General features: G+C 73.3%; 220 protein-coding genes and 2 tRNA genes (2 of these 222 running past the window's edge). 123 read left to right on the top strand and 99 right to left on the bottom strand.

The features are described from left to right. Both FHX75_RS13350 and FHX75_RS13345 read right to left on the bottom strand, forming a co-directional pair. Positions 1 to 788, bottom strand: partial view of an enoyl-CoA hydratase/isomerase family protein gene (locus tag FHX75_RS13350; protein WP_154939874.1) — the 5' portion only. Its footprint begins 4 nt before the window's first position; only the first 788 of its 792 coding nucleotides appear in the window; the start codon lies at positions 786 to 788; the stop codon falls past the left edge of the window. 4 nt (positions 789 to 792) lie between these two features. Beyond that, a complete protein-coding gene (locus FHX75_RS13345) occupies positions 793 to 1,611 on the bottom strand; it encodes a PaaX family transcriptional regulator (protein ID WP_154939872.1) in 819 nt (272 codons plus the stop codon). 190 nt (positions 1,612 to 1,801) lie between these two features. On the opposite strand from FHX75_RS13345, the gene FHX75_RS13340 reads away from it, so the two are divergent. Together FHX75_RS13340 and FHX75_RS13335 are read left to right on the top strand one after the other, a co-directional pair. Next, complete coding sequence (locus FHX75_RS13340) at positions 1,802 to 1,969, top strand: DUF3117 domain-containing protein (protein ID WP_007455245.1); 168 nt, start codon at positions 1,802 to 1,804, stop codon at positions 1,967 to 1,969. Between the two features lie 144 nt (positions 1,970 to 2,113). Further along, the gene (locus FHX75_RS13335; protein ID WP_154939870.1) at positions 2,114 to 3,589 is read left to right on the top strand and encodes a leucyl aminopeptidase family protein; all 1,476 of its coding nucleotides are present in this window, start codon (positions 2,114 to 2,116) and stop codon (positions 3,587 to 3,589) included. A 55-nt stretch (positions 3,590 to 3,644) separates the two neighbouring features. Here FHX75_RS13335 and FHX75_RS13330 read toward each other — a convergent pair whose 3' ends face one another. Then, positions 3,645 to 4,217, bottom strand: a complete 573-nt coding sequence (locus FHX75_RS13330; protein ID WP_088964892.1) for an O-methyltransferase — start codon at positions 4,215 to 4,217, stop codon at positions 3,645 to 3,647. Between the two features lie 291 nt (positions 4,218 to 4,508). Here FHX75_RS13330 and FHX75_RS13325 point away from each other — a divergent pair, with 291 nt between their 5' ends. Next, the gene (locus tag FHX75_RS13325) at positions 4,509 to 5,846 is read left to right on the top strand and encodes a S1C family serine protease (protein ID WP_211364513.1); all 1,338 of its coding nucleotides are present in this window, start codon (positions 4,509 to 4,511) and stop codon (positions 5,844 to 5,846) included. Positions 5,847 to 5,921: 75 nt separating this feature from the next. After that, positions 5,922 to 6,344 carry a twin-arginine translocase TatA/TatE family subunit gene (locus FHX75_RS13320; RefSeq protein ID WP_154939866.1) on the top strand — a complete coding sequence of 141 codons (423 nt, stop codon included), beginning with the start codon at positions 5,922 to 5,924 and terminating at the stop codon, positions 6,342 to 6,344. A gap of 186 nt (positions 6,345 to 6,530) precedes the next feature. Here FHX75_RS13320 and FHX75_RS13315 read toward each other — a convergent pair whose 3' ends face one another. The 3 genes from FHX75_RS13315 to FHX75_RS13305 all read right to left on the bottom strand — a co-directional run bounded on the left by FHX75_RS13315 (position 6,531) and on the right by FHX75_RS13305 (position 9,654). Then, positions 6,531 to 7,679, bottom strand: coding sequence for an Mrp/NBP35 family ATP-binding protein (locus tag FHX75_RS13315; RefSeq protein ID WP_154939864.1), 1,149 nt, complete (start codon positions 7,677 to 7,679; stop codon positions 6,531 to 6,533). Positions 7,680 to 7,775: 96 nt separating this feature from the next. Beyond that, positions 7,776 to 8,378 carry a DUF1003 domain-containing protein gene (locus FHX75_RS13310; protein WP_154939861.1) on the bottom strand — a complete coding sequence of 201 codons (603 nt, stop codon included), beginning with the start codon at positions 8,376 to 8,378 and terminating at the stop codon, positions 7,776 to 7,778. Further along, positions 8,371 to 9,654 (bottom strand): magnesium transporter MgtE N-terminal domain-containing protein, encoded by a 1,284-nt coding sequence (locus FHX75_RS13305; protein WP_154939859.1) that lies wholly within the window; start codon positions 9,652 to 9,654, stop codon positions 8,371 to 8,373. Before FHX75_RS13305 ends, FHX75_RS13310 begins: the two co-directional genes overlap by 8 nt. 33 nt (positions 9,655 to 9,687) lie before the next feature. Between FHX75_RS13305 and FHX75_RS13300 the strand changes: the two genes are divergently transcribed. Beyond that, positions 9,688 to 10,557: a PhzF family phenazine biosynthesis protein gene (locus FHX75_RS13300; RefSeq protein WP_154939857.1), complete on the top strand. Its 870-nt coding sequence runs from the start codon at positions 9,688 to 9,690 to the stop codon at positions 10,555 to 10,557. Between the two features lie 89 nt (positions 10,558 to 10,646). Next, complete coding sequence (locus FHX75_RS13295) at positions 10,647 to 11,111, top strand: hypothetical protein (protein WP_211364512.1); 465 nt, start codon at positions 10,647 to 10,649, stop codon at positions 11,109 to 11,111. A gap of 16 nt (positions 11,112 to 11,127) precedes the next feature. Here FHX75_RS13295 and FHX75_RS13290 read toward each other — a convergent pair whose 3' ends face one another. Then, entirely contained in the window at positions 11,128 to 11,826 is a 699-nt protein-coding gene (locus FHX75_RS13290; RefSeq protein ID WP_154939853.1) for an HAD family hydrolase, read from the bottom strand. A gap of 96 nt (positions 11,827 to 11,922) precedes the next feature. Here FHX75_RS13290 and FHX75_RS13285 point away from each other — a divergent pair, with 96 nt between their 5' ends. Together FHX75_RS13285 and FHX75_RS13280 are read left to right on the top strand one after the other, a co-directional pair. Continuing rightward, positions 11,923 to 12,888, top strand: a complete 966-nt coding sequence (locus tag FHX75_RS13285) for a DMT family transporter (protein ID WP_425463490.1) — start codon at positions 11,923 to 11,925, stop codon at positions 12,886 to 12,888. Positions 12,889 to 12,972: 84 nt separating this feature from the next. After that, complete coding sequence (locus FHX75_RS13280; protein ID WP_154939849.1) at positions 12,973 to 15,123, top strand: APC family permease; 2,151 nt, start codon at positions 12,973 to 12,975, stop codon at positions 15,121 to 15,123. Positions 15,124 to 15,138: 15 nt separating this feature from the next. Here the strand turns inward: FHX75_RS13280 and FHX75_RS13275 are convergent, their stop codons facing one another. Both FHX75_RS13275 and FHX75_RS13270 read right to left on the bottom strand, forming a co-directional pair. Continuing rightward, positions 15,139 to 15,432 carry a hypothetical protein gene (locus tag FHX75_RS13275; protein WP_154939847.1) on the bottom strand — a complete coding sequence of 98 codons (294 nt, stop codon included), beginning with the start codon at positions 15,430 to 15,432 and terminating at the stop codon, positions 15,139 to 15,141. Beyond that, positions 15,429 to 16,253: an SDR family NAD(P)-dependent oxidoreductase gene (locus FHX75_RS13270; RefSeq protein WP_154939845.1), complete on the bottom strand. Its 825-nt coding sequence runs from the start codon at positions 16,251 to 16,253 to the stop codon at positions 15,429 to 15,431. The genes FHX75_RS13275 and FHX75_RS13270 overlap by 4 nt, the downstream gene beginning before the upstream one ends. 130 nt (positions 16,254 to 16,383) lie before the next feature. Between FHX75_RS13270 and FHX75_RS13265 the strand changes: the two genes are divergently transcribed. Continuing rightward, entirely contained in the window at positions 16,384 to 17,340 is a 957-nt protein-coding gene (locus tag FHX75_RS13265; RefSeq protein WP_154939843.1) for an HpcH/HpaI aldolase/citrate lyase family protein, read from the top strand. Positions 17,341 to 17,380: 40 nt separating this feature from the next. Here FHX75_RS13265 and FHX75_RS13260 read toward each other — a convergent pair whose 3' ends face one another. Then, positions 17,381 to 17,857, bottom strand: a complete 477-nt coding sequence (locus FHX75_RS13260) for a DUF4190 domain-containing protein (protein ID WP_154939841.1) — start codon at positions 17,855 to 17,857, stop codon at positions 17,381 to 17,383. Positions 17,858 to 17,969: 112 nt separating this feature from the next. Here FHX75_RS13260 and FHX75_RS13255 point away from each other — a divergent pair, with 112 nt between their 5' ends. Continuing rightward, complete coding sequence (locus FHX75_RS13255; protein WP_154939839.1) at positions 17,970 to 18,875, top strand: SDR family NAD(P)-dependent oxidoreductase; 906 nt, start codon at positions 17,970 to 17,972, stop codon at positions 18,873 to 18,875. A 12-nt stretch (positions 18,876 to 18,887) separates the two neighbouring features. Here the strand turns inward: FHX75_RS13255 and FHX75_RS13250 are convergent, their stop codons facing one another. Next, the gene (locus FHX75_RS13250) at positions 18,888 to 19,415 is read right to left on the bottom strand and encodes a DUF4190 domain-containing protein (protein WP_154939837.1); all 528 of its coding nucleotides are present in this window, start codon (positions 19,413 to 19,415) and stop codon (positions 18,888 to 18,890) included. 180 nt (positions 19,416 to 19,595) lie between these two features. Here FHX75_RS13250 and FHX75_RS13245 point away from each other — a divergent pair, with 180 nt between their 5' ends. Beyond that, complete coding sequence (locus FHX75_RS13245) at positions 19,596 to 20,792, top strand: acyl-CoA dehydrogenase family protein (protein WP_088964115.1); 1,197 nt, start codon at positions 19,596 to 19,598, stop codon at positions 20,790 to 20,792. A 12-nt stretch (positions 20,793 to 20,804) separates the two neighbouring features. Here FHX75_RS13245 and FHX75_RS31980 read toward each other — a convergent pair whose 3' ends face one another. The 3 genes from FHX75_RS31980 to FHX75_RS13230 all read right to left on the bottom strand — a co-directional run bounded on the left by FHX75_RS31980 (position 20,805) and on the right by FHX75_RS13230 (position 24,245). Beyond that, positions 20,805 to 21,563 carry a hypothetical protein gene (locus FHX75_RS31980; protein ID WP_154939835.1) on the bottom strand — a complete coding sequence of 253 codons (759 nt, stop codon included), beginning with the start codon at positions 21,561 to 21,563 and terminating at the stop codon, positions 20,805 to 20,807. 169 nt (positions 21,564 to 21,732) lie between these two features. Continuing rightward, positions 21,733 to 22,140, bottom strand: a complete 408-nt coding sequence (locus FHX75_RS13235; RefSeq protein WP_088964111.1) for a CoA-binding protein — start codon at positions 22,138 to 22,140, stop codon at positions 21,733 to 21,735. Positions 22,141 to 22,178: 38 nt separating this feature from the next. Next, complete coding sequence (locus FHX75_RS13230; protein WP_154941956.1) at positions 22,179 to 24,245, bottom strand: intein-containing Rv2578c family radical SAM protein; 2,067 nt, start codon at positions 24,243 to 24,245, stop codon at positions 22,179 to 22,181. Positions 24,246 to 24,336: 91 nt separating this feature from the next. Between FHX75_RS13230 and FHX75_RS13225 the strand changes: the two genes are divergently transcribed. Beyond that, the gene (locus FHX75_RS13225; protein WP_154939833.1) at positions 24,337 to 24,756 is read left to right on the top strand and encodes a thiol-disulfide oxidoreductase DCC family protein; all 420 of its coding nucleotides are present in this window, start codon (positions 24,337 to 24,339) and stop codon (positions 24,754 to 24,756) included. A 21-nt stretch (positions 24,757 to 24,777) separates the two neighbouring features. Here FHX75_RS13225 and FHX75_RS13220 read toward each other — a convergent pair whose 3' ends face one another. From FHX75_RS13220 to trxA, 3 genes are all read right to left on the bottom strand, one after another. Beyond that, positions 24,778 to 25,740: an MFS transporter permease gene (locus tag FHX75_RS13220; RefSeq protein ID WP_246158010.1), complete on the bottom strand. Its 963-nt coding sequence runs from the start codon at positions 25,738 to 25,740 to the stop codon at positions 24,778 to 24,780. Beyond that, positions 25,737 to 26,177 (bottom strand): hypothetical protein, encoded by a 441-nt coding sequence (locus tag FHX75_RS13215; protein ID WP_154939831.1) that lies wholly within the window; start codon positions 26,175 to 26,177, stop codon positions 25,737 to 25,739. Before FHX75_RS13215 ends, FHX75_RS13220 begins: the two co-directional genes overlap by 4 nt. Positions 26,178 to 26,307: 130 nt before the next feature. Continuing rightward, on the bottom strand, positions 26,308 to 26,670 hold the full coding sequence (gene trxA, locus FHX75_RS13210) for a thioredoxin (RefSeq protein ID WP_154939829.1): 363 nt from the start codon (positions 26,668 to 26,670) through the stop codon (positions 26,308 to 26,310). 557 nt (positions 26,671 to 27,227) lie between these two features. Here trxA and FHX75_RS13205 point away from each other — a divergent pair. The 11 genes from FHX75_RS13205 (at position 27,228) to FHX75_RS13160 (ending at position 35,626) form a co-directional block, all read left to right on the top strand. Next, a complete protein-coding gene (locus FHX75_RS13205; RefSeq protein ID WP_154939827.1) occupies positions 27,228 to 27,743 on the top strand; it encodes a MaoC family dehydratase in 516 nt (171 codons plus the stop codon). Between the two features lie 92 nt (positions 27,744 to 27,835). After that, a complete protein-coding gene (locus FHX75_RS13200) occupies positions 27,836 to 28,324 on the top strand; it encodes a hypothetical protein (RefSeq protein ID WP_154939825.1) in 489 nt (162 codons plus the stop codon). A gap of 49 nt (positions 28,325 to 28,373) precedes the next feature. Beyond that, positions 28,374 to 28,997: a TrmH family RNA methyltransferase gene (locus tag FHX75_RS13195; protein ID WP_154939823.1), complete on the top strand. Its 624-nt coding sequence runs from the start codon at positions 28,374 to 28,376 to the stop codon at positions 28,995 to 28,997. Positions 28,998 to 29,085: 88 nt separating this feature from the next. Continuing rightward, positions 29,086 to 29,775: a DUF6758 family protein gene (locus tag FHX75_RS13190; protein WP_342798659.1), complete on the top strand. Its 690-nt coding sequence runs from the start codon at positions 29,086 to 29,088 to the stop codon at positions 29,773 to 29,775. Between the two features lie 117 nt (positions 29,776 to 29,892). Next, positions 29,893 to 30,051, top strand: coding sequence for a hypothetical protein (locus tag FHX75_RS30740; RefSeq protein ID WP_170285364.1), 159 nt, complete (start codon positions 29,893 to 29,895; stop codon positions 30,049 to 30,051). A gap of 6 nt (positions 30,052 to 30,057) precedes the next feature. Beyond that, complete coding sequence (locus FHX75_RS13185) at positions 30,058 to 30,939, top strand: PH domain-containing protein (RefSeq protein WP_154939821.1); 882 nt, start codon at positions 30,058 to 30,060, stop codon at positions 30,937 to 30,939. 103 nt (positions 30,940 to 31,042) lie between these two features. Beyond that, complete coding sequence (locus FHX75_RS31590; protein ID WP_246158008.1) at positions 31,043 to 31,816, top strand: SigE family RNA polymerase sigma factor; 774 nt, start codon at positions 31,043 to 31,045, stop codon at positions 31,814 to 31,816. 50 nt (positions 31,817 to 31,866) lie between these two features. Beyond that, on the top strand, positions 31,867 to 33,069 hold the full coding sequence (locus FHX75_RS13175; RefSeq protein ID WP_154939819.1) for a hypothetical protein: 1,203 nt from the start codon (positions 31,867 to 31,869) through the stop codon (positions 33,067 to 33,069). A gap of 26 nt (positions 33,070 to 33,095) precedes the next feature. Continuing rightward, positions 33,096 to 33,959 (top strand): PHP domain-containing protein, encoded by an 864-nt coding sequence (locus FHX75_RS13170; RefSeq protein ID WP_154941954.1) that lies wholly within the window; start codon positions 33,096 to 33,098, stop codon positions 33,957 to 33,959. Between the two features lie 40 nt (positions 33,960 to 33,999). Continuing rightward, positions 34,000 to 34,614 (top strand): MarC family protein, encoded by a 615-nt coding sequence (locus tag FHX75_RS13165; protein ID WP_154939817.1) that lies wholly within the window; start codon positions 34,000 to 34,002, stop codon positions 34,612 to 34,614. 148 nt (positions 34,615 to 34,762) lie between these two features. Beyond that, complete coding sequence (locus FHX75_RS13160) at positions 34,763 to 35,626, top strand: RecB family exonuclease (RefSeq protein ID WP_425463511.1); 864 nt, start codon at positions 34,763 to 34,765, stop codon at positions 35,624 to 35,626. Positions 35,627 to 35,973: 347 nt separating this feature from the next. Here FHX75_RS13160 and FHX75_RS13155 read toward each other — a convergent pair whose 3' ends face one another. Both FHX75_RS13155 and FHX75_RS13150 read right to left on the bottom strand, forming a co-directional pair. After that, positions 35,974 to 36,831: an oxygenase MpaB family protein gene (locus FHX75_RS13155; RefSeq protein WP_154939813.1), complete on the bottom strand. Its 858-nt coding sequence runs from the start codon at positions 36,829 to 36,831 to the stop codon at positions 35,974 to 35,976. 100 nt (positions 36,832 to 36,931) lie between these two features. After that, positions 36,932 to 37,360 carry a Fur family transcriptional regulator gene (locus tag FHX75_RS13150; RefSeq protein WP_154939811.1) on the bottom strand — a complete coding sequence of 143 codons (429 nt, stop codon included), beginning with the start codon at positions 37,358 to 37,360 and terminating at the stop codon, positions 36,932 to 36,934. Positions 37,361 to 37,555: 195 nt separating this feature from the next. Between FHX75_RS13150 and FHX75_RS13145 the strand changes: the two genes are divergently transcribed. Next, on the top strand, positions 37,556 to 38,038 hold the full coding sequence (locus tag FHX75_RS13145; protein ID WP_154939809.1) for a DUF2231 domain-containing protein: 483 nt from the start codon (positions 37,556 to 37,558) through the stop codon (positions 38,036 to 38,038). A gap of 13 nt (positions 38,039 to 38,051) precedes the next feature. Here FHX75_RS13145 and FHX75_RS32090 read toward each other — a convergent pair whose 3' ends face one another. Beyond that, positions 38,052 to 38,606, bottom strand: a complete 555-nt coding sequence (locus tag FHX75_RS32090; RefSeq protein WP_342798655.1) for a hypothetical protein — start codon at positions 38,604 to 38,606, stop codon at positions 38,052 to 38,054. 238 nt (positions 38,607 to 38,844) lie between these two features. Between FHX75_RS32090 and FHX75_RS30735 the strand changes: the two genes are divergently transcribed. Further along, positions 38,845 to 39,015, top strand: a complete 171-nt coding sequence (locus tag FHX75_RS30735) for a hypothetical protein (protein WP_170285363.1) — start codon at positions 38,845 to 38,847, stop codon at positions 39,013 to 39,015. 221 nt (positions 39,016 to 39,236) lie between these two features. On the opposite strand, the gene FHX75_RS13135 is transcribed toward FHX75_RS30735, so the two are convergent. The 3 genes from FHX75_RS13135 to FHX75_RS13125 all read right to left on the bottom strand — a co-directional run bounded on the left by FHX75_RS13135 (position 39,237) and on the right by FHX75_RS13125 (position 41,522). Next, positions 39,237 to 39,500, bottom strand: coding sequence for a hypothetical protein (locus FHX75_RS13135; protein ID WP_246158006.1), 264 nt, complete (start codon positions 39,498 to 39,500; stop codon positions 39,237 to 39,239). A 938-nt stretch (positions 39,501 to 40,438) separates the two neighbouring features. Then, a complete protein-coding gene (locus FHX75_RS13130) occupies positions 40,439 to 40,858 on the bottom strand; it encodes an FmdB family zinc ribbon protein (protein ID WP_246157995.1) in 420 nt (139 codons plus the stop codon). Between the two features lie 7 nt (positions 40,859 to 40,865). Beyond that, positions 40,866 to 41,522 carry a 5-formyltetrahydrofolate cyclo-ligase gene (locus FHX75_RS13125; RefSeq protein WP_154939805.1) on the bottom strand — a complete coding sequence of 219 codons (657 nt, stop codon included), beginning with the start codon at positions 41,520 to 41,522 and terminating at the stop codon, positions 40,866 to 40,868. A gap of 84 nt (positions 41,523 to 41,606) precedes the next feature. On the opposite strand from FHX75_RS13125, the gene FHX75_RS13120 reads away from it, so the two are divergent. The 7 genes from FHX75_RS13120 to FHX75_RS13090 all read left to right on the top strand — a co-directional run bounded on the left by FHX75_RS13120 (position 41,607) and on the right by FHX75_RS13090 (position 48,547). Beyond that, the gene (locus FHX75_RS13120) at positions 41,607 to 43,796 is read left to right on the top strand and encodes a GGDEF domain-containing protein (RefSeq protein WP_211364457.1); all 2,190 of its coding nucleotides are present in this window, start codon (positions 41,607 to 41,609) and stop codon (positions 43,794 to 43,796) included. A gap of 9 nt (positions 43,797 to 43,805) precedes the next feature. Beyond that, positions 43,806 to 44,759, top strand: a complete 954-nt coding sequence (locus FHX75_RS13115; RefSeq protein WP_154939803.1) for a UTP--glucose-1-phosphate uridylyltransferase — start codon at positions 43,806 to 43,808, stop codon at positions 44,757 to 44,759. Next, on the top strand, positions 44,756 to 46,051 hold the full coding sequence (locus FHX75_RS13110) for a molybdopterin molybdotransferase MoeA (RefSeq protein WP_154939801.1): 1,296 nt from the start codon (positions 44,756 to 44,758) through the stop codon (positions 46,049 to 46,051). The genes FHX75_RS13115 and FHX75_RS13110 overlap by 4 nt, the downstream gene beginning before the upstream one ends. Further along, entirely contained in the window at positions 46,048 to 46,698 is a 651-nt protein-coding gene (locus FHX75_RS13105) for a GNAT family N-acetyltransferase (protein ID WP_154939799.1), read from the top strand. The genes FHX75_RS13110 and FHX75_RS13105 overlap by 4 nt, the downstream gene beginning before the upstream one ends. Positions 46,699 to 46,875: 177 nt before the next feature. Then, the gene (gene sepX / locus FHX75_RS13100; protein ID WP_211364511.1) at positions 46,876 to 47,676 is read left to right on the top strand and encodes a divisome protein SepX/GlpR; all 801 of its coding nucleotides are present in this window, start codon (positions 46,876 to 46,878) and stop codon (positions 47,674 to 47,676) included. Positions 47,677 to 47,892: 216 nt separating this feature from the next. Then, positions 47,893 to 47,969 (top strand) — tRNA-Ala (locus FHX75_RS13095). Positions 47,970 to 48,070: 101 nt separating this feature from the next. Further along, positions 48,071 to 48,547, top strand: coding sequence for a DUF4279 domain-containing protein (locus tag FHX75_RS13090; RefSeq protein WP_154939795.1), 477 nt, complete (start codon positions 48,071 to 48,073; stop codon positions 48,545 to 48,547). Between the two features lie 107 nt (positions 48,548 to 48,654). Here FHX75_RS13090 and FHX75_RS13085 read toward each other — a convergent pair whose 3' ends face one another. Continuing rightward, a complete protein-coding gene (locus FHX75_RS13085; RefSeq protein ID WP_154939793.1) occupies positions 48,655 to 49,425 on the bottom strand; it encodes a hypothetical protein in 771 nt (256 codons plus the stop codon). Further along, complete coding sequence (locus FHX75_RS13080; protein ID WP_154939791.1) at positions 49,410 to 49,976, bottom strand: RNA polymerase sigma factor; 567 nt, start codon at positions 49,974 to 49,976, stop codon at positions 49,410 to 49,412. The genes FHX75_RS13085 and FHX75_RS13080 overlap by 16 nt, the downstream gene beginning before the upstream one ends. A gap of 184 nt (positions 49,977 to 50,160) precedes the next feature. Here FHX75_RS13080 and FHX75_RS13075 point away from each other — a divergent pair, with 184 nt between their 5' ends. After that, entirely contained in the window at positions 50,161 to 50,952 is a 792-nt protein-coding gene (locus tag FHX75_RS13075; protein ID WP_154939788.1) for a hypothetical protein, read from the top strand. Between the two features lie 4 nt (positions 50,953 to 50,956). Here FHX75_RS13075 and FHX75_RS13070 read toward each other — a convergent pair whose 3' ends face one another. Further along, on the bottom strand, positions 50,957 to 51,565 hold the full coding sequence (locus FHX75_RS13070; protein WP_154939786.1) for a hypothetical protein: 609 nt from the start codon (positions 51,563 to 51,565) through the stop codon (positions 50,957 to 50,959). 173 nt (positions 51,566 to 51,738) lie between these two features. On the opposite strand from FHX75_RS13070, the gene FHX75_RS13065 reads away from it, so the two are divergent. Further along, positions 51,739 to 51,957 (top strand): hypothetical protein, encoded by a 219-nt coding sequence (locus tag FHX75_RS13065; protein ID WP_154939784.1) that lies wholly within the window; start codon positions 51,739 to 51,741, stop codon positions 51,955 to 51,957. Between the two features lie 220 nt (positions 51,958 to 52,177). Further along, positions 52,178 to 52,342, top strand: coding sequence for a hypothetical protein (locus FHX75_RS30730; protein WP_170285361.1), 165 nt, complete (start codon positions 52,178 to 52,180; stop codon positions 52,340 to 52,342). A gap of 122 nt (positions 52,343 to 52,464) precedes the next feature. Here the strand turns inward: FHX75_RS30730 and FHX75_RS31975 are convergent, their stop codons facing one another. Further along, positions 52,465 to 53,607: an ice-binding family protein gene (locus tag FHX75_RS31975; RefSeq protein ID WP_281290809.1), complete on the bottom strand. Its 1,143-nt coding sequence runs from the start codon at positions 53,605 to 53,607 to the stop codon at positions 52,465 to 52,467. Positions 53,608 to 54,180: 573 nt separating this feature from the next. On the opposite strand from FHX75_RS31975, the gene FHX75_RS13045 reads away from it, so the two are divergent. Continuing rightward, on the top strand, positions 54,181 to 54,801 hold the full coding sequence (locus tag FHX75_RS13045) for a VOC family protein (protein ID WP_154939782.1): 621 nt from the start codon (positions 54,181 to 54,183) through the stop codon (positions 54,799 to 54,801). Between the two features lie 18 nt (positions 54,802 to 54,819). On the opposite strand, the gene FHX75_RS13040 is transcribed toward FHX75_RS13045, so the two are convergent. From FHX75_RS13040 to FHX75_RS13020, 5 genes are all read right to left on the bottom strand, one after another. Next, the gene (locus tag FHX75_RS13040) at positions 54,820 to 55,701 is read right to left on the bottom strand and encodes a redoxin domain-containing protein (protein WP_154939780.1); all 882 of its coding nucleotides are present in this window, start codon (positions 55,699 to 55,701) and stop codon (positions 54,820 to 54,822) included. Between the two features lie 25 nt (positions 55,702 to 55,726). After that, on the bottom strand, positions 55,727 to 55,921 hold the full coding sequence (locus tag FHX75_RS13035; protein WP_154939778.1) for a general stress protein CsbD: 195 nt from the start codon (positions 55,919 to 55,921) through the stop codon (positions 55,727 to 55,729). 183 nt (positions 55,922 to 56,104) lie between these two features. Further along, positions 56,105 to 57,130, bottom strand: a complete 1,026-nt coding sequence (locus tag FHX75_RS13030) for a DUF4352 domain-containing protein (RefSeq protein ID WP_154939776.1) — start codon at positions 57,128 to 57,130, stop codon at positions 56,105 to 56,107. Between the two features lie 115 nt (positions 57,131 to 57,245). Next, complete coding sequence (locus FHX75_RS13025; RefSeq protein WP_154939774.1) at positions 57,246 to 57,899, bottom strand: 4'-phosphopantetheinyl transferase family protein; 654 nt, start codon at positions 57,897 to 57,899, stop codon at positions 57,246 to 57,248. Further along, on the bottom strand, positions 57,892 to 59,004 hold the full coding sequence (locus FHX75_RS13020) for a DNA glycosylase AlkZ-like family protein (protein ID WP_154939772.1): 1,113 nt from the start codon (positions 59,002 to 59,004) through the stop codon (positions 57,892 to 57,894). Before FHX75_RS13020 ends, FHX75_RS13025 begins: the two co-directional genes overlap by 8 nt. Positions 59,005 to 59,142: 138 nt before the next feature. On the opposite strand from FHX75_RS13020, the gene FHX75_RS13015 reads away from it, so the two are divergent. Further along, entirely contained in the window at positions 59,143 to 59,412 is a 270-nt protein-coding gene (locus FHX75_RS13015) for a hypothetical protein (protein ID WP_154939770.1), read from the top strand. A 41-nt stretch (positions 59,413 to 59,453) separates the two neighbouring features. Here FHX75_RS13015 and FHX75_RS13010 read toward each other — a convergent pair whose 3' ends face one another. The 3 genes from FHX75_RS13010 to FHX75_RS13000 all read right to left on the bottom strand — a co-directional run bounded on the left by FHX75_RS13010 (position 59,454) and on the right by FHX75_RS13000 (position 63,655). Next, entirely contained in the window at positions 59,454 to 60,224 is a 771-nt protein-coding gene (locus FHX75_RS13010) for a peptidase (RefSeq protein WP_154939768.1), read from the bottom strand. A gap of 1 nt (position 60,225) precedes the next feature. After that, a complete protein-coding gene (locus tag FHX75_RS13005; protein WP_154939766.1) occupies positions 60,226 to 61,497 on the bottom strand; it encodes a VWA domain-containing protein in 1,272 nt (423 codons plus the stop codon). A 487-nt stretch (positions 61,498 to 61,984) separates the two neighbouring features. Then, positions 61,985 to 63,655, bottom strand: a complete 1,671-nt coding sequence (locus FHX75_RS13000) for a dolichyl-phosphate-mannose--protein mannosyltransferase (RefSeq protein WP_154939764.1) — start codon at positions 63,653 to 63,655, stop codon at positions 61,985 to 61,987. A 92-nt stretch (positions 63,656 to 63,747) separates the two neighbouring features. Here FHX75_RS13000 and rsmI point away from each other — a divergent pair, with 92 nt between their 5' ends. Further along, positions 63,748 to 64,587, top strand: coding sequence for a 16S rRNA (cytidine(1402)-2'-O)-methyltransferase (gene rsmI, locus FHX75_RS12995; RefSeq protein ID WP_377605105.1), 840 nt, complete (start codon positions 63,748 to 63,750; stop codon positions 64,585 to 64,587). Positions 64,588 to 64,600: 13 nt separating this feature from the next. On the opposite strand, the gene FHX75_RS12990 is transcribed toward rsmI, so the two are convergent. Beyond that, positions 64,601 to 65,482 carry a hypothetical protein gene (locus FHX75_RS12990; protein WP_246157994.1) on the bottom strand — a complete coding sequence of 294 codons (882 nt, stop codon included), beginning with the start codon at positions 65,480 to 65,482 and terminating at the stop codon, positions 64,601 to 64,603. A 161-nt stretch (positions 65,483 to 65,643) separates the two neighbouring features. On the opposite strand from FHX75_RS12990, the gene metG reads away from it, so the two are divergent. Further along, positions 65,644 to 67,446 carry a methionine--tRNA ligase gene (gene metG / locus FHX75_RS12985; protein WP_154939760.1) on the top strand — a complete coding sequence of 601 codons (1,803 nt, stop codon included), beginning with the start codon at positions 65,644 to 65,646 and terminating at the stop codon, positions 67,444 to 67,446. A 70-nt stretch (positions 67,447 to 67,516) separates the two neighbouring features. Here metG and FHX75_RS12980 read toward each other — a convergent pair whose 3' ends face one another. Together FHX75_RS12980 and FHX75_RS12975 are read right to left on the bottom strand one after the other, a co-directional pair. Beyond that, a complete protein-coding gene (locus tag FHX75_RS12980; protein WP_154939757.1) occupies positions 67,517 to 68,368 on the bottom strand; it encodes an alpha/beta fold hydrolase in 852 nt (283 codons plus the stop codon). A gap of 72 nt (positions 68,369 to 68,440) precedes the next feature. After that, positions 68,441 to 69,667: a hypothetical protein gene (locus FHX75_RS12975; RefSeq protein WP_154939755.1), complete on the bottom strand. Its 1,227-nt coding sequence runs from the start codon at positions 69,665 to 69,667 to the stop codon at positions 68,441 to 68,443. 82 nt (positions 69,668 to 69,749) lie between these two features. Between FHX75_RS12975 and FHX75_RS12970 the strand changes: the two genes are divergently transcribed. The 7 genes from FHX75_RS12970 to FHX75_RS12940 all read left to right on the top strand — a co-directional run bounded on the left by FHX75_RS12970 (position 69,750) and on the right by FHX75_RS12940 (position 75,948). Further along, positions 69,750 to 70,649, top strand: a complete 900-nt coding sequence (locus tag FHX75_RS12970; protein ID WP_154939753.1) for a TatD family hydrolase — start codon at positions 69,750 to 69,752, stop codon at positions 70,647 to 70,649. 32 nt (positions 70,650 to 70,681) lie between these two features. Beyond that, complete coding sequence (rsmA, locus tag FHX75_RS12965; protein WP_154939751.1) at positions 70,682 to 71,551, top strand: 16S rRNA (adenine(1518)-N(6)/adenine(1519)-N(6))-dimethyltransferase RsmA; 870 nt, start codon at positions 70,682 to 70,684, stop codon at positions 71,549 to 71,551. Positions 71,552 to 71,560: 9 nt separating this feature from the next. Beyond that, positions 71,561 to 71,701, top strand: a complete 141-nt coding sequence (locus FHX75_RS12960) for a hypothetical protein (RefSeq protein WP_210775075.1) — start codon at positions 71,561 to 71,563, stop codon at positions 71,699 to 71,701. After that, positions 71,698 to 72,651 carry a 4-(cytidine 5'-diphospho)-2-C-methyl-D-erythritol kinase gene (locus tag FHX75_RS12955; protein WP_154939749.1) on the top strand — a complete coding sequence of 318 codons (954 nt, stop codon included), beginning with the start codon at positions 71,698 to 71,700 and terminating at the stop codon, positions 72,649 to 72,651. Before FHX75_RS12960 ends, FHX75_RS12955 begins: the two co-directional genes overlap by 4 nt. Positions 72,652 to 72,945: 294 nt before the next feature. Then, positions 72,946 to 74,748, top strand: a complete 1,803-nt coding sequence (locus tag FHX75_RS12950) for an ABC-F family ATP-binding cassette domain-containing protein (RefSeq protein ID WP_154939746.1) — start codon at positions 72,946 to 72,948, stop codon at positions 74,746 to 74,748. A gap of 115 nt (positions 74,749 to 74,863) precedes the next feature. Then, positions 74,864 to 75,319 carry a DUF4383 domain-containing protein gene (locus FHX75_RS12945; RefSeq protein WP_154939744.1) on the top strand — a complete coding sequence of 152 codons (456 nt, stop codon included), beginning with the start codon at positions 74,864 to 74,866 and terminating at the stop codon, positions 75,317 to 75,319. A 152-nt stretch (positions 75,320 to 75,471) separates the two neighbouring features. Next, complete coding sequence (locus FHX75_RS12940; RefSeq protein ID WP_154939742.1) at positions 75,472 to 75,948, top strand: DUF4383 domain-containing protein; 477 nt, start codon at positions 75,472 to 75,474, stop codon at positions 75,946 to 75,948. Positions 75,949 to 75,960: 12 nt separating this feature from the next. Here the strand turns inward: FHX75_RS12940 and FHX75_RS12935 are convergent, their stop codons facing one another. Next, entirely contained in the window at positions 75,961 to 76,641 is a 681-nt protein-coding gene (locus tag FHX75_RS12935) for a TetR/AcrR family transcriptional regulator (RefSeq protein ID WP_154941951.1), read from the bottom strand. A 117-nt stretch (positions 76,642 to 76,758) separates the two neighbouring features. Next, positions 76,759 to 77,715, bottom strand: coding sequence for an acyl-CoA desaturase (locus tag FHX75_RS12930; RefSeq protein ID WP_154939740.1), 957 nt, complete (start codon positions 77,713 to 77,715; stop codon positions 76,759 to 76,761). A gap of 81 nt (positions 77,716 to 77,796) precedes the next feature. Here FHX75_RS12930 and FHX75_RS12925 point away from each other — a divergent pair, with 81 nt between their 5' ends. From FHX75_RS12925 to cysN, 9 genes are all read left to right on the top strand, one after another. Further along, positions 77,797 to 78,666, top strand: coding sequence for a helix-turn-helix domain-containing protein (locus tag FHX75_RS12925; protein ID WP_246157990.1), 870 nt, complete (start codon positions 77,797 to 77,799; stop codon positions 78,664 to 78,666). 46 nt (positions 78,667 to 78,712) lie between these two features. After that, positions 78,713 to 78,784 (top strand) — tRNA-Gln (locus tag FHX75_RS12920). A 101-nt stretch (positions 78,785 to 78,885) separates the two neighbouring features. Next, complete coding sequence (gene glmU, locus FHX75_RS12915) at positions 78,886 to 80,415, top strand: bifunctional UDP-N-acetylglucosamine diphosphorylase/glucosamine-1-phosphate N-acetyltransferase GlmU (RefSeq protein WP_154939738.1); 1,530 nt, start codon at positions 78,886 to 78,888, stop codon at positions 80,413 to 80,415. A 51-nt stretch (positions 80,416 to 80,466) separates the two neighbouring features. Continuing rightward, on the top strand, positions 80,467 to 81,447 hold the full coding sequence (locus FHX75_RS12910) for a ribose-phosphate diphosphokinase (RefSeq protein WP_154939736.1): 981 nt from the start codon (positions 80,467 to 80,469) through the stop codon (positions 81,445 to 81,447). 286 nt (positions 81,448 to 81,733) lie between these two features. Further along, a complete protein-coding gene (locus FHX75_RS12905; RefSeq protein ID WP_154939734.1) occupies positions 81,734 to 82,441 on the top strand; it encodes a 50S ribosomal protein L25/general stress protein Ctc in 708 nt (235 codons plus the stop codon). Between the two features lie 142 nt (positions 82,442 to 82,583). Further along, the gene (gene pth / locus FHX75_RS12900; RefSeq protein ID WP_088964062.1) at positions 82,584 to 83,174 is read left to right on the top strand and encodes an aminoacyl-tRNA hydrolase; all 591 of its coding nucleotides are present in this window, start codon (positions 82,584 to 82,586) and stop codon (positions 83,172 to 83,174) included. A 117-nt stretch (positions 83,175 to 83,291) separates the two neighbouring features. Next, positions 83,292 to 84,110 carry an inositol monophosphatase family protein gene (locus tag FHX75_RS12895; protein WP_154941949.1) on the top strand — a complete coding sequence of 273 codons (819 nt, stop codon included), beginning with the start codon at positions 83,292 to 83,294 and terminating at the stop codon, positions 84,108 to 84,110. 79 nt (positions 84,111 to 84,189) lie between these two features. After that, positions 84,190 to 85,104 carry a sulfate adenylyltransferase subunit CysD gene (gene cysD, locus FHX75_RS12890; protein WP_154939732.1) on the top strand — a complete coding sequence of 305 codons (915 nt, stop codon included), beginning with the start codon at positions 84,190 to 84,192 and terminating at the stop codon, positions 85,102 to 85,104. After that, positions 85,104 to 86,432 (top strand): sulfate adenylyltransferase subunit CysN, encoded by a 1,329-nt coding sequence (gene cysN / locus FHX75_RS12885; protein ID WP_154939730.1) that lies wholly within the window; start codon positions 85,104 to 85,106, stop codon positions 86,430 to 86,432. Before cysD ends, cysN begins: the two co-directional genes overlap by 1 nt. A gap of 128 nt (positions 86,433 to 86,560) precedes the next feature. On the opposite strand, the gene galK is transcribed toward cysN, so the two are convergent. Next, positions 86,561 to 87,757 (bottom strand): galactokinase, encoded by a 1,197-nt coding sequence (galK, locus tag FHX75_RS12880; protein WP_154939728.1) that lies wholly within the window; start codon positions 87,755 to 87,757, stop codon positions 86,561 to 86,563. Then, a complete protein-coding gene (galE, locus tag FHX75_RS12875) occupies positions 87,754 to 88,683 on the bottom strand; it encodes a UDP-glucose 4-epimerase GalE (RefSeq protein ID WP_246158277.1) in 930 nt (309 codons plus the stop codon). The genes galK and galE overlap by 4 nt, the downstream gene beginning before the upstream one ends. 229 nt (positions 88,684 to 88,912) lie before the next feature. Between galE and FHX75_RS12870 the strand changes: the two genes are divergently transcribed. From FHX75_RS12870 to FHX75_RS12845, 6 genes are all read left to right on the top strand, one after another. Continuing rightward, entirely contained in the window at positions 88,913 to 89,926 is a 1,014-nt protein-coding gene (locus FHX75_RS12870; protein WP_154939724.1) for a hemolysin family protein, read from the top strand. Between the two features lie 33 nt (positions 89,927 to 89,959). Next, complete coding sequence (gene trpS / locus FHX75_RS12865; protein ID WP_154939722.1) at positions 89,960 to 90,985, top strand: tryptophan--tRNA ligase; 1,026 nt, start codon at positions 89,960 to 89,962, stop codon at positions 90,983 to 90,985. Between the two features lie 43 nt (positions 90,986 to 91,028). Beyond that, positions 91,029 to 91,574: a 2'-5' RNA ligase family protein gene (locus tag FHX75_RS12860; protein ID WP_246157988.1), complete on the top strand. Its 546-nt coding sequence runs from the start codon at positions 91,029 to 91,031 to the stop codon at positions 91,572 to 91,574. Positions 91,575 to 91,629: 55 nt separating this feature from the next. Beyond that, entirely contained in the window at positions 91,630 to 92,565 is a 936-nt protein-coding gene (locus FHX75_RS12855; RefSeq protein WP_154939718.1) for a YihY/virulence factor BrkB family protein, read from the top strand. A gap of 1 nt (position 92,566) precedes the next feature. Beyond that, positions 92,567 to 92,935: a GntR family transcriptional regulator gene (locus tag FHX75_RS12850; RefSeq protein WP_154939716.1), complete on the top strand. Its 369-nt coding sequence runs from the start codon at positions 92,567 to 92,569 to the stop codon at positions 92,933 to 92,935. Positions 92,936 to 93,033: 98 nt separating this feature from the next. Then, the gene (locus FHX75_RS12845; protein ID WP_154939714.1) at positions 93,034 to 93,480 is read left to right on the top strand and encodes a hypothetical protein; all 447 of its coding nucleotides are present in this window, start codon (positions 93,034 to 93,036) and stop codon (positions 93,478 to 93,480) included. 4 nt (positions 93,481 to 93,484) lie between these two features. Here the strand turns inward: FHX75_RS12845 and FHX75_RS12840 are convergent, their stop codons facing one another. The 3 genes from FHX75_RS12840 to FHX75_RS12830 form a co-directional block, all read right to left on the bottom strand. Continuing rightward, the gene (locus FHX75_RS12840; protein WP_154939712.1) at positions 93,485 to 93,856 is read right to left on the bottom strand and encodes a VOC family protein; all 372 of its coding nucleotides are present in this window, start codon (positions 93,854 to 93,856) and stop codon (positions 93,485 to 93,487) included. 208 nt (positions 93,857 to 94,064) lie between these two features. Further along, complete coding sequence (locus FHX75_RS12835) at positions 94,065 to 95,702, bottom strand: glycoside hydrolase family 13 protein (protein WP_154939710.1); 1,638 nt, start codon at positions 95,700 to 95,702, stop codon at positions 94,065 to 94,067. 227 nt (positions 95,703 to 95,929) lie between these two features. Continuing rightward, complete coding sequence (locus FHX75_RS12830) at positions 95,930 to 97,015, bottom strand: LacI family DNA-binding transcriptional regulator (RefSeq protein WP_154939707.1); 1,086 nt, start codon at positions 97,013 to 97,015, stop codon at positions 95,930 to 95,932. A 197-nt stretch (positions 97,016 to 97,212) separates the two neighbouring features. On the opposite strand from FHX75_RS12830, the gene FHX75_RS12825 reads away from it, so the two are divergent. From FHX75_RS12825 to FHX75_RS12810, 4 genes are all read left to right on the top strand, one after another. Next, entirely contained in the window at positions 97,213 to 98,463 is a 1,251-nt protein-coding gene (locus FHX75_RS12825) for a sugar ABC transporter substrate-binding protein (protein WP_154939705.1), read from the top strand. Then, complete coding sequence (locus tag FHX75_RS12820; RefSeq protein ID WP_154939703.1) at positions 98,463 to 100,103, top strand: ABC transporter permease subunit; 1,641 nt, start codon at positions 98,463 to 98,465, stop codon at positions 100,101 to 100,103. The genes FHX75_RS12825 and FHX75_RS12820 overlap by 1 nt, the downstream gene beginning before the upstream one ends. Further along, positions 100,100 to 100,999, top strand: coding sequence for a sugar ABC transporter permease (locus FHX75_RS12815; protein ID WP_211364455.1), 900 nt, complete (start codon positions 100,100 to 100,102; stop codon positions 100,997 to 100,999). The genes FHX75_RS12820 and FHX75_RS12815 overlap by 4 nt, the downstream gene beginning before the upstream one ends. Positions 101,000 to 101,216: 217 nt before the next feature. Then, positions 101,217 to 103,028, top strand: a complete 1,812-nt coding sequence (locus tag FHX75_RS12810; protein ID WP_154939701.1) for a glycoside hydrolase family 13 protein — start codon at positions 101,217 to 101,219, stop codon at positions 103,026 to 103,028. 21 nt (positions 103,029 to 103,049) lie between these two features. On the opposite strand, the gene FHX75_RS12805 is transcribed toward FHX75_RS12810, so the two are convergent. Then, on the bottom strand, positions 103,050 to 103,649 hold the full coding sequence (locus FHX75_RS12805; protein ID WP_170285360.1) for a TetR/AcrR family transcriptional regulator: 600 nt from the start codon (positions 103,647 to 103,649) through the stop codon (positions 103,050 to 103,052). A gap of 99 nt (positions 103,650 to 103,748) precedes the next feature. Here FHX75_RS12805 and FHX75_RS12800 point away from each other — a divergent pair, with 99 nt between their 5' ends. The 9 genes from FHX75_RS12800 to FHX75_RS12760 all read left to right on the top strand — a co-directional run bounded on the left by FHX75_RS12800 (position 103,749) and on the right by FHX75_RS12760 (position 113,862). After that, complete coding sequence (locus tag FHX75_RS12800) at positions 103,749 to 104,723, top strand: hypothetical protein (RefSeq protein WP_154939697.1); 975 nt, start codon at positions 103,749 to 103,751, stop codon at positions 104,721 to 104,723. Positions 104,724 to 104,780: 57 nt separating this feature from the next. Further along, positions 104,781 to 105,122 (top strand): hypothetical protein, encoded by a 342-nt coding sequence (locus FHX75_RS12795; protein WP_154939695.1) that lies wholly within the window; start codon positions 104,781 to 104,783, stop codon positions 105,120 to 105,122. A 277-nt stretch (positions 105,123 to 105,399) separates the two neighbouring features. Continuing rightward, a complete protein-coding gene (locus FHX75_RS12790; RefSeq protein ID WP_154941947.1) occupies positions 105,400 to 106,467 on the top strand; it encodes a BMP family lipoprotein in 1,068 nt (355 codons plus the stop codon). Positions 106,468 to 106,663: 196 nt separating this feature from the next. After that, a complete protein-coding gene (locus FHX75_RS12785) occupies positions 106,664 to 108,238 on the top strand; it encodes an ABC transporter ATP-binding protein (protein ID WP_154939693.1) in 1,575 nt (524 codons plus the stop codon). After that, positions 108,235 to 109,566, top strand: a complete 1,332-nt coding sequence (locus tag FHX75_RS12780; protein ID WP_154939691.1) for an ABC transporter permease — start codon at positions 108,235 to 108,237, stop codon at positions 109,564 to 109,566. Before FHX75_RS12785 ends, FHX75_RS12780 begins: the two co-directional genes overlap by 4 nt. Positions 109,567 to 109,569: 3 nt before the next feature. Further along, positions 109,570 to 110,850, top strand: coding sequence for an ABC transporter permease (locus tag FHX75_RS12775; protein WP_154939689.1), 1,281 nt, complete (start codon positions 109,570 to 109,572; stop codon positions 110,848 to 110,850). A 150-nt stretch (positions 110,851 to 111,000) separates the two neighbouring features. Next, positions 111,001 to 111,711, top strand: coding sequence for a cytidine deaminase (locus tag FHX75_RS12770; protein WP_088964039.1), 711 nt, complete (start codon positions 111,001 to 111,003; stop codon positions 111,709 to 111,711). A gap of 55 nt (positions 111,712 to 111,766) precedes the next feature. Then, the gene (locus FHX75_RS12765) at positions 111,767 to 113,047 is read left to right on the top strand and encodes a thymidine phosphorylase (RefSeq protein ID WP_154939687.1); all 1,281 of its coding nucleotides are present in this window, start codon (positions 111,767 to 111,769) and stop codon (positions 113,045 to 113,047) included. A 134-nt stretch (positions 113,048 to 113,181) separates the two neighbouring features. Further along, positions 113,182 to 113,862, top strand: a complete 681-nt coding sequence (locus FHX75_RS12760; RefSeq protein ID WP_154939685.1) for a DUF4272 domain-containing protein — start codon at positions 113,182 to 113,184, stop codon at positions 113,860 to 113,862. A gap of 7 nt (positions 113,863 to 113,869) precedes the next feature. On the opposite strand, the gene FHX75_RS12755 is transcribed toward FHX75_RS12760, so the two are convergent. Both FHX75_RS12755 and FHX75_RS12750 read right to left on the bottom strand, forming a co-directional pair. Beyond that, positions 113,870 to 114,754 carry a putative RNA methyltransferase gene (locus tag FHX75_RS12755; RefSeq protein WP_154941946.1) on the bottom strand — a complete coding sequence of 295 codons (885 nt, stop codon included), beginning with the start codon at positions 114,752 to 114,754 and terminating at the stop codon, positions 113,870 to 113,872. A gap of 48 nt (positions 114,755 to 114,802) precedes the next feature. Beyond that, positions 114,803 to 115,306 carry a MarR family winged helix-turn-helix transcriptional regulator gene (locus FHX75_RS12750; protein WP_154939683.1) on the bottom strand — a complete coding sequence of 168 codons (504 nt, stop codon included), beginning with the start codon at positions 115,304 to 115,306 and terminating at the stop codon, positions 114,803 to 114,805. A 104-nt stretch (positions 115,307 to 115,410) separates the two neighbouring features. Between FHX75_RS12750 and FHX75_RS12745 the strand changes: the two genes are divergently transcribed. Then, the gene (locus FHX75_RS12745; protein WP_154939681.1) at positions 115,411 to 115,824 is read left to right on the top strand and encodes a PPOX class F420-dependent oxidoreductase; all 414 of its coding nucleotides are present in this window, start codon (positions 115,411 to 115,413) and stop codon (positions 115,822 to 115,824) included. A 56-nt stretch (positions 115,825 to 115,880) separates the two neighbouring features. Here the strand turns inward: FHX75_RS12745 and FHX75_RS12740 are convergent, their stop codons facing one another. Then, a complete protein-coding gene (locus FHX75_RS12740) occupies positions 115,881 to 116,531 on the bottom strand; it encodes a hypothetical protein (RefSeq protein WP_154939679.1) in 651 nt (216 codons plus the stop codon). Beyond that, on the bottom strand, positions 116,464 to 117,096 hold the full coding sequence (locus FHX75_RS12735; protein WP_154939677.1) for an RNA polymerase sigma factor: 633 nt from the start codon (positions 117,094 to 117,096) through the stop codon (positions 116,464 to 116,466). Before FHX75_RS12735 ends, FHX75_RS12740 begins: the two co-directional genes overlap by 68 nt. A 112-nt stretch (positions 117,097 to 117,208) precedes the next feature. Here FHX75_RS12735 and FHX75_RS12730 point away from each other — a divergent pair, with 112 nt between their 5' ends. Continuing rightward, on the top strand, positions 117,209 to 118,285 hold the full coding sequence (locus FHX75_RS12730; RefSeq protein WP_154939675.1) for an adenosine deaminase: 1,077 nt from the start codon (positions 117,209 to 117,211) through the stop codon (positions 118,283 to 118,285). Here FHX75_RS12730 and FHX75_RS12725 read toward each other — a convergent pair whose 3' ends face one another. After that, positions 118,286 to 118,888 (bottom strand): ATP-binding protein, encoded by a 603-nt coding sequence (locus tag FHX75_RS12725; protein ID WP_154939673.1) that lies wholly within the window; start codon positions 118,886 to 118,888, stop codon positions 118,286 to 118,288. A 193-nt stretch (positions 118,889 to 119,081) separates the two neighbouring features. Between FHX75_RS12725 and FHX75_RS12720 the strand changes: the two genes are divergently transcribed. The 4 genes from FHX75_RS12720 (at position 119,082) to FHX75_RS12705 (ending at position 124,196) form a co-directional block, all read left to right on the top strand. Beyond that, a complete protein-coding gene (locus tag FHX75_RS12720; RefSeq protein WP_154939670.1) occupies positions 119,082 to 122,720 on the top strand; it encodes a nitrate- and nitrite sensing domain-containing protein in 3,639 nt (1,212 codons plus the stop codon). Beyond that, on the top strand, positions 122,717 to 123,121 hold the full coding sequence (locus FHX75_RS12715) for a roadblock/LC7 domain-containing protein (protein ID WP_132186590.1): 405 nt from the start codon (positions 122,717 to 122,719) through the stop codon (positions 123,119 to 123,121). Before FHX75_RS12720 ends, FHX75_RS12715 begins: the two co-directional genes overlap by 4 nt. Before the next feature lie 102 nt (positions 123,122 to 123,223). Continuing rightward, complete coding sequence (locus FHX75_RS12710; RefSeq protein ID WP_088964879.1) at positions 123,224 to 123,601, top strand: DUF742 domain-containing protein; 378 nt, start codon at positions 123,224 to 123,226, stop codon at positions 123,599 to 123,601. A gap of 1 nt (position 123,602) precedes the next feature. After that, entirely contained in the window at positions 123,603 to 124,196 is a 594-nt protein-coding gene (locus tag FHX75_RS12705; RefSeq protein WP_088964027.1) for a GTP-binding protein, read from the top strand. Positions 124,197 to 124,424: 228 nt separating this feature from the next. Here FHX75_RS12705 and FHX75_RS12700 read toward each other — a convergent pair whose 3' ends face one another. From FHX75_RS12700 to FHX75_RS12690, 3 genes are all read right to left on the bottom strand, one after another. After that, positions 124,425 to 125,651, bottom strand: a complete 1,227-nt coding sequence (locus FHX75_RS12700; RefSeq protein ID WP_154939668.1) for an ABC transporter substrate-binding protein — start codon at positions 125,649 to 125,651, stop codon at positions 124,425 to 124,427. A 132-nt stretch (positions 125,652 to 125,783) separates the two neighbouring features. Further along, positions 125,784 to 128,393 carry a transposase gene (locus tag FHX75_RS12695; RefSeq protein WP_154939666.1) on the bottom strand — a complete coding sequence of 870 codons (2,610 nt, stop codon included), beginning with the start codon at positions 128,391 to 128,393 and terminating at the stop codon, positions 125,784 to 125,786. Positions 128,394 to 128,434: 41 nt separating this feature from the next. Continuing rightward, positions 128,435 to 129,385 carry a DNA primase gene (locus FHX75_RS12690; RefSeq protein ID WP_154939664.1) on the bottom strand — a complete coding sequence of 317 codons (951 nt, stop codon included), beginning with the start codon at positions 129,383 to 129,385 and terminating at the stop codon, positions 128,435 to 128,437. A 118-nt stretch (positions 129,386 to 129,503) separates the two neighbouring features. Here FHX75_RS12690 and FHX75_RS12685 point away from each other — a divergent pair, with 118 nt between their 5' ends. Continuing rightward, a complete protein-coding gene (locus FHX75_RS12685; RefSeq protein ID WP_154939662.1) occupies positions 129,504 to 129,845 on the top strand; it encodes a PadR family transcriptional regulator in 342 nt (113 codons plus the stop codon). Positions 129,846 to 129,868: 23 nt separating this feature from the next. On the opposite strand, the gene FHX75_RS12680 is transcribed toward FHX75_RS12685, so the two are convergent. The 10 genes from FHX75_RS12680 to deoC form a co-directional block, all read right to left on the bottom strand. Further along, positions 129,869 to 130,540: a permease prefix domain 1-containing protein gene (locus tag FHX75_RS12680; RefSeq protein WP_154939660.1), complete on the bottom strand. Its 672-nt coding sequence runs from the start codon at positions 130,538 to 130,540 to the stop codon at positions 129,869 to 129,871. A gap of 58 nt (positions 130,541 to 130,598) precedes the next feature. Further along, on the bottom strand, positions 130,599 to 132,431 hold the full coding sequence (gene cydC / locus FHX75_RS12675) for a thiol reductant ABC exporter subunit CydC (protein WP_154939658.1): 1,833 nt from the start codon (positions 132,429 to 132,431) through the stop codon (positions 130,599 to 130,601). Next, complete coding sequence (gene cydD, locus FHX75_RS12670; protein ID WP_154939656.1) at positions 132,428 to 134,107, bottom strand: thiol reductant ABC exporter subunit CydD; 1,680 nt, start codon at positions 134,105 to 134,107, stop codon at positions 132,428 to 132,430. Before cydD ends, cydC begins: the two co-directional genes overlap by 4 nt. Further along, positions 134,104 to 135,111 (bottom strand): cytochrome d ubiquinol oxidase subunit II, encoded by a 1,008-nt coding sequence (locus tag FHX75_RS12665; RefSeq protein ID WP_154939654.1) that lies wholly within the window; start codon positions 135,109 to 135,111, stop codon positions 134,104 to 134,106. Before FHX75_RS12665 ends, cydD begins: the two co-directional genes overlap by 4 nt. A gap of 10 nt (positions 135,112 to 135,121) precedes the next feature. After that, positions 135,122 to 136,369, bottom strand: coding sequence for a cytochrome ubiquinol oxidase subunit I (locus FHX75_RS12660; RefSeq protein WP_154939652.1), 1,248 nt, complete (start codon positions 136,367 to 136,369; stop codon positions 135,122 to 135,124). 185 nt (positions 136,370 to 136,554) lie between these two features. Beyond that, a complete protein-coding gene (locus tag FHX75_RS12655; protein ID WP_154939650.1) occupies positions 136,555 to 137,460 on the bottom strand; it encodes a M56 family metallopeptidase in 906 nt (301 codons plus the stop codon). A gap of 11 nt (positions 137,461 to 137,471) precedes the next feature. Further along, the gene (locus tag FHX75_RS12650) at positions 137,472 to 137,903 is read right to left on the bottom strand and encodes a BlaI/MecI/CopY family transcriptional regulator (RefSeq protein ID WP_154939648.1); all 432 of its coding nucleotides are present in this window, start codon (positions 137,901 to 137,903) and stop codon (positions 137,472 to 137,474) included. A gap of 170 nt (positions 137,904 to 138,073) precedes the next feature. Beyond that, complete coding sequence (locus tag FHX75_RS12645; RefSeq protein ID WP_154939646.1) at positions 138,074 to 138,898, bottom strand: aldehyde dehydrogenase family protein; 825 nt, start codon at positions 138,896 to 138,898, stop codon at positions 138,074 to 138,076. Continuing rightward, entirely contained in the window at positions 138,891 to 140,321 is a 1,431-nt protein-coding gene (locus FHX75_RS12640) for an aldehyde dehydrogenase family protein (RefSeq protein WP_154939644.1), read from the bottom strand. The genes FHX75_RS12645 and FHX75_RS12640 overlap by 8 nt, the downstream gene beginning before the upstream one ends. 5 nt (positions 140,322 to 140,326) lie before the next feature. Then, positions 140,327 to 141,286 (bottom strand): deoxyribose-phosphate aldolase, encoded by a 960-nt coding sequence (deoC, locus tag FHX75_RS12635; RefSeq protein ID WP_154939642.1) that lies wholly within the window; start codon positions 141,284 to 141,286, stop codon positions 140,327 to 140,329. Between the two features lie 136 nt (positions 141,287 to 141,422). Here deoC and upp point away from each other — a divergent pair, with 136 nt between their 5' ends. Together upp and FHX75_RS12625 are read left to right on the top strand one after the other, a co-directional pair. Next, positions 141,423 to 142,055 carry a uracil phosphoribosyltransferase gene (gene upp, locus FHX75_RS12630; protein ID WP_154939640.1) on the top strand — a complete coding sequence of 211 codons (633 nt, stop codon included), beginning with the start codon at positions 141,423 to 141,425 and terminating at the stop codon, positions 142,053 to 142,055. Positions 142,056 to 142,129: 74 nt separating this feature from the next. Next, a complete protein-coding gene (locus FHX75_RS12625; RefSeq protein WP_154939639.1) occupies positions 142,130 to 142,807 on the top strand; it encodes a GOLPH3/VPS74 family protein in 678 nt (225 codons plus the stop codon). A gap of 91 nt (positions 142,808 to 142,898) precedes the next feature. On the opposite strand, the gene FHX75_RS12620 is transcribed toward FHX75_RS12625, so the two are convergent. Together FHX75_RS12620 and FHX75_RS12615 are read right to left on the bottom strand one after the other, a co-directional pair. Beyond that, the gene (locus FHX75_RS12620) at positions 142,899 to 144,566 is read right to left on the bottom strand and encodes a phospho-sugar mutase (protein ID WP_154939637.1); all 1,668 of its coding nucleotides are present in this window, start codon (positions 144,564 to 144,566) and stop codon (positions 142,899 to 142,901) included. Positions 144,567 to 144,615: 49 nt separating this feature from the next. Beyond that, on the bottom strand, positions 144,616 to 146,688 hold the full coding sequence (locus tag FHX75_RS12615) for a serine/threonine-protein kinase (RefSeq protein ID WP_154939635.1): 2,073 nt from the start codon (positions 146,686 to 146,688) through the stop codon (positions 144,616 to 144,618). Between the two features lie 195 nt (positions 146,689 to 146,883). Here FHX75_RS12615 and FHX75_RS12610 point away from each other — a divergent pair, with 195 nt between their 5' ends. Together FHX75_RS12610 and FHX75_RS12605 are read left to right on the top strand one after the other, a co-directional pair. Next, entirely contained in the window at positions 146,884 to 148,467 is a 1,584-nt protein-coding gene (locus FHX75_RS12610) for an acyl-CoA mutase large subunit family protein (protein ID WP_154939633.1), read from the top strand. A 617-nt stretch (positions 148,468 to 149,084) separates the two neighbouring features. Further along, on the top strand, positions 149,085 to 150,344 hold the full coding sequence (locus FHX75_RS12605; RefSeq protein WP_154939631.1) for an amidohydrolase: 1,260 nt from the start codon (positions 149,085 to 149,087) through the stop codon (positions 150,342 to 150,344). Here FHX75_RS12605 and FHX75_RS12600 read toward each other — a convergent pair. Beyond that, the gene (locus tag FHX75_RS12600) at positions 150,301 to 151,263 is read right to left on the bottom strand and encodes a DUF4349 domain-containing protein (RefSeq protein WP_154939628.1); all 963 of its coding nucleotides are present in this window, start codon (positions 151,261 to 151,263) and stop codon (positions 150,301 to 150,303) included. The two genes, FHX75_RS12605 and FHX75_RS12600, sit on opposite strands and share 44 nt — an antisense overlap. 120 nt (positions 151,264 to 151,383) lie before the next feature. On the opposite strand from FHX75_RS12600, the gene FHX75_RS12595 reads away from it, so the two are divergent. From FHX75_RS12595 to FHX75_RS12580, 4 genes are all read left to right on the top strand, one after another. Then, positions 151,384 to 152,013 (top strand): MBL fold metallo-hydrolase, encoded by a 630-nt coding sequence (locus tag FHX75_RS12595; protein ID WP_154939626.1) that lies wholly within the window; start codon positions 151,384 to 151,386, stop codon positions 152,011 to 152,013. Positions 152,014 to 152,017: 4 nt separating this feature from the next. Then, complete coding sequence (locus FHX75_RS12590) at positions 152,018 to 152,959, top strand: hypothetical protein (RefSeq protein ID WP_154939624.1); 942 nt, start codon at positions 152,018 to 152,020, stop codon at positions 152,957 to 152,959. 31 nt (positions 152,960 to 152,990) lie between these two features. After that, positions 152,991 to 153,740, top strand: a complete 750-nt coding sequence (locus FHX75_RS12585) for an SCO6745 family protein (protein WP_154939622.1) — start codon at positions 152,991 to 152,993, stop codon at positions 153,738 to 153,740. Positions 153,741 to 153,835: 95 nt separating this feature from the next. Further along, positions 153,836 to 154,798 carry a GNAT family N-acetyltransferase gene (locus FHX75_RS12580; RefSeq protein WP_154939620.1) on the top strand — a complete coding sequence of 321 codons (963 nt, stop codon included), beginning with the start codon at positions 153,836 to 153,838 and terminating at the stop codon, positions 154,796 to 154,798. A 72-nt stretch (positions 154,799 to 154,870) separates the two neighbouring features. Here the strand turns inward: FHX75_RS12580 and FHX75_RS12575 are convergent, their stop codons facing one another. Further along, a complete protein-coding gene (locus FHX75_RS12575; RefSeq protein ID WP_154939618.1) occupies positions 154,871 to 155,326 on the bottom strand; it encodes a gamma-glutamylcyclotransferase in 456 nt (151 codons plus the stop codon). 106 nt (positions 155,327 to 155,432) lie between these two features. Between FHX75_RS12575 and FHX75_RS12570 the strand changes: the two genes are divergently transcribed. Beyond that, entirely contained in the window at positions 155,433 to 156,836 is a 1,404-nt protein-coding gene (locus tag FHX75_RS12570) for an NAD(P)H-quinone dehydrogenase (protein WP_154939616.1), read from the top strand. On the opposite strand, the gene FHX75_RS12565 is transcribed toward FHX75_RS12570, so the two are convergent. After that, entirely contained in the window at positions 156,814 to 157,476 is a 663-nt protein-coding gene (locus FHX75_RS12565; protein ID WP_154939614.1) for a DUF998 domain-containing protein, read from the bottom strand. The two genes, FHX75_RS12570 and FHX75_RS12565, sit on opposite strands and share 23 nt — an antisense overlap. A gap of 371 nt (positions 157,477 to 157,847) precedes the next feature. Further along, positions 157,848 to 158,453, bottom strand: coding sequence for a DedA family protein (locus FHX75_RS12560; RefSeq protein WP_154939612.1), 606 nt, complete (start codon positions 158,451 to 158,453; stop codon positions 157,848 to 157,850). 526 nt (positions 158,454 to 158,979) lie between these two features. On the opposite strand from FHX75_RS12560, the gene thrS reads away from it, so the two are divergent. Continuing rightward, the gene (gene thrS, locus FHX75_RS12555) at positions 158,980 to 160,221 is read left to right on the top strand and encodes a threonine--tRNA ligase (protein WP_154939610.1); all 1,242 of its coding nucleotides are present in this window, start codon (positions 158,980 to 158,982) and stop codon (positions 160,219 to 160,221) included. Between the two features lie 5 nt (positions 160,222 to 160,226). Here thrS and FHX75_RS12550 read toward each other — a convergent pair whose 3' ends face one another. The 3 genes from FHX75_RS12550 to FHX75_RS12540 all read right to left on the bottom strand — a co-directional run bounded on the left by FHX75_RS12550 (position 160,227) and on the right by FHX75_RS12540 (position 164,544). Then, positions 160,227 to 162,170: an ABC transporter ATP-binding protein gene (locus FHX75_RS12550; RefSeq protein ID WP_425463510.1), complete on the bottom strand. Its 1,944-nt coding sequence runs from the start codon at positions 162,168 to 162,170 to the stop codon at positions 160,227 to 160,229. Positions 162,171 to 162,295: 125 nt separating this feature from the next. Then, on the bottom strand, positions 162,296 to 164,029 hold the full coding sequence (locus FHX75_RS12545; protein ID WP_154939606.1) for an ABC transporter ATP-binding protein: 1,734 nt from the start codon (positions 164,027 to 164,029) through the stop codon (positions 162,296 to 162,298). Continuing rightward, complete coding sequence (locus FHX75_RS12540; RefSeq protein WP_154941945.1) at positions 164,023 to 164,544, bottom strand: MarR family winged helix-turn-helix transcriptional regulator; 522 nt, start codon at positions 164,542 to 164,544, stop codon at positions 164,023 to 164,025. The genes FHX75_RS12545 and FHX75_RS12540 overlap by 7 nt, the downstream gene beginning before the upstream one ends. Positions 164,545 to 164,635: 91 nt before the next feature. Between FHX75_RS12540 and FHX75_RS12535 the strand changes: the two genes are divergently transcribed. Then, entirely contained in the window at positions 164,636 to 165,181 is a 546-nt protein-coding gene (locus FHX75_RS12535; protein ID WP_154939604.1) for a TetR/AcrR family transcriptional regulator, read from the top strand. A 114-nt stretch (positions 165,182 to 165,295) separates the two neighbouring features. Here FHX75_RS12535 and FHX75_RS12530 read toward each other — a convergent pair whose 3' ends face one another. Beyond that, complete coding sequence (locus FHX75_RS12530; protein WP_154939603.1) at positions 165,296 to 166,735, bottom strand: GuaB1 family IMP dehydrogenase-related protein; 1,440 nt, start codon at positions 166,733 to 166,735, stop codon at positions 165,296 to 165,298. A gap of 158 nt (positions 166,736 to 166,893) precedes the next feature. Then, on the bottom strand, positions 166,894 to 168,645 hold the full coding sequence (locus tag FHX75_RS12525; protein ID WP_154939601.1) for an acetyl/propionyl/methylcrotonyl-CoA carboxylase subunit alpha: 1,752 nt from the start codon (positions 168,643 to 168,645) through the stop codon (positions 166,894 to 166,896). Positions 168,646 to 168,793: 148 nt separating this feature from the next. On the opposite strand from FHX75_RS12525, the gene FHX75_RS12520 reads away from it, so the two are divergent. From FHX75_RS12520 to FHX75_RS12505, 4 genes are all read left to right on the top strand, one after another. After that, positions 168,794 to 169,405 (top strand): PadR family transcriptional regulator, encoded by a 612-nt coding sequence (locus FHX75_RS12520; RefSeq protein WP_154941944.1) that lies wholly within the window; start codon positions 168,794 to 168,796, stop codon positions 169,403 to 169,405. 122 nt (positions 169,406 to 169,527) lie between these two features. Then, positions 169,528 to 170,487: an ATP-binding cassette domain-containing protein gene (locus FHX75_RS12515; protein WP_154939600.1), complete on the top strand. Its 960-nt coding sequence runs from the start codon at positions 169,528 to 169,530 to the stop codon at positions 170,485 to 170,487. Positions 170,488 to 170,512: 25 nt separating this feature from the next. Continuing rightward, complete coding sequence (locus tag FHX75_RS12510; protein ID WP_154939599.1) at positions 170,513 to 171,268, top strand: ABC transporter permease; 756 nt, start codon at positions 170,513 to 170,515, stop codon at positions 171,266 to 171,268. Between the two features lie 58 nt (positions 171,269 to 171,326). After that, positions 171,327 to 172,625 carry an MFS transporter gene (locus tag FHX75_RS12505; RefSeq protein WP_154939597.1) on the top strand — a complete coding sequence of 433 codons (1,299 nt, stop codon included), beginning with the start codon at positions 171,327 to 171,329 and terminating at the stop codon, positions 172,623 to 172,625. A 131-nt stretch (positions 172,626 to 172,756) separates the two neighbouring features. On the opposite strand, the gene FHX75_RS12500 is transcribed toward FHX75_RS12505, so the two are convergent. The 7 genes from FHX75_RS12500 to FHX75_RS12470 form a co-directional block, all read right to left on the bottom strand. Then, positions 172,757 to 173,410, bottom strand: coding sequence for an O-methyltransferase (locus FHX75_RS12500; protein ID WP_154939596.1), 654 nt, complete (start codon positions 173,408 to 173,410; stop codon positions 172,757 to 172,759). Between the two features lie 9 nt (positions 173,411 to 173,419). Continuing rightward, positions 173,420 to 174,076, bottom strand: coding sequence for a Maf family protein (locus FHX75_RS12495; RefSeq protein ID WP_154939594.1), 657 nt, complete (start codon positions 174,074 to 174,076; stop codon positions 173,420 to 173,422). Positions 174,077 to 174,129: 53 nt separating this feature from the next. Continuing rightward, positions 174,130 to 174,381 (bottom strand): hypothetical protein, encoded by a 252-nt coding sequence (locus tag FHX75_RS12490; protein WP_246157984.1) that lies wholly within the window; start codon positions 174,379 to 174,381, stop codon positions 174,130 to 174,132. Between the two features lie 23 nt (positions 174,382 to 174,404). Then, complete coding sequence (locus FHX75_RS12485) at positions 174,405 to 175,523, bottom strand: S8 family serine peptidase (protein ID WP_154941943.1); 1,119 nt, start codon at positions 175,521 to 175,523, stop codon at positions 174,405 to 174,407. A gap of 59 nt (positions 175,524 to 175,582) precedes the next feature. Continuing rightward, complete coding sequence (locus FHX75_RS12480; RefSeq protein ID WP_154939590.1) at positions 175,583 to 176,974, bottom strand: hypothetical protein; 1,392 nt, start codon at positions 176,972 to 176,974, stop codon at positions 175,583 to 175,585. After that, on the bottom strand, positions 176,971 to 177,423 hold the full coding sequence (locus tag FHX75_RS12475) for a hypothetical protein (protein WP_154939588.1): 453 nt from the start codon (positions 177,421 to 177,423) through the stop codon (positions 176,971 to 176,973). Before FHX75_RS12475 ends, FHX75_RS12480 begins: the two co-directional genes overlap by 4 nt. A gap of 127 nt (positions 177,424 to 177,550) precedes the next feature. Next, positions 177,551 to 177,763, bottom strand: coding sequence for an acyl-CoA carboxylase subunit epsilon (locus FHX75_RS12470; RefSeq protein ID WP_154939586.1), 213 nt, complete (start codon positions 177,761 to 177,763; stop codon positions 177,551 to 177,553). 91 nt (positions 177,764 to 177,854) lie between these two features. On the opposite strand from FHX75_RS12470, the gene FHX75_RS12465 reads away from it, so the two are divergent. Together FHX75_RS12465 and FHX75_RS12460 are read left to right on the top strand one after the other, a co-directional pair. Then, positions 177,855 to 179,774 carry a serine/threonine-protein kinase gene (locus tag FHX75_RS12465; RefSeq protein WP_154939584.1) on the top strand — a complete coding sequence of 640 codons (1,920 nt, stop codon included), beginning with the start codon at positions 177,855 to 177,857 and terminating at the stop codon, positions 179,772 to 179,774. Between the two features lie 89 nt (positions 179,775 to 179,863). After that, positions 179,864 to 180,094, top strand: coding sequence for a hypothetical protein (locus FHX75_RS12460; RefSeq protein ID WP_154939582.1), 231 nt, complete (start codon positions 179,864 to 179,866; stop codon positions 180,092 to 180,094). A 77-nt stretch (positions 180,095 to 180,171) separates the two neighbouring features. On the opposite strand, the gene FHX75_RS12455 is transcribed toward FHX75_RS12460, so the two are convergent. Next, complete coding sequence (locus FHX75_RS12455) at positions 180,172 to 180,924, bottom strand: GH25 family lysozyme (protein WP_154939580.1); 753 nt, start codon at positions 180,922 to 180,924, stop codon at positions 180,172 to 180,174. 156 nt (positions 180,925 to 181,080) lie between these two features. Between FHX75_RS12455 and FHX75_RS12450 the strand changes: the two genes are divergently transcribed. From FHX75_RS12450 to FHX75_RS12435, 4 genes are all read left to right on the top strand, one after another. Further along, a complete protein-coding gene (locus tag FHX75_RS12450) occupies positions 181,081 to 181,824 on the top strand; it encodes a M50 family metallopeptidase (protein ID WP_154939578.1) in 744 nt (247 codons plus the stop codon). A gap of 25 nt (positions 181,825 to 181,849) precedes the next feature. Further along, positions 181,850 to 182,833: a ketopantoate reductase family protein gene (locus FHX75_RS12445; RefSeq protein WP_154939576.1), complete on the top strand. Its 984-nt coding sequence runs from the start codon at positions 181,850 to 181,852 to the stop codon at positions 182,831 to 182,833. A 61-nt stretch (positions 182,834 to 182,894) separates the two neighbouring features. Next, entirely contained in the window at positions 182,895 to 183,386 is a 492-nt protein-coding gene (locus tag FHX75_RS12440; protein WP_154939573.1) for a SigE family RNA polymerase sigma factor, read from the top strand. Then, a complete protein-coding gene (locus FHX75_RS12435; protein WP_154939571.1) occupies positions 183,386 to 184,273 on the top strand; it encodes a hypothetical protein in 888 nt (295 codons plus the stop codon). Before FHX75_RS12440 ends, FHX75_RS12435 begins: the two co-directional genes overlap by 1 nt. 52 nt (positions 184,274 to 184,325) lie before the next feature. On the opposite strand, the gene FHX75_RS12430 is transcribed toward FHX75_RS12435, so the two are convergent. Then, entirely contained in the window at positions 184,326 to 185,909 is a 1,584-nt protein-coding gene (locus FHX75_RS12430; RefSeq protein ID WP_154939569.1) for an acyl-CoA carboxylase subunit beta, read from the bottom strand. An 85-nt stretch (positions 185,910 to 185,994) separates the two neighbouring features. On the opposite strand from FHX75_RS12430, the gene FHX75_RS12425 reads away from it, so the two are divergent. Together FHX75_RS12425 and FHX75_RS12420 are read left to right on the top strand one after the other, a co-directional pair. Beyond that, positions 185,995 to 186,870, top strand: a complete 876-nt coding sequence (locus FHX75_RS12425; RefSeq protein ID WP_154939567.1) for a biotin--[acetyl-CoA-carboxylase] ligase — start codon at positions 185,995 to 185,997, stop codon at positions 186,868 to 186,870. A gap of 118 nt (positions 186,871 to 186,988) precedes the next feature. After that, a complete protein-coding gene (locus FHX75_RS12420; protein ID WP_154939565.1) occupies positions 186,989 to 187,561 on the top strand; it encodes a PH domain-containing protein in 573 nt (190 codons plus the stop codon). A gap of 117 nt (positions 187,562 to 187,678) precedes the next feature. On the opposite strand, the gene FHX75_RS12415 is transcribed toward FHX75_RS12420, so the two are convergent. Next, positions 187,679 to 188,398 carry a GtrA family protein gene (locus FHX75_RS12415; RefSeq protein WP_154939563.1) on the bottom strand — a complete coding sequence of 240 codons (720 nt, stop codon included), beginning with the start codon at positions 188,396 to 188,398 and terminating at the stop codon, positions 187,679 to 187,681. Between the two features lie 63 nt (positions 188,399 to 188,461). Next, complete coding sequence (locus FHX75_RS12410; RefSeq protein WP_154941942.1) at positions 188,462 to 188,998, bottom strand: GtrA family protein; 537 nt, start codon at positions 188,996 to 188,998, stop codon at positions 188,462 to 188,464. Between the two features lie 461 nt (positions 188,999 to 189,459). Between FHX75_RS12410 and FHX75_RS12405 the strand changes: the two genes are divergently transcribed. The 4 genes from FHX75_RS12405 (at position 189,460) to FHX75_RS12390 (ending at position 194,492) form a co-directional block, all read left to right on the top strand. Beyond that, positions 189,460 to 191,304: a phosphoenolpyruvate carboxykinase (GTP) gene (locus FHX75_RS12405; RefSeq protein WP_154939561.1), complete on the top strand. Its 1,845-nt coding sequence runs from the start codon at positions 189,460 to 189,462 to the stop codon at positions 191,302 to 191,304. Positions 191,305 to 191,341: 37 nt separating this feature from the next. Further along, on the top strand, positions 191,342 to 192,205 hold the full coding sequence (locus FHX75_RS12400) for a hypothetical protein (RefSeq protein WP_154939559.1): 864 nt from the start codon (positions 191,342 to 191,344) through the stop codon (positions 192,203 to 192,205). Between the two features lie 342 nt (positions 192,206 to 192,547). Beyond that, a complete protein-coding gene (locus tag FHX75_RS12395; protein WP_246157982.1) occupies positions 192,548 to 193,675 on the top strand; it encodes a geranylgeranyl reductase family protein in 1,128 nt (375 codons plus the stop codon). 46 nt (positions 193,676 to 193,721) lie between these two features. Continuing rightward, complete coding sequence (locus tag FHX75_RS12390) at positions 193,722 to 194,492, top strand: isoprenyl transferase (RefSeq protein ID WP_154939557.1); 771 nt, start codon at positions 193,722 to 193,724, stop codon at positions 194,490 to 194,492. A 34-nt stretch (positions 194,493 to 194,526) separates the two neighbouring features. On the opposite strand, the gene otsB is transcribed toward FHX75_RS12390, so the two are convergent. From otsB to FHX75_RS12375, 3 genes are all read right to left on the bottom strand, one after another. Further along, entirely contained in the window at positions 194,527 to 195,351 is an 825-nt protein-coding gene (gene otsB / locus FHX75_RS12385) for a trehalose-phosphatase (RefSeq protein WP_154939555.1), read from the bottom strand. A 92-nt stretch (positions 195,352 to 195,443) separates the two neighbouring features. Further along, positions 195,444 to 195,797, bottom strand: a complete 354-nt coding sequence (locus FHX75_RS12380) for a hypothetical protein (RefSeq protein WP_154939553.1) — start codon at positions 195,795 to 195,797, stop codon at positions 195,444 to 195,446. Between the two features lie 162 nt (positions 195,798 to 195,959). Further along, complete coding sequence (locus FHX75_RS12375; RefSeq protein WP_154939551.1) at positions 195,960 to 196,400, bottom strand: XRE family transcriptional regulator; 441 nt, start codon at positions 196,398 to 196,400, stop codon at positions 195,960 to 195,962. Between the two features lie 264 nt (positions 196,401 to 196,664). Here FHX75_RS12375 and FHX75_RS12370 point away from each other — a divergent pair, with 264 nt between their 5' ends. From FHX75_RS12370 to FHX75_RS12345, 6 genes are all read left to right on the top strand, one after another. Further along, entirely contained in the window at positions 196,665 to 197,009 is a 345-nt protein-coding gene (locus FHX75_RS12370; RefSeq protein ID WP_154939549.1) for a hypothetical protein, read from the top strand. Positions 197,010 to 197,040: 31 nt separating this feature from the next. Further along, entirely contained in the window at positions 197,041 to 197,394 is a 354-nt protein-coding gene (locus FHX75_RS12365; RefSeq protein ID WP_154939547.1) for a hypothetical protein, read from the top strand. 348 nt (positions 197,395 to 197,742) lie between these two features. Next, complete coding sequence (phoH2, locus tag FHX75_RS12360) at positions 197,743 to 199,158, top strand: RNA 5'-3' helicase PhoH2 (RefSeq protein WP_154939545.1); 1,416 nt, start codon at positions 197,743 to 197,745, stop codon at positions 199,156 to 199,158. A gap of 286 nt (positions 199,159 to 199,444) precedes the next feature. After that, complete coding sequence (locus FHX75_RS12355; protein WP_154939543.1) at positions 199,445 to 200,134, top strand: aggregation-promoting factor C-terminal-like domain-containing protein; 690 nt, start codon at positions 199,445 to 199,447, stop codon at positions 200,132 to 200,134. A gap of 115 nt (positions 200,135 to 200,249) precedes the next feature. Further along, on the top strand, positions 200,250 to 200,903 hold the full coding sequence (locus tag FHX75_RS12350; protein WP_154939541.1) for a rhomboid family intramembrane serine protease: 654 nt from the start codon (positions 200,250 to 200,252) through the stop codon (positions 200,901 to 200,903). 117 nt (positions 200,904 to 201,020) lie between these two features. After that, positions 201,021 to 201,989: an NAD(P)/FAD-dependent oxidoreductase gene (locus FHX75_RS12345; RefSeq protein ID WP_154939539.1), complete on the top strand. Its 969-nt coding sequence runs from the start codon at positions 201,021 to 201,023 to the stop codon at positions 201,987 to 201,989. A gap of 8 nt (positions 201,990 to 201,997) precedes the next feature. Here the strand turns inward: FHX75_RS12345 and FHX75_RS12340 are convergent, their stop codons facing one another. Then, positions 201,998 to 202,687: a TetR/AcrR family transcriptional regulator gene (locus FHX75_RS12340; protein WP_154939537.1), complete on the bottom strand. Its 690-nt coding sequence runs from the start codon at positions 202,685 to 202,687 to the stop codon at positions 201,998 to 202,000. Positions 202,688 to 202,828: 141 nt separating this feature from the next. Here FHX75_RS12340 and FHX75_RS12335 point away from each other — a divergent pair, with 141 nt between their 5' ends. Continuing rightward, positions 202,829 to 203,746 carry an NAD-dependent epimerase/dehydratase family protein gene (locus FHX75_RS12335; RefSeq protein WP_154939535.1) on the top strand — a complete coding sequence of 306 codons (918 nt, stop codon included), beginning with the start codon at positions 202,829 to 202,831 and terminating at the stop codon, positions 203,744 to 203,746. Positions 203,747 to 203,779: 33 nt separating this feature from the next. On the opposite strand, the gene FHX75_RS12330 is transcribed toward FHX75_RS12335, so the two are convergent. Continuing rightward, entirely contained in the window at positions 203,780 to 204,751 is a 972-nt protein-coding gene (locus tag FHX75_RS12330) for a DMT family transporter (RefSeq protein ID WP_154939533.1), read from the bottom strand. Continuing rightward, a complete protein-coding gene (gene glpX / locus FHX75_RS12325; RefSeq protein WP_088963962.1) occupies positions 204,748 to 205,782 on the bottom strand; it encodes a class II fructose-bisphosphatase in 1,035 nt (344 codons plus the stop codon). The genes FHX75_RS12330 and glpX overlap by 4 nt, the downstream gene beginning before the upstream one ends. A gap of 158 nt (positions 205,783 to 205,940) precedes the next feature. On the opposite strand from glpX, the gene FHX75_RS12320 reads away from it, so the two are divergent. From FHX75_RS12320 to FHX75_RS12310, 3 genes are all read left to right on the top strand, one after another. Continuing rightward, positions 205,941 to 206,753: a DUF4245 domain-containing protein gene (locus FHX75_RS12320; protein ID WP_154939531.1), complete on the top strand. Its 813-nt coding sequence runs from the start codon at positions 205,941 to 205,943 to the stop codon at positions 206,751 to 206,753. Between the two features lie 97 nt (positions 206,754 to 206,850). Then, positions 206,851 to 207,666 carry a hypothetical protein gene (locus tag FHX75_RS12315; protein ID WP_154939529.1) on the top strand — a complete coding sequence of 272 codons (816 nt, stop codon included), beginning with the start codon at positions 206,851 to 206,853 and terminating at the stop codon, positions 207,664 to 207,666. Positions 207,667 to 207,895: 229 nt separating this feature from the next. Beyond that, positions 207,896 to 208,741 (top strand): hypothetical protein, encoded by an 846-nt coding sequence (locus tag FHX75_RS12310; protein ID WP_154939527.1) that lies wholly within the window; start codon positions 207,896 to 207,898, stop codon positions 208,739 to 208,741. A gap of 103 nt (positions 208,742 to 208,844) precedes the next feature. Here the strand turns inward: FHX75_RS12310 and FHX75_RS12305 are convergent, their stop codons facing one another. Together FHX75_RS12305 and xseA are read right to left on the bottom strand one after the other, a co-directional pair. Continuing rightward, complete coding sequence (locus FHX75_RS12305) at positions 208,845 to 209,057, bottom strand: exodeoxyribonuclease VII small subunit (RefSeq protein WP_154939525.1); 213 nt, start codon at positions 209,055 to 209,057, stop codon at positions 208,845 to 208,847. Positions 209,058 to 209,079: 22 nt separating this feature from the next. Continuing rightward, positions 209,080 to 210,294 (bottom strand): exodeoxyribonuclease VII large subunit, encoded by a 1,215-nt coding sequence (gene xseA, locus FHX75_RS12300; protein ID WP_154939522.1) that lies wholly within the window; start codon positions 210,292 to 210,294, stop codon positions 209,080 to 209,082. A gap of 140 nt (positions 210,295 to 210,434) precedes the next feature. On the opposite strand from xseA, the gene FHX75_RS12295 reads away from it, so the two are divergent. Beyond that, entirely contained in the window at positions 210,435 to 211,421 is a 987-nt protein-coding gene (locus tag FHX75_RS12295; RefSeq protein WP_154939520.1) for a 4-hydroxy-3-methylbut-2-enyl diphosphate reductase, read from the top strand. A gap of 38 nt (positions 211,422 to 211,459) precedes the next feature. Beyond that, on the top strand, positions 211,460 to 211,912 hold the full coding sequence (locus FHX75_RS12290) for a hypothetical protein (RefSeq protein WP_154939518.1): 453 nt from the start codon (positions 211,460 to 211,462) through the stop codon (positions 211,910 to 211,912). A gap of 201 nt (positions 211,913 to 212,113) precedes the next feature. On the opposite strand, the gene FHX75_RS12285 is transcribed toward FHX75_RS12290, so the two are convergent. After that, a complete protein-coding gene (locus FHX75_RS12285) occupies positions 212,114 to 215,431 on the bottom strand; it encodes a S8 family serine peptidase (RefSeq protein WP_154939516.1) in 3,318 nt (1,105 codons plus the stop codon). A gap of 148 nt (positions 215,432 to 215,579) precedes the next feature. Then, complete coding sequence (locus FHX75_RS12280) at positions 215,580 to 216,743, bottom strand: DNA recombination protein RmuC (RefSeq protein WP_154939514.1); 1,164 nt, start codon at positions 216,741 to 216,743, stop codon at positions 215,580 to 215,582. A gap of 54 nt (positions 216,744 to 216,797) precedes the next feature. On the opposite strand from FHX75_RS12280, the gene FHX75_RS12275 reads away from it, so the two are divergent. Beyond that, entirely contained in the window at positions 216,798 to 217,634 is an 837-nt protein-coding gene (locus FHX75_RS12275) for a hypothetical protein (protein WP_154939512.1), read from the top strand. Positions 217,635 to 217,699: 65 nt separating this feature from the next. Here the strand turns inward: FHX75_RS12275 and ppc are convergent, their stop codons facing one another. Continuing rightward, positions 217,700 to 220,486 carry a phosphoenolpyruvate carboxylase gene (gene ppc, locus FHX75_RS12270; protein WP_154939510.1) on the bottom strand — a complete coding sequence of 929 codons (2,787 nt, stop codon included), beginning with the start codon at positions 220,484 to 220,486 and terminating at the stop codon, positions 217,700 to 217,702. A 121-nt stretch (positions 220,487 to 220,607) separates the two neighbouring features. After that, positions 220,608 to 221,645, bottom strand: a complete 1,038-nt coding sequence (locus FHX75_RS12265) for a hypothetical protein (protein ID WP_154939508.1) — start codon at positions 221,643 to 221,645, stop codon at positions 220,608 to 220,610. 132 nt (positions 221,646 to 221,777) lie between these two features. Between FHX75_RS12265 and FHX75_RS12260 the strand changes: the two genes are divergently transcribed. Continuing rightward, positions 221,778 to 222,818, top strand: a complete 1,041-nt coding sequence (locus FHX75_RS12260) for a S66 family peptidase (RefSeq protein ID WP_154939506.1) — start codon at positions 221,778 to 221,780, stop codon at positions 222,816 to 222,818. Between the two features lie 64 nt (positions 222,819 to 222,882). Here FHX75_RS12260 and FHX75_RS12255 read toward each other — a convergent pair whose 3' ends face one another. Beyond that, positions 222,883 to 223,794 (bottom strand): cyclase family protein, encoded by a 912-nt coding sequence (locus FHX75_RS12255; protein ID WP_154939504.1) that lies wholly within the window; start codon positions 223,792 to 223,794, stop codon positions 222,883 to 222,885. A gap of 473 nt (positions 223,795 to 224,267) precedes the next feature. Here FHX75_RS12255 and mfd point away from each other — a divergent pair, with 473 nt between their 5' ends. Further along, positions 224,268 to 225,225, top strand: partial view of a transcription-repair coupling factor gene (mfd, locus tag FHX75_RS12250; protein WP_154939502.1) — the 5' end (the start) only. 2,687 nt of this gene lie beyond the right edge of the window; only the first 958 of its 3,645 coding nucleotides appear in the window; its start codon is at positions 224,268 to 224,270; its stop codon lies beyond the right edge, outside the window.

Below are 225,225 nucleotides of genomic sequence, written 5' to 3'. Positions count from 1 at the left end.
TGGCCCTCGAAGACCGGCTTGCGCTTCTCCACGAACGCCATCGTGGCGGCCTTGTGGTCGGCGGTGGCGCCGCAGATCGCCTGGGCCTGCGCCTCGGCGGCGAGGGCGTCGGCGAGGGTGCCCGCGTCGGCGATGGAAAGCTGACGCTTGATCGCCGCGTACGCGACGGTCGGGCCGGCGGCGAGCCGGGCGGCCAGCTCCTGCGCGGCCGGCAGCACCAGCTCGTCGTCCTCGACCAGCTTGTTCAGCAGGCCCAGCCGGCAGGCCTCCTCGGCGCCGACCGGCTCGGCGAGCATCAGCAGCTCGACGGCCTTGGCGTGGCCGACCAGGCGGGGCAGCGTCCAGGAGGCACCGGTGTCGGCGGCCAGCCCCACCCCGGCGAACGCCATCAGGAACTTCGTCTTCGGGCCGCCGACCCGGAAGTCGGCGAGGAAGGCCAGCGAGGCGCCCGCCCCGGCCGCCATCCCGCGCACCGCGGCCACCACCGGCTTGGGCAGGTTGGCCAGCCGGGCGGCGATCGGGTTGTAGTGCGCCCGCACGGTGTCCAGCGGGTTCGTGGTGGTCGACTGGAGGGTCTGCACGTGCTCGCGCAGGTCCTGGCCGGCGCTGAACTGCCCGCCCGCGCCGGCCAGCACCACGGCCCGGCAGGAACGGTCGGCCTCCAGCTCGGCCAGGCTGTCCCGGAGCGCCTCCTTGAGCGCCACGTCGAGCGAGTTCATCGCCGTGGGGCGGTTCAGCGTCAGGGTGACCACGGCGTCGGTGCGGTCGACGAGCAGCGGCTCGGTCACGTTTCTAACGACCCTTCTGTCGGGCGATGCGGTTGCTGGCGTCGAGGCAGTGCTCGACGTACCGGTCGGCGGCCGGCCGCAGCCGGGCCGCGTGCCGGTCGAAGAAGCTGGCCGCGGCGGTGCCGGGCCAGCGCTCCGGGAGCAGCGCCGGGGGCAGCTGCGGGTCCCGGAACAGGAAGGTACGCCACGCGTGCACCAGCCGGAACCGCGCCGCGTACGCCTCCTCGTCGCCGCTGCGCACGGTCACCCCGGACAGCAGCGGCCGCTGCTCGGCGACGAACCGCTCGTACGCGTGCCCGATCTCGGTGAGGTCCCAGGCCCGGCGGACCACCCCCATCGCGCCCGGCGTGCCGGCGGCGTGCGCGGCGGTGAACCGCTCGTAGCGCACGCCCGCCTCCTCCAGGAGCAGGTCCACGTCGTCGCTCGCCCGGGTGGCCACCCAGGTGTGCTCGTCGAGGGTGCCGTAGCCCAGGAAGGCCAGGTTGGCGGCGAGGCGCTGCCGGTCCCGCCGGGCGGTCGGGGTCTGGAGCACCAGGAGGTCGAAGCGGCCGTCCCAGGTGACCCGGCCGGTGCGGTAGATCCGGGCGCCCGCTTCGTCGAGTCGCCGGGCGGCCTTCGGTGTGATCGAATATCCCGGCCCGGTGGCGAGCCGGAGCGGGTCCAGCCAGCCCTGGCGGACCATCCGGGAGACCGCGGTGCGCACGGCCGGAGGAGCGATCCCGAGCGGCGCCAGTAGCTTGACCAGGGCGGCGACCGGTGCACGGCCACCCCTCGGTCGGAGGTAGTCGCCGTACAGGTCGAAGAGTGCCGACCGTGCCTGCATGACCGCACATTGTGACAGGCCTTCTCAAGATAAGCTAGATGCTGTTACATCAATGCTGCTTCGGTTTGGGTCCGGCGGTGTTCATCAGGGAAAATCGTTGGTCGACACCTCCGCGTACGTTGCGGGTGGTCGTGACGAAGTGGCTGTGGGGCAACCCACCGACCCTGATACAGGTCTGAGGGGAGACAACATGGCGGCGATGAAGCCGCGGACGGGCGACGGTCCGCTGGAAGTCACCAAGGAGGGCCGGGGCATCGTCATGCGGGTCCCGCTGGAGGGCGGTGGCCGGCTCGTCGTCGAGATGACTCCCGACGAGGCCAATGCACTGGGTGATGCCCTGAAGGCGGCCGCCGGCTGATCGACCGACAGGCCGCGCGGCGACGCGCGGGCGGTTCGTCGTATCCCTGAGCCACCGGCCACGGCCGGTGGCTCAGGGTCTTCACCTGTGTACGCGGGTGGCCAGGCCCCGCACCACGATCCTTTCTCGGAGGTACGGTCCAGCGTGCTCGCCATCCGCCTGTCAGCCGGTCCGGACCGGCTCGACACCCTCGTTCTGCCCGTCCGCGCCGCGGCCGACACCGACGGGGGCGACACCCCGGCGACGCTGGCCCCGACCGGGCCGGCCCTGCCCGACGAGGTGCTGGCGGAGGCGACCGCCCTGCTGCCGGTCACCCGGCTGACCGGCCGGGCCGGCGAGACGTACGCGCACCTGCGGCCGGCCCGCACCCCGGCCCGACTGCTGCTGCTCGGCATCGGCGACGGCGCCGACCGGGCCTGGCGGGCCGCCGGGGCGGCGTTGACCCGCGCCGGCAGGGATGAGACGCACATCACGTTTTCGGTGCCGACCGGCACCGGCGCGGAGGCCGTCCGCGCCCTCGTCGAGGGGCTGCTGCTCGCCTCCTACCGGTTCCGGCTGACCGAGGCCGGCGAATCGCCCGCGCTGACCGGGGTGGACCTGCTGGTCGACGACCCCGACGCGTACCGCGACGCGGTCGAGGTCGCCGAGACCACCGCCCGGATGACCCGGCTCGCCCGGGACCTCACCAACACCCCGTCCTCGGTGAAGAACCCGCAGTGGTTCGTCGCGCAGGTCGAGGCGGCCGCGGCCGACCAGCCCGACCTGCACCTGCGGGTACGCGGGCCCGAGGAACTGGCCGCCGAGGGCTTCGGCGGCATCCTCGCCGTCGGCGGCGGCTCGGCGAGCACCCCCCGCATGGTGGAGCTGGACTGGCGGCCCGCCGACGCCCGCACCCACGTGGTGCTGGTCGGCAAGGGCATCACCTTCGACACCGGCGGCATCTCGATCAAGCCGGTGCCGGCGATGAAGCTGATGCGCAAGGACATGGCCGGCGCGGCCGCGGTGGTCGCGGCGACGCTGGGCGCGGCCGCGCTGCGGCTGCCGGTGCGGATCACCACGCTCGCCCCGCTGGCCGAGAACATGGTCAGCGGGTCGGCGTTCCGCCCCGGCGACATCGTCCGCCACTACGGCGGCCTGACCAGCGAGACCACCAACTCCGACGCCGAGGGGCGGCTGGTCCTCGCCGACGCGCTGGCCTACGCGGTCCGGGAGCTCCAGCCGGACCTGCTGATCGACCTGGCCACCCTGACCGGCGCCAACGCGGTCGCGCTCGGCAAGCGCACCGGCGCCCTCTACAGCGAGAACGACCAGCTCGCCGCCGACCTGCTGGCCGCCGTCGACGCCGCCGGCGAGGCCGCCTGGCGGATGCCGCTGGCCGCCGACTACGTCGAGCACCTCGGCAGTGACCTGGCGGACCTGCACAGCTCGCCCGCCGTCGGCGCCGGCTCGGTGACCGCCGCGCTCTACCTGCGCGAGTTCACCGGTGACCTGCGCGACCGGTGGCTGCACATCGACATGTCCGCGCCGTCCTGGGCCGACGGGGACGACGCCGAACTGACCCGGGGCGCGACCGGCTGGGGCGTACGCGGGCTGCTGCGCTGGCTGGCGACGCTGGACTGAGCCGGCGGTCCCGGCTGGCGCGCGGCGGACGCCGGGCCGGGCGGTCGGCTGCGGGTCAGCACTTCACGGCGGCGAGCAGGCCGTGCCCCACCGGCAGCAGCGCCGGGATCCAGTGCTCGGACTCCCGGAGCGCCTTGATCGTCTCCCGGACGGTCACCGTCTCGGCGTCCCGCGCGGCCGGGTCGCCGATCCGCCCGCCGGCCAGGGTGCCGTTGAGGGCCAGCACCCCGCCGGGTCGCAGCAGCCGCAGCGCGGCGTCGACGTACGCGGCGAAGCCGGTCGCCTCGGCGTCGACGAAGACCAGGTCGTACGCGCCGTCCGCGAGCCGTGGCAGCACGTCCAGCGCCCGGCCGGTGATGATCCGGGTACGCCCCGACGGAAAGCCGGCCTCGACGAAGATGCGCCGGGCGATCCGCTGGTGCTCGACCTCCAGGTCGATGGTGGTGAGCACGCCGTCGGCCCGCATCCCGCGCAGCAGCCAGACGCCGCTGACCCCGGTGCCGGTGCCGATCTCCACCACCGCCCGGGCGTTGCCGGCGGCGGCGAGCAGGCGCAGCGCCGCCCCGGCCCCGGGGGTCACCGCGTCGAGGCCGACCTCCCGGGCGAGGCTGCGGGCGGTCCGCAGCACGAGGTCCTCGCCGACGTACGACTCGGCGAACTGCAGCGCCTGCGCCGTGGGAGTGCCGGAATTGGCGACCGTGGCGATGGGACACCTCCGGGCGGCGGGAGTGGTGCGGGGGGCGGGTTGGCGGTATGAGCCTAGAGGCGAGCCTTCCGGCGCGCAGCCGCGCCGTCCGCCGTCGACGATCACGCCCGGCAAGAGCTGATGCCATCCGGCTCATCCGTGCAATCCTGGAAGCGGTATCCCTCGTTTCGCGACGGCCGCCGCACCACGCGGCACGGGGGGTCGGGGGACGGACTGGGAGGCACCGACGTGACCGACGGCTGGGACTGGCGCCAGCCCGGCGGGACTCCGGCACCGGCGGGACCGCCGGCCGGGGCGACGCCGGTGGGGCCGCCTACGGCGCCGCACGGCGCCCCGGGCGGGACGACATCGCCCTGGTGGTCGGACGCGTTGGCCGACCCCTGGCGTGACCCGTACGCGCCGGCCGCCGTGCTCATCCCGGGCGCGCCCGACGCCGGGGCCGGGCCGGAACCGGTCAGCGACCCGGACGCCCCGGGCCGGCCGAAGCTGCGCCAGCTGCTGCTCGTCCCGCTGATCACCGCGCTGCTCGCCGGGTCCCTCGGCGGAGCCCTCGGGTACGCCTTCGCGGTCCGCGGCGGGGCCGGGGGCGGGGTGGCGCTCGGCGCCCGACCGGCCGAGGCGCCGGGCCTGGCCCAGCGTCGCCCCGAGTCGCTGGCCGGGGTCGCCGAGAAGGTCCTGCCCAGCGTGGTGACCGTCCGGGTGTCCAGCCTGGGCGGGGTGAGCGAGGGCTCGGGCTTCATCGTCAGCGCCGACGGGCACGTGATCACCAACGACCACGTGGTCTCCGGCGCCACCGGCCGGGCCTCGGTGGTCTTCAACGACGGCAGCACCGCGCCGGCCACGGTCGTCGGCCAGGACCCGGAGTCGGACATCGCGGTGATCAAGGTCAGCCGCACCGGCCTGCGCCCGGTGGAGTTCGGCGACTCCGACGCGCTGGCGGTCGGCGACCCGGTGCTCGCCATCGGCTCGCCGCTCTCGCTGGCCAACACCGTCACCGCCGGCATCGTCAGCGCCCTGGACCGCACCATGCAGGCCGGGGAGCCCGGTGGCCCGGTCCGCTACTACGCGGCGATCCAGACCGACGCGGCGGTCAACCACGGCAACTCCGGCGGCCCGCTGGTCGACTCCGCGGGCCGCGTGATCGGGGTCAACTCCACGATCAAGTCACTGGTCGCCGAGGGACAGGAGGCGGGCAACATCGGCCTCGCCTTCGCCATCCCGATCAACCAGGCCAAGCGGATCACTCAGGACATCATCGGCACCGGCAAGGCCCGCCGTACCGTGATCGGCGCGCAGGTGGGCGGCGCCGGCACGGTCACCGGCGGCGCCGGCGTACGGCTGGCGGCGGTGGAGCCGTCCGGGCCGGCGGCCGGCGCGGGGCTGAAGGCCGGGGACGTGATCCTCAAGCTGAACGGCCGCCCGATGACCGAGCCGACCGACCTGATCGCGCTGGTACGCAAGTTCGCGCCGGGATCCGTGGTGACGGTGGAGTACCGGCGGGGGTCGGCCCGGCAGAACACCTCGGTGACGCTCGCCGCAGACGCCAAGTGAGGACCGGTCACCCCCTCCCGGCCGGGCACCCGACGTGCGTAGTCTTGCCCTGACGCCGACGAGGAGGCCCCAGCAGTGCTCGACAACCTGAACTGGTGGGAGATCGGTGCGCTGCTGCTCTTGGCGCTGCTGATCTTCGGTGACCGGCTGCCCAACGTCATCAACGACGGCCTGCGGATGATCCGCAACCTGCGCGGCATGGCCCGCAACGCGACCGGCGACCTGAGCCGCGAGCTGGGCACCGACATCCAGCTGGAGGACCTGCACCCCAAGGCGTTCATCCGCAAGCACCTGCTCAGCGAAGAGGACGAGCAGGCGATCCGGAAGCCGTTGCAGGGCGTCTACGACAACCTGCGGGCGGACGTGACCGGCGTGCACAACGAGCTCAAGGACGTCGCCGACGCCGCCGACCCGCGCGGCAGGGGCGGCCGCAAGGCCACCGCCACGGGCGGCGCCCCCGCCCCGGCCCCCCGCCCGAGCTACGACGACGCCACCTGACGCACTCCCCACCTGACCGAACCCGCACCACGCCCCCGTCGCGCGCGCTTCGCGCGCCCGAGCCGGGCAAGGCGCGCGGAGCGTGCACATACAGAGAAAGAGTGGCCTCCCAAGCCCGGAAGGCCACTCTTTCTCTTGATCTGTGCGGATCTTGGGGCGCGCGGAGCGCGGGGGTGGGGTGGGTCGTCAGCGGCCGGCGGGCTTGAGGCCGAGGGGCTTGCCGAGGAGGGACTCGCGGCGGACGGCGAGGCGGTCGGCGATCTGGGCCAGCGCCTTCGAGGCCGGGGCGTCCGGCTCGGCCAGCACGATCGGGTTGCCGGCGTCGCCGCCCTCGCGTACCCGGGTGTCGAGCGGGATCTGACCCAGCAGCGGCACCTGCGCGCCGATCGTCCGGCTCAGCGACTCGGCCACGGCCTGGCCGCCACCGGCGCCGAAGACCTCCATCCGCGAGCCGTCGGGCAGCTCCAGCCAGGCCATGTTCTCGATGACGCCGACCACCCGCTGGTGGGTCTGCAGGGCGATCGCGCCGGCCCGCTCGGCGACCTCGGCGGCCGCGGCCTGCGGCGTGGTCACCACCAGGATCTCGGCGTTCGGCAGCAGCTGGGCCACCGAGATGGCGATGTCGCCGGTGCCCGGCGGCAGGTCGAGCAGGAGCACGTCCAGGTCGCCCCAGTAGACGTCGCCGAGGAACTGCTGGAGCGCCCGGTGCAGCATCGGGCCGCGCCACACCACGGCGGCGTTGCCCGGGGTGAACATGCCGATCGAGATCACCTTCACGCCGTGCGCCTGCGGCGGCATGATCATGTCCTCGACCCGGGTCGGCCGGCCGTCCGCGCCGAGCATCCGGGGCACCGAGTGGCCGTAGATGTCCGCGTCGACCACGCCGACCGAGAGGCCCCGGGCGGCCAGCGCGGCGGCCAGGTTGACCGTCACGCTCGACTTGCCGACGCCACCCTTGCCGCTGGCCACCGCGTACACCCGGGTCCGGGAGCCGGGCTGGGCGAACGGGATCACCGGCTCCTCGGCGGCGTTGCCGCCGCGCAGCTTCGACTGGAGCTCCTGGCGCTGCTCGGGGCTCATCACGCCGAACTCGATCTCGACGCCCGTCACGCCGGGGACCGCCCCCACGGCGGTGGTGATGTCGGAGCGCAGCTTGTCCTTCAGCGGGCAGCCGGCGACGGTGAGCAGCAGCTCGACGCGTACGACGCCGTCGTCGCCGATCACGGCGGAGCGGACCATGCCGAGGTCCGTGATCGGACGGCGGATCTCCGGGTCGTTGACGGTGGCCAGGGCGGCCTGGATCGCGTCGGAGATGGTGCTGACGGGAGCTGACATGCCCGCAATGCTACGTCGGGGGTGTTCCGTCGCCGCCGCCAGCAGGGCCGGTGTGAGCGAATCGATGGCCCCTCCGCCGGGCCCGGGCCCCGTCGGTCAGCCCTCCGGCCGGCCGTCGCGGGCGTAGTCGCCGTCCAGGTCGTCGCGGGGCTCGTCGAGGCCCTCGCCGCCCCGCCGCACGGCCTTCTCCTGCTGCCGGCGTTCCAGCCGCTGCCGGCGCTGGGCCGCCTCGTCCAGCTCCTCGGCCAGCCGGGCCAGCTCGGAGCGGAGGAAGTCCCGGGTGGCCACCTCACCCATGGCGATCCGCAGCGCGGCGATCTCCCGGGTCAGGTACTCCGTGTCGGCCTTCTGCAGGGTGGCCCGCCGCCGGTCCTCCTCCAGCGCCACCCGGTCCCGGTCGGCCTGCCGGTTCTGCGCGAGCAGGATCAGCGGGGCCGCGTACGAGGCCTGCAACGACAGAATCAGGGTGAGGAAGGTGAAGGTGTACGGGTCGAAGCGCAGGTGCGCCGGGGCCAGGGTGTTCCAGCCGAACCAGAGCGCGATGACCACCGTCATGTAGACGATGAAGTTCGCCGTGCCCATGCCCCGGGCGATCCCCTCGGACCACCGGCCGAAGGCCTCCGGGTCGAACCGGGGCAGCTTGACGCCCCGGGGCTCGCGCGGCTGGTCCAGTCGCTCGGCCCGTCGCTGGTCAGCCATCGGCGCTGTCCGTCCCCTCGGCGGGGCCCGGGGCCGGTACGGCGTCCCGGTCCCGCCAGTCGCGCGGCAGCGAGTGGTCGAGCACGTCGTCGACCGTGACCGCGCCGACCAGCCGGTTGTTGCGGTCCACCACCGGCATCGCGACCAGGTCGTAGGTGGCCATCCGGCGGGTGATCTCCGGCAGTGGGGTGGTCGGCCGCAGCGGGTCGATGTCGTTGACCACCACCCCGCCGAGCATCTCCGCCGGTGGCTCCCGCAGCAGCCGCTGGAAGTGCACCATGCCCAGGTAGCGGCCGGTGGGCGTGGTCATCGGCGCGCGGGCCACGAACACCTGGGCCGCGACGGCCGGGGAGAGCTGCTCCTCCCGGATCCGGGCGAGCGCCTCCGCGACGGTGGCGTCCGGCGGCAGGATCACCGGCTCGGAGGTCATCACGCTGCCCGCCGTGCCGGAGGCGTAGCGCAGCAGCTGGCGGACCGGATCGGCCTCGTTCGGCTCCATCAGGTCCAGCAGCACGTCCTGCTCCGGCGGCGGCAGCTCGTTGAGCAGGTCGGCGGCGTCGTCCGGGTCCATCTCCTCCAGCACGTCGGCGGCCCGTTCCCGGTCCAGCGCGGCGAGGATCTCCACCTGGTCGTGCTCGGGCAGCTCGCTGAGCACGTCGGCGAGGCGTTCGTCGTCCAGCGCCGCCGCGACCTCGTTGCGCCGCGCGTCGGGCAGGTCCTGCAGGGCGTTGGCCAGGTCGGCGGGGCGCATGTCCTCCAGCACGGCGAGCAGGTTGGCCGTACCCCGGTTGGCGGCGATGCCGCTCAGCCCGCGCACCCGGTCCCACTCCACCTGGTGCAGGTGGCCGCGGCGGGTGAGCCGGCCGGTCTGCTCGCGGACGGCGACCCGGGACAGCGACCACTCGCCACCCCGGCTGCACTCCATCGCCACATCGACCACCGCGCCCGGCTGGCCGCCCGGTTCGAGCTGGACCCGCCGGTCCAGCAGCTCCTGAAGCACCAGCAGCTCGTTGGGGCGCTTCTCGAAGCGGCGCAGGTTGAGGGTGCCGGTGCCGAGCACCACCGCGTCCGCGTCGATGGAGGTGATCCGGTTGATGGACAGGAAGATCCGCCGGCGCATCGGCATCTCGGCGACCAGACCCACCACCTCGGGGGGACGTTGGGTCGGCCGGATCCGGGCCACCGCGTCACGCACCCGGCCCACCTGGTCACCGTTCGGGTCGAAGACGGCGACTCCGGCGAGTCGGGCGATGTAGACCCGGTTCGGCGTGCTCACGGGCACCAGCCTAAGCGCCTAGTGTTTATCAACATGTCGACCTTGGCCTACGAGATCGTGGACGTCTTCACCGATCGCCCGTTCGCCGGCAACCCGCTGGCCGTGGTGTTCGGCGCCGAAGGGCTCGCCACCGAACAGATGCAGGCGCTCGCGCTGGAGTTCAACCTCTCGGAAACGGTGTTCGTGCTGCCGCCCACCCAGGTCGGGGCCACCTACCGGGCCCGGATCTTCACCCCGGCCGCGGAGTTGCCGTTCGCCGGGCACCCCAGCGTCGGCGCGGCGGTGACCGCCAGCCGGCGCGGGATGTTCGGTGTGGGCAGTATCACCCAGGAGTGCGGCGCCGGGGTGCTGCCGATCGAGGTCGGCGAGACCGGTGCCACCCTGACCGGCGGCACCCCCACCCTCGGGCCGGAGCTGGACCCGGAGCCGCTGCTGGAGATGGCCGGCCTCACCGCCGACGACCACGCCGGCCCGGCGCCCCGGGTGGCCGGCTGCGGGCTGGAGTTCCCCTACCTTCCGGTCCGCCCGGACGCGGTGGCCCGCGCCAAGGTCAACGCGGCGGCGGCGGAACGGTACGGGGTGGAGCATGTCAGCGTCTTCTCCTGGGACGCCGAGACGCAAACCGCGCACGCCCGCGTCTTCGTGCCCGGGCTCGGCGTGCCGGAGGACCCGGCCACCGGCTCGGCCGCCCTCGGGCTCGGTGTCTGGCTGGTCGCCAGCGGGCTGCTCCCCGGCGACGGGCGCTCCGAGTACGCGGTCCGCCAGGGCATCGAGATCCACCGCCCGTCGGCGCTGACCTGCACGGTGACCGCGGAGGACGGGGCGGCGGTCGGCGCTACCGTCTCCGGCCAGGTCATGGCCGTGGCCCGGGGCGAGATCCTGGTCCCGCCGTTCGTCGGTTGACCGGTGACCGCACGCCCCACGTACGAGAGGATGCCGGTGTGACGGACGAGGTGGACGCCCCGGTGTCGACGCCCCTGGTCGACGAGGCGATGAAGAAGGCGGCCGTGGCCTGGGTGAGCGTCGGCGACGGCCCGGCGCTGGCGCTGTGGTGCGTACCGCTGGAGGGGTCGCTCTTCGTGGTCAGCGGGCCGGGCGAGCAGTCCGCGCCCGGGTTGGCCGAGGCGGCGCAGGCGCGGGTGACCCTGCGCGGCGACCACGGCGGGCGGATCGTGACCTGGCCGGCCCGGGTGACCCGGTTGGCGCCGGGGACCGAGGCGTGGGAGACCTCCGCCCCGCTGGTGGCGGCGAAGCGGCTGAACGCCCCCGGACCCACCGCCGACCTGGTGGCCCGCTGGGCGGCCGACGGCTGCGCGCTGACCCGGCTCGCCCCGGCCGGCGCGCCGGACGCCGGCCCGGACCTGCCGGCCGACTCGCTGGCCGAGGTGCCGCGCGAGACTCCCGCCGTGCACGCCACCCGTAAACCGTTCCGCCTGCACAAGGTCCGCCGCCGCTGAGTCGCCGGCCCGGCGCTCAGCAACCCACCGGCACCGCGTCGACCAGCTCGACCACCTCGCTCAGCGAACCGACGACCGGGCCGTCCCAGTCCGGCTCGGCGTCGAAGACCAGGTGCCCGGCCAGGTCGGGGGCGGCCAGCCGCACGGCGGTCATCCCCGCCCGCTGCGCGCCGGTCAGCTCCCGGCTGCCGCCGTCACCGACGTAGAGGCAGTCCTCGGGCCGCACGGCGAGCCGGCGGCAGGCGGCCAGGTAGAGCGCCGGGTCCGGCTTGCACCGGCCGACGTGGACGGAGAAGATCCGCGCGTCGAGCAGCGGGGCGACAGCCAGCTGCGGCAGGAACGCCGGCAGCTCGTGGGTGCAGTCGCTGACCACGCCGGTGCGGACGCCCCGCTCCCGCAGCGCGGCGAGCGCGGGCACCGCGTCGTCGCGCAGCCGGGTGTCGGCGCGTACCGCCCGGTGCCGGGAGGCCACCGCCGCCCGGACGGCGTCGTCGGAGGGGTGGACGCCGGCTTGGGCGCAGACCCAGCGCAGCGTCGCCTCGGCGTTGCCGTGCCGGCCGCTGGCCCGCTGGTAGAAGGTGCGGTCGAGGACCGCCGCGAGCGTGTCGACGGGACAACCGAGCAGCTCGGCGGTGGTTTCGTGGGCCGCGCCTCGCTGGACGCAGCGGGTCAGGGTGCCGAAGAAGTCGAACAGCACCGCGGGGTACCTGGGCATGGGAAAGCGCCTCCGGACGTCGAGGGATCGCCGGCGCGGACGCGCATGATCGTAACGGAGCGTTGACGCTGAGTGGTGTCCAAAGTTGTGTGAGTATTGCTCTCCGTGTCACGCACCCCGCACCGCCCGACGGTGGACCCGCTGACCGTCGGCGTCCTCGCGCTCGCCGTCGCCGCCGTCTCCTCCTCCGCCCCGCTGATCGCCTTCGCCGCGGCCCCGGCGCTGGCCGTCGCGTTCTGGCGCAACCTGCTCTCGGTCGCCGTGCTCGGCCCGTTCTCGCTGGCCCGCCGCCGGGCCGAGTTCCGGGCGCTGACCGTCGGGGCGGGCCGGCGGGAGGGCTGGTACTGCGCGCTCTCCGGCGTGGCGCTGGCCGCCCACTTCGCCACCTGGATGCCGAGCGCCCAGCTCACCTCGGTCGCCGCGGCGACCGCACTCGGCGCCACCCAGCCGGTCTGGCAGGGACTGATCGCCCGCTGGCAGGGCCGCCACCTGCCGTACGCCGTCTGGGTCGGCATCGCGGTGGCCGTGACGGGCGCGGTGCTCGCCACCGGCGCGGACGTCGCCGTCTCCGGGCGGGCCTTCGCCGGGGACCTGCTGGCGATCACCGGCGGCCTGTTCGCCGCGGTCTACACCGCGTTCGGCGAGCGCGCCCGCGCCACCATCAGCACCACCACCTACACCACCATCTGCTACGGGGTGTGCGCGCTGATCCTGCTGGTGGTGTGCCTGGTCGGCGGGGTGCGACTGCGCGGGTACGACTCCGCCACCTGGCTGGCCATCCTCGGCCTGGTCGCCGGCGCCCAACTGCTCGGGCACTCGATGTTCAACTACGCCCTGCGCCGCGTCTCGGCCACCACGGTCAGCGTGCTGATCCTGCTGGAGGCGCCCGGAGCCGCCCTGATCGGCTGGGTCTGGCTCGGCCAGCTGCCCCGCCCGCTCGCCCTGCCCGGGCTGGCCCTGCTGCTGGTCGGGGTGGCCGTGGTGGTGCTCGGTGGCGCCCGCGCGGGCCGCCGCCCCGCACCGGCCCCGGTCCCCGCCGACGCCGCGCCACCCACCGGCTGAGCGGTCGGGGCTTCGCGGGAGAACAGCGATTCCACCGCCACGACCGCCGCTCGCGCGTGAGAGTGCGGAGGGAGGTGTGGCGAGATGGCGCGGCGACCGGGCGACGAGGACGAGGCCGACAGCGGCACCGTCGTCACCCCGTCGGCCGAGTTCCCGCCGCTCGCCCCGGAGGAACTGAGCACCCTGCGCCGGATCGGCGACCGCTGGCGCGGCGACCAACCCGGCGAGCTGCCGATCGACCCGACCCTCGGTCGGCACGGGGAGCCTCCCACCCCGACCCGCTTCGGCCGGCTCGCCCCGATCGCCATGTTCCGCCGGAAGCAGCCGGACGAACTGGTCGCCACCGAACCGGCCAACCTGCCCGGCACCCGGTTCGGCCGGGCGCTGACCCGGCTGCGCCGGGCCGTCTTCGGTCCGCCGCTGTCCAGCGCGGCGGTGCTCTACGAGCGGATGCGCAAGCTGGTGGCGCTGCCGGTGCTCTCCTCCGACCTGCTCAGTTCGGTGGCGTACGGGCCGGAGGCGATGCTGGCCGTGCTGGTGCTGGCCGGCAGCGCGGCGTTGGGGCTATCCCTGCCGCTGGCCGCCGGGCTGGTGCTGCTCATGATGGCAGTCGGCATCTCCTACCGGCAGACCATTCCCGCCTACCCGCACGGCGCGGGCTCGTACATCGTCGCGGGGGACAACCTGGGCGCCGGGGCGGGGCTGACCGCCGCGGCCGGGCTGATGCTCGACTACGTGCTGACCGTGGCGGTGTCGGTGGCCGCCGGGGTGCACGCGGTCACCTCGGCGCTGCCCGGGCTGGCGCCGTTCGCCGTGCCGCTCGGCGTGCTGGTGATCGCCGTGCTGCTCGCCGGCAACCTGCGCGGGGTCCGGACCGCCGGCAACATCTTCGTGCTCCCCACGTACGCCTTCGTGGTCGCGCTGCTGGCGCTGCTGGTGGTCGGCTACCTGCGGGTGGCCGGACGCGGCTTCACGCCGGTGCCGCCGCCGGCGGTGCCGGCGGCCGAGGGGCTCGGCCTGCTGCTGGTGCTGCGGGCCTTCGCCTCGGGCGCGGTGTCGATGACCGGCATCGAGGCGGTGTCCAACGCGGTCCCGGCGTTCCGCCCGCCGGAGTGGCGCAACGCCCGCACCACGCTGGGTTGGATGGTGGCGATGCTGGTGCTGCTCTTCGCCGCGCTCACCCTGCTGATCCACCTGGCCGGCCTGGTGCCGAGGCCGGACCAGACCCTGCTCTCCCAGCTGGCCCGGGTCACCTTCCCGACCGGCCCCTGGTACGGCCTGATCCAGGCCGCCACCGCGCTGATCCTGTTGCTGGCCGCGAACACCGCCTTCAACGACTTCCCCCGGCTGCTGTTCTTCATGGCCCGGGCCGGCCACGCGCCGCGCCGCTTCCTGCACATGGGGGACCGGCTGGCGTTCAGCAACGGCCTGGTCGCCCTCGCCGCGACCGCCGCGCTGATCTTCGTCACCTTCGGCGGGTACACCGAGCGGCTGATCCCGCTCTACGCGGTCGGGGTGTTCCTCGCCTTCACCCTCTCCCAGGCCGGGATGGTGGTGCACTGGCGCCGCCGGCGCGGGGCCGGCTGGCGGCGCCGGCTGGCGCTCAACGCGGTCGGCGCCACGCTCTCCGGGCTGGTGCTCGTCACCGCGGCGGTCGCCAAGTTCACCGAGGGCGCCTGGGTGGTGGTGATCGCCGTACCGCTGCTGGTGCTGCTCTCCCACCGGGTGCACCGGCACTACCGGAACCTGCACGCCGCGCTGGCCCTGCACCCGCCGCCGGTCGGGCCCGTCGCCGCCGGGCCCGCCGAGGGCGAGGAGTTGCCCCAACAGGTACGCCACCTGGTGGTGGTCCCGATGGCCCGGCTCAACCGGGCATCGCTGCGCGCCCTGGCGTACGCGGTGTCGCTGGGCCAGCCGACCCTGGCGGTGCACATCGCGCCGGAGGAGGCGGAGGCGGACCGGTTTCGCGAGCAGTGGCGGGCCTGGGGCGACCACGTGCGGCTGGAGACCATCGTGTCGCCGTACCGGGCGGTGATCGGGCCGCTGGCGCACTACCTGGAGGCGCTGCACGACACCGGGCCGGAGCTGGTGCTGACCGTGATCGTGCCGGAGGTGGTGCTGCGCCGGAGCTGGCACCGCCCGCTGCACAGCCGGGCCGAGCAGCGGCTGCGCCGGGCGTTGCGGCCGCTGCCGGGGGTGGTGGTCACCAGCGTCCCGGTGCACCTCAGCGAGTGACCGCCGGGTGGGCGGTCAGCGGTCGTGGACCTCGATCACCCGGGTGGTCGGTGCCGCGTCGCCGATCGCCGCCCGCTGGGCCAGCCGGTCCGGGTCGGCCAGGAACCCCTCCAACCCGGCCCGCGAGGCGAACCGGATCAGGTGCACCTCGGTCCGGTCGTCGGTGCTGTGCAACCGCCGTTCCAGCCGTCCGCCGTGCCGCCCGAGCAGCCCGAGCACGGCGTCCTCGTACCGGTGGCCGGCGTCGACGGCGTCGGGTGCCAGGTCGACCACCGCCACCAGGAAGAGCCCTTCGTCCGGCGCGCTCATCCGTCGATGCCGACGGCCTCGGCGCTGGCCGTCCAGAGCCGGGCGGCGAGCTGCGGGTCGGCCGCCTTGCGCAGCGGCCGGCGTAGCTTCCGGTCGGCGTAGTAGGCGCCGTCGACCAGCCGGGACGGGTCCTGGCTGGCCAGCCAGACCAGCGTCTCCGCGCCCCGCTCCGGGCTGCGGAACGGCAGCAGCCGCATGCCGAGGGCGACCAGCCGGCTGTCCGCCCCGAACCGGGTCCGCACCACCCCGGGGTGGAAGCAGTACGACCGGACGTCCGGCCAGCGCCGGGCCGCCTCCGCGGTGAACAGGATGTTCGCCTGCTTGCTGGTGCCGTACGCGCGGACCGGCCGGTACGGGCGCAGCGTGGCGTTCAGGTCGTCCGGGTCGAGCGCCCCGCTGCGGTGCGCGCCGGAGGCGGTCACCACCATCCGGCCGATCCGGTCGGCCAGCAGGTTGCTCAGCAGGAACGGGGCCAGGTGGTTGGCCTGCATGGAGAGCTCGAAGCCGTCCACGGTGGTGAGCGGTTCCAGCACGATCGCCCCGGCGTTGTTGGCCAGCACGTCGATCCGGTCGTACGCGGCCCGCAGCCGCTCGGCGAGACCGCGTACGTCGTCGAGCACCGCGAAGTCGGCGCGGAACAGCTCGGGGCGCTCGCCGCAGGCCTCGCGTACCCGGTCGCCGGCGGCCTGGAGCCGGGCCGGGTCCCGCCCGACCAGCACGACCTGGTCGCCCCGGCGGGCCAGGGCCGTTGCGGCAGCCAGGCCGATGCCGGAGCTGGCCCCGGTCACCACCACGGTCCGACGCTCAGTGAGATCTTCCACAGGTCCATTCACCCCGGTCACGGCACGAGGTTACCGTGGCGTCACAACGCCCTTTGGGATCGTTAAGTTCTCGTTCTCGTCATCCAGGTGGCGTCGGCGTGCCCGCCGGACGCTGGAAGGAGCGCATCCTATGGCCGCAGTCGGTCGCCCCCGCCGGTCCTGCCTCGCCGTGCCGGGTTCCAGCGTCAAGATGCTCGGCAAGGCCCAGGGCCTCCCCGCCGACCAGGTCTTCCTCGACCTTGAGGACGCGGTCGCCCCGCTGGCGAAGCCGGACGCCCGCAAGAACATCGTCGCGGCGCTCAACGAGGGCGACTGGGCCGGCAAGACCCGGGTGGTGCGGGTCAACGACCTGACCACCCCGTGGACCTACCGCGACGTCATCGAGGTGGTCGAGGGCGCGGGCGCGAACCTCGACTGCATCATGCTGCCGAAGGTGCAGAACGCCGCCCAGGTGCAGTGGCTGGACCTGACGCTGACCCAGCTCGAGAAGACCCTGGGCCTGGAGGTCGGCCGGATCGGCATCGAGGCGCAGATCGAGAACGCCGCCGGCCTGGTCAACGTCGACGCCATCGCCGCCGCGTCGCCCCGGGTCGAGACCATCATCTTCGGCCCGGCCGACTTCATGGCCTCGATCAACATGAAGTCGCTGGTGGTCGGCGCGCTGATCCCGGACTACCCGGGCGACCCCTACCACTACATCCTGATGCGGATCCTGATGGCCGCCCGGATGCACGACAAGCAGGCCATCGACGGCCCGTTCCTGCAGATCCGCGACGTCGACGCGTTCCGCGAGGTGGCCAAGCGCTCCGCGGCGCTGGGCTTCGACGGCAAGTGGGTGCTGCACCCCGGCCAGATCGACGCCGCCAACGAGGTCTACCAGCCGGCCCAGGCCGACTACGACCACGCCGAGCTGATCCTCGACGCGTACGAGCACTACACCTCGGAGGCCGGCGGCAAGCTGGGCGCGGTGATGCTCGGCGACGAGATGATCGACGAGGCGTCCCGCAAGATGGCCCTGGTGATCGCCGCCAAGGGGCGCGCCGCCGGGATGACCCGCACCTCCAGCTTCACCCCGCCCTCGGAGTGAACCGGTCGGGCCGCCCCGGGCGACCGGGGCGGCCCGGTGGTCAGGAGGTGCTGGAGGCGTCCATCACCGCGAGCACGATGACCACGATGTAGAACGCGAGCAGGAGCAGCAGCAGGCCGGTCAGGATCCAGCCGACGATGATGGCCGCCTTGGCCATGCCCTCGCCGCCCTCACCGGTCTGGCGGATCTGCTTCATGGCGACGTGGCCGAGGATCGCGCCGACCGGCGCGGTGATGCAGGACGCGAAGCCGACCAGCGAGAGCACCAGCGCGGCGATCGCCATGCTGTTGGTCTTCGCCACCGGTTGGCCGTACCCCGGGTAAGCGGCCCCCGGGTAGCCGGCCATCGCGTACGGGTCGACCGGGCCGGCCTGGGCTGGGACGGCGCCCGCGTACGGGTCGGCCGGGGCGTACGGGTCCTTGCCGGTCGGCTGGGCGGGAATGGGCTGGCCGCTGACGGGCAGGGTCGGATCGGCCGACGGGTCGTGCCAGCCGCCGGGCGGTGGGGGATAGGTCATCAGGTCTCTCCGTCGCGTGTGGGTGCGCCGTCAGGGTAGTCATGACCGGACAAACGAGAGGTCCCCGTGGTGCCGCGTTGCCCGGGACGTCCCGAGCGGGCAGGATCTCGGCATGGCTATCGACGCGCGTGGTGCCGACCGTTCCGGCAGCCGACCGAGGCGGGACGTGAGCCGCCCCGGGCTGGCCCGGCGTACCCGCGCCGTCGCCACCGCCGGGCCGGACGACCAGGACGAGCCGGTGCCGGTGGCCGAGCCGGTCACCATGCGGCTGGACGGGCGGGTCGCCCTGGTCACCGGCGCGGGCAGCCCCGACGGCATCGGGTACGCGACCGCCCGCCGGCTGGCCGACCTGGGCGCCCGGGTGGCGATCGTCTCCACCACCCGGCGGATCCACGAACGGGCCGGCGAGCTGGGCGTGACCGGCTTCGTCGCCGACCTCACCGACGAGTCCGAGGTCGGCGCGCTCGCCGACGCGGTGGCCGAGCAGCTCGGCGACGTCGAGGTGCTGGTCAACAACGCGGGCCTGGCCAGCCGGGCCAGCCCGGAGGTGCTGCGCCCGGTGGCCCAGCTCAGCTACGACGAGTGGCGGGGTGAGATCGACCGGAACCTGACCACCGCGTTCCTGTGCAGCCGCGCCTTCATCGGCGGGATGGCCGAGCGGGGCTGGGGGCGGATCGTGAACCTGGCGGCCACCGCCGGGCCGGTGAACGCGCTGCCCACCGAGGCGGCGTACGCGGCGGCCAAGGCCGGCGTGGTTGGGCTGACCCGTGCCCTGGCGATGGAGATGATCGCCGACGGGGTGACCGTGAACGCGGTGGCCCCGGGCACCATCTACACGGCGGCCTCGACGGTGGCCGAGATCAAGCAGGGGATGGGGACCCCGGTGGGGCGCCCGGGCACTCCCGACGAGGTGGCCGCCGCCATCACCTTCCTCTGCTCGCCGGCCGCCTCGTACATCACCGGGCAGATGCTGGTGGTGGACGGCGGCAACAGCGTCCGCGAGGCGCAGTTCCGCTGACCCCCGCCCGGCTCAGTTGTAGGTGCCGCCGCCGTCGGAGTTGGCCCAGGCGGCCAGGGCGATCCAGCCGCAGCAGGCGAGCAGGCCGATGGCGGTGAAGACGTAGCTGAGGATCAGCCCCCAGGTGGCGAGCTGGTCACCGTCCTCGCCGGTCCGCCGGATCTGCCGCTTCGCCAGGTGGCCGAGGACGATCCCGGCCGGGGCGAAGACGAAGGCGAAGACCAGCGACAGGATCGCCATGGTGTTCGGTCCGCCGCCGCCTCCCGGTGGCGGGCCGTACTGGCCGTACGGGCCCTGCGGCGGGTACGCCGGCTGCTGCGCCCACTGCTGGTGCTCCTGCGGCTGGCCCCACTGTTGCTGGTCGGGCTGCTGCCCCCACTGCGGCTGCTCGGGCTGCTGCCCCCACTGCGGCTGGTCCGGCTGCTGGCCCCACTGCTGCTGCTCGGGCTGTTGGCCCCACTGGGGCAGCCCGGAGGGCTGGCCCGGCTGCTCGTACGGCGACGGTGGCTGCTCCGGCTCGCCGGGTGGTGGATGACTCACGTCCGTTCGCCTCCTCCGCCGCAGGTCACAGCGCCTCTCTCTTGCGGACGCTACCCGCAGCGGTGAACCTTTTCACAGCGGTTGTGTGGACTGGTCACCTTGGCCTCGACGGTCCCGGGGCCGATACTGACCGAGCGTTCAGTTACCCATGAGTAATGCGCCGATCCCCCGGAGGCTGAGATGGCCAGACTCGCCCAGACGCCCGGCCTGACCGACGTGCAGCGGTCGATCCTGGAAACCGTCCGGGAGTTCGCCGACAAGGAGATCATCCCGCACGCGCAGCGGCTGGAGCACGCCGACGAGTACCCGACCGACATCCTCGACGGGATGCGGGAGATGGGCCTGTTCGGTCTCACCATCGACGAGGAGTACGGCGGCCTGGGCGAGTCCCTGCTGACCTACGCCCTGGTGGTCGAGCAGCTGTCGCGGGGCTGGATGTCGATCTCCGGCATCGTCAACACCCACTTCATCGTGGCGTACCTGATCTCCCAGCACGGCTCCGCCGAGCAGAAGGCCCGGCTGCTGCCGAAGATGGCCACCGGCGAGGTGCGCGGCGCGTTCTCGATGTCCGAGCCGGAGACCGGCTCCGACGTCTCGGCGATCAAGTCGAAGGCCGTCCGCGACGGCGACAACTACGTCCTCAACGGCCAGAAGATGTGGCTGACCAACGGGGCGTACTCGTCGGTGGTGGCCACCCTGGTCAAGACCGACACCGGCGCGGAGTCGGTCTACGGCAACATGAGCACCTTCCTGCTGGAGAAGGAGCCCGGCTTCGGCGAGACCGCGCCCGGCCTGACCATCCCCGGCAAGATCGACAAGATGGGCTACAAGGGCGTCGAGACCACCGAGATGGTCCTCGACGGCGTCACCGTCCCCGCGTCCGCCGTCCTCGGCGGCGCGGACAAGGTCGGCCGTGGCTTCTACCAGATGATGGACGGCATCGAGGTCGGTCGGGTCAACGTGGCCGCCCGGGCCTGCGGCATCTCCATCCGCGCCTTCGAGCTGGCCGTCCAGTACGCCCAGCAGCGCCGCACCTTCGGCCAGCCGCTCGCCAAGCACCAGGCCATCGCCTTCAAGCTCGCCGAGATGGGCACCAAGATCGAGGCCGCGCACGCGCTCATGGTCAACGCCGCCCGGCTCAAGGACGCCGGCCAGCGCAACGACGTCGAGGCCGGCATGGCCAAGCTGCTCGCCTCGGAGTACTGCGCCGAGGTCGTCCAGGAGGCGTTCCGCATCCACGGCGGCTACGGCTACTCGAAGGAGTACGAGATCGAGCGGCTGATGCGGGAGGCGCCCTTCCTGCTCATCGGCGAGGGCACCTCGGAGATCCAGAAGACCATCATCTCCCGGGGCCTGCTCAAGGAGTACAAGCTCTGACCGGTGCGCCGGTCACCGTCCGGCCGGCTCGGCAGCCGGCTCCGGGGCGGTGACCGGCCCGCCCGCCAGCACGTACGGGCGCGACCGGTACTCCTCGATCGCGGCGGCCAGCCGCTGCTCGGGCACCGCGGTGTCCCGACCACCGACCACCGGCGCCGGTTCCAGCGACTGCCACCTGACCGGTCGCAGCCGTACCCCGTTCAGCCGGCCGTCCCGCTTGTGCAGGCTGACCCGGTCGATGTTCGACCAGTCGTAGGACTGGCTGCCGTAGCGGATCCCGCCGGCGGTCAGCGCCAACCGGCCGGTGAACCGCGCCTCCTGGTACGCGATCCGGCCCACCGCCGCCGCCGCGCCGAGGACCAGCAGTGTCCGGACGATCCGCCCCCACTCCCGATCGGTCGGGAACCACGAGGTGACCACCACCGCCGTCCCGGTCACCAGGGTCAGGTCCGCCAGGAGATCCGCCCAGCCGGCCAGCGACCGGCGGGCCACCAGCCCCGGCTCGACCGCGTCCCGGCCGGCCACCCGGGCCGTCCAGGCCAGCCGGCCGTTCCGCGGCGGCCACCAGCGCCGTCCCAGTTGGTGCACGCCGAACATCAGCCAGGCGAGGCAGGCGAAGCTGTCGAAGCTGGTGGACCGGGACAGCGCCAGCAGCGGCGCGACCACTGCCGCCGTGACCGCCACGGCGACCGCCAGGGAGAGCAGCCGACGCGACCAGAGCCCGTCCCGGGCCGGGGGCAGGCGCAGGCGCGGTGTCCGCAGCAGAGGCATGGGCGCAGGGTACGGTCCGGCCGCCAGCAGTCCGGCTGTCGGGCTCGGTCAGCGCTCGGGGACGCCGACCTCGAGCTGGCGGCGGGCCGAGGCGACCAGCGCGTCCGGGTCGTCGGCGTAAAAGCGGACCTCGGTGACCGGCGCGCTCGGGCCGACTGAAACCGGCCGCTCAGCCCAGCCGGGTCAGCCCGGCGGCGGCGCGCTCCACGATCAGGCAGCGGTCCTCGACGTAGTCCATGCCCGCCTCCTCGGCGATCCGCCGCGCCTGCGCCGAGACGATGCCCAGTTGCAGCCACACCGCCGGCGCGCCGATCGCCGCGGCGTCCCGGACCACCTGCACGGCGTCCGCCGCCGGCCGGAACACGTCCACCAGGTCGACCGGGTGCGGGATGTCGGCCAGCGAGGCGTACGCCCGCTCGCCGAAGAGTTCGTCGACCGTCGGGTTGACCGGGATGATCCGCCAGCCGTACCGCTGCATCTGCAACGGCACGCTGTGCGCGGCCTTGCGGGGGTCGCGGGACGCGCCCACGACGGCGATCACGGCCGAGTCGGCGAGGATCTGCTGAGCGGTACGCACCCGCCGACTCTAACCCCACCGGTGCGGTGGCCCGCCGGCTACAGCAGCGACAGTTGCTCGGCGGCGGGCGGCGCCTCCGGGGTCGGCAGCTGCCGGTTGTCGCCCCGCTCGCCCCGGTGCAGCCCGTGCCGGCGGGCCGCGATCCGCACCCGCGCGGTCAACTCCCGCTGGTACGCCTGCGGCGCGTACGCGCCCGCCCGGTAGAGCTCGCGGTAACGCGGCACCAGGTGCGGGAACTCCCGGGCCAGCCAGTGCGCGTACCACTCGCGGGCGCCGGGGCGCAGGTGCAGCGCCATCGGCGTCACGCTGGCCGCCCCGGCCGCCGCCACCGCCGCCACCGTCGCGTCGATCGACTCGTCGCTGTCGCTGAGCCCCGGCAGGATCGGCGCCATCAGCACGCCCACCTCGAAGCCCGCGTCGGTGAGCGTGCGCACCGCCTCGAGTCGCCGGCGCGGGCTCGGGGTGCCCGGCTCGACCGCCCGCCACAGCGCCTCGTCGACGAACCCCACCGAGTACGAGACGCCCACCCGGGTCACCTCGGCGGCCTGGCGCAGCAGCGGCATGTCCCGCAGGATCAGCGTGCCCTTGGTCAGGATGGAGAACGGGTTGGCGAAGTCGCGCAGCGCCTCGATGATCGGCGGCATCAAGCGGTAGCGCCCCTCGGCCCGCTGGTAGCAGTCCACGTTGGTGCCCATCGCGATGTGCGCGCCGCGCCAACGCGGGGCGGCCAGCTCCCGCCGGACCAGCTCGCCGGCGTTGACCTTGACGATCACCTTCCGGTCAAAGTCCGCACCCGCGTCGAGGTCCAGGTAGGTGTGGGTGTTGCGGGCGAAGCAGTTGTGGCTCACCACGCCGTTGGCGATGAAGTCGCCGGTGCCGGTGGTGATGTCCCAGAGCGGAAGCTCCAGCCCGAGCGCCTCGATGCTGGTCACCCTGAGCCGGGCCTGGCACTTCAGCGCGGCTCCCTCGATCGACCGCTTGCGGCTGATGGCGGGATCGGTCAGATGGAAGAAGCGGAGCCGCTCCGGCAGACCGCCGGTCAGGCGCAGTTGTCTGACGCGGTTCGGTCGCCCTGGATCCTCGAGCACGGCCCTGAAGCCGAACCGGCTCAGGGCCGCCGCCGTCTGGTCGAGGATCGTGTCGTCGCCGTTGCTGATCCTCAGTGCGCCCCGGCTGCAGCTTCCCTCCGCGTCGAAGATGCCGGCGAGGAAGCCGAGCCGCCAGTCGTCGGTCGGGTCCGCAGGCCACCGGATCAGTTCGCTGATCATTTGGACGTGCCGCTGCTTCGACGTGCGGATGCCGGCCATGGCCTGCCGGTTGCGCGTGACCGCGGAGAAGGAGAAGCGATGTGTCTCGACATCAGCCTCGCTGAGGTAGCGCTCCGTCCTTCGCAACGCTTCGTCGTCGATCAGCGCCAATCGGAACTGGTGCACGGTCCCGTAGGAATAGCTGTGGGTGCCGAGGTGGGCGTCTCCCCGCACCATGCCGCAGAGGTAGCCACGGCGGTAGTCGGCGGACTCCTTGGGGCCGGTCGCGAAGCGGCCGGTGCCGATCAGGCGGTTGTTGGTGGTCAGGTACGGGCGCTGCCCGCGGCCGTTCATCGCTCCCGTGACGTACTTCCAACCCCGCTCGGACAGGAAGCGGTGGTCACCGCTGGCGATCAGCGAGGTGCCGTCCTCCAGGGTGACGCGGTAGGCGGGCTTCGTCGTCGACCACTTGTCGAGGACGGTGGTCACGACGTAGCGGCGGTAGGCCCCCTGTTGGGCGGTGCCGTAGATCCGGTCGCCCGGCTCCAACTCGCTGATCGGCTTCGTGCGACCGTCCGCCATCAGGATCGGGGTGTCACCCGAGATGCAGTACACACACGCATGGCTGCATCCCCGGTACGGGTTGATCGTCCACTCGAACGGCACGCGGGAAGTGCCCGGCACCTTGTTGATGATCGACTTGGCCTGCACCTCGTAGAAGGTCATCCCGGCGAAGCCGGGGGTGTCGAAGGTGCGGGCGATCGCGCCGGGCAGCGCCAGCGGCAGGGGTGGAGTCGCTGGCGCTGACCCGTCGGGATGCCCCTCGTCCGGGGGAGCGGAGAGGTTCTCCCAGCGCATGACACCCATTCGAACATGTGTACGAGAAGAGCGCAAGTGACCCGCCGGACACCGGCTCCCGCCCGGCGGGCGGCGGGTGGAGGATGGAGCCATGGAGAGGTCGACCTTCGTCTACGACGGGGACTGCGCGTTCTGCACCCGGTGCGCCGAGTTCATCGAGCGGCGCATCCCGACCGGCGCCCGGGTGGTGCCGTGGCAGTTCGCCGACCTCGACGCGCTCGGGCTGACCGAGGCCGAGTGCGAGGAGGCGGTGCAGTGGGTCGGCGCCGACGGCTCCCGCGCCGCCGGGCCCGACGCCATCGCCCGGCTGCTCGGCGAGAGCGGTCCGCTCTGGCGGGTGGCCGGCGCGGGGCTGCGCGTTCCGCCGGTCCGCCTCGCCGCCTGGCCCGCGTACCGCTGGGTGGCCCGCAACCGGCACCGGCTTCCCGGCGGCACCGCCGCCTGCGCGCTGCCCCAGGAGGCGCGGGAGCGCCTGTACGGCCCGAGCGGCCGCCCCACCACCGACGCCTGAGCCGCCGCCGGCGTCGCCGCGCTACGGCGTCGCCGGCCCGACCGCCGGTGCCGGGCCGGCCACCGGTGGCGCCGCAGCGGGTACGTGGTCCGGTGCCGGCCCCTGGTCCTCCGGTGCGGGCGGGTCCGGTGCCGGGCCGGTCGGCGCGGCACCGTCGTGGCGACGGGTGATCAGCCGGCGGGCCCACACCACCGGCCTGATCCGCTCCAGCGGCAGGAAGCTCGTCATCGCCACCAGGTGCGGCGCGAACGAGATGGTGATCGTCGCGATGGTCACCAGGTGGAACGAGTAGAAGAAGCCGATCGTGGCCTGCCGCCAGCGCTCGGGCAGCAGGAACACCACGGGGCTGAGAAGCTCGAAGGCGAGGATGCCGAACTGGGCGACGAGCAGCAGGTACGGCACCTGGGCGATCAGGTCGGCGAAATCGGTGCCGCGCCGGATGATGGCCCGGGCGAGCACCGAGCCGGTCGCCCAGTCCAGCCCGCCGAAGCGCAGCTTTGCCCAGGCGGCGAGGAAGTACGTGCAGATCACGGCGATCTGGGTGACCCGCAGCGCCCAGCCGCCGGCCTCGGTGCGGGTCGGGTCGCCGTGCCGGGCGCGCCCGGCGGTGGGCAGGGCGGCCAGCGCGACGAGGAACCCGATCCGGTCGTGGTCGACTTTCCCGTAGCTCATCGCGATGATCATCCACTCGAAGTAGAGCGCGAAGACCGACCAGCCGAGCAGGCGTGGTGCGCGGCCGGTCGCGGCGAGCAGAGCCAGTGCCAGCAGCGTCCAGAAGATGGCCGCGACCATGGTGGGGGTCGGGGTGGGCAGCGGGAGCAGCCGGCCGATCAGCAACGGCTGGTAGAGCTCGCCCGGGACGTCGACCCGGGTGCGTACCCACGGGGTGAAGACGACCAGGTCGGCGGCGACGAAGAGGTAGACCAGGGTGCGGATGGCGGCCACCCGGCCGCGGGGGACCGCCTCGGTCAGCCAGCGGGTCACCGCGCCTCCTGCCAGCGCACCGTGGTCTCGTCGGTCCACCGTCCGGTGGGTCGGCCCTGGTGGATGCCGTACCAGCGGATCACGATGCGGACCTCGACCAGTTCCGGCGCGCCGGGGTGGCGCTCGGCGTACGCGTCGGCGACCTGCCGCAGCAACGTCGGGTCGGCGGTGTAGCGGTCCTGCTGGCCCTCGATCTCGGCGCGGCGGATGCCGGTGGCGTCCTGGCCCAGCGCGATCACCGCGCCGGTGCGGTCGACGCCCTCCACCCGGGTGTCAGGGGCGGGCGCGTTCGGTGGCTCCGACGTGGAGTACATCCGGAACGGCCCGAACGGGAAGTGGTCGTCGACCCCCCAGAGGGTGCCGGCGAGCAGCAGGGCCAGGCCGAGCGCGGTCGCGCCCAGCCGGACCGCGCGGCCGCGGGGGGTCAACGTCTCCATCGGGTCGTGACGATACGGGATCGGGACGTCGGGACGGTGTCCCTGCGCGGTCTGCCGCTGGCCCTGCGTGTCGGCGGGTACGCCGACGGCCGGACCCCCTGGTGGAGGGCCCGGCCGTCGTGGGTGGTGCTCAGTGCTTGTGGTCGGCCAGCTGCTTGCGCACGTCGTCCATGTCGAGGGCCTGGACCTGCTCGATCAGGTTCTCCAGCGCCGACTCGGGCAGCGCGCCCGGCTGGGCGAAGACGATCACGCCGTCCCGGATCGCCATGATCGTCGGGATGGAGCGGATGTCGAACTTCGCGCCGAGCTCCTGCTGCGCCTCGGTGTCGACCTTGCCGAAGACGATGTCCGGGTGCTTCTCCGAGGAGCGCTCGTAGACCGGGGCGAACCGCTTGCACGGGCCGCACCACTCGGCCCAGAAGTCGACCAGCACGATGCCGTCGCTCCCGGTCACCTCGTCGAAGTTGGCCGTGGTCAGCTCAACCGTTGCCATTGCACTCTCCGATCAGCGGATTGCTTTTTCGTCCCGTAGAACCAGGGCAGCCCCGGTTGAATTCCCGGCCCGGGCGGGCCGAAACCAGCGCGGCCCGGGGCGGGGCCGGCCGGAGGTCGGACAACCCATCGAACCGCATCTGTCGATCCGGCGCTGCGGAACGCAAATGCACCACGCACTTGCGTCACCTCCCGTGATGGGAGCGTTTCCAAGGAGATCCACGCCACCCGGCGGTACGAGTCGGTAACTTCAGCCTTGACAAGGGGTGACTGTACGGCTAGAGATCGCATGGCACGGCGTCGTCGACTACTCAGAGTGATGTCACAAAAAGGTAAATGTGACGTCCGTCTCTGTCGATGTGTCCACCGCGTACGGCAGAATCTCTGGCATCAGAGCGTGGGCGGCGGGTGCCGGGGAGGGCCCCGCCGCTCATTGCGTCTCCCCCCCGGATGTGCCCGGTGTGACATTTCCACTCGGCCTCCGCCCCCGTCATCGCCTTAACCACCGGTAAGGCATGCTGTGCCGAACTCCATCGCCGCCCGTCGAAGGGGACAAGGATGCAGTTCGGCCGCTACTTCGAGGAGTTCGAGGTCGGCGCGGTCTACCGGCACTGGCCCGGCAAGACCGTGACCGAGTACGACGACCACCTCTTCTGCCTGCTCACCATGAACCACCACCCGCTGCACATGGACGCGCACTACGCCGAGTCGGCGAGCCAGTTCAAGCGCAACGTGGTGGTCGGCAACTACATCTACTCGCTGCTCCTCGGCATGTCCGTGCCGGATGTCAGCGGCAAGGCGATCGCCAACCTCGAGGTCGAGTCGCTGCGGCACGTCGCGCCGACCTTCCACGGCGACACCATCTACGGCGAGACCACCGTGCTGGACAAGCGCGAGTCCGGGTCGAAGCCGGACCGGGGCGTCGTCGCGGTGGAGACCCGCGGCTACAACCAGGACGGCACCCTGGTCTGCGTCTTTCGGCGCAAGGTCATGGTTCCCAAGAGGGAGTACGCCGCCGCGGCGGTGCCGGACGGCGTCGACCCGGAGCGGCCGAGCTTCCCCGAGCCCCGCTGACCGCAGCCCCGACGGGGCCCCTTCCCACCGTGTTCTGGTCGGGAAGGGGCCCTTTTCGCGATCCGGGGCATATGCTGGCGCCGGAGGTCCTGATGAGCCACTCCCTCGCCGGAGAGCCGCCCTCTGCCGGACGCCGTGCCGCACCGCTGACCACCGCCGTCTACTCCGCCGCCGAGTGGGACCTGCTCACCACCCTGCCCGGCCGGGTACTCGTGGCCGCCGCCTCCCCCACGCCCGGCCGCCCGCCCCGCGGCGTCGCCGCCGGGCTCGCCGGGCTCGACGCCGTGGCCGCCGGCCGGGCCTCCGACAGCGACCTGGTACGCGCCGTCGTCACCGCCATCTACGCCCGCCACGACGGGGCGCCGGCCCAGACCGACCGGCTCACCGACCTGGTCGACCTCCTCGCCGCCTGCCGGGCCGCGGTACGCGTACTCGACCGGCGGGCCGACCCGGCCGACTCGGCCGCGTACCGGCAGTGGGTGGAGTCGGTGGCCGCCCGGGTCTGCCGGGCCGGCGATCCGCCCGGTCCCGCCGACCGACGGTTGCTGGACCGGCTCGGCGGTGCCCTGGGGCTGCGGTGACCGGGGCGGCGTCCGGCGGTGCCCCGGCCGGCCGTACCCTCTTGTGACCGTGACCGAGGACCAGCTCGACGTGGGTGTCGGACCGTGGCCCGGCGACCCGCCGGACGACCCGCGCTACGACCCGGAGCTGCTCGCCGCCGGCGACCGGCGCAACGTCGTCGACCGCTACCGGTACTGGCGGCGCGAGGCCGTCGTCGCCGACCTGGACGAGCGCCGGCACGACTTCCACGTGGCGATCGAGAACTGGCAGCACGACTTCAACATCGGCACGGTGGTCCGCAACGCCAACGCCTTCCTCGCCGCCGAGGTGCACATCGTCGGGCTGCGCCGGTGGAACCGGCGCGGCGCCATGGTGACCGACCGCTACCAGCACGTCCGGCACCACCCGACGATCGAGGAGTTCGTCGCCTGGGCCGCCGGGCGGGACCTGCCGGTGGTGGGCATCGACAACCTGCCCGGCTCCCGGCCGCTGGAGACCACCACCCTGCCCCGCCGTTGCGTGCTCCTCTTCGGCCAGGAGGGGCCGGGCCTGTCCGACCCGGCCCGCGCCGCCTGTGACCAGCTCTTCTCCATCGCCCAGTACGGCTCGACCCGGTCGATCAACGCCGGCGTGGCCAGCGGCATCGCCATGCACGCCTGGATCCGCACCCACGCCGGCCCCCCGCCCGCCTGAGGTCGTCAGAGGCTCGCCGAAGGGCGAAACGGCCGCTCCGCTTGACGGGCCGCTGGCCGGGGGTCACGGTGGGGATGTGAGTGTCGTGGTGAGTTGTCCGAGGTGCGCCGGCCAGGTCCGGCTCCCCGACCTGATGCACCCCGAGTCGCGGTGCGCGCGGTGCGGCCCGGTCGCGCCGCTGCACGTACCGGAGAACATCGGAGCCGAGATCATGGCGAGCGTGGTCGACCGCGTCGTCGCCGACGAGAAGGCCGAGCGGCCCCGGGTGCCGCTCTGGTGTCCGTGGCCGCTGCCGCAGGGTTGGACGGTCACCGGGGTCGGCTGGGCCGGGGACGATCCCTCCGGCGTACGGGCCACGGCGGTGGCCTGCGCCGGTCCGGCGCCACTGGGCGGGGGACCGGCCGAACTCCTGCTGGTGGCCGAGGAGCCGGGCGTCGGGCTGGGCGCCCGCTTCGCCGGAGTGTCCGGACCGGACCCGGGGCCCGAACTCGCGGAGGCGCTCACCGGCCCCGGCCCCGGGCTCGGCCACCCGGAGCACGTCGAGCCGGCCCGGATCAAGGTCGGTGGCCACCCGACTCCACTGTGGCTGGTGAATTCGGCGGCGGATCGAAGCGCGTACGCGGGCGAGGCTCGGGGAATGTGGCTGCATGCGATAGCCTGGCCGGCGAGCGCGGGTCACCTCCTCGCGGAAGACGTCGTCCTGCACGACCTTTCCGAGTGGACACCGCCCGAGCTCGTGTACGGCGCGCCGTCACCTCACCTGCACGGCAGGGCCTGACCGCCCTGACGGACTTGCGAGGGAACGGGCGCAGATATTCACTGTACGACACCATACTGATACTCTGGGTGCCGCTGCGGTAAACGGACCCGGCCCCGCGCGAGAGGATGGCCCGCTATGGTCAAGAAGGTCCTCACCTGGGCCGGCGTCGCATTCTTGATCTTCTTCGTCGCCTACCGGCCGAACTCCGCCGCGGACGTCTTCAAGTCGCTCGGCGGCGGCATCATGGACATCGCCCAGGGCTTCGGCGACTTCTTCACCAGCCTCGTCGCCTGACCGCCCATGGGCAGCCCCTCCGGACCCCCCTTCGATCCCGACGACCCCGACCGGGAGCGCCGGGAGCGGGACACCGAGCCGATCCCGCGGTTCCGTCCCGACGACGGTCCGGGTTACGGCTCCGGCCCGGGCCTCTCCGACGGTCCGTCCCTTTCGGACGACATCGGTTACGGCGACGGGCCTGGATACGCCGGTGAGGGCCGCTCCGGGCGGACCTGGGCGCGCGACCCGGAGGCCGGCTACCAGCAGACCACCATCTCCGAGGAGGAGCTGGCCGGGCTGCGGGTGGACGCCTCCGGCATGCCGATGGGTCCCCGGCGGGTGCTGCCCCTGGAGGACGAGCCCAGCTCGCTGGTCGCCCGCTACCTCTTCCCCACCGAGCGCTACCGGGGCGAGTGGAAGCGGCACTGGATCCATCTCTCCACCCCGATCGTCGTCGGCGTCGCCGCGACCTTCATCCTCGGCTACCTCTCCGGCTTCCTCGCCGGGCAGGACGTCGGCGCCCTCACCACCGTCGCGGTGCTGCTCTGGTTCGCGGTGATGGGCTGGGTCGCCTGGCGGGTCGCCGACTGGTGGTACGACCGCTTCATCCTCACCAACAAGCGGGTCATGGTGGTCAACGGCATCATCACCCGCCGGGTCGCCATGATGCCGCTGGTCCGGGTCACCGACATGAAGTACGAGCAGACCCCGACCGGCCGCGCGCTCAACTACGGCACCTTCGTGCTGGAGTCGGCGGGCCAGGAGCAGGCGCTGCGGGAGATCAAGAACCTGCCCAACCCGAACGAGCTCTACCTGCGTGTGGTCGAGGAGATGTACGAGCCGCAGGCGGTCGAGGCGCGGCTGGGCAAGGAGGCCGACGAGGCCAAGGCCGACGACGGCGCCTGAAGCTTTTCGTCCGTTCATCGGAGGAACTGCGAACCTTTCGCCGTCGACCCCGCCGCCTCGGCCATGGCACCCTGCCTGCAGGGACGGGGTGCGGAGGTGACGCGTGGCCGAGCGGGATCCGCTCGAGGAGGAGTTCCGCGACTTCGTCGCGGCGCGCTCCAGTGCCCTGCTGCGCACCGCGTACCTGCTGGCGGGGGACTGGGCCACCGCCGAGGACCTGCTCCAGACCGCGCTGACCAAGACGTACCTGGCCTGCAAGCGGCTCGGCGGGATCGAGGCGATCGAGCCGTACGCCCGGCGGGTCATGGTCAACACCTCGACCAGTTGGTGGCGGCGGCGCTGGCACGGTGAACGCCCCACCGAGGTGCTGCCCGAGCGGGCCGGGGTCGACGAGATCGAGCAGCAGCTCGACCGGGACGTGCTCTGGCGGCACCTGACCGCGCTGCCCGCCCGGCAGCGGGCCGTGCTGGTCCTGCGCTTCTACGAGGACATGTCGGAGGCGCAGACCGCCGCGCTGCTGGAGATCTCGCCCGGCACGGTCAAGAGCCAGACCTCCCGTGCGCTGGCCACCCTGCGTCGTCGACTCGGCGAGGAGGCGGCACGGGAACTGCCGGAGACGGCGACCCAGACCGAAGGACGGCCCGCGTCGTCCGGGGCGGCTGCGGTCGTACCCCCGGAACCGGCCGGCCCCCGGCGTGCCCCGCAGGCCGGGCGGCCGGGGCGGACGGCCGGGAGCGGCGCGACCACCCCGTCGCCCCGCCCGGCCGAGGCCCGCGGTGCCGGCCGGGACGTGCCCGCCGGAGCGGGTCGGCGGCCCGAACTGCCCGTGCCCGGTGCCGTCCGCCCCCGGGCGGCCGTCCCGGCGGAGACCCGGTGAAGCCGACCCGGGCCGCACGGGACAACCAGACCGGCGGCTCGGAGCGTCCAATGGCTGTGACGCAGGACGACCTGGAGCGGGCGCTGCGGGAGACCTTCTCCCGCCAGGTCGCCGTGCCTCCGCCGTTGGCCGCCGATCCGGCGGGGCTGGCCATCGGCCGGGCCCGGCGGATCCGTCACCGGCGGACGCTGACCGGGCTGTCGCTGGCCGCGGTCGCCACGGCGGCGGTGACCGCCGGGATGGCGCAGCTCGGGGGCCACCCCGGCCGCTCCACCACGCCCACCGTGGTGCTCGGCGATCCGCGCGGCGGGGCCACCGCGGCCGCCTGGCCGGTCGCCCCCGCCCCACCGGCCCCGCGCGCCGGGGGAGACGTCGAACTGATCGTCGGCGGTGCGCTGGTCACCGCCGAGGGAGAGCGGTACGACCTGGGCATCGGCCCGGTCGAACGGGCCCAGCGGCTGCCCGAGCACGGCGGCTGGCTGGTGGTGGGGGCACCCACGCCGGCCGGGCGCACCCTCTGGGTCGTGCCGTCCGGCGACGCCCCGCAGGTGCTGCTGGCCGGTGCCGAGGCGGTCGTGCTGAGCCCGGACGGCCGGCAGGTCGCCTGGCGGGACGGCGACGGGCTCTTCGCGGCCGGCCTGGTCGCCAACCGGCTCCTCGCCACCGCCGGTACGACCGCCGCGCAGGGCGCCACGCCGGTCCGCTTCGTCGGCGACCGCGTCCTGGTGCGCTCCCGCACCGGCGGCCACCTGCTGTGGCGGCCCGCCGCCGGCCCACTGCCCGACGGCGACCGCCGGGTCCTCGACGTCTACGGCGCGCTGCCCGACGGCCGGCCCGTCGGGCGGGTGCCCGCCGACGGGAATCCGGGCCGGTCCTGCCTGGCGGTGCTCGACCCGGCCGATCTCGCGCCGACCGCCACCGGCTGCGCGGCTCCGCTGGCCGGGGACGGCCTCGGCGCCGTCTCCCCCGACGGCCGGTGGCTGCTGGTCAACGGCCGTACCGGCGGGACGGACGGCGCGCTCCTGGTGGACCTCACCGGCCCCGAACCGGGCCACGCCGCCCGGGCCGCCGGCCCGACGATCAGCGGCGAGGTGGCGTGGAACGGCGCCACGATGGCCGCCTACGTCGACCGGGGCGGGGCGCTGGCGCGGGTCGACCCCGACAAGGTGCTGGCCGGGGGACGGGCCTCCACGACGATGCTGAGCGGGGTCACCTCCGGCGAGCGCCCGGTCGTGGTGGCCGGCGCCTCCTGACGGCCGGGCGGTAGCGTCGGAGCGTGATCTCGCGTCCGGCGATCGACCTGCACACCCACTCCACCGCCAGCGACGGCACGCTGAGCCCGGCCGAACTGGTCCGCGCCGCCGCCGACGCCGGGCTGGACGTCGTCGCCATCACCGACCACGACACCACCGCCGGCTGGGACGCCGCCGTGCGGGCGCTGCCGCCCGGCCTCACCCTGATCCGCGGCGCGGAGATCTCCTGCCGGTGGCACGGGGTGGAGCCGGCGATCCCGCTGCACCTGCTCGCGTACCTCTTCGACCCGGACCACCCGGAGTTCGTCGCCGAGCTGGCCCGGGTGCGGCTCGCCCGTGAGGTGCGCGGCGAGCGGATCGTCGAGCTGCTGCGCGCCGACGGGGTCGACATCAGCTGGCCGGAGATCATGGCCGCGGCCGGCGGCGGGACGGTCGGCCGGCCGCACATCGCCGCGGCGCTCATCCGGGCCGGCCTGGTCGCCACCACCACCGAGGCGTTCGGGGCGGACTGGCTGGGCGAGCGTTACCGGCTGCCGAAGGAGGACGTGGACGTGTTCCGGGCGGTCGAGCTGATCCGGGCCGCCGGGGGCGTACCGGTCTTCGCCCACCCCCGGGCGACCCGGCGGGGCCGGATCGTGCCGGACGAGCTGATCGTCGAGCTGGCCGCGGCCGGGCTGGCCGGCCTGGAGGCCGACCACGAGGACCACTCCCCGGCCGAGGCCGCGCACGTGCGCGCGCTCGCTGCCGAGCTGGGCCTGCTGGTGACCGGCTCGTCGGACTTCCACGGCACGCACAAGACCGTCCGGCTGGGCGCGCACACCACCGCCCCGGAGGCGTACGAGCGGATCGTCGCGGCGGCCTCCGGAGTGACCGGAGTCGCTTCCGGCTGATCCGCGTTTCCGTCCACAGCGGCGCGACTACGGTTAGCCGGTGGATCTCAAGCTCTTCGGTGAGGTCTTCGTGACCCTGCTGGTAATCGTCGACCCGCCGGGCATGATGCCCATCTTCCTCGCCCTGACCGGGCCGCTGACCGCGCGCGACCGCAACCGGGCCGCCTGGCAGGCGGTCGCGTTGGCGCTCGGCGTGATCGTGATCTTCGCGGTGGCCGGTCAGACGCTCCTCGACTACCTGCACGTGGACCTGCCGGCGTTGCAGGCGGCCGGCGGCCTGCTGCTGGTGCTGGTCGCGCTGGAACTGCTGACCGGCAAGGCCGACGACCCCAGCCAGCAGGTCACCTCCAACATCGCGCTGGTGCCGCTGGGCACGCCGCTGCTGGCCGGTCCGGGCGCCATCGTGGCGACCATGCTCTTCGTGCAGCAGGCCGACGGTCTCGACGACCACTCCGCGATCGCCGCCGCGATCGTCGCCGTGATGATCGCGGTCTGGATCGTGCTGCGCTTCTCCGGCGGCATCGTCAAGATCCTGCGCCCCGGCGGCATCGAGGTGCTGACCCGGATCGCCGGCCTGCTGCTGGCCGCCATCGCCGTGCAGCTCATCGCCGACGCGGTCGCCGCCTTCGTCACCCAGTACGTGAACATGACCTGACCCGGCCCGGCCCGGCGGCGGTGCGGGCGTGGCGGTGTCGGACCCGGGTGGCAGGATCGGACCCGTGCGACGAGCCTCCTCCGCCGGACGATCCGCGGGCGCCCCCCGACCCCGTGCCGAGCAGGCCGAGCAGTTGGGCTTCGAGGGCATGCCGGAGCGGCTCTTCGTCTGCACCCCCAGCAAGCTCGGCGCGTACGAGGACTGCCCCCGCCGCTACCGCTACTCCTACGTCGACCGGCCCGCCCCGCCGAAGGGGCCGCCGTGGGCGCACAACTCGCTCGGCGCCAGCGTGCACACCGCCCTGAAGAACTGGTACGCGCTCACGCCGGAGCGACGCCGGCCGGAGGCGCTGGCCGGGCTGCTCAAGGGCACCTGGGTGCGCGAGGGCTACCGCGACGACGAGCAGGAGCGGCAGGCCTACCGGCGGGCGCTCGGCTGGCTGGAGGCGTACGTCGAGACGCTGGAGCCGGGCGCCGACCCGCTGGGCGTGGAGCGGGTGGTCGCGGTCCGCACGGCGGTGCTGGCCTTCAACGGCCGGGCCGACCGGATCGACTCCCGACCCGGGCCGGACGGGCCCGAGCTGGTCATCGTCGACTACAAGACCGGCCGCACCGGGCTGGACACCGACGACGCGCGGGGCTCGCAGGCACTGGCGCTGTACGCGTACGCCGCCGAGCGGACGTTCCGCCGGCCGTGCCGCCGGGTGGAGCTGCACCACCTGCCCACCGGGACGGTCGCCGCGCACGACCACACCACCGAGTCGCTGGCCCGGCAGCTCACCCGCGCCGAGGACACCGCGCGCGACATCATGGCCGCCGAGCGGGCGGTCGCCGACGGGGCCGACCCCGACGAGGCGTTCCCGCCGGTGGCCGGGCCGCGCTGCGGTTGGTGCGACTACCGCCGCAGCTGCCCCGTGGGGGCGCAGGTGCCCGGCCGCGAGCCGTGGGCGGCGATGGACCGCCCGGCCGCACCCGGCGACGACTCCGCCGCGGTGGCGGGCGGCGGTAGCTGAGGCGGGAAGCCCAGGCAACCAGCGGCACGGTGCCCTGAGCGGTGGTCTGCAGCCCGGATCGAGGTGGTCGCGGCTGCACGCCGGCACGCGTCGTTTCCGCCGTCGCCCGCCCGCCCCGCGATGTGTCCGGCTTTCACCCAGAGTGATGCCCGTGCCGCAAGACTCGAGAATGAGCGATATGCCTGTCAGGCATAAATATTCCGCTCAGGCATATCGCTCACCAGGGTGTGTGCCGGCTGGCGCGCTTCGGCGGTCAGCGCCCGTTGTCAGACCAGCCATGGCTGGTGGATGCCGAGCCGACCGCTCCGGGCGGCGGCTTCGGGGTGACCGACCGTCACCGTCGCAGGTCAGGTGACCGTCGCGGCGAGTCGGGCGGCCCGTTCCTTGGCCGCCTGCTGCATCGGGCCCTCCCGCCAGTCGCGGGGCAGCGCGGCCAGGGCGAGGCGTAGCGCGCGGACGCCCAGGTCGGCCGAGAGCGCGGTGGTGGGTAGCCCCAAGCCGCCGTACAACCGCAGCGCCCAGGACGGCAGCAGGCCGAGCGCGGTGCCGGCGATCCCCAGGTACGCCCAGCGGGGCGGCCCGAGGCTCAGGCCCAGTCGGGCCGGCAGGCTCAGCTTCCACGGGATCGGCGGCGCGGTCAGGAACAGGGCGGTCTCGGCCGCCTCCCTGGTCACCCGCAGCTCGGGCCGTACCGATCGGTAGTAGTCGGCGACCTCGGCGGCGCTGCCGGGCACCTCGGCCGGGTCGAGCCCGACCAGCGCGGCGGCGCGCCGCTGCTCGGCGTAGTAGCCGTCCACCTCGGCGTCGGTCAGCGACAGCCCGGCCCGGCGGGCGGTGCTGACGAACGACTCGACCTCGGTGACGTGCACCCAGCGCAGCAGCGCCGGGTCGTCGATCCGGAACTCCTCGCCGGTCCGCGGGTCGGTGGCGCGCATCCGGGCGTGCAGGCCGCGCAGCCGGCGACCGGCCGCCTCCGCCTCGGCGGTGGTGCCGTAGATGACGGTGCCGACGTACGTGGCGGTCCGGACCAGCCGGCCCCACGCGTCGGTGCGGTAGTTGCTGTTCTGCGCCACCCCGGCCATCGCCCGCGGATGCAGCGCCTGGAGGTAGAGGGAGCGCAGGCCGGCGACGATCAGGACCGGCTCGTCGTGCACCTTCCAGGTGACCGAGCCCGGACCGAAGAGGCCGATGTCGTCGGAGTCCACCGCCCAAGAGTGCCACGGGACGCTCGGGTGCGACCCGCTCGTCGGGTCACCCGGCCCGCGGCGGCGACGTCGACGGCGAGCGGGGTGCTGCGACCTTGGGTCAGGCGTCGGCGGAGCGGCGGGCCTGGCAGGTGGGGCAGAGGCCCCAGAAGGTCACTTCCGCCTCGTCGACCTCGAAGCCGTTCGCGGTGTTCGGGTCGAGGCAGGGGGCGCCACCGACGGCACAGTCGACGTCGGCGATCTCGCCGCAGCCCCGGCACACCACGTGGTGGTGGTTGTCGCCAACCCGGGCCTCGTACCGGGCGGGACTGCCGGCCGGCTCGATCCGGCGGGACAGGCCGGCGCGGGAGAGCGCGCCGAGGACGTCGTACACCGCCTGGGTGGAGACCGAGTCGAGACGTTCGCGTACCCGACGGGTGATCTCGTCGACCTCCAGGTGGCCGCCGGCGGCCAGCACGTCCAGGACGGCGAGGCGCGGCCGGGTGACCCGCAGGCCCCTCGACCGGAGCAGCTCCTCACCACTGGACATGAGGCAATGACAGCACGGGGTCACCGGGTCGACAAGTGAACCCGGCGGCACGTGGCCCCGGCCACAGCTCAACAGCATTGTCGTGGCCGGTGAACCGCATCGGCTGACACCGCGTGTGTCCGATCGGGGGCGTGCTGCGACGGATGGATCGTCGTACGCTTTCGCGGCCAACCGCATCCATCGTCGGAGGTGTCGGTGTTCAAGGAGATCAACGGCCTGCCGGGCCACATCCTGGTGATCCACGCGGCGGTGGTGTTCGTTCCGCTGCTGGCACTGCTCGCCTCCGCGTACGGGCTGGTGCCCCGCTGGCGTCCCCGGCTCGCCTGGGCGGTGGCGATCCTCTCCGTGGTGACGCCGGTGATCACCTGGGTGGCCACCGAGTCCGGCGAGGCGTTCGAGGAGTTCCTGAAGGGCAAGAACTACCCGCCCCAGTTGCTGGCCAAGATCGAGGAGCATTCCGAGTACGGCGACACGACACTCTGGCTCACCGTGGGGCTCGCCGTGGCGGCCCTGGTGCTGCTGGCGCTGACCAGCGACCGGGTCCGTACCCCGCGCCTGCCGTCCTGGGTCAGCTGGCTGCTCACCGGCGTCATCGTGGTGCTGGGGGTGTTCGCGCTGATCTACGTCGTGCTGACCGGCGACACGGGCGCGCAGTCGGTCTGGGGCAACACCCTCTGACCGGTCGTCCGCCTCAGAAGAGCGCCCGGGAGCAGAGCAGACAGAGCAGCACCAGCAACACCGCCCCGGCCACCCCGCCGACTGCGTAGGTGACCCGCTGCGCGCGCTGCTCCGCCGCGTCCATGGCCTCCATGTCCTGCGGCGGCAGCGCCCGCGGCGGCGTGGCCTGGAGGTGCACCGGCGGTCGCCAACCGGGCGGCGGCGGGGTGGTCGGCGGCGGACCGGCGTAGCCACCGTCGGGCCGCGCGGCCGCCTGCCCCGGGACCGGTGCCGGGGGTACGTCCGTCGGGGCGGCCCACGGTGACGGCGAGGTCGGCGCGGCGGGCGTGTCGGCAGCCGCCACGCCGTTGGTCGTCGCCCTGGTGCCGGTCGCCGGCTCGGAGGGCTGCGACCCCGCTGCCGGGGTGAGGCCGAAGGTGGGCTCGCCGAGCGTCGCACCGTCGGTGCCCGGGGTGGTCCGGCCGGTGTCGGGAGTCGTCCGGTCGGTGTCCGGTGCCGTCGGCTGGGCCTGCTCGGGCGGCCGTCGCCAGAATTCGTCCTCGGAGCTGGCACCACTGGGCGTCGTCACGCCGTCCGACGCTACCAACGCGGGGAGCGCGCGGCCGCGCGACGCGGCGACGGACTGGGTGCTGCTGACAGCGCCGAGGTGGCGGCGACCGGGACTGGTGTGGTTCGCAGCCGAGCCGCGGGAGGCGCAGTCCCCGATCAGGCTCGTCCGGCCGATGAGGCCGGGCGGCTGCACGCTCGCCGTCCTGGTCCACGTGTGGCCGCCAGGATCGGGCTGGGCTGGGATAGTGTTGCCGCTCGTGAGCATCGAGGAGCCGGACGTGCGCGACGACGACCGCGCCGTCGATCTCAGCGAGGATTTCGTGGTGCTGCCCGAGCAGACCGTGGACGACACCGACCACGGTTGGGGTGAGCGCATCGGCGGCAACGACGACTGGCTGCTCGCCGAGCGCCCGCCGCACTGGGGCTGACCCACCCTTCTTCCGTCCGGTCGGCGGGCTCTCCGACAGCGTCCCCATGATCAGGTAGCAATTTCCGAGGCCCGCGTCGGCGTGTCGCCTCGGAAATAGCCACTCGATCAAGGAAGCCCCTGCTGAGACGCGATCGAGGCAGCCGCTGGTGGAGATCAGGGCAGCAGCCTGTGCGGCAGCGCTCGTTCCGTCAGGCCCGTGCATGGGGCGGACGGGCGGGGTCAGCCGCGTACCACGACGGCGAAGCGACTGCCCTCCGGCTGGCCGACGGCACGTTGTGCCTGGTCCGGGCGGAGCGCGAGGTAGAGGGCCGAGGATCCGTCGGCTGCGTCGCCGCCCACCACGTCGAGCACCAGCGCTCCGGAGGCCACCAGTCCGGCCTCCACCGGCGCCCGGCCGGCTGGTACGACCAGCAGGTCGACCCGGGCTCCCGGCCGCAGCACGGCGAGCGCGGCAGGTTCGGCCAGCCGCACCGGTACCCCCACCGACCCGCTCGGCAGCGGCAGTGCGCCCGGCCGACTACCTTCGGTCGACGGCCCCGCCCCCGGCCGACCACCTTCGGTCGACGGCCCCGCCTCCGGCCGACCACCCTCGGTCGACGGCCCCGCCTCCGGCGGACCACCTTCGATCGGCGGCCCCGCCCCCGGCCCGCCGGACGGCTCCCCGCCCGACAGGTCCCCGGCTGATCCGGTCCCGCCCGCTGATGCGGCCGGCGTGCCTCCGGCGGTCGTGCCCTCAGCCGAGGAGCCCGGTGAGGGCGGAGCCGAAGTGGGACAGCCGCCGGACGAGTCGAGTACGACCACCGCGAGGCCCAGCAGGGCAGCGACCAGCCCGAGGCGCAGCAGCGTGCCGCTGCCGGGCCGACGGAGCCAGCGCACCGGGCGCAGGGAGTCCCTCCCGTCCGGGCCACCACCAGCCATGCCGCCCACCTTCCACCTCGCCGTCGAGCCCCCTTGGAACCCAGCGCGTGCGTCGCCGTCGCGCCGCCCCGCATCCCGAGGGTCGACCGCCGGCCCTCGCCTCGCTGTCCGGCCGACGTCGCGGCGCTCGGACAGCACGTTAGGGGGCAGGAGCGGACGCAGCAATGCCGTGTGCACCGGCCTGTGGACAACCGGCAGGGCTGTGGACAACCCCCAAAGCGGCGCTCGACCTGCTAACGGAGGTCAGCCCGGACGAAGCGACTGATTGCCCAACTCCGACGCCCGCCAGGCTGAGTCGTTTGCGTCATCAGATCCATAGCGCCGCACACCGGGTCGCAAGCCGGCCAGTTCCCCGCCCCGGGACCACGCCACCCAGGAGAGACAACCCTGGCTCGGCCACCGGCCGGCGCCTGATCAAGCGAGGACCAGGCGGGGTGAGGGGAGCGCGTACGCCGAAAGCCCCCGCGGCCCAGACAGGGCGGCGGGGGCGGTGGCGTTCGAGATCAGGAGGAGGCGGAGGTGCTGGCCGCGGCCTTGGCCGACCCGCCGTTGGACGAGCCCGACGAGCCCGACGAGCCCGACGTGCTGCCGCCGTTGGACGAGGTGCCCGACGACCCGCTGCCCGACGAGGCGCCGGTGTCCGACTTCGCCGGCTTCGGGGTGGTGCTGCCGGTCTTGCTCTCCGAGCCGGAGGAGCGGGAGTCGGTGCGGTAGAAGCCGGAGCCCTTGAACACGACACCAACCGAGTTGAAGACCTTGCGCAGCCGCCCCTCGCACGCGGGGCACTCGGTCAGCGGCTCGTCAGAGAAGGACTGCACCGCCTCGAGCTGGTGGCCGCACGTGGTGCAGGCGTACTGGTACGTGGGCACGATCTCCTCCGGATCTGGTACGGCCGGTTGGCACTCGACGGTTTCGAGTGCCAATGGTGCGTCATGGGGCCCGGGTTCGTCCAGCGGACGTGGGGGGATCGACACCGGGCGCGTCGGTCAGCGTACGCAGACCGCCCGACGGGGTGATTACGGCGTGCACCGGGCGGTCGTGCGGCTGGGCGGGCAGTGCCTCGACCAGCTCACCGTCGTGCAACAGCGCCACGATCAGGACTCTTCCCGGCACCCGGGCCAGCGCCCGGTCGTACGAGCCGCCGCCCCGCCCCAGGCGCAGGCCACGGTGGTCCACCGCCAGCGCCGGCACCACCACCAGCTCCGCCTCGCCGATCGCGGCGCGGCCCAGCCGGGGGCCGGCCGGCTCCCGCATGCCGCGCCCGGCCGCCACCAGCGAGTCGGGCCCGTCGTACGCCGCCCAGTCGAGGTCCAGGTCGTCGCGGAGCACCGGCAGCAGCAGCTCGGCCCGGCCGGGCAGCGCCCCGCGCAGCGCCTCCGGCAGCTCCGGGCCGCCCGGCTCGGAGCCCACCGGCACGTACCCGGTCATCCGGCGCGGGCGCAGCCGGCGTACCAGATCCACCAGCTCGGCCCGGACGCGCGCCGCGGCTTCGGCCCGCTGCGCAGCGGTCAGCGCCCGGCGGTGGGCGAGCAGCGCGACCCGCGTCTCGCGTTTGGCCTCATGCGCTCCATCAGGAAATTCGGGCACGCAACACTCCCTTGCGCAAACCGCGTCTTCCGGTCGCTCTGTGTCAGCATCGCAGGAACGGGCGCGGAACTTCCGGGGGGAAGCTTGACGCTACGCGGGCGGTTGACGGCGGCCTTCCTCGCGGTGGTGCTCGGCCCGGTGCTGCTCGGAGCGGTCTTCGTCGGCACCACCCTCGCGGCCGTCGACCGCAGCCGCTCCACCGAACGCCTCGGGCTCGCCGCCTCGACCGTGCGTACCTCGGTGGACGCCCTCTGCCAGCAACTCCGGGCCGCCGCCGACGCGGTGGCGCTGCGTACCGATCCCGCCGCCCGGGCCGGCGCCGCCACCCAGGTGGTCAGCCGGGGCCTGGCCGGCGCGGTCCTGGTCACCGACGTGGCCGGCACCACGACCTACGCCACCCCCGGCGCGCCCCCGACGCCCTGGCAGGACTGCTCCGGCGACCGGACCGTTGCCGGGCCGGTGCGGGCGCTCAGCGCCCGGGTGGACCTGCGCGACCCGGCCGGCGTCGCGCTCGGCACCGTCGCCGCCGCCCAGGTGGTCGACCCGGCGTTCGTCGCCCGGCTGGCCGCCGCCACCGGCGTCGCGGTCACCCTGCTCGACGGCCCCGCCGCCCCCGACCGGGTCACCCACACCACCGAGTCCAACCGGGTACGCGAGGCGGTGCTCGCCGCCGCCAGCACCGTCGACGGCGACCGGGTCACCGAGACCCCCGACGGCAGGTACGTGCGCCGCCTCGGCCCGAGCCCGGGGCAGCCGCTGCCGCTGGTCCTCTCCGTCCCGGGTGAGCAGCCGGCCGGGCTGCCCGCCGTGCTGGTCGGCGCGGTGCTCCTCGCCGCCGTGCTGGCGGTGCTGGCCGCCTGGCGGCTGGCCCGGGTGACCACCCGGCCGCTGGTCGAGCTGGCCGGCGCGGTGGACCGGGTGGCCCGCGGCGACCTGACCGCGCGGGTGCCGGTGCGCAGTCGGGACGAGATCGGCCGGCTGGCCGGCGCGTTCAACCGGATGACCCGGGAGACGGCCAGTTACGTGGCGGCGCTGACCAGCAGTCGGGACCAGTTGCGGGGGCACCTGGCGGTGCTCGGCGACACCCTGGCCAGCACCCACGACCTGCAACGCATCCTGCGGGTGATCCTGCACAGCGCGCTCGCGGCGACCGGGGCGCGGGCCGGGGCGGTGCTGCTGCTCGACCCCGACGGCGTGCTGGTGGGGCAGTGCGCCGAGGGGCTGGACGACCGGGTGCCGGACGCCGAGCCGCTGCGGGTGCCGCTCGGCACCGGGGTGATCGGCGCGGTCGCCGCCACCGGGGAGCCGCAGCGCGGCCGGGTCGAGCCGGCCGAGGCGCCGGCGGGGGAGCCGCGCTGCGAGACGTACGTGGCGGTGCCCTTCGCCGCGCCCGGCGGCGCCGAACCGGCGGGCCGGGAGCCGGCGGTCGGGGTGCTGGCCCTCTACGACCGGCTGGGCGGCGAAGAGTTCGACGACGACGACCTGGCCACCCTGCGCACCTTCGCCGGCCACGCGGCGGTCGCGGTGGAGAACGTCCGGGTGCACGAGGAGGCGCAACGGCTCTCGCTGACCGACCCGCTGACCGGGCTCTGGAACTACCGCTACCTGCGCGAGTCGCTGCGCCGCGAGGTGGAACGGGCCAGCCGGTTCGGACGGATGCTCAGCATCCTCGCCCTGGACGTGGACCGGTTCAAGCGGGTCAACGACACGTACGGGCACACCGCCGGCGACGTCGTGCTGGCCGAGTTCGCCCGCCGGATACGCGGCGAGATCCGGGAGGTCGACCTGGCGTTCCGGCAGGGCGGCGAGGAGTTCGTGGTGCTGCTGCCGGAGACCGACGCCCGGGGCGCGGCGATCGTCGCCGAGCGGTTGGGCGCGGCCGTGCGGGACACCCCGATCGTGGTCGACGAGCATGTGGCGATCACGGTGACCGTCTCCATCGGCATCGCCGTCTACCCCGACCACGCCAGCACCGGCCAGCAGGTGCTCGACGCCGCCGACGAGGCGTTGTACGCGGCCAAGGCCGCCGGGCGGGACGGTTACCGGGTGACCGGGCTGCGCCCCGACGCGGTGACCGAGGAGATCCCGGTGCCGGCCGGCGCGGTCAGCCCGGACGACGAGCTGCCGCGTGCCGGGCCGGCGGCCACCAGGGCGGCGGAGGGTTCGAGCCGGCAGGCCGCCGCAGTCCCGGCACCCACTGCGGGTGTGACACAGCCGGCTACGGGCGGCGCGTCTTCCGGTCCTCACCCGCCGCGGCAGAGCCGTGGCCGATAGTCTCGCGACATGTCGGAGCACTCAGCGAACCCCTCGACGGCCGCCGCGACCGGTCGTCCCCGTGCGGTCAAGGCCGTCATCCCGGCCGCCGGCCTGGCCACCCGGTTCCTGCCGGCGACGAAGGCGGTGCCCAAGGAACTGCTGCCGGTCGTCGACCGTCCGGTCCTGCAGTACATCGTCGAGGAGGCCGCCCAGGCCGGGCTCACCGACGTACTGCTGATCACCGGGCGCAACAAGACGGCCATGGTGGACCACTTCGACCGCCGGCCCGACCTGGAGGAACGGCTCGCGAAGAAGCCGGAGCTGCTGGCCGCCGTACAGCGCACCACCGAACTGGCCGAGATCCACACCCGCCGCCAGCCGGAGCAGCTCGGCCTCGGCCACGCCGTCGGGTACGCCGCGTCGCACGTCGGCGACGAGCCCTTCGCGGTGCTGCTCGGCGACGAGTTCGTCAAGCTCGACCAGCCGCTGCTGCCGGCCATGCTGGAACTCCAGGCGCGCACCGGCGGTGTGGTGCTGGCCTTCTTCGAGGTGGACCCGGCCGAGACCAGCCGGTACGGCATCGCCTCGGTCGAGCCGGCCGAGCCGGAGCTGACCGACATCGGCGAGGTCGTCAAGGTGACCGGCATGGTGGAGAAGCCCAAGCCGGAGGACGCGCCGAGCAACCTCGCCGTCCTCGGCCGGTACGTGCTGCCGGGCCGGATCTTCGACGCGATCCGGCGCACCGAGCCGGGCAGCGGCGGCGAGATCCAGCTGACCGACGCGATGGAACTGCTGCGCAACGAGGGCGTGCCGGTGCACGCCATCGTCTACCGGGGCACCCGCTACGACACCGGCATGCCGCTGGGCTACCTCCAGACGGTGGTGCAGATCGCCGTCGAGCGCGACGACATCGGCGGTGAGTTCCGCAAGTGGCTGGCCGAGTTCGTCAACTCCGACGCGTCGGGCGGTCCTAATACATGACAGCGACGGCCGACGCCGAGGCGGCCGCGAACGAGTTGACGCCGCTCGCCGACTACCTGGGCAGTGTGCTGCGCAGGTTGCGCGCGCTGCCTCCGCTCGACCTCGACCTCACCCAGGCGTACGGCAACGTCCTCGCCGAGGACGTCGTCGCGCCGCACTCGTTTCCCGCCTTCGACCAGGCGGCGGTGGACGGGTACGCGGCCCGCTGGGAGGACCTCGTCGGCTACGGCCCGGCCCCCTCCGGGGGGTCGGGCGGCCGTACCGTGCGGTTGAACGTGGTCGGCGACCTGGGCGCGGCGAGCTGGCGACCGGTCCGGCTCACCCCGGGCTCGTGCTTCTCGGTCGCCGCCGGGGCGCCGCTGCCGGTGGCCGCGGACGTGGTCGTCCCGGTCGAGTGGACCGACCAGGGCATGGCCGCGGTGGAGATCTTCCGGACCCCCAAGCGCGGGTACGGCGTCCGTCGCGCCGGTGAGGAACTGCCCGCCGGCACCCTGCTCGCCCGCGCCGGCACGTACGTCTCGCCGGCGCTGGTCGCCGTCCTCGCCGCCACCGGGATCGGGCACGTGGTGGTCCGTCCCAGCCCCCGGGTGGTCATCGTGGCCACCGGCGACGAACTCGTCGACGTCGGCCGGGGCAGCCAGCCCGGCCAGGTGGTCGACGCCAACTCGCACGCGCTGACCGCCGCCGCGGCCGAGGTGGGCGCGCTGGCGTACCGGGTCGGCATCTGCGACGACGACCCGGAGGGGCTGCGCGGCCTGCTGGAGGACCAGACCCTGCGGGCCGACCTGATCATCACCACCGGCGGCACCGGCACCGGCCCCGGCGACATGGTCCGGCGCATCCTGTCCAGGAGGGAGGGTGGCCGGGCCGGCCCGGTCACCTTCACCGAGGTGGCGCTCTATCCCGGCACCGCGCTCGGATTCGGTACCGTCGGCGCCGAGGAGGTGCCGGTGGTGTGTCTTCCCGGTGAGCCCGGCTCGGCGCTGATCGGTTTCGAGGTGCTGGCCCGCCCGGCCATCAACCTGCTGGCCGGGGCGGAGCCGGTGTTCCGGCCGAGCGTCCGCGCGCACCTGCTGGAGACCATCACCTCCCCGGGCGGGCTGCGCGAGTTCCGCCCCGCGCACGTCGCCGAGCGGCGCGGCGGGGGATACACGGTCCAGCCGCTGCCGGGTGGGCCGTTCACCCTGTCGGGCCTGGCCGAGGCGAACGGGCTGATGGTGCTCGGTGAGCGGGTGACCACCGCCGCCGCCGGCTCCACCGTGGACGTACTCCTGCTGGACCGGCGCCGGTGAGCCTGTTCGGCTTCGGGCGGGCGCCGGGCTGGCCGGTGGTGTTGACCGACGGGCCGGTGGTGCTGCGGCCGTACCGGCGTTCGGACGCGGCCGCCTGGTCGGCGGTGCGCCGCGCCAACCAGGCCTGGCTGGCGCCGTGGGAGTCGCACCTGCCGGGCACCTGGGACGAGACCAACTCGCCGACGGCGTTCCGCTACGTCCACAAGGACCAGCGACGATCGGCGCGCACCGGTGAGGGGATGCCGTTCGCGGTCTGCCTCCGCCAGGAGGGCCGGGACCGGCTGGTCGGGCACCTCAACGTGGGCAGCATCGTCCGGCGGGCGTTCTGCTCCGGGTACGTCGGATACTGGGTGGACTCCGCAGTGGCCGGTCGCGGCGTGATCCCGACCGCGATGGCGCTCGCCGTGGACCACGCCTTCGGGCCGGGCGGGCTGCACCGGGTCGAGGTGAACATCCGGCCGGAGAACCGGCCGTCCCGCCGGGTGGTGGAGAAGCTGGGCTTCCGCGAAGAGGCGTACCACGTACGCTACATGCACATCGACGGCGCGTGGCGTGACCACATCGGATACGCGATGACCAGCGAGGAGGTGGCCGCCGAAGGCGGTCTGCTGGCCCGCTGGCACCGGATCCGTGATCGCGCGGGGTGAGCCGTCCCACGGACGGGATCGGCGCGGCGCGCCGGCATCAGGGTCGAACGCCCGTAACCTCAAGTAACTGCAAGCTGTGGCAAGCGCTGCCCGCCCGTACGATCTGCGCCGTGGACGACCATCCGGGGAAGATCCTGCGGTGGCCCGGCGGTTGCCTCGAATTCGGTGACGGGAGGGGTGAGGGTGCCGACCTCGGTGCTCCTCGCCGTCCTCGCCGCCGCCGGCCTGCTCGCCCTCGCCCCGGCGCTGGTCCGCCGGTACGACGCCACCGAGCGGCTGGTGGCGGAGCGGGCGCAGTCGACGGCGCGGGTGCTCCAGCGCCGTCGGCGACGCCGTACTGTCCCCGGACGGCGGCCGGTCAATCCGTCCCGCGCCCTCGTCGTCACGCTCAGTGAAGATGCGAACACGGGCGGTCTGAGCGCCCCGGTTTCCGGGCCCCCGGCGGCGGGTCGCCGCTCGGGCCGGCTGCGCGCCGTGCCGCCCGCCCCGCGCAAGGCGCGCCGTCGACCGCCGCCCCGGCGCCGGCACACCCCGGCCGTCTACCGGCGTCGCCGGGTGCTCGCCGCGCTGCTGCTGCTCAACTTCGTCGAGCTGGTCGGCGTGATCGTGGTCAGCCCCGGCTTCTGGATCAGCATCTCGGTCACCGGAACGCTGCTGGTGGCGTACGTCGTACACCTGCGCAAGCGGGCGGTGGCGGAGCGCCGGCGGCGGCGGATCCAGGCCCGGGAGGCGGCGTGGCTGGCCGCCCGGCAGGCCGAGGTGCGGCGGGAGCAGGCCCGCCGGGCGGCGGCCCGCCGGGAGGCGCAGCGCCGCCTGGCGGCCCAGCGCGAGGCGGTACGCCGCACCGCGATGGGCCTGGACCGGTCGGGCGACCTGCCGGCCGCGGCCAGCGGGGGCGGCTCCGTCTCGTACCGCCGGGCCGGTGGACTGCGGGGACGGCCGTACCAGTCTGGCCGCGGCTCCTCCCACCCCGCCTGACCGGGTCCGGTGCGGCGTTGTTCCTTGCGTCGTTTGCGGCGTGTCGGGGTGTTCGGTGGTTCGGACACCCCGACATGCCGCATCCCGAGTCGATCTTCGGGCGGAGCCCGTCGGCGCGCCGGGGGTGGATTCGCGGCGGGGAGGGTGGACCTGTTAGCCTTGTCGCCGGCCCGCCTGGTGAAAGCCAGGTGGGACCGAAGCCGGTTCGCCGGCGGAGGGGCTGTGGCGCAGACCGGTAGCGCACCTCGTTCGCATCGAGGGGGTCAGGGGTTCAAATCCCCTCAGCTCCACCACTGATCAAAGGCCGTTTCCGCTCTCCGGAAACGGCCTTTTTTCGATCTGGTGCAGCAAGAAACGGCAGCGCCGTCGGTACCTGCGTGGGTAGGGTCCGCCGGTGATCATTTCTCAGTACGCGTACTTCGCGCTGAGTTCGAACCGGGTTTCCGCCGCCGAGATCACCGCGCGGCTCGGCATCGAACCGGACGAGATTGTCGTTCGTGGCAGCCGCCGGGCCAGTCCTGTGAGGCCCGCCAGCCACCGGTGGAAGATCACATGTCGCGAGCCTGGGTTGACGGTCGACGAACAGATCAATCGGATCGTGGATCGGCTCTTCGGTCACGCGGAGCGCATTGGTGAACTGGCCGTCGAGCTGGACGACATCGATGGAGCGCCGAGCGCGAGCATGCTGCAGGTCGTCCGGGTGTTCGAGCATCCGGATGGCGAGGAAGAAGACCTGACCAGCCCCGTCGAAGGCCTGCAGAAGCTCCCTGGTCAGCACCAGTTGCTGGGCTGGCACATCGATGCTCGGGTGTTGGAGTTTCTTCGACTGACGAGAGCAGAGCTCGACGTGGACGAGTATGGCTACGGGTGAGGCTGGTTCCGGTTAGAGGAACTACTCGCCGAGGCGCTTGAGTGCTGATCACCAGGACGAGGAAGGACCGTCTGCGGCGGCCCCCGGCCGCCGCAGACAGGGTCACGTCAGGGCAGCTCGGAAGGGCGGTAGCTGGTCGTTCCCTTGGCGGTGTGCACGGTCACCGTGAGGCGGTCGACCTCGCCGCCCTCAGGACCCGGCCACCAGGCGGCCCACCAGCCGGATTTCACGCTGGCCTGGAAGACCTTCCCGTTGTCGAGGCGCACGTCCACCCCGGTGACCCCCGGACCCACCAGGCCCACGATGTTCGACCACATGGCGTCGCCACTGCCCATGGAACTCATCGTCTGCAGGTCCACCGTGCCGGCGGGCAGGGCCGGCAGCGGGCCGTCGGCCAGGCCCATCGAGGCGAGTTGGTCGTCGTCCCCCGCGCTCAGGCACTCGACAATGACGCCGCTGCCCTTCTTCATGATGAGCAGCGTCGCGAGCCCGCGCTGCTCGGCGAGGAGCACGTCCGCCGGGTCGACCGCCGAGGAGCTGCCCCCCACGTCGTTCCCCGCGCAGATCCGGGCCTGCGGCAGCACCTGCGCACCGGTGAGCGAACCGGGCGTGGGCGTCCAGGCCGCGACCGCTTCCTCGGCCGTCCCCGGCAGCAGCGCGGGCACGGCCACGACCCCGACGGCACCCGCGGCGACCGCGGCGAGGCCCATCACCAGCCGGCGCCGCACCGGCCGGCGAGCCGATGCCCCCGTGGTCTGCCCGGCCATCACCCGTTCGACGAACGCCTCCGAGCGGGTCCATTCCAGCGCGGTGGGCTCGCGCCCCCGCGCCGGGTCCAGCACGGCCAGCTGCTGCAGGTCCTTCATGCTCGAGTCCATGCCTGCTGCTCCTTGAAATCGTGAGGGCGGAAAGACGAAGGGGCGACAGATTCGGTCGGTTCCAGCGCGGCCCGCAGCCGTTGCCGGGCCCTGCCGAGCCGCATGGCAAAGGTCGACCGGCGACAGCAGAGCACGATGGCCGCCTGCTCAGCCGTCAATCCGTCGAACGCGACCAGGGCGAGAACCTCGCGGTCGGCGGGACGTAGAACGCGCCAGGCGCGTTCGAGGTCGATTCGCATCGCGGCACTCACGGTGCCGTCGGACAGCTCGCGTGCCTCCAGCGACACCAGCCGGACGTCCAGGGCCTGGCGCCGCAACCAGCCGCGCGTCTGGTTGGCCATGGTCTTGCGTGCCACCGCGAACAGCCACGGTCGGGCATCGTCCGGCACCTCGTCGAATCGCCGCCAGGCCGTCAGGAAGACCGTCGAGACGATGTCCTCAGCCTCCGTGACCGGGACCCTCCGCTCGACGAAGCGCAGCAGGTCGGCATATGTGCCGGTGTGCAGAGAACGGAAGCGCTCCTCCCGGGCACTCCCATCAGCGCGGCTCATCTGGGTTCTTCTTGGTTGTCCATGCCCCCTACCTGTCCGGCTCGGCGGCAACTGTCACACGCCGATTCACCGGAGGCCAAAACCAGAGCGGAAGGTCAGCAATAGAACGGCGAGACGTACGAAACCACCGACACCCCGGACTCTGGGCAACGGCACCCCCACAATCGGGAGGGAGGTGGTTGCTGTGTCCAGGCGAACGAAGGAACCTCCTCGCGGCTGGCAGTTCTGGCGCCGAGCGTTCTGGACGCGGCCCGCGCTCCTCGTGCTCTACGGCTTGCTGGCGGGCGTGCTCGGACTGTTGGCGCTGGTCGACGTCCCGGACGGCATCCGCGACGCGGTCGCGATGCGGCGAGCCGTGGAGTGCCCCGCGGGGACCATGCGGATAGAGCCGGATGTCGATCCGCCGAAGGGCTGTCTCGAGCGGATCCCGGTCACCTTGTCCGGCCCCTGGCACAGTCGTGGCCCCGGCAGTGGCTGGCACCTGATGGTGGTGCAGGACGCTGAGTACGTGCTGTTTGCCGAGACCGACGTCCCCACCTCGGGCAGCCGCAGGCTCAGGGATGAGGCAGAGGCGGAGGCGTTGCTGTGGGAGGGCACCCCCGTGGCGATCGAACTGCCGGCCGGCGATCGGGTCGAAACCGAGGCCTGGGGCCACCGCGGCTGGTTGCAGACGCTGTTCCTGGGGATGTTCGCCGCCTCCGGTCTGCCCATGCTGTTCGAGGCTGCGCGGCTCAAGCGCGGTACCGCGGACGGTTGGTGGTCGGTCCGGGGCGAAAAGGTAGGACTGATGGCGTTGAGTCCGCTGATGGGGATCGCGTGCCTGCTGGCGATCCCGTCGATGCTTGGGCTCGTGCCGCTGATGCTGGGTCTGCGCCTGCAATGGGTGGCCGTCGTCGCCCTTCTCGGCCTCGGTCTCGTCGTATTCGCCGTGATCAGAGGAGGGGCAGTGCGTGCTCGTCCGGGCGTCGAGGGTTGATCCGCTACGCGGGCTGGGAGATTGACTCGCGGTTGATGTAGGCGAAGTGGGCGGCGAAGGACAGCAGAGCCAACACCGTGCCGACGCCGATCGCGAACCCGGGCGACAACCCCGCGAGCCCGGCCAGCAGCGTGACCGCGAGCCCCATCAGCAGCGCGTTCACCGCGCCCACCATCGCCGCGGTGGTCAGCAACAGCTGCGCCCGCCGGGGCGCGTTACCGACCGCTGCCCAGGTCGCCCGCATGATGCCCTCGTCCTGCACCGCGTCGGCGAAGAAGTCGTGCTCGCCGGCCAGCCGGCGATGGTAGTACGCCCGGATGCGCTGGATCCGGGCGAGATCCAGCTCGTTCTCCACCATGTTCTGCACCAGCCGCAGGAATGTGAGCAGTCCGGTGATCACCAGCGTCGGCAGCACCGCCCCGAGGTACGGCCGGACGAGCGCGGCATTGCTGGCGACGAAACCGAAACCGATCAGCGCGGCAGAGAGCATGGACAAAAAGACGGTCGCCCGACCCACCGACTCGGTAACGGTCGCGCTGCGCGAGGTCTGAAGCACGAAATGCTCGGTGGTCAGGGCGGTGAGCAGCGCCTGCTCGCGTTCTCCGTCGTCCATGCACCCTCACCGTTCGTAAGTTGACCAGGGGTCATCCGTGGCTCAACTCGGCAGCCTCCCGCTCGGTCACGCGGCTTGTCGTAGGAACGCTGTCCTCCGGTGAGGAGGGCGCGGGACACCACAACATCATCCGTTGATGGCGGATCCGCACCCTGAGCGGAGGGAGTGGGCCCGTGAACACGATCATCGGAATGCTGCACCGGCTCTCCCGCCGGCTCGTCCCGTTGTCCACGGTTCCGCCAGGTGCGGGGCAGCGCATCCAGGCAGGTGAGCAGGAGGCGGCCCGGCGGCGGCTGTTGGATCAGGCACGAGATTTCGCGCCACAGCCAAAGGTGGGCGCTGAGTCGGTTGACCGCTGGGTGACGGCACCGGTCCCAGGGCCCGGCGAGTGAGCACACATGGGCCGGTGCTGCCGATCTGGAGCTGCGGCGGCTGCGGCGCACCCTGGCCGTGCCCGACGGGACGGCGGGAGCTGCGGGCGGAGTTCGACCACGCGCCGGTGTCCCTGGCGCTGTACATGGGGGCGCAGTTCATCCGCGCCACCGAGGATCTGAGCTGGGCACCCGCTGGCACGCTGCATCGGCGCTTCCTCGGCTGGCTGCGGGGAGCATCATGCGGCCGGGCGACGAGAGGTTCCACTACAGCGACGGCTCTCACAAGTGGATCCCGCCGGACCCCGACTACGACCAGGAGGTCTGGGACGAGCAGGTCCGCCAACACAAGCTAGGCCACCTGAGGAACGAGCGTCCCGAGGCCCGCATCCAGCGCCTCGTCTGATGCCAGCAGTACAGCATCGAAGCACAGCAACTTCGCCAGCCGTACCGGGCCGAGACCGACAGCCATGACCTCGGAAGACAGCTGGAGAGGCCCGGCCGGCAGGTCACCGGCCGGGCCTCCAATCAGGACTGGTGTGTTGGACGACGCCGGGAGAGGAAGAACATGAGCCCGCCCAGGGCGACCATGGCACTTCCCGTGCCCGCCAGGGCCGGGACCAGGCCGCTACCGGTTACCGGCAGCATTCCGGAGTCGTCGTCGCCCTGACCGGCACCGGGACTGCCGGGCCTGCCGGGAGCGCCGGGCGCACCGGGACTGCCGGGAGCGCCGGGAGCGCCGGGGGCACCGGGAGCGCCGGGAGCGCCGGGAGCGCCGGGAGCGCCGGGGGCACCGGGAGCGCCGGGAGCGCCGGGAGCGCCGGGAGCGCCGGGGGCACCGGGAGCGCCGGGAGCGCCGGGAGCGCCGGGAGCGCCGGGGGCACCGGGAGCGCCGGGGGCACCGGGGGCGCCGGGGGCACCGGGGGCGCCGGGGGCGCCGGGGGCGCCGGGAGCGCCGGGCGGGCCGGTCGGGCCGGGCGGGCCGGTGGGACCGGGCGGACCGGTCGGGCCGGCGCACACAGGTGCGGTGATGACGTTGGTGTCGAGGGTGACGGCGGCGGTGCGAGCCAGCGCGCGGCCCTGGAGAGTCGCGCCCGTGGCCATCGTGATCGACGCCTGAGCCATGATGGTGCCCACGAAGGTGGTGTTCGTGTCGATCGTCGCCGAGCTGCCGATCTTCCAGAACACGTTGCAGGGCGAAGCGCCGTTGATCAGGACGACGCTGCTGTTCGGCGCCGTCGTCAGCGCGGAGTCAACCTGGAAGATGAACACGGCCTGGGGGTTGCCCTGGGCGTTGAGCGTCAGCGGCCCGGTCAGCTGCGCGGCCCCGATCCGATAGACGCCGGGGTTGAGGGTGTTGCCGCCGAGCTCTGAGGGCAGGTTGGTGAACGGGGTCCGGCCGGCGGCGTCGTTGAAGGCCGTGGTCAGGTCGCTCTGGGCCTGCAGGGCGACCGCGTCGCCGAGGTGGACCTCACCGCCGATGGTTGCCGTCTCGAAGCCCGACGCCGTGTTCCCCGGGTACCTCCCGAGGCTCTGGCCCAAGAAACTCGGGCCAGTGTTGGTGGGTTCGGCCCCGGCCAGTACGGAGAAGTTGGCAGCCGTGCCGAGGCCCACCGGCGCCTCCTGCGCGTTCGCCGCACTCGAGTTGAAGACCAGCAAGGCGACGGCCACGGCGGTGGCCGCGGAAACCGCGAGCGCCGGCGGGACTACCCGCCTAAGGCGATGAATGGGTTTAACTTTCACAGAACACCCTCCGTGGCTACTACTCGCAGGAGGCGTCTCGCAAGCCGCCTCTTGTCCAAAGCGGTACATATGGCGCAAACAAGCGCGCTGACCACCACACCACCTTTCGCTTGCCGAAGTGGTGCAAACCGGACAATCCGCAAGTTTCACGATTGGGGCTGGACTGGGGAGCGCCGCCCGCTGCGCTCGGCCAGCGGACGACGACGCCCAGCCGTCGAAGCGCGTCCAGGTCAACGCTGTGAGCGACGACCGTTTTCCTTCGGAGTCGACCTGGCCGACGGCCTTTTCCGATCTTGTACCGCAGCTCGAACAGAGCGCTCGGCCGGCAGAGGACGCGATGCCGCGAACGAGACACCCCGCCACTGCCGAAGCAGTAGCGTCGTAACCGAGACCCTGCCTCAGGCCATTGGCACAGCACCCAGGCCAGGCGACCGACCCGGGAAGTCGCACGACACCGCCGGGAAGACGCATCACGTCCTGACTCAGCCCAGGGAGGCCGCGATGAGCCCGAGAACCGACGCCAGCGGGACACCGAACATCCGGGACGTCGACTTGAAGCTCGAGGTCGTCGTCATCCCGGTCTCGGATGTCGACCGCGCGAAGGAGTTCTACGGGCGCCTCGGGTGGCGGCTCGACAAGACCCCGCCCGGCGTCGTCCAGTTCACGCCGCAGGGCTCCGACTGCTCGGTGCAGTTCGGGCCGAACCTCATGTCGGCCGCTCCCGGTTCGGCCAAGGCGTACCTGGTCGTCTCCGACGTCGAGGTGGCCCGGAAGGCGCTGGTTGCCGCCGGTGTCGAGGCGAGCGAGGTCTTCCACATCGGCCCCGAGGGGCCGGTGAACGGTGTGGATCCCGAGCGTCGCAGCTACTTCTCGCGCACCACGTTCAGCGATCCGGACGGCAACAACTGGCTGGTTCAGGAGGTCACGACCCGGCTGCCCGGGCGGATCGAGGCCGCCGCGACGTCGTTCACCTCCGTCAGCGACCTTGCGGGCGCGCTGCGACGAGCGGCGGCCGCCCACGGCGAGCACGAGAAGCGCACCGGCCAGGAGGACCCGAACTGGCCCGACTGGTACGCGGAGTACATGGTGAGCGAGCAGTCGGGCGCGGAGCTGCCCCAATAGGCGCGAACCAACGAACGCTCACGGGCCGAAGGTGAACACGAACGCGCGGACACCGGGCTGGCTGGTGCCGAGCGTCAGCAGGTGATCGTCCCGCGAGGCCCCGGCGACGAGCCGGATCATCCCCGCCCGGTCGACGCGCGCCACCGAGTCCGGGTCGACGTCCCCGCCGCGCTCGTCGCCGATCGGGTTCCCGTCGAGCAGCACGTCGATCGCCGCCTCCCCGGACGGACCGGGGTCGACGACGAGGTTGACCTCGCCGGCGTTGAAGGGCAGGGCGAGTTCCCCGGTGCCGCTGGTGAGTTCGACGTACTCGCCGCTGGTCTCCCAGTCGCCGGTCAGGGCGAAGGTGCCCGGCTCCGCGCGGTGCGCGCCCACGTACGTCTCGGGCGTGACGCCGATGTAGGAGGGCTCCCCGGTCGTCGCGAACGCCATCGCCTCGGGGCTGACCGGCGGCAGCTTGGTGCCGGGCGCCCTGACCTCGATCAGCCGCCGGATCTCCGACTCCACGCGCTCGTAGCTGCCCTCGCCGACCCATTGGTCGACCAGCAGTCCGTCCGCGTCGAAGAGGTACTTCGCCGGCCAGGCGTTGTTGCCGAGGGCCCGCCAGATCTTGAAGTCGTTGTCGATCGCGATGGGATAGGTGAGTTCGTGGTCGCGGATCCCCCGGTCGATGTTCTCGGCGTGCTTGCCGAACTCGAACTCGGGCGCGTGCACGCCGATGACGACCAGACCCAGGTCGGCGTAGTCGCGGTGCCACGCCTTGACGTAGGGCGACGTACGGATCCAGTTGATGCAGGTGTACTCCCAGATGTCGAGCAGGACGACCCGACCGTGCAGGGCGTCGGGGGCCAGCGGCGGCGAGTTCACCCACCGCTCGGCCATCAGGTGAGGGATTCGCATGGTGAGCTCTCCTCAACCGGAGTCGTCAGCTGGTGAAATCGCCCCTGACGTCCCGAGCGTCCTCCTGGACGTGCTCGCCGGGTTCCCGGCCCCGGATCTCGTCGCGCTTGGCCACCCGTTCCGCCTGCGACCGTTCGTCCTGGTTCATGTCGCCCAGCCGCGCCCTGGCAGGGCCGGCCACCTGCTCGACGCTGTCCTTCGCCCGTTCGGTGGAACTCATGCCGCCCCCTCGTCGGTTCGTGGACCAATCGCGCTGTCCGCGCCTCCCGCCCCGCGTCCCCGCCCGCCGTGGCGGGAAACCCCCGGCGACCGCCGAGAAGGGCTGCCGACAACCTGGTCGACCCAGAAAAGGCGGCGGGCCGGCCCCCCGATGGGGAGCCGGCCCGCCACGGAACCGGGGAGGTCACGGCTTCCAGGAGCCGGCGGCCTCGAACTTGTGCTGGTACTCCACGACGCCGTTCTTGTCCTTGACGTCGAAGACCACCGCGCCGGAGCGCTTGCTGCCGGCGCGGATGCCGCTGCCGGAGTCGAGCATGTCGCCGCCGCAGCCGGAGAGCGCGCCGGCCAGCCCGTTGACGGTGGTGCCGTCCTCGGCCACCCACTGGAAGTAGAACGGGTTGATCGACGCCTTGCCCTTGGTGACCGTCGCGGTCACGTCGGCGATCAGGTAGAGGCCCTTGTCCGGGGCGGGGGCGTACGAGCGGCAGCCCTTGGTGGAGGTGGAGAACTTCCGGATGGTGATCTCGATGGTGCCCTCGTCGTCCTCGATCACCAGGGTGTCGCCGGGCTCCATGTTGAAGGTCTCGCCGTCGGCGGCTGAGGCGGACGCGGAGGGCTTCGTGCCGGGGAAGGCCGGCGCGGCGGTGGTGCGCGGGGTGGGCAGGGAGCGCTCGAGCTCCTCCGCCTTGTCGGCGGCCTTCTTGCCGCCGGCGACCAGGGCGGCGATGCCTCCGCCGCAGCAGAGCAGGAGCAGCACGGCGACGATGATGCCGATGATGACCCACGGCTTCTTCTTCGCGCCGGACTGCACCGGCGGGCCGAGCGGCTGGCCCGGCGCCGGCGGGTAGCCGGGACCGGACACCGGCGGGTATCCGCCGCCGGAGACCGGCGGGTACGGCGCGCCGGAGACCGGCGGCATCGACGCGTTCGGGTCGTACTGCGGGTACGGGCTGCCGGAGACCGGCGGCTGCGGGGCGCCCGACACCGGCGGGTACGGCGCGCCGGAGGTCGGCGGCTGCGCGGCGGTCGGGTCCATCGGCGCGTACGGGGGCTGGGGGGCGGTCGGGTACTGCGGCGCGCCGGAGACCGGCGGCAGCGGCGCGGTCGGGTCCGCGGGGTACTGCTGGTGCGGCACCGGCGCCGTGGGGAACGGATCGACGGGCGGCTGGTTGGGGTCCTGCGGCCCGTAAGGGGGCTGGGGCTGGCTCACCGTACTCCTCGGCACTTCGGCTGCATCGGGAACTCTTCGACGCTAGTCGGTGCGGGCAACGCGGAATTGTCTCGGGTCCGACCCGCCGTTCGTCGATCCGGACCGGGCCGAACGGTCAATGCGTCAGCACGGCCGCGGTGCGCACGAGGTCGCCCTCGATGACGAAGCGTCCGATGACGACCGACGGCGGGTCGGCCACGGTCGCCGCCGCCACCCGCACCGGGTCGATCCGCGCGGTGAACGTCCCGGCGTCCGGGTCCAGCTCGACCGTGGCGTCCTGGAAGTCCAGCCAGGAGCCGACCACCGGGTGCCAGACCTTGTAGACGGTCTCCTTCGCGCTGAACAGCACCAGCGGCCAGGACGTGCCGGCCGGCAGCCGGGCGCAGCGCTCCTCCTCCTCGGGGCGGCAGATCAGCCGGCGTACCCCCTCGCTGAGTTCGCGGTGCCGCTCGGCGTCCATCCCGACGGACCGGATGTCGGTCGCCCGGGCGACCGCGGCGGCGCAGTAGCCGCGGGTGTGGGTGATGGTGCCGACCAGCCCGGCCGGCCAGGCGGGGGAGCGATCGGCCGCCGCCGGGACCGGCAGCTCGGGCAGCCCCAGCTCGGCCATCGCCCGCCGGGCGCAGACCCGGCCGGCGGTGTAGTCGCGCCGCCGGCTCTCCACCGCGCGCGACCCGAGACCGCTCTGCTCGCCGGGGAGCAGCTCGCCCGCCCAGTCCGTCGGCCCGGCCACCACGACCGAGACGGTCGGCGGCAGCAGGTCACGCATCACCCACCCCCTTCAGGTACGACGACAGTCTGGCCCGCTCGGCGTCGAGCCGGTCGGCCGGCACGGGCGGCGACTCGGGCCAGAGCGTCACCTCGGGCTCGCCGCCGCGCGCCTCCCAGGTGCCGACCACCCGGCCCCGGTGCACCACCACCGGCGCGATCCAGCCGGCGGCCCGGCTCACGTCGGCCCGCCGGGCCGGCGGCACCACCATCGCGTCCCTGGTGCCCGGCCCGAGCACCCACTGGTCGAAGGCGGGCAGCAGGCGTACCTCGTCGGTGTGCTCGGCGGCGGCGATCTCCTCGACGTCGCCGGCGCGGGCGTACCCGGGCTTTCCGTCGACCGTCACCGCGACCAGCTCACCCGCCGCCACCAGCTCCTGGAACCAGCCGCGCAGCGTCGCGCGCTTCGAGGCGCCGCGGCTCAGCCACTGGTCGAAGGTCTCCGGGTCGGCCGGCCCGTACGCCCCGAGGTACGCCGGCACCATCCGGGCCGCCGCCGCGTCCGGCTCCGGCAGCCCCGGCCAGTCGGGCAGGTGGGTGTCGGGGCGGGTGAAGGTGACCCGGTTGCCGTCGGCCGGCCCGTGCACCAGCAGCCCCTGCCAGGCCAGCGGCTTGAGCACCGCGCCCCACCCGGAGCCGAGGTGCGCGGCGAGGCTTTGGTCGCCGGTCCGCTCGACGATCTCTGCGGTGAGCTGCTCGCGGCTGAGCACCCGACCGTCCAGTGCGGACGCCGTCGCCTCGGCGATCGCGTCGAGCTGGCCGGTCGTGACGAAGCTGCGCTGCCAGGAGCCCTTCTCCCAGAACCGGCCGGCGGCCAGCAGAGCCAGGCAGGCCGGGGCGTCCGCGGTCGGCAGCAGGTGCAGCGTGCCACGCATAGCCCAGGTCTTCACCAGCGCGCCGGCGGCGAGCGCGGCGGCGGTCGTACCCGGTCGGGGGGTCGGCTGTCGCGCGGCGACGGCCTGCTCGGCGGCGGAGGCCACCTGGGCCTGCACCCCGGCCAGGCGGCCGACCACGGCGACCGCGTCGTGCCCGGCCGGGCGGTGCAGCAGGTGGCGGTGCGCCCGCCAGGCGAGCACCGAGTCGGCGGAGAGGTTCATGGCGGCCATCGACGGTGAACGTACCGCAACCGCGTAACGCCGGAGCGTCCCGTAGCGCTGTTAGGGCGTTGCGGGGGGATCTTCCGGCGTCCGCGTCGTCGACGCGGCGGGCCGGTGCCAGGTAGGACCATCCGAGAGGAAGTGACGATGACCGGTGCCCCGGCACCCTCGGGTTCCCACCCCGACGAGCACGTTCCGGTGACACCGGCGTGGACCTGCGACTCCTGCGGCGAGGAGTGGCCGTGTCCGACCAAACGCGCCCGCCTGCTCAGCGAGTACCAGGTGGACCGCGCCTCGCTCAGCGTCTACCTGGGCTCCTGTCTGGCGGCCGCCACCGCCGACCTGCGCGCCGCGCCGATGACGTCCCTTCAGGACCGGTTCATCGGCTGGGTCCCCCGGGGGCCGCTGGCGACCTGAGCGGCGGTGGCCGCCCCCGGTCGGGCGGCCACCGCCTCCGGTCAGGGCCGGCGGGGACGGCGGGTCAGCGCGAAGCCGACCACGCCGGCCACCGCGGCCAGCACCCCGCCGACCGTGCTCCAGATCCACCGGGAGCCGAGGTCGGGCAGCAGGTCGCCGAACCCGCCGTCCGCCTGCTCGGCCGGGGCTGCCGCCGGTTCACCGGTCAGCACCGTGCCCGCCTTGGTGTTCGGCACCAGGGGCGCCTTCAGCTCGCCGTCGTCGCGCGAGCCGTCGCCGTCCGCGCTGACCAGCAGGTCGACGTCGACCGGGAGCCCGAGGTCGGCCTCGGGCAGCTCGGTCACCGACAGTCGGAGGTAGTAGGTGCCGGGTAGCGGGTCCGCCGACCAGGGCTCGGCCCAGGAGCGCACCTCGCGCAGGGTGCAGCCGAGCGACACGCTGCCGGTCGCGGCGTCCACCGTCGGGGTCTGGGCCCCGGCGGTGCAGGACTGCCGGCGGCGCAGCCCGTCGAAGACCTCGACCGTCCAGGTGGACGCCCCGGTGCGGGCCTTCGGCAGCGACACCGTCGCGGTGATCTCGTGCCGCTGCCCGGCCGAGGCCGGGAACGACCAGTAGAGGTGGTCGCCGGTGGAGGCGCCCACCCGTACCGGCTGGCCGGCGGCGATGCCGGTGGCGGTGAGGAAGGACGTGCCGGCCCGGGTGACCGGGGTGGCGCCGGGCGAGGGGGTGGGGGCGGCCGCCGCGGCGGGAACGGCCGGCAGGGCCAGCCCGGCGGCGAGCGCCGCCCCCGCCAGCATCATCGGGGTACGCATCTCAGTTCTCCCTCCAGGTGGCGACCCACCAGCGGGTGAGCAGCCCGGCGACCAGGCCGGTGAGCAGGCCGGCCAGGGTGAGCAGGGCGAGCAGCACCCAGCCCCGGCCCAGGTCGGGCGCGGCCGGGGCGGGAGACGAGGCGACCACGTCGACGGTCAGCTCGACCGGCATCCCCGGCGTGGCCCGGGTGCCCGGCCGGGGCGCGAAGGAGTTGCTCACCACCAGGCAGACCGTCGTGGCGGGGACGGGCGTGACACCGGGCGTCGGCGGGGCGCCGTCCTCCGTCGCCGACCAGCGCAGGCCCGCCGAGACCACGTCGGTACGCCCACTGCCGGCGTCCACCCCGCGTACCAGTTCCCGCCCGTCGGCGGCGGTGGCCCGCAGCAGCACCCCGTGGTCCGGGTTCACCGGTCGGTCCAGCGCCAGGCTGACCGAGGCGCGCAGCTCCTGCCCCGGCCGCACCGGCACCCGGTACCAGCGGTGCTCGGAGAACGCCTCCCGGTCGCTGTAGACGCCCGGGGCGAGCAGCGGCGCGTTCGCGCACTCCGCCGTGCCGCCGACCACGGTGGGCGCGGCGGTGTACGTCTCGTTCGCCCGGTCCACCAGCTGCTTGATCCGGCCGCTCAGCTCGTCCGCGCTCTGCGCCGCCGTGTACGTGCCGCCGGTCGCGCCGGCGATGCAGAGCAACTGCCGGCGTACCTTCTCGTCCGGGGCCAGGCCGAGGGTGTCGACCACCAGCTTCGTGCCCTGGGCAGCCAGCTCACGGGCCACCTCGCACGGGTCCGGCGGGGCGCAGGTGTCCTCGCCGTCGGTGATCAGCACGATCCGCCGGGCGGTGGCGCCGGTGCCGAGGTCCTGGGCGGCGGAGCGCAGGGCCAGCCCGACCGGGGTGAAGCCGGTCGGCCGCAGGGTGGCCACCGCCGCCTTCGCCTGCACCCGGTCGACCGGCCCGACCGGCACGATCTGCTGGGTGTCCAGGCAGCCCTGCTTCTTGTCCTTGCCCCGGTAGGTCGCGCCGAGCACCCGGATGCCGAGCTGGGTCTCCTCGGGCAGCGCGTCGACCACCTCGTTGAACGCCTGCTGGGCGACGGAGATCCGGCTGCGGCCGTCGATGTCCCGGGCCCGCATCGAGCCGCTGACGTCGAGCACCAGCTCGACCTTCGGTGGCTCGGCGGGCGGCTCCTCGTCGGCCAGGGCCGGTGCCGGACCGGTCAGCACGGTGGCCGCCAGCAGTCCGATCAGGACGGCCGTCGGTCGTCTCTTGTTGATCACCGGGCGGAGTGTAGTGGCGTCCACTCTGGATGATCATTTGGGGCGGCTGGGGCGCCCTTGCTGTCGCCTTCCGCCCCGGGTGTCCGGCGCGCGACTTCGGCGGGGCGGCCCGTCACGTCCGGGTGGATCGGGCGAGGCGTCCGTGTGCTTTTCGTACGCCGTCCCGGTGCCGGATCCTCCACCGTCCGTCGGGCGGTGATCCTCGTGTTCGGGCAGGAAACGGTACGGACCTACACCGGCTTTACGGCAGACCGTCGACAGAATGGTGACCATCCGTCGATTGCCGGAGGTAAACCTCTTGCCCGCCTTGGCATCGGTCGGAAATCTGACCCGAGTCGCCCCGTTGTGCGGGTGCCGAAGGGTGGTTAAGCTTTGTCTTGCGCGCCCCAATCGCCCGCTTCCCCCGTGGCAGGCGATCGGGGCGCGCTTTATCGTGTGCGCGCCGCCGGCGTCTCCCGCCCGGCCCGCCCCGCCGCCCCGTGCGGGGTCAGATCCAGCGGCCGTCCAGCCACATCCGCGCCGACCAGTCGTCGTACGGCAGCAGGTTGCCCACGAAGATCGGGTAGAAGTACGCGAAGCAGAGCGCGACCAGCAGCACGTACGCGCCGACGATCACCCCGCCGATCAGTCGGCGGTCGTCGCCGCGCGCCAGGTCGGCGTCGGTCGCCGCGCCGCCCTCGGGACCGGTCGGGGTGACGATCGCGCCCAGCACGTAGACCACGGCGAGGACCAGGAACGGCAGCGCCGGGGCGGCGTAGAAGGAGAACATCGTCCGGCCGTCGAGGGCGAACCAGAACCAGGGCAGCAGGCCGGCGGCGAGGCTGAGCAGGATCGCCCCGGCCCGCCAGTCCCGCCGGGCCAGGCCCAGCCAGGCGGTCGCGGCCAGCGCCGGCAGGAACGACCACCAGAGCAGCGGCGTGCCCAGCAGCAGGATCTCCGAGGCGCAGCTCGGCGCGCCGCACGCCCCGTCACCCGACCAGTAGAAGGCCACCGGCCGGCCGAGCAGCAGCCACTGCCACGGCCACGACTGGTACTTGTGCGGGGTCTCCAGGCCGGTGTGGAACTCGAACGCCGCCCGGTGGTAGTGGTACAGGTTGTTCAGCGCGCCGAGGATCGGGGTGTCGCTCAGCCCCGGGGTGTTCGGGTAGCGGTCGGCCAGCCGGTAGTAGCCGTCGTCGCCGAGCAGCCAGCCCGACCAGGTGGCCACGTACGTCACGACCAGCAGCAGCCCGGCGAGCACCAGCCAGGGCAGCTCGTCGAGGAGCGCGTCACGCCACGGGCGGCGTACCCCGGCGGAGCGCCGGACGCCGACCTCCCACAGCAGCGCCAGCAGCGCGAACGCCGGCACGAAGTACAGCGCGCTCCACTTCACCGCGCAGGCGCAGCCGAGCAGCACCCCGGCGGCCAGCCGCCACCACGGCCAGGTCCGCCAGCCGCCGGCCGGCCGCCCGGCCCGCCCCGGCGTGGCCGGGTCCAGCCCGTCGTCCAACGCCCGGGCCCAGCGCCGCCGCCGGGCGTCCCGGTCCAGCACCAGGGCGCCGAACGCGGCCAGCACGAACAGCAGCAGGAAGATGTCGAGCAGCGCGGTGCGGGAGAGCACCAGGTGGAAGCCGTCCAGCGCGAGCAGTAGGCCGGCCGCGCAGCCGAGGGTGGTGGAGCGGAACATCCGGCGGGCGATCCGGGTCAGCATCAGCACCGACAGGATGCCGGCCAGCGCCGCCGAGAACCGCCAGCCGAACTCCGGGGCGGTGGTGAACAGGTGCCCCGGCACCGAGATGTTGTGCTCCTGGTCGGCGTAGCCGAAGGCCCACTCGCCGAACCCGATCAGCCACTTGCCCAGCGGCGGGTGCACCACGTACGACGGGCCGTTGTCCTTGTAGTTCCACTCGACGCCCTTGTCGATCAGGCCGTAGCCGTCCCGGGCGTAGTAGATCTCGTCGAAGATCTTGCCCTTGGGGCTGCTCAGGCCGAGCAGGCGCAGGATCGCGGCGATCGCCACCACCACGGCGGTGGCGATCCAGGAGTTCACGTCCAGCCGGGCCTCGACGGTGGCGAGCCGACGACGCACGACGGCCGGGACGCCGCCACCGTCGGTGGGCGGAATGCCCTGGTCGGGTCCGGTCGCGTTCGCGCTCTGCGCTGTCGACGCACTCGTCACCCGGCGATCGTAGGCTCTGGAGGTGCCCGGTGGCGTCCATCGTCCCCGACATCGGCACGCCGATCGATGAAGGAGCGCCTCTCGTGGGTGAAATGTCCGAGCCCGGGCGCCTGGTCCTGCTTGGCGCGCCGCTGGGCAACCCGGCCGACGCCTCCGCGCGGTTCCGCGAGGTGCTCGCCACCGCCGACGTGGTGGCCGCCGAGGACACCCGCCGCCTCACCCGGCTGGCCCGGGACCTCGACGTCACCGTGGGCGGCCGGATCGTCTCCTACTTCGAGGGCAACGAGGAGCGGCGTACTCCGGAACTGGTCGAGGTGCTGACCGCCGGATACCTGGTCGCGCTGGTCACCGACGGCGGCATGCCGAGCGTCTCGGACCCGGGCTACCGGCTGGTCCGGGGCGCGCTGGACGCCGGCGTGCCGGTCACCGCCGCCCCCGGCCCGAGCGCGGTGACCACCGCCCTGGCGCTGTCCGGCCTGCCCTGCGACCGGTTCTGCTTCGAGGGCTTCCTGCCCCGCTCGCCCGGCGGTCGACGGTCCCGGCTGCGCGCCCTGGCGGCCGAGGAACGGACCCTGGTCTTCTTCGAGGCGCCGCACCGGATCGCCGGCGCGCTGGCCGACCTGGCCGCCACCTTCGGCGCCGACCGCCCGGCCGCGCTCTGCCGCGAGCTGACCAAGACGTACGAGGAGATCGTCCGCCGGCCGCTCGGCGAGCTGGCGGACTGGGCGGCCGAGGGCGAGCCGCGCGGGGAGATCACCCTGGTGGTCGCCGGTGCCCCGGAGCGGCCGGCGGAACGCCCCGACGACGACACGCTGCGCGCCGCCGTGGCCGAACGGGAGGCCGCCGGGCTGTCCCGGCGCGACGCGATCAGCGAGGTCGCCGCCGGGTACGGGCTGCGCCGCAGGGACGTCTACACCGTGGTGCACGCCTGACCCGCGGTCGGCCTCACCAGGCGGCGATCAGCATGCCCAGGGTGATCAGCACCGGCCCGCCGTACGCGCCGGCCGTGGCCCAGCGGCGCTGCCGCGCGTCGGCCAGCCGGTTCGCCCCGGTCCCGCGGGCGATGCCGGCCCCGCAGCCGGCGACCACCAGCAGCCCGAGCAGCCAGCTCAGGTGCCGGCCGAAACCGGTGCCGACGTACGCGGTGTCGTCGCCCGCCCCGGTCATCCGGGCCGGCAGCGCCGTACCGGTGGCCCGGCGCTCGCCCGACACCCCGCTGACCCGGACCCCGTGGGCGAGGAACCGGCCCCGGTCGGCGAAGAAGACGCCCCGGCAGCGCTGGGTCAGTCCGTCCCCGGTGCAGTCCGTGATCACCACCGTGCCGGTGCTGGCGTGCCCGACCGCGAGCCAGAACGGCCCGGCGCTCACCCAGGCGAAGAACGCGGCGACCAGGCTCAGCGTCACCAGCACCGCCAGCCCCCGCACCGGGTCGGGCGGATGCGCGGCGCGCGACGGGCGCGGGCGGGCGGGCCCGGTGGGCGGGCGCTCGCCGCGCTTCGGCTCCTCGCGCAGCGGCGTACCGTCCCAGTGCACCTCCTCGATCGGCGCCCAGAAGGCGGCGTCCCCCTCCGCCGTACCCGCGTCGGTGCCGCGATCAGTGCGCGGGCCGCGCGCCGGCTGACGGACCGGGACCCGGCGCGGCACCGCGTCGACCGGCGCGCCGGTGGTCGGCTCGACCTCGACCGGCGTCTCGTCCGGTCCCGGCACCACCCGCGGCTGGGGCGCGACCGCGCCGCCCCGCGCCGGCGCGGCCGGCGGGTCCGTCCTGGTGCCCGGGGGCTTCTCGCCGCGCCCCGGTGCCGCTCGTCTGCCAGTCACGGCGTTCATTGGACACCGCGTCGGGGGAGGGGCCGGGCAGCTCAGGCCGCGTGTCGGCGACAAATCGGACAAACGGCCGGGGGTGGATCGACCGTCGGCGGTGTCGGCCCCGACACGGGGAGGCCTATTGGTTCGCGGCCACCGGGGCGCGGTCACTAGGCTTGCTGGTCATGAGTCACGTTCTCGCGGCGGTCGCCTGGCCGTACGCCAACGGCCCGCGCCACATCGGCCACGTCTCCGGTTTCGGCGTTCCCTCCGACGTCTTCGCCCGGTACATGCGGATGGCCGGCCACGACGTGCTCATGGTCTCCGGCACCGACGAGCACGGCACCCCGATCCAGGTGCAGGCCGACGCCGAGGGGGTCACCCCCCGCGAGCTGGCCGACCGGTACAACCGGGTGATCGCCGAGGACCTGCGGGCGCTGGGGCTCTCCTACGACCTGTTCACCCGCACCACCACCCGCAACCACTACGCGGTGGTGCAGGAGCTGTTCCAGGGGCTGCACCGCAACGGCTACATCGTGCCCAAGGTCACCACCGGGGCGATCTCCCCGTCCACCGGCCGGACCCTGCCGGACCGCTACATCGAGGGCACCTGCCCGATCTGCGGCTACGACAGCGCCCGCGGCGACCAGTGCGACAACTGCGGCAACCAGCTCGACCCGGTCGACCTGATCGACCCCAAGTCGAAGATCAACGGCGAGACGCCGAAGTTCGTCGAGACCGAGCACTTCTTCCTGGACCTGCCCGCGCTGGCCGACGTGCTGCGGCAGTGGCTGGACACCCGGGAGGGCTGGCGGCCCAACGTGCTGCGCTTCTCGAAGAACCTGCTCGACGACCTCCAGCCCCGGGCCATCACCCGGGACCTGGAGTGGGGCGTGCCGATCCCGCTCGACGGCTGGCGCGACCGCGGCGACAAGCGGATCTACGTCTGGTTCGACGCGGTGATCGGCTACCTGTCGGCCTCCATCGAGTGGGCCCGCCGCACCGGCGACCCGGAGGCCTGGCGGAAGTGGTGGTCGGCCGACGGCGAGGGCAAGGACGCCCGCGGCTACTACTTCATGGGCAAGGACAACATCGTCTTCCACTCGGTGATCTGGCCGGCGCTGCTCTCCGGCTACTCCGGTGAGGGCAGCAACGACGGCGAGCCGGGCGAGCTGGGCCGGCTGAACCTCCCCACCGAGGTGGTCTCCAGCGAGTACCTGACCATGGAGGGGCGCAAGTTCTCCTCGTCCCGCAAGGTGGTCATCTACGTCCGGGACTTCCTGGAGCGCTACGACGCCGACGCGCTGCGGTACTTCATCGCCGTCGCCGGCCCGGAGAGCAACGACACCGACTTCACCTGGGCGGAGTTCCTCCGCCGCAACAACGACGAGCTGGTCGCCGGCTGGGGCAACCTGGTCAACCGGTCCGTCTCGATGGCGGCGAAGAACTTCGGCGCGATCCCGCCGGTCGACCCGGCCGGGCTCACCGAGGCCGACGAGGCGCTGCTCGCCACCGCCCGGGCCGGCTTCGCCGTCGTCGGTGACCTGATCGCCAAGCACCGGCAGAAGCAGGCCATCGGCGAGGCGATGAAGGTGGTCGCCGAGGCCAACAAGTACCTCTCCGAGCAGGCCCCGTGGAAGCTCAAGGACGAGGCGGACAAGCCGCGGATGGGCACCATCCTGCACGTCGCCCTCCAGGTGGTCAGCGACGCCAACACGCTGCTCACCCCGTTCCTGCCGCACTCCGCGCAGAAGATCCACGAGCTGCTCGGCGGTACCGGCGTGCACGCGCCGATGCCGGTCATTGAGGAGGCCGACGACCTCGACGGCGGGCCGGCGTACCCGGTGCTGACCGGCGACTACACGGTCGGGGCGCGCTGGGAGTCCGTACCGGTGCAGGCCGGCCGGCCGCTCGCGGCGCCGAAGCCGGTCTTCCGCAAGCTCGACCCCTCCATCGTCGAGGAGGAGCTGGCCCGCCTGGCCGGCTGACACGCACGCGGCGGCGCGGCCCACGGGGGTGTCCCCCAGGGCCGCGCCGCCGATCTTTCCGCCCCCGCCGTCAGGCGCGGGCCATGCTCGGCTGGCTGAAGAAGTCCAGCATCGCCCTGGTGACCTCGTCGGCGTGCGTCCACGGGGTGCCGTGCGGGGCGCCCTTCAACGTGATCAGCTGGCTGCCCGGCAGCATCGGGTGGAGCCGCTGCCCGGTCGCCGGGTACGGCAGCACGTTGTCCTTGTCGCCCTGCACGATCAGCACCGGCACGTCGATCCTGGGCAGGTCGCCCCGGAAGTCGGTCTGCCAGGCGTCCACGCTGTCGTGGGTGCCCTTCGCCGAGGCCATCGTGCCGATGTTCCAGTGCGCCCGGTACGCCTCCTCGCTGACCCACCTGCCCTGGTTCTCCGAGTAGTTGAAGAAGGCGTCGCAGAAGGACGTCAGGTAGGCGAACCGGTCGGCCAGGATGGCCTGCTGGAAGCCGTCGAAGAGCTTCTTGTCGACGCCCTCCGGGTTGTCCGCCGTCTTCAGCAGGAACGGCGCCAGCGGCGCCAGCAGCACCGCCTTGCGCACCCGGCTCGACCCGTACGTGCCCAGGTAGCGGGTCACCTCACCGGTGCCCATCGAGTGCCCCACGAGCATCACGTCCCGCAGGTCCAGCTCGGTCATCAGCACGTCGAGGTCCGCGCTGAACGTGTCGTAGTCGTACCCCGTCGCCGGCTGGCCGGACGCGCCGAAGCCCCGCCGGTCGTACGTGATCACCCGGTAGCCGGCGTTCAGCAGCGGGATGGAGACCTTCTCCCAGGTCGCGCCGTTGAACGGGAACCCGTGGATCAGCACCACCGGCTGGCCCGAGCCGTGATCCTCGTAGTACAGGTCGATGGGAGCGGAGTTCTCCGCCCCGACAGTGATGAAAGGCATGCGGGTCTCCTGATCCCTGGAAGTCGGACGCCCGCGCTTTCCCGACCCGCTGCCCGTTATGCGCACCCGGCTCTACAGTGCGTACGGCTGGTCCACCACCTGGTCGTCGGTGACCTCCGCCCCCGGCGCCCACGTCTCGTAGACGCCCCGTTCGTGGCACTGCGACCCGGTGCCGACCACCGAGTCCGGGTCCGGTCGGCACAGCCGCAACCGCAGCCACCCCGCCTCCTCCCGCAACACCAGGCACGGCACGTCCCGCCAGCGCGCGTACCGCAGCCGCCGGGCCACCCACTCCACGGGGTAGCGGGCGGCCCGGGTCATCGCCAGCACCCGGAACCCGCCGGGCAGGTCGGCCACCGCCTCGTACTCGGTGCCGCCGTGGCCGCCCACCAGTTGCGTGGAGCGGGGCGCGTCGCCGGTCGGCAGGTACTCCTGGTCGGGGGAGAGCTCCGGCACCGCGGCGAGCAGGTGCCGCCACTGCGGGCCGACCATCCGCAGCCAGCCGCGCTGCTCCGCCTGGTAGCTGTAGAGCACCACCTCCACCCCGTCGGCGGTGTACGCGAGCAGGGTGGCGTTCGCCGGCAGCGGCAGGTCGGCGCAGTCCCGGGTGACGAACTCCGGGATCAGCTGCGCGTTGCTCGGCACGAAGCCGGTGCCCAGCACCGGCGGGCCGAGCCGGTCCCGGGGCGGCAGCGCCAGCAGGCCCCGGTGCGCCGGGCCGACCGGCACCTCGTAGTCGACCGGGTCGGCCGCCCGCCAGCGCAGCACGTACGCCACGTCGTCGCCACCACCCGCGCCGTCGCCGCGCAGCACCGCCAGCGCCGCCGGCGTACGCAGGTGCGCCACGTCGTGCTCCCGGTAGCAGAAGCCGTGCGGCAGCCAACCCCGCACGTAGCCGGCGAGCTGCTGGGCGGAGAGCACCTTCACCATCCGGGTGCCGCGCCGCACCACCGCCGAGGCGCGGACGGTGCTGAGCGTCGGGTCCCCGGCCGCCGTCGGCCGCTGGCTGAGCTGGTGCACGTACGCCCAGCCGTGCTCCCGGTGCAGCGGCACCAGCAGCGGCGCCTCCGGCTCCTCGGCCGGCTCCGTCGCCCCCTGCACCGCACCGACCTCGGTCACGTGGACGAACCGGCGCCACGGCAGCGCCGAGCCGGGCCGGGGCGCCCACTCGAAACCGGGTGCCTCGTCGGCGCGGAACAACTCGTACGCCGCGCCCCGGGCGATCTCCTCCGCCGGGTACGTCGTGCCCTCGTGGACGACGCGCAAGCCGGTGTCGCTGGCCTGATGGGTGACGGTCATCCTGCAGACGGTAATCGCGGCTCATGCCAGGCCGGTGAACAGTCGATGGCGTCCCGGAGACATGGCCCGGTGGCGGTGTGTGATGCTGGCCGCGATGAGTGAGCCGACCGAATCCCGCAAGCAGCGGGCCGCCCGCCGGGCCGGGGAGTTCCCGCCCGCGCCGGAGGCGTTGCCCCGCCCCGTGCTCGACAGCCACACCCACCTGGACATCACGGTCAGCGAGGCGGGGGTGCCCGGCGGCGGTCCCGCCGACGACCCGGTCGCCGCCGCGATCGAGGTGGCCGCCGCCGTCGGCGTGGACCGGCTGGTCCAGGTCGGCGTCGACGTGAACTCCTCCCGCTGGGGCGCCGACGTCGCCGAGAAGTACCCGGCGGTGCTCGCCACCGTCGCGCTGCACCCGAACGAGGCGCCCCGGCTGGCCGACCTCGACGAGGCGCTGCGCGAGATCGAGGCGCTCGCCGCCCGGGACCGGGTCCGGGGCGTCGGCGAGACCGGGCTGGACTTCTTCCGTACCGGCGACGAGGGGCGGGCCGCGCAGGAGGAGAGCTTCCGGGCGCACATCGCCATCGCCAAGCGGTACGGCAAGGCCCTGGTGATCCACGACCGGGACGCGCACGCCGACGTGCTGCGCGTCCTCGACGACGAGGGCGCGCCGGACACCGTGGTGCTGCACTGCTTCTCCGGCGACGCCGAGTTCGCCGCCGAGTGCGTCCGCCGGGGCTACCTGCTCAGCTTCGCCGGCACCGTCACCTTCGGCAGCGCCGGCCCGCTGCGCGAGGCCGCCGCGCTCACCCCGCTCGACCAGATCCTGGTGGAGACCGACGCGCCGTACCTGACCCCGATGCCGCACCGGGGGCGGCCGAACGCGTCGTACCTGATCCCGCTGACGGTCCGGTTCCTGGCCGATACCACCGGCGCGGACCTCGACGAACTCTGCGCCGCCATCTCCACCACCGGCGACCGGGTCTTCGGCCCGTGGTGAGCGGGCCCGGTCCCGCCGATACGCTACGGGGCGTGACCGGACTCCTCGGCCCGGCGGAGATCCGGGAACTGGCCGCCCGGCTGGGCGTCGCCCCCACCAAGAAGCTCGGCCAGAACTTCGTGCACGACCCGAACACGGTCCGCCGGATCGTCACCGCCGCCGGGCTCGCCCCGGACGACGTGGCGCTGGAGGTCGGGCCGGGGCTCGGCTCGCTCACCCTGGCCCTGCTGCCGGTCGCCGCCCACGTGCACGCCGTGGAGATCGACCGGACGCTGGCCGACGCGCTGCCGGAGACCGCCGCCCGGCACGCCGGCCCGGACGCCGCCCGGCTCACCGTGCACCACGCCGACGCGCTGCGGGTCCGCGCCGCCGACCTGGCCGACCCGGCCCCGACCGCGCTGGTGGCGAACCTGCCCTACAACGTCGCGGTGCCGGTGGTGCTGCACCTGCTGGCCGAGCTGCCCACCCTGCGGCAGGGCCTGGTGATGGTGCAGAAGGAGGTCGCCGACCGGCTCGTCGCCGGTCCCGGCTCCAAGGTGTACGGCATCCCGTCGGTGAAGCTGGCCTGGTACTCCCGGGCCCGCGCCGCCGGCAAGGTGCCACCGAACGTGTTCTGGCCGGTGCCCAACGTCGACTCCGGCCTGGTCGCCTTCACCCGCCGCGAACCGCCCCGCGCCGACGTCCCAAGGGAACGCGTCTTCGCCGTGGTGGACGCCGCGTTCGCGCAGCGCCGCAAGACTTTGCGCGCCGCGCTGGCCGGCTGGGCGGGCGGCGCCGACCGGGCCGCCGCGGCGCTCACGGCGGCCGGCGTCGACCCCGGCGCACGCGGGGAGTCACTCACCGTGGAGCAGTTCGCCGCCATCGCCGCGTCGGCTCCGGCCGCCGCGCCCGCCGCGCAGTAGGCTGGCGCCGTGTCCGCCGGGGGCACGCCGCACGTGTACGCGTACGACCTGGTTGACGGCCGCCGCGAGCCGGCCGCCGACTCCGCCGAGGAGCTGATCGTGGAGAAGCCGTTCGACATCCGCCCGCGCCGGCGGGACCTCGCCCCGTGACCGAGGCCTGGCGACCGGACGACGACGAGCAGCAGCGGCGCGGCGCCAGCGGACCGGTCCGCGTCCGGGTGCCGGCGAAGGTCAACCTGCACCTCGGGGTGGGGCCGTTGCGGCGCGACGGCTACCACGAGCTGAACACCGTCTACCACGCCATCTCCATCCACGACGAGCTCACCGCCCGCCGGGGCGACACGCTCACCCTGACCATGGAGGGCGAGGGCGCCGGCGAGCTGGCCCTGGACGACACCAACCTGGTGATCCGGGCCGCCCACGCCCTCGCCGGGTACGCCGGGGTGATGCCGCACGCCCGGCTGCACCTGCGCAAGCAGATCCCGCTCGCCGGTGGCCTGGCCGGCGGCAGCGCCGACGCGGCCGCGGCGCTGGTCGCCTGCGACGCGCTCTGGGGCACCGGGCTGTCCCGCGACGAGCTGGCCGGCATCGCCGCCGACCTCGGTTCGGACGTGCCCTTCCTGATCCACGGCGGCACCGCGCTGGGCACCGGCCGGGGCGAGGCGGTCAGCCCGGTGCTGGCCCGCCCCACCTCCTGGCACTGGGTGGTCGCCGTCGCCGACGGCGGCCTGTCCACCCCGGCGGCCTACCGGGAGCTGGACCGGCTCCGCGACGCCGGCAGCGCCGGTGAGCCGCTGGGCAGCACCGACGCGCTGCTCGCCGCGCTGCGCCAGCGCGACCCCCGGGTGCTCGCCGCCACCCTCGGCAACGACCTCCAGGACGCCGCACTGGCGATGCGCCCGTCGCTGGCCGACACCCTCAAGGCCGGCGAGGCGGCCGGCGCGCTGGCCGGCATCGTCTCCGGCTCCGGCCCCACCTGCGTCTTCCTCGCCACCGACGCCGCCCACGCCGAGCGGATCGCCGGCGAGCTGGAGGCGGCCGAGGTCTGCCGGGAGGCCCGGGTCGCCCACGGGCCGGTCGCCGGAGCCCGCATCACCTGACCGGCGCGCCCCGCGCCCCCGACACCTCGGGCGCCGACACGGCGCGTTGCGCTCGCAAGATCGACTCCAGGTCGGCGACATCGGGGTATCCAGGTGGCGGGGACACCCCCGTTCCGGCGACCCGGAGTTGATCGTGCGCGCCGGGCCGGGGCGGCCGTTGGGACCCCTGTGCAGGGCAGCGCCCCGACCGCAGGCGCGCGGGGCGGGTGGCCGGGCGGTCCGCGTACCCTTGGAGGTCAGGCGTCCCCAGGTGCCAGCCGGCACCGGGACGCCTTGATCATGGGAGGTGAGGTCGTGGCCAACATCGTCAACCTGGACCGGGTGTCCAAGGGGTACGGCGCTGCCGGGCCGCTGCTCACCGACGTCTCGCTCGGCCTCGACGACGCCGACCGGATCGGCGTGGTCGGCCTCAACGGCGCCGGCAAGTCCACCCTGCTGCGGCTGCTCACCAAGCAGGAGGAACCGGACGACGGCCGGGTGACCCACCGCCGCGACCTGCGGGTCCTCTGGCTGCCGCAGAGCCTCACCCTCACCCCCGAGGCCACCGTCCGGGACGTGGTGCTCGGCACCGCCTGGCTCGGCCAGAGCATGGGCGCCGAACACGAGTGGGCCGGCGACGCCGGCGTCCGCGCCATCCTCGACGGCCTCGGCATGCCGCACCTCGGCCTCGACCAGCCCGTCGGCCCGATGTCCGGCGGCGAGCGGCGCCGGGTCGCGCTGGCCGCGCTGCTGGTCCGCGAGTCGGACCTGCTGATCCTCGACGAGCCCACCAACCACCTCGACGTCGGCGGCGTCGACTGGTTGGCGAAGTACCTGGTCGGCCGCAAGGGCGCGCTGGTCGTGGTCACCCACGACCGGTGGTTCCTGGACGCGGTCTGCACCACCACCTGGGAGGTCGGCGACCAGGCCGTCCGCGCCTACGAGGGCGGCTTCGCCGCCTGGACCCTCGCCCGCGTCGAGCGGGAGCGGGTCGCCGCGGCCACCGAGGCCCGCCGGCAGAACCTGCTCCGCAAGGAGATCGCCTGGCTGCGCCGCGGCCCGCCCGCCCGTACCTCCAAGCCGCGGTTCCGGATCGACGCGGCCAACGCGCTCATCGCCGACGTCCCGCCGCCGCGCGACACCATGTCGCTGCAACGGCTCGCCACCGCCCGGCTCGGCAAGCAGGTGTACGACCTGGAGCACGTCCGCCTGGACGCCGGCCCGAAGGAGATCCTGCACGACACCACCTGGCAGGTCGGCCCCGGTGACCGGATCGCCATCCTCGGCCGCAACGGCGCCGGCAAGACCACCCTGCTGCGGATGCTCGCCGGCGTCACCCGCCCCGACGGCGGCCGGTTCCACACCGGCTCCACCGTGCGGCCCGCGTTCCTGTCGCAGGAGCTTGCCGAACTCCCGGGCCACCTGCGGGTCCTGGAAGCCGTCGAGGAGATCGCCCGCCGGGTGCAGCTCGGTGACCGGGAGATCTCCGCCGCCCAGCTCGCCGAGATCTTCGGCTTCGACGACCGGCGGCTCTGGACGCCGGTCAGCGACCTCTCTGGCGGGGAGCGCCGCCGGTTGCAGATGCTCCGGCTGCTCGCCGGCGAGCCCAACGTGCTCCTGTTCGACGAGCCCACCAACGACCTGGACACCGACACCCTGGCCGCGCTGGAGGACCTGCTCGACTCCTGGCCCGGGACGATCATCGTGGCCAGCCACGACCGTTACCTGATCGAGCGGGTCACCGACGTCGCGTACGGCATGTTCGGCGACGGCCGGCTGGTGCACCTGCCCGGCGGGGTCGACGAGTACCTGTCGCGGGCCGGCGGCGCGGAGCCGGCGCGGATCCCGGCGGCTCCCACGGCCGCCCCGGGCGCCGCGGCCCCGACCGGCATGTCCGCCGCCGAGGCCCGGCAGGCCCGCAAGGAGCTGAGCCGGCTGGAACGGCAGATCGCCAAGCTGGAACAGAAGGAGACCGGGCTGCTCGACCAGCTCGCCGCGCACGCCACCGACTACGCCAAGGTCGCCGAACTCGACGCGCAGCTCAAGGAGGTACGCGCCGAGCGCGAGCGGACCGAGGAGACCTGGCTCACCCTGGCCGACGAGATCCCGCCGGTCTGACCGCCGCCGCGCGCCCGTCCCGCCACGAGACGGGGGCCGTGTGCGGCGTCACATCCCGGCGTGCGGGACAATCGTCGTCGACCTCTCTCATCCCCACGGCGTTGGAGACTCAGACATGGCCCATACCCCCGTCAACCACCCCGCGCGGCCGATCTACCGGGCGATCGGCGGGCTCGTTGGTCTGTACCTGGTGGTCTTCGGTGTGCTCGGCGTCATCGCGAGCGCCGGCAACGACCTCTTCGCCCAGGATGACACCAAGGTCCTGGGTCAGGGGACGAACCTCGGATTCTCGCTGCTGAGCATCCTGCTCGGCATCGTCGTGCTGGCCGGCACCGTGATCGGCCGCAACCTCGACGTGGCGATCAACCAGTTCATGGCCTACGGCCTGATGGTGCTCGGCCTGGCCGAGCTGGCGTTCCTGCAGACCGACGCCAACATCGGCAACTTCAGCATCCTCACCGTGATCGTGGTGCTGACGCTCAGCCTCGTCCTGCTGATGGCCGGCATGTACGGCAAGGTCGGCACCGACGAGGAGAAGGAAGCCTTCGAGAAGGCCCGCCTGGTGCTCTGAACCTCTGGTTGCGTGATCCCGCTTCGTCCGTGGCTTGCTCCCGGGCGGGGCGGGATCTTTCGTCAGGCGCGGCTGCCCGGCTGTTTGCCGGACGGCGGATCCGGTCTGAGGGAGAATCCTCCGGAAAGAGGTCTTCTCGGACGGAGGGGTCAATGGCGCACTTTCCGGTGAACCATCCGGCGCGCCCGCTGTACCGGGTCATCGCCGGGCTGATCGGGCTCTACATCCTGGTCTTCGGCGTCTGGGGCGTCTTCGAGACCTGGGGGCAGCCGCTCTTCGACCGGGGGCCCAACTGGGCGCTCGGGCTCCGCACCAACCTGGCGTTCTCGCTGGTCTCCGTGGTCTTCGGGATCGTGCTGATGATCGGGGCGTCCCGGCGCAGCAACCTCGGGCACTACATGAACCTGACCGCCGGAGCGGTCTTCATGGTCACCAGCCTCGCCATGATGTCCGTCCTGCAGACCACCGTGAACTTCCTGAACTTCTCCATGTCCACGGTGATCGTGTCGATGCTCTTCGGCCTGCTGCTGCTCGCCACCGGCCTCTACGACAAGGTCGGCACGGACGAGCACGCCGAAGAGGAGCGCCGCCGCCGGCAACACCCGATCTCCGAGGCCGGCGCCCGCTGAACCGGCCGGCGGTCAGGCCCGCTTTCGGGTGATCAGACCCGGCTTCGCCTCCAGGTGGGACAGCCCGTTCCAGGACAGGTTCACCAGGTGCGCCGCCACCGTCTCCTTGCGCGGCTTGCGCACCTCCAGCCACCAGCGGCCCGTCAACGCCACCATCCCGACCAGGGCCTGCGAGTAGAGCTCGGCCAGCTTCGGGTCGTACCCCCGGGTGGAGAACTCGGCCGCCAGGATGTGCTCCACCTGGTGCCCGACGTCGTTCATCACGCTGCTGAAGTTCCCCGTCGCCGCCATCAGCGGCGACTCCCGGACCAGCACCCGGAACCCGCTGGTCTCCTCCTCGATGTAGGTGAGCAGCGCCAGCGCCGCCTGCTCCAGCAGCTCGCGCGGGTGCCCGGCGGTCAATGCCGTGGTGATCCGGTCCAGCAGGGCGCGCACCTCGCGGTCGACCACCACCGCGTAGAGGCCCTCCTTGCCGCCGAAGTGCTCGTAGATCACCGGCTTGGACACCTTGGCCCGCGACGCCACCTCCTCGATGGAGGTGGCGTCGAAACCACGCTCGGCGAAGATCTGCCGGCCGATCGAGATCAGTTGCTCCCGCCGCTGCGCCGCGGACATGCGTACCCGGGAGGTGGGCTTCACGGCAGCCGCCGCGCCCGCCGCCCGCCGCCGTCCGTCGGTGGCCTCGTCCGCCATCTCGTCACCTCGCCGGCGCTCGGTGACGCCCTGTCGTGGGATGTTCCTGCCGCCGTGCCCGTCTGCCTCGGTCACCCGGCCATACTGCCAGGTAACCTCCGCGGGCATCGCCCGGTTTCAGCGGCGTGCGGCCGGCTTCACCAGCTTGGCGGCGATCCGCTCCGGTTTCGGCCAGCGGACGTCCCGCGCCGCACCGGCCTTCTCCAGCAGCCAGATCACCCGGGCGGAGATGTCCACCTGACCGCGCAGCACGCCGTGGCGCGCGCTCGTCGGGTCGGCGTGGTGCAGGTTGTGCCAGCTCTCGCCGAACGACAGGAGCGCCAGCGGCCAGAAGTTCGACGCCCGGTCGCCCTGCCGCACCGCGAACGGCCGCTCGCCGTAGACGTGGCAGACCGAGTTGATCGACCAGGTCACGTGGTGCAGCAACGCGATGCGGACCAGACCGCCCCAGAAGAGCGCCGTCCACGCCCCGGACCAGGACCAGGTCGCCAGCCCGCCCATCACCGCCGGCCCGAGCACCGAGACCACCACCAGCAGCGGGAAGAGCCGGTCCACCCGACGGGTGTCGCGGTCGGCCAGCAGGTCCGGGGCGAACCGGGCCCGGTTGGACAGCTCCCGGCCGAACAGCCAGCCCACGTGAGCGTGGAACAGGCCCCGGGCCAGCCCGCGGACGCTCTCGCCGTAGCGCCACGGCGAGTGCGGGTCACCCTCGGCGTCGGAGAAGGCATGGTGCCGGCGGTGGTCGGCGACCCACTGGATGATCTCGCCCTGCACGGCGAACGAGCCCGCCACCGCCAACGCCACCCGCACCGGCCGTGGTGCCTTGAACGAGCCGTGGGTGAAGTACCGGTGGTAGCCGATGGTGATGCCCAGCCCGGAGAGCAGGTACCAGAAGGCCGCGATGGCCAGGTCCGTGCCGCTCAGCCAGCCGCCCCAGGCGACCGGGACGGCGGCGAGCAGGGCCAGGAAGGGTACGACCACGAAGGCCCACAGCGCGATCAGGATGCCCGTGGACTGCGGGCCCTGGGTGAGTGGCTTCGGCCCGGTGGCACTCTCGTCCGTCACGGTCGACATGGCACCTCCCAGCGCAGATATACGCCTACGTCACCGTAACTTAGGGCTCCGCCCCGATGGAGTGAACAGTTGCGGACATGAATGAAGGACCTGTCGTACGCCTGTTCTAAGTTCCCTGCCGTGAGTGATCCGACCGCCGATGAGGTGCGCCGCCTGCGTGCCGAGGAGAAGCTGTCCGTCCGCCAGATCCGGGCCCGGACCGGTCTCGGCCGCAACCGGGTGCACGAGCTGCTGCGCGGGGTGCCGCCGCCGGAGTGGACCCGGCGGCCCAACGCCAAGGACGGGTTGCGGGCGGAGGCGGTGGAGCTGCGGGGTCAGGGCTGCTCGGTGAACGACATCGCCCAGCGGCTCGGCGTGGCCAATTCGACCGCGTACCAGTGGATCAGGCACCTGCCGCTCGACGCCGACGAGGAGACGGCGGCACGACGCCGGGCGCACTCGAAGGTGATGACGGACGCCCGGTGGGCCGCCCACCGCGCGGCGCGGGACGAGGCGCAGGCTGCCACGCATCGGGCGGCGGCCGGCGTGGTGGGTGCGCTGACGGAACGGGATCTGCTGCTCCTGGGTGCGGCGATCTACTGGTGCGAGGGATCCAAGTCGAAGCCCTGGCGACGTCAGGACCACGTTCAGTTCGTCAACAGCGATGCCCGCCTGCTCGGGCTGTTCCTCCGCTTCCTTGAAACGTGCGGAGTCGACCGAAACATGCCGACGTACCGGATGAGCATTCACGAGTCCGCCGATGTCGCCGCTGCCGAGCAGTGGTGGGTCCACACACTCCAGCTACCGGCCACCCGATTTCAGCGGCCGACGCTGAAGCGCCATCGGCCGACGATCCGCTACAACACCCAGGAGGAGTACCACGGCTGCCTGGTCATCGATGTGCCGCGGAGCCGAGAGCTGTACTGGAGGATCGAGGGTCTCGTCGCAGGGCTCGGTGCAGCGATCACGTAGGGGTGGGGTCGCTGAGAGGGAGGCGCTAAGCTGTCTTGCGTCACAATCGGCCGTGGTGTAATTGGCAACACCCGGGTCTTTGGTACCCGTGTTTCAGGTTCGAACCCTGGCGGCCGAGCCTTCTCCGATATCGCGCCGCACGTGGGGTATGGGACTAACTGCCCCGCAGTCTGGTTAGCATGGCCGCGAGACTGTCGCCTTCCCGACGGGAGCCACGTCGTGCCCCAGCCCCACCTCCGTACCGTCGTCGTGCTCGCCGCCGGTGAGGGCAAGCGGATGAAGTCGGCGCTGCCCAAGGTGCTGCACCCACTGCTCGGTCGTACGCTGCTCGGTCACGTGCTGACCGCGGCCGCGCCGCTGGCCGCCGACCGCACCGTGGTGGTGGTCGGTCACGGGGCCGAGCAGGTCCGGGCGCACCTGACCGAGATCGCCCCGGACGCCACCCCGGTCCTCCAGGCGCAGCAGCTCGGCACCGGGCACGCCGTGCGGATCGCGTTGGAGGCGGTGCCGGAGGCCTCCGGCACGGTGGTCGTGATCAACGGGGACGTCCCGCTGCTGCGCGCCGAGACGGTGGCCGCGCTGGTGGCGGCGCACGAGGGCGAGGGCGCGGCGGCGACCGTGCTCGCCGCCGAGGTGCCCGACCCGACCGGCCTGGGCCGGATCGTGCGGGACGCCGCGGGGCGGCTGGAGCAGATCGTCGAGGAGCGGGACGCGACCCCGGCGCAGCGCGCGCTGCGGGAGATCAACGCCGGCATCTACGCGTTCGACGCGGTGCGGCTGCGGGACGCGCTGGGCAAGCTCTCCACCGACAACGACCAGGGCGAGGAGTACCTCACCGACGTCTTCGGCCTGCTCGTCTCGGCCGGGGAGCCGGTGGGCGTGCACGTCGCCGCGGACCACGTCGAGACGCTGGGCTGCAACGACCGGGTGGAGCTGGCGGGGCTGCGCCGGCTGCTGCGCGACCGGGTCAACGAGGCGTGGATGCGGACCGGGGTGAGCATCCTCGACCCGGACACCACCTGGATCGACGTCACCGCCACCGTGGAGCGGGACGCGGTGATCGACCAGAACACCCAGCTGCGGGGCACGACGGTGGTCGGCGCGCAGGCCGTCGTCGGGCCGGACGTGACGCTGATCGACACCGTGGTGGGGGCGGCGGCGACCGTGCTGCGCAGCCACGCGGTGGGCGCCGAGGTGGGCCCGGGGGCCAGCGTGGGGCCGTACGCGTACCTGCGCCCGGCCGCCCGCCTGGCCGAGAAGTCGAAGGTCGGCACGTTCGTCGAGGTGAAGAACTCCGAGGTCGGCCCGGGCGCCAAGGTGCCGCACCTGTCGTACGTGGGTGACGCGACGATCGGGGCGAAGGCCAACATCGGCGCGGCGACGATCTTCGTGAACTACGACGGGGTGAACAAGCACCGCACCGTGGTGGGCGAGGCGGCCTTCATCGGCTGCGACACCAGCCTGATCGCGCCGGTCGAGGTGGGCGCGGGGGCGTACGTGGCGGCGGGCAGCGCGATCTCGCAGGACGTGCCGCCGGGCGCGCTCGGGGTGACCCGGGCCCCGCAGCGCAGCATCGAGGGCTGGGTGGCCCGCAAGCGGGCCGGCACGGTGTCGGCCGCGGCGGCGGAGCGGGCGCTGGCGGAGGGTGCGTCGGCCGGTGGCCCGGTCGCAAGGGAAGGTGAGGCAATCCACGGGGACGCCGAGACCGTGGGACGGCCGTCGGCTGCGGGGGATACTGCAACCGAATAGTCCCCGGCTTCCGCCGCCGGGAACCACCGACCAACGGGAGCAGACGGGCCCATGGGCAGCATCGTCGCCGAAAACCGCAAGAGCCTGATGCTCTTTTCCGGACGTGGCTTTCCGGAGCTGGCCAAGGAGATCGGTGAGGTGCTCGGCGTCGCGCCGACGCCTTCCGACGCGTACGAGTTCGCCAACGGCGAGATCTTCGTGCGCTACAAGGACTCGGTGCGCGGTTCGGACGCCTTCGTGGTGCAGTCCGTCACGCACGGGGTGAACACCTGGGTCATGGAGACCCTGATCATGATCGACGCGCTGAAGCGCGGTTCGGCCAAGCGGATCACCGTGGTGCTGCCGTTCTACCCGTACGCCCGGCAGGACAAGAAGCACCGGGGTCGGGAGCCGATCTCGGCCCGGCTGGTGGCCGACCTGCTGAAGACCGCCGGCGCGAACCGGATCCTCACGGTCGACCTGCACACCGCGCAGATCCAGGGCTTCTTCGACGGCCCGGTGGACCACCTCTTCGCGATGGACGTGCTGGCCGAGTACGTGGAGCACAAGTACGCCGGCCGGCCGATGACGGTGGTCGCGCCGGACTCCGGCCGGGTGCGGGTGGCCGAGCGGTGGACCGACCGGCTGGGCGGCTGCCCGCTGGCGTTCATCCACAAGACCCGGGACCCGCTGAAGCCGAACCAGGTGGTGGCGAACCGGGTGGTCGGTGAGGTCGAGGGTCGGGTCTGCCTGATCGTCGACGACATGATCGACACGGGTGGCACGATCAGCAAGGCCGCCGACATCCTCAAGGAGTCGGGTGCGGCGGAGATCGTCGTCGCCTCCACCCACGCCCTGCTGTCCGACCCGGCGACCGAGCGGCTGAAGAACAGCCCGATCAGCGAGATCGTGGTGACCAACACGCTGCCGCTCCCGCCGGAGAAGCAGCTCGACAAGCTCACCGTGCTGTCGATCGCGCCGCTGCTGGCCCGGGCGATCCGCGAGGTCTTCGACGACGGGTCGGTGACCACCCTCTTCGGCGGCCTGAGCTGAGCGCGACGCCGCGGCGGTGACCCCGGCGGGGCACCGTTCCCGCCGGCCGACGCGCTGGCGGGGCGGTGATGAGGGGACTGCCGGACACCTCGGAATCACCTCGGGTAGACTGGTGCGGTTGCCACGGCGAGGGTGCCCGGCGGGCCGCTGAAAAGCACCGCACGGAGGCACCGTCATCGACGCGGTGCTCCGGGCAGTCGTTCATGACGCATGAGCCCCAGCGAGCCCCTCGCCCCAGCACCGCAAGACGACAAGCCGCCGTAGCGAAAGCATCAGGAGTTTCCCCGTGTCCGAGGTAAAGATCAGCGCCGAGCCCCGTACCGAGTTCGGCAAGGGTGGTGCCCGTCGTACCCGCCGGGCCGGCAAGGTGCCCGCCGTGCTGTACGGCCACGGCGAGAAGCCCAAGCACATCGCGCTCCCGGCCCGCGAGTTCGCGGCCGCGATCCGCAAGGGCGGCGCGAACCAGCTCTTCGCGATCGAGGTCAGCGACGGCACCCAGGTGCTGGCGCTGCCGAAGGCGATCCAGCGTGACCCGATCAAGGACACCTTCGAGCACGTCGACCTGCTGCTGGTCCGCCGGGGCGAGAAGGTCACCGTCGAGGTCCCGGTCCAGCTGACCGGCGAGGCCGCCAAGGACACCCTGATCGTGCACGACCACGACACCCTCTCGGTGACCGCCGACGCCACCAAGGTGCCGGACCACCTGGAGGCCTCGATCGAGGGCATGGAGGCCGGCACCCAGGTGACCGCCGCCGACGTGCAGCTGCCGGCCGGCGTCGAGCTGGCCGCCGACGCGGACCAGACGGTCGCCTCGGTGACCGCCGCCCCGACCGCCGAGCAGCTCGAGGCGACCCTGCCCGAGGTCGAGGTGGCCGACGAGGAGGTCGAGGCCGGGGTCGGCGAGGAGACCGCCGAGTCGTCCGAGGGCGCCGAGGCCGGCGAGCCGGCCGCCGCTGGTGGCGAGGAGAGCGCCGAGGCCAAGACCGAGGCCTGATCGGTTCGATCGTTTACGGCAGGCGCTCCCGGCGGACAGCGGGGGCGCCTGTCGGCGTATCGGGACACGGTGCTGCCCGACGGCGCCGACGGGCGAGGCGGGACGATGACGGCGGTGTTGTGCCGAGCGGGAGGGACGGGACGTGACGGACGAGGCGGGGCCGTGGCTGGTGGTCGGCCTGGGCAACCCCGGTCGGGAGTACGCCGGTAACCGGCACAACGTCGGTTTCATGGTCGCCGACCTGCTGGCGGGCCGGGTGGGCGCGAAGTTCGGCCGGCACAAGCGGGCGGTGGCGGAGGTCGCCGAGGGGCGGCTGGGGTTCGGTGGGCCGAAGCTGGTGCTGGTCAAGCCGCTGACGTACATGAACCTCTCGGGCGGTCCGGTGGTGGCGCTGGCCCAGTTCCACAAGATCCCCGCCGAGCGGGTGATCGCGGTGCACGACGAGCTGGACATCCCGTACGGCCAGCTGCGCATAAAGATCGGCGGCGGCGAGGGCGGGCACAACGGCCTGCGCTCGATGTCGAAGTCGCTGGGGACGAAGGAGTACGTCCGGGTGCGGTTCGGCATCGGCCGCCCGCCGGGGCGGCAGGACCCGGCGGACTACGTACTGTCGGATTTCGGCGCTGCGGAGCGCAAGGAGCTGGAGTTCCTGGTGGACCGGGCGGCGGACGTGGTGGAGTCGGTGGTCACCAAGGGCGTGGAGCCGACGCAGAACGCGTACCACGGGGCCTGAGGGCGGGGCGTACCGGGAACGGGCCGCCCCGGCCGGTAGTCTGCGCCTTCTGGCGTGCCGCGACCCGCGACCCGGATCGCGGCGAGGCGACGGGAGTGGTACGTGGGCAGTCCTCCGATGATCGACGGCGCGTTCGCCCGGTGGCTGGCGGCGCGGGCCGGGCAGGCGTTGCTGGGCTTGCGGGCCGAGATGGGGTTCGCCGACGCGGGCGCGCTGAAGTCGGCCGGGGACAAGGTCTCGCACGACCTGATCCGTACCGAGCTGGCCCGGTGGCGGCCCGGCGACGCGGTCCTGTCGGAGGAGGACGAGGGCTCGCGGCTGGCCTGGGCGGCGGAGGTGAACCCGGGGGCGGTGTCCCGACTGACCGCCGACCGGGTGTGGATCGTCGACCCGCTGGACGGCACCCGGGAGTTCTCCGAGGAGGGGCGCTCGGACTGGGCGGTGCACGTGGCGCTCTGGGCGCGCAACGCGCCGACGCCGCACGGGCTGGTGGCCGGGGCGGTGGGGCTGCCGGCGCAGCACCGGGTGCTCGGCACGGACTACCCGCCGGCGTACCCGCCGATGACGTTGGAGGCGGCGACCGCGGGTGGCGGGCGGACGCTGCGCCTGGCGGCGAGCCGGAGCCGGCCGCCGGTGTTCCTGAGCGACCTGGCGGAGGACGTGGGCGCGCACCTGGTGCCGATGGGTTCGGCCGGTGCGAAGATCGCCGCGGTGGTGACCGGTGAGGTGGACGCCTACATCCACGCCGGTGGCCAGTACGAGTGGGACTCGGCCGCCCCGGTCGCTGTGGCGACGGCCACCGGCCTGCACGCTTCCCGGATCGACGGTTCTGCGCTGAAATACAACGAGGCGGATCCGCGGCTGCCGGACCTGCTGGTCTGCCGCAAGGATCTCGCCACTCGGTTGCTTGCAGCGCTGCAGAGACATTCCGGGTAGCCTGAGCGCTTGTTCTTGATGTATCCGACCGGAAAGGTCTGGAATCCATGAGCGGATCCGCGCCGATCGAGACCGTGTCATGACCGCCCCCGCCCGCTTCTACCAGGTCTCCCACCTCGACGCGCTCGAGGCGGAGAGCATCTTCGTGATGCGCGAGGTGGTCGCGGAGATGGAGCGCCCGGTGCTGCTCTTCTCCGGCGGCAAGGACTCCATCGTCATGCTCCGGTTGGCCCAGAAGGCGTTCGCCCCGGCCAACATCCCCTTCCCGGTCATGCACGTGGACACCGGGCACAACTTCCCCGAGGTCCTGGAGTACCGCGACCAGCGGGTCGCCGAGCTGGGCCTGCACCTGATCGTGGCCAGCGTGCCGGAGGCCCTGGCCAGCGGCATGGTCCGCGAGTCCGGCGACGGCATGCGCAACCGGATCCAGACCCCGGTGCTGCTGGACGCGGTGGAGAAGCACCGCTTCGACGCCCTCTTCGGCGGCGCCCGGCGGGACGAGGAGAAGGCCCGGGCCAAGGAGCGGGTGTTCAGCTTCCGCGACGAGTTCGGCCAGTGGGACCCGAAGAACCAGCGCCCCGAGCTGTGGTCGCTCTACAACGGCCGGCACCACCCGGGCGAGTCGATCCGGGTCTTCCCGCTCTCCAACTGGACCGAGCTGGACGTCTGGCACTACATCGCCCGCGAACGCATCCCGCTGCCCTCGATCTACTACGCGCACGAGCGCGAGGTGGTCGAGCGCGACGGCATGCTCTACGCGGTGAACGAGTTCTTCCGCCCCCGCGCGGGGGAGGAGCGGTTCAAGGCCCGGGTGCGCTACCGCACCGTGGGCGACGCCTCCTGCACCGCGGCCGTCCGCTCGGACGCCGACACGGTGGAGAAGGTGATCGAGGAGGTGGCCGCCACCCGGATCACCGAGCGCGGCGCGACCCGCGGCGACGACCGGGTCAGCGAGGCCGCCATGGAGGACCGCAAGCGGGAGGGCTACTTCTGATGAGCACCGAGACCATCGCCGGAGGCGCGGCGGACAGCCGCGCCGCCACCGGGGCCGGGCCGGAGGCCCGGCCGATGGACCTGCTGCGCTTCGCCACCGCCGGCAGCGTCGACGACGGCAAGTCCACCCTGATCGGCCGCCTGCTGTACGACACCAAGTCGCTCTTCACCGACCAGCTCGCCGCCGTCGAGGCGGTCAGCGCCGCCCGGGGCGACGAGTACACCAACCTGGCGCTGCTCACCGACGGCCTGCGCGCCGAGCGGGAGCAGGGCATCACCATCGACGTGGCGTACCGCTACTTCGCCACCCCCCGGCGGAAGTTCATCATCGCCGACACCCCGGGGCACATCCAGTACACCCGGAACATGGTCACCGGCGCCTCCACCGCCGACCTGGCGCTGATCCTGGTGGACGCCCGCAAGGGCCTGGTCGAGCAGTCCCGCCGGCACGCCTTCCTCTGCTCGCTGCTGCGGGTGCCGCACCTGGTCCTCTGCGTGAACAAGATGGACCTGGTCGACTACTCGCAGGAGGTCTTCGAGCGGATCGCCGACGAGTTCACCGCGTTCGCCGCGAAGCTCGACGTGCCGGACCTGACCGTGGTGCCGATCTCCGCGCTCAGGGGCGACAACATCGTCACCCGCTCGGAGAACATGCCCTGGTACGAGGGCCCGTCGCTGCTGCACCACCTGGAGCGGGTGCACATCGCCTCCGACCGCAACCTGGTCGACGTGCGGTTCCCGGTGCAGTACGTGATCCGTCCGCAGTCCACCACCGTCACCGACTACCGCGGCTACGCCGGTCAGGTGGCCTCGGGCGTGCTCAAGCCGGGGGACGAGGTGATGGTGCTGCCCTCCGGCTTCACCAGCCGGATCGCCTCCGTGGAGACGGCGGACGGCCCGGTGGCCGAGGCGTTCCCGCCGATGTCGGTGACCGTCCGCCTGGAAGACGAGATCGACATCTCGCGGGGCGACATGATCTGCCGGCCGAACAACTCGCCGGCGGTCTCGCAGGACATCGAGGCGATGGTCTGCTGGATGGACGAGACCCGCCCGCTCCAGGTCGGCGGCAAGTACGCGATCAAGCACACCACCCGGTCGGCCCGGGCGATCGTCCGCGGGCTGCACTACCGGCTGGACATCAACACCCTGCACCGGGACGAGGCGGCCGGCGAGCTGAAGCTCAACGAGATCGGCCGGGTGCGGCTGCGCACCACCGTGCCCCTGCTCGCCGACGAGTACCGCCGCAACCGCACCACCGGCGGCTTCGTCATCATCGACGAGACCACCAACCGCACCGTCGCCGCCGGCATGATCGTCGACACCGCCTGACCGACCCCGCCTCCCCGGGTCGGCCGGACGCACTTACAGAGAAAGAGTGGCTATTCCACCGTGGATAGCCACTCTTTCTCTGTAAGTGGGCCCCGACGTCGACGGGGCGGGGCGAGACGGGGCGGGGGTCAGTCGAGGCGGGTGGCGCCGGGGGCGGGGAGGACCGTGACGTGGGCGGGGGCGGGGAAGCCGCGCTCGGCGTAGGCGTCCGTGACGGCGTGGGCCACGGCTTCGGCCCGGTCGGCGTCGACCAGGGCGAGGACGCAGCCGCCGAAGCCGCCGCCGGTCATCCGGGCGCCGAGCGCGCCGGCCGCCAGGGCCGCCTCGACCGCGGTGTCGATCTCCGGGACGGTGATCTCGAAGTCGTCCCGCATGGAGGCGTGCGAGGCGGTGAGCAGCGGGCCGATCTCGCGTACCCGGCCGGCGCGGAGCAGGTCGACGGTGTCCAGCACCCGCTGGTCCTCGGTCACCACGTGCCGGACCCGACGGCGGATCTCGTCGTCGTCGAGCCGGGCCAGCGCGGCGTCGAGGTCGGCGACCGGCACGTCCCGCAGCGCCGGCACCCCGAGCAGCGCGGCCGCCCGTTCGCAGGCGGCGCGGCGGGAGGCGTACTCGCCGTCGGCGTGCCGGTGCGGGGCGCGGCTGTCGATGACGAGCACGGCCAGCCCGGCGGCGTCGAGGTCGAACGGGATGTGTTCGACGGCCTCGGTGCGGCAGTCCAGGAAGAGGGCGTGCCCCTCGCGGCAGCGGATCACCGCGGACTGGTCCATGATCCCGGTCGGCGCGCCGACGTAGGCGTTCTCGGCCCGCTGGGCCAGCCGCGGCTGCTTCTCGGCGGGCAGGTCCAGCCCGCCCAAATCGACCAGGGCGGCGAGCACCGCCGCCTCGATGGCCGCCGAGGAGGAGAGACCGGAGCCCACCGGCACGTCGGAGGCGATCGCCAGCCGGGCACCGGGCACGTCGTACCCGGCCGCGCGCAGCGCCCAGACGATCCCGGCCACGTACGCCGCCCAGCCGGTGACCCGGCCCGGCTCGTCGACCTCGTCGGCGCCGAACTCCACGGCCTCGGCGGAGAGTTCCGACCGGACCGTCCACCGCTCACCGGGCTGCGGGGCGGCGGCGACCACGGTCCGCAGGGTCAGCGCGAAGGGGAGCACGAAGCCGTCGTTGTAGTCCGTGTGTTCGCCGATCAGGTTGGCCCGGCCGGGAGCCGCCCAGCGGCCGGCGGGCGGCTCGCCGTACGCGGCGTGGAAGCCGGCGGCGGCGCGGGCCGCGACGTCGCCCGACGCGGCCCCGGGTGGCGCGGTCTGCGCGGCCGAGGTCATCGCTGCCCCAGCACGTGCGCGCGGTAGAAGGCCCAGGCGTCGCCGACCATGTCGTGCAGGGTCGGCTTCTCCGGCGTCCAGCCCAGTTCCTCGCGGGCCAGCGCGGAGGAGGCGACCAGCTCGGCCGGGTCGCCCTCGCGGCGCGGCGCGATCTCCACCGGCAGCGGGTGGCCGGTGACCTCGCGGACCACGTCGACCACCTGGCGGTTGGTGAAGCCGTTGCCGTTGCCCAGGTTGTAGATCCGGTGCCGGCCGGGCACGGCGGCGCTGAGCGCCAGCAGGTGGGCTCGGGCCAGGTCCGCCACGTGGATGTAGTCGCGCACGCAGGTGCCGTCGACGGTGGGGTAGTCGTCGCCGAAGAGCTGGAGCTTCTCCCGCCGGCCGGCGGCGACGTCCAGCGCAATCGGGATCAGGTGGGTCTCCGGGTCGTGCCGTTCGCCGATCGCCAGGTCGTCGCGGAGGTACGCCCCGGCGACGTTGAAGTAGCGCAGCGAGACGGCGGCCAGGTCGTGGGCGATCGCCTCGGAGGTGAGCGCCATGTCGACGGCGAGCTTGGTGGCCCCGTACGTGTTGGTGGGGGCCTTGACCGCGGTCTCCGGGATGGGCAGCTCGGTCGGGTTGCCGTAGACGGCGGCGGTGGAGGAGAAGACCAGCCGGGGCACCCGGGCGGCGCGGACGGCGTCGATCAGGGCGATCGAGCTGACCGTGTTGGCGTGCCAGTACAGCTCCGGGCGGACCATCGACTCGCCGGCGGCGATCAGCGCGGCGAAGTGCAGCACCCCGTCGAAGCCGGCCTCCGGGGTGAGCACCCGGGCGGCCTCGTGGACGGGCAGCTCGACGTGGGTGGCGTCCGGCGCGAGCGCGGCCCGGTGGCCGGTGCGCAGGTCGTCGAGGACCGTCACGTCGTGGCCGTTGTCGAGCAGCATCCGGGTCACCACGCTGCCGATGAAGCCGGCGCCGCCGGTGACGAGCAGTTTCACGTCGGGTCCTCCTGCCTGGCCGCGTCCCGTCGCGGCCGTTCGTGATCACCCTACGGCCGTACGCTGTGCCCGCGCTCAGCGTCACGGCCCCGGCTCATTCCATCATAAACCTTCACGACTGAACAGATCCGAACATCGCCGGTCGGCGGTGACGCGCAGCCTTACCATCTTTTCCATGCGGGAAGCGGGCGGTCCCGGGCTGCGTCGACGCGCGTCGGGGCGGCCCCGACGCCGGCCCGGGCCGATCGCCCGGACGGTGGCCCGGCTCGTCGTCCGGGCCGCCGACGGCGCCACCCGCCTCGTCACCGACCTGCTCGGCGCCAGCCCGGCGGCCGGTCGGGAGCGGATCAGCGAGGACGAGCTGCGCGACCTCGTCGCGGCCAACACCCGGCTCCACCCGGACGAGCGGCGGATCATCGACGAGGTGCTGGTGGCCGGCGCGAGCCTGGTCCGCGAGGTGATGATGCCCCGCACCGAGGTCGTCTTCCTCTCCGCCGGGCTGACCATCGCCGAGGCCGAGCGGGTGGTCCGGGCCGAGACGCACACCCGCTACCCGGTGGTCGACGGCACCCAGGACGACGTGGTCGGCTTCGTGCACCTGCGGGACGTGCTGCTCCGCCCCGACCTCGACCCGTGCACCACCGTCGGCGAGCTGACGCGCGAGGTCAAACAGCTGCCCGGCAGCAAGCGGGTGCTCGCCGCGCTGACCGAGATGCGCAAGGAGGGACACCACCTGGCGGTGGTGGTCGACGAGTACGGCGGCACCGCCGGCATCGTCACGTGTGAGGACCTGATCGAGGAGCTGGTCGGGGAGATCCACGACGAGTACGACGGCGACCCCGAGCCCGCGCACGCGGGCCTGCCCGCCGTGGTGGACGGCCGGCTCAACCTCGCCGACTTCGCCGAGCGCACCGGGGTGCCGCTGCCCGTCGGGCCGTACGAGACGGTCGGCGGCTACCTGATGGCGGCGCTCGGCCGGCTGCCGGTGGCCGGCGACGAGGTGCCGGTGTCCCCGGTCGACGCCGAGGCGCCGGACGAGCCGGTCGACGGCTGGCTGCTGCGGGTGCTGGCCCTGGAGGGGCGCCGGGTGTCCCGGGTCGCGGTCTCCGCGGCGCGCCTGCCCGAGCAGCGGCGCGAGGTCACCACCCCCGCCGGGCCGGCGGCGAGCCGACCCGCCGGCCCGTCATGACGTACGCCGGGCGTTGCTGACAGAATTGCCGTCATGTCCGACGTTCCCGCCCGCCCGCGCGTCTTCTCCGGCATCCAGCCGACGGCCGACTCGTTCCACCTCGGCAACTATCTCGGCGCGGTGCGGCACTGGGTGGCGCTGCAGGAGACCCACGACGCGTTCTACTGCGTGGTCGACCTGCACGCGATCACCGCGGGGCACGACCCGGCCGTGCTGAAGCAGCGCTCCCGGGTGGCCGCCGCGCAGCTCTTCGCGGTGGGGATCGACCCGGAGCGCAGCACCCTGTTCGTCCAGTCGCAGGTGCCCGAGCACTCGCAGCTGGCCTGGGTGCTCGGCTGCATCACCGGTTTCGGCGAGGCCAGCCGGATGACGCAGTTCAAGGACAAGTCGCAGAAGCAGGGCAGCGAGCGGGCCAGCGTCGGCCTCTTCACGTACCCGATCCTGCAGGCCGCCGACATCCTGCTCTACCAGGCCAACGCGGTGCCCGTCGGCGAGGACCAGCGCCAGCACCTGGAGCTCTCCCGCGACCTGGCGCAGCGGTTCAACTCGCTGTTCGGCCCGACCTTCACGGTGCCCGCCCCGCACATCGTCAAGGACACCGCGAAGATCACCGACCTGCAGGACCCGACGGCGAAGATGTCCAAGTCGTCGTCCTCGCCGGCCGGCATCATCGACCTGCTGGAGGAGCCGGCCCGCTCGGCCAAGAAGATCCGCTCCGCGGTCACCGACACCGGCCGCGAGATCGTCTTCGACACCGAGACCAAGCCGGGCATCTCCAACCTGCTGACCATCTACTCGGCGCTCTCCGGCCGGAGCATCGACGACCTGGTCGTCGCGTACGCCGGCAAGGGCTACGGCGACCTCAAGAAGGACCTCGGCGAGGTGGTCCGGGAGTTCGTCACCCCGATCCAGGAGCGCACCCGCGCCTACCTCGACGACCCGGCGCAGCTGGACAAGCTGCTCGCCGCCGGCGCCGAGAAGGCCCGCGCGGTCGCCGCGCCGACGCTGCGCGCCGCGTACGACCGGATCGGGTTCTTCCCCCCGGTCCGCTTCGAGTAGCGGCTCCGGGCCGACGGGTACGGGTGGAGGGGTGGCGCGGAGCGTGGATCGCAGGGACGGGGCGCCGGTGGACGGCGGCACCATCCAGATCGGGATCGCGGTGGACGTCCCGGAGCCGTGGGGCGGCATGCTCACCCGGCGCCGGGCCGAGTCCGGCGACCCGCAGGTGGTCCCGGCGCACGTGACGCTGCTCGGGCCCACCGAGATCCCGGTGGCGGCGCTGCCGGCGGTCGAGGAGCACCTGAGCCGGGTGGCCGCCCGGCACCTGCCGTTCACCCTGCACCTGCGGGGCACGGGCACGTTCCGGCCGGTGACCCAGGTGGTGTTCGTGACGGTGGCCGCCGGGATCAGCGAGTGCGAGCTGCTCGCCGCCGCCATCAACGCCGCACCCGAGCTGCACCGGGAGGCCCGCTTCCCGTACCACCCGCACGTCACCGTCGCGCAGGACGTCGCCCCCGAGGCGCTGGACCGGGCGTACGAGGACCTGGCCGACTTCTCGGCCATGTTCGAGGTGGACTCGTTCACGCTCTTCTCGCACAGCGGTGCGACCCGGTGGCAACCCCGCCGGGACTTCCGGCTCGGCGGCTGACCGGGCCGGTGGCCACAGGCCCGCCCCGCGGCGGGAGATCGGCGAGGATGACGTGGTGGACGCGTGGGGCCGGCTGACGGGCGGGATCGACCGCCGGTTCACCACGGCACGGCACCGGTGGCCCCGCTTCGACCACCTCTGGCGCGCCATCGACCTCTACACGAACGTGCTGGGCGGGCGGCTGGCCGCGGCGATCGCCTACTACGGCTTCTTCGCGGTCTTCGCGCTCGCCCTGGTGGCGTACTCGATCTTCGGGGCGATCCTGGAGGACAACGACGAGGTCAGCGACGCCGCGGCCGACTTCCTGCGGGAGAACCTGCCGTTCCTCGACCCCGGGCAGATCGCCGAGAGCAGCAACACCGTCGGGGTGATCGGCCTGGTCATCCTGGTCTTCACCGGGATCGGCTGGGTGGAGGCGATCCGCTCCTCGCAGCGGCTGATGTACGGCTTCAACCAGCAGCCCGGCAACCTGGTGGTGCGCCGCCTGGTCGACCTGGGCGTGCTGGTGCTGGTCTTCGTGATGCTCGGCCTCTCGGTGGCGGCCGTCGACGCCCTGGAGTCCCTGCTGCGCTTCCTGCTGCGGGCCACCGGCTCGGTCGGGCTGACCACGATCAGCGCGGCGCTCAGCGTGGTGGTCAACGCGGTGCTGGCGACGGCGCTGCTGGTGGCGGTGCCCCGGCTGCGGATGAGCCGCCGGCGGCTGCGGCCGGTGGTGCTGATCGTCGCGGTGGGCATCACGCTGCTCAACACCGTCGGGCGCTACTACGTGGTGCGCACCGAGCGGAACCCGGCGTACACGGTGGTGGCCGGCGCGGTCGGGCTGCTGCTCTACCTGTACCTGCTCAACCAGCTGGTGCTCTTCGGCGCGGCGCTCGCCGCGACCAGCCGGCACGGGCGGGTGGTCGACCTCTCCGACGGGCCCGTCCCGGCGGACCTCGACGTCGAGACGGATCCGGACACCGATCCGGGGACCCCGGGAGGGGCGGGCTGACGTGCTGATCGAGATCGACCCGGGCTCGGCGGTGCCCCCGTACGAGCAGGTGCGCGGGCAGTTGGCCGCGATGGTCGGCGACGGGCGGCTGCCGGTGGGCACCCGGCTGCCGCCGGTGCGCCAGTTCGCCGCCGAGCTGGGGCTGGCGGCCAACACCGTGGCGCGGGCGTACCGGGAGCTGGAGGCGGCCGGGCTGCTGGAGACCCGGGGGCGGCACGGGACGTACGTCGCGCCGGGCCGCGACGACGCGACCGACCGGTTGCAGCGGGCGGCGGCCCGGTACGCCGACGAGGCGGTGCGGCTGGGCGTGCCGCCGGATCGGGCACTCGCCCTGGTCCGCGCCGCTCTCGACGCCGCCCGCCCGGGCTGAGTCGACGGACGAACAGGTCAGGAAACCGACCGATGCGCGAACCGGCAGTTGCCGCAAATGCCACTCACCTTTCCGCTGTGACCGGCCATGATGAGCGCGTGGGCGCACTCGTGACGTTGGACCTGCCGGACGACTCGCCGATGCTCGGCCTGCCGTGGATCATCACGTTCGGCCCGCTCGGCGACCCCGCGGAGTGGGAGCCGGTGGTCTGCGGCCCGTACGAGCGCCCGCACGCCCTGGCCCTGGCCGAGGCGGTGGTGGCCGAGGAGCAGCTGATGGCGGTGGTCGAGCCGCTGGTGCCGGCGTTGTCGGCCGAGGAGGTGCGCGGCGAGATCGCCGCCGCGCAGATCGCCGCCGAGGACGAGTCGGCCCGGATCGACGAGTCCGACCTCTACGGGGACTTCGAGGACGTGATCGACGAGGAGCTGGAGCAGGCGGCCGCGCGGGCCGAGCACCCGGTCTCGCCGCAGCCCGCACCCAGCGAGGACGAGCTGCGGGCCGGCTTCGAGCGGATCTCCGAGCTGCTGCGGCGCAAGGGCCGCTGACCCGTCAGCGCGGCGGGCCGTCCAGCACGCAGAACTCGTTGCCCTCCGGGTCGGCCAGTACGACGAAGCCCTCGTCACCGGACTGGCCGACGTCGGCGCACCGGGCGCCCAGCGCGAGCAGCCGCCGTACCTCCGCCTGCGGGTCCCCGTCGTCGGCGACCAGGTCCAGGTGCAGCCGGTTCTTGCCCCGCTTGGGGGTGCCGGAGGCCTGGAGCCAGACCGTCGGGGCGCCGGCCGGCCGGTCGGGGGTGGGGTGGAGCTTGGCGTTGCCGTCGTCACCGCGCTCCACCCGGTAGCCGAGCGCCGCCGACCAGAAGCCGGCCATCAGGTCGAGGTCGGTGACGTCGAGGGTGTACTGCGCGACGTGCAGCGCCATCGGACACCTCCGGGGGTTTGCCCACCCGGTACCCGCTGCGCGCGGAACCGACACGTGGCGCGGGGCCGGGCCGAACGGACACCGGCGCCCCGGGGAACTCCCCGAGGCGCCGGTGCCACCTCACCCCCCACCACAAGGGGTCGGCAGGCCCAGTCGCCCGTCGGCGCGGGGCACAACGGACGACCAGGTCAATGGCGGGTTACCCGGCTCAGCGCCGTTCGAACCACGCAGCTGCGTCCACCGGCAGGAGATGACCCGATCCCTGCTCGGTGAGGTCCTCGCTGGCGACCAGCGGCCGGCCGTACCCCTCGACGAGGGCCGGCGCGCCGCTGATGTTGACCACGCAGGTCAGCGTGGTCCCGCCGCCGGTGCGGCTGAAGGCGAGCATGCCGGGCCCGCCCTCCAGCCAGGTCACCCCGCCGGTCGTGCCGGCCAGCGCCGGGTGCTCGTGCCGGATCCGCAGCGCGGCGCGGTACAGCTCCAGGGTGGAGCCGGCGATGCCGGTCTGGGCGGCCACCGAGAGGGCACGCCAGGTCCCCGGGGCCGGCAGCCAGCTCAGTTCGCTGCCCTCCGGGCCGAAGCCGTACGGGGCCAGCTCGCCGCTCCACGGGATCGGCACCCGGCAACCGTCGCGGCTCTCCCCGGTACGCAGGAACGCCGGATCCTGGCGCAGCCCGTCGGGGAGGTCCAGCACCTCCGGCAGGCCCAGCTCCTCGCCCTGGTAGACGTAGGCGCAGCCGGGCAGGGCCAGCATCAGCAGGGCGGCGGCCCGGGCCCGGCGCAGGCCGACCTCGCCGTCGCCGTACCGGGTGACGTGCCGCTGCCGGTCGTGGTTGGACAGCACCCAGGTGGTCGGGGCGCCGACGATGGTGGACTCGGCCAGCGCGGTGTCGATGACCTTGCGGAACGAGTCGGCCGACCAGGTGGCGTCGAGGAAGTCGAAGCTGAACGCCTGGTGCAGCTCGTCCGGGCCGATGTAGCGGGCCAGCCGCTGCGGGGTCTCCGCCCACGCCTCGGCCACCGCCATCCGGCCGCCCGGGTAGCTGTCCAGGATCGGCCGCCAGGCGCGGTAGATCTCGTGCACCTCGTCCTGGTCGAAGTAGGGCAGGCGGCCCTTGCCGAGCAGCTCGGACTGGCGCTGGCCGGTGGTCATCGAGCTGAAGCCGACGTCCGGCAGCCCCTCGGCCTTGATCATCCCGTGCGCCACGTCGATCCGGAACCCGTCGACGCCGCGGTCCAGCCAGAAGCGGAGCACGTCCTCGAACTCGGCGCGCACCCGCGGGTGCCGCCAGTTCAGGTCGGGCTGGGCCGGGTCGAACAGGTGCAGGTACCACTGGCCGTCCGGCACCCGGGTCCAGGCCGGGCCGCCGAAGATGCTCTCCCAGTCGTTCGGGGGCAGCTCGCCGTGCTCGCCCTTGCCGTCGGCGAAGAGGTAGAGCTCCCGCTCCGGCGAGCCCGGGCCGGCGGCCAGCGCGGCCTGGAACCAGGGGTGCGCGCTGGAGGTGTGGTTGGGCACCAGGTCGACGATGATCCGCAGCCCGAGGGCGTGCGCGTCGGTGATCATCGCGTCGAAGTCGGTGAGCGTGCCGAACAGCGGGTCGACATCGCGGTAGTCGGCGACGTCGTAGCCGGCGTCGACCTGCGGCGAGGTGTAGAAGGGGGTCAGCCAGAGCGCGTCGACCCCGAGGTCGCGCAGGTACGGCAGCCGCTCCCGGATGCCCCGGAGGTCGCCGACGCCGTCGCCGTCGGCGTCGGCGAAGCTGCGGACGTAGACCTGGTAGACGACCGCGGACCGCCACCAGTCGGCGTCGGCGGCCGGCGGTGCCGGGTTGGTGGCGTCGGTCATCGGTGACGATCCCCGTTCTGTTGCTCGGGACGGCGAGCACCCGCGCGCGGGTGGGTGGTGGGCGCGGATGTCAGTGCAGAATGCCGTCCGGTTGCTGCAAGAGTCAAGCATTCCTTGCGCAAGAAATGATGGCCCGCACCATCCGGCCGGCCTGGCGACAAGGTGGGGCTGTCCCAGCGGGCGGGACGGCCGCCGTCGTGGCGGCCGTCCGGGGCGCTCGGGTCGGGTCAGGCCGGGACGGCGAGGGCGGGCGGCGCCGGCCGGTGCCGGGTGCCGCCCTGGACCGGGTTGGCGCCGGCCGGGCGGACGACCGCGGTGGAGCCGCGCACCACCAGCTCCGGGCGGAACAGGTACTCCGAGTGCGGCGCGGCGTGGCCGTTGATCTCGTCGACCAGGGCCCGCACCGCGGCGACCGCCATCGCGGCGACCGGCTGGCGCATGGTGGTCAGCGGCGGATCGGTGAAGGCCATCAGCGGGGAGTCGTCGTAGCCGACCACCGAGAGGTCCTGCGGGACCGACATGCCGCGCTGCCGGGCCGCCCGGATCGCGCCGAGCGCCATCAGGTCGGAGCCGCAGACGACGCCGGTGACCCCGCGTTCGATCAGCCGGCCGGCGGCCGCCTCGCCGCCCTCCACGCCGAAGAGTGAGAGCTCGGCCAGGTCGGCCAGGTCCTGCTCGCCGGCGCCGGCGAGCCGGGTCATCGCGGTACGCCAGCCGGCCACCTTGCGCTGCACCGGCACGAACCGGTCCGGGCCGGTGATCAGGCCGATCCGGCGGTGGCCGAGCGCGACCAGGTGCGCGACGGCCAGCTCGGCGGCCTCGCCGTCGTCGCAGGAGACGAAGGGGGCGGCGACGTTCGGGACGTACCCGTTGATCATCACGACGGGCAGCGGGCGGGCGATGAGCGCGCGGTACCGGTCGTGGTTGGCGGCGGTGTCGGCGTGCAGGCCGGAGACGAAGACGATCCCGGAGACCTGCCGGTCCAGCAGCATCTCGACGTACTCGTCCTCGGTGACCCCGCCGGGGGTCTGGGTGCACAGCACCGGGGTGAACCCGCTCTGCGCCAGGGTCGACTCGATGACCTGGGCGAACATCGGGAAGATGGGGTTGTCCAGCTCCGGGACGACCAGCCCGACGAGCCCGGCGCTGCGCTTGCGCAGCCGGGCGGGGCGCTCGTAACCGAGCACGTCGAGGGCGGTCAGGACGGCCTGCCGGGTCTCGGGGGCCACGCCGGGGCGGTCGTTGAGCACCCGCGACACCGTGGCCTCGCTGACTTCGGCCTGCTGGGCGATGTCGGACAGTCGAGCGCGCATGGCGGAACTTTAGCTCACGGGCAAGTTCTTGCGTACGCTCCTGCAAGCCCTTCCATTCCCTGCAACCTCTTGCTAACGTCCCCGCAACATGCGAGAGCAGCGGCGCGGCACCGCAGCGCCGGTTGGCAAGAACTTACAGAGGTTCCCACTGGCGGGCCGCCCTTCCCCCGGCGGTCGCCACAACGACAGGAGTACCGATGCGCATCCGTACCGCGGGTGTGGTCGCCGTTCTCGGTCTGGCGCTCGCGGCGTCCGGCTGCGGCGACAACAGCAAGGACGAGCCGGCCGCCAAGGATTCCCCCAAGGCCGCGAGCGGCAAGCTCGTCATCTGGGCCGACGACAAGCGGGCGGCGGCCCTCAAGCCGTTCGGTGAGAAGTTCGGCCAGGAGAACGGCGTCACCGTCGAGGTGCAGGCCGTCTCCAAGGACCTGCAGACCAACTTCGTCACCGCCTCCCAGCAGGGCAGCGGCCCGGACGTCGTGGTCGGCGCGCACGACTGGATCGGCAACCTGGTGCAGAACGGCGCCATCGACCCGGTGCAGCTCGCCGCCGAGCAGAAGAGCGCCTTCAACGAGACCGCCGTCAAGGCCGTGACCTTCAACGGTCAGGTCTACGGCGTGCCGTACGCGACCGAGAACATCGCGCTGATCCGCAACACCGAGCTGGCCCCCGAGGCGCCGAAGACGATCGAGGACCTGGTCGCCTCCGGCAAGAAGCTCAAGGCCGAGAAGAAGGCCAGCGAGATCCTCTGCCTCCAGTCCGGACAGAACGGCGACGCGTACCACATCTACCCGCTGTACACCTCGGCCGGCGGCTACCTCTTCGGCACCGCTGCCAACGGCGACTACGACCCGAAGGACCTGGGCGTGGGCAAGCCGGAGTCGATCGCGGCGTTCCAGAAGATCGCCAAGCTCGGTGAGAAGGGTGACGGTGCGTTGAAGCGCTCCATCACCGGCGAGAACTCGATCGCCACCTTCACCGGCAAGAAGTGCGCCTACCTGGTCTCCGGCCCGTGGGCGATCGCCGACGCCAAGAAGGCCGGCATCAAGTACGACATCTCCCCGGTCCCCGGCTTCGCCGGTGGCAAGGAGGCCCAGCCGTTCGTGGGCGTCCAGTCGTTCTACGTCGCCGCCAAGGGCAAGAACAAGGCCCTGGCCCAGGAGTTCGTCACCAACTACGTGACCAAGCCCGACCTGGCCGTGGCGCTGTACAACGCCGAGCCGCGTCCGCCGGCGCTGACCGCCGCCTTCGACCAGGTCAAGGGCACCGACCCGGACCTGGCCAAGTTCTCCGAGGCCGGCAAGAACGGCCAGGTGCTCCCGGCGATCCCGGCCATGGCCGCGATCTGGGACCCGTTCGGCAAGGCCGAGGCCGCCGTCATCGGTGGCGCCGACCCGACCAAGACCGTCACCGCCGCCGGCAAGACGATCTCCGGTCAGATCAAGTAATGAGCGCGTCGCTGTCCGGCCCGGGGTCTGCCACGCAGACCCCGGGCCGGGAGCCCGCCCGCTCCGGGCTCCCGCGCAAGTCCCGTGACGCGCGGCACCACGCGCCGATCACCCTGACCGGCCTCGTCGTCAAGGTGGTCCTGCTCGGCCTGGTGGCCGGGATCGCGATCTGGGCGGCCTTCCCGCTCATCGAGGCGAAGCTCTGGGTCGGCCTGGCCGTCCTGGTGGCGACCACCGTCGCCCTGTTCTACCTCTACCTGACTCCCCGGCACATCCCGGCCAAGTACCTGATCCCGGGCACGATCTTCCTGATCGTGTTCCAGGTCTTCCCGGTGCTCTACACCGCCAGCACCGCCTTCACGAACTTCGGCGACGGCCACCGCGGCGAGAAGTCCGACGCGATCGTCGCCATCCAGAGCTCGTCGGTGAAGCAGGTCCCCGGCTCCACCCAGTACCCCCTCTCCGTCGCCACCAAGGGCGACCCGGCCACCGGGCCGCTGGTCTTCCTGGTGACCGACCCGAAGAGCGGCACCGTCTCGGTCGGTGACGCCGAGGGGCTCAAGGAACTCGACGCCGGCCAGGTCACCGTGGCGACGGGCGGCAAGGTCACCGCCGCCGAGGGCTACACCGTCCTGAACTTCGGCCAGGCCAGCGCCCGCAGCGAGGACATCACCGAGCTGGTGGTGCCGACCGCCGGCGGCGCGCTGCGCTCCTCCGGCCTGACCCGGGCGTACGAGGGGACCGCGGTCCGCGCCTACGACGAGTCCTGCGACTGCATCAAGGACACCGAGAGCGGCAGGACCTGGACCGCCGACGAGTCGGTCGGCTCCTTCGTCGCCGCCGACGGGGAGCGGCTCGCCCAGGGCTGGAAGGTCAACGTCGGCCTGGAGAACTTCGGCCGGGTGCTGACCGACCCGAACATCTCCGGCCCGTTCTTCGGCACGCTGGTCTGGAACTTCGCCTTCGCGATCGGCTCGACCGGCTTCACGTTCCTGCTCGGCCTGGGCATCGCGCTGGCCCTGCACTCGCCCCGGATGCGTGGCACCAACCTGTACCGGGTGCTGCTGATCCTGCCGTACGCCATGCCGTCGTTCGCGATGCTGCTGGTCTGGCGGGACATGTTCAACACCGACTTCGGCCTGGTCAACAACCTGTTCGGGCTGAGCGTCGACTGGTTCGGCGAGACCTGGTCCGCCCGGATCGCGGTGCTGCTGGTGCAGCTCTGGCTCGGTTACCCGTACATGTTCCTGGTCGCCACCGGCGCGCTCCAGGCCATCCCGCGGGAGCTGACCGAGGCCACCTCGGTCGACGGCGCGAGCCCGTTCCAGTCGTTCAAGGCGGTCACCCTGCCGCTGCTGCTGGTGGCCATCTCGCCGCTGCTGATCGCGTCGTTCGCGTACAACTTCAACAACATCAACGCGATCTGGTTCACCACCGAGGGTGGCCCCTTCCCCGCGGACAACCCGCGCAGCGGCGCCACCGACCTGCTGATCACGTACACCTACCGGTTGGCCTTCGGCGCGCAGGGCGCCGAGTACGGCATGGCCGCCACCGTCTCGATCTTCATCTTCGCGATCGTGGCCGTCGTGTCGGCGGTCAGCTTCTCGCGTACCCGCAAGCAGGAGGAGGTGTACTCGTGACGACCTACGCGGACGCGCCCGTGGCCAACCGCAACGCGACGGGCAGGTCCAGGGGCCGCTGGTTCACCCAGGTCGGTTGGCGGCACCTGGTCGGGGTGCTCGCGGTGGCGTTCAGCCTCTTCCCGATCGTCTTCGTCATCTCGGCCGCGCTCAACCCGCTGGGCACCCTGTCCTCCACCGAGCTGCTGCCGACCGGGGCGTCGTTCGAGAACTTCACCAACCTGTTCTCGAAGACGGCGTTCGCCCACTGGTTCCTGAACTCGCTGCTGCTCGCCGGGGTGGCCAGCTTCGCGTCGATCTTCCTGTCGGCGCTGGCCGCGTACGCGTTCTCCCGGATGCGGTTCGCCGGCCGCCGGGTCGGGCTGCTCACGCTGCTGCTGATCCAGATGTTCCCGCAGTTCCTGGCGATCGTGGCGATCTTCCTGATCTTCACCACGGTCACCGACCTGTGGCCGTCGATCGGCTTCAACACCCCGTGGGGCCTGTTCCTGCTCTACATGGGTGGCGCGCTGGGGGCGAACACCTGGCTGATGAAGGGCTTCTTCGACACCCTGCCCAAGGAGCTCGACGAGTCGGCCACCATGGACGGCGCGTCGCACGCCCAGGTCTTCTTCCGGATCATGCTGCCGCTGGTGGCGCCGATCCTGGCGGTGACCGGGCTGCTCGCCTTCATCGGCTCGATCAACGAGTTCATCCTGGCCAACGTGTTCCTCACCAACACCAACTCGAAGACCCTCGCGGTCGGCATGTTCGGCCTGGTGGCCGGTGAGCGCAACAACAACTTCGGGATGTTCGCGGCGGGCACGCTGCTCACCGCCATCCCCACGGTGCTGGTGTTCCAACTCCTCCAGCGCTACATCGTCTCCGGCCTCACCGCCGGAGCCGTCAAGGGATAGATCGGATAGGTGGCCGCTCTCAACGGAGAGCGAGGTCAGGGGTCCGGCTGCGTGCGCGGCCGGACCGCTGGCGCCACCCGATCCGCCTCAGCACGCTGCGGCAAGGGCGTCGGGACGACGTGCACCGGAGCAGTCACGGGTGGGCCACCGCGGCCGGGAGACCGACCGCGGCGGGTTGCCCCTCTCGCCCCGTCCGACCCACGGGAAAGGCCTCTCCGTGTCCTTGCAGCCGCACCACGACGGATCCGCCCTGTACGTACCCGAGCAGGAGCCGGCGCTCGGTCAGACCGTGCCGGTCTTCGTCCGGGTCCCGGCGGGCGCCGACGTGCGCACCGTGCACGTGCGGACCACCGGCGACGGCGAGCCCCGGTTCGCCGAGGCGGTCGTCGACCGCACCGAGGGCGGCGAGGTCTGGTGGCGGGCCGACGTCGAGGTCCGCAACCCGGTCAGCAACTACCGCTTCATGCTCTCCGGGACCACCGGCTACCGCTGGCTGAACGCCGCCGGCGTGATCTCTCACGACGTGCCGGACAACGGCGACTTCAAGCTGGTCAGCTACGCCCCGCCGCCGGCCTGGGCGCGGGACGCGGTGATCTACCAGATCTTCCCGGACCGGTTCGCCCGCTCCGCGGCCGCCGCCGGCCGTACGCCGCCGGACTGGGCGATCCCGTGCGACTGGGACACCCCGGTGATCGGTCGCGGCCCGGAGACGCCGTACCAGTTCTACGGTGGCGACCTGGACGGTGTCACCGAGCGCCTGGACCACCTGGCCCGGCTCGGCGTGAACACCCTCTACCTCACCCCGATCTTCCCGGCCCGCTCCAACCACCGGTACGACGCGGCCAGCTTCGACACCGTCGACCCGCTGCTCGGCGGGGACGCCGCGCTGGCCCGGCTCGCCGATGCCGTCCGGGCCCGGGGCTGGCGGCTGCTCGGCGACATCACCAGCAACCACACCGGCGACGCGCACGAGTGGTTCACCACCGCCGCCTCGGACGTGCGGGCCGCCGAGCGGGAGCTGTACTACTTCGACGAGGCCACCGGCGACTACGAGTCCTGGAACGGCATCAAGTCGCTGCCGAAGCTGAACTGGGGCAGCGCGGAGCTGCGCCGGCGCTTCGCCACCGCCGACGACTCGCTGCTGCGGCGCTGGCTACGCCCGCCGTACGGGCTGGACGGCTGGCGGGTCGACGTGGCCAACATGACCGGCCGGCGCGGCGCGGACGCGTACACCCACGAGGTGGCGCGGCTGCTGCGCGAGGTGGTCGCCGACACCCGCCCCGACGGCCTGCTGCTCGCCGAGCACGGCCACGACCACACCGGCGACCTGGACCGGGACGGCTGGCACGGGACGATGAACTACGTCGGCTTCACCGACCCGGTCTGGTCCTGGCTGCGGCACGGCGAGGAGCCGGTGCCGAACTTCCTCGGCACCCCGGGCGGGGTGCGGCGGCGGGACGCCGAGGCGGTGCTGGCGACCATGGACACCTACCGGTCGCTGATCTCCTGGCGCTCGTACACCCACTCGTGGCAGCTGCTCGGCTCGCACGACTCGGCCCGGATCCGCACCGTGGTCGGCGACGCCGCCCGGCAGGAGGTGGCGGCCGGCCTGCTCGCCACCATGCCGGGCACCCCGGTGGTCTTCGCCGGGGACGAGCTGGGGCTGACCGGCACCAACGGCGAGGGTTCGCGGACCCCGATGCCGTGGCACCGGCCGGAGAGCTGGGACCGGGCCACCTTCGCCGCGTACCGGGGGCTGCTGGCGCTGCGCCGCGATGAGCCCGCGCTGCGCCACGGCGGCCTGCGTCGGGTGCACGCCGACGCCGACACCCTGGTCTTCCTGCGGGAGGCCCCGACCGGGGCGGTGCTGGTGCTCGCCCGCCGGGCCGCGGGCCGGCCCGTTCGGCTGACCGGCCTCCGGGCGGGGGAGAACGCGTACGGCGGCGCTCCGGCGCTGCGCCCGGACGTCGACGGCGTGGTCACCCTGCCCGCGGACGGCCCCACGTTCCAGGTCTGGCGGCTGTCCTGACCCGGGCCCGCCCGGCGCGGGTCAGGCGGCTGGCTGGCCGAGCAGGGTGCGGACGCCGGCGAGGTAGCTGCGGCGGTCCGGGCGTCCGGTGAGCACCTTCTGCATCAGGTAGCCCGGGACCAGGCCGAACAGCGCGGTGCCGACGGCCTCGGGGTCGGCGTCGGGCGGCAGTTCGCCCGCCTCCCGGGCCCGCCGGGCCAGCAGCGTGAAGCGGTCCCGGAAGCCGCTGTACGTCGCGTTCACGAACGTCGCCAGCGCCGGGTCGCGCAGCGACTCGCTCCACACCTGGATCGCCAGCGGCAGGATGCCGCCCTCGCCGGCCTGCGCGTCGACGTAGGTCAGTGCCCGGTCCAGCGCCTCGACCAGGGGCAGCGGCGGCTCGGCGGCGGCCAGCTCGGCGAAGACCACGTCCGCCCCGCCGATCACCGACTGGGCGATCGAGGTGATCAGGTCGTTCTTGCTCGGGAAATAGCGGTAGACCGCGCCGACGGACAGCCCGGCCTCGGCGATCACGTCCTGCATTGAGGTGTTGTGGAAGCCGTCGCGCAGGAAGCAGCGCCGGGCCGCGTCGAGGATCTGCTGTCGACGGGCCGCGAGGTGGGCGTCCGATACGCGTGGCATGACCCACAGTGTAAAACGAACGCTCGTTCTTGACTCCTGACACCTCCGAAGCGCACGCTGATCTCAAAGAGAACGAGCGTTCGTTTTAAGGAGTTGGGTATGTCCCGGTCACCCCGGTCCCCGATGCTGCTCGCCATCCTGGCCGCCGCCCTCGCGGTGGCGGCGCAGGCACTGCTCGTACCCCTCTTCGCGGGGCCCGCCGCGAACCTGGCACCGCGCGACCTGCCGGTCGCCGTCGCCGGGCCGACGCCGGCCACCGCGGAACTGGCCGGCCGGCTGGCGGCGGCCCGTCCCGGTGCCTTCACCGTCACCCAACTGCCGGACGCCGCCGCAGCCGACCGGGCGCTGCGCGACCGCGAGGTGTACGCCGCGTTCGTCGTCGGCCCCGACGGCGTCGGGCTGCACACCGCCCCAGGTGCGAGCCCCACCGTGGCGGCCCTGCTCACCGAGGCCGCGGCCGGGCTCTCCGGCGGACGGCCGGTGCCGGTGACGGCGGTGGTGCCGGCCGACCCGGACGACCCGCGCGGGGCCGGCTTCGCCGCCGGCTTCCTGCCGCTGGCGCTGACCAGCATGCTCGTCGGCGTCCTGATCACCGTCCTGGTCACCGGCCGGCGCGCCCGGCTGGTCGGGCTGCTCGGCTACGCGCTGCTCGCCGCGCTGGTCGGCACCGCCGTGCTGCACGGCTGGCTCGGGGTGATCGGGGGCGACCCGGCGGCCGAGGCCGCGGCGATCGGGCTCTTCGCGCTCGCCGCCGCCGGTGCTGTCGCCGGGCTGGGCGCGCTGCTCGGCGGCCCCGGGCTCGGCCTCGGCGTGCTGCTGGTCTTCCTGGTCGGCAACCCGCTCTCCGCGGTCAGCGCCGCGCCGGAGCTGCTGCCGCAGCCGTGGGGCACCGTGGGGCAGTTCCTGCCGGTCGGGGCCGGCGGAACGCTGCTGCGCTCGGCCGCCTTCTTCGACGGTGCGGGCGCGGGCCGCTCCGTCGCCGTGCTGGCCGGCTACGCGGTGCTCGGGCTCGGCCTGGTGCTGCTCGGCCGGCGCGGTTCGCCCCGGCCGGCCGCCGCCGAGATCACGGTATGAGCTCAGCCCGGCGGTGCGGCTACTACAAACTGTCGTTGATGGGGGAGGATGGCCGGCGTGGAAGCTCTTCGGCTGGTACTTCTCTACGTCCATCTGATCGGGTTCGCGCTGCTGCTCGGCGGCGCGATCGCCCAGTACGTCAGCGGCCGGCTGCGGATCAACGCGGCCATGCTCTGGGGCTCGGTGATCGGTCTGCTCACCGGCATCGGGCTCTCCGCCCCGCTGCGTGACGGCGACGAGCCGGCACCCGCGAAGCTTGTTACCAAGTTGGTGCTGGCTCTGCTGATCTTCGTCATGGTCTTCTTTTCCCGGAAGCGGGATCAGGTCAACCGCGGCCACTTCCTCGCTATCGTCGGGTTAACGCTGCTCAACGCCGCTGTCGCCGTGTTCTGGCGGTAGCCGCCCGGACCCGCTCGCGGGCTCGGGGAAAGGGACTTTCGGGACAGCGGGCCGGTCACGTACCAGCACTCTGAGTGATCTGCCCCACGCCAGGGTTACGCCGGGATAACAGGCGTTCAACAGTCGTGCACGATTGGCGGCCGGTGGGTGGGCGCGGGCGTACGCTCCCGTCCGTAACGTGGGATGCCGGCAGCACAGCGCTGGTCGGTTCAAGGGCTGCCACCGCACGAGGCGCGGTGTGCAATGGGAAGGAGACGTCTTGCGCTCTGTGCGTGGGATGCGGATCGCCTCCGCGATCGTGGCGGGTGGGCTCGTGCTGGGCGCCGCCGCGTGTGGTGAGGCCCCCGAGGACGACAACAACGCCGGCAACGGCGCCAAGAAGTACAGCGCCTGCATGGTGACCGACGTCGGCGGCATCGACGACAAGTCGTTCAACACCTCCGCCTGGAAGGGTCTCCAGGAGGCCAAGAAGGCGAACGACAACATCGACATCAAGTACGTCGCGTCGAAGGCCGAGGCGGACTACGAGGTCAACCTGACCGGGTACGTCAACCAGAAGTGCGACTTCATCCTGGCCGTCGGTGGCCTGATGTCGGACGCCACCAAGAAGGCCGCCGCCGCGAACCCGAACCAGCAGTTCGGCATCGTGGACGCCAACCCGGGCGTGGACAACATCTACCCGATGCAGTTCGACACCGCCCAGGCCGCCTTCCAGGCCGGCTACCTGGCCGCCGGGATGAGCAAGGCCGGCAAGATCGGCACCTACGGTGGTCTGCCGATCCCGCCGGTGACCATCTTCATGGACGGCTTCGCCGACGGCGTGGCGCACTACAACAAGGCCAAGGGCAAGACCGTCCAGGTGCTGGGCTGGGACAAGGCGACCCAGAAGGGTCTCTTCACCAACGACTTCGTCAAGCAGGACGAGGGCAAGAAGGTCTCCGACGCGCTGGTCGCCCAGGGCGCGGACATCATCATGCCGGTCGCCGGCGGCGCCGGTCTCGGCACCACCGCCGCGGCCCAGGCCTCGGGCGGCAAGTACTCGGTCATCTGGGTGGACGTCGACGGCTGCGAGAGCACCCCGAACTGCCCGGCGCTGGTGACCACCGTCGTCAAGAACATCCCGGACGCCGTCAAGGAGGCCGTGCTCAAGGCCGCCGGTGGCGAGAAGCTCCAGTCCAAGCCGGGCTTCGTCGGCAACCTGGCCAACAACGGCGTCTCGATCGCCCCGTACCACGACTTCGAGAGCAAGGTCCCGGCCGAGCTCAAGGCCGAGGTCGACAAGATCAAGGCGGACATCGCCGCCGGCACCATCACGGTCACCTCGAAGGCCCAGCCGACCAAGTGACCGCCTCCCCGGCCGCCGCGATGGGATCATCGGCAGCGGAGGCCGGCGGGCACCAGGCATGACGATCGGCCGCCTCGGCGTATGTGGGACACCCCGCGTGCGCCGGGGCGGCCGATCCGCTCCACCCGCGGCCGGCCCCGTCGGCCGGCCGACCGGCAGCTAGGCTGCACCATCGCTCGCACTCCAGGAGGTTGCGCTGAGACTCGAACTGCGCGGCATCACCAAGCGGTTCGGTGATCTGGTCGCCAACGACCACATCGACCTGACGGTGGAGCCTGGAGAGATCCACGCCCTGCTCGGCGAGAACGGCGCGGGCAAGTCGACCCTGATGAACGTGCTCTACGGGCTCTACCAGCCCGACGAGGGCGAGATCCTGGTCGACGGCCAGCCGCTGAAGCTGAAGGGCCCGTCCGACGCGATCGCGGCCGGGATCGGCATGGTGCACCAGCACTTCATGCTGGTGCCGGTCTTCACGGTCGCCGAGAACATCATGCTCGGCGCCGAGCAGGTCAGGGGCGGCATCGCCGGCTTCCTGGACCGCCGGCGGGCCCGCCGCGAGGTGGCCGAGGTCTCCGAGCGGTACAACCTGCGGGTCGACCCGGACGCGGTGATCGAGGACCTGCCGGTCGGCATCCAGCAGCGGGTGGAGATCGTCAAGGCGCTCACCCGCGACGTCGACCTGCTCATCCTCGACGAGCCGACCGCGGTGCTCACCCCGCAGGAGACCGAGGAACTGCTCACGGTCATGCGGTCGCTGAAGGCCGCCGGCAAGTCGATCGTCTTCATCACCCACAAGCTCGGCGAGGTCAAGGCCATCGCCGACCGGATCACCGTGATCCGGCGCGGGAAGACCGTCGGCACGGCCTCCCCTGAGGCGAGCCGGGACGAGCTGGCCGCGCTGATGGTGGGGCGCAGCGTCCGGCTCACCGTGGACAAGCAGCCGGCCACCCCCGGCAAGCCGATGCTCCAGGTCTCCGGCCTGGTGGTCGACGACGACCGGCGGATCCGCGCGGTCGACGGCGTCGACCTGACCGTGCACGCCGGCGAGGTGCTCGGCGTCGCGGGCGTGCAGGGCAACGGCCAGACCGAGCTGATCGAGGCGATCATGGGCCTGCGCCCGGCGCTCGCCGGCACGGTCACTCTCGACGGCCAGCCGATGCACGGCTGGTCCACCAAGAAGGTGCTGCGCGCCGGCGTCGGCTACGTTCCCGAGGACCGCAGCGTCGACGGCCTGGTCAAGGAGTTCTCCGTCGCGGAGAACCTGGTCCTGGACATCTACGACCGGCCGCCCTTCGGCAAGGGCCTGGCCCTCAAGCCGGACGCCATCGCGAAGTCGGCGAAGGAGCGGATCGCGCAGTTCGACGTCCGTACCTCCTCGGCCGACGCCTCGGTGGGCACCCTCTCCGGCGGCAACCAGCAGAAGGTGATCGTGGCCCGGGAGCTGTCCCGGCCGCTGAAGCTGCTCATCGCCGCCCAGCCGACCCGGGGCGTGGACGTCGGTTCGATCGAGTTCATCCACAGCCAGGTGATCCGCGAGCGGGACGTGGGCACCGCCGTCATGGTGGTCTCCAGCGAGCTGGACGAGGTGATCGGCCTGGCCGACCGGATCGCGGTCATGTACCGCGGCCGGATCATCGGCATCGTCGGCCCGGACACCCCGCGCGAGGAGATCGGCCTGCTGATGGCCGGCATCACCCCGGACGCCGTCGGCAAGACCGGCGGCGCCGCGGCCCCCGCCCCCGAAGGCCCTGGTAACGAGGACGAGGCATGACTGACCCAAACCCGGTGTCGGGCTCCCCGGACAAGGAGCCGGCGACCGAGGCGCAGGCGGCGCAGGCCGCGGCGGGCGGCACCGACCGCGGCGCGACCATGACCGCCCCGAAGCAGCCCACGGAGCAGCCCCGCCCCACCCTGGGCCGGCTCTTCCTGGACAACCTCTGGGCCGCCAACACCGTCACCGTGACGGTGCTCGCCCTGGTGCTGGCGATGCTGTTCGGGGCGGTCCTGATCATCGTGTCGGACCCGGACGTGCTGGCCACCTACAGCTACATCACCGCCCGGCCGGGTGACGCGATCAACTCCAGCTGGACGGTGGTCAGCGAGGCGTACGCGAACCTGTTCAAGGGTGCCGTCTTCGACCCCGAGGCGTCCGGCTTCCAGGCGGTGCTGAGCCCGATCTCCGAGACGCTCACCTACACCGCGCCGCTGGTCTTCACCGGCCTGTCGGTCGCGCTCGCCTTCCGGGGCGGCCTGTTCAACATCGGCGCCCAGGGCCAGGCGACCATCGGCGTCATCCTCGCCGCGGTCGCCGGCTTCGCGCTGCCGCTGCCGCCGGTGGTGCACCTGCTCGTCGCGCTGATCGCCGGTGCCGCCGGTGGTGCGATCTGGGGCTTCATCCCCGGCATCCTCAAGGCGCGCACCGGCGCGCACGAGGTGATCAACACGATCATGCTGAACTACATCGCGGTCTACTTCCTCTCCTGGATCATCATCCAGAACGGGGTGCAGAACCCGGACCGCGCCGACGCGATCAGCAAGCCGGTCGACTCCTCGGCCCAGCTGCCCCGACTGCTCGGCGACGACCTGCGGGTGCACACCGGCATCCTGCTCGCGGTGCTGGTCACCTGGTTCGTCGCCTGGCTGCTCAACCGCTCCACGCTCGGCTTCGAGCTGCGCGCCGTCGGCGCCAACCCGGACGCCGCCCGGACGGCCGGCATCAGCGTCACCCGGACCTACGTGCTGATCATGGTGATCTCCGGCCTGCTCGCCGGCCTCGGCGGCAGCCAGATGGTGCTCGGCTCGACGGCGAACGCGCTGACCCCGCTGGTGGTCGCGCAGATCGGCTTCGACGGCATCCTGGTGGCCCTGCTCGGCCGGGTGAAGCCGTGGGGCGTGCTGCTGGCGGCGCTGCTCTTCGGCGCGCTCCAGGCCGGCGGCAACCGGATGCAGTCGTACTCGGGGATCTCGCTGGAGCTGGTCACCGTGCTCCAGGCGCTGATCGTCATCTTCATCGCCGCACCGGCCCTGGTGAAGGCGATCTTCCAGCTCCGGGCCGCCCGTGCCGCCCGGTTGCAGACGAGCCTGGCGAAGGGCTGGTAAGGCATGTCCACCATGGCTGTCCCCGACGTCGCCGTCGCCGCGGTCGACGAGGGGTTCTGGACGCGCAACCGCAAGATCGGCGCGGTCCTGCTGGCGCTGGGCGTGCTCGCCGCGGTGCTCTTCGGCGCCCTCGCCACCGACCGGCAGGCGCGCTTCACCCTCAGCGAGACCGAGGGCGGCGCGGCGCTGGAGATCAACGGCACGGTCGGCGCGATCCTCTTCGGGATCATCGCCGCCGCGGCCGGCGCCGCCCTGCTGGCCGGCATCCCGAAGCGCTGGTTCACCCTGGTGCTCGGCGTCGGGCTGGTCGCCTTCGTGCTGAGCTTCCTCTGCTGGCAGGTGTCGGCCGCCCCCGAGGGCCGCAACTTCATGCCGCTGGTGAACATCGTCCGGGGCACCTTCATCCTGGCCCTGCCGCTGATCTTCGGCGCGCTGGCCGGCGTGCTCTGCGAGCGCTCCGGCGTGGTCAACGTGGCGATCGAGGGGCAGCTGCTCATGGGCGCCTTCAGCGGCGCGCTCTTCGGCAGCATGTTCAACAGCGTCTGGGTCGGCCTGGTCGCGGCGGCGATCGGCGGGGCGTTCATCTCGCTGCTGCTGGCGGTCTTCGCGATCCGCTACCTGGTCGACCAGGTGGTCATGGGTGTCGTGCTGAACCTGCTGGCGGTCGGCATCACCGGCTTCCTCTACGAGCGGCTGATGCAGACCAACGCGCAGAAGTACAACAGCGCTCCCCGCTTCACCAACTGGGAGATCCCGCTGCTCAAGGACATCCCGCTGATCGGGCCGGCGTTGTTCCGCGGCAACATCTTCCTCTACCTCGGCCTGCTGCTGGTGCTGGTCATCCACATCGCGCTGTTCCGCACCCGGTGGGGCCTGCGGACCCGCTCGGTGGGCGAGCACCCGACCGCGGCGGACACCCTCGGCGTCAAGGTGCTGGGGCTGCGCTACCGCAACGTGCTGCTGGCGGGCGTGGTCGCCGGCATCGGCGGCGCCTCCTACACGCTGGCGCTCTACAGCTTCACCAAGAACATGATCGGCGGTAAGGGCTTCATCGCCCTGGCCGCGCTGATCTTCGGCCGGTGGAGCCCGACCGGGGCGCTGCTCGCGGCCCTGTTCTTCGGCTTCGCCGACCAGCTCGCCACCTACCTGGGCGCGATCGGCAGCAGCATCCCGAGCCAGTTCCTGGCGATGCTGCCGTACCTCGCGACGATCCTGGCGGTGGCCGGCCTGGTCGGCCGGGTGCGCGCTCCCGCCGCCGACGGCAAGCCGTACATCAAGGGCTGAGCCTTCGGCAGAAGCCAGATCCGTGCCCGGTGGGGATTGCCCCGCCGGGCACGGTCGTTTCCGGGCCGGGGCGGGGGCGGGCGGGTGTCGGCGGACACCAGGGGTACCCCTTCCCGCGCCCGACCAGGGTGACTTGGGCAGAATGGTGGGATGACCGAGATCGACTGGGAGCGACTGCGGGCCGCCGCCACCGAGGTGATGCGGCACGCGTACGTGCCGTACTCGAAGTTCCCGGTCGGGGCGGCCGCCCTGGTCGACGACGGCCGGGTGGTGACCGGCTGCAACGTGGAGAACGCCGCGTACGGCGTCACCCTCTGCGCCGAGTGCGGGGTGGTCTCCGCCCTGCACGCCAGCGGCGGTGGCCGGCTCGTCGCGATGTCCTGCGTCGACGCCACCGGCGAGCCGCTGATGCCGTGCGGGCGCTGCCGGCAGCTGCTCTGGGAGAACGGCGGGCCGGAGTGCCTGGTCGAGTCCAAGGGCCGGCCGCTGCGCATGGCGGAGCTGCTGCCGCACGCCTTCGACGTGGCCGACATCGAGGCGGTGACCGGCGAGCAGCCGGTCCCGGTGGTGCCGGAGCGGCTGGCCGCCTGGCGGGGGCGGGGCACCGTCTTCGTGCACCCCGACATGTCCGCCGGGCAGCAGGTCTGGACGGCGTACTGGGAGCGGTCGGCGGGGGACGCCGAGGGCGCCGAGACCGGGGTGCTGGAGGAGGGCCCGAGCTGGGACGAGCCCGCCGAGGCGATCACCTGGGGGCACGCCCGGACGCCCCGGGTGGTGGTGGTCGACGCGAGCGGCACCATCTTCTGGGCCGGAGAGGGCGAACCGCCGATGGAGATCCCCACCCGCTGGCCCGCGGGCTGAACCCCGGCGCGGCGTACCGCCGATCAGCAGAACCAACAAGCAGAGGAACTCGACGATGAGTGCGTTCACGGCGGTCGACGTCATCCGTACCAAGCGGGACGGGGGAGTGCTGAGCGACGCCCAGATCGACTGGGTGGTCGACGCGTACACCCGGGGGCTGGTCGCGGACGAGCAGATGTCGGCGCTGGCCATGGCGATCCTGCTGCGCGGGATGACCCCGCCGGAGATCGCCCGGTGGACCGCCGCGATGATCGCCAGCGGCGAGCGGCTGGACCTCTCGCCGGTGTCCCGGCCGACCGTGGACAAGCACTCCACCGGCGGCGTCGGTGACAAGATCACCCTGCCGCTCACCCCGCTGGTCGCGGCCTGCGGCGGCGCGGTGCCGCAGCTGTCCGGGCGCGGCCTGGGGCACACCGGCGGCACGCTGGACAAGCTGGAGTCGATCCCCGGCTGGCGGGCGGCGCTGAGCAACGACGAGTTCATCTCCCAGCTGCGCGAGGTCGGCGCGGTGATCTGCGCGGCCGGCGAGGGGCTGGCCCCGGCCGACCGCAAGCTGTACGCGCTGCGCGACGTCACCGGCACCGTCGAGGCGATCCCGCTGATCGCCAGCTCGATCATGAGCAAGAAGATCGCCGAGGGCACCGGCGCGCTGGTGCTCGACGTCAAGGTCGGTTCCGGCGCCTTCATGAAGTCCGTCGACGACGCGCGGGAACTGGCCCGGACGATGGTGGAGCTGGGTGGCGCGCACGGCGTGCGGACCGTCGCCCTGCTCACCGACATGTCCACCCCGCTCGGCCTGACCGTCGGCAACGCGGTCGAGGTGACCGAGTCGGTGGAGGTGCTGGCCGGGGGCGGCCCGGCCGACGTGGTGGAGCTGACCCTGGCGCTGGCCCGGGAGATGCTGGATGCGGCCGGCCTGCGGGACGCCGACCCGGCCGCCGCGCTGCGCGACGGGCGGGCGATGGACGCCTGGCGCAGGATGATCCGCGCCCAGGGCGGCGACCCGGACGCGCCGATGCCGACCGCCAACGAGGTCGAGGTGGTCCGCGCCCAGGCCGACGGCTTCGTCGAGTCCGTCGACGCGTACGCGATCGGGGTGGCCGCGTGGCGGCTCGGCGCCGGGCGGGCCCGCAAGGAGGACCCGGTCAGCGCCGCCGCGGGCGTGGTGCTGCACAAGCGGCCCGGCGACCCGGTCCGGGCCGGCGACCCGCTCTACGAGCTCCGCGCCGACCAGGCCACCCGGATCCCGGCGGCGCGGGCCGAGGCCGAGCTGGCGGTTCGCCTGGCGCCCACCGCGCCGACCCCGTCGTCGCTGGTCATCGAGCGGATCGGCTGAACGGCCGACCGCCCGCGACCGGTCGGCCGGTGGGGGAACCTCGGCATGGTGCCGACCCGCCACGGGCGCTATTCTCCCAGCCCAGGGGGAGAGGTCGGCGGTGACGCCGGCGCGAGCAGACAGGGACTTCGACCGTGTTGGTACCCGCCCCCGATCCCCGGGAAGTCCGTGAGGCGAGCCTGGACGAGCTGTCCCGGTTGCGCCTGCCGTTGCCGCCTCCCCAGTTTCCGCTGGTGTGGGAGCCGGGTGACGAGATCGAGTTGCGTCCCACCGGGGAGATCGAGGCGCGGATCGCGGTCCTGCACCTGATCCTGGCCCGCTGCTTCGGGATGCCGCCGCAGGCGGCGATGAGCTGGCTGCTCGACTCGCACCTGGTGGAGATGGTCACGCCGCCCGAGTGGCAGTTCGTGATGGGCGGCAAGGGCGACCACCGCTCGTTCGTGCTGCACCACGACGCGCTCTTCTCGCTGGCCTGGGTGCTCGGCCTGAGCAAGCAGCTCGACCCGACCATCCCGGTCGACGAGCGGTTGGTGGAGCGGATGCCGCACCTCGCCGGCGGGGAGACGTTCGGCCAGTGGCGGGCCCGGATCCTGGCCGCGCCGCAGCACCCGGCCGACGCCGCCGCCCTGCTGGATCTGCACTACTGCCTGGACTGGGCGTATCTGGAGGCGGAGAAGCGCGGTCAGCCGCTGCCGGGGCTGGTCGACGCCAACGCGATCGGCCAGCGGCGCTGGGCGCTGGAGTGGGCGGTGATGCTGCGCGGGCCGTACCACGACGAGCCGCCGGGCTGGGAAGAGGTCGACCTCTCCACCTGAGCCGGGGTCAGCGCGGCCGCCAGACGGTGAGCCGGACGGCGGCGGTGACCGCGACCGGCTCCGGCAGCGCGGCGATCCGGGCGGCGAGCCGTTCCGGGTCGGTGTGCCAGGCGCTGGGGCCCATCCCGACCAGGGTGGCCACCTCGGCCCGGCTCAGCCGTAGCCGGGCGGTGTGCGCGGCGTCGCGCTCCTCGGTGAAGTGACCGGCCAGGCTGTCGGCGACCCGGTCCGCCTTGGCCGGGTCCACCCGCAGCAGGTCGAGCGCGTCGACCAGTTCGGCGAGGTGCGCGCCGGTCGGGGTGACCACCAGCAGCGCCCCGGCCGGGTCGAGGACCCGGCGGAACTCGGCGCCGTTGCGCGGGGCGAAGACGTTCAGCAGCACGGCGGTCGAGGCGTCGGCGAGCGGCAGCCGCTGCCAGGTGTCGGCCAGCGCCGCCGTAGCCCTCGGGTGGGCCCGGGCCGCGCGGCGCAGCGCCGGCTTGGAGACGTCCAGGGCCAGGCCCACGGCGTCGGGCAGCGCCGCCAGCACCGCGGCGAGGTGCCGGCCGGTCCCCGCCCCGGCGTCCACCACCAGCGGGTACGCCCCGACGCCCGGCTCGCCGTCCGCCCGCCGGCCGGCGGGCGTCGGGCCGGCGACCCGGGTGGCCGCCTCGGCCAGCGCGGCGGAGATGACGTCGTAGTGCCCGGCGGCCAGGAAGTCCGTCCGGGCGGCGACCATGTCGGCGGTGTCCCCGACGTGCGGGGCGCGGCCGGTGAGCAGGTTGACGTACCCCTGCCGGGCGACGTCGAAGCTGTGCCGGCGCGGGCAGCGCAGCGCGCGGGTGTCGGGGGCCGCGGCCAGTGGTTCGGCGCAGACCGGGCAGCGCAGCCGGGCCAGCACGGCCGGGGGCATCCCGGCCCGGGGCTGCTCGGGCGGGTGCGGCGCGGTCACCCGGTGAGCCTACGTGAGCGGCTCGGGGCCCCGGCCGGACGCGGGTTGGGCGGCGCCGGTCCCGGCCAGCCGGTCGACGACCCGGTGGGTGAGCCGGTCGAGCGCGGCCAGCTCGTCCGGCTCCAGCAGGTCGATCAGGTGCCGGCGGACGGCGGCGACGTGGCCGGGGGCGGCGGCCTCGATCGCCCGTCGGCCCTCGGCGGTGAGCACCACCACCGAGCCACGGCCGTCGGTGGCGCACTCCTCGCGAACGACCAACCCGCGCTGCTGCATCCGGCTCAGGTGGTGGGAGAGGCGGCTGCGCGACCAGAGCATCCGGTCGGCCAGCTCGCCCAGCCGCAGCCGCCCGTCCGGCGCTTCGGAGAGATCCGAGAGCACGTCGTAGTCGGGCTCGGAGAGACCGGCGTCGCGCATCAGGTCGCGGGCCAGCTGGAGGTCGAGCAGCCGGCGCATCCGGCGGTAGCCGCGCCAGGCGCGGTCCTCGCGGTCGTCGAGCCAGCGGGGTGCGTCCATGGCGGCCAGCCTAGCCGATTGTTGACATGTCACCCAACCCGCAACTAGGTTGATGACATGTCAACGACTTTGCCGGCCCGGCTGCTCCCGGTGCGGGTGGCGGCGTGACCGCCCGGCTGTGGGAGCTCTTCGGCGAGCGGGGTCGCGGCGTGCTGGTAACGCTGCGCCGCGACGGCCGGCCCCAGCTGTCCAACCTCGACTACCTCGCCGAGCCGAGCCTGATCCGCTGCTCGACCGTCGGCGACCGGGCCAAGGCGCGCAACCTGCGCCGCGACCCCCGGGCCAGCTTCCACGTCACCACCCCCGACGGCGGTGCGTACGCCGTCGCCGAGGGGACCGCCACCCTCACCCCGCCCGCCGCGACCGAGGACGACGCCACCGTCGAGGAGCTGGTCGAGGTCTACCGCCGGATCCGGGGCGAGCACCCGGACTGGGCGGAGTACCGGGCCGCGATGGTCGCCGACGGTCGCCTGGTGATCCGACTGGCCGTCGAGCGCGTCTACGGCTGGCGACCCTGACCGGGTCCACGGTCGCGCCCCGTGTCGCGTCCCGTGGGCCGGGTCGACCGGCCCGGTCAGCGGGGGCCGCTCCCGCTCGGGGCCGGCTCGTCGAACGACCGGTACGCCCCGGCGACCACGCAGCCGGGCCCGGGCAGCCGATAGAACGCCCAGCCCGAGAGATAGCTGCCGTTCGCCTCCTGCTGGCGCAGATGCACCGCGAGCATCAGCCCCGCCGGGATCCGCTCCGGGTGGATGAGCAGGAGCCCGGTGCCGGGTTCGGCGAAGGTCACGGCGGAGTCCGGCCCGAACCCGACCGACCGGTCGAGCCGTACCTCGGTGCCGCGGTCCCGGGGCGGGCAGGCGGCCTCCGGCAACGTCTTGACGAGGGTCGCCCGGGCGCCGATCCGGCGCAGCTCGTCGTTGGCCCGGGTCGGGTCGGCGGTGTCGGCCACCGTCACGGTGACCGTGCCGTCGGGGGCCGACGTGGTCGCCGGCGGGGGCGCCGCCGGCACGGTGGGCCGGTCGGGCCGGCCGGCGACCACGACCGCCGTCCCTGCCGCCGCCAGTGTGGCCAGCCCGACGGCGACGACGGCGAGGCGTCGGCGCACCGCGGTCACCGCTGGCCGGCGCGCCGGGGTGATCTCACGCAGCAGCGCGTCACGGCGTACGCGGACCCGTTCGGCGGGCAGGTGCGGCAGGTCCGGGCGGAGCGGACTGTGGTCCATCGGATCGATCCTCCATCGCGAGGTCGGCGAGCACGCCGGTGCGCAGCTGACGGTGCGCCCGGGCCAGGCGGGACTTGACGGTGCCCAGCGGGATGCCGAGCGTGACGGCGGCCTCGGCCTGGGTCTGTCCGAGCCAGACGCAGGCCTCCACCACCTCCCGGTCCCGGCGGGCGAGCCCGGCGAGGTGGCGGTGCACAGCGGCGACCCGTCGCTCGGCGTCCACCCGCTCGACCACCGCGTCGGCGTGGTCGGCGGCGGGCTCGGGCGGCGGCACCCGGTCCAGCGCGGCCCGGTGCCGCCGCAGCGACCGGTGGTGGTTGCGGCTTACGCCCAGCGCGATCCCGTAGAGCCAGGGCAGGACGCTCGCGCCGTATGGCACCATCGCCCGTCTTCGCCGCCAGGCCTCCAGGAACACCACCGAGACCAGGTCCTCCGCGGCCGACCACGCCCCCGTACGCCGCAGGCAGTAGCCGAACACCGCGTCCGCGTGCCGCTCGAAGAGCGTGCCGAAGGCCGTGGTGTCACCGTCGAGGCTCCGGGCCCAGAGCTCTCGGTCGTCAGTCATGTCGCGCCCTCCCTGCCCCTGTCATGTCCGTACGGGGTGGTGCGGTTCACGGCGACGCGCCGGCCCGGCGGTCCCGTCCCGGGGCCGGTCGGGGGCTGGCTAGGGTCTGAGCATGGTCGCAATCCGATACGAGGACATCGTCAAGGTCCCCAAGGCGCTGCTGCACGATCATCTCGACGGCGGCCTGCGGCCGGCGACGGCCGTCGAGCTCGCCGCCGAGGTCGGTCACGAGCTGCCCACCACCGACCCGGAGGCGCTCGGCCGCTGGTTCGTGGAGGCGGCGAACTCGGGTTCGCTGGAGCGCTACCTGGAGACCTTCGCGCACACCGTCGCCGTCATGCAGACCGCGCCGGCGCTGCGCCGGGTGGCCCGGGAGTGCGCGCTCGACCTGGCCGCCGACGGGGTGGTCTACGCCGAGGTGCGGTTCGCCCCGGAGCAGCACCTGGAGCAGCACCTCACCCTGGACGAGGTGGTCGAGGCGGTGGTGGCCGGCTTCGTCGAGGGCAGCGAGCAGGCCGCCGCGGCCGGCACGCCCATCCGGATCGGCACCCTGCTGACCGCGATGCGGCACGCCGCGCGCTCGCAGGAGATCGCCGAGCTGGCGGTGCGGCACCGGGACACCGGGGTGGTCGGCTTCGACATCGCCGGCGCCGAGGCGGGCTTCCCGCCCACCCGCCACCTGGACGCCTTCGAGTACCTGCAGCGGGAGAACTTCCACTTCACCATCCACGCCGGCGAGGCGTTCGGGCTGCCCTCGATCTGGCAGGCCATCCAGTGGTGCGGCGCGGACCGGCTCGGGCACGGGGTACGGATCGTCGACGACATCACCCCCGGGCCGCCGCCGGTGCTCGGCCGGCTGGCCGCGTACGTGCGGGACAAGCGCATCCCGCTGGAGCTGTGCCCGTCGTCGAACGTGCAGACCGGTGCCGCCGCGTCGATCGCCGACCACCCGATCGGGCTGCTGCGCGACCTGCGGTTCCGGGTCACCGTCAACACCGACAACCGGCTGATGAGCGGCACCTCGATGTCCCGGGAGATGGCGCTGCTGGTGGACGCCTTCGGCTACGGCTGGAAGGAGCTCCAGTGGTTCACCATCAACGCCATGAAGAGCGCCTTCATCCCGTTCGACGAGCGGCTGCGGATCATCGACGAGGTGATCAAGCCGGCGTACGCGAAGCTGCTGACCTGATCAGTGGTGCGGGTGGCTGGCGACCAGGCCGGCCACCCGCCGCAGTACCTCGCGCGCGCGGGCGGCCTCGGCGCCCAGCCCGGTCTGCCGGCGCAGCACCGCCGGCTCGGCGCGCAGCAGCGCCACCCCGCGCCGCAGCAGGACCTTCGGCGCCTTGCGCTGCTCGGCGAGGTCGCGGGTCAGCCGGCGGACGAAGGTCGTGCCGCGCGGGCGCCGCAGCGCGTACGCCCCGGCCAGCAGCCCCCGGCGGCGGCACTCCTCGACGATCTCGGCGGCGAAGATCCCTTCGGCGACGAAAAGTGGCGATCCGGCCACCTCGAATGGCCGGGTGGCCACCCGTCGGTCGGCACCGATCGCATAAACCGGCACTTCGGCCTTGCCCTCCTGGGCCAGTCGGGCAATTGTTTCCACGGCCGTCCCGGCGTCCCACGACTCGGGCGAGTCCCAGTCCACCTGTCCGTTCTGGCGCGGCAACGTAGGGTCATCGCCGTCCTTGTAGAAGTCGTCCAGGCAGAGCACCGGAAGTCCGGTTCGATGGGCTATATACGACTTTCCGGAGCCGGAGGGGCCAGCGAGCAGGACAACGCGGTGACGGTATTCCATTACGTTCGGTAACTCCGGCCAGACGGATTGCTATCAAATTGCATCAACATCTCATCACACCTTCGGCGACCGCCAACCTGGGCTTTCTCTTTCAGGGGCGGCGTGATGGAATCTCGGGGGTCCGACCCGCCGGGTCGGTCGCTGGGCGTTGCCCGGGGCAACGCGGGGACGCTGCAATCGCGAGGGCGGTGACGTGAGCAAACGGCCGAAGACGGCGGGCTCCTTCCTGTCGCGTCTACGCCGGCCGGCTGGCCGGCTCCGCGACATGCCGATCTGGTCCAAGCTCGGTCTCATCATGATCGTGCCGACCATCGCCACGGTCGTCGTGGGCACCAGTGGTCTGGTGGACCACCTGCAGACGCTCAACAATGCCAACCGGGCGGGCGACCTGGCCAACCTGGTCGGGTACTCGGGTGACCTGGTCAACAGCCTCCAGGACGAGCGCACCTCCGCCGTCCTGCTGCTGGGCGCGCCCAAGGGCCAGGCCCGGGAGCAGTACCAGGAGGCGTACAACCGGGTCAACCAGCGGGTCGAACAGGCCAAGGCGCCGTACTCGCAGCAGCGGCTGGAGATCGACGATCTCCCGGCCAGCCTCGAGACGCTGCTGGACCGGATCGACCAGGAGCTGAGCGACCTGCCCGGCACCCGCAGCCAGGTCTACAACGGCAAGCTCAGCCTCAGCGACGCGGTCGGCTCGTACCAGGGCCTGATCGAACAGCTGATCAGCGTCCGCGACTCCGCCACCCAGCTCGCCGGCGACAACGACCTGAGCGACCGGATGCGGGCCGCCGCCGCCGTCGCGCGCACCAAGGAGTTCCTGTCGCTGCGCCGCGTCGCGGGGCACCGGGTTCTCCTGCAGAAGGCCTACATCGCCCCGCTGCGCGACGACTTCATCGCCAGCCAGAAGGGCGAGCAGCTGGCGCGGCAGACCTTCCAGTCGGTCGCCAACCAGTCCGAGCGCGAGCTGTTCCAGCAGACCGTCGCCGGCTCCGACCTGCGCCAGGCGGAGGCCTACAGCGGCTTCATCAAGTCCCGCGACACCGAGAGCATCGCCGGGGTCGAGTTCGGTACGGACCAGTGGGACGCGGCCCTGGTCGCCAACGCCGCGCTGATCCGTACCGTCGAGGTCAAGCTCGACGGCAACGTGGTCCGGCAGGCCGACGAACTCCGCTCCGACGTGCAGCGCCAGGTCTTCCTGGAGACCGGCCTGCTGCTGAGCATGCTGCTGCTGGCGATCCTCTTCGCGTACCTGGTCGCCCGGTCGATGGCCCGCTCCCTGCGCGACCTGCGCCAGGGCGCCCTGTCCATCGCCCAGTACGGCCTGCCGCAGGCGGTGGCCCGGCTGCGCGACCCGCAGGTCAGCGGCCAGCTCTCCCCGGCGCAGCTGGCCAACCAGATCGCCGAGCCGCTGCCGGTGCGCAGCAAGGACGAGTTCGGCCAGGTGACCGAGGCGTTCAACGCGGTCCACCTGGAGGCGGTCCGCACCGCCGCCGAGCAGGCCGCACTGCGCTCCTCCGTCGCGACGATGTTCGTCAACCTCGCCCGCCGTTCGCAGATCCTGGTCGACCGGCTGATCGGTCACCTCGACCGGCTGGAGCGCGGCGAGGAGGACCCGGACCGCCTGGCCGAGCTGTTCCAGCTCGACCACCTGGCCACCCGGATGCGCCGCAACGACGAGAACCTGCTGGTCCTCGCCGGTGCCGACTCCACCCGGGTGCAGCGCGAGCCGGCCGCCCTGATCGACGTGCTGCGCGCCGCGCAGTCCGAGGTCGAGCACTACACCCGGATCGAGTTCGGGATCATCGACCGGGACATCGAGGTCGCCGCGCACGCGGTCAACGACATGGTGCACCTCGTCGCCGAGCTGTTCGACAACGCGACCGCGTTCTCGCCGCCGGACTCGCAGGTCATGGTCGAGGCGCGCCGCATCGGCGACCGGGCCACCCTCTACGTCGAGGACCACGGCATCGGCATCAGCCGGGAGCAGCTGGGCGACCTCAACGAGCGGCTCGCCACGCCGCCTCAGGTCGACGTCGCCGTCTCCCGGATGATGGGCCTGGTCGTGGTCGCCCGGCTGGCCTCGCGGCACGGCGTCAAGGTCGAGCTGCGTCCCGGCTCCGACCGGGGCACGGTCGCCGAGGTCACCATGCCCACCTCCGTGCTGGTCCCGCGGGCGCTCACCGGTCGCGGCCAGCCCGCCCCGGCGCTGCCCGCGGCCACGCCCGGTCCCCAGCAGTTCGGTGCGGCCCCGACCTTCGGTGCGGCCCCGGCCTTCGGCGCGCTGCCGGCGCTGGGCAACGGCCCGGCGCCGACCCCGCGTACCGGCGAGTCCGGCAACCAGGTCACCCTCGGCGGGCGGGCGTTCGACCCGGCCCCGCACAACGGCTCGCCGGCCAACGCCGGCGGGGGGCGCTCCATGCCGGCCTGGTCGGACCTGACCGGCGCCAGCGCGCTCAACGGCAACGACGGCTTCGCGCCCCGCCCCTCCAACGGGCAGCAGATCGACCCGCTGCCGCAGCGGCGGTCCGGCGACGTCGACCCGGTCACCGGCCAGCAGCCGGTGATCCCGCGGCAGCTGCCGAGCAGCCCGGAGGCCCGCCCCTACAGCGCGCCGCCGGTCCCGCCGGTCTCCGCGCCGCCGCTCCCGCCCGTCTCCGGCGCCCCGGTCTCGGGTCACCCGGTCTCGGCCTCGCCGTACTCAGGCCCGCCGGTGTCGGCCTCGCCGTACTCCGCTCCGCCGGTCTCGGCCTCGCCGTACTCCGCTCCGCCGGCCTCGCCGTACTCGGGGCACCCGGTCTCCGCCCAGCCGTACTCGGGTCAGCCCGTGTCGGCCGCCCCGGTCTCCGCCCAGCCGGCGTCCGCGCCGCCCCGGCAGAGCCCGCCGAGCCCGGCCGCCCCGCCGGCCTGGCCGCCGGTGCCGAACCAGGAGCAGGCCGCCCCGCCGGTGCCCGAGCGGCTCGCCGCGGCGCTGGACATGACCACGGAGCTGCCCCGGGTGGCGCGCCCCGAGCCGACCCAGCAGACCGCGCAGCCGTCCGCGCCGGCCACCCCGCCGGCCGTGCGGCAGCCGACCGCACAGCCCGCCGCGCCGCAGGTCCGCGCGGGGCAGCCGGCCCCGGTGAACCGGCCGCCGACTCCGCAGGAGACGGCGAACCGGCAGCGGTACGCGGACGAGACGATGGAGCTGCCGATCTTCCGGGAGCTCGAGTCGGCCTGGTTCCGTACCCGGAAGCCGGGTCCGGAGGAGGCGGCCGCCGCGGCCGCCGCCGCCAGGCCGGCGGCGAACGGAACCGCGACCCAGCAGATGCCCGCCGTCGACGCCGCCGGTCGCTCCGTCCCGAACACCGCACCACGGACGACAGGTAACGCACCGATGGCAAACACTCCGATGGCCGGAGGGGCGCCGCGCGACAACGGCTCGGCGACCAACGGCGGCGGCCGCCCCGGTCAGGCCGAGGGTCTGCCCACCCGCCGGCCCACCGCCCCGCAGTCGGCCGGCTGGCAGACCGCGGCCGACGACGGCTGGCGTGCCGCCGTGGCGGCCTCCGAGGTGCCGGTGGCGGCCACCACCGAGACCGGTCTGCCGAAGCGGACGCCGATGGCCCAGCTCGTCCCGGGCGCGGTGGAGAAGCCGACCACCTCGGTGCAGCGGCGTACGCCCGAGGCGGTGCGCGGTCTGCTCTCGGCCTACCACCGCGGCGTGCAGCGCGGGCGCAGCAACCCCTCGGACAGCAACCCCACCAGCTCGGAGGCGACTCCGGGAGGGCAGCAATCCTCGCAGTCTGGCTCCGGCCCGGCGGCCGGTAGCGGGCAGAAGGAGCAAGAAGGATGACAACTACGCAGGATCTCGGTTGGCTCCTCGCCAACTTCGCCGACCGGGTGCCCGGTGTCGCGCACGCGGTCGCCGTCTCCGCGGACGGCCTGCTCCTCGCGTCGTCACGGGACCTGCCGCGCGACCGGGCCGACCAGTTGGCCGCCATCGCCTCCGGTCTGGTCAGCCTCACCCAGGGCGCGGCCCGCTGCTTCGAGGGTGGCGCGGTGTTGCAGACCGTCGTCGAGATGGACAACGGCTTCCTGTTCCTGATGTCCATCTCCGACGGATCCTCCTTCGCGGTGCTGGCCGCCCGCAGCTCTGACGTGGGCCAGGTCGGCTACGAGATGGCCCTGCTGGTCGACCGGGTGGGCGACGCGCTGACCCCGCAGCCCCGCACGGCCGTCGGGATGATGGGCTGACCGAGCTGACCACCGGGTCGGCACGGCAGCAACGACACGACAACAACGACGGGTTCCACCGGGCGAGAGCCGGTGCCGGGTACGAAGGAGGTGAGCGGCGACATGGCCGATCGTGACGAGCCAACCGGAGCGTTGGTCCGTCCATACGCCGTGACCCGTGGTCGTACCCGTCCCCGGCTCGACATCGCCATGGAGGCGCTCGTCGAGACGACGGTGCGCGGTCGCGCCGCTGCCAGTGGCAACGGCGGCCAGGGCCGCGAACACCAGTACATCGCCGCGCTGTGTGACGGACGCGTGCAGTCGTTGGCCGAGATCGCGGCGCGAATGCAGCTTCCGTTGGGTGTGGCCCGGGTGCTCATCGCCGACATGGCGACGGATGGCCTGGTCGCGGTCCACGAGCCGACCATCCTGGACGACTCCGACGACGCGGTGGGCACTGAACTGCTGGAGAGGGTGCTGAGTGGACTTCGCAGGCTCTGACATGTCGCACCGGCCGCCGGCCCCGAGCGGGCGCGTGACGTCGGCGAAGATCGTTATCGCCGGTGGATTCGGCGTCGGCAAGACGACCTTGGTCGGCTCGGTCTCGGAGATCACGCCGCTGACCACCGAGGCCATCATGACCAGCGCGGGCGTGGGCGTCGACGACACCCGGCAGGTGCCGGGCAAGACGACGACCACGGTGGCGATGGACTTCGGCCGGATCTCGATCGACCGGGACCTGATCCTGTACCTGTTCGGTACGCCGGGCCAGACGCGGTTCTGGTTCATGTGGGACGAGCTGGTACGCGGCGCGATCGGTGCCGTCGTCCTGGTCGACACCCGCCGGCTGGCCGACTGCTTCGCGGCGATCGACTTCTTCGAGCACCGGCGGCTGCCGTACCTGGTGGCCATCAACTGCTTCGACGGGATGCAGTACCACGACCCGCAGGACGTCCGGGACGCGCTGGCAATCTCGACGGACGTGCCGGTGGTGGCCTGCGACGCCCGGAACCGGGAGTCGACCAAGCACGTGCTGATCTCGCTGGTCGAGTACGTGCTGACCATGCGTCGCTCGCGCGCGGTCGCCCCGGCCTGACCGGCCTCGACGCGCCCGGTGGCGGCTTCGGCCGACGCCGGGCGCGTCTGCGCGTCCCCGTCCGGCCGGGGCTGAACGTGTCGGCCGGGCTGCCGCCTGCTCGGTCCGGAGTGGACGCACCGACAGCCCCGAGCACGGTAGCCCCGCGCACGCCGCAGCCCCGCGCGCCGGCGGTGCCGGTGCCCGGGGCTGCGGGTGGGAGGAGGGTCGAGAGAGGCCAGGCGAGGGTCAGGAGACCCGGGCCCAGCTGCCCTGGGTGAGCTGGTAGACGCCCAGCGAGTCGCGCTCCATCCCGCCGTGCCGGATCGGCGCGAAGGCGTACCACCCGGCCATGCCCTCGGTCACCTGCGTCTGCAGGTACGCCCGCAGCCGTCCACGGTCGACGCTGCTGGCCAGCCGGGCCGCGTTGGCGATGAGCTGGAGCGCGTCGGAGGCGTACGGGGCGAAGCCGCTGAACCCGCCGTACTCGTGGATGTAGCGGAACACCAGCTCGCGTCGGGCCAGCGCGGCGGTGGTGGTGCCCATCAGGGTGGAGTCCGTCAGGCAGGTCGGGTGCACCACGTAGGCCCCCTCCACGGCGGCCGCGTTGCTGCCCTCCACGGTCTCCTCGGCGACCGCGGCCGCGTCGAAGAAGAGCGGACCGCGCCACCGGGCCCGGCGCAGGGCGCGAGCGGCGGTGCCGCTGTCCGGAGCCGCCGCCCACACCACCACGCCGTCGGGGTCACCGGCCACCGCCTCCCGGGCGGCGCGGGCGACGTCGCCGCCGGTGCGGGGCAGGCGTACGGTGCGGTCCAGCTCGACCCCGGCGGCCCGGCATGCGGCCGCCACGGCCCGGACCCCGGAGTCGCCGTGCAGGCCGTCGGCGGCCAGCAGGGCGACCCGCTCCAGCCCCCGTGAGCTGATCAGCCGGGCCAGCCGGCGGGCGACGTCCACCGCGTCCGGCGTGAGCTTGTAGATGAACGTGCGCTGCGCCAGCGGCAGGACGATGCCGTCGCCGGGCGCCAGCGAAACGAAGGGGGTCTGCAGCCGCTGGGCCACCCCGACGACCGCCATGGCGGTCTCGGTCAGCGTGGTGCCGAGCAGGGCGTGCACCCGCTCCTTGCGGATCAGGTCGGTGGCCTGCTGCGCGGCCAACCGCGGATCGCTGCGGTTGTCCCGCACCAGCACCCGTACGCTGCGGCGCTGGTTGCCCACCTGCACCCGGTCGACGTTCAGGTCCTCCAGCGTGATCCGCAGGGCACGCTCCTGGAGGACGCCGAGGGCGGCGCCCCGGCCGGTGAGCTCCAGGCTGACCCCGATCAGCAGCTCCGGGCCGCCCGGCGAGGCACTGCCGTCCGGCTCCGCCTCGTCCTGTGGCTGCGCCTGCCCGCAGGCGCTCAGCAACAGGCTGCCGGCCGTCGCAGTGAGCACTCCCCGTCGGGTGAGCACGGAGGAGTCGATTGCCGGTGTCGCCATTGGAGTCGCCTTCCCACCCCGGCGTCACCTGCCGCCGACGGTTCCGCCGGTATGCTTCCGGCCGCCCCGACCCGGCGTCAAATTAACCGGGTGTGGGCAGGAACACGCAGGTGGAAGGCGCTTTTCCCGGGCTCAGGAACGGTAACCGGCCGACCGGAACTCGTACTCGCGGTCGTCGTCGCGCTCGGCCGGATCGCGGCTGAAGTCCCAGCCGCCGGCCGACTCACGACCCGGTCGCCCGCCGACCGCGAACCCGCCGATCTCCTGGCCGCGACGCCAGCCGCGGAAGTAGCCGGTGGTGTTCTCGGCGAGGCTCGCCGCGTCGCGGACGATCCGCAGCGGACGCTCCTCGCGCAGCGGCGAACCCGGCACCAGGTTGGCCTGCGGGACCCGCTTGGGCAGGCCGGCGGAGGTCTCCGCGCCGACCGCGGGGCGAGCCGCCTGCTCGGCGGCCTGCCAACCGGTGTCGGCGGTGGTCGACCAGTCCAGCTCGGACTCCTGCTCGCTGTGGCCGACGAACCAGGCGGACCTGGCCTGCGCGAAGATCAGCAGGTCACCGTCGCCCTCGTCCGAGATCGGCGGGGGCCGGTGCTCCATCGGCGCGGGGCGGCGCTCCGCCGGCTCGGGCCGGCGCTCCGGGGCCGGCCGGTCCGCCCGGGAGGCACGCCCGGAACGGCTCGCCTCCTCGCGGTCGACCAGTCGCAGCGGGGGCGTCTCCAGGCGCGGGTCGCCGGCCGGGGCCGGACCGTCGCGCAGGGCCCGGTCCGCCAGCGGCGGCGGCTCGACCAGCCGCAGCATCGGCGGCTCCGGCGGCAGGTCGTCGGCGAGCCAGGGCGGAGTGACGCGACGCTCCGAGCCGGGGTCGGTCGGCGCGTCCACCCGCCGGCCGGCGCGCTCGCCGTACGGCGGCACGACCGGGTTGTTGGCGGAGCTGTCGGCCGGGTCCTCCGGGTTGTTGACCAGCGGCCAGTTCGCCCGGGAACCGGGCGGGGCGGACTCCGCCTCGGGGCGCGGGGTCGGCACCGGGATGCTCAGGTCAGTGGCGCTGAAGCCGCCGGTGGGCGCCGACAGCGCGCCGTTGGTCTTCGGGCGGGGCGGAATGACCGTGCGCTGCCGCTCGGCGCGGGCGCTGTTGATCGCCGCCGTGGTCAGGGTCGGCCGGAACGGCTCGCCCGCCTCGGCGGGGGGCACGTTGCCGCGCTGCGCCGGGGCGATCGGCGTGATGCCGGGCGGCGGCGGGGGCGGCGCGGAGACCGGACGGTTGGTCGGGGGGTCCCGACGGACCACCGGCATGGCGGGATCGGTGCCCCGGCGCACGGCGGGCATACCCGGATCGGTGCCCCGGCGGACCAGCGGCATGCCCTCGGTGCCCCGGCGGACCGCGGGCATGGCCGGGTCGGTGCCCCGGCGGACCGCGGGCATGGCCGGGTCGGTGCCCCGGCGGACCGCGGGCATACCCGGGTCGGTGGTGCCCCGGCGGACCAGCGGCATGCCCTCGGTGCCCCGGCGGACCGCGGGCATGCCCGGGTCGGTACGCGACGGCGGCGCCGAGGTCGGGGTGGCTGCTGCGGCGGCGGGGGTGACCGGCGCGGGCGCGACCGGTGGCGGCGCGACCGGGGCCGGTGCGACCGGCGGCGGACCGAGCGGCCGGGGGGTGGACGGCAGTGACCCGCCGGAGACCGGCTCGGGCCGGCTGCGCCGGCCGGTGGGGGTGGGGCGTTCGGGCTCGGCCGGCCGGACGGTACGCAGCCCCGTCGTGCCGCCGCCGAGGGCGGACAGCTCGCCGACCGGCTCGCCGCGCCGGGCGGCGGCCCGCCGGCCGGGTGCCGGAACAGGCGTGGTGACGCGGGCGCTGAGCGCGCCCACCAGGGCCTCGCAGCCGGCGTCGCAGGCCCGTACCGCGGCGACCGCCTGACGGACGGTCTCCGCGACGGCGGAGGTGAGCGCCCGGTTGACGGTGGCCCGGCGGGGTGTCTCGGAGATGGCCACCCGCAGGGCGGTGACCGCGGCGTCGATCTCGTCGGGGTCGGCCACGCCGTCGGCGGCCAGGTGCGCGGCCACCGCCTCGGCGGCGACCGAGACGTCGCGGCCCTGGGTGCCACCGAGCATGCCGGGCTCGGGGAGGGCGTCGAGCACGGCGAGCGACACCGGCTCGGCCGGGTCCGGGTACGCCCGGAGGGCGGCCGGGTAGAGCTCGCGCAGCACCTCGCGCAGCGCCACGGCGGCCGAGTGGCGACCGGTGGACAGGGCGGCGTGCGCCGCCAGGACCTGCTTGAAGCCAGCCAGGTCCCGGGGTGCCGGCAGGGTGACCGCGGAGAGCGCCCCGGCCTGCAGGGCGCGGGCCAGGCCCACCGCCCGCCGCTCGGCCGGCGGCGACTGCATCTCCTCCAGGGAGTCGTCGTCGGCGAAGCGCTCGGCGAAGTCGTCGACCGAGTCGTCGTCGGCGATCGCGAGTGGACGCCCGGCGGCGCTCAGCAGCGAGGTGACCGTGTGGTCGTCGCTGTCGGCCGCGATCGCCACGCCACTCGGTCCGCCCGACCGCTCCACGAGCAGCGCGACCAGCTGGGCGTAGCCCGTCGGGTCGTCACCGATCTCGCAGACATGCAGCAGCCGGCCTGCGTCGTCGACCACAGCGGACGTCAGCGACGATCCGGCCGATGCCGGTCGGTCGGCCGGATCCGCCGAGGCCAGACCGCAGTACACGCGCACGAGCGCCACGGCGTCGTCCTCCTCCCGGGACACAGGTCTTTTCTCTGCCAGAGACTGATGCTCCCCGCTCGGGGTCAGTCGCGCCAGTCCACGACAGCAGAGATCTTGCCGACAATGGTGCGCCAACCCAAGCTTGCGGTTTGTGCCCCGATTTTCTTGAGCCGCCGCCGGCCGAGGAAACCACCGATTCCGCCGTTGACAGTTGCCCTCAGCGCCTCGTCCAGGTCGTCCAGGCTGGAGCCGGCGGAGAGCATGTCGAGCACCGCGGGTAGCCGCAGCGCGTACGACAGGTCACGGGCCACCTCACCGGCCTCGATCAGCAGCGTCGGGTCCCACGTGTCGTGCCCGCCGCGCAGGTTCTCCACTACCAGGTCCAGCTCGTACGTGTCCTCGTCGAGCGGCGCGATGTCGGCCGGTTCCACCCGTTCGGACAGTTCATTCCAGCTGTCCAGTTGGGACATGTCGTTGGGCGCGCCGGAACGGATGAAACTGACCAGCGCCTCGGGGGTCTTGAAGATCAGCAGCCGCCCCTTGTGGGTGAGGAAGACCGGCACCTCCTCGTCGGCCGCCGCGTCCTGCTCGTCCTCCTCCTCCGCCTCGGACTCCTCGTCCTCGGCGTCGGCCTTGCGCTTGCGACCCGCGGGCCGGCCGGCCTCCTCGTCCTCCTCGGCGGAGAGCGCGGCGAACTCCTCGTCGAGGATCACCACCTCCTCGTCCTCGGCGTCCTCGGCCTCCACGACCTGGCGGCGGGCGAGGAACGGGTCGTCCTCGTCGCGCTCGGCGACGTCGGTCGGGGTCAGCTCCCGGGCCGGCCGGTACGCGCGCAGCGTGAAACCGGTGCCGGCGGGGAGAGCGATCTCCACCGGGTCGATCCGCAGCTCGTCCCAGAGGGAACGGTCGGCCGAGCCGCGCTCCACCTCGGGCTCGACCGGCCCGTCGGTGGCGTCGAGCTCGGGCTCGTCGGCGTCGGGCCGTTGGGGCGACTGGCGGGCCACACTGACCTCCGGGTGCGTCGGGTTGCCCACTCGCCGACACTTCCGGTCGGCTAGTGACTCTGGGCACATACCCTAGTGGTCAGCCCGGCGGGACCGGACCCCGCACCCCGCTGGCGATCCGCACGGCTGACAAGTAGCGTTACTACGTATGAGGGCTCAGGCGCTGCACGGACACCTCGACGCGCTGCTGCTCGCGGTGCTGGAGCAGGGCGCACTGCACGGCTACGCCATCATCGAGGCGCTGCGGGCCCGCAGCGACGGCAACCTCGATCTGCCCACCGGCACCATCTACCCGGCCCTGCGTCGCCTGGAGCGGGCCGGGCACGTGGCCAGCTCGTGGAGCACCGTCAGCGGCCGGGAGCGGCGCACGTACGAGCTGACCGACTCCGGCCGCCGGGCGCTGGCCGGCGAGCGGGCCGGCTGGCGCGAGTTCAGCGCGACGGTCGGCCGCTTCCTCGGCCCCGACACGCCCCCCACCGCCCCGGCCTGACCGCGACCCCTCGCCCTCGTGCGTCAGTGGGCGGCGCGCAGCCAGCAGCGGGCGGCCCGGGCGAGGGAGAAGTAGCCCGCGCCGACCAGCACCGCACCGACGATCATCGGGGGCCAGGTCAGGGCGGCGTCCCAGAGCTGCACCGACCAGGCGAACAGGGCGACCCCGACGACCGCGCCGAGCGCCAGCGCGCCGGTCAGGCCCAGCCCCACCAGCCGGCCGGCCACCGGCACCCCGGCCCGACCGCGTCGCGCCGCGCCCGCCCCGAGCACCAGCGCGGCCAGGGCGAAGCCGGCCACGCCCAGCCACACCCAGTTCACCGAGGCGGAGAGCAGTTGGTAGCCGGCGGGCGGTGGCGGGCCGCCGCTCCAGCTGGAACCCCGCCAGGTGAGGTCGCCGGCGACCAGCAGGACCAGGGCCACCGCGAACGCCCGTACCGACAGCCCGCGCAGCGCTGCCGCCGCCAGTTCCGCCTGGTAGGCGGGCGCCAGCTGGGCCGGCGCGCCAAACTCGGCCACCGCGCGCCGCTCGGCCTCCGCCGCCGACAGCCCACCCTCCCGGTACGCCTCGGCGGCGTCGTCCAGCGCGTCCCGCAGCTCGACCATCAGCTCCGCCTTGAGCCGGGCCGGCCCGCGCAGCCGGTCGTCCAGCTCGCGCAGCCGGTCCGCCACCCGTACGTCTTCGCAGCCCCGCATGGAGCCACCCTGTCACGTGGACGGGGCGGCCGCGTCGGGGAGATTCCCGGAACCGGGCTCAGGGGGCCAGGGCGAGGTATCCCCGCTCGGCCGCCGCCTGGAGCAGCCACTGGTCGCGGTACCAGCCGGGGGTGACCATCAGCTCGGCGTGCCGGCCGCGCTGGACCACCCGTCCGGCGTCCAGCACCACGATCTCGTCCAGCCCGTCGAGACCGCTGAGCCGGTGGCTGATCAGCAGCACCGTGTGCCCGGCCGGGGTGGCGGCCAGCGCGGAGGCGAGCACCGCGTCGGCGGCGGCCGGATCGAGCCCTTCGGTGGGCTCGTCCAGCACCAGCACGGCCGGGGCGGCGAGCAACGCCCGGGCCAGGGCGAGCCGCTGCCGCTGCCCGCCGGAGAGCTGACCGCCCTCCTCGCCGACCACCGTGTCCCAGCCGTCCGGTTGCTCGCGTACCCAGTCGAGCAGGCCGGCGGCCCGGGTGGCGGCGGCCAGCTCCTCCTCACCGGCGGCGGGCCGGCCGAGCAGCAGGTTGTCCCGGACGGAGGCGTGGAAGACGTACGCCTCGGCGAGCAGCCCGCCGATGGCCCGGGGCAGTTCCTCGGCCGGGTACGCCGACAGGTCCACCCCGTCCAGGGTGACCCGGCCCGCGTCGGGGTGCACCGCGCCGGTGAGCACGGCGGCCAGGGTGCTCTTGCCGGCGCCGCTCGGGCCGACCACGGCGACCCGGCGGCCGGCCGGGAGGTCCAGGTCGACGCCGTCCAGGGCCGGAGCGGCGCCCTCCCGGTAGCGCACGGTCACCCCGTCGAACCGCACGTCGTGCCCGGCCCGGGCGGCCACCGTCGCCCCGCCGTCGGGAGCGGTCGGTGCCGGCGGGGTGTCGAGCAGCGTGGCGACCCGGTCGAGGTCGGCGCGGAGCTGGGTGCGCTGCCGGGCCGCGCCGACCAGGGCCAGCGCGATCTCCACCGCCGCCAGGGTGCCGACGGCCAGCACGCCGACCAGCACCCCGTCGACTCCGGCGCGCAGCGCGGCGAGCACCACGCCGGCGGCGGTCAGCCCGGCGACCAGCACCCCGGCCGCGTCGACGGCGAACCCGGTCCGGGCGAGCCGGCGTTCCAGCCGGGCCAGCCGGTCGGCGCGATCGGTGGCGGCCCGCAGCGCGTACCCGGTGGCGCCGAAGGCGGCCAGGTCGGCGGCGCCGTGGGTGAGGTCGACGGCGTCGGTGGCGAGTGCCCCGCGCAGCGGCGCGACCTCGTCGGCGGCCCGCCGGGTCAGCGCGGTGGCCAGCACGGGCAGCGCGACCCCGGCGACCAGCAGGCCCACCGCGAGCACCCCGGCCGCGGGCGGCGAGACCAGCGCGGCCCCGCCGACGGCCAGCAGGCTCACCAGCGCGGCGGCGGCCCCGGGGACGAGCACCCGCAGCAGCAGGTCCTGGACGGCCTCCACGTCGGAGACGAGCCGGCTCAGCGCGTCCCCGGACCGCTGTTCGGCGGGCCCCCGGCGGGCGGCGAGGGTGGCGAAGACCCGGGCCCGCACGTCGGTGATCATCCGGAGCACGGCGTCGTGACCGGCGAGTCGTTCGGTGTAGCGGAAGACGCCCCGGCTGATGGCGAGCGCCCGGACGGCGACGATGGCCACGGTGAGCCGGTCCAGCGGTGGCCGGCCGGCAGCGCTCATCAGCAGCCAGGTGGCGGTGGCCATCAGCGCCAGTCCGGCGAACTCCGTCGCCGCGGCGAGCAGCCCCGCGCCGACCAGCCGGCCCAGGTACGGCCGGGCCAGCCGCAGCACGGCGCGCTCCGCGCCTGTGTGCGCGGCCGGGGCCGGTGGTGGCGGCAGCTCCGCCGGGGTCGGGCCGCCGGTGTCGCGGCCCTCCGGGTGGACTCCTCCGGTGGTCATCGGGTCGCCTCCCCGGCGGGGATCGGGGTCAGCTCGGTGACCCGGCCGTCCTCGATCCGGAGGATCCGGTCGGCGTCCGCCAGCAGCGCGGGCCGGTGCGCGACCAGCAGCGCGGTACGCCCCGCGACGAGTCGCCGGGTCGCGGCCAGCACCACCGCCTCGCTGGCGCTGTCCAGCCGGGCGGTCGGCTCGTCGAGGAGCACCAGCGGGGCGTCCCGGAGGAAGGCCCGGGCCAGCGCGACCCGCTGCCGCTGCCCGCTGGACAGGCCGTGCCCGCGCTCGCCCAACGTGGTGGCCAGCCCGTCGGGCAGGTCCGCGACCACGTCCTGGAGCGCGGCGTCGGCGACCGCCGTGGCGAGCGCCGCGTCCGGGGTGTCGGGGGCGCCGAGGCGGATGTTGTCGGCGAGCGAGGCGGCGAAGAGGTGCGCCCGCTGCGGCACCCACGCGACCTGCCGGCGCCAGGCGTCCCGGTCGACCTCGGCCAGGTCGACGCCGTCGACGGTGACCCGGCCGGAGGTGGGGGTGACGAAGCCGAGCAGCAGGCCGAGCAGGGTGCTCTTGCCGGCGCCGCTCGGCCCGATGACCGCGATCCGCTCGCCGGGCCGGATGGTCAGGTTGACCTCGCGCAGCGCGGTGGTCCGCTCGTACGCCACGGTCACGTCGGTGAAGCGGATCTCGCCGTGGCCGTCCGGCGCCGGGGCCGGCTCGGCGGGAGGCGCGGCGGCGGCTGGGGCGGCGGAGACGGTCAGCGCCTCGTCCAGCGCGGTGAGCCCCTCCATGCTGGCGTGGAACTTGCTGCCGGCCGCCCGCAGCGGCAGGTACGCCTCCGGGGTGAGCAGCAGCACCAGCAGCGCGGTGGAGAGGGTGATCCCGCCGCTGAGCAGCCGGATGCCGACCGGCACCGCGACCAGCGCCACCGACAGGGTGGCGACCAGCTCCAGCACCAGCGCGGAGAGGAAGGCGATCCGCAGGGTCTTCATGGTGGCGACCCGGTGCCCGTCGGCCATCCGGCGTACCACGTCGGTCTGGGCCCGGGCCCGGCCGAAGGTGCGCAGCGTGGGGAGCCCGGCGACCATGTCGAGGAAGTGCCCGCCGAGCAGCGACAGCCGTCGCCACTGGCGTTCGGTGGCGGCCTGCGCCTGCCAGCCGAGCAGCGCGCCGAAGACCGGGATCAGCGGGATGGTCAGCGCGATGATCAGCGCCGAGCCCCAGTCGGCCAGGACCAGCCGGGCCAGCACGGCCAGCGGCACGGTCACGCTGAGCACGAGCTGCGGGAGGTAGCCGGTGAAGTAGGCGTCCAGCGCGTCCAGGCCGCGGCCGGTGAGGGTGGCGAGCTGACCGGCGCGCTGCCCGGCGACCCAGCCGGGCCCGTGCCGGCCGACGGCGGCGAGCAGGTCGGCGCGGAGCGTCGCCTTCACGGTGGCCGCCGCCCGCGCCGCGACGGTGCCCTGCGCCCCGGCGACCAGTGCGCGTGCGCCGACGGCGGTGACGAAACCGGCCAGCGCCACCGTGTCGAGCCGGCCGCCGATCGCGGTGGCCAGCAACGCCGCCAGCGCGGTGGCCTGCGCCACGACCAGCAGCGCGGTGAGCCCGCCGAGGACCGCGAGCACGGCGAGGTCGCGCCGGGCCGCGGGGACCCGACGCAGCAGACGCGGGTCGAAGGGACGGCGGTTCACCAGTACACCGGTGCCCTGCCGTCGGTCCGTCCCCGGAAAACCCACCAGCACATCGCCTGGAAGCCTAGTAGGGCCGGCAGGAGCGGCAGCGCCAGCCAGCCCAGCAGCCGCAACGTCGGGCCGCTGGCCGCCGCGTCGGTGACGCCGAGCGAGGCGGCCGGGTCGACCGTGGAGACCAGCACCGAGGGCCACAGGGTCGCCCCGACCAGCGCCACCGGCAGCGCCAGCGCCACGCCGGTGGCGGCGAAGGCCACGCCGGGCCGTCCCCGGCGCAGCGCCGCCCGCGCCACCAGCAGCGCCGCGACCAGCGACAACGGCAGGAGTACGGCGAACAGCGGGCGCGCCGCGGCGGCGCGTACCCGCTCGGAGAGCAGGCCCAGGACGGTGGCCGCGGCGACCGCGGCGAGCGCCACCGGGACCAGCCGGCGGGCCAGCCGGCCGACCACCGCGGCGTCGGCGGCCGGCAGCCGGAGGGTGAGGAACGTCGCACCGTGCACGGCGACCAGGGCGAGCATCGCGAGCGCGGCGGCGGCGGCGAACGGGGTGGCCAGGTGGGTCACCCCGGCGACGTGGCCGTCGGCGTGCCGGGGTACGCCCTGGAGCAGCCCGCCGAGCAGCGCGCCCCAGCCCAGCGCGGCGAGCGCGCTCCCGGCGACCACCACCCGGTCCCAGCGGGCCCGGGTCGCCTCGGCCGTGGGCCGGCTGCGCAGCTGCACCCCGGCGGTCACCAGGATCACCCCGACCAGCGCCCCGACCACGGCCGGGTAGAAGCCGGAGAGCAGCTCGCCCTCCAGCGTGGGGAAGGCGCCGAAGAGGATGCCGACGGCGGCGACCAGCCACACCTCGTTGCCGAGGAAGAACGGGCCGAGCGCGGTGAGCGCCGCGCGCCGGCGGGCCGGGTCGGTGCCCCGGGCCAGCAGCAGCCCGACGCCGTAGTCGTAGCCGCCGAGGACCAGGTACGTGGCGAAGAAGAGCCCGAGCAGGGCGTACCAGGCGAGTTCCACGGTCGTCTCCTCAGGCGAAGGCGGGTTCGGGGCGGGCGTCGTCGTGGGCGCCGGGCGGGCGGCCGAGCGCGGGGTCGGCGGCGCCCCGGGCGGCGTGCCGGGCGAGCAGCGTCCAGTTGGTGACGGCGAGGGCACCGAGCAGCAGGCTGAAGCCGATCAGGGAGGCGAGCATCAACCCGGCGTCCACCCCGGAGACGGCCTGCTCGGTGGGGAGCAGCCCGTACGCCACCCAGGGCTGGCGGCCGACCTCGCGGGCGATCCAGCCCAGGATCACCGCGACGAAGGGCAGCGGCAGGGCGAACAGGATCAGCCAGAGCGGGAAGCGCAGCCGGATGACCCAGTCCCGCCAGAGCAGCGGCAGCAGCAACCAGACGCAGCCGAGGGTGAAGCCGATCAGGATCATGAAGCCGAGGCCCACGCTGGAGAGGACCGGCGGGCTGTAGTCGCCGGGGCCGAAGCGGGCGGTCCACTCGGCGACCAGCGCGTCGGCCTCCGGTCCGCCGCCGAACTTGGTCGGCTGCGCCTGCCCGACCGGCCCGAACTGGGCGAAACCGAAGCCCTGCACCAGGGTCACCGCGACGGCGGCGGTGACCAGCCCGATCCGCAGCGAGGTGCGGAACAGCGCGAAGTCCGGCGTACGGCGGATCAGGTGCCAGGCGCTGACGGCGGCCATCAGCACCCCGCCGGTGAGCAGCGCGGCGGCGACCACGTGCCCGAACGCCATGCCGAGGGTCGGGTTGGTCAGCAGCGCGGTGAAGTCGGTGAGGTGGGCGATGCCGTCGCGCAGCTCGTAGCCGACCGGGTTCTGCAACCAGGAGTTGGCCACCATGATCCAGAAGGCGGAGGCGTACGCGGTCAGCGCGACGCCCCAGAGCAGCGCGAGGTGCACCCCGCGGCGCAGCCGGTGCCAGCCGAAGATCCACATGCCGAGGAACGTGGACTCCAGGAAGAACGCCACCAGCGTCTCGATCGCCAGCGGCGCCCCGAAGACGTTGCCGACGTAGCGCGACAGGCCGCTCCAGTTCAGCCCGAACTGGAACTCCATCACGATGCCGGTGGCGATGCCGAGCACGTAGTTGATCACGTAGAGCTGGCCCCAGAAGCGGGTCAGGCGCTCCCAGGCCGGGTTGCCGGTGAGGAACCAGGCCGTCTGCAGACCCACCAACAGCGTGACCAGGCCGAGGGTGACCACCACGAAGAGGAAGTGGATCGAGGTGGTGGTGGCGAACTGCAGGCGCGCGAGGAGCAGGGTGTCCATGACCGCTCTCCAGGGGTTGGCTCGCTTGTCGTAGCGATCCTACACGTAGTTTCTCTACGCATCCCTACTACGCATCGTCGTAGACGAGGTTACGACAGCCTGTAGTAGATGCGCTGCCCGAACCGGCCTGAAGAGGTGGGGCAGGGACGGCGAACGTCCGGCTCAGCCGGAGAGGGGAGCCGGAATCAGCTGAGGAAGAGGGAGACCGGCAGCGCGACCAGGGTGGTCGCCACCGCCAGCGCGGCGGCCCCGATCAGGCGGGGCGGGCGGTCGGCCACCATCAGCCGCTGCACCCGGGCGTCCAGGTCGCGGTCACCCATGCCCAGCGCCCCGGCCGGGGTGATCCGGTCGCCGCAGGCCGCGAAGCGGCGTAGCGCGCCCGCCAGCGGCGCCTCGGCGTGCAGTTCGCGGGCCTTGTCGTCGGCGCGCATCTCGACCAGCAGGGCGACCCGCTCGTGCGCGTCGCGTACCCAGCGGAACCAGGGCAGCGCGCGGCAGAGCGCGGTGAACGGCAGCAGCACCAGGTCGTGCCGCTCCTGCGCGTGCGCCCGCTCGTGGGTGAGCACCGCCGCCAGCTCGGCCCGGTCGAGCAGGCTCAACGTGCCGGCGCTGACCACCACGCGGGGCTTCACCCCGGGCAGGCAGTACGCCGCCGCGCTCGGGTGGTCCAGCACCAGCGCGCCGGGCACGGTGGGATCCCGGCGGGCGACCAGGGTGAGCAGGTCACGGTGGCGGCGCTGCGCGCGGACGCTGGCGTGGATGCTGCGGACGGTCGTGGTGAGCAGGACGGCGCCGATGCCGAAGCCGACGCCGACCAGCCCGAGGTGCACGGCGCCCAGCCCGGCCGGGAGCGTGCCGTGGCTCAGGTCGGTGGCCAGGGCGAGCAGGGCGCTGCCGGTCGGCCGGTCGTACGGGGCCAGGCCGAGCGCCATCGGCAGGCCCATCGCGGAGAGGCCGAGCGCCAGCCCGACCGCCTGCCAGCAGACGATCGCGACCCGGGGGGCGCGCCACGTCCAGGTGGACCCGGCGAGGACCTGCGCGGTCAGGTAGCAGGCCAGCATCGACGCGGCGAAGTGCACGGCGAAGGCCACGGCTGTCGCCCCTACCTGTCCGTGGCCTCGTCGGCCAGCCTGGCCCGACCGGCCCGCGGGTCCTCGACCCGATCGGTCAGCCCGGCCTCGGCGCCCAGCGCCGCGCGGAGCACGTCCGCCTCCGTGCCGGTGACCGAGCGCGCGAAGCGGACCAGCGCCGCGTCCCGGCTGCCGCCGAGGTCCAGCGCGTCGAGCATGAGCTGGGCGATGTGCGCCTCGCGGCTGGCCGCGGCCCGGTACCGCCAGGCCCGCCCCTCCCGCTCGCGCTGCACCATGCCCTTGCCGGCGAGCCGGTCCAGCACGGTCATCACCGTGGTGTACGCCAGCTCACGGCCGTCGAGAGCGTCGGCGACCTCGCGCACGGTCACTCCGTCCGACGTGGCGGGGACCGAGTCCCACAGCACGTCCATCACCGCACGTTCGAGATCACCCAGCCGAGTCACCCCCCAATCCTACCCCCCGTAGTAGAACCTTCCCAGGGCAGGAGTCGCGAGCTGAACATCCCCGCGGGCCCGGCAGGCCGAGGTTTTCGGGGGAGCCCCACCCGCGCAGGGATCAAGCCTGACCGCCCGGAGCGGGTGGGGCTCCCCCGAAACCCCACCCGGACCCGCGATCACACCCCCTTGGGGTGCCAGACCGTCTTCGTCTCCAGCAGCGTGGTCATCCGGGTGATGCCCGGGTCGGCGGTCCAGTCGTGCCCCGCCGGGGCGGGACGCAGCACCCGCTTGAGGTTCTGCGCCGCCTTGACCTCCAGCTCCGCCGCCAGCTCGGCGTCGGTCACGCCGCTCAGGTCGAGGGCGTTGACGTCCATGTGCGCGGCCAGCGTCGGGACGGTCTCGGTGATCTTGCCGGTGAGCAGGTTGACCACCCCGCCGGGCAGGTCGGACGTGGCCAGCACCTCGGCCAGGGTCACCGCCGCGAGGGGCTGCGTCGGCGAGGTCGCCACCACCACCGTGTTGCCGGTGACGATCGCCGGGGCGATCACGCTGACCAGGCCGAGCAGCGCCGGCGACTCGGGGGCCACCACGGCCACCACGCCGGTCGGCTCGGGCGCGGACAGGTTGAAGTACGGGCCGGCGACCGGGTTGGCCCCGCCGTACACCTGGGGGAGCTTGTCGGACCAGCCGGCGTACCAGACCCAGCGGTCGACCGCCGCGTCCACCTCGTCGCCCGGCACGCCCAGCGCGACGAACTGCTCGCGCCGGCCCTCCAGCATCTCGGCGACCCGGTAGAGGATCTGACCCCGGTTGTACGCCGTCGCCCCGGCCCACCCCTTCACGGCGGCGCGGGCGGCGAGCACCGCGTCCCGGGCGTCCTTGCGGGAGGCCAACGACACATTCGCGTCCTGCACGAGATACGACCGCCCCGACTCGCTGCGTGGGAACTTCCCGCCGATGAAGAGCTTGTACGTCTTGCGTACCGCGACCCGCTCAGACATTGAGGTAGCCCTCCAGCCCGTGCCGGCCGCCCTCGCGACCGTAGCCCGACTCCTTGTAGCCGCCGAACGGCGAGGTGGGGTCGAACTTGTTGAACGTGTTGGCCCAGACCACGCCGGCACGGAGCCGGTCGGCCATCCAGAGGATCCGGGAGCCCTTGTCGGTCCAGATCCCGGCCGACAGCCCGTACGGGGTGTTGTTGGCCTTCTCGACGGCCTCGGCCGGGGTGCGGAAGGTCAGCACGGACAGCACCGGCCCGAAGATCTCCTCGCGGGCGATCCGGTGCGCCTGGGTGACCCCGGTGAAGATGGTCGGCGCGAACCAGAAGCCCCGCTCGGGCAGCTCGCACGGCGGCGACCAGCGCTCGGCGCCCTCGGCCGACCCGGCGTCGGAGAGTTCGCGGATCCGCTCCAGCTGGGCGGCGGAGTTGATCGCGCCGATGTCGGTGTTCTTGTCCAGCGGGTCGCCGACGCGCAGCTGCGCCATCCGGCGCTTCAGCGAATCCAGCACCCGGTCGGCGACGTTCTCCTGGATCAGCAGCCGGGAGCCGGCGCAGCAGACGTGCCCCTGGTTGAAGAAGATGCCGTTGACGATCCCCTCGACCGCCTGGTCGACCGGGGCGTCGTCGAAGACGATGTTGGCGGCCTTGCCGCCCAGCTCCAGGGTGAGCTTCTTGCGGGTGCCGGCGACCGAGCGGGCGATCGCCCGGCCGACCTCGGTCGAGCCGGTGAAGGCCACCTTGTCCACGCCGGCGTGCTCGACCAGCGCCCGGCCGGTCTCGCCGGCGCCGGTGACGATGTTGACCACGCCGGCCGGCAGTTCGGCCTGCTGGCAGATCTCGGCGAAGAGCAGCGCGGTCAGCGGGGTGGTCTCGGCCGGCTTGAGCACCACCGTGTTGCCGGCGGCCAGCGCCGGGGCGATCTTCCAGGCCAGCATCAGCAGCGGGAAGTTCCACGGGATGACCTGCGCGGCGACGCCGACCGGCTTCGGGTCCGGCCCGAAGCCGGCGTACGGGAGCTTGTCGGCCCAGCCGGCGTAGTAGAAGAAGTGCGCGGCGACCAGGGGCAGGTCGACGTCGCGGGACTCCTTGATCGGCTTGCCGTTGTCCAGCGACTCCAGCACGGCCAGCTCGCGGGAGCGCTCCTGGATGATCCGGGCGATCCGGTACAGGTACTTGGCCCGGTCCCGGCCCGGCATCGGGCCCCAGACCTTCTCGTACGCGGCCCGGGCGGCGCGGACCGCGCGGTCCACGTCCTGCGCGCCGGCCTCGGCGACCTCGGCCAGGACCTCCTCGGAGGCCGGGTTGATCGACTTGAAGGTGCCGCCGTCGGTCGGGTCGACGAACTCGCCGTCGACGAAGAGCCCGTAGGAGGCTTTCAGGTCCACCACCGAGCGGGACTCGGGGGCGGGAGCGTATTCGAACATCACTCTCAGTCCAGGGTGAAGTAGTCGGGACCGGAGTAGACGCCGGTCGTCAGCTTGGTGCGCTGCATGAGCAGGTCGTTCAGCAGGCTGGAGGCGCCGAAGCGGAACCAGTCCGGGGCCAGCCAGTCCGCGCCGACGGTCTCGTTGACCATGACCAGGTACTTGATGGCGTCCTTGGTGGTCTTGATGCCGCCCGCCGGCTTCACGCCGACCTGCCGCCCGGTGGCGGCGCGGAAGTCGCGGACCGCCTCCAGCATCACCAGCGTCACCGGGAGGGTGGCCGCGACCGGGACCTTGCCGGTGGAGGTCTTGATGAAGTCGCCGCCGGCCAGCATGGCCAGCCAGGAGGCCCGCCGCACGTTGTCGTAGGTCGCCAGCTCGCCGGTCTCCAGGATGACCTTGAGGTGGGCGTCCCCGCAGGCCTCCTTGGTGGCCACGATCTCGTCGTAGACCTCCTTGTAGCGCCCGGCCAGGAACGCGCCCCGGTTGATCACCATGTCGATCTCGTCGGCGCCGGCCTCGACGGCCGCCCGGGTGTCGGCCAGCTTGATCTCCAGCGGCGCCTGACCCGACGGGAAGGCCGTCGCCACGCTGGCCAGGTGCACCCCGGACCCGCGCAGCACCTCGGCCACGTACGGGACCATCGCCGGGTAGACGCAGACCGCGCCGACGTGCGGGCAGGTCGGGTCGGCCGGGTCGGGGCGCAGCGCCTTGGCCGCGAGCGCCCGCACCTTGCCGGGGGTGTCCGCGCCTTCCAGGGTGGTCAGGTCGACCATCCGGATGGCCAGGTCGATCGCCTGGGCCTTGGCGGTGGTCTTGATGGAGCGGGTGCCGAGCTGTGCCGCCCGCTGCTCCGCGCCGACCTGGTCCACGCCGGGCAGGCCGTGCAGGAAGGTCCGCAGAGCGGTCTCGGATCGTCCCAGCTCGGAGAGCTCCGACCGGGCCGACGTCGCTGTCGCCGTCATGCCCCGAATACTACGCATCCTGCGGCGCAGTGATCATGGTCACGCCGGCTCTGCCGGCGCTGCCGCACGTGAGCGGGGTCGCTGGTCACCCCGCACCGGCAGTGCGGCAGCGGGCGGACCGGTAGGTTGAGCGATCGTGGACGTACACGTCATTGACCACCCGCTCGCCCAGTCCCGGCTGACCGCCATGCGGGACGCCCGCACCGACTCGTCGTCGTTCCGGGCCGCGCTGCACGAACTCACCACCATGCTGGTGTACGAGGCCGCGCGCACCTTCCCGGTCGAGAAGTACCCGGTGCAGACCCCGGTCACCGGCACCGAGGGCACCCGGCTGGCCAACCCGCCGCTGCTGGTGCCGGTGCTGCGGGCCGGTCTCGGCATGGCCGACGCCGCGCTCGGCCTGCTGCCGGAGTCCTCGATGGGCTTCGTCGGCCTGGCCCGCGACGAGCAGACGTACGAGCCGCGCGCGTACATGGAGTCGCTGCCGCGCGACCTGACCGGCCTGCCGGTGCTGGTGCTCGACCCGATGCTGGCCACCGGCGGCTCGCTGGAGCACTGCTGCCGGCTGCTCGCCGACCGGGGCTGCACCGACATCACCGTGCTCTGCGTGCTCGCCGCGCCGGTCGGCATCGCCCGGCTGGAGCAGTCCGGCCTGCCGTTGCGCCTGGTCACCGCGTCGATCGACGAGGGGCTCAACGACAACATGTTCATCGTGCCGGGGCTGGGCGACGCCGGCGACCGGCAGTTCGGCGGCATGCCCCGGTTCTGAGCCGGTCACGGTCCCGGGACGGATCTCGGCGGGTCGGCGCGCACGCGAGCGCGCAACCGCTACCGTCTCGGGCCATGACTGGTGTTGCGCTCGCCGAAGAGCTGCTGCTGCTGGCGTACGACGACGAGACCGGCCGGGCGACCATGCCCCGGATCAGCCTCGACCTGGGGATGGCGGCGGCCGTCCTGGTCGAGCTGGCCCTGGCCGGGCGGATCGCGTACGCCGACGGGTCCCTGACGGTGACCGACCCGACGCCGGTCGGCGAGCCGATCATCGACGGGGTGCTCGGCCGGATGGCGGCCGACACCCCGCACAGCCCGTCCTCCTGGGTGCAGCGGCTGCGGCACGGCCTGCGCGACCGGATCCTCGGTGACCTGGTCGCCCGGGGCGTGGTCCGGGACGTCGAGGAGACCGAGCTGGACTTCATCGTGGTGCACCGCTACCCGGTGGCGGACGCCTCGGTGGAGGACGACAGCCGGCGGCGGCTGGCCGAGGCGCTCGCCGGCGGCCAGCTGCCCGACGAGCGGACCGCCGCGCTGGCCACCCTGGTCGCGGTGCTGCGGATGGAGCCGGCGCTCGGCCTGAGCGGCGACGCCGCCGTCGACGCCCGCCGCCGCCTCGAGGAGATCGCCGGCGGCGCCGGCTTCTCCGGCAACGTCAGCCTCGACGACTCGGTCGTCCGCCCCTCCGTCGGCCTGGTGGTCGCCGCCCTCGCCCAAGCCGTCGACCAGGCTCTCGGCAAGCGCGCCTGATCCCACCCTCCGCCTCGTTGATCAAGAGGTTTGCGTCACCCGTAAGCGCTTTCCGGACGCAAACCTCTTGATCAACCCGGTGAGCGGGCGGTCAGAGGCCGAGGGCCGCCGCGATCTCGGTGCGCAGCGCGGTGACGGCGGACTGGGCGCGGGTGCGGGCCGCGGCGACGTCGCCGTCGACGACCGCCTCCACCACCTCCAGGTACGCCTTGAGCTTCGGCTCGGTGCCGGATGGACGGATCACCACCCGGGCGGCGTCGGTCCGCAGGATCACCACGTCGGAGGCGGGGAGCAGGTCCTCCGCCGCGCTGACCGGCTGCCCGAGCAGGGTGGTCGGGGTGGCCGCCCGGATCCGGGCCATCGCGGTGGCGATCTCGCGCAGGTCGTCGACGCGTACCGAGAGCTGGTCGGTGTGGTGCACGCCGAACTCGGCGGCCAGCTCGTCCAGCCGGTCGGTCAGCGTCCGGCCCTGCGCCTTGAGGCCGGCGGCCAGCTCGGCGACGATCAGCGCGGCGGTGATGCCGTCCTTGTCGCGGACGTGCTCCGGGGCGACGCAGTAGCCCAGCGCCTCCTCGTATCCGAACACCAGCGGGTGCGCCCCGCCACCGGCCCGGACGATCCACTTGAACCCGGTCAGCGTCTCGTCGTACGGCAGGTCCCGCGCCGCGCACATCGCCCGCAGCAGCGACGACGAGACGATCGTGGTGGCGTACAGGCCGGTGACGCCGCGCCGCATCAGGTGATCGGCGAGCAGGGCGCCCACCTCGTCGCCGCGCAGCATCCGCCAGCCCGTCCCACCGTCGCGGACGACCACCGCGCACCGGTCCGCGTCCGGGTCGTTGGCGATCGCGATGTCGGCGCCGGTCGAGTCGGCGAGTGCGACCAGCCGGTCCACCGCGCCCGGCTCTTCCGGGTTGGGGAAGTTCACGGTCGGGAAGGCCGGGTCCGGCTCGGCCTGCTCCGGCACCACTCCGGGCACCGGGAAGCCGGCGCGGGCGAAGGCGGCGGTCAGCACCGCCGCGCCGACCCCGTGCAGCGGCGTGTACGCCACGGCCAGGTCGCGCGGGCCGTCCGGGGAGACGACCTCGGCGGCCCGCTGGACGTACGCCGCCACCAGATCGTCGCCGAGCACCTGACCGGCCGGGCCGAGCGGCACCTCCGCCAGCGGGCCGACCGCCCGGATGGCCGACTCGATCCCCGCGTCGGCCGGCGGCACGATCTGCGCCCCGGCGCCGAGCGCCCCACCGAGCTGGGCGCCGAGGTAGACCTTGTAGCCGTTGTCCTGCGGCGGGTTGTGGCTGGCGGTGACCATCACCCCGGCGACCGCGTCGAGGTGCCGGACCGCGTACGCCAGCACCGGGGTGGGCAGCGGCCGGGGCAGCAGCAGCGCCGGCCGGCCCGCGCCGGTGGCCACCTGGGCGGTGCGCTCGGCGAACTCCCGCGAACCGTGCCGGGCGTCGTACCCGATCACCAGCGGACCCTCGCCGCCCTGGGCGGCGAGCCAGCCGACCAGCCCGGCCGCGGCCTGGGTGACCACGGCGAGGTTCATGCCGTTGGGGCCGGCGCGCAGCGGGCCGCGCAGCCCGGCGGTGCCGAAGGTCAGCGGCCCGGCGAACCGGTCGGCCAGCTCCGGCGCGCTCGCCGGCAGCCGGTCGAGCACCGCGCGGAGCTCGTCCCGGCTGGCCGGGTCGGGATCGTCGTCGAGCCAACGCCGGGCCCGGTCGCGAATGTCGTCAAGGTCAGTGGTTTCCGCCGCCATTGCCTATGGATAGCACGGCGGCGGATCACCACGTCCCGGTGGCCTCGACTCAGCTGGCCGCCGTGAGCTGGAACGACTTCACCATCTCGTCGAAGATCGGCTTGCTCTCGGCGAACTTGGCATCGGTGGTGGAGAGATAGAACGAGAAGATCTTGCCCTCGTGGACCACGCCCCGCCACACGCCGTGCCGCTTGTCGCCGCCCTCGCCGCAGGTGTACTCCAGCTCCGCCGCCGGCTCGCCGGCCAGCTCCTGCTCGGTCATCCCGATCTGGCTGTAGGGCTTGGGGCAGGACTTGAACCGGTTCTTCAACCCGTCCTCGGCCACCTCGGCCCAGCGCATCGAGCTGCTGCCGCCCTTCTCGACCAGGATGCGGACCTTGCGGCCGTCGTCCTGCGGGTCCACGTAGTCGACGTAGGAGCCGCCGGTCGCCTTCTTCCAGCCCTTGGGCACCATCACCCGCACGCCCCTGGCGTTGTGCTCCTGCATCTCGGGCAGCTCGCCGCCGGCCGCGGGCGCGCTCGGCTGGACCTGGGCCGGCGTACCGGGCTCCTCGTCGCCGCCGCTGAAGATCGCGATCGTGCCGATCAGCAGCACCACCGCCAGGGCGCCGGCCGCCGCGAGCTGGAGCTTGCGGGGCCAGCCCTGCACCGTGGCGACCAGCTTGCCGCCGGTGCCCCGGACCTTGTCGAGCGCGCCACCGCCGGTGGCCCCGGCCGGCGCGGTGGTCGGTGAGGTCCACGACTGGCCGGTGCCCGGCACCGACCACTGGCCTCCGCCGTAGACCGGCTGGGTGGCCTCCGGCGCGCCGCCGTACACCGGCTGGGTCGCGTCGGGATGGCCGCCGATCCGCTGGGTGGCGTCGGAGCGCCCGCCGCCGATGCGCTGGGTCGCGTCCGGGTGCCCGGTGCTGAACCGCTGGGTGGCCTCCGGCGCCCCGCCGTACGTGGTGCCCGGCGGGCGGCCCGCCGAGGGCATCGCGCCGGTCGGGGTGTGCAGTGGGCCGGCCAGCGCGTCGGCACTGGTGTCGTCGAGCCCGGCGGCGGACGCGGCCGGGCTCGGCCGCTCGCCCCGGCGCAGCGCGGCCAGCCGGTCGGTCAGCGACTCGTCGGGAGCCAGCATGGCCCGGCCGCCGATCTGCCCGCTCGGCTTCGGCTCCGGCTCGGCCGCCGGGGGCGGCGTCGACGGGCGCTGCACCGGCACCACCGCGTACGGGTCGGTGACCGAGTTGACCGCGGTGGCGGTGCTGGTCAGCGGCCCGGCGAGCAGCTCGCGGAGCATCGCCCGGGCGGTGTGCACGTCGAGCCGGCGGCCCGGGTCCTTCTCCAGCAGGCCCATCAGCACCCGGGTCAGCGGCCCGCTGCGCTGCGGCGTGGCGGGCGGGTCCTCGACCACGGCGTGCATGGTCTCGATCGGGTCGCCCTTGTCGAACGGCGGCCGGCCCTCCACGGCGGTGTAGAGCGTCACGCCGAGGGAGAACAGGTCGCTCGGCGGGCCGAACTCCTGGCCCATGGCCCGCTCGGGGGAGATGAAGTGCGGCGAGCCGAGCACCATCCCGGGGGTGGTGAGCTGGACGTCGGTGGGCATCCGGGCCACCCCGAAGTCGGTCAGCACGCAGCGGCCGTCGGTGCAGATCAGCACGTTGGCCGGCTTGACGTCGCGGTGCAGCACACCGTTGGCGTGCGCCACCTCCAGCGCGCCGAGCAGCGCGATGCCGATCTTGGCGACCGCGCGAGGAGCGACCGGCCCGTCCTCGATCACCATGTCGGCGAGGCTGCGCGCGTCCAGCAGCTCCATCACGATCCACGGCCGGCCACCCTCGGTGACCACGTCGTACACCTGGACCACGGCCGGGTGCTGGATGGCCGCGGCGGCGCGGGCCTCGCGCAGGGTGCGCTCGTACATCGCGTCGCGGTCGCTGGGGGCCAGCCCCGGGGGCAGGACGACCTCCTTGACCGCCACGTCGCGCCGCAGCAGCGTGTCTGTGGCACGCCAGACCGTGCCCATGCCGCCGTTGCCCACCGCGGACCGCAGCGAGTAGCGGCCACCGATGATCGTGCCGGGTGCCGCGCGTCCGTTGGGAGGACTGACCGGTCCGCCGCTCCACGTCGGGATCTGAGTCACAGAAAAGCCACCGGGGGATATCGAGGGGGCTGGGACACAACCCCCCTATCTTGCTGGTTCCGACGCCCGATGCGAAACCCGACGCGGCGCACCTTTGCCTACCGGACCGTATGTGCCCGCGCGCTCACCTGCCGTCGACCGGGGTGTGCGCTATCCCTCACCCATCGACACGCTCGCGCGTCCTACCATCCGGTGATGAGCGAACGGCGGTCCAGCGAGTCCGGTTTCCCCATCAAGGGCGTCTACACGGCGGCCGACCTCCCCGAGGAGCTGGAGACCCGGCTGGGCGGCCCGGGGGAGTATCCGTACACCCGCGGGGTCTACCCCACCATGTACACGTCCCGCCCGTGGACCATGCGGCAGTACGCCGGCTTCGGCACCGCCACCGAGTCCAACGCCCGCTACCACCAGCTGCTGCGGGCCGGCACGATGGGGCTGTCGGTCGCCTTCGACCTGCCCACCCAGATGGGCTACGACTCCGACGACCCGATCGCGCACGGCGAGGTGGGCAAGGTCGGGGTGGCCATCGACTCGATCGAGGACATGCGGATGCTCTTCGACGGCATCCCGCTGGACAAGGTCTCCACCTCGATGACCATCAACGCGCCGGGCTCGGTGCTGCTGCTGCTCTACCAGCTCGTCGCCGAGGAGGCCGGGGTCGCCGGCTCCGCGCTCAACGGCACCATCCAGAACGACATCCTCAAGGAGTACATCGCCCGGGGGACGTACATCTTCCCGCCGAAGCCCTCGCTGCGGCTGGTGGCCGACACGTTCGGCTACTGCCGCAAGGAGGTGCCGAAGTGGAACACCATCTCCATCTCCGGCTACCACATGGCCGAGGCCGGCGCGACGCCCGCGCAGGAGATCGCGTTCACCCTGGCCAACGGCGTCGAGTACGTCCGCGCCGCGCTGGAGGCCGGGCTGGCCGTGGACGACTTCGCGCCCCGGCTGTCGTTCTTCTTCGTCGCCCGCACGACGTTGCTGGAGGAGGTGGCGAAGTTCCGCGCCGCCCGGCGGATCTGGGCCCGGTTGATGCGCGACGACTTCGGCGCCAAGGACCCGAAGTCGATGATGCTGCGCTTCCACACCCAGACCGCCGGCGTGCAGCTCACCGCCCAGCAGCCCGAGGTCAACCTGGTCCGGGTCGCGGTGCAGGGGCTGGGCGCGGTGCTCGGTGGCACCCAGTCGCTGCACACCAACAGCTTCGACGAGGCGATCGCGCTGCCCACCGAGAAGGCGGCCCGGCTGGCGCTGCGGACCCAGCAGGTGCTGGCGTACGAGACGGACCTGACCGCCACCGTGGACCCGTTCGCCGGGTCGTACGTGGTGGAGGCGATGACCGCCGAGATCGAGGCGGCGGCGGTGGAGCTGATGGACCGGGTGGCCGACCACGGTTCGGCCGTGGACGCCATCGAGGCGGGTTTCCAGAAGCGCGAGATCGAGCAGTCCGCGTACCGGATCGCCCAGGAGATCGACTCGGGCGAGCGGGTGGTGGTGGGCCTCAACCGGTTCACCGTCGACGAGGAGGAGCCGTACGAGCCGCTGCGGGTGGACCCGGCGATCGAGGCCGCCCAGGCGTCCCGGCTGGCCCGGCTGCGCGCCGAGCGGGACAACGACGCGGTCGAGCGGGCCCTGGCGGAGCTGCGCGCCGCGGCCGAGGGCACCGACAACGTGCTCTACCCGATGAAGGAGGCGCTGCGGGCCCGGGCCACGGTCGGCGAGGTCTGCGGGACGCTGCGCCAGGTCTGGGGGACGTACCGGCCCAGCGACCGCTTCTGACCAGCGCGTGAACGGCGGCCTCCGCCGGTGCCCCCCGGGTGCCGGCGGGGGCCGCCGTCGTGTGCGGTCGGGGTCGACAGGGGTCGTCAGGGGTGCCCCGCCGGAGCTACGGTCGGTGCAGGTACCCGGTGCGGCACGGAGCTCCTCGAGGCTCCCGTGGGCGCCCGGGCAGCGTGGCCTTCCGGGCGGGGCGTGTGCGGCGTGGGTTCCTGGGTAACCCGGACGGGTGAACGGGACGGACAGCGTGTCCGGCCGCGCGCGGGACGACCGTGTCACCGTCGGGAGTCGCCTGGTCGCCGGCTGTCGTCGGTTAATTGTCCGAGCGGCAGTTAATTGCGGCGACTAATGCGACAATTCGGAACGACGGCCCCGGATCGACGCCGATTTCGCGACCGCCGAATCGGTTACGCGTTGTAGGAGGTGTGGGGCAGATGACGGCGTTCGAACGCGATCTACCTGCTGTCCCGCAGATATTCGAGCCCTCTCACCAGGGCTTACGTGACGCTGTGCGGTCCGATCACTACCGTAACGAGGTTGCCCAGCGTCACCGTCGGAGGTCTAGGCTGTCTGCTGTCCTCCCCGATGATCCGTCCATTCCTAGTGATCGAGAATTCGACGTGACGAGTGCGTTGACGCTGCCGAACGGCAGCCAGCTGGCGTCGTCCTGGCCGGAGGCGCCATCCGGGTCCCAGCCCCTGCCCTACGAGCTCGACCATCTGCTCGCCCTGCGGGTACCCGGCCTCATCGCCACCCGTCGCCACCTCCACTCCCACCCGGAGCTCTCCGGCGAGGAGTTCGAGACGGCGGCGCTGATCGCGCGGGAGCTCTCCCTGGCCGGCCTGCACCCGCGGCTGCTGCCCAAGGGCAACGGGGTCATCTGCGACATCGACGGCCGCCCCGACGGGCCGGTCATCGCGCTGCGCGCCGACATCGACGCGCTGCCGCTGACCGACGTCAAGGACGTGTCGTACAAGTCCACGGTGGAGGGCGTCTGCCACGCCTGCGGCCACGACGTGCACACCACGGTGATGCTCGGCGTCGGCATGCTGCTGGCCCAGCTCGCCGACGCCGGCCAGCTCGACGGCCGGGTGCGGTTGATCTTCCAGCCGGCCGAGGAGATCCTGCCCTGCGGTTCGCTGGAGGTCATCGAGGCCGGCGGCCTGGAGGACGTGGTCCAGATCTTCGCCGTGCACTGCGATCCCAACCTGCCGGTGGGCAAGGTGGGCCTGCGGGTCGGCCCGATCACCGCCGCCGCCGACAACGTCACCGTCCGGCTCACCGGCCCGGGCGGGCACACCGCCCGGCCGCACCTGACGGTCGACCTGGTCGACGCGCTCGGCCGGCTGGTCACCGAGGTGCCGGCGCTGGTCAGTCGGCGGGTGCCGGCCAACAGCGGGCTGCTGCTGGTGTTCGGCCACGCCTCGGCCGGCACCCGGTACAACGTCATCCCGTCCGAGGCGTGCGCCTCGGGCACCCTGCGGGTGATGGACCGCGACACCTGGGAACTGGCTCCCAAGATCGTCGCTCAGGTGGTTCGGGACGTCATCGCGCCCACCGGCGCCACGGTCGATCTGGAATACCTGCGCGGCCGTCCGCCGGTGAGCAACGACGCCCGCGCCATCGGGGTCCTCACCGCCGCCACCGCCGCGGCGCTCGGCCCCGAGGGGATCGCCGAGACGCCGCAGAGCATGGGCGGCGAGGACTTCTCCTGGTACCTGGAATACGTCCCCGGCGCGTTGGCCCGCCTCGGCGTCGGCCGGTCCGGGCCCAACGTGGACCTGCACCGGGCGTCGTTCGACGTCGACGAGCGGGCCATCCCCGCCGGGGTACGCCTCATGGTCCAGACCGCGCTGCGGGCACTGGCGGCGGTGCGGTAGGCGCCGGCGGACGCGGCGCGCCGACCGGCGTGGTGGGCGGTGCCGGTGGCGCGGGCCGCCCCCGACGCCGCCGGCGCAGCACCGCCAGGAACACCACCAGGGGTACGCCGAAGGTCAGCAGCCAGGGCAGCACCGCCCCGAGCACGGTCAGCAGGATGGTCATCGAGGCCACGAAGACCTTCCAGCCGCCGCGCAGCCCGACCATGAAGCCGGTCTCGGTCTCCTCCTCGGCCGTCGAGGCGTCCTTCCCGACGAACGTCACCGTGATCGTGGAGAGCGCGGTCAGGTCGGCCAGCCGGCGCTTCTTCGCCTCCAGCGAGGCGAGGTCGGCCTCCCGCCGGGACACCTCGTCCTCCAGCGACACCAGCTCGGGGATCGAGGTGGCCCGGGACAGCAGCTTGCGGGCACTGTCCACCCGGGCCCGCTGGGTGGCGATCCGGGCGTCCAGGTCGACCGTCTCCTCGGTGACGTCCTGCGTCTTCACCTCCCGGCGCTGCTGCTTGCCGTACGTCGCCAGTTCGTCGATGAGCGCGGTGAACTTCGCCGCCGGCACCCGCAGCTCCAGTTCCGCCTCGGCGTCGGCGGCCACGCTGCGCCGGTTGTCGCCGCCCACGAACCCGCCGGCCGCGACCACCGCGGCGACCGCCCGACGGGCGGCGCCCTCGACGTCGTCCACCTGCACCCGCATCGTTCCGGTGTAGATGATCGACCGCTGGTCCACCCGTAGGTCCGGCGCGCCCGCGCCCGCCTTGCCCGGCTGGGCTTCACCCGCCCCCGGGGCCCCACCCGCCGGGGCCTCGGCCGCCGAGTCACCCGCCGAGGTCGAGCGGTCCGCCGCTCCGCAACCGGCCAGCAGCAACGCCGCCAGCCCCAGCGCCGCCAGGGCCCTGCCCCGGCGTCGTGTCGTCTGTCTGTCCATCCCCGCTCCGTCCTCTGACTACCCCGGTCCCGGGGCGATAGCTCGGACGCGACGCGACACCGCGCCGGTTCCGGCAGACTGCGCTGAGGACGTCACGATTCGATAATCGAGGAGTCACGTATGCAACTCACCAAGTACGCCCACTCCTGCCTTCGGCTGGAGCACGACGGGGGAGTGCTCGTCGTCGACCCCGGGGTGGTGAGCGAGCCGGCGGCGCTGGACGGGGTGGACGCGGTGCTGATCACCCACGAGCATCCGGACCACGTGGACGTCGACGCGCTGACCCGGGCGCTGGACCGCCGCCCGTTCACCGTCACCGGCCCGGCCTCGCTCGCCGGCGTCCTGGGTGACGCGGCGGAGGTGCTGACCGTGGTCGCGCCCGGGGAGACCTTCACCGCCGCCGGCATGGCCGTCCGCGCCTACGGCGGCAGGCACGCCGTCATCCACCCCGACATCCCGGTCATCGAGAACCTCGGATACCTGTTCAACGACGTCGTCTACCACCCGGGAGACTCGCTGGTCGTGCCCGACGAGGTCCAGGTGGACACCCTCTTCGCGCCGATCCACGCGCCCTGGTCGAAGTTCTCCGAGGTGCTTGACTTCATCCGGGCGGTCGCGCCGCGCCGCGCGTACGCCCTGCACGACGGTTACCTCAACGACAACGGGCTCGCCGTGCTCGACCGGCAGTACACCGCGCTCTCCGGGACCGACTACCGGCGGCTCGAACCGGGCAGCCGGATCGACGCCTGAAGCCGTGCCCGCGCTCTCGTCCGAGCTGGTCCAGCGGCTGTACCGCACGCCGCCGGAGAAGTTCGTCGCCGCCCGGGACGCCGCCGTCGCCGAGGCCCGCCGGGCCGGTGACGCGGCCGGCGCCCGCCAGATCGCCCGGCTGAAGCGACCCACCGTGGCCGCCTGGCTGGTCAACCTGCTCGCCCTGGAGCGCCCCGAGCTGGTCGCCGACCTGGCCCAGCTCGCCGACGCGCTGCGCGCCGCCCAGCGCGACCTGAAGGGGCCGAAGCTGCGCGAGCTCTCCGCCCAGCGGCGCGCGGTCGTCGCCGCGCTGGTCGCCGAGGTGCGCCGGATCGCGGCCCGGAACCCGGACGCCCCGTCGGCCGGGAAGCTGCCGCTGGGCGAGGTGGAGGCCACCCTCAACGCGGCGCTCGCCGACGCCGAGGTGGCCGAGCAGATCCGTGCCGGCACCCTGCTGCGGGCCGTCCACTACGCCGGCTTCGGCGAGGTGCCCCGGCCACAACTGCGGCTGGTCACCGGCGGGGCGGAGGAGCCGCCACGGGCACCGGACCGCGCGGCGGAGCGGGCCGGGGAGCGCCGGGCGCGCGACGAGCGGGCGGCGGAGCGGGCCGCCCGGGCCGAGCGCGCGAAACGGCGCCGGGCGCTGGAACGGGAACTGGCGTCGGCGCGTACCGAACAGGGGCGGGCGGAGAAGGAGCTGGACGGCGCGGCGGCGGCCGAGCGGGACGGCGGCGCCGCGCTCGAGGAGATCGAGGCCGAGCTGGCCGAACTGGAGCGTCGCCGGGCCGCCGCCGAGCAAGAGCTGAGCCGGTCCAAACTGGCCCGCCGGGCCGCCGAACGGTCGCTCACCGCCGCGCGACGCCGCGCCGGCGAGGTGGAGGCGGCGATCGAGGCGCTGGACGCCGAAGAGGAGGATGTCGCCACCGGCGACGGCGAGGCACACTGAGCGCGATGGATGCGTGCAGCGGGCGGTCGGGATGACGCCGGAACAGGTGGCAGCCGCCAGCAAGCCCGCCGTGCTCGAACTGGGCGAGTTGTTCAGCCGCTGCCCGGGGACGCTGCGTCGGGCCCGGCTGCTGGGCATCTCCGGCTGGGCCTTCTACATCACCGGGCGGGCCGGCGCGCTCGGCGACGTCCGCGCGGAGACCGTCGCCGCCGCGGTCGGCTTCATCGCCCCGGACGCGGTCGCCGACGGCTGGGACGCCGCCGCCCGGGTGGTCCGTCCGCTGGAGGTGGCCAACGCCAACCTCGCCGAGTGCTGCCGCTGGGGCGCCCAGCACCTGGACGACCTGCCCGGGATGCCCCGGCTGGCCGTGCTGCTGGAGCGGGTGGTCGCCGCGGCGGACGCCACCGGGATGCCGCTCTTCGCCGCCTGGCGGGCGATGCCGGTGCCGCAGCACGCCGCCGGCGCCCGCGCCGCCGTGGCGCTGCTGCTGCTCCGCGAGCACTTCACCGGGGCGTACCTGCTGGCGGTGCGGGCGGCCGGGATGACCCCGCTGGAGGCGGTGCTCGCCGGGCCGGAGGGGGAGGCGGGGGCGTCGGCCTGCGGCTGGTCGCCGCCGTACCCGCCGGTCGGCCCGCTGGTGCGGCGGCGGCTCTGGGCCGAGGCGATGACCGACCGGTTGACCTCCACCGCCTTCCGCACCTTGCGCCCCGGGGAGGGCGCGGAGCTGGTGGACCTGCTCACCGCCACCCGGGCCCTGCTGGCCGGCGCCCCGGCGCGCTGACCGCCGCTCCGGTCGCGGTCTCTCGGGCCGGGCGGTCGACCGTGGGGCGGAAAAACCGGCGGCGCCGGACCCGCCCGCCCTGTCAGGATCGCGCCGTGACGCTTCCCGCCGGTTGGACCGCCCGCCGCCCCACCCTCGACGACGTCCCCGCCATCCTCGCCGTGGTGCACGCCGCCGACACCTTCGCCGTCGGCTACCCGGACTTCGACGCCGAGGACGTCCGGGCCGCGCTGACCGCGCCCTTCTTCGACCCCGCCCGCGACTCCTGGCTGGTCACCGACCCCGGCGGGACGGTCGTCGCCTGGACGGCGGTGGACAACCCGACCGGGGTGGGCCGCGACTTCGTCGAGGTCTACGTCGACCCGGAGCGCGGCGCGGACCTGCGCGCCCCACTGCTGGCCCGGATGCTCGACCGGGTCGCCGAGCGGGCCGCCGAGCGGGACCTGCCCGCGCTGACCGTCCGGTCCACCGTCTTCCCGCCCGAGACCCGGTGGGCGGCGGAGCTGGCCGAGGCCGGCTTCACCCGGGTCAAGCGGTATGTGCGGATGACCCGCTCGCTGGCCGGGCTCCCCGCCGAGCCGCCACCCCCGCCGGGGGTGACCGTCCGCCCGCTGCGCGCCGACGACGAGGCGGACCTGCGCCTGTTCCACCGGATCTTCGACACCGCGTTCCGGGACACCCCGGACTACGAGCCGGTCGACTTCGACCGCTGGCGGGAGCAGATCCCGGCGTCCGGCAAGGTCTGGGACGAGTGGTTCGTGGCCGAGGTCGACGGCGAGCCGGCCGGCGCGCTGCAATCCTCCGACCAGGCGCTGGATCAGGACATGGGCTGGGTCCGCACGCTGTCGGTGCTGCCCGCCTACCGGCGACGCGGGGTGGGCGCGGCGCTGCTGTGGCGGGCCTTCACCGGGTACGCCACCAAGGGCCGCGCCGCCGCCGGGCTCGGCGTGGACCTGACCAACCCGACCGCCCCGGTGACCCTCTACCGCTCGGTGGGGCTGGCCGAGGTGCGCTGGACCGACATGTACGAGCGGATCGTCCCGGCCGCCGGTGTGTGATGGGCGACGCCGCCCGGGGCCGGCGGTGACGGTCCGTGGCGTCGGGAGCAGACTGGAGGCGTGCGATACGCGCTACGCCGACGCGGTGCCGGTGGGGCGGGACCGCAGCTCGGTGACGTAGTCGTCCGGCGCGCCCGCCTTCTCGGCCGCGTTCGCGATCTCCGACAGGTACCAGGAGGTCGGCAGGCCACCCTCGTACCCGTCGAAGACGTAGACCCAAGCGGTGACGTCGCCGTCCAGGGTCGAGACGCGGACGTGCAGCTTGCGGTACGTGCCGGCGGTCACGCCCTCGATCTCGTCGAGCTGCGCGGCGTCGTACGGGTGGATGTCGTACAGCGCCACGAAGACCCGGTCGCCCGGGGACTCGACGACGGTGCTGACGGAGCCCTCCCAGCCGATCACGTCCTCGCCCGCGAAGGTCAGCCGCCAGCCCTCCAGCCAGCCGGTGCCCACCATCGGCGAATGCGGACAGTAGGCGCGCATCCGGGCGGGGTCCAGGTTTGAGCCGTAGGCGGCGTAGTGACGCACGGCGATGACGATAGCCCGGCGGGCGGGTGGGGGAGAATACGACGGTGCGTGTCGGACACGTTCGGGAGAAGAAAGTCACTGTGAACATCGACGAGGGGCGTGCGCTGTGAGCCGGATCGTGATCATCGGCGGGGGACCGGCCGGCTACGAGGCGGCGCTGGTCGCCGCGCAGCTGGACGCCGACGTCACCGTGGTGGAGGCCGAGGGGGCCGGCGGCGCCTGCGTGCTCTCCGACTGTGTGCCGTCGAAGACGTTCATCGCCAGCTCACAGGTGGTCACCGGCTACCGGGACACCGAGGAGTTCGGGGTGCACTCCGACGGGCTGGAGGCGGTCACCGTCGACGCCCGCGCGGTCCACGAGCGGGTCAAGCGGCTCGCCCTGGCCCAGTCCGACGACATCCACACCAAGCTGGTCAAGGCCGGGGTGACCTTCGTGGCCGGGACCGCCCGGCTGGGCGAGGACACGCTCGGTCACACCCACCGGGTGATCGTCACCCCGGCCGACGGTGGCGACGAGCAGTCGATCGCCGCGTCGACCGTCCTGGTCGCCACCGGCGCCACTCCGCGCCAGCTGCCCACCGCCGTGCCGGACGGCGAGCGGATCCTGACCTGGCGGCAGGTGTACGACCTGCCCGAGCTGCCCGAGCACCTGATCGTGGTCGGCTCCGGCGTCACCGGCGCCGAGTTCGCCAGCGCCTACCTGGCGATGGGCGTCCAGGTCACCCTCGTCTCCAGTCGGGACCGGGTCATGCCGCACGAGGACGCCGACGCGGCGATGGCCATCGAGCGGGTGTTCCGCAACCGGGGCATGACCATCCTCAACAACTCCCGGGCGGACGCGGTCCGCCGCACCGACGACGGCGTCGAGGTCCAGCTCTCCGACGGTCGGCTCGTGGCCGGCTCGCACGCGCTGATCGCCGTCGGCTCGATCCCCAACACCGCCGACCTGGGGCTGGCGGAGTACGGCGTCGAGCTGGCCCGGGGCGGTTACGTCACCGTCGACCGGGTCTCGCGCACCAACGTCCCCGGCATCTACGCGGCCGGCGACTGCACCGGCGTCCTGCCGCTGGCCAGCGTCGCCGCGATGCAGGGCCGGATCGCGATGTGGCACGCGCTCGGCGAGGCGGTCCGGCCGCTGCGGCTGCGTACCGTGGCGGCGAACGTCTTCACCGACCCGGAGCTGGCCACGGTCGGCGTCTCCCAGGACGAGGTGGACGCCGGCAAGGTGCCCGCCCGCCAGGTGATGCTGCCGCTGTCGGGCAACGCCCGGGCGAAGATGGACGACCTGGCCGACGGCTTCGTGAAGCTGTTCTGCCGCCCGGCCAGCGGCCAGGTGGTCGGCGGCGTGGTGGTGGCGCCCAAGGCGAGCGAGCTGATCCTGCCGATCACCATGGCGGTGGAGAACAACCTCACCGTCAACGAGCTGGCCCAGACCATCACGATCTACCCGTCGCTGTCCGGGTCGATCACCGAGGCCGCCCGCCAGCTCATGCTCCACGAGCTGGAGTGAGCCCCGGCTCGCCGGGCCGGCCCGCCGGCCCGGCGCTGCCCGGTCCCCGGCCACCCCGGCGGACCAGGGCGGTGGCGACGACCGCGAGCAGCCCCACCTCGACCAGGATCAGCAGCCGCTCGGCCAGCCCGATCAGCAGCCGGTCGCCCGGGTAGGCCGACCAGATCATGGCCCCGGCGAGCGCCAGGCTGACCAGCGCCAGGGCGCGCAGCCAGGGCGCGGTCCCGGGCAGCACGTCCCGCCGGGCGAGCAGCCAGCCACCCACCGGCAGTGCCATGAAGGTCACCACGGAGGCGTACCGGTGCAGGTACGCGGCGGCGTCCATGGGCAGGCCGGGCTCGTTCGTGGGCACCACCGCGGCCAGCAACAACCCGCCGGCCGCGGCGGCGAGCGGCAGCTCGCCGACGGTCCGGGACCGTCGGACGCGGCGCAGGGCGGGGACCAGCACGGCGGCGGCGACCGCGAGCGCCACCATCGCCACGTCGATGACGCCGCCCCGGTCGGACACGGCGAAGTCGCTGACGGTCAGCGACCAGGGGTTCAGGTCGTCGTTCACCTCCAGGTGGCCGATCACGGTGAGCAACGCCGCCAGGGCGATCGCACCGAGGGCCACCAGGCCGTGGTTCCGGGTCGTGGGCATGTCGCCAGCCTGTCGCCGGACCCACCCGAAGCGGATCGGGGACGCCCACCGAGATCGCGGCCGGGGTCCACCCCTAGTGCCGTGGGGCGACGGGTCCGGCCGGTGGGGAGGGCCACCCCGCCGCTGGACGCTACGGACCTGATGACACCAACGACTCACCCCGCCGGCGATCCGTTGACGTCATCAGCTCGGTAGCGCCGGAAGGAGTGCCCGCGTCGTGGCGACTACCGCGTCGTGACGGGCCTTGGGTCGTGACGGGTGCCGCCGGGTCGTGACGGGCATCGCGCCGTGACGGACGCGCATGGTGACGGGCGCCGCGGTAACAGGCGCCGCGCCGTGATGGGCGCCCGCGTCCAGACGGAGCGCGGGCGTCAGTCGACGGGTACCTCGCCGCGGGTGCGGGCGCTGACCAGCGTCATCGCCCAACCCGCCGCCGCGAACCCGGCCGCCGCCGCGGCCGCGATCAGCGCCAGCCGCCAGGCCGACTCGGTCAGCGCCGTGCCGCCGAGGTGGCCGACCAGGCCGCCGTAGGCCGCCCAACCGGTCGCCGCTGCGCCCTCGTAGAAGAGGAAGAGCCGGTAGGGGTACCGGCTGCGGCCGGCGGAGAAGCAGGCCGCCATCCGGCCGCCGGGCACGAACCGGCAGAGCAGGATGACCAGCGGACCCGGCTCGCGCAGCCCCCGGGTCACCCGGCCGGCCATCCGGCGGGCTCGGCTCGGCTCGGCGTGCCGGGGCGTGTGCCGGTCGGGGGCGCTGCGGCCCAACAGGTAGCAGGCCAGGTCGCCGGCGAAGACGCCGAGCGCCCCGACGCCGATGGTCACCGGCAGGCTGAGCCCGCCGTAGACGGTCAGCGCGCCGCTGGTGATCATCACGACCTGGGTCGGGATGACCGGCACGAAGGCGTCGGCGATCAGCAGGCCGAGCAGCGCGACGTACGCCCACGTCGGCGAGGCGACGTCAGTGAGAAGTTCGAGCACGACTGCCACCTCGCCGGTCAAGGCCGATCAGATCCCCCGAGCCTGACGGCGTGTCCGCCGTCACCGGGGACAGGCCCGGCCGGTGGTGACGGTGGACACGACAGGGCCACTTGGGTACAACGACGGAGTTCGGTCGGGGGTGACGGGCGGAACGGGTCGAATCCGGGCGGGATGCGGACGGCGGATCCCCGCTCCTCGGCGTACCGTTGTCGGCGCGCGGCCGCACGCGCGTCGGGCCCCCCGTTCCTGACGAGCCGGCCGCCGCGGGTCGCCGGCAGGTCCCGTGCCGGCGGCCCGCCCCTTTTCTCAGTTCACCCCGACGCCCGTCCGGGCGGCCGGCGGCGCGACCCGGAAATGCGCTGGCACCGCCGCGCGCCGGGACCGTACCGTCGGGGCATGCGCAGCGCGGTGGTGACCACGACGCCGGGAAACCCCGGCGCGCCGCACTGACGTTCGACGTCGACGAGGCCCCGGGGCGATCCGCCCCGGGGCTTCGCGGCGTCCGTGGCGAGGTCGCTCCCGGGTCATGACCCGTGAGGAGAGCGACATGATCGACCACCGCAGGCTCGGCCGGGAGCTGGACCTGTTCGTCTCCGACCCGCTGGCCGGCGCCGGGCTGCCGATCTGGCTGCCGGCCGGCGCCGCCGCCCGGCACGCGGTCGAGGAGTACGTCCGCGACCTGGAACGACGGGCCGGCTACCAGCACGTCTACTCGCCGCCGCTGGGCAAACGGGAGCTGTTCGCGCTCTCCGGGCACCTCGGCTACTTCGCCGACGACATGTTCCCGCCGCTGCGGCTCAGCGCCGACGACGAGTTCGTGCTGCGGCCGGCGCTCTGCCCGCACCACGCGCTGGTCTACCGGGCGCGCGGCCGCTCCTACCGGGAGCTGCCGCTGCGCATCGCCGAGCTGGGCGGGATGTACCGGGCGGAGCGGTCGGGCGTGCTGGGCGGCCTGTCCCGGGTCCGCGCCATCTCGCTCAACGACGCGCACAACTTCTGCGCCCTGGACCAGGTCGGCGAGGAGGTGCGGGAGATCCTGCGGCTGATCCGCGAGGCGCACGCCGCGCTCGGCGTCCGCCCGGCCGGATTCCGGCTGTCGCTGCGCGGGCCGGGGGAGAAGTACGTCGGCGACGACGCCCAGTGGGCGCGGGCCGAAGACCTGCTGCGCGCGGCGCTCGACGGGGTCGACTTCACCGAGGCCCCGGGCGAGGCCGCCTTCTACGGCCCGAAGATCGACATTCAGATCGTCGACGCCGCCGGCCGGGAGTCCACCCTCTCCACCGTCCAGCTCGACTTCGACAAGCCGGAGCGGTTCGACCTGTCGTACACCGACGCGTCCGGCGCCCGGCGGCGGCCGGTGATGGTGCACCGCAGCCTGGTCGGCAGCATGGAACGGCTCTTCGCCTACCTGATCGAGGTGCACCAGGGCGCCTTCCCGCCCTGGTACGCCCCGGTGCAGCTGGTGCTGCTGCCGGTCGACGCCGGGCAGGCGGGGGCGGCGGCCGAACTCGCCCGCCGGGCGGTCGCCGTCGGGCTGCGGGCCGAGGTCGACGCCGGCGGCTCGCTGGGCGCCCGGATCCGCGACGCCGCGCAGCGCCGGGTGCCGTACGTCGGGGTGGTGGGCGCCCGGGAGGCGGCCGACGGGTCGGTCTCGCTGCGCCTGCGCGACGGCCGGGGGTTGGACCCGATGCCCGTCGCGGACGCGCTGGGGCTGGTCGGGGCGGTGGTCGCCGCCCGCTCGTCCGACCTGCTGCCGGCCGCCGCCTGAGCCGGTCATGAGGAGAGCGCCCCCTGGACCGACGGGGTCCGGGGGGCCGATCCCTCGTCCTCGTCGTCCACCAGCGCGCCGACGAACTGCGACCGGTACAGCCGGTGGTACGCCCCCTTCGTGGCGAGCAACTGCTCGTGGGTGCCCTGCTCGACGATCCGGCCGTGCTCCATCATCAGGATCAGGTCGGCGTCGCGGATGGTGGAGAGCCGGTGCGCGATGACGAAGCTGGTCCGGTCCGAGCGCAGCGCCGCCATCGCCCGCTGGAGCAGCACCTCCGTGCGGGTGTCCACCGAGCTGGTGGCCTCGTCGAGGATCAGCAGCGACGGCTCGGCCAGGAACGCCCGGGCGATCGTGATGAGCTGCTTCTCGCCGGCGCTGACGTTGCTGCCCTCCTCGTCGATGACGGTGCCGTACCCGTCCGGGAGGCTGCGCACGAAGCGGTCCACGAAGGTGGCCCGGGCGGCGGCCAGGATCTCCTCCTCGGTCGCGTCCGGCCGGCCGTAGGCGATGTTGTCCCGAATGGTGCCGCCGAAGAGCCAGGTGTCCTGGAGCACCATGCCGATCCGGCTGCGCAGCTCGTCCCGGGGCATGCTGGTGATGTCCACCCCGTCGAGGGTGATCCAACCCGCGTCCAGCTCGTAGAAGCGCATGATCAGATTGACCAGGGTGGTCTTGCCGGCGCCGGTCGGGCCGACGATCGCCACGGTGTGACCCGGCTCGGCGACCAGCGACAGGTCTTCGATCAGCGGCTTTTCCGGGTCGTACCGGAAGGAGACGTGTGCGAACTCGACCCGGCCGGTGACCCGGGACGGGGCAACCCTGTCCTGGCTCTGCTCCTCGGCGTCGAGCACCGCGAAGACCCGCTCGGCGGAGGCCACCCCGGACTGGAGCAGGTTCGCCATCGAGGCGATCTGGGTGAGCGGCTGGGTGAACTGCCGCGAGTACTGGATGAACGCCTGCACGTCGCCGAGGCTCATCGTCCCGGAGGCCACCCGCAGCCCGCCGACCACGGCGATCGCGACGTAGCTGAGGTTCCCGACGAACATCATCGCCGGCATGATGATCCCGGAGATGAACTGAGCCCCGAAGCTGGCTCGGAACAGCTCCTCGTTCTTCGCGTGGAAGGCGGCTTCCACCTCGCGCTGCCGACCGAAGACCTTGACCAGCTCGTGACCGGTGTACGCCTCCTCGATCTGGCCGTTCAGCTCGCCGGTGTGCCGCCACTGGGCGATGAACTTCTGCTGTGACCGCTTGGCGATCCGCTGGGTCACGATCACCGACAGCGGCACCGCGACCAGCGCCACCAGCGCCAGCAGCGGCGAGATCCAGAACATCATGGCCAGCACGCCGACGACGGTCAGCAGCGAGGTGAGCAGCTGGCTGAGCGTCTGCGACAGGGTCTGCGAGATGTTGTCGATGTCGTTGGTGACCCGGCTGAGCAGCTCGCCCCGGGGCTGCCGGTCGAAGTAGGGCAGGGGCAGCCGGTGGAGCTTCTCCTCCACCTCGGCGCGCAGCCGCAGCACCGTCCGCTGCACCACCCCGTTGAGCAGCCACCCCTGCCACCAGATCAGCACACTGGCCGCCAGGTAGAGCGTCAGGGCCAGGACGAGCACCCGGCCGAGGGCGGTGAAGTCGATTCCGGCGCCCGGCACCACGTCCATCCGGGTGAGCATGTCGGCGAAGTTGTCGTTGCCGGCGGCCCGGGCCGCCGCCGCGGCCTGCTCCGTGGTGGTCCCGGCGGGCAGTTGCCGACCGATCACCCCGTTGAAGATCAGGTCGGTGGCGTGGCCGAGGAGCTTCGGCCCGATGACGCTGAGCCCGATGCTCGCCACGGCGAGCGTGATCACCGCGGCCAGCTGGAGCCGGTGCGGCCGCAGCCGGCCGAGCAGGCGCCGGGCCGACGGACCGAAGTTCATCGACTTCTCGGCCGGCATCGCGGCGCCCATCCACGGCGGACCGCCGCGCTGGCCGCCGGGGGGCAGCCGCTTCGGCGTCCGTGCCTCCGGGACCTTCTGCTCGGGTACGGGCGCCCGGCCGTCACCGGCCTGCGTGGTCGGCTTGTCGGGCTTGCTCACGCCGGCACCTCCGCCGTCTGCTGGGACGCGACGATCTCGGCGTACGTCGGGCAGCTCTCCAGCAGTTCCTCGTGTCGTCCCCTACCGACGACGCCGCCGTCCTCGAGCACGATGATCTGGTCGGCGTCGACGATCGTGGACACCCGCTGAGCCACGATCACCACGGCCGCGTCCGCGGTGACCGGCCGCAGCGCCGCCCGCAGCCGGGCGTCGGTGCCGAGGTCCAGCGCCGAGAACGAGTCGTCGAAGAGGTAGATCTCCGGCTGGCGGACCAGCGCCCGGGCGATCGCCAGCCGCTGCCGCTGACCGCCGGAGACGTTCGTGCCGCCCTGGGCGATCGGGGCGTCCAGCCCGCCCGGCATCTCGGCCACGAAGTCCCGCGCCTGGGCGATCTCCAGCGCCGCCCAGAGCTCCTCGTCGGTGGCGTCCGGGTTGCCGTACCGGAGGTTGCTGGCGACCGTTCCGGTGAACAGGTACGGCCGCTGCGGCACCAGCCCGATCCGGCGCCACACCTCGTTCGGTTCCAGCAGCCGCACGTCCACCCCGTCGACCAGCACCGCGCCGGCAGTCGGGTCGACCAGCCGGGGGATCAGGGTGAGCAGGGTGGTCTTGCCGGCACCGGTGGACCCGATGATGGCGGTGGTCCGGCCCGGCTCCGCCCGGAACGAGATGTTGTGCAGCACCGGAGCACTCGCCCCCGGGTACTGGAAGGCGACGCGGCGAAGCTCCAGCTCGGCGCGCCTGGTCATCGCGATCATCGGATCGTCCGGCGGCACCACCGACGACTCGGTGTCCAGCACCTCGACGATCCGCTCGGCGCACACCGCCGCGCGCGGCACCATCATCAGCATGAAGGTGGCCATCATGACGGCCATCAGGATCTGCATCAGGTACTGCAGGAACGCGGTCAGCGCGCCGATCTGCATCTGGTCGGTGTCGACCCGCTGCGCGCCGAACCAGAGCACCGCGACGCTGGAGACGTTGAGCACCAGCATGATCACCGGGAAGATCAGGGCCATCAGTCGGCCGACCCGCAGCGCCGTCGCGGTGAGGTCGGCGTTGGCGACGCCGAACCGGTCCGTCTCGTACGGCTCGCGGACGAACGCCCGGATCACCCGGATGCCGGTGATCTGCTCCCGCAGCACCCGGTTGACCGTGTCGATCCGGGTCTGCATCTCCCGGAATCCCGGCACCATCCGCCGGACGACCAGGCCCAGCGCGATCGCCAGCACCGGCACGCAGACCAGCATCAGCCAGGAGAGCGCGAGGTCCTCCCGCAGCGCCATCACCACCCCGCCGACGCACATGATGGGCGCGGCGACCAGCATGGTGCAGCTCATCAGCACGAGCATCTGCACCTGCTGCACGTCGTTGGTGTTGCGGGTGATCAGCGAGGGCGCGCCGAACCGGGCGACCTCGCGGGCGGAGAAGCGGTTGACCTGCGCGAAGACGGCGGCGCGGGCGTCCCGGCCGAAGGCCATCGCGGTCCGCGCGCCGAGGTAGACGGCGGCCACCGAGCAGGCGATCTGGACCAGGCTGACCAGCAGCATCCACCCGCCGATACGCATGATGTAGTCGGTGTCGCCCCGGGCCACGCCCCGGTCGATGATGTCGGCGTTGAGGCTCGGCAGGTCGAGCGAGGCCATCGTGCCGACGAACTGGAGCAGCACCACCCCGGCCAGCGGCCGGCGGTACGGGCGAAGGTGAGTGCGCAGTAGGCGGATCAGCACGGGCGGCCTCCCGGTCTCGCCTCGTCGGGTTCCTGGTCTGCCGGGTTCAACCGGGTGTCCTCCCCGTCGGACATGGTCACAATCAACTCGGTCAGGAACTCGCGGATCACCGCCTTCTTCGCCGGGTCGGCGTCGACGGAGGTCAGCGGGGTGTCGCTGTGGATCAGGTCGAAGAGGGCCTGAACGTGCTCGCGTCCCTTGTCGGTCAGGGCGAGCTGCACCGTCCGGCGGTCGGCGCCTGCCCGGTGCCGCTGGACGAAGCCGTCGCGCTCCAGGGTGTCGACGATCCCGGTGAGGGTGGCGGGCCGGACGAAGGAGCGTTCGGCGACGTCCCGGTGGGTGGTCTCGCCGGTGCGGGACAGGATGAACAGCACCCGCATCCCGGCGGTCGTGAGGCCGTGGTGCTCGGACAGGTAGCGACCCCAGTGCTGGTCGACCAGGTGGCCGGCGACCGAGACCAGCCGCCCCATCGGCGCGTTACGCAGCAGGTCCGGGAATCGGGCCAGGGGTTCCATCTGCACGGCGCTGACGTTAGTCCCCGGATCGTCAGGGGCCAAACTAATTTCCGACATTGCATCTTGTCGGTGGCAAGTTATGCTGCCCGGCATGACGACGCGCGGCTACCACCACGGCGACCTGCGGCGGGCCCTGCTCGACGCGGCGGTCCAGGCGATCGAGGAGTCCGGGCCGGCCGCGCTGAGCCTGCGTGACCTGGCCCGCCGCGCCGGCGTGTCGCACGCCGCCCCGGCCCACCACTTCGGCGACAAGGCCGGTCTGCTCACCGCGCTCGCCGTCGAGGGGTACGACCGCCTCGCCGACGAGCTGGGCGGGGCCGGTGACGACCTGCTGGAGGTCGGGGTGGCGTACGTCCGGTTCGCCGTCGACCACCGGGCCCACTTCGAGGTGATGTTCCAGCCGGACCTCTACCGGGGCGACGACGCCGAGGTGCGGGCCGCCCGGGACCGGGCCCATGCGGTGCTGCGCGGCGGACTGGCCGCCCTGCCCGCCGCCGCCCCCGACCGGGACGCCCTGGCCGCCTGGTCGATCGTGCACGGGTTCGCCACCCTCTGGCTGGCCGGCGCCCTGCCGCCCGAGGCCGGCCGGGACCCCGAGCAGACCGCCCGCGCGGTCATCCGCCGCCTCTTCGAGTGACCGCGACCGCCGCCCGGGATGATCCACCCCGGATGCGGCGAGTCGCGGTGTCCCGTCACCCGGACACCGCGACTCGCCGCGAAAGTGGTCAACCGCCCGCGCCGGGCGGGGTGGTCACCAGCTGGTGGGCAGCGGCATGCCCTCGGTGTAGCCGGCGGTGCTCTGCACACCGACCAGCGCGCGCTCGTGGAACTCGTCCAGGTTGCGGGCGCCCGCGTAGGTGAAGGCGCTGCGCACCCCGGCGATGATCTCGTCGATCAGGTCCTCGACGCCGGGCCGGGTCGGGTCCAGGTACATCCGGGCCGAGGAGATGCCCTCCTCGAAGACCGCCTTGCGGGCCCGGTCGAAGGCGCTGTCCTCGGCGGTACGCGCGCTGACCGCCCGTGCCGAGGCCATGCCGAAGCTCTCCTTGTAACGCCGGCCGTCCGGCTCGGTGTAGAGGTCGCCGGGGGACTCGTAGGTGCCGGCGAACCACGACCCGATCATCACGTTGGACGCCCCGGCGGCGAGCGCCAGCGCCACGTCCCGGGGATGCCGCACGCCGCCGTCGGCCCAGACGTGCCGGCCCAGCGCCCGGGCCGCCGCCGCGCAGTCGAGCACCGCGGAGAACTGCGGCCGGCCCACGCCGGTCATCATCCGGGTGGTGCACATGGCACCCGGACCGACGCCGACCTTGACGATGTCGGCCCCCGCCTCCACCAGGTCGCGTACGCCCTCGGCGGTGACCACGTTGCCCGCCGCCACCGGCACCGCCGGGTCGAGCTTGCGTACCGCCCGCAGCGCGGAGATCATCCGCTCCTGGTGGCCGTGCGCGGTGTCCACCACCAGGGTGTCCACCCCGGCGGCCAGCAGCGCCTCGGCCTTGCCGGTCACGTCGCCGTTGATGCCGACGGCGGCGGCGACGCGCAGCCGACCGCGGTCGTCCACGGCCGGCCGGTAGAGAGTGGCGCGCAGCGCGCCCTGCCGGGTCAGCACGCCGATCAGCCGGCCGTCGGCGTCCACCACCGGGGCCAGCCGCCGCCGCCCGGCCGACAGCCGGTCGAAGCCGGTACGCGGGTCCGCGTCCGCCGGCACGGTGTGCAGCTCGGTCGACATCACGTGCCGCAGCTGGGCGAAGCGGTCCACGCCGACGGTGTCCGCCTCGGTGACCACGCCGAGCGGGCGGCTCGCCTCGTCGACCACGATCACCGCGCCGTGCGACCGCTTCGGCAGCAGGTGGATGGCGTCGCCGACGGTGTCGGTGGGGCCGAGCGTGATCGGCGTGTCGTGCACCAGGTGCCGCTGCTTGACCCAGGCGACGACGTTGGCCACCACCTCGATCGGGATGTCCTGCGGGATGACCGCGATCGCGCCGCGCCGGGCGACGGTCTCCGCCATCCGGCGGCCGGAGACCGCCGTCATGTTGGAGACCACCAGCGGGATGGTCGTGCCCGTGCCGTCGCCGGTGGCCAGGTCGACGTCGAGTCGCGAGCCCACCTCGGAGCGGGCCGGCGCCATGAAGACGTCGTTGTAGGTCAGGTCGTGCGCGGGGACCGCGCCATGAAGGAACCGCACCCGGCCATCATTCCTGCTCGCGGCCCTGTCCGCCGCCGCTGGTGTCCCAAACCACCCCCGCCGGGCCGCCGCCCGTCGCCGGTGGGCGACGGTACGGCCGGTGGGCAGGGCGGCCGATGCCCTCCCCGGGATGCCCGGGAAGGGCCGTGCCGACCGGGTCAGGCGATGGTGCAGATCGCCGCGCCGGCGGTGATCACCGCGCCGACCTCGGCCGTCAGCCCGCTGACCGTACCGGCCTTGTGGGCGTGCAGCGGCTGCTCCATCTTCATCGCCTCCAGCACCACCACCAGGTCGCCCTCGGCGACGGTGTCCCCGTCCGCCACGGCGATCTTGACGATGGTGCCCTGCATCGGTGAGGCGAGCGCGTCGCCGCTGACCGCCGCGCCGGCTTTGGCGCCGCCGCCCCGACGGGCCGGCTTGCGGGCGGCGGGCGCGGCGCTGGTCGTACCCGCGCCGAGGCCGGCGGGGAGGCTGACCTCCAGCCGCTTGCCCGCCACCTCGACCACGACGGTCTCGCGACCGGCGGGCGCCTCGGCGGCGCCGGCGGCGGCGGTGAACGGCGGCACGGTGTTGTCGAACTCGGTCTCGATCCACCGGGTGTGCACGGTGAACGGCTCGGTGGTGAACGCCTCGTCCCGGACGACCAGCCGGTGGAACGGCAGCGCGGTGGCCATGCCCTCGACGACCATCTCGTCCAGCGCCCGGCGGGCCCGCTCGATCGCCTCGGCCCGGGTCTCGCCGGTGATGATGACCTTGGCGAGCAGCGAGTCGAAGTTGCCGCCGATCACGTCGCCGGCCGAGATGCCGGTGTCCACCCGCACGCCCGGCCCGGTGGGCAGGCGCAGGGCGGTGATGGTGCCCGGGGCGGGCAGGAAGTTGCGGCCCGGGTCCTCGCCGTTGATCCGGAACTCGATGGAGTGCCCGCGCGGGGTCGGGTCCTCGGAGAACCGCAGCTTCTCGCCGTCGGCGATCCGGAACTGCTCACGGACCAGATCGACGCCGGCGGTCTCCTCGGTGACCGGGTGCTCGACCTGCAGCCGGGTGTTGACCTCCAGGAAGGAGATCGTGCCGTCCGCGCCGACCAGGTATTCCACGGTGCCGGCGCCGTGGTAGCCGGCCTCCCGGCAGATCGCCTTGGCGCTCTCGTGGATCTGGGTGCGCTGCGCGGCGGTGAGGAACGGCGCCGGGGCCTCCTCGACCAGCTTCTGGTGCCGGCGCTGCAGCGAGCAGTCGCGGGTGCCGACCACGATCACGTTGCCGTGCTGGTCGGCGAGGACCTGCGCCTCGACGTGCCGGGGCTTGTCCAGGTACCGCTCGACGAAGCACTCGCCCCGGCCGAACGCGGCGACCGCCTCGCGGGTGGCCGACTCGAACAGGTGCGGGATCTCCTCCATGGTGCGGGCCACCTTGAGGCCGCGCCCGCCGCCGCCGAAGGCCGCCTTGATGGCGACCGGCAGGCCGTGGTCGACGGCGAAGGCCATCACCTCGTCGGCGTTGCCGACCGGGTCCGGGGTGCCGGGGACCAGGGGCGCGCCGGCCCGCTGGGCGATGTGCCGGGCGGTCACCTTGTCGCCGAGGTCGCGGATCGCCTGCGGGGTGGGGCCGATCCAGGTCAGCCCGGCGTCGATGACGGCCTGGGCGAAGTCGGCGTTCTCGGAGAGGAAGCCGTAGCCGGGGTGCACGGCGTCGGCGCCGGACCGGCCCGCGATGTCGATCAGCTTGTCGATCCGCAGGTACGTCTCGGTCGCGGTGTCGCCGCCGAGGGCGTACGCCTCGTCCGCCAGCGTGGCGTGCAGGGCGTCCCGGTCGGAGTCCGCGTAGACGGCTACGCTGCCCAGGCCGGCGTCGCGGCAGGCGCGGATGACGCGGACGGCGATCTCGCCGCGGTTGGCGATGAGTACCTTGCGCACCTTGAGGGCTCCTCCCGGGAGGTCGTTGACCGGGAGTGTATCGGTCACTCTGATGGCCCTAACGATCGCTCAGTGTGGGATGGCGCACTGTTCCGGCCGCGCCCTAGTCAAACTTGTTTATTACGCTTGTCCGGTGTCTGCGACTCGGATGATGATTCTCGGCCTGGTCCGGTGGATGCAACCGGTACACGGCTACGACGTGCGCCGCGAGCTGCTCAGCTGGAACGCCGACCGGTGGGCCAACGTGCAACCCGGATCGATCTACCACGCCCTGCGCAAGCTGACCGAGGAGGGACTGCTGCGCGAGGTGGCGACCGAGCAGGTCGGCGCCCGCCCGGCCCGCACCACCTACGAGGTGACGCCGAAGGGGGAGGACGAGTTCGAGACGCTGCTGCGCGGCCTGTGGTGGCAGTTGCACGAGACGCCGGACCCGTTCGTCGCGGCCTTCTCCTTCCTGCCGGCGATGCCCCGCGAGGAGGCCGCCGCAGCGCTGCGAAATCGGGCGAACCTGCTGCGCGCCGGTGTCGAGTCGATGCGTGCCTCGTTGGACTCCGGCTGGATGCGCAACACCAAGCCGGTGCACGTGGCCTGGATGTTCGAGCTCTGGGCGGCCCGCGCCGAGGCGGAGGTGGCCTGGTGCGACCGGATCGCCGAGCGGATCGAGTCCGGGGTGTCGTACCTGCCTGCTGGACTCGCCGGGGCGGAGGGCTGGCCGGGCTGGGCGGACGGCGGGCCGCCCCGCGACATGAACACGGAATAATCAACGTTGACCACAAGAGCTATATCGCGTTAGCCTCTTCGCGCACCACGGGGGAGGGCGCCGTCCGGCGGCCCCGGGGGACAGGCGGCCGGCGCGTCCGGCCCGGACGACCAGGAGCAGACATGATCGAGACCAGGGGGCTGCGGAAGTCCTTCCGCTCCCGCGCCGGTCGGGAGACGAAGACGGTCGACGCCGTGCGGGGGGTGAACCTCAAGGTCGCCGAGGGTGAGATCTTCGGCTTCCTCGGCCCCAACGGCGCCGGCAAGACCACCACCCTGCGGATGCTCGCCACGCTCATCGAGCCCGACGGTGGCGAGGCCACCATCGCCGGCGCCGATCTGCGCAAGGACCCGGCCGAGGTGCGCCGCCGGATCGGCTACGTGGCCCAGGGCGGCAGCACCTGGGACGAGTCCACCGCCCGCGAGGAGCTGGTGCTGCACGCCCGCATGTACGGCATCGCCAAGGCCGAGGCGCACCGCCGCGCCGCCCGCGCCCTCGACGCCTTCCAGCTCACCGAGTACGCCGACCGCAAGTGCAAGACGTACTCCGGCGGCCAGCGGCGCCGGGTGGAGATCGCCCTCGGCATCATCCACGAGCCGAAGATCGTCTTCCTGGACGAGCCGACCACCGGCCTCGACCCGCAGAGCCGCGCGCACATGTGGGACGAGATCCGCCGGCTCCGTACCGAGGGCATGACCGTCTTCATCACCACGCACTACCTCGACGAGGCGGACGCGCTCTGCGACCGGATCGCGATCATGGATCACGGCGAGGTGGTCGCCGAGGGGACCCCGGCCGAGCTGAAGCGGGAGATCTCCGGCGACGTGGTGCTGGTCGGCCTCGACGTGGCCAGCACGCCGCAGGCCGCGCAGCTGCTCGACGGCGAGGAGTTCGTCAACAAGCTGGAGACCGCCGACGAGGGCGGCCTGCGCCTCTACGTCGACGAGGGCGCCACCGCCATCCCGCAGATCCTCCGCCGGCTCGACGCCGCCGGGCTCACGCTCTCGTCGATCGAGCTGCACCGCCCCAGCCTCGACGACGTCTTCCTCACCAAGACCGGCCGCTCGCTGCGCGAGTCCTGAGCATCCATCACAGGAGAACCCCGTCATGAAACTCGCCCGTGACACCTGGCTCATCTTCCAGCGCCAGATCCAGCTGCTGCTGCGCAACCCGGTCTGGGTCTTCGTCGGCGTCTTCCAGCCGGTGATGTACCTGCTGCTCTTCGCCCCGCTGCTCAAGCCGGCCCTGAACGCCCCCACCCAGGCCGCCGCCTACAAGATCTTCGTACCCGGCCTGCTGGTGCTGCTGGCCATCTTCGGCGGCCTGTTCCAGGGCTTCGGCCTGATCGCCGAGCTGCGCGCCGGGGTCATCGAACGCTCCCGGGTCACCCCGGTCAGCCGGCTGGCCCTGCTGCTCGGCCGCTCCCTGCGGGACGTGGTCTCGCTGCTGGTGCAGGCGGTCATCATCACCCTGCTCGCGCTCCTGTTCGACCTGCGCGTCTTCATCGGCGACCTGCTGCTCGCGTACCTGATGCTCGCCCTGATCGCGCTGATGACCTCGGCCGTCTCCTACGGTGTCGCGCTCAAGGTCAAGAGCGAGGACGCGCTCGCCCCGCTGATGAACACCGTCGCCCAGCCGGTGCTGCTGCTCTCCGGCATCCTGCTGCCGCTGACCTTCGCCCCCGGCTGGCTCCAGGGCATCGCCGACTGGAACCCGTTCTCCTGGGCGGTCGACGGTACCCGGGCGCTCTTCGCCGGGGACCTGGGCGACGACAAGGTCTGGCAGGGGCTGACCATCACCGCGGTCCTCGCCGTCGCCGGCGTCTTCTGGGCCGCTCGGCAGTTCGCCCGCAGCGTCCGCTGACGAGAGCTGCCTCTCACCAGGGACGGGGCACCGGCCAGGCGCTTGTAGCGTAAGGCCGGTGCCCCGCCTCACCCATGACAGGACCACCTGGCTGACCTACGCCCAGCTGGGGCTGTGGGGCTTCTTCCTCTACGGGTTCGGCCCCGTCGTACCGCTGCTCCGCGACGAGCAGGGCACCAGCGCCGCCGTCGCCGGCCTGCACAGCACGGCCATCGCCGTCGGCGCGCTGCTCGGCGGGGCGCTCTTCGCCCCGCTGGCCCGCCGGATCGGCCGGGCCGGGGCGATCTGGTCCGGGCTGGCCGGGGTCGCCGCCGGCGTCACCGCGTTCGGCCTGCTCCGCCCGCTGCCCGCCACCCTCGCCGCGGTCGCCGCCGTGGCCACCGCCGGCATGATCGTGGTCAGCGGCGTCGCCGTCGTCCTCACCGCCCGGCACGGCCCCGCCGCGCCCGCCGCGCTCACCGAGGCCAACGCCGTCTGCGCCGGCATGGGCATCCTCGCCCCGCTGGCCATCGGCGCCAGCGTCGACGCCGGCTTCGGCTGGCGACCGGTGATGGCCGTCGAGGTCGGGCTGATCGCGCTGGTCGCGCTCGCCGCCCGCCTCTCCCGGGTACGCCCGCCGCAGGCCGCCCCCGCTGCCGCGGCTGCCGCCGACCCCGTCGGGGCGACCGCCTCGGCGGCGGCGCCCGCCGAGGCGACCGCGGCCGACGACGTCCCCGTACCCCTCAGCGCCCGTGCCGGCGCGGTCGAGCGCGTGGCCGGACGGCTGCCCCGGACGTACTGGATCGCCTGGGTGCTGATGTCGGTCACCGGCTCGATCGAGGTCTGCCTGTCGCTCTGGACCGCCGACGTGCTCCGCTCGCACGCCGGGATGACCGCCGCCTCCGCGTCGGCCGCCGTCGCCGCGATCGTCTGCGGCATGTTCCTCGGCCGGCTGGCCGGCGGCCGGATCGCCCTGCGCTGGCCGCCCGCCCCGCTGCTGCTCGGCGCGCTGACCGTGTCGCTGGCCGGGTTCGTCCTGTTCTGGCTCGCGCCCGTCGGCTGGCTCGCCGTCACCGGCCTGGTGGTGCTGGGGCTCGGCAACGCGCTGCACTACCCCCTCGCGATCTCGATCGCGCTGGCCGTCGCCGGGCCGGCCGCCGACAAGGCGGCCGGCTGGTCCGCGTACTCGATGGGGGTGGGCTTCGGGATCGCGCCGGTGGCGCTCGGCGCGGTGGCCGACGGGGTCGGACCGCACCTGGCTTTCCTGCTGCTGCCCGGCTTCATCGCCGCCGCTCTGCTGCTGACCGTGCGACTCGGCCGCGCCCTGCGCGCCGCGCCGACGGGCGACGACCGCACCCCGGCCCTCGTCGGCGCCTGACCCTCCGCCACCCCCGCCCCGCCTGCGCGCCCGCCCGCCCGCGGCGCCGCGCGGCGCGGTTGGGTGCGGCGCGGTTTGCGGCGGGTCGGGGTGTCGAGTCGCCCGGACACCCCGACACGCCGCAAGGTGCGTCAGTGGACCCGGGCGAGGGTCACGCCGTCGGCGATGGGGAGCATGACCGCCTCGACGCGCACGTCGGCCAGCACCTCGTCGTTGAACGCGGCGATCGCCCGGTCGTCGGCGTTCTGCGGGGCGAGCACCCGGCCCCCGCGCAGCGTGTTGTCCACCGCGATGACCGCACCCGGACGCATCCGCGGCACCAGCTCGTCCCAGTAGACCGGGTAACCCGTCTTGTCCGCGTCGATGAAGGCGAAGTCCAGGTGCCGCTCCAGGGGCAGCTCACGCAGCGTCTCCCCGGCCGGGCCGATGCGCAGCTCGATCCGGTCGGCGACGCCCGCGCGCTCCCAGTACCGCCGGGCGATGCCGGTGTACTCCTCGGAAATGTCGAAGCAGGTCAGCCGACCGCCCTCGGGCAGCCCCCGGGCGATCGCCAGCGAGGAGAGCCCGGTGAAGGTGCCCACCTCCACCGCCCGCCGCACGCCGAGCAGCCGGGTGAGGAAGGTCAGGAACGCGGCCTGCTCCGGCGCCACCTGCATCATCGCCTCATCGGGGAGGGCGGCCAGCGTCTCCTCGGCCAGGTCGCGGATGATCTCGTCCGGCGGCGAGCCGTGGGCGACGAGGTAGGCGTGCAGTTCCGGAGTCAGCGGCAACGGCTTGGTGGTCATGAACGGACGCTAGCCGAGATGTTCGACCTCCTGGCCCCCCGGCGCGACCTTCGTCCACAGGTCCGTGATGCTCAGCTCCAACTCGCCGAGGAGTCGGCGCAGCAGCGGCAGGGACAGCCCCACCACCGTGCCCGGATCACCCTCGATGCCGGTGAGGAACGCCCCGCCCAACCCGTCGATGGTGAACGCCCCGGCCACCGCCAGCGGCTCGCCCGTGGCCACGTACGCGGCGATCTCCTCGTCGCTGATGTCCGCGAAGTGCACGACCGTCGACGCGACCGCCTCCGCTCGCGTCTCGTGCGTCACGTCGATCAGGCAGTGCCCGGTGTGCAGCACCCCGCTCCGCCCGCGCATCCGTCGCCAGCGGTCCGTGGCGTCGGCGGCGTCCGCCGGCTTGCCCAGGATCTCCCCGTCGAAGGCCAGCACCGAGTCGCAGCCGAGCACCAGCGTCCGTTCGTCCGGGGTGGCGCGCAGCCGGTCGAGCACCGCGAGCGCCTTGAGACGGGCAAGCTCCAGGCAGAGATCCTCCGCCCGATCGGCGACCACCTGGGACTCGTCGACGCCGCTCACCAACACGTCGGGTTCGATCCCGGCGGCCTGGAGAAGCTTGCGACGGGCGGGACTCTGGCTGGCGAGCACGAGGCGCAGTGGCAGGGAGTTCGGCACGATTCCGACGCTACCGGCTGGGCGGAGGAGACGGGCGGGCGACCGGCCGGGCATCAGGACCCGGAGACGACCTGCCCTGCCCAGACCCGGCCCGGTCGGACCAGCGCCGCGTCCTCGCGGGAGACGACGAGGAGATGCTGGCCGGTGCGTTGTGTCGTTGGGGTGGGAAAGTCGACGCCGATGACTCGGATCGGCGCGCCGGTCAACTCGTCCACGAAGCTGAGCCCGCTGACCGGTGTGCCGTCGAGCATGGTCCCGCAGGCGACGAGCCCGCGCCGGGCGGTCAGGTCGAACACCTCATCCACTCGGAAGCGGTGGACGCCGGTCGTCAACGGCTGATCCGTGGCGGCGGGTCGTCAGCGTCGCGGCGTCGCCGCCAGAGCAGGTAGCCGCCTGCCGCCGCCACGATCACGCCCAGCGTGGCCAGGCCTCGGGCGGTCGAGTTGTCATCGCTCCCGTCGCCGGCAGGCTCGGCCGCCACCGTCGTGGCGGGTGTGGTGTTCGAGGGTGGGGTCGCCGTCGCCCAGTCGGGCGGGAGCGGGGGTACGTCGGCGGTCAGAGCTGCCACCAGGTCGATGACGCCGTAGCCGTACTCGTCGTCGCGGCCGGGCGGGCCTTTGTCGACAGCGGTGGCGGTGAGTCGGTGTACGACCTCAGAAGCGGGCAGGTCCGGGTACTTAGCTCTTATTAAGGCCACCGCCCCTGCAACAATAGCTGTTGCGTCAGACGTACCTGTGCTTTCTCGATACCGGCCGTTCATGCTCGTGCAATAGATGCCAACCGCAGGTGCTACTACATCTACCTCCGGACCCGTTACCGAGACTTCGGCATGCCTTCCTCTGCTGTCGACGCCACCGACTGCTATGACGCCATCCGCCGATGCTGGGTAGCTAACTCGGTCCTCGCGGGGCGCGTTGCCTGCCCCTGCTACGACCACGACGTCCGAATTTAGAGCGGTCTCGATGGCTTGTTGCATCGCGACGGTGGGAGATCCTGTCGTCGAGACGCTGAGCACGTCGGCGCCGTTACGTACTGCGTATTCGATGCTCTTGGCTAGATCGTCCGGCTGGCCCAGGCCATTGGGAGGGGTGTCGTAGATGGGCAAAATCTTTGCCTTAGGGGCAATTCCCAGGGCCCCGATATCGCCGCGTCCGTGAGCGGCGATGAGACCCGCCATGCAAGTGCCATGGCTATTTTCATCTCGTCGCCCGTCACCGCCTCCACCCGGGATCATGTCCGCGCCGGCCAAGAGGTTATTTACCAAGTCAGGATGAGGATCCACTCCCGTGTCAGGAACGGCAACTACAACACCCTCACCCTGACTGACCCTCTGGGCCTCTGCGGCTCTCAGGTAGCGCAAGTGCCATTGATCGCCACGGACACGGGTAGAGCCATCGGGTGTCGGTGCGGCCTGCGAGGGGAGTGCTGGGAGTGTCGACAGGACCATGGCCAGTAGAGCCGTCGATGCGGCTGCGAGGGCGTAGGTCAGTCGCCCCTCGGGGCTAGTCACCGATGGAAGCCGATAGCCGGCCCGGGATCGATCGGACCGTCATCATCGGGCGGGCGCACTACCGGGGAGACTCCCTCGTCGGTCTCCCAAGGGTGGTCGGGGTCCCAGCGTCGGGCCTCGTCATTGCTCTGCTGCCGGCCGCTCCGCCCAGACGTTGGATGCACTCCCGAAGCATTGAGATTGCCCGGCGAGCCGCCAATGGGCGGAATGCCATGCGAGCCGACCAGGTTTGAGGCACGGCCGTTGCCGGGACGAGAGCCTGCTGCGCCAGTCGGTGAAGTACCGGCACCGCCCCCGCCAATTACGCCGCCGAGCGGGTTTACCCGCCGTGGTGGCGGGTTGCCGCCTGGCTGCCCCAGGCCCATGCCAGGCACCCCGCCTATTAGGCCGCCAGGAGCCATCGGGCGTGGAGGACCGATGTGCGGCTGTCCGTTTACCCCACTGTTAGGTCCGAGCCCACCCCGGATGGAGGCATTCGGCAGGCGTCCAGATTTCGCCGCTGGCGGCAAGGCCGGAGGCATTCCAATGTTGACTCCCGAGGGAGATGCCGACGTTGTAGGGGAAGCCACGCTTGGGAGGGCTGTTCCGGCGGGGGGAGGCGCAACGCCAGTGCTTGCTCCTCCCAACACTGGTCCTGCACCGAGAACAGGTCCGACTGAAGGGGCGATGGGTGCCGTAACTCGCTCGGCGGGGGCTGCCCGACGAACCACCTGTTGAGAGCTTGCAACGGGTACGGGAACGATCGGCGGGATGACCGGGGCTGCGCCGACGGAGCCGTAGGGATCCCGTCCAGCCTCCTCGATCCTCGGGTGAGGCCGGACGGCCGGGGGCTTTTGGAGCATCACTTGCGCCTGCTGGAGTTCGCCGCTCAGCCCGTACATGATCCCCCGGGCCTTCGTGTTCAGCTGCTCCAACTCCACGTCCGTCACCGGCGGATCGACCACCCGGCTGCCGGCCGCCGCCTTCGGATCCGCCAGCGTCGCCTCGTACGACCGCTTCTGCTGGAGCTTCGTCGAGTACTGCTCGTAGAGGCTCTTCAACTCGGGCCGGGCGCTGTCGATGGCGCGGGTGGCGGCGGCGAGCGCGTCGTGGTTGGCGGCGGCGGTGTCGTGGGTGTGCTGGACGCGGTCGATGAGCTGGTCCAGCTCGCCCAGGTACGCCCGCGCGGCCGCGTTGGTCTCCGGGGGCCACGCCTCGGCCAGGCCGCGCCGGTACTCGTGCAGCCGCCGCAGGTGGTTCATCGCGAGGTCGCAGACCTTGCGCCAGCCGGCGACCTGCTTCCAGTGCCCCTGGGTCTCGTGGTCCTGGACGCAGGCCCACATGCTGAGCACGTCCATCAGTTGCCAGTCGGTGAGGCCGGACGTCCGGCCGCTGCCCCTGTCGATCACGGCAGCACCACCGGCCCGCCGTTCGGGCCGGTGGGGTCGGGCAGCCGGGCCCGGCCACCGGACATCGTGGAGTACGGGTTGGCGAGCGCCGCTTCCACGTCGGCGACCCGGGCCGAGGCGAAGGCGTCGGCTCCCCGGTAGTCGGAGGCGATCCGGCCGGCCGCCGAGGCCAGGTGGCCGGTGGCTCCGCCCAGGTCGTGCACCATGTTCGCGGTGGCCTGCTGGGTTTCCCAATGGGCGTGCAGGAACTGCACCAGCTCGACGAAGGCGTCGCACGGGTTGGGTACGGGTGCTCTCATGTCGTCGGCGATGTACGACAGGTGTGGCGCGTAGTTGCGTTCGACCTCGGCCTGGAGCCGATCGGCGAACTCGCTCATCTGGCGGATGTCGGCCTCGATGCCGCCGTAGTCGCGCAGCCAGGAAGCTGGCCGGTCCTCCTCAGGGATCATCGATCCTCCCTACCCGTCACGGCCCCGTTTCCCTGAGTGAGGTTAATGGGTGCGGAGCGATCTCGGCAGTCCTGAGGACATCACGGTGGTCGCGCCCCAGCTCAGTCCGGTCGGATTGGCGGAAGGGTCAGCGGGGGAGGCCGGAGGCGCGCCACGCGCCGGGTCCGGCGGAGGGCGCCGCGACGGTCGGTCGGGCGCTGCGCGCCCAGGCGGACGTGGCCACCGGCGCGGGCGCGGCGGCCGGTCGGGACCGGACGACGATCGCACCCACCAGCGCGGCCAACTCGTCGGCGGTGGGGACGCCCCGGACGACTCGGAACAGCGGCTCTTCGGCAGACATGGTGTCAGCGTACGCGTCGCGAACTTGACCTTCACCGCACAGTGGCGTGCCGGCGGTGTGAGCATCGGTGGGGCCGGGTACCGTCTCTGCGATGTCTGACGCGCTTCCCCAACTTGTCGCTGACCGGTACCGGCTCATCTCGCCGCTCGGTCAGGGCGGCATGGGCCGGGTCTGGAAGGCGCGTGACGAGGTGCTGCACCGGGACGTGGCCATCAAGGAGCTCGTCCCGCCACCCAGTCTCACCAACGACGAGCGCCGCGAGATGCGGGAACGCTCCCTGCGTGAGGCTCGGGCGATCGCCCGGCTGAACCACGTGAACGTGGTCCGCATCTTCGACGTGCTGCGCACCGACGGCGATCCGTGGATCGTCATGGAGTACGTCGCGTCGAAGTCGTTGCAGGACACTCTCGCCGAGGACGGCCCGGTGTCGCCGGCACGCGCGGTGGAGATCGGGCTCGGTGTGCTCGGCGCGCTGAAGGCGGCGCACAAGGCCGGCGTGATGCACCGCGACATCAAGCCGGGCAACGTCCTGCTCGGCAACGACGGCCGGGTGGTGCTGACCGATTTCGGTCTGGCCACCATCCCGGGCGACCCGAACGTGACCCGCACCGGCATGGTGCTCGGCTCGCCCGCGTACATCGCGCCGGAGCGGGCCAAGGACGGCACGGCCGGTCCGGAGGCGGACCTGTGGTCGCTGGGCGCGACGCTCTACGCCGCCGTGGAGGGCAAGTCGCCGTACGCCCGGCCGTCGGCGATCGCCACCCTGGCGGCGCTGGCCACCGAGCCGCTGCCGCCGCCGAAGAACGCCGGGCCGCTCAAGCCGGTGCTCCAGGGCCTGCTCCGCAAGGACCCGACCGAGCGGATCACCGCCGAGGTGGCCGAGCGCCTGCTGCGCCGGGCCGGCGGCAAGCGCGCCAAGGGAATCTCGCTGCTGGACGGCGTACGCCGGCCGGGGCCGAACGGTCCGCGCGAGCCGCGCAAGCCGCTGGTGCCGGCCCCGCGTCCGGCCGAGCAGAGCGCCGAGTCGGCCCCGAAGCCACCCGCGCCGCGCGCCGAGCAGGCCCCGGCGGCTGCCGCCGCGGCGGCCGGCGTCGCCGCCACCACCACCGAGGACGAGACGAGCAAGGTGCCGGCGAGCGTCGACGCCGGGCCGACGGCCAAGGTCGACCCGCCGCGGCCGGCCGCCGACGCCGAGCCGACGGCGAAGGTGGACCGGCCGAACAAGCCGAGCACCCCCACGTCGGTCATGCCGGCTCCGGTGAGCCCGGCGCCCGCGCCCGCCGAGCGGGTTCCCGGTGCCGTGTACGACGGGACGAAGCGGGGCCGGCAGAAGCGGAACCTGCTGATCGGCGCGCTGGTGCTGGCGCTGCTGGTGGGTCTCGCGGTGCTCGTGCCGCTGCTCGGCCGGGGCGAGGACGACCCGGAGCAGGGCGGGCAGCAGGCCGGCCCGACCGGCGCCGCCGCGACCTCGGCCGCCGCCCCGACGACCGCGCCCGCCGCGCCCGCGCCGACCAGCGCCGCCCCGCCCAGTCCGACGCCCTCGGCCACCCCGTCGACGGACCCGAACGCGCTGCCGGCGGGCTGGAGCCTGCACAGGGGGCCGACCTTCTCGATTCCCCTCCCGCCGGGCTGGAGCGTCAGCCGCACCGGCTCGGACACGGTCGTGTTCTTTCAGCGTGGTGGGGTGGGCGAGATGCTCGTGCAGTGGACGAGCAACCCGAAGCCCGACGCGGTCGCGGACTGGGAGGCGATCGAGCCGGACCGCCGCAAGTTCGTCAGCAACTACCAGCTGCTCGGCATCAAGCGCTGCGACTGGCACCGGACCTGCGCGGACTGGGAGTGGCTGGAGAGCCGGGACAACACCCGCATCCACGTGCGCAACCGGGGCTTCGTCACGGCGAGCAACCGGGGCTACGCCATCCGGTGGGAGGTCGCCCAGAAGGACTGGACGGCGCAGCTCGCCACGTTCGACCAGATCGTCAAGGGGTTCGAGCCCGACCGGCAGGGCTGACGCACGGGAATCGCGTCCGTGTGAAATGGGTTCGCATGACCTTCCGTCGTCCGGGGTATCTCTCCCGCGACGACGGAAGGAGGCACGACATGGGTTACCGACGCAAGGACGCCCGCCCCCGGCTGGCACTGTGGATGCTCGTTGCCCTCGGCGACATCGTTCTGCTGCTCGTCAGTGCCGGTATGCCGGCGCTGGTGGCGCTGCTCGCCGTCGTGACGGTCACCGCCGCCGGAGTCGCCGCCTGGCGCCTGTCCCGGCGGTCCGCACTGGCCGGCGAGGAGGCCGTGCCCGTGTCGATGGCCACGCGACGGAGGGCCTGAACGCGAACGGACGACGGCGGCAGCCGGACCGGGTTGATCACCGGTCCCGCTGCCGCCGACGCGTGCGGCGCTGCGGATCAGGTGTTGTTGGCCAGCGCGATCAGCCGGGTCCGGTCGCCGTTCCAGTAGTTGCGGTCGACGTTGCCGCTGATCCCGGAGACGGAGCCGGTGCTGGTGTACTGCCAGAAGCTCCAGAACGGGGCGCCGGCCGGCAGGGTGCCGACGGTGCTCGACCAGCGGGCGATCCAGAGCGGGTGGTTCGCCCACGGCGCGGACCAGCTGCCGGTGCACTGGTTCCACCAGCTCGTCGTGGTGTAGATGACCGCGTACCGGCCGGTGCGGGACCGGTACGTGTTGAGGAAGTCCTGGACCCAGTTCCGCATGCCGGTCGTGCTCAGGCCGTAGCAGTAGCCGCCGCTGTACGGGTTGGCCTCGAGGTCCAGCGCCGCCGGTAGGGTCCGGCTGTCCGCCGACCAGGCACCGCCGTTGGAGGCCAGGTAGTTGGCCTGGGTCGAGCCGGCGGAGATGTTCGGCCGGGCGAAGTGGTACGCCCCACGGATCACGCCAGCGTAGTAGGCGTTGGTGTAGTTGGCGTTGAATTTCGGGTCCTTGTAGCTCGTACCCTCGGTGGCCTTGATGAAGGCGAACTGGATGCCGGAGTTGCGGACGCTGGTCCAGTTGATGGTGCCCTGGTAGTGGGAGACGTCGATGCCGGGGGTGGTGGCCGCGGCCGCCGGTGCGGCGGTGACGACGAGGGCCGCCGCCGCGGTGGCGACGACGGTGAGGCCGGCGGCGAGGAGCCGGCGCAGCGAAAACGTGGGACGGGTCATGGATGCCTCCGGGGTCGCCGATTGATTGACGCCAATCCTTGGAGCTAGTTGCCCTAGATCGCAAGAGGGGTTAAGGAAATTTTCATCGACGTCCGTATGTGGCTTGCCGCCTGATCGGTATCGGTCAGCCGCGGCGTGCCGGTAGGCTCCCCGCCCATGGTGTCGATCGACGGGCTGGGCGACCTCTGGGACAAGCTTCTCGGCGCGCAGCCCGACCCACCCCCGCTGCTCGTCCTGGTCACCGCCGTCGTCGCGCTGGTGGTGGTCGCCACCCGACTGCCGTGGCGGGTCGCCCGCAACGCGGTGACCATCGCGCACGAGGGTGGCCACGCCCTCGCCGCCCTGCTCACCGGACGCCGGCTGCACGGCATCCGGCTGCATTCGGACACCTCCGGCCTGACCCTCTCCGCCGGCCGCCCCAGCGGCCCCGGCATGATCCTCACCCTGCTGGCCGGGTACGTCGCCCCGTCGCTGGTCGGCCTCGCCGGGGCCTGGCTGCTCGGCGGCAACCGGATCACCCTGCTGCTCTGGCTCGCGGTGGCGCTGCTGCTGGCCATGCTGGTGCTCATCCGCAACGTCTTCGGCGTGCTGTCGCTGCTGGTCACCGGCGGCGTGGTGCTCGCCGTTTCCTGGTACGCCTCGCCGCAGGTGCAGGCCGCCTTCGCCTGGACCGGCGTCTGGTTCCTGCTCCTCGGCGGGGTACGGCCGGTGGTGGAGCTGCAACGGTTGCGCAGCCGGGGACGGATGCCGCAGTCCGACGCGGACCAGTTGGCCCGGCTGACCCCGTTCCCGGCGCTGTTCTGGGTGACCGTGTTCGCCCTGGTGAACCTGCTCGCCCTGGCCGTCGGCGCGGCGCTGCTCGCCGGCCCGATCCTCACCGACGCCGGCCTGACCCTCTGACCGATCGGGGGAGCAGAATGGCCGCATGCGGTACGTGATCATCGGGGCGGGCGCGGTCGGCGGCACCATCGGCGTGCGGCTGGCCGACGCCGGCCACGACGTGACGCTGGTGGCCCGCGGCGCGCACCTGGACGCGATCCGGCGGCGCGGGCTGACCCTGCGCACCCCGGACCGCACGGCGACCTGGCGCGGGCCGGCCACCGACGCTCCCGGGGAGCGGCCGCTGCCCGCCGACACCGTCCTGGTGCTCACCGTCAAGTCGCAGGACACCGCGGCCGCGCTGGCCGTCTGGGCGGACGCGCCGGTCGCCGGTGGCGGCACGGCGGGGGAACGGCTGCCGCTGTTCACCGCCCAGAACGGGGTGGCCAACGAGCCGGCGGCGCTGCGGCTCTTCGCCCGGGTGCACGCGGTCTGCGTCTGGCTGCCCGCCACCCACCTGGAGCCGGGCGTGGTCGTCGCCAACGGGTACCCGCACCCGGGAATGCTGCACCTCGGGCGCTACCCGGCCGGCTCGGACGCGCTGGACCACGCGGTGGCCGCCGACCTCACCGGCGCCGGCTTCGTCGCCCCGGTGCGCGACGACGTGATGCGGTGGAAGTACGGCAAGCTGCTGGCCAACCTCGGCAACGGGCTGCAGGCGTTGCTCGGCGGGGACGTCCCCACCGACCTGCGCGACCGGGTCCGCGTGGAGGGGCAGGCGGTGCTCGCCGCGGCCGGGATCGCGCACACCAGCACCGAGGAGGAGGCCGCCGAGCGGGGCGACCGGGTCGGGCACCGGCCGGTCGACGGGCAGGAGCGGTCCGGCAGCTCCACCTGGCAGAGCCTGGCCCGGGGTGTCGGCTCCACCGAGGTCGACCACCTCAACGGCGAGATCGTCCTGCTCGGTCGGCTGCACGGGGTGCCGACCCCGGCCAACGCCGCCGTCGCGTACGCGGTGCGCCGGGCGGCCCGGGAGCGGATCCCGGCCGGCGGTTTCCCGCCCGCCGAGCTGGCGAAGATGATCGGCTGATCCGGCAACCGGCGTGGTGCCGCCGCGCGTGTCTCCTCCGAACGCCACGGGAGGTGAGCACGTGCCCGACGTCGACGGGTTCGACGAGTTCTACCGGGGCAGCCGGCAACGGCTGCTCGGCTTCGTCTACGTGCTGACCGGCAACGTGACCGAGGCGCAGGATGCCGTCCAGGAGGCGTACATCCGGGCCTGGCAGCGCTGGTCGACGGTGAGCGGGTACGACGACCCGGAGGCGTGGGTGCGGGTGGTGGCGTCGCGCATCGCGGTCAGCCGCTGGCGCAGCCTGCGCAGCCGCGCCCGGGCGTATCTGCGGCACGGAGTCGAGGAGAGCGTGCCCGGCCCCGGCGTCGACACGGTCGAGGTGGTCGCCGCGCTGCGCCGGCTCCCCGAGGAGCAGCGCACCGCGCTCGCCCTGTACTACCTGCTCGGCATGCCCGTGGCCGAGGTGGCCCGGCAGACCGAGGCCCCCGTCGGCACGGTCAAGGCCCGGCTCTCCCGGGGGCGCGCCGCGCTGGCCGGGCTGCTCGCCGTCTCTGACCTGGAGGAGGCCTGATGCGTGAGGACCTGCACTTCGTCGACCGGCTGCACCGGGACCTCGGTGGGGTCCGCTGGGCCGAGCCGGAGAAGATCCGCGCCCGCGCTCGGCGACGCAGCCGACGTACGGCGGCGCTGGCGGCGACCGCCGTGCTCGCGGTGCTCTCCGGCTCGGCGTACGCGGTGGCGGGCCGGCCGGTGTCTCCCGCGCCGCCGGTGGCGGGCGTTCCCGTTCCGACGGTGGCCGCCCGGTCGGCCGAGATCCCGCCGGAGGCGCTGCTGTCGGCGCGGGACGTGCGGCTGACGACCGGTGCACAGCTCGGGGCGTCCGGCCTCGGCGAGGCGGTGCGGGTCGATCCGGTGCTGGAGGCGTGCGGCCGGGAGCGGGGGGTGGCGTCGCTGGCGACGTCGCGCCATTCGCGGTCGCAGACCCTGCTGCTGCCGGTCGGCGCGGTCGCGCCACCGCTGCTCACCCAGGATGTCTACCGCATCGATCCGGGCCAGGGCCCGCTGCTCTTCGGCGCCGTCGCCCTGCTGCTCGACGCCTGCGCCCGGTGGGAGGTCAGCGGTTCGGGGCAGCGGGGCGGCCGGACGGTGCCGACCGTGACCCCGCACCGGTGGGAGCGGTCGGCCAGCGGTTTCGCCGGCGACGAGTCGGTGCTGCTGCGCCACGTGTCGCTGCCGCCGGCCAGCGTCGTCGACGGCACCGCACCCAAGATCGCGCCGAAGGTCGAGGCCACCATGGTGGTACGGGTCGGCGACCTGGTCACCGTGATCACCGCCGGGCCGGCCGCCGTCAAGGTCGACGACACCGGCCCCGGCCCCGGCCTGAGCCGGGCCGACCTGGAGGGGCTCGGTCGCACCGCCGCCGGTCGGCTCTGCGCCGCCGCCAACCCGCGCTGCTGAACCGGAAGATCCCCGCGACCACGAGGGACGCGGGGATCTCCGGTAACACCAGTTACAGCGGGATGTTGCCGTGCTTCTTCGGCGGCAGGGTCTCCCGCTTGGTGCGCAGCACCCGCAGCGCGCGGACGATCTGGGCGCGGGTCTCGTGCGGCGGGATCACGCTGTCGATGTAGCCGCGCTCGGCGGCGATGTACGGGTTGGCCAGGGTGTCCTCGTACTCGGCGATCTTCTCGGCCCGGACGGCGGCCGGGTCCTCGGCGCCCGCCAGCTCCGAGCGGTAGAGGATGTTCACCGCACCCTGCGCGCCCATCACCGCGATCTGCGCGGTCGGCCAGGCGAAGTTCAGGTCCGCGCCGAGGTGCTTGGAGCCCATCACGTCGTACGCGCCGCCGTAGGCCTTGCGGGTGATCACGGTGACCTTCGGGACGGTCGCCTCGGCGTACGCGTAGATCAGCTTCGCGCCGCGTCGGATGATGCCGTCCCACTCCTGGCCGGTGCCGGGGAGGAAGCCGGGAACGTCCACGAAGGTCAGCACCGGGATGTTGAACGCGTCGCAGGTCCGCACGAACCGGGCGGCCTTCTCGCTGGCGGCGATGTCCAGGGTGCCGGCGAAGTGCATCGGCTGGTTGGCCACCACGCCGACCGGGCGCCCCTCGACCCGGCCGTAGCCGATGACGAGGTTCTGCGCGTAGAGCGGCTGCACCTCCAGGAACTCGCCGTCGTCGAGCACGTGCTCGATGACCCGGTGCATGTCGTACGGCTGGTTGGCCGAGTCCGGGATCAGCGTGTCCAGCTCCCGGTCCTCGTCGGAGATGTCGAGGTCGGCGGGGGCCTCGTACACGACGGGCTCGTCGAGGTTGTTTGACGGCAGGTACGACAGCAGCGCCTTGACGTACTCGATCGCGTCCTCCTCGTCGGTGGCGAGGTAGTGCGCGTTGCCGCTGCGCGAGTTGTGGGTGCGGGCGCCGCCCAGCTCCTCCATCGCCACGTCCTCGCCGGTGACCGTCTTGATGACGTCCGGGCCGGTGATGAACATGTGCGAGGTCTGGTCGACCATCACGGTGAAGTCGGTGACCGCCGGGGAGTAGACCGCGCCGCCCGCGCACGGGCCCATGATCAGCGAGATCTGCGGGATGACGCCGCTGGCCCGGACGTTGCGGAAGAAGATCTCGCCGTAGAGCCCGAGGGAGGCGACGCCCTCCTGGATCCGGGCGCCGCCGGAGTCGTTGATGCCGACCACCGGGCAGCCGATCTTCATGGCCAGGTCCATCACCTTGACGATCTTCTCGCCGAAGACCTCGCCGAGGGAGCCGCCGAAGACGGTGAAGTCCTGGGCGAAGACGCAGACCTGCCGGCCGTCGACGGTGCCGTAGCCGGTGACCACGCCGTCGCCGTACGGGCGGTTCTTCTCCAGCCCGAAGGCCGTCGACCGGTGCCGGGCCAGCTCGTCCAGCTCGACGAAGGAGCCCTCGTCGAGCAGCAGCTCGATCCGCTCCCGGGCGGTCTTCTTACCCCGCGCGTGCTGCTTCTCGACCGCGCGCGCCGACCCGGCGTGCACCGCCTCGTCGACCCGTCGCTCCAGGTCCGCCAGCTTGCCCGCGGTGCTGTGGATGTTGATCCCGGTCTCGGTAGTCACCCAGGGAATATAACGATGGTTCAGGACGACGCCGGTGTGCAGTACGCCTCAATACCCTCCGTCGCCGGGCCCGTAGGCTGACGGGATGCCGGGCTCGCCGTACACCGATCTGGACCGCCCGCCGCTGTCGGCGGCGCGGCTGGCCCGCGCGCTGACCGCGCCGCACGGGCCCTGGCGCCGGCTCGACCTGCGGGCGGAGACCGGCTCCACCAACGCCGACGCGGTGGCGGCCGCCCGGGCGGGCGAGCCGGAGGGTCTGGTGGTGGTCGCCGAGCGGCAGACCGCCGGGCGTGGCCGGCGCGGCCGGGTCTGGCAGTCGCCGGCCCGCGCCGGCATCGCGACCAGCGTCCTGCTCCGGCCCGGCGAGGCCGTCGCCGACCGCGGCTGGCCGCCGGCCCCCGCCACCGGGTACGGCTGGCTGCCGCTGCTCGCCGGCGTCGCGCTGGTCGAGGCGGTGGCCCGGCTGGCCGAGCTGGAGGCCCGGTTGAAGTGGCCGAACGACCTGCTGGTCGACGACGCCAAGTGCGCCGGCATCCTGGCCGAGGCGGTGCCGGGCACGTCCCCGGCGCAGCCGCCGGCGATCGTGCTCGGGATCGGGCTCAACGTCACGCTCCGCGCCGACGAGCTGCCGGAGAACCGGACCGGCCTGCCGGCCACCTCGCTGCAACTGGCCGGCGCGACGGCCACCGACCGGGACCCGCTGCTGCGTGCGCTGCTCCGCTCGCTGGCCGACTGGTACGACCGCTGGCGCACCGCCGGCGGCGACGCGGTGGCCAGCGGGCTGCGGGAGGCCTACGTCGCCTCCTGCGCCACCGTCGGCCGGCGGGTGCGGGTGCTGCTGCCGGACGGCGCCGAGCTGACCGGCCTGGCCACCGGCGTGGACGCCGACGGCCAGCTGCTGGTCGACACGGGCGCCGGGGAGCGGCGGTTGGCGGCCGGGGACGTGCTGCACCTGCGCTGAGCGCCCGGGTGGCGGTCCGGTTCGGGCGCGGACCGGGATCGGGGCCGCGCGGCTGATCCGGCGGCTCGCGGTGACCGGTTACGGTCAGCGCGTCCGATCCGTGCCGAGGAGGTTCCCCGTGGCGTTTCCCGAAGACGTGCTCACCGAGGACGAGCACGTCGTCCTGCATCTGCACCCGCACTGGAAGGCGCTGCTGCGGCCGATCCTGGTGCTGGTCCTCGGCGTCGCCGCCGTGGTGGCGGGCTGGGTCCTGCTGCCCGACGGCGACGGCGCCACGATCGCGCTGTACGTGATCGCCGGGCTGGCCCTGGTGCTGGCGCTCTGGCTGGGCCTCTGGCCGTTCCTGGTCTGGCGCACCACGCACTACCTGTTCACCAACGAGCGGGTGCTGCTCCAGCAGGGCGTGCTCTCCCGGGACCGGCGGGACATCCCGCTCACCCGGATCAACGACCACGCGATGAGCCAGCGCTTCGTCGAGCGGCTGCTCGGCTGCGGCACGCTCACCATCGAGTCGGCGGGCGAGCGCGGCCAGTCCGTGCTGCGCGACGTCCCGTCCGTGGGCCAGGTGCAGACCAAGCTCTACGAGCTGGTCGAGGCCCACCACGACAAGCACTCGCTGGGCGACGGGGAGATGCGCGACATCCTGGCCGACATGCGCGAGGGCAAGCCGCTGCGCGACCCCACCAGCTGACTCCTGGCCCGACCCCGGCCTGATCGACCCCGCTTCGCAGATGTGGCGGTGTCCGAGATCATCGGACACCGCCACATCGGCGACATGCGGGTGCCCGGTTCGTCCCGGGCGGCGGGGTCAGCGGCGGGGGCGGCGGGTGCCGGCGTGCAGTTCCGCGGCCAGCTCGGCGTCGAGGTCGGCGCCGATCGTGCTGCCCAGCCCGGCGTCCAGCGGGGCGGGACGTCCGGTCGGCTGCGGGAAGACCGGATCGGCCATCGGGCCGCCGGGCCGCTGCGCCGCCTGCTGCTGCTGGGCCTCCTCCAACTCGCTGACCGACTCGGCCAGCTCGGCCACCGGGTCCAGCTCGGCCATGGTGTCCCACTCGTCCCGGTGGATCGTGTGCCAGGTCTCCTCGGCGTGCGCGGGCACCGGCTGGAACACGAACGTCCGGTAGGACCAGAACCGGAACATGGTCGCCAGCAGCACGCCGCCGGTCTTCGCCACGTTGAGCGCGAGCAGGCTGTTCACGCCCAGGCCGTACTTGGCGGCGGCGAGGACGCCCAGTTCGATCAGCAGGCCGGTGGCGTTGAACAGGAAGAACAGGACGTATTCCCGCTTCAACGCGGATTTCGGTCGATCCCGGTACGTCCAGTGCCGATTCATCAGATACGACGTGATTGTCGCCACCACGGTGGCGATCACGGTCGCCTTCAGTTGACCGTTGACAAAAACGGTGAGTGCCAGGACATTGAACACCGCGTAATTGATGACGGTGTTGATGCCACCGACGACGCCGAATTTGAGCGCCTCGTGGATGAACTTCTGCCAGCGCTCGGGCAGCAGACGGACAAGACGCATGCGGAACACCTTAGGGCAGTGGTTGGGGCCGGCAGGTCCCGGCCGGACGAGGTGGGCGGCAGGTCACGCCCCCGGCGGCCGGTCGTGCGCCGCCTCCGGAACCGGGGGATTTCCCGCTTCCACGAAGACGAACCGTCGGTACGACCAGAACCGGAACAGCGTCCCCAGGCCGGTGCCGACGATGAAGCTGGCGATGTTGTCGGCCAGCGGGGTCTGGAAGACCTCCGGCCAGATGCTGCCCAGGCCGTACCGGCTGATCGCCAGGCAGGCCACGGCGATGCCCAGGCCCACTGCGTTGAAGAAGAAGAACAGCGCGTACTCGCGGGCCGGGTTGGAGCGCTTGCGGTGGCGCCAGGTCCAGAACCGGTTGCCCACGAAGGCGACGCTGGCCGCGATGACGGTGGAGATCGTCTTGGCGGTCACCTGCTCGACGTCACGCACGGTCGTCAGGTAGTTGAAGAGCGTGAAGTCGATGAGGAAGGCGATCCCGCCCACCGTGGCGAACTTGCTCAGCTCGCGGACGAGGTGACCGAAGCGGTCCAGCAGTGTGCGGACCAGACCCGGGCGGGTCGGCGGAGACCCTGGTTGGTCCCCGGTCATCGTCGCGGCCACCCGCCGAGAGTACCGGTCGGGAGCGAGCCGGACGCGCAGCAACGGCGAGCCGGCCCGGATCGCTCCCGACGCGGGTCGTCACCGGCCCGTCCGCTGCCGCCGCAGGTGAGCAGAGCGTAACTCTTTGTGGATCGATCGCCGTTCGGTTCGCCCAATCGACGTGCCCGTCACCGGAAGCCCGGTTCCGCTGTCCGTCATCGTCCGTTCCGGTGGCCGCCAACAGTTCGCCGCAGGATTTGCGTGAAACTGCGCGGGAAAGCGGGTATTAGCTCGTGATGCCGCAGCCGGGCCGTACCTTGTGCAGTTCTTCACAACCAGTCCCACTGACTCGCGGCTCGGCCCGGTTTACGCTGAGCGCAATCCCAGGTTTCCACGATGGCGACGCGGCTCGCGCCCGCCAGACTCGTGCATCCATAGAACGGTCAGCGTCGACCACAAGGAGATGTGTCATGGTTGCTCCGGCTACTGTTCGGGGTATCGATCAGGCCCCGACTACCCACCCCAAGCTGCTCGCCTGGGTCAGAGAAGTCGCGGAACTGACCACCCCCGACCGCGTGGTCTGGGTGGACGGGTCCGATGAGGAGTGGCGGCGCCTCACCGACGAGCTGGTCGAGTCCGGCACCCTGATCCGGCTCAACCCGGAGAAGAAGCCCAACTCGTTCTACGCGCGCACGGACCCCACGGACGTCGCCCGGGTCGAGGAGCGCACCTACATCTGCTCCGTCGACGAGGCGGACGCCGGCCCCACCAACAACTGGATGGCGCCGGCCGAGATGAAGCGGACGATGACGGAGCTGTACCGCGGGAGCATGCGCGGGCGCACCATGTACGTCATCCCGTTCTGCATGGGCCCGGTGGAGGCCGAGAGCCCCATGTTCGGCGTCGAGATCACCGACAGCCCGTACGTGGTGGCCTCGATGCGGATCATGACCCGGATGGGCGCCAAGGTCCTCGAGGCGATGGGCGACGACGCCGACTTCGTGCACGCGCTGCACTCCATCGGCGCCCCGCTCGCCCCCGGCCAGCAGGACGTCGCCTGGCCGTGCAACGAGACGAAGTACATCTCGCACTTCCCGGAGAGCCGGGAGATCTGGTCCTTCGGCTCCGGCTACGGCGGCAACTCGCTGCTCGGCAAGAAGTGCTACTCGCTGCGGATCGCCAGCGTGATGGGGCGCGACGAGGGCTGGCTCGCCGAGCACATGCTGATCCTCAAGATCACCTCGCCGGAGGGCAAGGTCTACCACGTCGCCGGCGCCTTCCCGTCCGCCTGCGGCAAGACCAACCTCGCCATGCTGGAGCCGACCATCCCGGGCTGGAAGGTCGAGACCATCGGCGACGACATCGCCTGGATGCGCTTCGGCTCCGACGGCCGCCTCTACGCGGTGAACCCGGAGTACGGCCTTTTCGGCGTCGCGCCCGGCACCGACTGGAAGACCAACGCCAACGCCATGCGGACGCTGGACCGCGGCAACTCGATCTTCACCAACGTGGCCCTGACCGACGACGGGGACATCTGGTGGGAGGGCATGGGTGAGCCGCCGGCGCACCTGATCGACTGGAAGGGCAACGACTGGACGCCGGAGAGTGACAGCCTCTCCTCGCACGCGAACAGCCGGTTCTGCACCCCGATCACCCAGTGCCCCATCCTCGCCGAGGACTACTACGACCCGAACGGCGTGCCGATCGACGCGATCCTCTTCGGTGGCCGTCGCCGGGACACCATCCCGTTGGTCACCGAGGCCCGCGACTGGGTGCACGGCGTCTACATGGGCGCGACGCTCTCCTCGGAGACCACCGCCGCCGCGTCCGGCGCGGTCGGCGTCGTCCGCCGCGACCCGATGGCGATGCTGCCGTTCATCGGCTACCACGCCGGCGACTACTTCCGGCACTGGATCGAGATGGGCAAGGGCGTCGACGGCGACGAGGCCAAGCTGCCCAAGATCTACTACGTCAACTGGTTCCGCAAGGACGCCGAGGGCAACTTCCTCTGGCCGGGCTTCGGCGAGAACTCCCGGGTGCTCAAGTGGGTCGTCGAGCGGCTCGAGGGTCGCGCCGACGCGGTCGAGACCCCGATCGGCATGGTGCCCGCGCAGGACGCGCTGGACGTCGAGGGCCTGGACATGACCCCGGAGGACGTCCGGATCGCCCTCAAGGTGGACCCGGAGGAGTGGCGCAACGAGCTCCCGCTGGTCACCGAGTGGTTCGAGAAGTTCGGTGACAAGCTGCCGGGTGTCCTCTGGGCCGAGCTGGACGCGCTGCGCGCCCGGCTCGACGCGGAGCAGCCGCAGAAGTAGGTGTGACGGTTGCCCGTACCGGGCAACATCGGATCCCATGAGGACGGCCGCCGAGACCACCGAGGTCCGGCGGCCGTCCGCCGTCCGGGCCCTGACCACGCTGCTCGCCGTCACGGCGGCGGCCACCGTCGTGGTCGAGCTGCTCAACTGGTGGTACGCCCCGGAGCAGGAGTTCGGCCTGGCCGTACGCACCGGCTGGGCGATGCTCCGCTCACTCGCCTTCCTGGTGCTGATCGGGCACGTCAACCGCGGTCGTACCGTGGCCCGGCCGTTCGGGCTGATCCTCGCGGTGACCACGATCTTCGCGGTGGGCCGGTTGGTGGTGCCCCGGCAGGGGGTGCCGCCGCTGCCCGGGCTGCTCGGTTTCGCCCTGCTCACCGCGCTCTGCGTGAGCGTGGTCGTGCTGCTCTACCGCTCCGAGGCGGTCGGCGCGTACCTCGTCCGGCACCGCAAGACCCTGGTGGTCTCCGGCGGCACGATCTCCTGGCGGGAGGCCGCCCCGAAGCGGCCGCCGGTCACCGGGTGGCTGCTCACCAGCCGGGTCGCCGCCTTCACGTACAGCCCGTTGATGCTGGTGCCGGCGCTGGTGGCCGGGGGCGCGATCCTGGACGGCCGGCTGGCCGCCGCGCCGGCGGTGGTGTTCTGGTTCCTCGCCGGCATCGCGGTCAGCTACGCGGTGCTCCTCTGCACCGCGTTCCTGATGCGCGGCCGCCGCTGGGCCCGCACCCTGCTGGTGGTGATCACCGTGGGCGTGCTCGCCGTCCACCTGCCGCTCTGCTGGTGGCTGCTCGGCGTCGACGGCCTGGTCCGGGACGGCGGCCCGCTCGTCGCCGCCGCCGTCCTCGCCCTCTACGGCCTCTGGCGCGCCACCCGCGCCGAACCACCCCCACCCCCCACCTGACCCCACCCCGCCCCCGACCGCCCGAGCCCCCGAGCCCGTTGATCAAGAGGTTTGCGTCAAAATCCCGCCCTCTCCCGACCCAAACTTCTTGATCAACCTCTCCCGCGAGCCGGCCGCGCCGGAGCCGGCCCGACCGGGGGTGGGGTGGACCCATCCCGCGTTGATCAAGAAGTTTGCGTCGGGCCGGGGCCGAATCCCGACGCAAACTTCTTGATCAACGGTGTCGGGTGGGCGGGGGAGGGCCGGGGGCGGGGGTGGGGGTGGGTCGGTGCGGCGGCGGGGTTCGGGGGCGTGGGGCGGGCAGGATGGGCCGGTGGGCGGCTGCGGGCGGGAGGCGACGCGGTGAGCGACGAATTCGACCTGATCGTGGTCGGGGCGGGACCGGCCGGGGCGGCCGCCGCGCTGGCCGCCCGCCGGGCCGGGGCCCGGGTGCTGCTGCTGGACCGGTCCGACTTCCCGAGGGACAAGGCCTGCGGGGACGGCATCGCGGCGCACGCGCTGGATGTCCTCGCCGGGCTGGGGGTGACCGACGCGGTGGCCGGGTACGCCCCGCTGCCCGCGCTGCGGCTGGTCGGTCCGGGCGGCCCGGCGGTGGCCCGGGCGCTGCCCCGGCCCGCGTACACGGTGCCCCGCGAGGTGTTCGACGCCCGGCTGGTCGCGGCGGCGGTGGCCGCCGGTGCGGTGCTGTGCCGGCACACCGTCCGCCGAGTCGAGCCGCGCGACGACCGGGTGGTGCTGGACGGGAAACTGGCCGCGCGGGCGGTGGTCGGCGCGGACGGGGCCGGGTCGATCGTCCGCCGCGCGCTCGGCCACCCGCCGAACCCGGACCGCCACCTCGCGCTCGCCATCCGGGGGTACGCCCCGGCGCTGCCCGGCCCGCCCGAACAGTTCATCGTCACCTCGGGGCCGCGCTGGCCGGCGTACGCCTGGTCCTTCCCGATCGGCGACGGGCGCGCGAACGTCGGGTACGGGGAGGTGCTGCGGGGCGAGCCGCTGAGCCGCGCGCACCTGCTGGACCGGCTCGCCGCGTTGCTGCCGGCGACCGACCCGGCCACGGTCACCGGGCTGCGTGCCCACCACCTGCCGCTCTCCACGCACCGGCCGTCGCCCGGTCGGGGTCGGGTGGTGCTGGCCGGCGACGCGCTCTCCCTGATCAACCCGTTCACCGGCGAGGGGATCTTCTACGCGCTGCTCTCCGGGGCGCTGGCCGGCGCGGCCGCCGCGGCGGCACCCGACCGGGCGGCCGACCGGTACGCCCAGGCGCTGCGCCGGCGGCTCGGTGCGCACCTGCGGCACAGCTCGGTCGCCGCCTGGCTGGCCCGGCACCGGCGGGTGGTCGACGCCGCCGTCCGGGCGGCCCGCCGCGACGACCGGGTCTACCGCAGCGTCGTCGAGTTGGGGCTCGGTGACGGCCGGCTGGACGCCCGCACCCTCGCCATGATCGGCATCGGTCTCTCGGCGCGTAGTTAACCTCCGAGGTCACCATCGGCCGGGCGGGTCGCTACCCTGCAAGGTGATGACTCTGCGGAACCTCCTCTACTCCGTGTACGAGCGCCGGCTGACGGCGTCGCTCGCGGGCAAGCCGGTGCCCCGGCACGTCGGCGTCATGTGCGACGGCAACCGCAGGTGGGCGCGGGAGATGGGCTTCGTCGACCCCAACGACGGGCACCGGATGGGCGCCGAGCGGATCAAGGAGCTGCTGCGCTGGTGCGACGCAGCCGGTGTGGGCCACGTCACGCTCTGGCTGCTCTCCACCGACAACCTTTCCCGGCCGGCGGAGGAACTGGATCCGCTGCTCCAGATCATCGAGGACCTGACCACCGAGCTGGCCGAGGAGGGCAACCCCTGGCGGCTGCGGATGGTCGGCGCGCTCGACGTGCTGCCCTCGCACCACGCACAGGCCCTCAAGGCCGCCGAGGAGCGCACCCGGGACCGCGCCGGCGGCGCCCAGGTCAACATCGCCGTCGGGTACGGCGGCCGGCGCGAGATCGCCGACGCGGTGCGCTCCCTGCTGCTGGAGCACGCCGCCACCGGCGGCACCATCGAGGAGCTGGCCGGCGCGCTGGACGTCGACCACATCTCCGAGCACCTCTACACCAAGGGCCTGCCGGACCCGGATCTGATCATCCGGACCAGCGGGGAGCAGCGCCTCTCCGGCTTCATGCTCTGGCAGTCGGCCCACTCGGAGTTCTACTTCTGCGAACTCAACTGGCCCGACTTCCGCCGCGTCGACTTCCTCCGCGCCCTGCGCTCCTACGCCAACCGCCAGCGCCGCTTCGGCGCCTGACGGCGGCTCGCCCCGCGCTCGCGGCGGCGGTCGGTCAGGTCAGGTGGGGCAGCGCCCTGGTCAGGAAGTCGCCGAGGGCGGCCGGGGAGTCGAGGGTGAGGTCGGCGGCGTCGGCCACCTCGTGACCGGTCTCCGGGTTGGCCACGGCCACGCAGATGCCGAAGAAGTCCGGGTCGGCGGCGGCGCGGGCCCGCAGCGCGGCGAAGGCCTTGATGTCGGAGACGTCGTCGCCGAAGTACCAGGCGCCACCGGCGTCGCGAACGATCTCGCCGATGACCAGGCCCTTGTCCCGGTCGACCGGGGGCTTGAGCTCCAGCACCATCCGGCCGGCCTGCACCTTCAGCCCCAGCCGCTCGGCCTGCGCGCGTCCCCACTGCTCGACCTGCGGCCCCAGCCCCGGCGCGGTACGCCAGTGCAGGGCGACGCTCAACCGCTTGAACTCGACCAGCGTGCCGGCCGGCAGCTCGGCCCGGGCCAGGTCGGCCAGCTCGGCCATGGTCGGCACCCAGGGCAGGGCGGCCGGCTCGGTCACCGTCTCGCCCCCGGAGTGGCTGTGCTCCAGCCCGTACAGGCCGTACAGGTCGACGCCGGCGAGGCCACCGAGGTGGTCGCGGAGGAAGTCGACCGGGCGGGCGGAGACGATCGCCACCCGCTGCACCACCGGGGCGAGCGCCTCCAGCGCGGCGAGCACCTTGGGCGCGGGCTGCACGGCGGTGGGGTCGTCGTCGACCGGCGCCAAGGTGCCGTCGAAGTCGAAGAAGAGCACCGTGTGGGCCGCCCGCGCGGCGGTGGCCCGCCAGGCGTGTTCGGCGTCCAACGGAGTCTTCGGCTGCTGGTTGCCCAGATTCAACGGCGGCACGCGCGTCAGCGTACCCCGGCGGCAGCGGCTCATTCGTGGCCGCGAGATGACGCCTTCTCGCCTCCGGCGGTGGACGATTTCCGGGTGGTCGGTCAGCGTTCGGCGGCTCCCCGGCGCGGGCGCCCGAATGGCACCACGTCGGCCTCCTGGCCGTGGCTGAGCAGGTAACCCTCGACGAATCCGGTGTTCCGGTCGCCGGCCTGCGCCTCGATCTCGTTGAGCCGGGCGACCAGGAACTCGGTCAGTGCGCTGACCCGGTCGTTGAGCCGCTCGTGCAGCTCGGCGACCACGGCCAGCACCACCGCGGTGCCGGCGGTGGTGAGCGCGAGGAGGTTGACGACCAGTGGCATCTGCTCGCCCTCGACCGCGCCTATCGCGACATTTGCGGTCACGAACGATGTCACCGACACCGCCGCGACCACGACTGCCCACCATTTCAGGGTCATGGACAGACCCCTCCTTCTGTCCCGCAGGGCTGGGTTCGGCCTTGTCCCGTCCCCCCGCCGACGACGAGCCCAAGCAGTACGAATACGGACGCTAGCGCGCCCGTTCCTGGCCCGTAGCGAAACGAAGAGGTCTGACCAGGCGTTCTTTCGCCATCTGAGGAACTAGCCGGCCTGTTCGTCTCGTTTTCGGACTTCGGCCGGCAGAGTCGGGCGATAAGCGAGGTAACGAATGGTTTCTCGAATGTGGAACTTCTCCGCTTCCGAGACGGCGGGATCGACCAGCCGGCGCAGCAGAGCTTCCACGTCCGGGTCCATCGGGGGTGGCGTCGTAGCGGTGCGGGGCGCGGCGGCCCGGTCCCAACCCAGCGCGGCGAAGGCGGCGGCGGGGTTGAGCCCGAGCCCCTCGCAGAAGGCGACCACCCGCTCCACCTCCGGGTCGCTGGCCCAGTCGCCGCGGACCCACCGGTTGATGGTCTGCCGGGAGACGCCGGTGCGGCGGGAGACCTCGGTGCCCGTCCAGGCCCGCATCGCCCGGGCGTCGTCGAGCGCCCGGCGGACGAAACTGGCGAAGGCGATCTTCCGGGCGGGGGCGGTCTCGGTCACCCCGTGACGGTACGGCCGGACGGCCGTGGTGGGGAGTCCGTGCGTACGGGTGTCACGCGAACGGGACGACTCTCTCCGGGCGCGTGTTAACGATCCAGGGGCCTTTCCGAGGGGTGTCACCTGGGCAGAATAGAAGGACTTAGGTGCGGGGGTAACCGGACGAAAAGCTGATACTGTCACGCTCGTGGGACAATCTACGGTGTGTCACGTGCATGAGACGATTAGTGCTCACATGCGTCACGCCCCCAGCGCGAGGGAGGTGCGGTGACCGAACTCGCGACCCGTGCCCAGGCCTTCGGCCTGATCGCGGAGGGGGTGGCCGCGGGACTGAGCGCGCCCTGGCGCCTCTACCTCGCCCGAGGGTGCCGCTACCTGTCCCTGAGCGTGGGGGACCGGGACGAGTGGAACGCCTGGCGTACCCATCTCGGTTGTCCGGAGCTGAGCGTCCGGGTCTACGACGCCGGCGGCGAGATCCGCCGCTCCTCGGTGGCCGAGATCGTCCTGGACGGGTGCCGGATCAGCGTCGAGCTGGTGGAGGAGGTCAGCACCGACGACCTGGAGCGGCTCCTGGTCGTCGACCCCACGACGATCGAGCCGGAGGACCGGTGACCGGGCCGGCGCGGCGCGGCGGAGCCGCCGGATGAGCCCGTTCCTCGCGGTCTTCCTCGTTCTCGTCCTCGGCGCCACCAGTTACGCGGCGGGCCGGCTGCACGGCCAGCTCAGCTACCGGATCGGCTATCGCTTCGGCTACCGGCAGGGCTACTTCGACGGCGACCGGGGGGCGTGGAACCGGCGCCGCCGCGACGCCCAGGCCGCGATCGCCTCGGCCCTGGCCGGGCCGGTGAGCGGGCCACCGGTGGTGACCACCGCGAAGGTCACCACCACCGCGGTCGCCCGCCAGGGCACCACGTACACCGGCTCCTCGTTCACCGCCCCGGCCCCGCCGGTCACCGGCCGGCACCCGACCGGGACCCTCGTCCGGCGGCAGGGCTGACGACCCACGCCGGCACCGACCCGGTGCGTCGTCCGCGGCGGGCACGCACCGTCGGGGCCACGTCAGACCGGTGACGGTGGCCCCACCGGCCGGGATGCGCGCAGGGGGCATGCATCCCGGCCGGTCCGCCGCCGACGTTCACGTCCCGGTCGGGGGAGATCCACCTCCGCCTCTAGCCGAGGTGGCCCGGCGCCGCTAGCGTCTAGGCATGGCACGGGGTTCTCCCGGGCCAGCCGGTCCGCCCGGAACTGCGACCTCGCGCACGGGGTTCCGCATCCGACCCCGTGTCCCCGGGCACCGGAGGAGGCGGAACACGGGTGGCGGGTGCCCATCCGTCGGAGCAGGCCTGTGACGACTCGCCGTACGCCCGCCGGTGCCGACCAGACCCCGGCCGCGACTGCCACGACCCGCCGAGCCACCCGGAGCCGCCGTACGACGGCCGCCGCTCCGGCCGGCACCGAGGAGCCCCGACCAGCCGGCCAGGCGTTCGTCCTGGACACCTCGGTGCTCCTGTCCGACCCGGCGGCGTTCCACCGCTTCGCCGAGCACGAGGTGGTCCTGCCCCTGGTGGTCATCTCCGAACTGGAGGGCAAGCGCCACCACCCCGAGCTGGGCTGGTTCGCCCGGCAGTCCCTGCGCATGCTCGACGAGCTGCGGGTGCGGCACGGGCGGCTGGACCGTCCGGTGCCCGCCAACGACGCCGGCGGCACGCTGCGGGTGGAGCTCAACCACTCGGACGACGGCGTGCTGCCGCCGGGTTTCCGCAACGAGTCCAACGACGCCCGGATCCTCTCGGTGGCGTTGAACCTGGCCGCCGAGGGCCGGGAGGTGACCCTGGTCAGCAAGGACATGCCGCTGCGGGTCAAGGCCGCCTCGGTCGGGCTGCGGGCCGACGAGTACCGGCACGGCCAGGCCAGCGACCCCACCTGGACGGGCATGGCCGAGCTGGAGCTGGGCGAGGAGGAGATCGGCCGGCTCTACGCCGGTGAGACGCTCGACCTCGACGCCGCGGCGGGCCTGCCCTGCCACACCGGCCTGGTGCTGCACTCGGCGCGCGGCTCGGCCCTGGGCCGGGTGCTGCCCGACAAGACCGTCCGGCTGGTGCGGGGCGACCGGGAGGCGTTCGGCCTGCACGGTCGCTCGGCCGAGCAGCGCGTCGCGCTGGACCTGCTGCTGGACGAGTCGATCGGCATCGTCTCGATGGGCGGGCGGGCCGGCACCGGCAAGTCCGCGCTGGCGCTCTGCGCCGGCCTGGAGGCGGTGATGGAGCGCCGCCGGCACAAGAAGGTGATCGTCTTCCGCCCGCTGTACGCCGTCGGCGGCCAGGAGCTGGGCTACCTGCCCGGCTCGGAGTCGGAGAAGATGTCGCCCTGGGCGCAGGCGGTCTTCGACACCCTCGGCGCGGTGGTGCACGAGAACGTGCTGGAGGAGGTCACCTCGCGGGGCATCCTGGAGGTCCTGCCGCTGACCCACATCCGGGGCCGGAGCCTGCACGACGCCTTCGTGATCGTCGACGAGGCGCAGTCGCTGGAGCGGGGCGTGCTGCTCACCGTGCTGTCCCGGATCGGTCAGGGGTCCCGGGTGGTGCTCACCCACGACGTCGCCCAGCGGGACAACCTGCGGGTGGGCCGGCACGACGGCGTGACCGCGGTGATCGAGGCGTTGAAGGGTCACCCGCTCTTCGCGCACGTCACGCTGAGCCGTTCGGAGCGGTCGCCGATCGCCGCGATGGTGACTGATCTGCTGGAGGACATCCCGCAGTAGTCGTCTCGGGCGTCCGTTGCGCCCACTTCCGTCCACATTCATTTTGTGGCGCAGGTCACAAATGGGTCTCTTGGTTTCCCATCAGTCTCACTGTGCGCGATGGTGTCCAACGAGCGCCCGCGCCCCGACAAGATCGTCGAGTATCGTTCGTCCCACCCTAGGACGAGCCCCGGCGAGAGTCGGTGCGTCGGATGCGACCGGCTCCGGTCGGGGCGCTCGCGGCACGACCGCGTCCGGAGACGGCCGGCCCGCGCCGCGTCCTTGCCCCCGACGAAGGGACCACTTCGTGAGTCGGCTGTGGAGCCGGTTCGGCGCCCGTACGGCCGCCGTCGCACTGCTCTCCGTGGGCGTTGCCGGCGGCTTCTATCTGGGCGAAGACCGGGAAACCCAGCAACAGGGCCTGACCGCACAGGTCGGCCTCCAGGTCGACCAGGCCGAGTACGACTACCAGCGCGAGCGGCAGGCCGACCACCAGCGCAGCTCCGCCAAGCAGCGGGCCGCCGAGTACCAGGCGAAGCTGCGGGCCGCCGCGGCCGCCAAGGAGGCCGCCGAGCGGGCCCGCGAGGCCGAGGCCGCCGCGGCGTCCCGGAAGAAGGCGCGGGAGGCGGCGGCGAAGGAGGCCGAGGCCAAGACCCAGCCGTTCACCGGTCCGATCCCCGCGTCCTGCAACGAGTTCAGCGGCAACCGCGAGATCGGCTGCGCGCTGCTGCTCGACGCCGGCTTCAAGATCGACCAGATGCCGTGCCTGGACAAGCTCTGGACGAAGGAGAGCGGCTGGAACCACAAGGCCAGCAACCCTTCCTCCGGGGCGTACGGCATCCCGCAGGCCCTGCCGGGCAGCAAGATGGGCACGGTCGCCGACGACTGGCGGACCAACCCGGCCACCCAGATCAAGTGGGGCCTGGGCTACATCGAGGGCCGGTACGACAACCCCTGCGGCGCCTGGGCGCACAGCCAGAGCGTCGGCTGGTACTGATCGTCGCGAACGAGGGCGGGGCGGGTGGGCGACCACCCGCTCCGCCCTCGTCGTGCTCGGGGCCGGCGCGCCGCCCAGGTGGCGGTCGGCCACGAATGCTGATACCCCTGTCAGGGTGACCCTGCACCCAGCGGGCGGCGACCCGACCCGGTTCGGCACCGACGCGTTCTACGCCGCCCTCGGCCGGGCCTTCGTCGCCATGTGCGCGGTCGTGCCGTTCCTCTTCCTCATCGAGGCCCTCGACCAGGGGCTCGACTTCGGCCTCGACGTGGCCGCGGGGATCATCCCGCACCGCATCCAGGGCCTGGACGGGGTCTTCTTCTCGCCGTTCCTGCACCACGGCTTCGAGCACCTCTACAGCAACAGCATCCCGCTGATCCTGCTCGGCACCTTCGTGCTGGCCGCCGGCACCCGGCGCTTCCTCTGGTCCACCCTGATCATCGTGCTGGTTAGCGGGCTCGGCGTCTGGTTCACCGGCGCGCCCAACTCGGTGGTCGTCGGCGCCAGCGGGGTGATCTTCGGCTACCTCGGCATCCTGCTGACCCGGGGCCTGGTGGAGCGCAGCTGGTGGAACCTGGCGGTGGTGCTGCTGGTCGGCCTGCTCTACGGCTGGCAGCTGCTCGGCATCCTCCCCACCGACGAGCGGATCTCCTGGCAGGGACACCTGTTCGGGCTGCTCGGCGGGGTGGTCGCGGCGATCCTGTTCCGGCGCCGCCGGCCCGAGTCGGGCGGGCCGTACCACTCGGAGTCGACCCTCACCATGCCCTGAGCCGGGCGACCCGCCGCTGGCCGCCGAAGATCGGGACATGCTTGCCCGGCCGGGGCGGCGGGCCTACCGTCGGCATCAGCACGCGTTGATCCGCCAGCGGAAAGCGACGGTACGCCCATGCGCGAGGTCGATGTCGCGGTGATCGGGGCCGGCCCGACGGGCCTCTTCGCCGCGTACTACGCCGGGTTCCGCGGGCTGTCCGTGGCGGTCGTCGACGCGCTGCCCGAGCCGGGCGGGCAGATCACCGCGATGTACCCGGAGAAACTGATCCTGGACGTCGCCGGCTTCCCCGCCGTCAAGGGACGGGACCTGGTGGCGAACCTGGTCGCCCAGGCCGCGCCGTTCCACCCGGAGTACCTGCTCGGCACCCGGGCGGAGAAGCTCGCCCATGTCGACGGCCGGCCGGTGCTCGGGCTCGCCGGCGGTGACCAGCTGCGCTGCGGCGCGGTGGTGATCACCGGTGGGCTGGGCAGCTTCACCCCGCGCCCGCTGCCGGTGGCGGAGAGCTTCGTGGGCGGCGGGATCGTCTACTTCGTACCCGAGCCGGCGGCGCTGGCCGACCGGGACGTGCTGATCGTCGGCGGCGGGGACTCGGCCTTCGACTGGGCGTTGACCCTGCAACCGTTGGCCCGCTCGGTGACCCTGGTGCACCGGCGGGAGAAGTTCCGGGCGCACGCGTCGACCGTCTCCCGGGTGCTGGCCCTGCCGGTGCGGGTGATCGTCAACGCCGAGCTGACCAGGCTGCACGGGGACGCGACGGTGACCGCCGCCGAGATCACCGTGCGCGGCGGCGACGCGGAGACGCTGCCGGTCGACACGGTGGTGGCGGCGCTGGGCTTCACCGCCGACCTCGGACCGCTGGCCGAGTGGGGGCTGCGGCTGGACCGCCGGCACATCGTGGTGGACAGCGCGATGGCGACCAACCTGCCGCGCGTCTTCGCCGCCGGGGACATCACCGAGTACCCGGGCAAGGTGCGGTTGATCGCCACCGGCTTCGGCGAGGCGGCCACCGCGGTCAACAACGCCGCCGTCGCCATCGACCCGAGCGCACACCTCTTCCCGGGCCACTCCTCCGACGCCGGCTGAGGCGACCGTCAGCGGGGCAGGCCGATGAGGTCGGCCATCAGCCCGGTCTGGTGGTCGAAGTACGCGTCCCGGTGCGGGACCGCCCGGTTGAGCCGGCCGAACAGCTCGAAGCTGATCAGGCCGAACAGCTGCGTCCAGCCGGCCATGCCCCGGGCCAGCAGCGACTCCGGCAGGCCGGGGAAGAGCCCGGCGGCGATCTCGGCCAGGTCGGCGCGGACCGGTTCGGGCAGCTTGTCGTCGGGGGCGGCCAGCCGCCCGTCGACCAGCCCGTCGCGCAGGATGCCGACCAGGGTCACCGGCGGGCGCTGGGCCGGCAGGACGGTGTCGTCGGGTGCGGCGTATCCGGGCACCGGGCTGCCGTAGAGCAGGGCGTACTCGGCGGGGTGGGCGAGCGCCCAGTCCCGGGCCGCCCGGCACACCGCGTGCCAGCGGCCGCGCAGGTCCTGCCGGTCGGCGCCGGCGTCGGCCGACTCCACCGCGTCGCCGAGCGCGTCGTACGCCTCCAGGATCAGCGCGGTGAGCAGGTCGTCGCGGCTCGGGAAGTAGCGGTAGATGGCGGAGGAGACCATCCCCATGTCCCGGGCGACCGCCCGCAGCGAGAGGTTGGCGCCGTCGGTGGCGAGGTGCCGGCGGGCCACCGCCTTGATCTCGTCGAGCATCTCGGCGCGGACCCGGGCGCGGATCGAGGAAGCGGGCATGGCTCCACTCTGCCACGGATCGGAGCGGCAATCAAAAAAGAGAGCACTGCTCTTGACGGCGCGATGGGCGGGCGGTCATGCTGGTGTCGGCAAGTGAGAGCAGCGCTCTCGGTTCGTATCCCCGCTTCGAAAGGCGTTCCCATGTCGCTGCACGTGATCGTCGGCTCCGGTCCGGTCGGCACGGCCACCGCCCGTCTCCTCGCCGAGCGGGGTGAGCGCGTCCGAGTGGTGACCCGCCGGGGCGGCGGGCCGGAGCACCCCGCCGTCGAGCGGGTCGCCGCCGACGCCGCCGACGCCGACCGGCTCACCGCGCTGACCGAGGGCGCGGACGCGCTGTACAACTGCGCGAACCCGGCGTACCACCGGTGGCCGACCGACTGGCCGCCGCTGGCCGGCGCGCTGCTCACCGCCGCCGAGCGGACCGGCGCCGTGCTCGCCACGGTCGGCAACCTCTACGGGTACGGGCCGGTCGACGGCCCGATGACCGAGCAGACCCCGCTCGCCGCCACCGGCACCAAGGGCCGGGTGCGCAACCGGATGTGGACCGAGGCGCTCGCCGCCCACCGGGCCGGCCGGGCCCGGGTCACCGAGGTGCGCGGTTCCGACTACCTCGGCGCCGGCGGCACGTCCCTGCCGATGCTGGTGCTGCCCCGGGTGCTCGACGGGCGGCGGGTCTTCCTCCCGGTCGACTGGGACGCCCCGCACACCTGGACGTACATCCCGGACGTCGCCCGTACCCTCGTCGAAGCCGCCGCCGACGCGCGGGCCTGGGGCCGGGCCTGGCACGTGCCCAGCGCACCCGCCGCCGGCATGCGCGAGCTGGCCACCCGCGCGGCGGCGCTGGTCGGCGCGCCCGCGCCGAAGCTGACCCGGATGCCCTACCCGGTGCTCTGGCTCGGCGGTCTGGCCGACCCGTTCGCGCGGGAGCTGCGCGAGACCGCCTACCAGTTCGACCGGCCGTATCTGATGGACTCCACCGCCGCCACCGCCACCCTCGGCATCGAGGCGACGCTGCTGGACCGCGCGATCGAGGAGACGGTCACGGCCCTGCGCCGCTGACCCGCCGGCACCCGCCGCGAGCCCGACCCGGGCTCAGCGGCGGGGCGCCGGGCCGAGCGCGGCCACCAGCACCGCCACCAGGGTCAGCGCGGCGCCCGCCAGGGTCGCCGGCCCCGGGTGCGAGGCCGCGGTCGGCAGAACCAGATCCAGCAGTACGGCCCCGACGATCTGCCCCGCGATGGTGGCCAGCCCGAGCAGCAGCACCCCGGTGAAGCGGACGATCGCCGCCGCGATCGCGATGAACACGATGCCGATCGGCCCGCCCAGGTAGAGCCACGGCTCGGCGGGCAGGGCGCCGGTCGGCCAGCCCCGGACCGCGCCGTCGACGGCGAAGGTGACCAGCAGGGCGGCCGTGCCGACGGTGAAGTTGACCAGTGTGGCCGCCAGGGCGCTGCCCGAGGCGACCCGGACCCGACCGTTGACCGCCTGCTGCCAGGCGATGCCGACCCCGGCCAGCAGCGGCAGCAGGGCCAGCATCAGGGCCCCCGGGTCGCCCAGCCGGTCGCCCACCGCCAGCAGGACAGCGAGCACGGTCAGCGCCGCACCGGCCAGCCGGCTCGGCGTCACCGGCTGCCGGCCGGCCGGGCCCACCCCGGCCCGGTCCACCGCCAGGCTGCTCGCGGACTGGCCGGCGACCACCGCCACCGTGAAGACGGCCACCCCGAGCGTGCCGATGGTGAGCCCCTGGGTGGCGACCAGGAACGCCCCGCACAAGCCGCCCAGGCACTGCCACGGGCGCAGCGAGCCGTCCCGCAGCGCCGCGCGCAGGTCGCGCAGTCCCCGCCGCCCACCCGGGGTGGCGGGGACCAGCACCAGCAGCACCAGCAGGCCCAGCCCGAACGAGACCACCGCGGCGGCGATCCCGTCGGCCAGGCGTACGCCCAGTTCGCCGTTGATCCGGGACTGCACGGCCACCGCGACCCCCGAGGCGGTCGCCAACCCGGCCGCGACGATCCGCCGGGACGCCGGGACGGTCGGACGGACCGCCGTCCCGGCCGCGCTCACTCCTGCTCGGCCAGCGGCCGGCCGTCGAAGTCGACCGCCGAGTAGAGGGCCAGCTTCTCCAGCCGGTGGTACGAGTCGATCACCCGGATCGTGCCGCTCTTGGAGCGCATCACGATCGACTGGGTGTACGCCCCGCCCGCCCGGTAGCGCACGCCGCGCAGCAGGTCACCGGAGGTGACGCCGGTGGCCACGAAGAAGCAGTTGTCGCCGGTGACCAGGTCGTCGGTGCTGAGCACCCGGTCAAGGTCGTGCCCGGCGGCCAGCGCCTTCTCCCGCTCCTCGGCGTCGCGCGGCCAGAGCTTGGCCTGCATCGCCCCGCCCATGCACTTGAGGGCGCAGGCCGAGATGATGCCCTCCGGCGTGCCGCCGATCCCCATCAGCACGTCGACGTCGGACTCGCCCCGGGCGGCCGCGATCGAGCCCGCGATGTCGCCGTCGGAGATGAACCGGATCCCCGCCCCGGTGCGCCGGATCTGCTTGACCAGGTCGTCGTGGCGGGAGCGGTCCAGCACGCAGACCGTCACCTCGGAGACGTCGGTGCCCTTGACCTTGGCGATCCGGCGCAGGTTGTCGGCCACCCCGGCGTTGATGTCCACCACGTCGGCGTACATCGGACCGACGGCGAGCTTCTCCATGTAGAAGACCGCGCTCGGGTCGAACATCGCGCCGCGCTCGGAGACCGCGAGCACGGCCAGCGCGTTCGGCATGCCCTTGCTCATCAGCGTGGTGCCGTCGACCGGGTCCACCGCGACGTCCACCTCGGGGCCGGTGCCGTCGCCCACCTCTTCGCCGTTGAAGAGCATCGGCGCGTTGTCCTTCTCGCCCTCGCCGATCACCACCACCCCGCGCATCGGGATCGAGTTGATCAGCTTGCGCATCGCGTCGACGGCTGCCCCGTCGCCGCCCTCCTTGTCGCCCCGGCCGACCCACCGGCCGGCGGCCATCGCCGCTGCCTCGGTGACCCGGACCAGATCGAGGGCAAGGTTGCGGTCGAGATCCTGGGGGATCCGCGTCCTGGTGTTCGTCGTCATGACGGCTTCCTCCTCGCGACGTTGCGGGGTGGACCGGCAGGGTGCTGCGGTCGCCGCTGCCGGCTTTGTCGCTGATCCTCACACGATGACAGGTCCGGGGGCGGGGCGGGGCGGTGGTGGGCGGGATCGGTCACCCGCGCGGCTGCGAGAATGGACGGGTGGACCCCGCACAGCCTGCCGATCGCGTACCCGCCGACCAGACCCCGCCCGACGGCCAGCCGCCGGTGACCCCGACCGGGGCGACCGACGCGGTGGCCGGGTCCGGCCCGTCGAAGGGGCCGGCCGGCGGCGGCTCGGCGACCGGGGCCGGCACCGAAGCGGCGCTGGTCGAGACGACCGCCGGCGGCGCCGACGGCGGCGAGCCGGCGCTGGTCGAGCCGGCGCCCGACGCCGCCGCAGTGGACGCCGACGTGCCGCCGGCGCGGCCGGCCGCCGGCGGGCGGCCCGCCGGCAAGGAGAAGTCCCGCTCCGAGCGGTCGCCGAAGGACATGGCGCTCTCGCTGCTGGTGCTGCTCGTCCCGATCGCCCTGCTGGTCGCCTTCTACCGGGGTTTCCTCGGCGGCGAGCAGCCGACCGTCATCGACGCCGCGCCCGCCTACGAGCAGGCCCGTGCGGCGAACGCCTTCCCGGTCAGCGAGCCGGCCGGGCTTGGCTCCGGCTGGCGTACGGTCAGCGCCAGCTACCGCACCGTCGAGGGCGGCGCCAACCTGCGCGTCGGCTATCTCACCCCGGAGGGGCGGGGCGTCCAGCTCGTGCAGAGCAACGTGCCGCCGGAGAAGCTGCTGCCCGCTGAGCTGACCGCCGAGGGGCAGCCCCAGGGGCCCACCGACCTGGGCGGGCGCAACTGGCAGCGGTACACCGGCCGGGGCAACGACCAGGCCCTGGTGCTGCTCGAACCGAACCGCACGATCCTGGTGATCGGCGACGCCCGGGAGAACGAGCTGCGGCAGCTCGCCGGCTCGTTGCGCTGACGCCGCGGGGCCGGGGCGGGCCTGCCTTCCGTTAGGCTGCCCCGGCTCGATGCCCGGCCCGTCGCGGCCGGGTGCAGACTCGCGAAAAGAGAACAACGTGAACCTTCGACGGTGGAGCGCCGGTCTCCTCGCCGCCGCCCTCTTCGTTCCCGGCCTGGCCGCCTGCAAGTCGCAGTCCGCCGACTCCGACGGCACGGCCGCCGCCTCGCCGACCCCGGTCGACCCGAAGGCGGCCCTCTTCGCCTCCACCCAGGAGATCAGCAAGGGCAACTTCACCTTCACCATGACCGGTGGCCCGGAGGTGAACGGTGGCGGCACCGTGCACATGCCGTCCAAGAGCGCCGAGATGAAGATGGCCACCGGCGCGGCCTCCGCCGACGACATGTCGATGAACATGCACCTCGTCTTCATCGACACCGACAGCTGGGTGAAGCTGGAGATCGGCGGCGAGATGGCCGACGCCATCCCCGCCTTCAAGGCGATGAAGGGCAAGTACCAGCACATCGACCGCACCAAGGTCAAGGGCGCCAAGAACCTGGAGTTCGACTTCGCCGACGTCGACCCGGCCGGCAGTGACGCGCTGGTCAAGGCGGTTACCGACGTGAAGCAGACCGGCGAGGGGGCCTACGCCGGCACGCTCGACGCCACCAAGCTCACCGACTCGGACATGCTCGACGCCGACGACATCAAGAAGCTGGGCGACAAGGCCGGAGCCCTGCCGTTCACCGCCAAGCTCGACGGGCAGGGCCGGCTGACCGAGTTCACCGTGCAGATGCCGGCCGTCGGTGACACCAAGGCCTACGACATGACCGTGCGGTACGCCGACTACGGCACCGCCACGCCGGTGCAGAAGCCCCCGGCGAAGCAGGTCGTCGAGGCGTCCGACCAGGTCTACGAGATGTTCAAGGACTGACGCCTTTCAGGTGGGGGGCGGCGTGTCCGCCGCCCCCACCCGAGGAGTGGTGTTCCATCAGGTGGACCGGACAGGGATTGCCGAACGCGGCGTCAGGGAACAGAAGGTACGCGACCTCGCCGGCCCGTTCCGTCGGCCGGACGGGACTCGTGCGGCGAGGCAGGTGCAAGGCCTCGACGCCACGCCTCCGGCGCCCCCGCGGGCCGGACGACCCACTTGAGAGGTTCACGTGACCATTCGGCGCTTCAGCGCGGCGGTCTTCGCCGCGACGCTGCTCACTCCTGGGCTTGCCGCCTGCAACAGCACCGGGACCGGCGAGGCGGGGGCCTCCGCGTCCCCCACGGTCTCCGGCAGCGCCTCGCCGGGCGCCTCCGGCGCGGTCAACGGCGACGCCAAGCAGGCCCTGCTCAACTCCACCAACGAGATCAGGAACGGCAACTTCCGGTTCACCATGTCCGGCGCCGGTTCGAGCGCCGAGGGGCAGGTGCACGAGCCGAGCCAGAGCGCCGAGATGCGCGTCCTGATCGGTGACGCCTCCTCGGACCTGTCGATGAAGCTCGACCTGATCCACGCCAAGCCGGACAGCTGGGTGAAGCTGGAGCTGGGCGGCAAGTCCGCCGGCAGCATCCCGGGCGCGCAGAAGCTCAACCTCGGCAAGTACCAGCACCTCGACCAGACCCGGATCAAGGGCAACAAGGCGCTGGGCTTCGACTTCGACAAGATCGACCCGGCCGGCAGCGAGGTGCTGACCCAGGGCATCACCGAGGTACGGCAGACCGGCCAGGGCACCTACGCCGGCACGCTGGACGTGTCGAAGGCCGCCGAGGCCGGCTCGGTGGACCAGTCCGTGATCACCGCGCTCGGCCCGCAGGCCAAGTCGGTGCCGTTCACGGCGAAGCTGGACCCGCAGGGCCGGCTCAGCGAGATGGTGGTCCAGATCCCGGCCGCCGGCCAGAACGCCGCGCAGGACATCAAGGTCACCTACTCGGACTACGGCAACGCCGCCGCCGCGCAGAAGCCGCCGGCCGACCAGGTGGTCGAGGCGCCCAAGGAGTTCTACAACCTGTTCAACTGAGCCGTCGGCTCCGGTGGCGGGGCGGCTGTCGGCCGCCCCGCCGCTGCTGTCCACTGCCCGCGCCCGCATCCGAGGGGCCGTGCCACCCCCGGCGGGGCGGGCGTCAGGAGTCGGCGGCCTGCCGGGCGGCGTCGATGCGGGCCCGGGCGCCGTCCAGCCAGCGCTGGCAGATCTCGGCCAGCTTCTCGCCGCGCTCCCACAGCGCCAGCGACTCCTCCAGCGAGGTGCCGCCGGCCTCCAGCTTCTCGACCACCTGGGCCAGCTCGGCGCGAGCCTGCTCGTAGCTGAGCCGCTCGTCCTTCTTCTCGTCGGTCATCGCACCCATCCCACCACACTCCTCAGCCGTCGACGGTCGCGGTCAGCTCGCCGTCGGCGAGGCGTACCCGCAGGGGGTCGCCCTTGGCCACCTCGGCGGCGGCGCGGACGACGTGGCCGTCGGCGCGCTGGACGATCGCGTAGCCGCGGTCGAGGGTGGCCGCGGGGGAGAGCGCGCGCAGCCGGGCCAGGGTGTGCCGGAGGTCGTCGTCGGCGGCGCCGAGCCGGTGGTCCAGGCAGCGGCCCGTCCGGTCCCGCAGCGCGCTCACCTCGGCGGCCCGCTGGTCGACCATCACCTGCGGCCGGGCCAGCACCGGCCGGGAACGGAGCAGGTCCAGCCGGTGCGACTCCCGGTCGACCAGGTTGCGGACCGCGCGTTCCAGCCGGGACCGGGCCTGACCGATGAGGCGGACCTCCTCGGTGAGGTCGGGCACGACCCGCTTGGCCGCGTCGGTCGGCGTAGACGCGCGGACGTCGGCGACGTAGTCGACCAGGGGTGCGTCCGTCTCGTGGCCGATCGCGCTGACCACCGGGGTGCGGCAGGCGAAGACCGCCCGGCACAGCGCCTCGTCGGAGAAGGGCAGCAGGTCCTCGATGCCGCCGCCGCCCCGGGCCAGGATGATCACGTCGATGCTCGGGTCGGCGTCGAGCACCTTCAACGCGTCGACGATCTGCGGCACCGCGCTCGGCCCCTGCACCGCCACGTTCACCGTGCGGAACTCCACCGCCGGCCAGCGCCGCCGGGCGTTGGTCAGCACGTCCCGCTCGGCGGCCGAGGCGCGCCCGGTGATCAGCCCGACCCGCTGCGGCAGGAACGGCGGACGGCGCTTGCGGGACCGGTCGAAGAGCCCCTCCGCCGCGAGCAGCTTCTTGAGCTTTTCCAGCCGCGCCAGCAGCTCGCCGAGCCCCACCTGGCGGATTTCGTCGGCGCGCAGGCTCAGCGTGCCGCGGGCCGCGTAGAACTCCGGCTTGGCGTGCAGCACCACCCGGGCGCCCTCGCGCAGCTCCGGCGCGCCGGAGTCGAGGACGTCCCGGTTGGTGGTGACGGTCAGGCTGAGGTCGGCGGACGGGTCGCGCAGGGTGAGGAAGACGGTGCTGGCGCCGGGGCGCCGGCTGATCTGGGCCACCTGGCCGTCCACCCAGACCCAGCCGAGCTTGGCGATCCAGGCGCCGACCTTCTGGCTGACCACCCGGACCGGCCAGGGCTCCTCGGGGGTGCTGCGCGGGGCGTCGGTCACCCGCCCACCCTACGGTCAGCCCCCGACGACCTGCGGCAGCCCCGACAGCGCGTGCCGCTCGCGGGCGGGCGCAGTCCCGGAGCCCTGTGGTACGGGTCGCAGCCGCTGCCGGCGGAAATCCCGGCACGTACGATGGTCGGGTGACCCAGGCTGAGACGACCCCCCGGACCGGCAAGCGCGTGCTCCTGGCCAAGCCCCGCGGCTACTGCGCGGGCGTCGACCGGGCGGTGCAGACCGTGGAGGAGGCGCTCAAGCTCTACGGCGCCCCGATCTACGTGCGCAAGCAGATCGTGCACAACAAGCACGTGGTGCGGACGCTGGAGGCCCAGGGCGCGATCTTCGTCGAGGAGAACGAGGAGGTGCCGGAGGGCGCCACGGTCATCTTCTCCGCGCACGGCGTCGCCCCGGAGGTCTACGAGCAGGCGAAGGCGCGCTCGCTGAAGGCGATCGACGCGACCTGCCCGCTGGTGACCAAGGTGCACCAGGAGGCGAAGCGGTTCGCCGCCGAGGACTACGACATCCTGCTGATCGGCCACGAGGGGCACGAGGAGGTCATCGGCACCGCCGGCGAGGCCCCCGCGCACATCCAGCTGGTGGACGGCCCCGACGGCGTCGACAAGGTCACGGTGCGGGACCCGAACAAGGTCGTCTGGCTCTCCCAGACCACCCTCTCGGTGGACGAGACGCTGGAGACGGTCGCCCGACTCAAGTCCCGGCTGCCGCTGCTCCAGTCGCCGCCCAGCGACGACATCTGCTACGCCACCTCCAACCGGCAGCACGTGGTCAAGGAGATCGCCCCCGAGTGCGACGTGGTGATCGTCGTCGGCTCGCGCAACTCCTCCAACTCGGTGCGCCTGGTCGAGGTCGCCCTGGACGCCGGCGCCCGCGCCGGGTACCTGGTCGACTTCGCGCACGAGATCGACGACGCCTGGCTGACCGGCGCCGGCACGGTCGGCGTCACGTCCGGCGCGAGCGTGCCGGACGAGCTGGTGCAGGACGTGCTGACCCACCTCGCCGCGCGGGGCTTCACCGACGTCGAGGAGATCACCACCGCCAACGAGCGGCTGACCTTCTCGCTGCCGCAGGAGCTCAAGCGCGACATGAAGGCCGCCGCCGCGCGGGCCTGACCGGGAACGGATCGCCCGCCGGTCACGTCCCAGTGGGCATGAAGACTCCTCGGATGGTCCTCGCCGCCCTGGTCGCCTGCGCGGCGCTGAGCGCCTGCGGCGGTCAGGACGGCGACGACCGGACGGGCACCCCCAGCCCCTCGGAAGGATCGCCGGTGACCAGCACGCCCAGCAGCGGCGACCCGAGCGGGGTCCCGCCGACCGCCCCGCCGTCGACCGCCCTGCCCCCGACCGCGCGGCCGCCGACCAAGCGGCCGCCGGTCGGCCCCAGCGTGCCGCCCGGCCCCGGCGCCACCACCATCTCCGGCACCGTCGAGGCCGGGGTGGAGCCGAACTGCCTGATGGTCGAGGGCTACCAGCTCATCGGCGGCCCTCGGGACGTGCTCACCGTCGGCGCCCGGGTCACCGTCACCGGTCAGCCCAAGCCCGACATGATGACCACCTGCCAGCAGGGCACGCCCTTCGTCGTCGAGTCCGCCCGCCGCTCCTGACACCAGCGCCGACCGTCCGAGGGCAGGGACGCCCCTGTCCGGCCCCCTTTGCTCTGCTGCCCTCCCGGCAACGGCGAAGCGCTCCCAGTGTTGCCTCCGCCACAGCAGAGCAGAGGGGTGCGAAGGGGGGAGCCCGCCCCCGGGGACCGGGGACGGGCTCCTGTGCTGCTCGGCGGTGCGGAGACCGCCGTCAGGCGGTGCTCAGTTCACCGCGCCGATCGCGACCGAGCCACGGCCGACGACCGCGCCCTCGGTGGTGGTGACGGCCAGGTCGCCGTAGAGCTCCCGGCCGGCGGCCGGGGTGGACAGGGCGGTCACCGTACCGGTCAGGGCGGCGGTGTCGCCGTTCTGCAGCGGCAGCGGGGTGGTCGGGGCGGTCAGCGTGCCCAGCGAGGGCGCCGAGAACGAGTCCCGGTAGTCGTAGGCGGTGCTGGTGCCCGGACCGTCGACGGCGTACCCGTCCACCACCACCCGGTAGGTGCCGGCGACCGGGTCGGTCAGGGTCACCGCCTCCTCCGAGTCACCGTCCGCCGACCGGCCCACCCGGGTGGCACCCAGGAAGACCGACAGGTCCAGGTCGGCGCCGAGGTCGGCGGTGTTGCCGATCCGGGCGGTGAAGCTGGTCGCCCCGGCCGGCACCGTCACGGTGTACTCCTGCTGCGCGCCCTGGGCGATGGTCGGCCGCTCGGCGTGCACGCTGGACAGCGCGCCACCCTGGCCGGTCACCGACACCGGACCGAAGGTGTTGGTCAGGCCCCAGGAGACCTGGGTCGGGGTGCCGGCGGTCACCGACGGCAGTGCGACGGTGGCCGGCTCGACCTGCACGCCCTGCACCCGGGTTTGGAGCTGGAACGGGTTGTTCAGCGCCGGCGAGGTGCGCCGGGCCTCCACCTCGATCTCCCAGACACCCGGGATCGGGTTCTGGTAGTCCCGCTCCTGCGGCTTGCAGGCCGCCGGGTTGGAGAAGTTGGTGTAGCAGGCGGTGCTGGCGGTGCTCTCCACCGGGATGCCGTACGGGTTGATGGCGATGAACCGGGTCTGCGAGCCGGTGGCGATGCCGGAGAGGTTGACCTGGAGCGCGCCCGCGCCGGCCGGGACGGTCACGAAGTACGAGGTGAAGCTGTTGCGGTCGACCGAACCCTCGGTGGACCACGAGTAGTCGGGCTTCTTCACGTCGTTGGCGACGACCACCACGGTGGAGACCTCGAAGTCGACCACGTTGGTGGCCGGGTCGTCGATGGTCAGGAGCGCGCCGTGCGCTCCGTCGGTACGCGGCTTGGCGACCACGTTGACGGTGACCGCCTTGTTCAGCGGCAGTACCACCGACTTCGGCGCGGTGAAGGTGCCGTCATCGCCGCGCAGGTCGACGTCGTGCCGGATGTTGCCGGCCGGTCCGCTGGTACGGGTGACCTTGACCTTGTAGGTCTTCGTCTGGTTGACCTTCTGGCCGCCCTGCCCGGCGGCGCAGCGGTTGTAGACGCCCGCGCCGCGGTCGGGGTTCGGCACGAACGTGCCGGTGCCGGCGTCGTAGCGGGTCAGGTTCGCCGACAGTTCGGTGCAGACCGGCGCGTCCGAGGTGTACGAGCGGGCCTCGACGCCCTGGTCCAGCAGCTCCCAGGCGCCCGGCACGTTGAACATGCCGTAGCCCTGGGCGTAGGTGGCGACGCCCTCGATCGGCTCGGCCGAGCTGTAGATGGCCCGGCGCAGCGCGGCCGGGGTGACTCCCTGGTCGTTCGCCTTGGCGGCGGAGAGCAGCAGCGCGGCGGCGCCGGCCGCCTGCGGGGCGGCCATCGAGGTGCCGTTGAGCATCTGGTAGCCCGGCGGCAGCGGGTAGCCGGCCTCGGCGACCGGTACGCCCGGCAGCCAGGTCGGCGCGGTGGAGATCGCCGAGCCGGGGGCCGCGATGTTCGGCTTGAAGCCGCCGTCCTCCCGCGGGCCGCGCGAGGAGAAGTTGAACAGCGCGTTGTCCTTGCGGACCACCGAGCCGTAGTTGGCCAGCCAGGTCTGCTTGCTGATGCTGGCCGCGACGCTGACCGCGTTGGACGCCACCGACGGGTCGCCGATGGTGTTCAGGCCCGGGCCGGAGTTGCCGGCCGAGAGGAACAGCTGCACGCCGTAGGTGGTGATCAGGCTGTTGTAGAGCTGCGCGCGGGCGTTCGAGCCGTCGTTCAGCGCCGGCAGGCCGCCGATCGACATGTTCACCACGTCGACCTTGCGGTTGATCACCAGGTCGGCCATGCCGGTGGTGAGGGCCGCGGCGGTGCAGCCGCCCGTCCAGATGCAGGCGCGGGAGGACACCAGCTTGGCGCCGGGGGCCGCGCCGTCCAGGGCGCTGTTGCCGAGCATGTCGTTGGCGGCGGTGATGCCGGCGACGTGCGTGCCGTGGGTGGCCTGGACGATGCCGATGTTGACGAAGTCGGCGTACGGGCCGGGCTGCCCGTCACCCGGGTTGATGTCGACGTCCTCGCGGTACTCGACGACGAACGGGATCTGCTCGCGGACGGCGGTGGCCGGGTTGTCCGTGCCGAAGTGGCCGACCTGGAACTTCTCCTTGTACGGGCGCATCAGCTCGTCGTCGGTGAAGTCGCGGTTGCCGTTGACGTCCACCCGGATGTCGTGGGTGTCGGTGGCGTAGAGGATCCCCCACGAGTCGGTGGTGTCACCGTCGCGGTTGACGTCACCGCCGACCTCGCTGGTCGCGCCGGCCGGGGCGGTGATCGACTCCCGGAAGGTGGCGAACCGGTAGCTGCCGGCCGGGGCCGTCCAGGCGGTGGTGCCGATGGTGAAGGTCGGGCCGGTCACCTCGGTGATCATCGCCCGCCAGGTGGCGTCCTCGAGCGGGTCGGTCGAGGTGACCCAGTCGACGATCTTGCGCTCGCCGGTGGTGGTCTTCTGCAATGCCGGCTGGTCCAGGTCCACACCGGAGTCCATGATGCCGATGGTGACCCCGCGCCCGTCCCACTCCGGGTGGGCGGCCTTGAAGGCCTCGGCGCCGGTCTCGTTGGTCGGCATGTACGGGTTGACCGCGCCGGTGCCGGCACCCGGGCCGGCCAGCGTCTCGCCCTGCTCGGGGGCGGTCGCGCCGTTCGGCGCGGACTCCGGGGTCGGGTCCGGGAGCTGGATGGTCTCGTCGAGGTCGACCGCGGCGACGCCCGGCAGCGTGGCGGCCGTCAGCACCTTTGCCGTGGGCACCTTGGCCAGCACGTAGCCGATCGAGTCGAAGCGCTGGCTGACCGTGCCGCCGAGGTCCTTCATCGCGGCGGCGACGTCCTTCGCCTCACCCTTCTCGGTGGCGACGATCAGGGTGACGGTCGGCGCGTGCTTCGCCTCGGCCTCGGCGAGCAGCTTGGCGTCGTGCGAGCCCAGCGCCTCGACGGCGTTGGCCGGGGCGTCCGGGGTGGTGGCGGGCGCGGCGCTCGCGGTGGCGGCGCCGCCCGCGCCGGCCATGGCGCCGGCGGCCACGACCGAGGCGAAGAGCCCGGCGGAGGTACGCCGGCTCAGGTTGCGGGGTTTGCTCACGTTCTCTTTCCTCCAGAGAACAGGGCCCTGAGATGACAGGGCGCGCGTGAGCGAATCCTTTGTGCTGCGTTGTGGCGGTGTCACTACCGAACGCTGCCTTGTGACCACTTCGTGACATGCACAGGTGCGCACTGTCACATCCAGGACGCTAGCTGGACCGGTCCAGGATGGACGTGCCGTCCACCAGCTCCGGGGCCTGCGGCTGCCGGGGCGCCACCTCCACCTGGGCCGGGGCAGCCAGCTCCTGGTCGGAGACCCCCAGCTCGGCCAGCTTGCGGGCGCTGACCAGCACCCGCGCCTCCAGCGAGCCCACCGCCCGGTTGTACGCGGTGACCGCCCCACCGAGCGAGGTGCCGAGCTTGCCGACGTGGTCGCCCAGCGTGGACAGTCGCCCGTAGAGCTCGCGGGCCAGCGAGTGGACGGCGACCGCGTTGCGGGCCAGCGCCTCCTGCCGCCAGGAGTAGGCCACCGTGCGCAGCAGGGCCACCAGGGTGGCCGGGGTCGCCAGCACCACGTCGCGGGCGAAGGCGTGCTCCAGCAGCGTCGGGTCGCGCTGCAACGCCACGTCCAGGAACGGGTCGGCCGGCACGAAGAGCACCACGAACTCCGGTGTCGAGTCGAAGGCCGCCCAGTACGACTTCGCGGCCAGCGCGTCGACGTGCGCCCGCAGGTGCCGCGCGTGCGCGTCGAGATGGGTGTCCCGCCCCCGCTCGTCGCGCGCCTCCATCGCGGTCAGGTACGCGTCGAAGGGCGCCTTGGCGTCCACCACCACCGTCCGGCCGCCGTGCAGCCGGACCACCAGGTCGGGGCGGACCCCCTGGTGGTCGGTGGCGGCGGTGACCTGCTCGTTGAAGTCGCAGTGCTCCAGCATGCCGGCGGCCTCGACGATCCGGCGCAGCTGGTGCTCGCCCCAGCGGCCCCGCACCTGCGGCGCCCGCAGCGCCGCCACCAGCTGCTTGGTCTCGGTGCGCAGCTCGCCGGAGACCGTGCTCATGGCGCGGACCTGCTCGCGCAGCTCGGCGTAGGCGTCGACCCGGTCGCGCTCCAGCTCGCCCACCCGCTGCTCGTAGCGGCGCAGGGTGTCGTGCAGCGGGGCCACCGCCCGGGCCACCGCCTCCTGCGACTGGGCGGTCGCCTCGTAGCTCAGCGCCCGCATCGACTGCTCCAGCCGCCCCTCGCCCTCGCGGGTGGCCGCCAGGGTCGCCTCCAGGCGGGCGATCTCGGCGGCCGACCGGGCCCGGGCGGCGTACCAGCCCGCCGCGCCACCCCCGGCCAGGCAGACGACCACCACGGCCAGCGTCGAGAAGTCCATCACCAGAGCTTGCCAAACGGGTACGACCCGACGTCTGCGGGTACGTTCAGCGGCATGGAAATTCTGCTCGTGGCGATTCTCGTGGCGGCCCTCCTCGTCGGCGGGTTCGTCTGGTGGCGGCGGGAACAGGCCGCCCGCGAGGCGCGCAGTCTCGCCGACGTGCGCGCCGACGCCCAGCGCTGGTACGAACGCCTCGGCGGCCAGGTGATGAACCTGCACGGCGACGCCCCGGCCGTCCGCCAGGCGCTGGTCGACGCGGCGGAGCGCTACAACGCCGCCGGCAGCCAGCTGGAGCAGGCCGGGACGGTCCAGCAGTACCGGCTGGCCCGGGAGACCGCGCTGGAGGGGCTGGCGTACGCCCGGGCGGCGCGGGTGGCGCTCGGCCTGGACCCGGGGCCGGAGCTGCCCCCGCTGGCCGCCGCGCAGGGCGCCGGCGAGTTGACCAAGGAACGCCAGGTGCAGGTGCAGGGGCAGACGTTCAAGGCCGGCCCGCAGCCGGGCCAGGACACCCCCTACTACTACCCGGGCGGGCGCTACCAGGGGCGGCCGGTGCCGGCCGGCTGGTACTCCACCCCCTGGTGGAAGACCGCGCTGGGGGCGGGCGCCGGCGTGCTCGGCGGGCTGCTGATCGCCGACGCGCTCTTCTCACCGGCCTTCGCCGACCCCGGCTACGAGGCCGGCTACCAGGAGGGCTTCGGCGACGGCGCCGACGCCGGGGACCAGGGCGACGCCGGGGACCAGGGCGCCGGGGACCAGGGCGCGGACTACGGCGACCAGGGCGACCTCGGCGGCGCCGACCAGGCGGCCGACTTCGGCGGCGGCGACTTCGGCGGCGGGGACTTCGGGGGCGGAGATTTCGGGGGCGGGGACTTCGGCGGCGGCGACTGGTGACCGCCGGCTGAACGTCACGCGAAAAGGCCCCGGTCGGCGTGACCGGGGCCTTCTCGTCGCGTCCGTCAGCCGGTGTTGCGCATCCCGGCGGCGATGCCGTTGACCGTGGTGAGCAGGGCCCGCTCCAACGCCGTACCGTCGCTCGGTGCGCGGCGGCCGCCCGGCGCGGTCGCCACCGCGCGCCCGGCGGCCCCGGAGTCCCGGTACTGCCGCAGCAGCGCCACCTGGAGGTGGTGCAGCGGCTCCAGGTAGGTGTCCCGGACCGCGAGGGTGCGCTGGAGCACCGGCGAGTTCTCCAGCAGGGCCGGTGCGGCGGTCACCGCCAGCACCTCCTGCTTGGTCAGCTCGTACTCCTGCTCGATCTTGTCGAAGATCGGGTGCAGCTTCTTCGGGACCAGGGTCTCCACGTAGCGGCGGGCGATGCTCAGGTCGGTCTTGGTGAGCATCATCTCGACGTTCGACAGGAACGTGCGGAAGAAGTGCCAGTTGCGGTTCATCTCGGCGAGCACGTCCTCCAGCCCGGCCGCCCGCGCCGCCGCCAGCCCGGAGCCGACCCCGAACCAGCCCGGCACGATCTGCCGGGTCTGCGTCCAGCCGAACACCCACGGGATGGCCCGCAGCCCGCCCAGGCCGGCCCCGGTGTTCGGCCGCTTCGCCGGCCGGGAGCCGATGTTGAGCGCGCCGAGCAGCTCCGTGGGGGTGGAGGCCCAGAAGTACGCCGGCAGGTCCGGGTCCTCGACCAGCCCCCGGTACGAGCGGAACGCCGACTCGGAGACCACGTCCATCGCCGCGTCCCAGCGCTCCAGCATCTCGGCCGGCTGGCGGGGCGCGGTGTGCAGCAGCGTGGCCTGGAGCACCGCCGCCACGGTCAGCTCCAGGTTCTCCCGGGCCAGCGCCGGCAGCGTGTACTTGTCGGAGATGACCTCGCCCTGCTCGGTCACCTTGATCGCGCCGTCCAGGGTGCCGTACGGCTGGGCCAGGATCGCGTCGTGCGTCGGCCCGCCGCCACGCCCGACCGTGCCGCCCCGGCCGTGGAAGAGCCGCAGGTGCACGCCGTGCCGGGCGGCCACGTCCCGCAGCGCCCGCTGCGCCCGGTGGATCGACCACTGGCTGGTGGTGATGCCGGCCTCCTTGTTGGAGTCGGAGTAGCCCAGCATCACCTCCTGCACGTCGCCGCGGGCCGCGACCAGCGCCCGGTACGCGGGCAGCGACAGCAGCTCATCGAGCAGCTCGCCGCCGGCGTTCAGCTCGGACGGGGTCTCCAGCAGCGGCACGAAGCCGATCCGGGCCCGGCCGCTGTGCACGTCGATCAGCCCGGCCTCGCGCCCCAGCACCACGGCGGCGAGCACGTCGTCGACGCCGAGGGTCATCGAGATGATGTACGACTCGATCACCTCGGCGCCGAACCGGTCCTGCGCCTCGCGGATCGCGCCGAACACGTCGAACGTCTTCTGCGCGTTCTCGGTCAGCGGGGTGTCCAGCGTCGACAGCGGCCGGCGGCCGGCCAGCTCGTCGGCGAGGAGCTTGGTCCGCTCCAGCCGGGTCAGCGACGGGTAGTCCGGCACCTCGCCGACCGCCGCGTAGAGCTGGGCCAGCACCGCGTGGTGCGCCTCGGCGTGCTCGCGCACGTCCATGGTGGCCAGGTGCAGGCCGAACGCGGAGACCGTACGGATGGTGGAGGCGAGCCGGCCGACGGCGGTGAGCTGCCCGGAGTTGCGGGCCAGCGAGGCGCGCAGCAGCTCCAGGTCGGCGATCAGCTCGGCCGAGCCGCGGTAGTCCCGCCCCGGCACATGCGGGGTGCCCCGGCGCAGCCGCTCCCGGGTGTTGGCCAGCTTGGCCTTCACGCACCGCGCCTTGAGCCGGTACGGCTCCTCGGCGTTGACCCGGCGGAACCGGGGCGCCACCTCGGGCAGCGCGTCCAGGTCGGCGGCGAGGCTGGCGGAGAGGTCCAGCGACACCGCCCGCAACCGCCGGGAGACGGAGACCTCGTTGATGAGCTGGTCCATCGCCTTCTCGGTGGCGCTGATGCCGTGCTCGTGCTGGATGTGGAGCACCTCGCGGGTGACCGTCGGGGTGACGAACGGGTTGCCGTCCCGGTCGCCGCCGATCCAGGTGCCGAAGGTCAGCGGGCGGGCCGTCGGCGAGGTCTCCACGCCGAGGGTGCGCAGGGTGTCGGCGAGGTCGCCGAGCACCTGCGGGGCGGCCTCGGCGTACAGGTCGCGCAGGTAGTAGATGGCGTTGCGGGCCTCGTCGGTCGGGTCCGGCCGGTCCAGCCGCAGCTCGTCGGTCTGCCACATCAGGTCCAGCAGCTCGGCCAGGCGCCGGTTGGCCGGGCCCTCGTCGCTGGCGCCGTAGAGGATGGCGTTGGTGGTCTCGGTGTCCAGCTCGTCGGCGATGGCGCGCAGCTTGGACAGGATCGAGCGGCGGGCCGCCTCGGTGGGGTGGGCGGTGAAGACCGGGCGTACCGCGAGCCGGCGGGCCGCGGCGGCGATCTCCTCGGCCGGCACGCCGCGCTCGGCGATCATCTTGGCCGCCTGGTCCAGCCAGCCGCCGTGCGCCGCCCGGCGTCGGCGCAGGTCCCGGGCGCGGTGCACCTGCTCGGTGATGTTGGCCAGGTGGAAGTAGGTGGAGAAGGCGCGGGCCAGCTTGGTGCCGGTGGTGACGTCCAGCCCGCCGAGCCGCTGCGCGGCGGCGGGGGCGTCCGAGCGGACCTGGGCGCGGATCTCCTCGACCAGGTCGAGCAGGGGGCGGCCCTCCTGGCGGGCCAGGGTCTGGCCGAGCAGAGTGCCGAGGCGGCGGATGTCGGCCCGCAGGGCGGCGTCGGGGCCGTCGTGGTCGTGCTGGTCGGTCACCATGCGCTCCTTACGTGAGTACGAAGGACAGCGCTGTCCGACTCCGTCGATCGTATCCGTGGGGACCCGCCGGTAAGGAGGGGGCCCGCAATGTCACCTTCCCCACGATCTCCGCCGGGTCTCACGCGTCCGGCCTGGTGTCCAGTTGCCGACCCGGTCGTCGGGCGGCCCGGCGGCCCCGCACCAGGGTGGCGGTGAGCAGGCCGACCAGGCCGAGCGCGACCCAGACCAGCAGCCCGCCCAGCGGCCACCGGGCGGACCGCAGGTCGAAGTAGACCGCCGACTTGACCAGATCGGTGGCCAGCCCGGGGACGTTCCAGCGGTGCATGCCGCGCAGGACCGCGGGCAGGAACTCCGGGGCGTAGATGCCGCCGGAGCCGGGGTTGCCGAGCACCACCAGCAACAGGATCACCAGTCCGGTGCCGAGCAGGCCGAGCCAGGCCTGGACGGCGGCGGCGACCATCGCGGCGGCGAGGGTGGTGAGCAGGCCGACGGCGGCGAGCGTCGGCAGGTCGTGGTCCCAGACGTCGAGCACCGGCCCGACCAGCAGCGTGGCGATGACCGCCAGCAGCACGGCGTGCACCGCCAGCGAGGCGATCCGCAGGCCGGCCCGGCGGAGACTGTGCGGGGCGGTGCCGAGTGAGATGCCCAGCGCGGTCGACCCCAGGTAGCCGCCCAGCACCAGGCCGACCGCCAGGTAGAACGGCACCACGCCGCGCGGGTCGGCGGTGGCGACCGGCACCTCGTCGGTGACCTCGAGCGGGGTCTGCGCGCGCCCGGCCGCGGTGGTCAGCACCCGGGTGACGAGTTCCGTGGCGGCGGGCGCGGACGCGCTGGCGGTGGTCAGCAGGAGCTTTCCCTGGGGTGTCGAGCTGAGCACCGCGTACACCTCGCGGCCGATCAGGCCGTCGTCGGCCGCGGCCGGGTCGGCGTACTCGATGGGTTTGATCGTGTCGGTCCGGTCGCGCACCCCGGCGAGCACGGCCTGGGCGCGCTGGTCGCCGAGGACCACGCCGACCGGGACATCGCGCGGGGTCGGTTGGTGCAGCGCCCCCACGTAGGCCGCGATGAACGCCGTGGCCAGGGCCAGGGTGCCGACCACCAGGGCCGCCGTGCGGGGTAACCACTCGCGGGTCCGCAGCTCCGGCTCCTCCTCCACGTCGCCAGCCTAGGGCCCCGCTTGCCCGTGTTCGGGGCGTTTTGCCCGCCCTGCCCGGCGGGGGTCCGCCACCTGATCGAGGTCGGCCACACGACCGGAAAACCCGTTGGCCGCGCTCGGTAGCGTCCGGACATGACCTTCCCGACCTACCCGCGCAAGCCCCGCCCCGGCGACCGGGTCGCGGTCGTCTCACCCTCCGCCGGCCTGCCGGGTCTCTTCCCCCACGTGTACGAGTTGGGCCTGCGCCGGCTGCGCGAGGAGTTCGGCCTGGAACCGGTGGAGTATCCGACGACCCGGACGATGGGGGCCGACCCGAGGGACCGGGCCCGGGACCTCACCGCCGCCTTCGCCGACCCGACGATCACCGCCGTGCTGGCCACCGTGGGCGGCGACGACCTGATCACGGTCACCCCGCACCTGGACGACGCGGTGCTGCGCGCCAACCCGAAGCCGTACTTCGGCTACTCGGACAACACCAATGTCCTCAACCACCTCTACCGGCTGGGCATCGTGGCGTACCATGGCGGGTCGGTGCTGGTGCACCTCGGCCGGTCCGGCAGGCCGCACCCGCTCACCCTCGACTCGCTGCGCGCCGCCCTGTTCACCTCCGGCTGGTACGACCTCACGCCCGCGCCGGAGTGGGGCGACGAGCCGCGCGACTGGCGCGACCCGGCCACCCTGACGCAGGAGCCGGTGATGTTCCCCGGCACCGGCTGGCACTGGCAGGGCCCGTCGACCGTGGTCCAGGGGCGCACCTGGGGCGGCAACCTGGAGATCCTGCACTGGCTGATGGCCGCCGACCGGGTCCCCGCCGCCACGGAACTGACCGGCTCGGTGCTGGTGCTCGAAACCTCCGAGGAACTGCCGAGCGCCCAGGAGGTGTTCCGGATCGTGCGGAACATGGGGGAGCGCGGGCTGCTCGCGGCCTTCCCCGCCGTCGTCGTCGGCCGCCCCAAGGCGTGGGACTTCGACAGCCCCCGGTCGGTCGCGGATCGGCTGGCGTGGGCCCAGGCGCAGCGGGAGGCGGTCAGCCGGGCGCTGGCCCCGTACCGCCCGGACGCGGTGGTGGTCTTCGACGTCGACCTCGGCCACACCGACCCGCAGCTGATTATCCCGTACGGCGGGGAGATCCGGGTGGACGCCGTCGAGCGCCGGATCTCGGTCCGGTACTGAGGCGGGCCGCTCCCCGCCCCGCTCTCCTTCCGGTGCCGCGTCCGGCGGACGCCGGGGAGTCGGGTCAGCCGACGACGGCGAAGGCGCGGACCGGGAAGGTGCCCATGCCGGCCACCATGGGCGGTGCGGCGGTGAAGCGGAACCCGTCCGGGGGCAGGGCGTCCAGGCCGGTCAGGTGCTCCACGATCGGGATGCCGGCGGCCAGCAGCGCGCTGTGCGCCGGGCGCTCGCCCCCGGACGCCGGGCTCATGTCGTCGATGTTGATCGAGTCGATACCGACCAGCGCGGCGCCCGCCTCGACCAGGGCGCGGGCCCCGTCGCCGGTGAGGTACGGGGCGTCCGGCGCGCCGTACCGGTCGGTGCCGAAGTGCGCGGACCAGCCGGTGTGCAGCAGCACCGCCCGCCCGGCGACGTCGTACGGCGCCAGCAGCAGCCGGTCCACCGCGCGGGTGCCGGCCGGCACCCGGACCACCAGGCCGGGCAGGTCGGCGAGCCGGTCCAGCGGGACGCCGGTGAGGTCGACGCCCTCGGCCCAGCGGTGCGCGGGAGTGTCCAGGTACGTCCCGGTGTTGGCGATCATGTCGATCCGGCCCACCTGGAACTCGGTGCCCGGGGCGTAGTTCGCCCGGGACGCCTCGCGGGTCAGCCATTCGCTGATCCGGGGGCCCGGCCAGCCGGGCAGGGTGGTCATGCCATCGGTGATCACGTGACTCAGCTCGACGAGGCGTCGGCCCGTGTCGCCCGTTTCGGCGCTGACGCCCCGGCCGCCCTTGTGCGGCTCCTCGATGATCGTTTTGCCGCTGATCCGTACGTCGGCGACCATCAGCAGCCCGAGGTGGCGGATGAAGAGCGCGGCCAGCGCCTCGTCGTCGATCTCCCGCCCCGGGATGTCCAGCCGGAACCCGTCGGTCCGCAGCCCGCCCCCGTTGGCGAACGTGACCTCCGCGTCGAACTGCGCCCGGTACTGCTCTCCCATCCACCCACCCGACCACGCCCACACACCCCAGTCAAGATCCACCCGGCCCGGCGCCCCTGCAAGATCCGCGCACTTTCGGAGAATTCGTGGCCTCCGGCGCGGAAACAGCCCCGCTTTCCGTGAATCTGCGCGCATGGAGCGGCGCGCGGGCGGGGTGGAGGGTTGCGGCAGCTCCGCGTCGGGCGGGTCGACGTCGCCGTCGGCGAGGGGGTGGCTGACGGGCATCTCGTCGTGAGGTGGTCCGTGCGCGGGGATCACCGCCGACCTGGTCCGGCATCCTGCTGGGGGCCGTGCTGAACCCCCGGTTCGCCGGTTCCTCCCGTCGCCGCGGCCGCCGCGGCTCCGGCACCGGCCCGGCCGCCACGGCTCCAGCCCGGATTGTCTGCCGAGGGGGATAGTCTCGACAGGTGCACCCCCCGTCCGGCTGGACGCGGGGCCGTCGCCGTGCGTCGATTTCCTGGAAGTGATCACAGATGCTCACCGGACTCTTCTCCGCCGCCCTGGCCGATCCCGGGCTGGCCCGGGCGCGTGACCTGGCGCGCTCCGGTGCCGCCCAGGTCGACGGCCTCGACCTCACCGCCCCGGCGGCGCTGCGCCCGTTCGCCGTGGCCGCCGTCGCGGCCGATCCGGTCGGCGCCGGTGGTGGCGCCGGCCGGCCCGTGCTCGCCGTGACCGCCACCACCCGGGAGGCCGACGACCTGGCCTCGGCGCTGGGCAGCCTGCTCCCGCCCGAGCAGGTGGCGGTCTTCCCGTCCTGGGAGACGCTGCCGCACGAGCGGCTCTCCCCCCGCTCCGACACCGTCGGCCGCCGGCTGGCCGTGCTGCGCCGGCTGGCGCACCCGCAGTCGGCCGACGCGCACGGCCGTACCGGCCCGCTGCGGGTGGTCGTCGCGCCGGTGCGGTCGCTGCTGCAACCGCAGCTCAAGGGGCTCGGCGATCTCGAACCGGTGCAGCTCACCGCCGGCGACGAGGCCGACCTGGAGGAGGTGGCCCGCCGGCTCACCGACATGGCGTACGCGCGGGTCGACCTGGTCACCAAGCGCGGCGAGTTCGCCGTGCGCGGCGGCATCCTGGACGTCTTCCCGCCCACCGACGAGCACCCGTCCCGGGTCGAGTTCTGGGGCGACGAGGTGGAGGAGATCCGCACCTTCGCCGTCGCCGACCAGCGCACGATCGAGCAGGTCCCGCAGCTCTGGGCGCCGCCCTGCCGGGAGCTGCTGCTCACCCCGTCGGTGCGGGAGCGGGCCGCCGCCCTGGCCCAGGAGCACCCGGAGCTGGCCGAGATCCTCGACAAGCTGGCCGAGGGCATCCCGGTCGAGGGGATGGAGTCGCTGGTCCCGGCGCTGCTCGGCAACGAGAGCCTGGAGCTGCTGCTGGACTGCATGCCGGCCGGCACCCACGTACTGCTCTGCGACCCGGAGCGGATCCGCA

This window comes from Micromonospora palomenae (assembly GCF_007829925.1).
GTDB classification, from domain to species: Bacteria; Actinomycetota; Actinomycetes; order Mycobacteriales; family Micromonosporaceae; genus Micromonospora; species Micromonospora purpureochromogenes.
The sequence above is the reverse complement of the archived record's forward strand: the minus strand, read 5'-3'. Positions and strand labels throughout refer to the sequence as shown.

Coding starts and splice junctions, on each gene's coding strand:
- FHX75_RS13345 (WP_154939872.1), bottom strand. CDS start 1,611: ATGCAGGCACGGTCGGCACTCTTCGACCTGTACGGCGACTACCTCCGA.
- FHX75_RS13340 (WP_007455245.1), top strand. CDS start 1,802: ATGGCGGCGATGAAGCCGCGGACGGGCGACGGTCCGCTGGAAGTCACC.
- FHX75_RS13315 (WP_154939864.1), bottom strand. CDS start 7,679: ATGTCAGCTCCCGTCAGCACCATCTCCGACGCGATCCAGGCCGCCCTG.
- FHX75_RS13310 (WP_154939861.1), bottom strand. CDS start 8,378: ATGGCTGACCAGCGACGGGCCGAGCGACTGGACCAGCCGCGCGAGCCC.
- FHX75_RS13300 (WP_154939857.1), top strand. CDS start 9,688: ATGTCGACCTTGGCCTACGAGATCGTGGACGTCTTCACCGATCGCCCG.
- FHX75_RS13295 (WP_211364512.1), top strand. CDS start 10,647: ATGAAGAAGGCGGCCGTGGCCTGGGTGAGCGTCGGCGACGGCCCGGCG.
- FHX75_RS13290 (WP_154939853.1), bottom strand. CDS start 11,826: ATGCCCAGGTACCCCGCGGTGCTGTTCGACTTCTTCGGCACCCTGACC.
- FHX75_RS13280 (WP_154939849.1), top strand. CDS start 12,973: ATGGCGCGGCGACCGGGCGACGAGGACGAGGCCGACAGCGGCACCGTC.
- FHX75_RS13275 (WP_154939847.1), bottom strand. CDS start 15,432: ATGAGCGCGCCGGACGAAGGGCTCTTCCTGGTGGCGGTGGTCGACCTG.
- FHX75_RS13265 (WP_154939843.1), top strand. CDS start 16,384: ATGGCCGCAGTCGGTCGCCCCCGCCGGTCCTGCCTCGCCGTGCCGGGT.
- FHX75_RS13260 (WP_154939841.1), bottom strand. CDS start 17,857: ATGACCTATCCCCCACCGCCCGGCGGCTGGCACGACCCGTCGGCCGAT.
- FHX75_RS13255 (WP_154939839.1), top strand. CDS start 17,970: ATGGCTATCGACGCGCGTGGTGCCGACCGTTCCGGCAGCCGACCGAGG.
- FHX75_RS13245 (WP_088964115.1), top strand. CDS start 19,596: ATGGCCAGACTCGCCCAGACGCCCGGCCTGACCGACGTGCAGCGGTCG.
- FHX75_RS31980 (WP_154939835.1), bottom strand. CDS start 21,563: ATGCCTCTGCTGCGGACACCGCGCCTGCGCCTGCCCCCGGCCCGGGAC.
- FHX75_RS13230 (WP_154941956.1), bottom strand. CDS start 24,245: ATGCGCTGGGAGAACCTCTCCGCTCCCCCGGACGAGGGGCATCCCGAC.
- FHX75_RS13225 (WP_154939833.1), top strand. CDS start 24,337: ATGGAGAGGTCGACCTTCGTCTACGACGGGGACTGCGCGTTCTGCACC.
- FHX75_RS13215 (WP_154939831.1), bottom strand. CDS start 26,177: ATGGAGACGTTGACCCCCCGCGGCCGCGCGGTCCGGCTGGGCGCGACC.
- trxA (WP_154939829.1), bottom strand. CDS start 26,670: ATGGCAACGGTTGAGCTGACCACGGCCAACTTCGACGAGGTGACCGGG.
- FHX75_RS13205 (WP_154939827.1), top strand. CDS start 27,228: ATGCAGTTCGGCCGCTACTTCGAGGAGTTCGAGGTCGGCGCGGTCTAC.
- FHX75_RS13200 (WP_154939825.1), top strand. CDS start 27,836: ATGAGCCACTCCCTCGCCGGAGAGCCGCCCTCTGCCGGACGCCGTGCC.
- FHX75_RS30740 (WP_170285364.1), top strand. CDS start 29,893: ATGGTCAAGAAGGTCCTCACCTGGGCCGGCGTCGCATTCTTGATCTTC.
- FHX75_RS13185 (WP_154939821.1), top strand. CDS start 30,058: ATGGGCAGCCCCTCCGGACCCCCCTTCGATCCCGACGACCCCGACCGG.
- FHX75_RS13175 (WP_154939819.1), top strand. CDS start 31,867: ATGGCTGTGACGCAGGACGACCTGGAGCGGGCGCTGCGGGAGACCTTC.
- FHX75_RS13160 (WP_425463511.1), top strand. CDS start 34,763: ATGCCGGAGCGGCTCTTCGTCTGCACCCCCAGCAAGCTCGGCGCGTAC.
- FHX75_RS13150 (WP_154939811.1), bottom strand. CDS start 37,360: ATGTCCAGTGGTGAGGAGCTGCTCCGGTCGAGGGGCCTGCGGGTCACC.
- FHX75_RS13115 (WP_154939803.1), top strand. CDS start 43,806: ATGTCGGAGCACTCAGCGAACCCCTCGACGGCCGCCGCGACCGGTCGT.
- FHX75_RS13110 (WP_154939801.1), top strand. CDS start 44,756: ATGACAGCGACGGCCGACGCCGAGGCGGCCGCGAACGAGTTGACGCCG.
- FHX75_RS13085 (WP_154939793.1), bottom strand. CDS start 49,425: ATGGACTCGAGCATGAAGGACCTGCAGCAGCTGGCCGTGCTGGACCCG.
- FHX75_RS13080 (WP_154939791.1), bottom strand. CDS start 49,976: ATGAGCCGCGCTGATGGGAGTGCCCGGGAGGAGCGCTTCCGTTCTCTG.
- FHX75_RS13070 (WP_154939786.1), bottom strand. CDS start 51,565: ATGGACGACGGAGAACGCGAGCAGGCGCTGCTCACCGCCCTGACCACC.
- FHX75_RS30730 (WP_170285361.1), top strand. CDS start 52,178: ATGCGGCCGGGCGACGAGAGGTTCCACTACAGCGACGGCTCTCACAAG.
- FHX75_RS13045 (WP_154939782.1), top strand. CDS start 54,181: ATGAGCCCGAGAACCGACGCCAGCGGGACACCGAACATCCGGGACGTC.
- FHX75_RS13040 (WP_154939780.1), bottom strand. CDS start 55,701: ATGCGAATCCCTCACCTGATGGCCGAGCGGTGGGTGAACTCGCCGCCG.
- FHX75_RS13035 (WP_154939778.1), bottom strand. CDS start 55,921: ATGAGTTCCACCGAACGGGCGAAGGACAGCGTCGAGCAGGTGGCCGGC.
- FHX75_RS13025 (WP_154939774.1), bottom strand. CDS start 57,899: ATGCGTGACCTGCTGCCGCCGACCGTCTCGGTCGTGGTGGCCGGGCCG.
- FHX75_RS13020 (WP_154939772.1), bottom strand. CDS start 59,004: ATGGCCGCCATGAACCTCTCCGCCGACTCGGTGCTCGCCTGGCGGGCG.
- FHX75_RS13015 (WP_154939770.1), top strand. CDS start 59,143: ATGACCGGTGCCCCGGCACCCTCGGGTTCCCACCCCGACGAGCACGTT.
- FHX75_RS13010 (WP_154939768.1), bottom strand. CDS start 60,224: ATGCGTACCCCGATGATGCTGGCGGGGGCGGCGCTCGCCGCCGGGCTG.
- rsmI (WP_377605105.1), top strand. CDS start 63,748: ATGTCCGAGCCCGGGCGCCTGGTCCTGCTTGGCGCGCCGCTGGGCAAC.
- FHX75_RS12990 (WP_246157994.1), bottom strand. CDS start 65,482: ATGAACGCCGTGACTGGCAGACGAGCGGCACCGGGGCGCGGCGAGAAG.
- metG (WP_154939760.1), top strand. CDS start 65,644: ATGAGTCACGTTCTCGCGGCGGTCGCCTGGCCGTACGCCAACGGCCCG.
- FHX75_RS12980 (WP_154939757.1), bottom strand. CDS start 68,368: ATGCCTTTCATCACTGTCGGGGCGGAGAACTCCGCTCCCATCGACCTG.
- FHX75_RS12975 (WP_154939755.1), bottom strand. CDS start 69,667: ATGACCGTCACCCATCAGGCCAGCGACACCGGCTTGCGCGTCGTCCAC.
- FHX75_RS12970 (WP_154939753.1), top strand. CDS start 69,750: ATGCTGGCCGCGATGAGTGAGCCGACCGAATCCCGCAAGCAGCGGGCC.
- FHX75_RS12945 (WP_154939744.1), top strand. CDS start 74,864: ATGGCCCATACCCCCGTCAACCACCCCGCGCGGCCGATCTACCGGGCG.
- FHX75_RS12940 (WP_154939742.1), top strand. CDS start 75,472: ATGGCGCACTTTCCGGTGAACCATCCGGCGCGCCCGCTGTACCGGGTC.
- FHX75_RS12935 (WP_154941951.1), bottom strand. CDS start 76,641: ATGGCGGACGAGGCCACCGACGGACGGCGGCGGGCGGCGGGCGCGGCG.
- FHX75_RS12930 (WP_154939740.1), bottom strand. CDS start 77,715: ATGTCGACCGTGACGGACGAGAGTGCCACCGGGCCGAAGCCACTCACC.
- FHX75_RS12925 (WP_246157990.1), top strand. CDS start 77,797: ATGAAGGACCTGTCGTACGCCTGTTCTAAGTTCCCTGCCGTGAGTGAT.
- FHX75_RS12910 (WP_154939736.1), top strand. CDS start 80,467: ATGGGCAGCATCGTCGCCGAAAACCGCAAGAGCCTGATGCTCTTTTCC.
- FHX75_RS12895 (WP_154941949.1), top strand. CDS start 83,292: ATGATCGACGGCGCGTTCGCCCGGTGGCTGGCGGCGCGGGCCGGGCAG.
- cysD (WP_154939732.1), top strand. CDS start 84,190: ATGACCGCCCCCGCCCGCTTCTACCAGGTCTCCCACCTCGACGCGCTC.
- cysN (WP_154939730.1), top strand. CDS start 85,104: ATGAGCACCGAGACCATCGCCGGAGGCGCGGCGGACAGCCGCGCCGCC.
- galK (WP_154939728.1), bottom strand. CDS start 87,757: ATGACCTCGGCCGCGCAGACCGCGCCACCCGGGGCCGCGTCGGGCGAC.
- galE (WP_246158277.1), bottom strand. CDS start 88,683: ATGCTGCTCGACAACGGCCACGACGTGACGGTCCTCGACGACCTGCGC.
- FHX75_RS12870 (WP_154939724.1), top strand. CDS start 88,913: ATGCGGGAAGCGGGCGGTCCCGGGCTGCGTCGACGCGCGTCGGGGCGG.
- trpS (WP_154939722.1), top strand. CDS start 89,960: ATGTCCGACGTTCCCGCCCGCCCGCGCGTCTTCTCCGGCATCCAGCCG.
- FHX75_RS12840 (WP_154939712.1), bottom strand. CDS start 93,856: ATGGCGCTGCACGTCGCGCAGTACACCCTCGACGTCACCGACCTCGAC.
- FHX75_RS12835 (WP_154939710.1), bottom strand. CDS start 95,702: ATGACCGACGCCACCAACCCGGCACCGCCGGCCGCCGACGCCGACTGG.
- FHX75_RS12830 (WP_154939707.1), bottom strand. CDS start 97,015: ATGCGCGCTCGACTGTCCGACATCGCCCAGCAGGCCGAAGTCAGCGAG.
- FHX75_RS12825 (WP_154939705.1), top strand. CDS start 97,213: ATGCGCATCCGTACCGCGGGTGTGGTCGCCGTTCTCGGTCTGGCGCTC.
- FHX75_RS12820 (WP_154939703.1), top strand. CDS start 98,463: ATGAGCGCGTCGCTGTCCGGCCCGGGGTCTGCCACGCAGACCCCGGGC.
- FHX75_RS12805 (WP_170285360.1), bottom strand. CDS start 103,649: ATGCCACGCGTATCGGACGCCCACCTCGCGGCCCGTCGACAGCAGATC.
- FHX75_RS12800 (WP_154939697.1), top strand. CDS start 103,749: ATGTCCCGGTCACCCCGGTCCCCGATGCTGCTCGCCATCCTGGCCGCC.
- FHX75_RS12790 (WP_154941947.1), top strand. CDS start 105,400: ATGCGGATCGCCTCCGCGATCGTGGCGGGTGGGCTCGTGCTGGGCGCC.
- FHX75_RS12780 (WP_154939691.1), top strand. CDS start 108,235: ATGACTGACCCAAACCCGGTGTCGGGCTCCCCGGACAAGGAGCCGGCG.
- FHX75_RS12775 (WP_154939689.1), top strand. CDS start 109,570: ATGTCCACCATGGCTGTCCCCGACGTCGCCGTCGCCGCGGTCGACGAG.
- FHX75_RS12770 (WP_088964039.1), top strand. CDS start 111,001: ATGACCGAGATCGACTGGGAGCGACTGCGGGCCGCCGCCACCGAGGTG.
- FHX75_RS12765 (WP_154939687.1), top strand. CDS start 111,767: ATGAGTGCGTTCACGGCGGTCGACGTCATCCGTACCAAGCGGGACGGG.
- FHX75_RS12755 (WP_154941946.1), bottom strand. CDS start 114,754: ATGCCCCCGGCCGTGCTGGCCCGGCTGCGCTGCCCGGTCTGCGCCGAA.
- FHX75_RS12750 (WP_154939683.1), bottom strand. CDS start 115,306: ATGGACGCACCCCGCTGGCTCGACGACCGCGAGGACCGCGCCTGGCGC.
- FHX75_RS12740 (WP_154939679.1), bottom strand. CDS start 116,531: ATGGACCACAGTCCGCTCCGCCCGGACCTGCCGCACCTGCCCGCCGAA.
- FHX75_RS12735 (WP_154939677.1), bottom strand. CDS start 117,096: ATGACTGACGACCGAGAGCTCTGGGCCCGGAGCCTCGACGGTGACACC.
- FHX75_RS12730 (WP_154939675.1), top strand. CDS start 117,209: ATGGTCGCAATCCGATACGAGGACATCGTCAAGGTCCCCAAGGCGCTG.
- FHX75_RS12725 (WP_154939673.1), bottom strand. CDS start 118,888: ATGGAATACCGTCACCGCGTTGTCCTGCTCGCTGGCCCCTCCGGCTCC.
- FHX75_RS12715 (WP_132186590.1), top strand. CDS start 122,717: ATGACAACTACGCAGGATCTCGGTTGGCTCCTCGCCAACTTCGCCGAC.
- FHX75_RS12710 (WP_088964879.1), top strand. CDS start 123,224: ATGGCCGATCGTGACGAGCCAACCGGAGCGTTGGTCCGTCCATACGCC.
- FHX75_RS12705 (WP_088964027.1), top strand. CDS start 123,603: ATGTCGCACCGGCCGCCGGCCCCGAGCGGGCGCGTGACGTCGGCGAAG.
- FHX75_RS12700 (WP_154939668.1), bottom strand. CDS start 125,651: ATGGCGACACCGGCAATCGACTCCTCCGTGCTCACCCGACGGGGAGTG.
- FHX75_RS12685 (WP_154939662.1), top strand. CDS start 129,504: ATGAGGGCTCAGGCGCTGCACGGACACCTCGACGCGCTGCTGCTCGCG.
- FHX75_RS12680 (WP_154939660.1), bottom strand. CDS start 130,540: ATGCGGGGCTGCGAAGACGTACGGGTGGCGGACCGGCTGCGCGAGCTG.
- cydC (WP_154939658.1), bottom strand. CDS start 132,431: ATGACCACCGGAGGAGTCCACCCGGAGGGCCGCGACACCGGCGGCCCG.
- FHX75_RS12660 (WP_154939652.1), bottom strand. CDS start 136,369: ATGGACACCCTGCTCCTCGCGCGCCTGCAGTTCGCCACCACCACCTCG.
- FHX75_RS12645 (WP_154939646.1), bottom strand. CDS start 138,898: ATGTCTGAGCGGGTCGCGGTACGCAAGACGTACAAGCTCTTCATCGGC.
- FHX75_RS12640 (WP_154939644.1), bottom strand. CDS start 140,321: ATGTTCGAATACGCTCCCGCCCCCGAGTCCCGCTCGGTGGTGGACCTG.
- deoC (WP_154939642.1), bottom strand. CDS start 141,286: ATGACGGCGACAGCGACGTCGGCCCGGTCGGAGCTCTCCGAGCTGGGA.
- FHX75_RS12625 (WP_154939639.1), top strand. CDS start 142,130: ATGACTGGTGTTGCGCTCGCCGAAGAGCTGCTGCTGCTGGCGTACGAC.
- FHX75_RS12620 (WP_154939637.1), bottom strand. CDS start 144,566: ATGGCGGCGGAAACCACTGACCTTGACGACATTCGCGACCGGGCCCGG.
- FHX75_RS12610 (WP_154939633.1), top strand. CDS start 146,884: ATGAGCGAACGGCGGTCCAGCGAGTCCGGTTTCCCCATCAAGGGCGTC.
- FHX75_RS12600 (WP_154939628.1), bottom strand. CDS start 151,263: ATGGACAGACAGACGACACGACGCCGGGGCAGGGCCCTGGCGGCGCTG.
- FHX75_RS12595 (WP_154939626.1), top strand. CDS start 151,384: ATGCAACTCACCAAGTACGCCCACTCCTGCCTTCGGCTGGAGCACGAC.
- FHX75_RS12585 (WP_154939622.1), top strand. CDS start 152,991: ATGACGCCGGAACAGGTGGCAGCCGCCAGCAAGCCCGCCGTGCTCGAA.
- FHX75_RS12565 (WP_154939614.1), bottom strand. CDS start 157,476: ATGCCCACGACCCGGAACCACGGCCTGGTGGCCCTCGGTGCGATCGCC.
- thrS (WP_154939610.1), top strand. CDS start 158,980: ATGACCCGTGAGGAGAGCGACATGATCGACCACCGCAGGCTCGGCCGG.
- FHX75_RS12550 (WP_425463510.1), bottom strand. CDS start 162,170: ATGGGCGCCGCGATGCCGGCCGAGAAGTCGATGAACTTCGGTCCGTCG.
- FHX75_RS12540 (WP_154941945.1), bottom strand. CDS start 164,544: ATGGAACCCCTGGCCCGATTCCCGGACCTGCTGCGTAACGCGCCGATG.
- FHX75_RS12535 (WP_154939604.1), top strand. CDS start 164,636: ATGACGACGCGCGGCTACCACCACGGCGACCTGCGGCGGGCCCTGCTC.
- FHX75_RS12520 (WP_154941944.1), top strand. CDS start 168,794: ATGATGATTCTCGGCCTGGTCCGGTGGATGCAACCGGTACACGGCTAC.
- FHX75_RS12515 (WP_154939600.1), top strand. CDS start 169,528: ATGATCGAGACCAGGGGGCTGCGGAAGTCCTTCCGCTCCCGCGCCGGT.
- FHX75_RS12510 (WP_154939599.1), top strand. CDS start 170,513: ATGAAACTCGCCCGTGACACCTGGCTCATCTTCCAGCGCCAGATCCAG.
- FHX75_RS12500 (WP_154939596.1), bottom strand. CDS start 173,410: ATGACCACCAAGCCGTTGCCGCTGACTCCGGAACTGCACGCCTACCTC.
- FHX75_RS12485 (WP_154941943.1), bottom strand. CDS start 175,523: ATGGTCCTGTCGACACTCCCAGCACTCCCCTCGCAGGCCGCACCGACA.
- FHX75_RS12475 (WP_154939588.1), bottom strand. CDS start 177,423: ATGATCCCTGAGGAGGACCGGCCAGCTTCCTGGCTGCGCGACTACGGC.
- FHX75_RS12470 (WP_154939586.1), bottom strand. CDS start 177,763: ATGTCTGCCGAAGAGCCGCTGTTCCGAGTCGTCCGGGGCGTCCCCACC.
- FHX75_RS12465 (WP_154939584.1), top strand. CDS start 177,855: ATGTCTGACGCGCTTCCCCAACTTGTCGCTGACCGGTACCGGCTCATC.
- FHX75_RS12460 (WP_154939582.1), top strand. CDS start 179,864: ATGGGTTACCGACGCAAGGACGCCCGCCCCCGGCTGGCACTGTGGATG.
- FHX75_RS12455 (WP_154939580.1), bottom strand. CDS start 180,924: ATGACCCGTCCCACGTTTTCGCTGCGCCGGCTCCTCGCCGCCGGCCTC.
- FHX75_RS12450 (WP_154939578.1), top strand. CDS start 181,081: ATGGTGTCGATCGACGGGCTGGGCGACCTCTGGGACAAGCTTCTCGGC.
- FHX75_RS12445 (WP_154939576.1), top strand. CDS start 181,850: ATGCGGTACGTGATCATCGGGGCGGGCGCGGTCGGCGGCACCATCGGC.
- FHX75_RS12435 (WP_154939571.1), top strand. CDS start 183,386: ATGCGTGAGGACCTGCACTTCGTCGACCGGCTGCACCGGGACCTCGGT.
- FHX75_RS12425 (WP_154939567.1), top strand. CDS start 185,995: ATGCCGGGCTCGCCGTACACCGATCTGGACCGCCCGCCGCTGTCGGCG.
- FHX75_RS12415 (WP_154939563.1), bottom strand. CDS start 188,398: ATGCGTCTTGTCCGTCTGCTGCCCGAGCGCTGGCAGAAGTTCATCCAC.
- FHX75_RS12410 (WP_154941942.1), bottom strand. CDS start 188,998: ATGACCGGGGACCAACCAGGGTCTCCGCCGACCCGCCCGGGTCTGGTC.
- FHX75_RS12405 (WP_154939561.1), top strand. CDS start 189,460: ATGGTTGCTCCGGCTACTGTTCGGGGTATCGATCAGGCCCCGACTACC.
- FHX75_RS12400 (WP_154939559.1), top strand. CDS start 191,342: ATGAGGACGGCCGCCGAGACCACCGAGGTCCGGCGGCCGTCCGCCGTC.
- FHX75_RS12390 (WP_154939557.1), top strand. CDS start 193,722: ATGACTCTGCGGAACCTCCTCTACTCCGTGTACGAGCGCCGGCTGACG.
- FHX75_RS12380 (WP_154939553.1), bottom strand. CDS start 195,797: ATGACCCTGAAATGGTGGGCAGTCGTGGTCGCGGCGGTGTCGGTGACA.
- FHX75_RS12365 (WP_154939547.1), top strand. CDS start 197,041: ATGAGCCCGTTCCTCGCGGTCTTCCTCGTTCTCGTCCTCGGCGCCACC.
- FHX75_RS12345 (WP_154939539.1), top strand. CDS start 201,021: ATGCGCGAGGTCGATGTCGCGGTGATCGGGGCCGGCCCGACGGGCCTC.
- FHX75_RS12340 (WP_154939537.1), bottom strand. CDS start 202,687: ATGCCCGCTTCCTCGATCCGCGCCCGGGTCCGCGCCGAGATGCTCGAC.
- FHX75_RS12335 (WP_154939535.1), top strand. CDS start 202,829: ATGTCGCTGCACGTGATCGTCGGCTCCGGTCCGGTCGGCACGGCCACC.
- glpX (WP_088963962.1), bottom strand. CDS start 205,782: ATGACGACGAACACCAGGACGCGGATCCCCCAGGATCTCGACCGCAAC.
- FHX75_RS12305 (WP_154939525.1), bottom strand. CDS start 209,057: ATGACCGACGAGAAGAAGGACGAGCGGCTCAGCTACGAGCAGGCTCGC.
- FHX75_RS12290 (WP_154939518.1), top strand. CDS start 211,460: ATGAAGACTCCTCGGATGGTCCTCGCCGCCCTGGTCGCCTGCGCGGCG.
- FHX75_RS12280 (WP_154939514.1), bottom strand. CDS start 216,743: ATGGACTTCTCGACGCTGGCCGTGGTGGTCGTCTGCCTGGCCGGGGGT.
- FHX75_RS12275 (WP_154939512.1), top strand. CDS start 216,798: ATGGAAATTCTGCTCGTGGCGATTCTCGTGGCGGCCCTCCTCGTCGGC.
- FHX75_RS12260 (WP_154939506.1), top strand. CDS start 221,778: ATGACCTTCCCGACCTACCCGCGCAAGCCCCGCCCCGGCGACCGGGTC.
- FHX75_RS12255 (WP_154939504.1), bottom strand. CDS start 223,794: ATGGGAGAGCAGTACCGGGCGCAGTTCGACGCGGAGGTCACGTTCGCC.